151 protein-coding genes, 4 tRNA genes and 1 riboswitch (1 of these 156 cut by a window edge) are annotated in these 164,016 nt (G+C 71.6%); of the genes, 111 read left to right on the top strand and 44 right to left on the bottom strand.

All coding sequences use genetic code 11. The annotated features are described in order from the left end of the window. Positions 1–69 precede the first annotated feature (69 nt). A tRNA-Cys gene (locus BLT97_RS10505) sits at positions 70–143 on the bottom strand. 40 nt (positions 144–183) lie between these two features. After that, positions 184–256 (bottom strand) — tRNA-Gly (locus BLT97_RS10500). Between the two features lie 172 nt (positions 257–428). On the opposite strand from BLT97_RS10500, the gene BLT97_RS10495 reads away from it, so the two are divergent. From BLT97_RS10495 to BLT97_RS10485, 3 genes are all read left to right on the top strand, one after another. Then, entirely contained in the window at positions 429–1,448 is a 1,020-nt protein-coding gene (locus tag BLT97_RS10495) for a chorismate-binding protein (protein WP_425442683.1), read from the top strand. Then, positions 1,445–2,260 carry an aminotransferase class IV gene (locus BLT97_RS10490; RefSeq protein ID WP_093608547.1) on the top strand — a complete coding sequence of 272 codons (816 nt, stop codon included), beginning with the start codon at positions 1,445–1,447 and terminating at the stop codon, positions 2,258–2,260. The genes BLT97_RS10495 and BLT97_RS10490 overlap by 4 nt, the downstream gene beginning before the upstream one ends. A gap of 90 nt (positions 2,261–2,350) precedes the next feature. Next, the gene (locus BLT97_RS10485; protein WP_093608546.1) at positions 2,351–3,172 is read left to right on the top strand and encodes a GNAT family N-acetyltransferase; all 822 of its coding nucleotides are present in this window, start codon (positions 2,351–2,353) and stop codon (positions 3,170–3,172) included. Between the two features lie 63 nt (positions 3,173–3,235). Here BLT97_RS10485 and BLT97_RS10480 read toward each other — a convergent pair whose 3' ends face one another. Continuing rightward, entirely contained in the window at positions 3,236–3,757 is a 522-nt protein-coding gene (locus BLT97_RS10480) for a DsbA family protein (RefSeq protein ID WP_093608545.1), read from the bottom strand. A 179-nt stretch (positions 3,758–3,936) separates the two neighbouring features. Between BLT97_RS10480 and BLT97_RS10475 the strand changes: the two genes are divergently transcribed. Both BLT97_RS10475 and BLT97_RS10470 read left to right on the top strand, forming a co-directional pair. Beyond that, on the top strand, positions 3,937–4,380 hold the full coding sequence (locus tag BLT97_RS10475; protein ID WP_093608544.1) for a hypothetical protein: 444 nt from the start codon (positions 3,937–3,939) through the stop codon (positions 4,378–4,380). Positions 4,381–4,550: 170 nt separating this feature from the next. Beyond that, positions 4,551–4,748 (top strand): hypothetical protein, encoded by a 198-nt coding sequence (locus tag BLT97_RS10470; protein WP_245769246.1) that lies wholly within the window; start codon positions 4,551–4,553, stop codon positions 4,746–4,748. Between the two features lie 33 nt (positions 4,749–4,781). Here the strand turns inward: BLT97_RS10470 and BLT97_RS10465 are convergent, their stop codons facing one another. Both BLT97_RS10465 and BLT97_RS10460 read right to left on the bottom strand, forming a co-directional pair. Beyond that, a complete protein-coding gene (locus BLT97_RS10465; RefSeq protein ID WP_093608542.1) occupies positions 4,782–5,348 on the bottom strand; it encodes a CGNR zinc finger domain-containing protein in 567 nt (188 codons plus the stop codon). A 323-nt stretch (positions 5,349–5,671) separates the two neighbouring features. Then, positions 5,672–6,085 carry an SsgA family sporulation/cell division regulator gene (locus BLT97_RS10460; protein WP_003987206.1) on the bottom strand — a complete coding sequence of 138 codons (414 nt, stop codon included), beginning with the start codon at positions 6,083–6,085 and terminating at the stop codon, positions 5,672–5,674. 191 nt (positions 6,086–6,276) lie between these two features. Between BLT97_RS10460 and BLT97_RS10455 the strand changes: the two genes are divergently transcribed. Next, positions 6,277–6,741, top strand: coding sequence for a TIGR02611 family protein (locus tag BLT97_RS10455; protein WP_093608541.1), 465 nt, complete (start codon positions 6,277–6,279; stop codon positions 6,739–6,741). A gap of 62 nt (positions 6,742–6,803) precedes the next feature. Continuing rightward, positions 6,804–6,875 (top strand) — tRNA-Val (locus tag BLT97_RS10450). A 120-nt stretch (positions 6,876–6,995) separates the two neighbouring features. Here the strand turns inward: BLT97_RS10450 and BLT97_RS10445 are convergent. Then, on the bottom strand, positions 6,996–9,401 hold the full coding sequence (locus tag BLT97_RS10445; RefSeq protein WP_176953723.1) for an SCO7613 C-terminal domain-containing membrane protein: 2,406 nt from the start codon (positions 9,399–9,401) through the stop codon (positions 6,996–6,998). A 101-nt stretch (positions 9,402–9,502) separates the two neighbouring features. Between BLT97_RS10445 and BLT97_RS10440 the strand changes: the two genes are divergently transcribed. Continuing rightward, the gene (locus BLT97_RS10440; protein ID WP_093608539.1) at positions 9,503–9,949 is read left to right on the top strand and encodes an SRPBCC family protein; all 447 of its coding nucleotides are present in this window, start codon (positions 9,503–9,505) and stop codon (positions 9,947–9,949) included. Between the two features lie 52 nt (positions 9,950–10,001). Continuing rightward, a tRNA-Val gene (locus BLT97_RS10435) sits at positions 10,002–10,073 on the top strand. Positions 10,074–10,143: 70 nt separating this feature from the next. Here the strand turns inward: BLT97_RS10435 and BLT97_RS10430 are convergent. Next, positions 10,144–10,869, bottom strand: a complete 726-nt coding sequence (locus BLT97_RS10430; protein WP_093608538.1) for a 3'-5' exonuclease — start codon at positions 10,867–10,869, stop codon at positions 10,144–10,146. A gap of 201 nt (positions 10,870–11,070) precedes the next feature. Between BLT97_RS10430 and BLT97_RS10425 the strand changes: the two genes are divergently transcribed. The 3 genes from BLT97_RS10425 (at position 11,071) to thrS (ending at position 15,008) form a co-directional block, all read left to right on the top strand. Beyond that, positions 11,071–11,637, top strand: a complete 567-nt coding sequence (locus BLT97_RS10425; protein WP_093609028.1) for a DUF4365 domain-containing protein — start codon at positions 11,071–11,073, stop codon at positions 11,635–11,637. Beyond that, a complete protein-coding gene (locus BLT97_RS10420; protein ID WP_093608537.1) occupies positions 11,634–12,866 on the top strand; it encodes a hypothetical protein in 1,233 nt (410 codons plus the stop codon). The genes BLT97_RS10425 and BLT97_RS10420 overlap by 4 nt, the downstream gene beginning before the upstream one ends. A gap of 162 nt (positions 12,867–13,028) precedes the next feature. Beyond that, positions 13,029–15,008: a threonine--tRNA ligase gene (gene thrS / locus BLT97_RS10415; protein WP_093608536.1), complete on the top strand. Its 1,980-nt coding sequence runs from the start codon at positions 13,029–13,031 to the stop codon at positions 15,006–15,008. A gap of 117 nt (positions 15,009–15,125) precedes the next feature. Here the strand turns inward: thrS and BLT97_RS10410 are convergent, their stop codons facing one another. Then, on the bottom strand, positions 15,126–15,788 hold the full coding sequence (locus tag BLT97_RS10410) for a potassium channel family protein (protein ID WP_093608535.1): 663 nt from the start codon (positions 15,786–15,788) through the stop codon (positions 15,126–15,128). Positions 15,789–15,855: 67 nt separating this feature from the next. Here BLT97_RS10410 and BLT97_RS10405 point away from each other — a divergent pair, with 67 nt between their 5' ends. Next, positions 15,856–16,416: an HIT family protein gene (locus BLT97_RS10405; protein ID WP_093608534.1), complete on the top strand. Its 561-nt coding sequence runs from the start codon at positions 15,856–15,858 to the stop codon at positions 16,414–16,416. A 177-nt stretch (positions 16,417–16,593) separates the two neighbouring features. On the opposite strand, the gene BLT97_RS10400 is transcribed toward BLT97_RS10405, so the two are convergent. Both BLT97_RS10400 and BLT97_RS10395 read right to left on the bottom strand, forming a co-directional pair. After that, on the bottom strand, positions 16,594–18,255 hold the full coding sequence (locus BLT97_RS10400) for a hypothetical protein (RefSeq protein ID WP_093608533.1): 1,662 nt from the start codon (positions 18,253–18,255) through the stop codon (positions 16,594–16,596). 269 nt (positions 18,256–18,524) lie between these two features. Continuing rightward, positions 18,525–20,732, bottom strand: coding sequence for an elongation factor G-like protein EF-G2 (locus tag BLT97_RS10395; RefSeq protein ID WP_093608532.1), 2,208 nt, complete (start codon positions 20,730–20,732; stop codon positions 18,525–18,527). Between the two features lie 282 nt (positions 20,733–21,014). Between BLT97_RS10395 and pgsA the strand changes: the two genes are divergently transcribed. From pgsA to BLT97_RS10380, 3 genes are read left to right on the top strand one after another with little or no spacing between them, the layout of a single operon-like run. Beyond that, positions 21,015–21,743, top strand: coding sequence for a phosphatidylinositol phosphate synthase (gene pgsA, locus BLT97_RS10390; RefSeq protein ID WP_093608531.1), 729 nt, complete (start codon positions 21,015–21,017; stop codon positions 21,741–21,743). Next, positions 21,740–22,798: a phosphatidylinositol mannoside acyltransferase gene (locus tag BLT97_RS10385; protein ID WP_245769245.1), complete on the top strand. Its 1,059-nt coding sequence runs from the start codon at positions 21,740–21,742 to the stop codon at positions 22,796–22,798. Before pgsA ends, BLT97_RS10385 begins: the two co-directional genes overlap by 4 nt. Then, positions 22,795–23,958 carry a glycosyltransferase family 4 protein gene (locus BLT97_RS10380; protein WP_093608529.1) on the top strand — a complete coding sequence of 388 codons (1,164 nt, stop codon included), beginning with the start codon at positions 22,795–22,797 and terminating at the stop codon, positions 23,956–23,958. Before BLT97_RS10385 ends, BLT97_RS10380 begins: the two co-directional genes overlap by 4 nt. A 109-nt stretch (positions 23,959–24,067) precedes the next feature. Here BLT97_RS10380 and BLT97_RS10375 read toward each other — a convergent pair whose 3' ends face one another. Next, the gene (locus BLT97_RS10375; RefSeq protein ID WP_093608528.1) at positions 24,068–24,895 is read right to left on the bottom strand and encodes an SDR family NAD(P)-dependent oxidoreductase; all 828 of its coding nucleotides are present in this window, start codon (positions 24,893–24,895) and stop codon (positions 24,068–24,070) included. Between the two features lie 134 nt (positions 24,896–25,029). Here BLT97_RS10375 and BLT97_RS10370 point away from each other — a divergent pair, with 134 nt between their 5' ends. Then, positions 25,030–25,641: a TetR family transcriptional regulator gene (locus BLT97_RS10370; protein WP_093608527.1), complete on the top strand. Its 612-nt coding sequence runs from the start codon at positions 25,030–25,032 to the stop codon at positions 25,639–25,641. An 89-nt stretch (positions 25,642–25,730) separates the two neighbouring features. Here the strand turns inward: BLT97_RS10370 and BLT97_RS10365 are convergent, their stop codons facing one another. After that, complete coding sequence (locus tag BLT97_RS10365; RefSeq protein WP_143041324.1) at positions 25,731–27,044, bottom strand: thioesterase domain-containing protein; 1,314 nt, start codon at positions 27,042–27,044, stop codon at positions 25,731–25,733. A gap of 70 nt (positions 27,045–27,114) precedes the next feature. Between BLT97_RS10365 and BLT97_RS10360 the strand changes: the two genes are divergently transcribed. The 12 genes from BLT97_RS10360 to BLT97_RS10305 all read left to right on the top strand — a co-directional run bounded on the left by BLT97_RS10360 (position 27,115) and on the right by BLT97_RS10305 (position 39,647). Next, complete coding sequence (locus tag BLT97_RS10360) at positions 27,115–27,660, top strand: LemA family protein (RefSeq protein ID WP_093608525.1); 546 nt, start codon at positions 27,115–27,117, stop codon at positions 27,658–27,660. Between the two features lie 155 nt (positions 27,661–27,815). Continuing rightward, positions 27,816–28,742, top strand: coding sequence for a pyridoxal 5'-phosphate synthase lyase subunit PdxS (gene pdxS / locus BLT97_RS10355; RefSeq protein WP_093608524.1), 927 nt, complete (start codon positions 27,816–27,818; stop codon positions 28,740–28,742). 5 nt (positions 28,743–28,747) lie between these two features. Further along, positions 28,748–29,350, top strand: a complete 603-nt coding sequence (gene pdxT, locus BLT97_RS10350; protein ID WP_093608523.1) for a pyridoxal 5'-phosphate synthase glutaminase subunit PdxT — start codon at positions 28,748–28,750, stop codon at positions 29,348–29,350. Positions 29,351–29,398: 48 nt separating this feature from the next. Continuing rightward, positions 29,399–30,151: a YebC/PmpR family DNA-binding transcriptional regulator gene (locus BLT97_RS10345; RefSeq protein WP_093608522.1), complete on the top strand. Its 753-nt coding sequence runs from the start codon at positions 29,399–29,401 to the stop codon at positions 30,149–30,151. A gap of 130 nt (positions 30,152–30,281) precedes the next feature. Beyond that, positions 30,282–30,893 (top strand): crossover junction endodeoxyribonuclease RuvC, encoded by a 612-nt coding sequence (gene ruvC / locus BLT97_RS10340; protein WP_245769244.1) that lies wholly within the window; start codon positions 30,282–30,284, stop codon positions 30,891–30,893. Continuing rightward, a complete protein-coding gene (gene ruvA / locus BLT97_RS10335) occupies positions 30,890–31,498 on the top strand; it encodes a Holliday junction branch migration protein RuvA (RefSeq protein WP_093608521.1) in 609 nt (202 codons plus the stop codon). Before ruvC ends, ruvA begins: the two co-directional genes overlap by 4 nt. A gap of 101 nt (positions 31,499–31,599) precedes the next feature. Next, positions 31,600–32,679, top strand: coding sequence for a Holliday junction branch migration DNA helicase RuvB (ruvB, locus tag BLT97_RS10330; RefSeq protein ID WP_093608520.1), 1,080 nt, complete (start codon positions 31,600–31,602; stop codon positions 32,677–32,679). 164 nt (positions 32,680–32,843) lie between these two features. Continuing rightward, positions 32,844–33,293 carry a preprotein translocase subunit YajC gene (yajC, locus tag BLT97_RS10325; RefSeq protein WP_093608519.1) on the top strand — a complete coding sequence of 150 codons (450 nt, stop codon included), beginning with the start codon at positions 32,844–32,846 and terminating at the stop codon, positions 33,291–33,293. A gap of 150 nt (positions 33,294–33,443) precedes the next feature. Further along, the gene (gene secD, locus BLT97_RS10320) at positions 33,444–35,234 is read left to right on the top strand and encodes a protein translocase subunit SecD (RefSeq protein WP_093608518.1); all 1,791 of its coding nucleotides are present in this window, start codon (positions 33,444–33,446) and stop codon (positions 35,232–35,234) included. A gap of 1 nt (position 35,235) precedes the next feature. Continuing rightward, the gene (gene secF / locus BLT97_RS10315) at positions 35,236–36,369 is read left to right on the top strand and encodes a protein translocase subunit SecF (protein WP_093608517.1); all 1,134 of its coding nucleotides are present in this window, start codon (positions 35,236–35,238) and stop codon (positions 36,367–36,369) included. After that, entirely contained in the window at positions 36,366–36,905 is a 540-nt protein-coding gene (locus BLT97_RS10310; RefSeq protein ID WP_093608516.1) for an adenine phosphoribosyltransferase, read from the top strand. Before secF ends, BLT97_RS10310 begins: the two co-directional genes overlap by 4 nt. Before the next feature lie 213 nt (positions 36,906–37,118). Then, on the top strand, positions 37,119–39,647 hold the full coding sequence (locus tag BLT97_RS10305) for a RelA/SpoT family protein (RefSeq protein ID WP_093608515.1): 2,529 nt from the start codon (positions 37,119–37,121) through the stop codon (positions 39,645–39,647). Between the two features lie 108 nt (positions 39,648–39,755). On the opposite strand, the gene BLT97_RS10300 is transcribed toward BLT97_RS10305, so the two are convergent. Continuing rightward, positions 39,756–40,988, bottom strand: coding sequence for a DUF349 domain-containing protein (locus tag BLT97_RS10300; RefSeq protein ID WP_093608514.1), 1,233 nt, complete (start codon positions 40,986–40,988; stop codon positions 39,756–39,758). Positions 40,989–41,142: 154 nt separating this feature from the next. Continuing rightward, positions 41,143–41,937: a peptidylprolyl isomerase gene (locus BLT97_RS10295; RefSeq protein WP_093608513.1), complete on the bottom strand. Its 795-nt coding sequence runs from the start codon at positions 41,935–41,937 to the stop codon at positions 41,143–41,145. A 223-nt stretch (positions 41,938–42,160) separates the two neighbouring features. On the opposite strand from BLT97_RS10295, the gene BLT97_RS10290 reads away from it, so the two are divergent. After that, positions 42,161–42,868, top strand: coding sequence for an MBL fold metallo-hydrolase (locus BLT97_RS10290; RefSeq protein ID WP_093608512.1), 708 nt, complete (start codon positions 42,161–42,163; stop codon positions 42,866–42,868). Between the two features lie 13 nt (positions 42,869–42,881). Beyond that, the gene (gene hisS, locus BLT97_RS10285; RefSeq protein ID WP_093608511.1) at positions 42,882–44,144 is read left to right on the top strand and encodes a histidine--tRNA ligase; all 1,263 of its coding nucleotides are present in this window, start codon (positions 42,882–42,884) and stop codon (positions 44,142–44,144) included. Positions 44,145–44,190: 46 nt separating this feature from the next. Here hisS and BLT97_RS10280 read toward each other — a convergent pair whose 3' ends face one another. The 4 genes from BLT97_RS10280 to BLT97_RS10265 are packed head-to-tail and all read right to left on the bottom strand — an operon-like array spanning position 44,191 to position 47,817. Then, the gene (locus BLT97_RS10280) at positions 44,191–44,817 is read right to left on the bottom strand and encodes a response regulator (RefSeq protein WP_093608510.1); all 627 of its coding nucleotides are present in this window, start codon (positions 44,815–44,817) and stop codon (positions 44,191–44,193) included. Continuing rightward, positions 44,814–46,154, bottom strand: coding sequence for a sensor histidine kinase (locus BLT97_RS10275; RefSeq protein WP_093608509.1), 1,341 nt, complete (start codon positions 46,152–46,154; stop codon positions 44,814–44,816). The genes BLT97_RS10280 and BLT97_RS10275 overlap by 4 nt, the downstream gene beginning before the upstream one ends. Continuing rightward, the gene (locus BLT97_RS10270) at positions 46,112–46,954 is read right to left on the bottom strand and encodes an ABC transporter permease (protein ID WP_093608508.1); all 843 of its coding nucleotides are present in this window, start codon (positions 46,952–46,954) and stop codon (positions 46,112–46,114) included. Before BLT97_RS10270 ends, BLT97_RS10275 begins: the two co-directional genes overlap by 43 nt. After that, positions 46,951–47,817, bottom strand: coding sequence for an ABC transporter ATP-binding protein (locus BLT97_RS10265; RefSeq protein WP_093608507.1), 867 nt, complete (start codon positions 47,815–47,817; stop codon positions 46,951–46,953). Before BLT97_RS10265 ends, BLT97_RS10270 begins: the two co-directional genes overlap by 4 nt. Positions 47,818–47,957: 140 nt before the next feature. Here BLT97_RS10265 and BLT97_RS10260 point away from each other — a divergent pair, with 140 nt between their 5' ends. Beyond that, a complete protein-coding gene (locus tag BLT97_RS10260) occupies positions 47,958–48,608 on the top strand; it encodes a vitamin K epoxide reductase family protein (RefSeq protein ID WP_093609026.1) in 651 nt (216 codons plus the stop codon). A 31-nt stretch (positions 48,609–48,639) separates the two neighbouring features. Here the strand turns inward: BLT97_RS10260 and BLT97_RS10255 are convergent, their stop codons facing one another. The 3 genes from BLT97_RS10255 to BLT97_RS10245 all read right to left on the bottom strand — a co-directional run bounded on the left by BLT97_RS10255 (position 48,640) and on the right by BLT97_RS10245 (position 51,213). Continuing rightward, positions 48,640–48,909 (bottom strand): metal-sensitive transcriptional regulator, encoded by a 270-nt coding sequence (locus BLT97_RS10255; RefSeq protein ID WP_093608506.1) that lies wholly within the window; start codon positions 48,907–48,909, stop codon positions 48,640–48,642. 20 nt (positions 48,910–48,929) lie between these two features. Further along, a complete protein-coding gene (locus tag BLT97_RS10250; RefSeq protein WP_093608505.1) occupies positions 48,930–49,499 on the bottom strand; it encodes a rhodanese-like domain-containing protein in 570 nt (189 codons plus the stop codon). A gap of 64 nt (positions 49,500–49,563) precedes the next feature. Continuing rightward, positions 49,564–51,213 (bottom strand): FAD-dependent oxidoreductase, encoded by a 1,650-nt coding sequence (locus BLT97_RS10245; RefSeq protein WP_245769265.1) that lies wholly within the window; start codon positions 51,211–51,213, stop codon positions 49,564–49,566. A gap of 146 nt (positions 51,214–51,359) precedes the next feature. On the opposite strand from BLT97_RS10245, the gene BLT97_RS10240 reads away from it, so the two are divergent. Further along, a complete protein-coding gene (locus BLT97_RS10240) occupies positions 51,360–52,766 on the top strand; it encodes a replication-associated recombination protein A (RefSeq protein ID WP_093608504.1) in 1,407 nt (468 codons plus the stop codon). 27 nt (positions 52,767–52,793) lie between these two features. Beyond that, positions 52,794–53,591 carry an HNH endonuclease family protein gene (locus BLT97_RS10235; RefSeq protein WP_093608503.1) on the top strand — a complete coding sequence of 266 codons (798 nt, stop codon included), beginning with the start codon at positions 52,794–52,796 and terminating at the stop codon, positions 53,589–53,591. A 40-nt stretch (positions 53,592–53,631) separates the two neighbouring features. Here the strand turns inward: BLT97_RS10235 and BLT97_RS10230 are convergent, their stop codons facing one another. Further along, the gene (locus BLT97_RS10230) at positions 53,632–54,576 is read right to left on the bottom strand and encodes an SMP-30/gluconolactonase/LRE family protein (protein WP_093608502.1); all 945 of its coding nucleotides are present in this window, start codon (positions 54,574–54,576) and stop codon (positions 53,632–53,634) included. Positions 54,577–54,698: 122 nt separating this feature from the next. On the opposite strand from BLT97_RS10230, the gene BLT97_RS10225 reads away from it, so the two are divergent. Next, positions 54,699–55,157: an Lrp/AsnC family transcriptional regulator gene (locus BLT97_RS10225; RefSeq protein WP_093608501.1), complete on the top strand. Its 459-nt coding sequence runs from the start codon at positions 54,699–54,701 to the stop codon at positions 55,155–55,157. Between the two features lie 47 nt (positions 55,158–55,204). Here BLT97_RS10225 and BLT97_RS10220 read toward each other — a convergent pair whose 3' ends face one another. After that, complete coding sequence (locus BLT97_RS10220; protein ID WP_093609022.1) at positions 55,205–55,894, bottom strand: DUF2470 domain-containing protein; 690 nt, start codon at positions 55,892–55,894, stop codon at positions 55,205–55,207. 209 nt (positions 55,895–56,103) lie between these two features. Between BLT97_RS10220 and rpsD the strand changes: the two genes are divergently transcribed. Continuing rightward, positions 56,104–56,718: a 30S ribosomal protein S4 gene (gene rpsD, locus BLT97_RS10215; RefSeq protein ID WP_093608500.1), complete on the top strand. Its 615-nt coding sequence runs from the start codon at positions 56,104–56,106 to the stop codon at positions 56,716–56,718. A 30-nt stretch (positions 56,719–56,748) separates the two neighbouring features. On the opposite strand, the gene BLT97_RS10210 is transcribed toward rpsD, so the two are convergent. Then, entirely contained in the window at positions 56,749–58,908 is a 2,160-nt protein-coding gene (locus BLT97_RS10210) for an ATP-binding protein (RefSeq protein WP_093608499.1), read from the bottom strand. Between the two features lie 254 nt (positions 58,909–59,162). Here BLT97_RS10210 and BLT97_RS10205 point away from each other — a divergent pair, with 254 nt between their 5' ends. The 14 genes from BLT97_RS10205 to nusB all read left to right on the top strand — a co-directional run bounded on the left by BLT97_RS10205 (position 59,163) and on the right by nusB (position 72,565). Then, positions 59,163–59,630 carry a DUF948 domain-containing protein gene (locus tag BLT97_RS10205; protein WP_245769243.1) on the top strand — a complete coding sequence of 156 codons (468 nt, stop codon included), beginning with the start codon at positions 59,163–59,165 and terminating at the stop codon, positions 59,628–59,630. 6 nt (positions 59,631–59,636) lie between these two features. Next, positions 59,637–60,002: a DUF6167 family protein gene (locus BLT97_RS10200; protein WP_093608497.1), complete on the top strand. Its 366-nt coding sequence runs from the start codon at positions 59,637–59,639 to the stop codon at positions 60,000–60,002. Beyond that, on the top strand, positions 60,002–62,671 hold the full coding sequence (gene alaS, locus BLT97_RS10195) for an alanine--tRNA ligase (protein WP_093608496.1): 2,670 nt from the start codon (positions 60,002–60,004) through the stop codon (positions 62,669–62,671). The genes BLT97_RS10200 and alaS overlap by 1 nt, the downstream gene beginning before the upstream one ends. Continuing rightward, complete coding sequence (gene ruvX / locus BLT97_RS10190) at positions 62,671–63,147, top strand: Holliday junction resolvase RuvX (protein WP_093608495.1); 477 nt, start codon at positions 62,671–62,673, stop codon at positions 63,145–63,147. Before alaS ends, ruvX begins: the two co-directional genes overlap by 1 nt. A 122-nt stretch (positions 63,148–63,269) precedes the next feature. Then, positions 63,270–64,985, top strand: coding sequence for an endolytic transglycosylase MltG (gene mltG / locus BLT97_RS10185; RefSeq protein WP_093608494.1), 1,716 nt, complete (start codon positions 63,270–63,272; stop codon positions 64,983–64,985). Next, positions 64,985–65,815, top strand: coding sequence for a shikimate dehydrogenase (locus BLT97_RS10180; RefSeq protein ID WP_093608493.1), 831 nt, complete (start codon positions 64,985–64,987; stop codon positions 65,813–65,815). The genes mltG and BLT97_RS10180 overlap by 1 nt, the downstream gene beginning before the upstream one ends. A 38-nt stretch (positions 65,816–65,853) precedes the next feature. Further along, positions 65,854–66,192 carry a hypothetical protein gene (locus tag BLT97_RS10175; RefSeq protein ID WP_093608492.1) on the top strand — a complete coding sequence of 113 codons (339 nt, stop codon included), beginning with the start codon at positions 65,854–65,856 and terminating at the stop codon, positions 66,190–66,192. Positions 66,193–66,322: 130 nt separating this feature from the next. Then, positions 66,323–67,507 (top strand): chorismate synthase, encoded by a 1,185-nt coding sequence (gene aroC, locus BLT97_RS10170; protein WP_093608491.1) that lies wholly within the window; start codon positions 66,323–66,325, stop codon positions 67,505–67,507. Beyond that, positions 67,504–68,016: a shikimate kinase gene (locus BLT97_RS10165; protein ID WP_093608490.1), complete on the top strand. Its 513-nt coding sequence runs from the start codon at positions 67,504–67,506 to the stop codon at positions 68,014–68,016. The genes aroC and BLT97_RS10165 overlap by 4 nt, the downstream gene beginning before the upstream one ends. Then, positions 68,013–69,107 (top strand): 3-dehydroquinate synthase, encoded by a 1,095-nt coding sequence (gene aroB, locus BLT97_RS10160; protein ID WP_093608489.1) that lies wholly within the window; start codon positions 68,013–68,015, stop codon positions 69,105–69,107. The genes BLT97_RS10165 and aroB overlap by 4 nt, the downstream gene beginning before the upstream one ends. Before the next feature lie 186 nt (positions 69,108–69,293). Next, the gene (locus BLT97_RS10155) at positions 69,294–70,316 is read left to right on the top strand and encodes an AAA family ATPase (RefSeq protein ID WP_093608488.1); all 1,023 of its coding nucleotides are present in this window, start codon (positions 69,294–69,296) and stop codon (positions 70,314–70,316) included. A gap of 90 nt (positions 70,317–70,406) precedes the next feature. Next, positions 70,407–71,513, top strand: coding sequence for an aminopeptidase P family protein (locus BLT97_RS10150; RefSeq protein WP_093608487.1), 1,107 nt, complete (start codon positions 70,407–70,409; stop codon positions 71,511–71,513). A 48-nt stretch (positions 71,514–71,561) separates the two neighbouring features. Further along, the gene (efp, locus tag BLT97_RS10145; protein ID WP_093608486.1) at positions 71,562–72,128 is read left to right on the top strand and encodes an elongation factor P; all 567 of its coding nucleotides are present in this window, start codon (positions 71,562–71,564) and stop codon (positions 72,126–72,128) included. A 2-nt stretch (positions 72,129–72,130) separates the two neighbouring features. Then, positions 72,131–72,565, top strand: a complete 435-nt coding sequence (gene nusB / locus BLT97_RS10140) for a transcription antitermination factor NusB (protein ID WP_093608485.1) — start codon at positions 72,131–72,133, stop codon at positions 72,563–72,565. 403 nt (positions 72,566–72,968) lie between these two features. Here nusB and bldD read toward each other — a convergent pair whose 3' ends face one another. After that, positions 72,969–73,469, bottom strand: a complete 501-nt coding sequence (gene bldD, locus BLT97_RS10135; protein ID WP_093608484.1) for a transcriptional regulator BldD — start codon at positions 73,467–73,469, stop codon at positions 72,969–72,971. A gap of 229 nt (positions 73,470–73,698) precedes the next feature. Here bldD and pyrR point away from each other — a divergent pair, with 229 nt between their 5' ends. The 17 genes from pyrR to BLT97_RS10055 all read left to right on the top strand — a co-directional run bounded on the left by pyrR (position 73,699) and on the right by BLT97_RS10055 (position 92,565). Further along, entirely contained in the window at positions 73,699–74,277 is a 579-nt protein-coding gene (pyrR, locus tag BLT97_RS10130; RefSeq protein ID WP_093608483.1) for a bifunctional pyr operon transcriptional regulator/uracil phosphoribosyltransferase PyrR, read from the top strand. 105 nt (positions 74,278–74,382) lie between these two features. Beyond that, positions 74,383–75,363 carry an aspartate carbamoyltransferase catalytic subunit gene (locus BLT97_RS10125; protein WP_093608482.1) on the top strand — a complete coding sequence of 327 codons (981 nt, stop codon included), beginning with the start codon at positions 74,383–74,385 and terminating at the stop codon, positions 75,361–75,363. A 2-nt stretch (positions 75,364–75,365) separates the two neighbouring features. After that, positions 75,366–76,652: a dihydroorotase gene (locus tag BLT97_RS10120; RefSeq protein WP_093608481.1), complete on the top strand. Its 1,287-nt coding sequence runs from the start codon at positions 75,366–75,368 to the stop codon at positions 76,650–76,652. Beyond that, entirely contained in the window at positions 76,649–77,248 is a 600-nt protein-coding gene (locus BLT97_RS10115) for a PH-like domain-containing protein (RefSeq protein WP_245769241.1), read from the top strand. Before BLT97_RS10120 ends, BLT97_RS10115 begins: the two co-directional genes overlap by 4 nt. Next, positions 77,245–78,393, top strand: coding sequence for a glutamine-hydrolyzing carbamoyl-phosphate synthase small subunit (gene carA / locus BLT97_RS10110; RefSeq protein WP_093608480.1), 1,149 nt, complete (start codon positions 77,245–77,247; stop codon positions 78,391–78,393). Before BLT97_RS10115 ends, carA begins: the two co-directional genes overlap by 4 nt. Continuing rightward, a complete protein-coding gene (gene carB / locus BLT97_RS10105; RefSeq protein ID WP_093608479.1) occupies positions 78,386–81,694 on the top strand; it encodes a carbamoyl-phosphate synthase large subunit in 3,309 nt (1,102 codons plus the stop codon). The genes carA and carB overlap by 8 nt, the downstream gene beginning before the upstream one ends. 81 nt (positions 81,695–81,775) lie before the next feature. After that, on the top strand, positions 81,776–82,879 hold the full coding sequence (locus BLT97_RS10100; RefSeq protein ID WP_093608478.1) for a quinone-dependent dihydroorotate dehydrogenase: 1,104 nt from the start codon (positions 81,776–81,778) through the stop codon (positions 82,877–82,879). After that, a complete protein-coding gene (pyrF, locus tag BLT97_RS10095) occupies positions 82,876–83,718 on the top strand; it encodes an orotidine-5'-phosphate decarboxylase (protein WP_093608477.1) in 843 nt (280 codons plus the stop codon). The genes BLT97_RS10100 and pyrF overlap by 4 nt, the downstream gene beginning before the upstream one ends. 141 nt (positions 83,719–83,859) lie before the next feature. Next, the gene (locus BLT97_RS10090; protein ID WP_093608476.1) at positions 83,860–84,741 is read left to right on the top strand and encodes a dihydroorotate dehydrogenase electron transfer subunit; all 882 of its coding nucleotides are present in this window, start codon (positions 83,860–83,862) and stop codon (positions 84,739–84,741) included. Continuing rightward, entirely contained in the window at positions 84,738–85,328 is a 591-nt protein-coding gene (locus tag BLT97_RS38980) for a beta/alpha barrel domain-containing protein (protein ID WP_218137296.1), read from the top strand. Before BLT97_RS10090 ends, BLT97_RS38980 begins: the two co-directional genes overlap by 4 nt. After that, on the top strand, positions 85,274–85,693 hold the full coding sequence (locus BLT97_RS38890; protein ID WP_342742723.1) for a beta/alpha barrel domain-containing protein: 420 nt from the start codon (positions 85,274–85,276) through the stop codon (positions 85,691–85,693). The genes BLT97_RS38980 and BLT97_RS38890 overlap by 55 nt, the downstream gene beginning before the upstream one ends. A gap of 220 nt (positions 85,694–85,913) precedes the next feature. Beyond that, positions 85,914–86,237: an integration host factor gene (locus BLT97_RS10080; protein ID WP_005319887.1), complete on the top strand. Its 324-nt coding sequence runs from the start codon at positions 85,914–85,916 to the stop codon at positions 86,235–86,237. Between the two features lie 38 nt (positions 86,238–86,275). Continuing rightward, entirely contained in the window at positions 86,276–86,833 is a 558-nt protein-coding gene (gmk, locus tag BLT97_RS10075) for a guanylate kinase (protein ID WP_093608475.1), read from the top strand. Between the two features lie 46 nt (positions 86,834–86,879). Next, entirely contained in the window at positions 86,880–87,152 is a 273-nt protein-coding gene (gene rpoZ, locus BLT97_RS10070; protein WP_004948662.1) for a DNA-directed RNA polymerase subunit omega, read from the top strand. A gap of 124 nt (positions 87,153–87,276) precedes the next feature. Then, on the top strand, positions 87,277–88,479 hold the full coding sequence (gene coaBC / locus BLT97_RS10065; protein WP_093608474.1) for a bifunctional phosphopantothenoylcysteine decarboxylase/phosphopantothenate--cysteine ligase CoaBC: 1,203 nt from the start codon (positions 87,277–87,279) through the stop codon (positions 88,477–88,479). 370 nt (positions 88,480–88,849) lie between these two features. After that, entirely contained in the window at positions 88,850–90,058 is a 1,209-nt protein-coding gene (gene metK, locus BLT97_RS10060) for a methionine adenosyltransferase (RefSeq protein ID WP_093608473.1), read from the top strand. Between the two features lie 335 nt (positions 90,059–90,393). Next, a complete protein-coding gene (locus BLT97_RS10055; RefSeq protein WP_093608472.1) occupies positions 90,394–92,565 on the top strand; it encodes a primosomal protein N' in 2,172 nt (723 codons plus the stop codon). Positions 92,566–92,822: 257 nt separating this feature from the next. Here BLT97_RS10055 and BLT97_RS10050 read toward each other — a convergent pair whose 3' ends face one another. Continuing rightward, positions 92,823–93,383, bottom strand: a complete 561-nt coding sequence (locus tag BLT97_RS10050; protein WP_093608471.1) for a hypothetical protein — start codon at positions 93,381–93,383, stop codon at positions 92,823–92,825. 291 nt (positions 93,384–93,674) lie between these two features. On the opposite strand from BLT97_RS10050, the gene fmt reads away from it, so the two are divergent. Further along, positions 93,675–94,607 carry a methionyl-tRNA formyltransferase gene (gene fmt, locus BLT97_RS10045; protein ID WP_093608470.1) on the top strand — a complete coding sequence of 311 codons (933 nt, stop codon included), beginning with the start codon at positions 93,675–93,677 and terminating at the stop codon, positions 94,605–94,607. A gap of 234 nt (positions 94,608–94,841) precedes the next feature. Then, positions 94,842–96,275, top strand: a complete 1,434-nt coding sequence (locus BLT97_RS10040; RefSeq protein ID WP_093608469.1) for an RsmB/NOP family class I SAM-dependent RNA methyltransferase — start codon at positions 94,842–94,844, stop codon at positions 96,273–96,275. Between the two features lie 113 nt (positions 96,276–96,388). On the opposite strand, the gene BLT97_RS10035 is transcribed toward BLT97_RS10040, so the two are convergent. Continuing rightward, the gene (locus tag BLT97_RS10035; protein WP_245769264.1) at positions 96,389–98,524 is read right to left on the bottom strand and encodes an MMPL family transporter; all 2,136 of its coding nucleotides are present in this window, start codon (positions 98,522–98,524) and stop codon (positions 96,389–96,391) included. Between the two features lie 286 nt (positions 98,525–98,810). Here BLT97_RS10035 and rpe point away from each other — a divergent pair, with 286 nt between their 5' ends. Both rpe and BLT97_RS10025 read left to right on the top strand, forming a co-directional pair. Next, positions 98,811–99,497, top strand: a complete 687-nt coding sequence (gene rpe / locus BLT97_RS10030) for a ribulose-phosphate 3-epimerase (RefSeq protein ID WP_093608467.1) — start codon at positions 98,811–98,813, stop codon at positions 99,495–99,497. A gap of 230 nt (positions 99,498–99,727) precedes the next feature. After that, positions 99,728–100,774 carry a sugar-binding transcriptional regulator gene (locus BLT97_RS10025; RefSeq protein WP_093608466.1) on the top strand — a complete coding sequence of 349 codons (1,047 nt, stop codon included), beginning with the start codon at positions 99,728–99,730 and terminating at the stop codon, positions 100,772–100,774. Positions 100,775–101,080: 306 nt separating this feature from the next. Here BLT97_RS10025 and BLT97_RS10020 read toward each other — a convergent pair whose 3' ends face one another. The 3 genes from BLT97_RS10020 to BLT97_RS10010 form a co-directional block, all read right to left on the bottom strand. Then, a complete protein-coding gene (locus tag BLT97_RS10020; protein WP_093609018.1) occupies positions 101,081–102,181 on the bottom strand; it encodes an amidohydrolase family protein in 1,101 nt (366 codons plus the stop codon). A 101-nt stretch (positions 102,182–102,282) separates the two neighbouring features. Further along, positions 102,283–103,692 carry a type I glutamate--ammonia ligase gene (locus BLT97_RS10015; RefSeq protein ID WP_093608465.1) on the bottom strand — a complete coding sequence of 470 codons (1,410 nt, stop codon included), beginning with the start codon at positions 103,690–103,692 and terminating at the stop codon, positions 102,283–102,285. A 14-nt stretch (positions 103,693–103,706) separates the two neighbouring features. Continuing rightward, positions 103,707–105,242: an ATP-dependent DNA ligase gene (locus BLT97_RS10010; RefSeq protein ID WP_093608464.1), complete on the bottom strand. Its 1,536-nt coding sequence runs from the start codon at positions 105,240–105,242 to the stop codon at positions 103,707–103,709. A gap of 409 nt (positions 105,243–105,651) precedes the next feature. Between BLT97_RS10010 and BLT97_RS10005 the strand changes: the two genes are divergently transcribed. The 7 genes from BLT97_RS10005 to BLT97_RS09975 all read left to right on the top strand — a co-directional run bounded on the left by BLT97_RS10005 (position 105,652) and on the right by BLT97_RS09975 (position 111,381). Next, the gene (locus tag BLT97_RS10005; RefSeq protein ID WP_093608463.1) at positions 105,652–106,116 is read left to right on the top strand and encodes a guanyl-specific ribonuclease; all 465 of its coding nucleotides are present in this window, start codon (positions 105,652–105,654) and stop codon (positions 106,114–106,116) included. Continuing rightward, positions 106,113–106,547: a barstar family protein gene (locus tag BLT97_RS39090; protein ID WP_093608462.1), complete on the top strand. Its 435-nt coding sequence runs from the start codon at positions 106,113–106,115 to the stop codon at positions 106,545–106,547. The genes BLT97_RS10005 and BLT97_RS39090 overlap by 4 nt, the downstream gene beginning before the upstream one ends. A gap of 110 nt (positions 106,548–106,657) precedes the next feature. Further along, positions 106,658–107,200, top strand: a complete 543-nt coding sequence (locus BLT97_RS09995; RefSeq protein WP_093609016.1) for a heme-binding beta-barrel domain-containing protein — start codon at positions 106,658–106,660, stop codon at positions 107,198–107,200. A 99-nt stretch (positions 107,201–107,299) separates the two neighbouring features. Then, the gene (locus BLT97_RS09990; protein ID WP_093608461.1) at positions 107,300–108,217 is read left to right on the top strand and encodes an LLM class F420-dependent oxidoreductase; all 918 of its coding nucleotides are present in this window, start codon (positions 107,300–107,302) and stop codon (positions 108,215–108,217) included. Positions 108,218–108,435: 218 nt separating this feature from the next. Next, positions 108,436–109,878 carry a GuaB1 family IMP dehydrogenase-related protein gene (locus BLT97_RS09985; protein WP_176953722.1) on the top strand — a complete coding sequence of 481 codons (1,443 nt, stop codon included), beginning with the start codon at positions 108,436–108,438 and terminating at the stop codon, positions 109,876–109,878. 55 nt (positions 109,879–109,933) lie between these two features. Further along, the gene (locus BLT97_RS09980) at positions 109,934–110,827 is read left to right on the top strand and encodes an IclR family transcriptional regulator (RefSeq protein WP_176953721.1); all 894 of its coding nucleotides are present in this window, start codon (positions 109,934–109,936) and stop codon (positions 110,825–110,827) included. Further along, positions 110,824–111,381, top strand: a complete 558-nt coding sequence (locus BLT97_RS09975) for a GNAT family N-acetyltransferase (RefSeq protein ID WP_093608459.1) — start codon at positions 110,824–110,826, stop codon at positions 111,379–111,381. The genes BLT97_RS09980 and BLT97_RS09975 overlap by 4 nt, the downstream gene beginning before the upstream one ends. Here the strand turns inward: BLT97_RS09975 and BLT97_RS09970 are convergent. Genes BLT97_RS09970 through BLT97_RS09960 form a run of 3 tightly spaced genes read right to left on the bottom strand, consistent with a single transcriptional unit; the run spans position 111,368 to position 114,491 of the window. Further along, positions 111,368–112,480: a GDSL-type esterase/lipase family protein gene (locus BLT97_RS09970; protein WP_093608458.1), complete on the bottom strand. Its 1,113-nt coding sequence runs from the start codon at positions 112,478–112,480 to the stop codon at positions 111,368–111,370. The genes BLT97_RS09975 and BLT97_RS09970 overlap by 14 nt on opposite strands. After that, positions 112,477–113,382: an SDR family NAD(P)-dependent oxidoreductase gene (locus BLT97_RS09965; RefSeq protein ID WP_093608457.1), complete on the bottom strand. Its 906-nt coding sequence runs from the start codon at positions 113,380–113,382 to the stop codon at positions 112,477–112,479. The genes BLT97_RS09970 and BLT97_RS09965 overlap by 4 nt, the downstream gene beginning before the upstream one ends. Continuing rightward, positions 113,379–114,491, bottom strand: coding sequence for an LLM class flavin-dependent oxidoreductase (locus BLT97_RS09960; protein ID WP_093608456.1), 1,113 nt, complete (start codon positions 114,489–114,491; stop codon positions 113,379–113,381). Before BLT97_RS09960 ends, BLT97_RS09965 begins: the two co-directional genes overlap by 4 nt. Before the next feature lie 365 nt (positions 114,492–114,856). Between BLT97_RS09960 and BLT97_RS09955 the strand changes: the two genes are divergently transcribed. The 4 genes from BLT97_RS09955 to BLT97_RS09940 all read left to right on the top strand — a co-directional run bounded on the left by BLT97_RS09955 (position 114,857) and on the right by BLT97_RS09940 (position 119,568). Then, entirely contained in the window at positions 114,857–116,272 is a 1,416-nt protein-coding gene (locus BLT97_RS09955; protein WP_245769262.1) for an amino acid permease, read from the top strand. Between the two features lie 81 nt (positions 116,273–116,353). Beyond that, entirely contained in the window at positions 116,354–116,806 is a 453-nt protein-coding gene (locus BLT97_RS09950; RefSeq protein WP_093608454.1) for an Lrp/AsnC family transcriptional regulator, read from the top strand. Positions 116,807–116,972: 166 nt separating this feature from the next. Then, positions 116,973–117,770, top strand: a complete 798-nt coding sequence (locus BLT97_RS09945; RefSeq protein ID WP_093608453.1) for a carbon-nitrogen hydrolase family protein — start codon at positions 116,973–116,975, stop codon at positions 117,768–117,770. An 85-nt stretch (positions 117,771–117,855) separates the two neighbouring features. Next, a complete protein-coding gene (locus BLT97_RS09940) occupies positions 117,856–119,568 on the top strand; it encodes a flavin monoamine oxidase family protein (RefSeq protein ID WP_093608452.1) in 1,713 nt (570 codons plus the stop codon). Between the two features lie 59 nt (positions 119,569–119,627). Here the strand turns inward: BLT97_RS09940 and BLT97_RS09935 are convergent, their stop codons facing one another. Further along, positions 119,628–120,557 carry an LLM class F420-dependent oxidoreductase gene (locus BLT97_RS09935; protein WP_093608451.1) on the bottom strand — a complete coding sequence of 310 codons (930 nt, stop codon included), beginning with the start codon at positions 120,555–120,557 and terminating at the stop codon, positions 119,628–119,630. 105 nt (positions 120,558–120,662) lie between these two features. Beyond that, positions 120,663–121,355: a DUF5995 family protein gene (locus BLT97_RS09930; protein WP_093608450.1), complete on the bottom strand. Its 693-nt coding sequence runs from the start codon at positions 121,353–121,355 to the stop codon at positions 120,663–120,665. A gap of 192 nt (positions 121,356–121,547) precedes the next feature. On the opposite strand from BLT97_RS09930, the gene BLT97_RS09925 reads away from it, so the two are divergent. Next, on the top strand, positions 121,548–122,666 hold the full coding sequence (locus tag BLT97_RS09925) for a glycoside hydrolase family 6 protein (protein WP_093608449.1): 1,119 nt from the start codon (positions 121,548–121,550) through the stop codon (positions 122,664–122,666). A 67-nt stretch (positions 122,667–122,733) separates the two neighbouring features. On the opposite strand, the gene BLT97_RS09920 is transcribed toward BLT97_RS09925, so the two are convergent. Then, a complete protein-coding gene (locus BLT97_RS09920; protein WP_093608448.1) occupies positions 122,734–124,131 on the bottom strand; it encodes a uracil-xanthine permease family protein in 1,398 nt (465 codons plus the stop codon). Positions 124,132–124,606: 475 nt separating this feature from the next. Between BLT97_RS09920 and BLT97_RS09915 the strand changes: the two genes are divergently transcribed. The 8 genes from BLT97_RS09915 (at position 124,607) to BLT97_RS09880 (ending at position 134,502) form a co-directional block, all read left to right on the top strand. Further along, positions 124,607–126,745 carry a hypothetical protein gene (locus BLT97_RS09915; RefSeq protein WP_093608447.1) on the top strand — a complete coding sequence of 713 codons (2,139 nt, stop codon included), beginning with the start codon at positions 124,607–124,609 and terminating at the stop codon, positions 126,743–126,745. Positions 126,746–126,971: 226 nt separating this feature from the next. Next, on the top strand, positions 126,972–128,615 hold the full coding sequence (gene pelF, locus BLT97_RS09910) for a GT4 family glycosyltransferase PelF (protein WP_245769240.1): 1,644 nt from the start codon (positions 126,972–126,974) through the stop codon (positions 128,613–128,615). Then, complete coding sequence (locus BLT97_RS09905) at positions 128,612–130,057, top strand: hypothetical protein (protein ID WP_093608446.1); 1,446 nt, start codon at positions 128,612–128,614, stop codon at positions 130,055–130,057. Before pelF ends, BLT97_RS09905 begins: the two co-directional genes overlap by 4 nt. A gap of 93 nt (positions 130,058–130,150) precedes the next feature. Next, the gene (locus tag BLT97_RS09900; protein WP_093608445.1) at positions 130,151–131,182 is read left to right on the top strand and encodes an SDR family NAD(P)-dependent oxidoreductase; all 1,032 of its coding nucleotides are present in this window, start codon (positions 130,151–130,153) and stop codon (positions 131,180–131,182) included. Between the two features lie 132 nt (positions 131,183–131,314). Next, positions 131,315–132,028: a nucleotidyltransferase family protein gene (locus BLT97_RS09895; protein WP_093608444.1), complete on the top strand. Its 714-nt coding sequence runs from the start codon at positions 131,315–131,317 to the stop codon at positions 132,026–132,028. Positions 132,029–132,036: 8 nt separating this feature from the next. Beyond that, entirely contained in the window at positions 132,037–132,927 is an 891-nt protein-coding gene (locus BLT97_RS09890; RefSeq protein ID WP_093608443.1) for an NAD-dependent epimerase/dehydratase family protein, read from the top strand. A gap of 34 nt (positions 132,928–132,961) precedes the next feature. Next, on the top strand, positions 132,962–133,633 hold the full coding sequence (locus BLT97_RS09885; RefSeq protein WP_093608442.1) for a spherulation-specific family 4 protein: 672 nt from the start codon (positions 132,962–132,964) through the stop codon (positions 133,631–133,633). Further along, a complete protein-coding gene (locus BLT97_RS09880; RefSeq protein ID WP_093608441.1) occupies positions 133,630–134,502 on the top strand; it encodes an endo alpha-1,4 polygalactosaminidase in 873 nt (290 codons plus the stop codon). The genes BLT97_RS09885 and BLT97_RS09880 overlap by 4 nt, the downstream gene beginning before the upstream one ends. A 30-nt stretch (positions 134,503–134,532) precedes the next feature. Here BLT97_RS09880 and BLT97_RS09875 read toward each other — a convergent pair whose 3' ends face one another. Then, positions 134,533–135,744 (bottom strand): MFS transporter, encoded by a 1,212-nt coding sequence (locus BLT97_RS09875; RefSeq protein ID WP_093608440.1) that lies wholly within the window; start codon positions 135,742–135,744, stop codon positions 134,533–134,535. Positions 135,745–135,863: 119 nt separating this feature from the next. Here BLT97_RS09875 and BLT97_RS09870 point away from each other — a divergent pair, with 119 nt between their 5' ends. Further along, positions 135,864–137,066 (top strand): ROK family transcriptional regulator, encoded by a 1,203-nt coding sequence (locus BLT97_RS09870; protein ID WP_093608439.1) that lies wholly within the window; start codon positions 135,864–135,866, stop codon positions 137,064–137,066. A 90-nt stretch (positions 137,067–137,156) separates the two neighbouring features. On the opposite strand, the gene BLT97_RS09865 is transcribed toward BLT97_RS09870, so the two are convergent. Continuing rightward, entirely contained in the window at positions 137,157–137,906 is a 750-nt protein-coding gene (locus BLT97_RS09865; protein ID WP_093608438.1) for an SDR family oxidoreductase, read from the bottom strand. A 169-nt stretch (positions 137,907–138,075) separates the two neighbouring features. After that, a riboswitch (FMN riboswitch) is annotated at positions 138,076–138,206 on the top strand. A 193-nt stretch (positions 138,207–138,399) separates the two neighbouring features. Here BLT97_RS09865 and ribD point away from each other — a divergent pair. From ribD to BLT97_RS09815, 10 genes are all read left to right on the top strand, one after another. Continuing rightward, a complete protein-coding gene (gene ribD / locus BLT97_RS09860) occupies positions 138,400–139,476 on the top strand; it encodes a bifunctional diaminohydroxyphosphoribosylaminopyrimidine deaminase/5-amino-6-(5-phosphoribosylamino)uracil reductase RibD (RefSeq protein WP_342742722.1) in 1,077 nt (358 codons plus the stop codon). A 2-nt stretch (positions 139,477–139,478) separates the two neighbouring features. Next, the gene (locus BLT97_RS09855; RefSeq protein WP_093608436.1) at positions 139,479–140,117 is read left to right on the top strand and encodes a riboflavin synthase; all 639 of its coding nucleotides are present in this window, start codon (positions 139,479–139,481) and stop codon (positions 140,115–140,117) included. Positions 140,118–140,182: 65 nt separating this feature from the next. Next, the gene (locus BLT97_RS09850) at positions 140,183–140,761 is read left to right on the top strand and encodes a nicotinamide mononucleotide transporter family protein (RefSeq protein WP_093609012.1); all 579 of its coding nucleotides are present in this window, start codon (positions 140,183–140,185) and stop codon (positions 140,759–140,761) included. Next, positions 140,758–142,014 (top strand): bifunctional 3,4-dihydroxy-2-butanone-4-phosphate synthase/GTP cyclohydrolase II, encoded by a 1,257-nt coding sequence (locus BLT97_RS09845; protein ID WP_093608435.1) that lies wholly within the window; start codon positions 140,758–140,760, stop codon positions 142,012–142,014. The genes BLT97_RS09850 and BLT97_RS09845 overlap by 4 nt, the downstream gene beginning before the upstream one ends. A 46-nt stretch (positions 142,015–142,060) precedes the next feature. Further along, complete coding sequence (ribH, locus tag BLT97_RS09840) at positions 142,061–142,546, top strand: 6,7-dimethyl-8-ribityllumazine synthase (RefSeq protein WP_093608434.1); 486 nt, start codon at positions 142,061–142,063, stop codon at positions 142,544–142,546. Between the two features lie 35 nt (positions 142,547–142,581). After that, on the top strand, positions 142,582–142,854 hold the full coding sequence (locus tag BLT97_RS09835; protein WP_030951748.1) for a phosphoribosyl-ATP diphosphatase: 273 nt from the start codon (positions 142,582–142,584) through the stop codon (positions 142,852–142,854). An 84-nt stretch (positions 142,855–142,938) separates the two neighbouring features. Continuing rightward, a complete protein-coding gene (hisG, locus tag BLT97_RS09830) occupies positions 142,939–143,796 on the top strand; it encodes an ATP phosphoribosyltransferase (protein ID WP_093608433.1) in 858 nt (285 codons plus the stop codon). A 14-nt stretch (positions 143,797–143,810) separates the two neighbouring features. Next, entirely contained in the window at positions 143,811–144,260 is a 450-nt protein-coding gene (locus BLT97_RS09825; RefSeq protein ID WP_093608432.1) for a PH domain-containing protein, read from the top strand. 400 nt (positions 144,261–144,660) lie between these two features. Next, entirely contained in the window at positions 144,661–145,998 is a 1,338-nt protein-coding gene (locus BLT97_RS09820; RefSeq protein ID WP_093608431.1) for a hemolysin family protein, read from the top strand. Beyond that, complete coding sequence (locus BLT97_RS09815) at positions 145,995–147,095, top strand: hemolysin family protein (protein WP_093608430.1); 1,101 nt, start codon at positions 145,995–145,997, stop codon at positions 147,093–147,095. Before BLT97_RS09820 ends, BLT97_RS09815 begins: the two co-directional genes overlap by 4 nt. Positions 147,096–147,126: 31 nt before the next feature. Here BLT97_RS09815 and BLT97_RS09810 read toward each other — a convergent pair whose 3' ends face one another. Then, entirely contained in the window at positions 147,127–149,004 is a 1,878-nt protein-coding gene (locus BLT97_RS09810) for an AAA family ATPase (RefSeq protein WP_093608429.1), read from the bottom strand. A gap of 484 nt (positions 149,005–149,488) precedes the next feature. After that, entirely contained in the window at positions 149,489–150,106 is a 618-nt protein-coding gene (locus BLT97_RS09805) for a uridine kinase family protein (RefSeq protein ID WP_093608428.1), read from the bottom strand. Between the two features lie 173 nt (positions 150,107–150,279). Between BLT97_RS09805 and BLT97_RS09800 the strand changes: the two genes are divergently transcribed. Then, positions 150,280–151,662: a peptidase C39 family protein gene (locus BLT97_RS09800; protein WP_093608427.1), complete on the top strand. Its 1,383-nt coding sequence runs from the start codon at positions 150,280–150,282 to the stop codon at positions 151,660–151,662. Between the two features lie 34 nt (positions 151,663–151,696). Here BLT97_RS09800 and BLT97_RS09795 read toward each other — a convergent pair whose 3' ends face one another. Beyond that, positions 151,697–152,323, bottom strand: coding sequence for a dihydrofolate reductase family protein (locus BLT97_RS09795; protein ID WP_093608426.1), 627 nt, complete (start codon positions 152,321–152,323; stop codon positions 151,697–151,699). A 233-nt stretch (positions 152,324–152,556) separates the two neighbouring features. On the opposite strand from BLT97_RS09795, the gene BLT97_RS09790 reads away from it, so the two are divergent. The 4 genes from BLT97_RS09790 to BLT97_RS09770 all read left to right on the top strand — a co-directional run bounded on the left by BLT97_RS09790 (position 152,557) and on the right by BLT97_RS09770 (position 157,284). Next, positions 152,557–152,751, top strand: coding sequence for an SCO1431 family membrane protein (locus tag BLT97_RS09790; RefSeq protein WP_245769239.1), 195 nt, complete (start codon positions 152,557–152,559; stop codon positions 152,749–152,751). A 368-nt stretch (positions 152,752–153,119) separates the two neighbouring features. After that, entirely contained in the window at positions 153,120–154,292 is a 1,173-nt protein-coding gene (locus BLT97_RS09785; protein WP_093608424.1) for an acyl-CoA dehydrogenase family protein, read from the top strand. A gap of 714 nt (positions 154,293–155,006) precedes the next feature. Continuing rightward, positions 155,007–156,125 (top strand): Rv3169 family protein, encoded by a 1,119-nt coding sequence (locus BLT97_RS09775; protein WP_093608423.1) that lies wholly within the window; start codon positions 155,007–155,009, stop codon positions 156,123–156,125. Positions 156,126–156,180: 55 nt separating this feature from the next. Then, positions 156,181–157,284: a phosphotransferase family protein gene (locus BLT97_RS09770; RefSeq protein ID WP_093608422.1), complete on the top strand. Its 1,104-nt coding sequence runs from the start codon at positions 156,181–156,183 to the stop codon at positions 157,282–157,284. 69 nt (positions 157,285–157,353) lie between these two features. Here the strand turns inward: BLT97_RS09770 and BLT97_RS09765 are convergent, their stop codons facing one another. Beyond that, positions 157,354–157,791 (bottom strand): hypothetical protein, encoded by a 438-nt coding sequence (locus tag BLT97_RS09765; protein ID WP_093608421.1) that lies wholly within the window; start codon positions 157,789–157,791, stop codon positions 157,354–157,356. Positions 157,792–158,309: 518 nt separating this feature from the next. Between BLT97_RS09765 and BLT97_RS09760 the strand changes: the two genes are divergently transcribed. The 4 genes from BLT97_RS09760 to fxsA all read left to right on the top strand — a co-directional run bounded on the left by BLT97_RS09760 (position 158,310) and on the right by fxsA (position 162,575). After that, complete coding sequence (locus tag BLT97_RS09760) at positions 158,310–158,750, top strand: Lrp/AsnC family transcriptional regulator (protein WP_052577377.1); 441 nt, start codon at positions 158,310–158,312, stop codon at positions 158,748–158,750. A gap of 139 nt (positions 158,751–158,889) precedes the next feature. Then, positions 158,890–160,530: an amidohydrolase gene (locus BLT97_RS09755; RefSeq protein ID WP_093608420.1), complete on the top strand. Its 1,641-nt coding sequence runs from the start codon at positions 158,890–158,892 to the stop codon at positions 160,528–160,530. 602 nt (positions 160,531–161,132) lie between these two features. Then, positions 161,133–161,903: a polyprenol monophosphomannose synthase gene (locus BLT97_RS09750; RefSeq protein ID WP_093608419.1), complete on the top strand. Its 771-nt coding sequence runs from the start codon at positions 161,133–161,135 to the stop codon at positions 161,901–161,903. A 66-nt stretch (positions 161,904–161,969) separates the two neighbouring features. Next, entirely contained in the window at positions 161,970–162,575 is a 606-nt protein-coding gene (gene fxsA, locus BLT97_RS09745; protein ID WP_093608418.1) for an FxsA family membrane protein, read from the top strand. 163 nt (positions 162,576–162,738) lie between these two features. On the opposite strand, the gene BLT97_RS09740 is transcribed toward fxsA, so the two are convergent. After that, positions 162,739–163,113, bottom strand: coding sequence for an RNA polymerase-binding protein RbpA (locus BLT97_RS09740; RefSeq protein ID WP_093608417.1), 375 nt, complete (start codon positions 163,111–163,113; stop codon positions 162,739–162,741). Between the two features lie 302 nt (positions 163,114–163,415). Continuing rightward, positions 163,416–164,016: the 3' end of an MFS transporter gene (locus BLT97_RS09735; protein WP_093608416.1), read on the bottom strand. 746 nt of this gene lie beyond the right edge of the window; the window shows 601 of its 1,347 coding nt (coding positions 747–1,347); the start codon falls outside the window, past its right edge; it ends in the stop codon at positions 163,416–163,418.

Below are 164,016 nucleotides of genomic sequence, written 5' to 3'. Positions count from 1 at the left end.
CGATACTGGGATTGAACCAGTGACCTCTTCCGTGTCAGGGAAGCGCTCTCCCGCTGAGCTAATCGTCCTTGGAGGTGGAGACGGGATTTGAACCCGTGTAGACGGCTTTGCAGGCCGTTGCCTCGCCTCTCGGCCACTCCACCAGGAGTGTGGGGGTTCGGGAAGGATCCCCCTGCTCTTCCGAGCGAACGACGAGGTTCGAACTCGCGACCTCAACCTTGGCAAGGTTGCGCTCTACCAACTGAGCTACGTTCGCCTGTCTCTCGGGGCGCTTTCGCGTCCCGGCGACGTGTTGAACTGTAGCGGATTCCAGGGCCAGTACAAAAACTCGTTTACGCAGCGTGCTGCGCTGACACCGGCTCGCGGCGGCCCCGGGGCGGCCGCGGGGAGCCGGTCATAGACTCACAGCCGTGCACGACCCCGCTCCCATGGCACGCCTCGGCGGCCTCATCGCCACCGATCTGCGCGATGTCACCAGTGACCCCGCCGCCCTCGACTCCACCGGCTTCTGGGCCGTCTCGGCCGACTTCGAGGGCCGCCTCGTCTGCGCCCGCTTCGGAGACGTACGCGAAGCGCCTCCCGTCCGCGCGGGACGCTGGCAGGGGCCGTCGGCGGATGCCTGGACCAGCTCGCTCGACCGCGAGGCCTACACGGCGGGCGTGCGGCGCATCAGGGAGCACATCGCGGCCGGCGAGGTCTACCAGGCGAATCTCTGCCGCGTCCTGAGCGCACCGATCGGGCCCGACGCGGACGTGGACGCCCTCACCGCCGAGCTGGCCCACGGCAATCCCGCGCCGTACGCAGGAACGATCCGGCTCCCGGAGCACGGCGTGGAGATCGCCACGGCCTCACCGGAGCTCTTTCTGCGGCGCGACGGACGGATCGTCGAGTCCGGGCCGATCAAGGGCACGGGACGGACCGAGGCGGACCTCCTGGAGAAGGACCACGCCGAGAACGTGATGATCGTCGATCTCGTACGCAACGACCTGGGCCGCGTCTGCGCCACCGGCTCGGTCACCGTCCCCGAGCTGTGCGTGGTCGAGAAGCACCCCGGCCTCGTCCACCTCGTCTCCACGGTGCGCGGCGAGCTGGCCGAGGGCGCGGGCTGGCCCGAGCTGTTCGCGGCCACCTTCCCGCCCGGCTCGGTGACCGGAGCGCCCAAGTCGAGCGCGCTCAGGATCATCGAGGCACTGGAGACCTCGCCGCGCGGCCCGTACTGCGGCGGCATCGGCTGGGTGGACGCAGACCGGGGGAGAGGCGAACTGGCCGTCGGGATCCGCACGTTCTGGATCGACCGCGCCGAGGGCGTGCTGCGCTTCGGCACCGGTGCCGGCATCACCTGGGGCTCCGACCCCGAGCGCGAGTGGCAGGAGACCGAGCTGAAGGCGTCCCGACTGCTCGCCGTAGCATCGGGGACGTACGGAGCAAGCGGAGGGAACCACTCGTGAAGATCTGGCTCGACGGCGGCCTGCAGGAGCACGACGAGGCGCGGGTCTCCGTCCTCGACCACGGACTGACCGTCGGCGACGGTGTGTTCGAGACCGTGAAGGCGACCGAGGGCAGGACGTTCGCCCTCACCCGCCACCTCGACCGGCTCGCCCGCTCCGCCCGCGGCCTCGGTCTGCCCGAGCCCGACCTCGACGAGGTGCGCCGCGCGTGCGCCGCCGTGGTCGAGGCCAACCCGATGCCGCTCGGCCGCCTGCGCATCACGTACACCGGCGGCCTCTCGCCGCTCGGCTCGGACCGCGGCGACGCGGGACCGACCCTGGTGGTCGCACTCGGCGAGACCTCCCGCCGCCCGGACAGCACCGCCGTGATCACCGTGCCGTGGACCCGCAACGAGCGCGGCGCCCTGACCGGCCTCAAGACCACTTCGTACGCGGAGAACGTCGTCGCCCTGGCCCGGGCGCACGAACACGGCGCCAGCGAGGCCCTGTTCGCCAACACGGTGGGCCGGCTGTGCGAGGGCACCGGCTCCAATGTCTTCGTCGTCCTCGACGGCGAGATCCACACCCCGCCGGTCGCCTCCGGCTGCCTCGCCGGCATCACGCGGGCCCTCGCGGTCGAGTGGACCGGTGCGCAGGAGACCGACCTGCCGTTCGAGGTGCTCGCCGAGGCCGAAGAGGTCTTCCTGACCTCGACCCTGCGCGACATCCAGGCCGTGCACCGTGTGGACGACCGCGAGCTGGTGCCCGGACCGGTGACCGCCAAGGCGATGCGCGCGTTCGACGAGCGCGCGGCCGACGACCTGGACCCGTAGGCCCGACGGCTCGGCCCGCAGGTACGGCGATGTGGACCGAGTCCGGCCGGGGGATGACGCAGGCCCCCGGCCCTGGGTAGAACTCGTGTGATGACCACGACCCTGCGGCCCACCGCGCCGCTCCACCGCAGCGCCGACGGCGCCCGTTCGCGCCCGTTCCAGGTGTGTGTGAACAGCCGCCCCGTGGGCTCCGTCGAGCTCGCCACCCATCCCGCGTACGGCCCGAGCGTGGGCCGGATCCGCTCGCTGCACATCGAGGAGCCGGACCGCAGGCGCGGCCGGGGCACGGTGGCCGCGCTCGCCGCGGAGGAAGTGCTGCGCAGCTGGCGCTGCACGCGCGTGGAGGCGCAGATACCGGCCGACGCGGACGTGGCCCTGCGCCTGGCCGCCGCACTCGGCTACGTCGAACGCAACCGCGCCATGGCCAAGGAACTCATCGGCCCCGCGCCGGTCCTGCCCGAGGGGTGCCGCGCACGTCCGATGGCCGAGGAGGAGTACCCGGCCTGGCTCGAGGACACCAAGGCCAAATACGTACGGACGTGGATCGAGCGCGGCCTGTCCGAGGAGGCGGCCCACGCCAAGTCCGAGGCGGACCACGCGCAGCTGCTGCCCGACGGCCTCGGTACGCCGGACATGTGGATCACCTGCCTCCTGGACGGCGAGGACGTGGCGGGCACGATCTGGGTCGCGGGTCAGGAGGACGGCCGCTACGTGTACTGGGTGCAGGTCGAGGAGGCCTACCGCGGCCGGGGCCACGGCCGCACCCTGCTCCAGCTCGCCGAACGCGACGCCCGTGCGGCCGGCGCGGCCCGGATCGCCCTGAACGTCTTCACGGAGAACACCCCGGCGCTGCGTCTGTACGAGTCCCTCGGCTACGTGCCGACCTCGCACACCGTCTACAAGCCGCTCTGAGCCGTCGGCCCCGGTCCGGTCGGACGCTTCCGTCCCACCGGACCCGGGGCCAGAATCAAATCTTCAGGCGCCTTCGCCCAGCACCCGGTCGACGATCGTCTCGATGCGCTCGCGGAGCCCGTCCTGGCTCTGCCCGCCGTCGAGCCGCTCGCCGTCGATGACGTACGTGGGCGTGCCGGTCACGCCGATCGCCTTGCCCTCGGCCTGGTCGATGTCCACGATCAGGGTGTGCCGGCCGTCGACGAGGGCGGTGTCCAACTCGTCGGCGTCCAGGCCCAGTTCGCGCGCCACGTCGAACAGCAGCTGCTCGCCCTTCGCGTCGAACTCCTCGACCCGGGCGAGCACCGCCTCCACGAACGGCCAGCCCTGCCCGAGCTCGAAGGCCTCCTCGGCGGCCTGCGCCGCGGCGTAGGAGTGCTTGTGCTTGTCCAGCGGGAAATGCCGCAGCCGTACGTCGAGGCGGTCCCCGTAGCGCTCGCGCAGGGCGCGGACGTCGTCGAGGGCGGTGCGGCAGTCGGGGCACTGGAGCTCGCACCAGAGGTTGAGCACAGCAGGGGCGGGGCTTGCGGGGACGGAGTCGCTCATGGGGCCAGTCTCCCAGTCGCAAGCGCGCCGCCCCAACCCGGACCTGCGGAGGAGAAGAACCCGGAGTTCTCCCTGAGGTCGCCCGGGATCGTGGCCCTCGGACCCCGGACCGGTGCACGATGGAAGGGACCGCCGCGCGGAGAGACCGCCGAGGACCGCACCCCTTGCTGGAGGGCCGGATGCTTGCCGAGACCATCTGTTCCGCTGTGTCCGCGGCAGGCCTGGGCATCGCCGCGATCACCGCGTACCGCAAGCGTTTCCTGGCCGCGACCAGGATCGCCGCCTACTCCCTGATCCCCGTCGGACTCGTGATGACGGGTGTGGTGGAGTGGGTCTCGGACCTGGTCTTCAAGCCGTCCACCTGGGTCGGCGTCGGCATCCTCGGCCTGTCCTGGGTGCTGTTCATGACCAGCCGGGCCGTCGAGCGGCGTACGGGCGTGGGCGGCCGCAAGGAGCGCAAGGCCGCCAAGGCGGGCCGTCGCGAGGCCGTGGAGCCGAAGGCCTCGGCCCCCTCGCTCGGCCAGGGCCGCACCGGCGCCCAGCCGGCCACGCGCGCGAAGGCCGCCGAACCGGCCGAGGACTTCAGCGACATCGAAGCGATCCTGAAGAAGCACGGCATCTGACTCCGCGGCGGACGTCGAAAGGCACCGCTCTTCGCGCCGCGCCCCGCGAACAGCCTCGCGCCGCGTGGTTACGGGTGCGCGCATAGGTATACGCGAAACGGCGAACTCCCCACATCTGTAGGTGTGTTCAGCCCCCTGCGCCCCTCCCGGTGCGTCATCATCGCCCCGAGATGAACACCACCCGGGGCCAGGCCCCCGCACCACCAGCGACCCCGTCGGCGCCTTCCGCGCCCACCCCCGAGGCACGGCCCGCCCCCGAAGCGCGCGGCTGTCTGTTCGCGCTCTCGCAGCCCCCGCTGATGATCTTCCTGGGCGTGATCGGCTGCCTGCTCCTCGCGGCGGCGATCCACGACCTGTTCCTGCTCTGACCCGCGGGTGCCGCGGGCCGGGCCGCCGGACGGTCAGCCCGCGGCCTCCTTGCGCCGCGCGCGGTACGCCGCGACGTGCAGCCGGTTCCCGCACGTACGGCTGTCGCAGTACCGCCGCGAACGGTTGCGCGACAGGTCCACGAACGCGCGCCGGCAGTCCGGCGCCTCGCAGCGCCGCAGCCGCTCCTGCTCGCCCGCGACCACGAAGAACGCCAGGGCCATCCCGCAGTCGGCGGCAAGGTGGTCCGCGACCGAGGCGCCGGGCGCGAAGTAGTGCACATGCCAGTCGAAGCCGTCGTGGTCGGTCAGCTGCGGGGTCGTGCCCGCCGCGGCCACCAGCTCGTTGATCAGCGCGGCGGCCCGCGCCGCGTCCTCGGCCGCGAACACCTGGCAGAACCGCTCGCGGATCTGCCGTACCGCCTCGAGATCCCGCTCCGTCAGCACACCCACACCGCTGATGTCGTGCTCGCGCACGAAGTCCTCGAGGTCGGACACCAAGGAAAGACTGTCGATCCCGTCGGCGCTCCCGTCATCGGGCGCCGTGTTCACCAGATCGACCACGGCGTCCAGCGCGCACCGGGTGTCGTGGGTGATCAGCACATTCGCTCCCTGCGATGAAGGCCGGACTGCTGCCCGCCGATTGCTGGCCGATGCTAGCGGCTGACCCCGCCACGGGCCTCTGCCCGCCTGCCCAGGCCCGTCGCGGGCATGCCCGGCGCCCGGAATGCACGGGCTTGTGCTCACGACAACGGTGCGGACGCCGCGGACGTTCCCGCGGCAACGGGGCAGCCACGTTCGATCCCACGACAACGACGCCGCCGCCGCGGAGGTCCGCGGCGACGGCGCCGGTCACTGCCTGTATGCGGTTGTACGGCCCGGACCGTCTCCCCGAGTGGACGGCGCCGGGCTGCTCCCGGCCTGGCTCAGTTCTCGGCCAGGATGTGCGAGAGCTCGGTATCGAGATCGAAGTGGCGGTGTTCGGTGCCCGGGGGCACAGCGGCGTCGGTCCGCTTCAGGAACGACTCCAGGGCCCGCGCCGGGGCCTCCAGCAGGGCCTCGCCCTCGGGGGAGCTCAGGGCGATGCAGACCACGCCTTGACCGTGACTGCGGGACGGCCAGACACGGACATCACCGGTGCCGGTGGGGCGGTGCAGCCCCTCGGCGAGGAGATCGCGGGCGAAGACCCACTCGACGGTCTCCTCCGCTCCGGTGTGGAAGGTGGCGTGCACGGCGTAGGGATCGGCCGTGTCATACCGCAGTCCTGCGGGTACAGGCAGTGAGGACTCGCTCGACACAACGAGGCGCAGGTGCAGCTCGCAGCTGACCGTGGTGTTCATAAGCGCCAGGGCCTTTCGCTCAGTGTGCGCTCGGGGATTCGCACGTCGGCGAAATCGACATGCCACCTACGGTGCCGTTGTAAACCCCTCTGAGGGTTTTGAGTCGATTTTGGTCGCTCGTACAGCGGAGTCCCGGTTCGTGCGATAGAGCCATTCCGGTGAATGGTTTCCGTCGGGTAATGTCTGGCGCCATGAATACGGGGAGTAGCGGGGCGGACGAGACCGTCGGCGCGCAGGCGCAGAGGGACGACGAGCACGAGGTTCTGGGGACGACCGTGACCGAGGAGGGGCTCGGTTCCAAGGCCCCTGAGTTCATCAAGGCGCGCAGGGCGCTGCACCTGAGCTGGCAGGTCGGCATCTTCATCGTCGGCCTGGTGGTCGTCGTGGCCGGCATCATCATGCTGCCGCTGCCGGGGCCCGGCTGGGTCGTGATCTTCGGTGGCATGGCGATCTGGGCGACCGAGTTCGTCTGGGCCCAGCTGGTACTTCGCTGGACGAAGCGCAAGGTCACCGAGGCGGCGCAGCGTGCGCTCGACCCGAAGGTGCGCCGACGCAACATCATCCTGACGAGCATCGGCCTGGTGATCGTCGGCGTGCTGCTCGGCATCTACCTGTGGAAGTTCGGCTTCACGATGCCGTGGAAGATCGACGAGTGAGCCGCTGACCGCGGGGGTGGTTCGGGACGCCCCTGACGTGCGGTAAGGTTCTTCCTGCGCCCGGGCGATTAGCTCAGTGGGAGAGCGCTTCGTTCACACCGAAGAGGTCACTGGTTCGAACCCAGTATCGCCCACCCGGACAAGAAGTCCGCGAGATTCCGAATCTCGCGGACTTCTTGGTTTTTGTGGGGAGTTGAGCGGCCGTCCGCTGTTTTCCGGCGGAATTGCTCGCTCATGCTGCATACGGCCGTCAATCAGTGCATACGGCCGACCAGTTCGCGAAGTCGGCGGGCGTTGCGCAGGCGTTGTTCGTATGTCGCGCCGAGCGCCAGGAGCAGCATTCCGGCCGCGGCGGGCGGCAGCCAGCGGGGGAGTGCGCCGACCACCTGCACCACGTACGGGGCGAGTTCGTGCACGGCGACCAGGGCCAGTGTGGTGCCGCCGAGTGCGAGGGGTGCCTGGAGGCGGTGGCGGGCGCCGAGCAGTGTGACGAGCAGCGCGGCCGAGCCGAGCAGGAGCGGACGCAGCCAGTGCGGGTCGCCCCAGGCCGCGGCGAGGCTGGGCAGCAGGGTCACGGCGAGGCCCGGGCCGTAGGCGGCCCAGGACGAGGCCTCGGGGTCGCGGCGGCGCCGCAGGAAACCGATCGCGAGCGCCAGCACCGTCACGGGGAGCGTGTACGCCTCGGGGGTGGTGATGCCCGAGGCCGCCAGCCGCACCCAAGTGGCCAGCAGGAACAGGGCGCCTGCCGTGTACGCGGCCGCCGGGCGGCGGTCCGCGCGCAAGGCCGTGCCCGACGCGATCGCCCCGGCCAGCGCGAGTGCGAGCGACAGAGCGGGGGTGTCGGTGGCCGCGAGCGTGAGGGCGACCAGCGCCGCCGCGGCGCCCGCGAGTTCGACGGGGAGCGCATACGTGTGGGCGCGCAGGTGGGCGCCGAGAAGTGCGGTGACGGCGGGGACCGTCAGGAGGGCGAACGCGGTCTGGTGGGCGGGGAGTTCGAGAGCGGAGGGGGCGGCCACCGCGATACCGGCCGCGGCGCCGACGGCGGTGACGGCGAGCACCGACCGGCGGGCGCCGGACGGGTGGAGGGCCGTGGCGGCGATCGTCAGGGCCAGGAGGGTGCCGAGGGCGAGGAAGGTGGTGGGTTCGGCTGCCAGGGCGAGCAGGGACGCGGTGAGGGCGGAGGTGAAGAAGCAGGCCAGGGTCGTGACCGCGAGTGGTCGGGAGGGGCGCGTGCTGCGGGCCGTCGCCACGGACGTCGCGAGCGCGAGCGTCGCCAGGGCCAGGTGGGCCGCCGATTCGACGGCGTGGTCGAGGCTCAGGGCCAGCGGTACGACGGTGAGGGCGGCCCACGCGAAGGCGGCAGCGGCGACCCCGGCCGGGGTGCGCCAGGGGCGTCCGTCCCCCAGCCGGTGCGCGACTGCGAGCACACCCGCGAGGAGCAGCAGGGCCGTCACGACCGCCAGGCCGTCCGCGCCGGGCACCGACGCGCGGTCGGTCGCTCCCGCCCAGACGCCCGCCAGCTGCTCGACCGGGCCGAGGACCGCGGTGCCGAGCGCGGGCAGCGTCCAGAGGAAGGCCAGGGCGAGGACCGCGGCGGACGTGCCGGCCACGCCCAGCCGGACCGGTCGCGGCAGCCGGCTGCGTACGAGCGTCAGGAGCGCCGCGGCGCACAGGAGTTGGGCGACCACGGTCCAGTCGCCCGGCAGCGTGGTCCGCAGGACGCCGACGGTCGCGAGCAGGACGGCCAGCGCGCCGATGGCCGCCGTGGCGGTGGCGAGGCCGGAGTGCCGGATGCGCCAGGCCGCGATCGAGGCGAGCGCGGCCGCGCAGGCGAGATGGGCTGCCGCCTCGATCGCCTCGGAGGGAGTGCTAGCGGCGAAGGCCAGGCCGGCTGCCGTGAGCAGCCCGCATACGCCGGTCGCGGCGGCGCCCGCCGCAGCCGTCACCCGGGCCGGTGCACGCGTGATCAGGAGCGCGGCCGAGGTGGACGCGGCGGACGTGGCGAGGAAGGCGGCGCTCAGCAGATGTGGGCCGCCTTCGGAGGCCGCCCACCAGAACAGCAGCGGGAGTTGGGCCGTCGCGATGCCGGCCGGTGCGGGCACGTGCAGCCTGGGCAGGATCAGGCCGTAGCCCGTCCAGAGCGCGGCGAGGACCGCCGAGGCGGCGGCCGCGTAGCCGAGTGGGTCCGTGTCCGGCAGCGCGGCGGTGTGCAGGGCGTACGCGTCCAGGACCGTCAGGAGCAGGCCGACGCACGCGATCGCCTCGGCCGTGGCGGACAGGCCGCGGCGCAGCAGGACGGCCGGGAGAGCCAGTGCGCCGAGCGTGATCGCGGCGAGCACCGCACTGCGGCCGCCGATGCCCAGCGCACCCCAGCTGACCACCGTGAAGGCGATCGCGCCGATGGCGAGCAGGATGCCGCCGAGCGTGAGGAGCACGTTCTGCACGCCGGAAGGTGCCGTCTCGCGAGCAGGCGCAGAGGGAGCGGGCGTACGCGGGGCCCAGCCCTGCCAACCCGGCGGCGTGGCCGCTGCCGAGGGCTGCTGCACCACGCCGACCAGCCAGGCTCTGCGGGTCAGCAACTGGGCGCGGCGGGCGTCCAGTCGGGCGAGTTCGTGGTCGAGGAGGCGCAGTTCCTCGGCCGGCGGCGGAATGCTCGTCATACGACGGAGTGTGGTCCGCGGCACACCGCGGCGGATGCGCTCAGGTACTCATCTCCCGTACTCACCTCCCCCTGAGTACGCCCCGGCGTGACACTGGGGGCATGGACTGGAGCCACTACTGCTTCCGGAGCGTCTGGGATCTGCCGGCCACGCCGGAGGCGGTGTTCGCGGTGCTCGAGGCGGTGGAGTCGTATCCCTCCTGGTGGCGGGAGATCCGCGAGACGGTCCGGCACGACGAGGACACCGGGGTCGTACGGATCAGGTCCTTCCTGCCGTACGAGCTGCTCGTCACCGTGCGCTCGACACGCCGTGACCCGGCGGCGGGCGTGCTCGAAGTGGCCGCGAGCGGGGACCTGCGCGGGTGGGCCCGGTGGACCGTGGGCTCGCACGACGGCGGTACGCGTGCCGTCTACGAGCAAGAGGTGGACGTCGAGCGTGGGCTGATGCGGACCTTCGCCGTGCCGGGGCGGCCGGTGTTCCTGCTGAACCACGCGCTGATGATGCGCAGCGGGAGGCGGGGGCTGGCCGGTTATCTGCAGGCGGGGTGAGCAACGAGTTTGAACCTCACCCGCTCCGACCTGTATGGTTCAGTGCGTTCCCGGGCGATTAGCTCAGTGGGAGAGCGCTTCGTTCACACCGAAGAGGTCACTGGTTCGAACCCAGTATCGCCCACCGGGAGAAGGCCGGTCCGTCGATGACGGACCGGCCTTCTGCATGTCCGGGATCCGCTCGCGCGGCGGGCTCAGGCCGCGGCCGGCATCTCCGGGCGGAGGGGCCAGGCCGGGTCCACCGCCTCGTGGGTGCCCGTGCGGGCGAACCAGGCTTGCAGGCCGCGGGCCTGGGCCGCGTGCCAGACCGCCTGGAGCGAGTGCAGCTCGGCCGGGTTGAGGCGTTCGAGGCGGGCCGCGAAGCGGCGGCCGATCTGGCGGATGACGTCCAGCGAGGCCCGGGCGTCGGCCGCGGCGTCGTGCGCTCCCGTCAGCTCCACGCCGTAGTGCTCGCACAGGTCGGTCAGGGTACGGCGGCCCTTGCGGTAGCGGTCGAGGTGCTTGTCGAGGACGCGCGGGTCGAGCACGCACAGCGGGTGGTTCTGCAGGTAGCGGCCCAGCGAGGACGCGCGGTGGCGGCGCAGCTCGCGGTCGAGCAGCGTGAGGTCGAACGGTGCGTTCATGACCACCAACGGGCGTCCGGAGGCGGTGAGTTCGGCGAGTTCGCGGGCTATCTCCTCCATGACGGGGGAGGGCCAGCGGCCGTTGCGCTGCAGATGCTCGTCGGTCAGGCCGTGGACTTCCGTCGCGCCCGCGGGCACCGGTATGCCCGGGTTGACCAGCCAGCGGGTCGACCGCACCCGTGCGCCCGCGGAGTCCTGGACCACGATCGCGGCGGACACGATCCGGTCGTTCTCCACGTCCACGCCGGTGGTCTCGGTGTCGAAGGCGGCCAGGGGTCCCTCGTACCAGCACGTCATAGTGATGCAACTCCCTGTTCACTCCTGGCAGATGATGCGCTACCCCTGCCCCGACCTGGTGATGCCCGGACCGTTTGCGGCGTATGCCGACCGGTCACAACACAAGTGACGGAAACGGGAGTTGACCGTCCGTCGCGGGAGAATCCTCACTTTTCGATCACATGGCCCGGCCATATGCCCGACACGGAAGGCGCGTTGACCATGGCGCTCGCGCAGCCCGAACGAGGTGGGCTGCTGCCCGAGCGGACTGCACCGCTGCGCGGCACCCTCGCCACCACCGCCTGCATGGAGACCCTCCAGGTGGGCTATCTGCATGCCGTGGCGGCCGCCGCGGGGTGCTCGCTGTCGCAGCCCTTCCCGGACAACGGGATCGACTGGCACGTCAGCCACAGCGCCCCCGGGCACGCGATCGACGACGAGGTCACCATCAAGGTGCAGCTCAAGGCCACGTACCAGATCGCGCCCAACCCCCCTGGCACCGCCTTCTCGTTCACGCTCGACAACGAGCACCTGGCGAAGCTGGCCCGCACTCCCGTGTCGGTGCACAAGATCCTGGTGGTGATGCTCGTGCCGCGCTCCCAGGACGACTGGCTCAGAGCGAGCCACGACCGGCTCGACCTGCGGCACTGCTGCTACTGGGTCAACCTGGCCGGCCACCGGATCACCGGCCGGCGCCGGACCACCGTACGCATACCGACCTCACGGATATTCGACGACCGGGCGCTCTGCGAGATCATGACGCGGGTCGGGACGGGAGGCAGACCATGACGTCTCGCAAGCCTTCGGGGCCGCACCGTCCGGCCGATGAACCGCTGCGGCCGCACCCGGTCGAGGGGTTCGAACCCGCTGCCGGGGCTACGCGGGTAGACCCTGCTGTGCTCGGTGAGTTGCTGGACCGGCACGGCTGGCGGCGGCGCGGTGGCGCGGCGGGGCGCTATGCGCGCTGGACCCCGCCCGGCGGCTCCTCCGGTACGAGCCTGCTCGTGCCCGAGAGCCGGGCCTTCCCCGACAGCGAGGACCTGCTCGACGAGGCGCTGCTCGCGCTCTCGCGCAGCGCCGCGCCCTCCGCGCGCGACGTCCTGGTGGCGCTCGCGCTGCCCAGCGACGAGATCCGCTGGTCGCGCGATGTGCCGCCGGGGCCCGCGGGCACCGCGCCCTGGGTGGTGGAGGAGCAACTGCGCGGCGCGGCAAGGAAGATGCTCATCGCCGGTGCGCTCGCCGTGCGCGGCCGCGCCGGCTACTACGGCGCGCGCCACCGGCGCCCGGCCGCGGCCTCGCTGGAGAACCTGCTGGTGGGACCGGCGCCCGGCGGCCGTGAGCTGGCCGCGTTCGTGCCGGTGGAGAGTGGACGCCCCCTCGTCGTACGCCTGCACCACGCGCTGTACGCGACCAGGGAGGCCATCGACTACCAGCGGGCCACGGGCGGCATGGAGGCCTTCGACACCGCGGTCGAGGCGGGCGTCAGCCAGGAGCTGACCGAGGCGGTCGTCGCGCTGGTGCGCGGCACCGAGGGCGCGCGGGTCGCCTTCGCCTGGGCGCCCGCGGCCGGCGTGCCGGAGGGGTGCGCGCCGCGGCCCGAGCCGGTGGAGTTCTCGCCAGGTGATCTCGCGGTGCTGCGGGAGGCGGGTGAGCGCTTCCGGCACGAGGAGCCCGCCCTTCCCGTACGGATCACGGGGACGGTGGTCCGGATGCGCCGGAGCGGGCCGCGCGGGACGGGCACGGTGCGGCTCAGGGTGCTGGCGGGCGCGGACGTGCCGCATGTGCGGCTCTCGCTGGACGAGGAGGCGTACCGGATCGCGGGCAGCGCGCATCTGGTCGGGCTGCCGATCCGGGTCAGCGGTCGGCTCGAGAGCAGGGGCGGGTTCCGGCGGCTGACCGGCGCCGCGCATGTGGTGCCGGTACAGGTGGACGAGGCGGTACGGGACCGGATGATGAAGTCGCTCCAGGAGAACCTCGACTTCTTCGAGGAGGCGTGCAGCGGGGAGGACGGGGACTGAGCGGACAGCGCCGAGGCGGCGGGGCCGGTGCTGGTGAGGTGTGGTCGACCGGTGCTGATGGGGTGCGGTTAACCGTTTCGCGATCGGTGGGGTCGGCTCGGTACGATTCCCCCTGCGTGGCCATTCGTACGGCGACGCGACCCCTTCAGCTAGGAGAGACCAGTGTCTGACGTCCGTGTGATCATCCAACGCGATTCCGAGCGGGAAGAGCGCGTGGTGACCACGGGCACCACGGCGGCGGAGCTCTTCGCCGGCGAGCGCACCATCGTCGCCGCCCGTGTCGCGGGTGAGCTGAAGGACCTCGCGTACGAGCTCGCCGACGGCGACGAGGTCGAGGGTGTCGAGATCTCCTCCGAGGACGGGCTCAACATCCTGCGCCACTCCACCGCGCACGTCATGGCGCAGGCCGTGCAGGAGCTGTTCCCCGAGGCGAAGCTGGGCATCGGCCCGCCCATCAAGGACGGCTTCTACTACGACTTCGACGTCAAGGAGCCCTTCACCCCCGAGGACCTCAAGCGCATCGAGAAGAAGATGCAGGAGATCCAGAAGCGGGGCCAGCGCTTCTCGCGCCGGGTCACCACCGACGAGGACGCGCGCGTCGAGCTCGCCGACGAGCCGTACAAGCTGGAGCTCATCGGCCTCAAGGGCAATGCCGCGCAGGCCGCTGACGGCGCGGACGCCGAGGTGGGCGCCGGCGAGCTGACCATCTACGACAACCTGGACGCCAAGACCGGTGACCTGTGCTGGAAGGACCTCTGCCGCGGTCCCCACCTGCCGACCACCCGTGTCATCCCCGCGTTCAAGCTGATGCGCTCGGCCGCCGCGTACTGGCGCGGCAGCGAGAAGAACCCGCAGCTCCAGCGCATCTACGGCACCGCCTGGCCCTCGAAGGACGAGCTCAAGGGCTACCTGGAGTTCCTCGCCGAGGCCGAGAAGCGCGACCACCGCAAGCTCGGCGCCGAGCTCGACCTGTTCTCCTTCCCGGAGGAGCTTGGCCCCGGCCTCGCGGTCTTCCACCCCAAGGGCGGTGTGATCCGCAAGGTCATGGAGGACTACTCGCGCAAGGCGCACGAGACCTCCGGCTACGAGTTCGTGAACACCCCGCACATCTCGAAGGAGAAGCTCTTCGAGATCTCGGGTCACCTGCCGCACTACTCGGAGGGCATGTTCCCGCCCATCGAGTTCGACGAGCAGAACTACCGCCTCAAGGCGATGAACTGCCCGATGCACAACCTGATCTTCAAGTCCCGCGGGCGTTCCTACCGTGAACTGCCGCTGCGGCTCTTCGAGTTCGGCACCGTGTACCGGTACGAGAAGTCGGGCGTCGTGCACGGCCTGACCCGCTCGCGCGGCTTCACCCAGGACGACTCGCACATCTACTGCACCAAGGAGCAGATGCCGCAGGAGCTCGACACGCTCCTGACCTTCGTGCTCGACCTGCTGCGGGACTACGGTCTTAACGAGTTCGAGTTGGAGCTGTCCACCCGCGACGACTCCGACAAGTTCATCGGCAGCGACGAGGACTGGGCCGAGGCCACCGAGGCGCTGCGCCTCGCGGCCGAGAAGCAGAACCTTCCGCTGGTGCCCGACCCGGGCGGCGCCGCGTACTACGGGCCGAAGATCTCCGTGCAGGCCAAGGACGCGATCGGCCGGTCCTGGCAGATGTCCACCATCCAGGTCGACTTCAACCAGCCCAAGCGGTTCAACCTGGAGTACACCGCGGCGGACGGCTCGCGTCAGCAGCCCGTGATGATCCACCGCGCGCTGTTCGGCTCGATCGAGCGGTTCTTCGGTGTGCTCCTGGAGCACTACGCGGGTGCGTTCCCGGCGTGGCTCGCGCCCGTGCAGGCCGTCGGCATCCCGATCGGTGACGCGCACGTGGAGTACCTCCAGGAGTTCGCGGCCAAGGCCCGTGCGCAGGGTCTGCGGGTCGAGGTGGACTCGTCCTCGGACCGTATGCAGAAGAAGATCCGCAACCAGCAGAAGGCCAAGGTGCCCTTCATGGTCATCGCGGGCGACGAGGACATGAACGCCGGTTCGGTGTCCTTCCGCTACCGCGACGGCTCGCAGGAGAACGGCATCCCGGTCGACGAGGCCATCGCGAAGATCGTGAAGGTGGTCGAGGAGCGGGCGCAGGTCTGAGCAGCGGCACTATCTGTTTCGTACGAGGTCCCGGACGAGCTGTCCGGGGCCTCGTGCCGTTGTGAGGGGTTCAGTGGCCGCGAGTCAGGCGCTCAGTGCCGGCCGCGAGTCAGGAGCTCAGTGCCTGCCGCGCTGCTCGCGCTTGTCGCCCTCCAGCGTGAACACCTGGATCAGCCAGGACGAGAACGAACCGGTGACCGCACCGAGCAGCCCGAGCCCGCAGGCCATCAGGCCGATCGCGACGAGGCGGCCCACGAAGGTGACCGGGGCCAGATCGCCGTAGCCCACGGTGGAGAGCGTCGTGCAGGTCCACCACACCGCGTCGCCGAAGGTACGGATGTTCGCGCCAGGGGCCGCGTGTTCGTGCTGGTAGACGGCGAGCGCGCCGGAGAAGCCGAGCAGTACGGCGGACAGGCCCGCGTACACCATCACGCGCGCGTACAGGGTCAGGCGCGGTTCTCCGTGCCGCATCTGCACGGCCTCGTAGAGCCGGACCACCCGCAGCGGACGCAGCAGGGGCAGAAGCAGCACGAGGGTGTCGAGGCCGTGCGTGCGGACGTACTTCAGGCCGAGCCCGCTCATGCGCCAGCGCACCGCGTAGTCCACCGCGAACAGCGCCCACGTGGCGAGCGCGACCACCACGCACACGTCGCGCCAGGGCTGGGGCAGGCCGTGCGCGAGCACCCGGGTCGCATACGCGCCGAGGAACAGCAGCGAGGCGACGGCGAGCGGGATCTCGGTGCGCTGCCGCCAGCGCTCCTCGTGGCTCTGGTCTTCCATCCGGCCAGCTTCTCCGGAGCCGTCGGCGGACGGGCCCCGGCGACACGCTCCGAACGGGCGAAGCCATATGCTGCACAGCATGACGAGTGAGCCGGAGCAGCAGATCGGAGTGGGGACCAAGGACGCGTTCCAGCGCCTGTGGACGCCCCATCGGATGGCGTATATCCAGGGCGAGAACAAGCCCACCGGTCCCGGGGCCGAGGACGGCTGTCCCTTCTGCACGATTCCGGGCAAGGCCGACGAGGACGGACTCGTCGTGGCGCGCGGCGAGCACGTGTACGCGGTGCTCAACCTGTACCCGTACAACGGCGGCCACCTCATGGTGGTGCCCTACCGCCACGTCGCCGACTACACCGAGCTCACCGCTCCGGAGACGGCCGAGCTCGGTGAGCTCACCAAGCAGGCGATGACCGCGCTGCGTACGGCGTCCGGGGCCCACGGGTTCAACATCGGGATGAACCAGGGGACCGTGGCCGGCGCGGGCATCGCGGCCCATCTGCACCAGCACATCGTGCCGCGCTGGGGTGGCGACACCAACTTCATGCCGGTGGTCGGGCACACCAAGATCCTGCCGCAACTGCTCGCCGACACACGGAAGATGCTGGCGGAGGCCTGGTCGGTCGACTGAGCTCTGATGCTTCGGGGCCCGGGTGCGCGACCGCACCCGGGCCTTCGTCTGTGCTCGATGCTGTGAACGACCGCGTGGTCGGATGCCGTGAACGGCAGGGTGGTCGGGCGCCTTGAGCGACCGAGCTCCCCGGTGCCGTGAACGCCCCAGGGCGCGGGCGCCGGTGCGCCCACGCGCTCAGGCGTCGTACACGTCCGCCTTCCGCGGGGTCGGGTCCTGGACCAGGCCGCTGATGATGAGCGAGCGGTTGTCCCAGCGCTCCGTGTCCACGCCGTTGTCCTCAAGGACCTTCAGCGCCGCGCGGTGCACCACGCGCAGCACCGGGGTGGCGGTGCGCAGCGCGTCGTCCGCCATGAAACGGTGCCGCCACGGCTTGTCGGCCCAGGCGTGCCGCAGTCCGAAGGGCTCGGGGAGCACCAGCTTGCCGCCGAGGAAGTCCAGGATCGGCGGATACCAGGTGAACGGGGCGCGGACCGCGATGCGCACCACGTCCGTGGCGCTCACCAGGGGCTGCGTGACCTCCTTGACCTCCCAGAAGCGGATGGTCTTCGGGACTTCCTTGACCTTGGGCTTCGGCTTGGTGGTGAACAGGGCGTGCACCGGGCCCAGGGCATGGCCGGTGACCTCGATGCGCAGGGTCTGGTGGAGCACCGTCACCGTGATCAGCATCGTGATCACCAACTGGCCGTCCCAGAGCCGGAACTGCACGCCCAGGTAGTGGCGGTCACCGCTGCTGAACTGCTGCTCGTTACAGATCCGCTGTATCTCGTGGCCCTTGATCTGGTACGCCTCGACGTCCGTGCCCTTGGGGCGGGCGACCTCCGTCGCATTCTCCCCGACGGGCGTGACGATCCAGTGGCGTATCGAGGGAGTGGGGAACCCGCCCGTGTGCAGGGGGCCGCGCTCCAGGAGCCGGAGCTGGTCGTGCACCGCGCGGATGACGTCCCAGCTGCGGAACGGGTGGATCTCCGCGTCCGGATCGCGGGGCGTCAGCTCCTCGGCGAGCTGCCAGCTGCCCCAGCGCGTGCCCATGCCGAGGATGCCCTTGGGCCCCGCGTAGAACACCGAGTTGGACTGCTGCTCTGCGGTGAGGCGGGCCAGGCCCTGGCGCAGGCGCTCGGCCGCCGTCTCGTTGGGGTTGGTGGGCACGGCCTCCGGGATCTTCGCACCGATGCCGCCGCCGGCCAGCAGGCTCTCCCAGCGCAGCCGCAGGTCCTTGGCCGTGCGCTCGCATATCTGCTTGGCGAGCAGCCAGCCGATCACCGGGGCCACGATCATCGCGCGCAGGTAGAGGCCGGCCAGGCCGGTGAACGGCAGCCGGATCAGGAACAGCAGCATCAGACCGCCGCCGGCCACGAGGACCGCGGTGGACAGGGCCTGCGCGCGCTTGTCCTTCTGGTCGCCGATCCACTTCTTGGCCTGGAAGATGAACAGCCAGATGAGCATGCCCGGCAGGAACAGGACCCCGAACACGCCCATCACCACGGTGAGTTTGCTGTCCCGCTGCTTGCGGATCCGGGTGGCGGCCAGGCAGTGCTCGACCACGGCCTGCGGCTCGGTGCCGAAGGACTGGATCAGCGGCTTGCGGGCGCCGCCGAGCATCCGGACCTGAACGGCCCGTGAGAAGGCCTCACCCAGGTCCGGCTTGAAGAGCGACAACTTGCCCTTCTTTATCTCGGACTTGTGCCACTCGCTGTTCGCCTTGAGTATCTCGTCGACCTCGGTGTCCCGGTACGCGGCCGATGCCAGGGCATGCGTCGCCGCCGTCTCGCCCGCGGCGCCCGAAAGAGGCACCTGGGCACCGGGCCTGAAATCGAAGGCCGAATCGTCGCCTGCCACTGCCGCCCCCCATCACCGCATCGTTGCCCCTGCGGCCTTCCCGACTTCCGTCTCCGGCACACCTCTTGACGCGCCGTCAGGCACGCTGCCCGCGGCCGGGTGTGCAGATCATCAATGTATCCGGGCGCCGCGACCGGCGCTCCTGCCTGTGGAAAACCTGCGGTCCTGGCCTTCCGGTTGTCCACAGGCACAGGGCGGCGGGCCGACGCCACCGCCCGCACCGAGAGGGGACGGCGCGGGCGGTGGCACAGGGCGGACGGCCCGGCCCGTCAGCTCGAACTCGCCGCCTCCTCCCGCACCTTGGCGGCCTGCTGCGGCGGCATCGGCTCATGCCGGGCATAGCGGCGGCTGAAGCGCCCGGTGCCGTGCGAGAGCGAGCGCAGATCCACCGCGTACCGCCCGATCTCGATCTCGGGCACCTCGGCCCGTACGAGCGTGCGCCCGCCCGGCGACTGCTCGGTGCCGACCACGCGCCCGCGCCGGCTGGACAGATCGCTCATGACGGCGCCCACATAGTCGTCAGCGACCAGGACCTGGATCTCGCTGACCGGCTCCAGGAGATGGATCTGGCAGCTGCCGGCCGCCTCGCGCAGCGCGAGCGCGCCCGCCGTCTGGAAGGCGGCGTCGGAGGAGTCCACCGAGTGCGCCTTGCCGTCGAGCAGCGTCACGCGCACGTCCACCAGCGGATACCCGAGCGCGACCCCGCGCGTGGCCTGGGCCCGTACCCCCTTCTCCACGGACGGGATGAACTGCCGCGGCACCGCACCGCCCACGACCTTGTCCACGAACTCGATCCCCGCGCCGCCCGGCAGCGGCTCCACCTCGATCTCGCAGATCGCGAACTGCCCGTGCCCGCCGGACTGCTTCACATGCCGTCCGCGCGCGGCCGCCTTGCCCGCGAAGGTCTCGCGCAGGGACACCTTGTGCGGCACGACGTCCACCTGCACGCCGAAGCGGTTGCGCAGCCGCTCGAGGGCCACGTCCGCGTGCGCCTCGCCGAGGCACCACAGGACGACCTGGTGGGTGTCCTGGTTCTGCTCCAGGCGCATCGTCGGGTCCTCGGCGACCAGCCGCGCGAGCCCTTGCGAGAGCTTGTCCTCGTCCGGCTTGCTGTGCGCCTGGATGGCCAGCGGAAGCAGCGGGTCCGGCATGGTCCACGGCTCCATCAGGAGCGGCTCGTCCTTGTGCGAGAGGGTGTCGCCGGTCTCGGCCCGGCTCAGCTTGGCCACGCAGGCCAGGTCTCCCGCGATGGCCTTGTCGAGGGCGCGCTGCTGCTTGCCGAACGGGGAGGACAGGGCGCCGATCCGCTCGTCCACGTCGTGGTCCTCGTGTCCGCGGTCGGCGAGCCCGTGGCCCGACACATGCACGGTCTCGTCCGGACGCAGGGTCCCGGAGAAGACCCGTACGAGAGAAATCCGTCCCACATACGGGTCCGAGGAGGTCTTCACCACCTCGGCGACCAGCGGTCCCTCCGGGTCGCACGCGGCCACCTCGCGCGGGGCCCCCTCCGGTGTGGTCACCTCGGGCGCCGGGCGCTCCAGGGGAGTGGGGAAGCCGCCCGTGATCAGTTCGAGGAGCTCCACCGTGCCCAGGCCCTGCTTCGAGCCCTCTGCCGCGGGCGCCGCCGCGAGCACCGGGTGGAAGATGCCGCGTGCCACCGCGGTCTCCAGATCACCCACGAGGGTCTTGAAGTCCAGCTCCTCGCCGCCCAGATAGCGGTCCATGAGGGACTCGTCCTCGCTCTCGGCGATGATCCCCTCGATGAGCCGGTTACGGGCCTCGTCGATGAGCGGTAACTCCTCCCCGGAGGGCGGGCGCTCCTTGCGCTCGCCGGAGGAGTAGTCGAAGACCTTCTGCGAGAGCAGCCCGATCAGCCCGTGCACGGGTGCGTGTCCGTCCGCTCCCGGCTCCCCGTGCAGCGGCAGGTAGAGCGGCAGTACGGCGTCGGGGTCGTCGCGGCCGAAGGTCTCGGCGCAGGCCTGCGTCATCTGCTCGAAGTCGGCCCGGGCCGCTTCGAGATGCGTGATCACGATGGCGCGCGGCATGCCCACGGCCGCGCACTCGTCCCACACCATCCGGGTCGCGCCGGAGATGCCCTCGGTGCCCTCGGCCGCCGAGACAACGAAAAGGGCCGCGTCCGCTGCTCGCAGACCGGCCCGCAGTTCCCCGACGAAATCCGCGTATCCGGGGGTGTCGAGGAGGTTGATCTTGATCCCGCCCCATTCGACGGGGACGAGGGACAGCTGGACCGAGCGTTGCTGACGGTGCTCGATCTCGTCGTAGTCGGAGACCGTGCCGCCGTCCTCCACACGGCCCGCCCGGTTCACCGCCCCCGTCGTCAGCGCGAGGGCCTCCACCAGAGTCGTCTTGCCCGAGCCGCTGTGGCCGACCAGCACCACATTCCGTACGGACGCGGGGTGGTCGGCCGTCAAAGCCCTGCCGGCGGCCCCAGGGTGTGCGTTCGCCTTGTCGCCCATGCCTTGCCTCCCGGTTTCTTGCACGGTGAGGAGTGGGCGCGGACACGCGGAAACCGCGTGCAGGTCAGGCTCGAACCAGGCCGGCGGCTTCGGCGACGCCCGCGGTTCTTCGAGCTTTCCACTCAGGACATGGTGCGTCCATACGTTGTACGGGATCGCCCGGCTGCGCGCCCGGCAGGGGCTCCGCGGGTGGACCCGAGGGCTCCGTGACTACGATGGGCCAGCCGGTGGTCGCAGGGGCCGCGCGGCCCGCCACCCCCCTTGGGAAGAGGCTCGAAGGCCATGCTGAACAAGTACGCGCGTGCGTTCTTCACGCGTGTTCTCACGCCGTTCGCCGCGTTTCTGCTCCGCCGAGGGGTCAGCCCCGACGCGGTCACCCTGATCGGAACGGCCGGCGTGGTGGCGGGAGCGCTGTACTTCTTCCCGCGCGGGGAGTTCTTCTGGGGCACCATCGTCATCACCTTGTTCGTGTTCTCGGACCTGGTGGACGGGAACATGGCGCGCCAGGCCGGCATCTCCAGCCGCTGGGGCGCCTTCCTCGACTCGACGCTCGACCGGGTCGCCGACGGGGCGATCTTCGGCGGCTTCGCGCTCTGGTACGCGGGGAAGGGCGACGACAACATCCTGTGCGCGGTCGCGATCTTCTGTCTGGCGAGCGGACAGGTCGTCTCGTACACGAAGGCGCGCGGTGAATCGATCGGCCTGCCCGTCGCGGTGAACGGCCTGATCGAGCGCGCCGAGCGCCTGGTGATCTCGCTGGTCGCCGCCGGCCTCGCGGGCCTTCACAAGTTCGGTGTGCCCGGCATCGACGTGCTGCTGCCGATCGCGCTGTGGATCGTTGCCGTCGGCAGCCTGGTCACGCTCGGACAGCGGGTCGTGACCGTGCGCCGGGAGTCGGCGGAGGCGGACGCCGCGGCGGCCGAGGAGAAGAACGGGCGGGCCGTCCAGGAGAACGGGACGGCGGGCCAGGGGAGCGAGAGCGCGGCACGGGGCAGTGAGGCGGCCTCATGAGTGGATCCGACAGCGGTACGACGGGTGGGGCGGGCAAGCCGGGGATGACGAAGCAGAACAAGCCGGACGCGGGGAACGGGACGAAGCGGGGCACGGCCGAGAAGGCCGGTGCGGCCAAACCCAGCACGGCCGAGAGACTCACGGACGCGCTCTACGGGCTGGGCTGGGGCACGGTCAAGAAGCTCCCCGAGCCCGTCGCCGTGCGCCTGGGCCGGACGATCGCGGACCTCGCCTGGAAGAAGCGCGGCAAGGGCGTCCAGCGGCTCGAGGCCAACTACGCCCGTGTCGTGCCGGACGCGAGCCCGGAGCGCCTCGCCCAGCTGTCCAAGGCGGGCATGCGCTCGTACATGCGCTACTGGATGGAGTCCTTCCGGCTGCCCGCCTGGTCCAAGGACCGCATCCGCAACGGCTTCGAGTGCAAGGACCTGCACTACCTCACCGACGGCCTCGCCTCCGACCGCGGAGTGATCCTCGCCCTGCCGCACCTCGCGAACTGGGACCTCGCCGGCGCCTGGGTGACCACGAAGCTGGAGACCCCGTTCACCACCGTGCAGGAGCGGCTCAAGCCCGAGTCGCTCTACGACCGGTTCGTGGCGTACCGCGGCAGCCTCGGCATGGAGGTCCTGCCGCACACGGGCGGGGCCGCGTTCGGCACGCTCGCGCGCCGGCTGCGTGCGGGCGGTCTCGTCTGCCTGGTCGCCGACCGCGACCTGTCCGCGTCCGGCGTCGAGGTGAAGTTCTTCGGCGAGACCGCCCGGATGCCGGCCGGACCGGCGATGCTCGCCCAGCAGACCGGCGCCCTGCTCCTGCCCGTGACGCTCTGGTACGACGACACGAACGTGATGAAGGGGCGGGTCCACGCACCCGTCGAGGTCCCCGAGACAGGTACCCGGGCCGAGAAGACGTCCTCGATGACGCAGGCCCTGGCGGACGCCTTCGCCACGGGAATCGCCGACCACCCGGAGGACTGGCACATGCTGCAGCGGCTGTGGCTCGCCGATCTCGACCCCGCGAAGGCCCCCGGGCCCGAGGGTCCGGACAAGGGGACGCCGTGAAGATCGGCATCGTCTGCCCGTACTCCTGGGACGTGCCGGGCGGCGTCCAGTTCCACATCCGCGACCTCGCCGAGCACCTCATCGGGCTCGGCCACGAGGTGTCCGTCCTGGCTCCGGCCGACGACGACACCCCGCTGCCGCCGTACGTGGTCTCGGCCGGCCGCGCCGTCCCCGTGCCGTACAACGGCTCGGTCGCCCGGCTGAGCTTCGGCTTCCTGTCGGCGGCGCGCGTACGGCGCTGGCTGCACGACGGCACCTTCGACGTGATCCACATCCACGAGCCGGCCTCGCCCTCGCTCGGGCTGCTGACCTGCTGGGCCGCGCAGGGCCCGATCGTGGCGACGTTCCACACCTCGACCGCGCGGTCGAGGGCCATGGTCGCGGCGTACCCGATCCTTCAGCACGCCCTCGAGAAGATCAGCGCACGGATCGCCGTGAGCGAGTATGCGCGGCGCACGCTGGTCGAGCACCTGGGCGGCGACGCGGTGGTCATCCCCAACGGGGTCGACGTGGACTTCTTCGCGCGGGCCGAGCCAAAGGCGGAGTGGCAGGGGAACACGCTCGGCTTCATCGGCCGGATCGACGAGCCCCGCAAGGGACTTCCCGTCCTGATGAAGGCGCTGCCGAAGATCCTCGCCGAGCGTCCCGACACCCGGCTGCTCGTCGCGGGCCGCGGCGACGAGGAGGAGGCGGTGGCCTCGCTGCCCGCCGAGATGCGCGCGCGGGTGGAGTTCCTCGGCATGGTCAGCGACGAGGACAAGGCGCGGCTGCTGCGCAGCGTCGACGTGTACGTGGCGCCCAACACCGGCGGCGAGAGCTTCGGCATCATCCTGGTCGAGGCCATGTCCGCGGGCGCGCCCGTGCTCGCCTCCGACCTGGACGCCTTCGCGCAGGTACTCGACCAGGGGGCCGCGGGCGAGCTGTTCACCAACGAGAGCGCCGACGACCTGGCCCAGGCGGCGCTGCGGCTGCTCGGCGACGCCGACCGGCGGGCCGAGCTCAGCGCGCGGGGCAGCGCGCACGTCCGCCGCTTCGACTGGTCGACGGTCGGCGCGGACATCCTCGCGGTGTACGAGACGGTGACGGACGGCGCGGCCTCCGTCGCCACCGACGAGCGGTCGAGCGGGCTGCGGGCCCGGTTCGCGCGGGCGCGCGACTAGCTTCCGGGACCTGGTGCGGAAGGTGTAACGGGCCCGTGGGGAGCTGCGGCAGCTCCCCACGGGCCCGTATCCGTCGCGCGGGTAGTTTGTCCCGGGCGCTCGGCCTGCGTCACATGTGGCTTCCGCCGTCGATGCGTACCTCGGTGCCGGTGATGAAGTAGCCGTCGTGCGAGGCCAGCATCGCCACCACTGCGGCGACCGCGTCGGGGCCCGCGAAGTTGAACGGGCTCGTGCCCACCTGGAGCATCGGCGCGGTCTTCTGGAACAGCGCCATGTCCGCGTCCTCGGGCAGCCCGGGACCCACGGACTGCTTGGCCTGGCCGCTGCCGTCCGTCATGCCGGAGGAGATCGAACCGGGCTGCACCGAGGTGAAGCGGACGCCCTGCTTGCTGAACTCCATGGCGAGGGCGTGCGTCATGGACTGGATGCCGCCCTTGGACGCCGCGTAGGCCGCCATGTAGGGGTGCGCGAAATTCTGCGCCGTCGAGGAGAAGTTGACGACGGCCGGCTCGTCTCCCTCCAGCAGCGCGGGGAGCGACTCGCGGATCATCAGGAACGTGCCGACGAGGTTGACCTGGATCACCTGGTTGAAGTCGGCGAGGGTCACGTCCTGCGTGTGGCCGGAGCGCAGGATGCCCGCCGCGTTGACCAGGACGTCGAGGCCGCCGAGCGCCGCGGTCGCCTCGGCCACGCCCGCCTTCACGGACTCCTCGTCCGCGATGTTCACGAGGACCTTGGTCAGGCGTGCGGCGTTCTCGCCGGCCTTGGCCTCGGTGTCCGCGAGGCCGGCCTCGCTCACGTCCGCGGCGACGACGCTGCCGCCCTCCGCGAGCAGGCGCAGCACGGTGGCCTGGCCGATGCCGGAGCCGCCGCCGGTGACGAGGGCACGGCGTCCTTCGTAGCGGTTCAAGATCTTCGTGGTGCTCATGGCGTGCATCCGTTCCCTGTGTGCGGGCCTGCGGAGAGCGGCCCGCTGTTGTTGCTTCACTTGCACGGTACGCCTAAGTGGCACGTTTTGCCACCAGGTCGTTTCGTGCCATCAAGGGCCGGTCTCGACTACGCTTTCGTCCCGTGAACGCTCAGCACCGCACCCTCACCGAGCGCCGCAAGGCCGCGACCCAGCTGGACATCGCGCGGGCGGCGGTGGAGCTGTTCACCGAGCGCGGGCCGGACGGCACCACCGCGGAGGACATCGCCCAGCGTGCCGGGGTCGCGCTGCGCACCTTCTACCGGTACTTCCGCAGCAAGCAGGACGCCGTCGGGCCGCTCCTCGCGGCCGGCGGCGACCACTGGCGCGAGCTGCTCGCGGCGACGGCCGAGGGGACACCGCTGCGGCGGGCCTTGGAGGAGGCGGCCGTCGCGTCCCTTTCGGAGCCGGGGGAGGAGGCGCGGGAGGGCCTGGAGCGCACGCGCACATTGCTGCGCGCGGCCGCGGAGGACGCCGCGCTGCGGGCCGTCTGGTACCGGGTCAACCAGGAGTCGGAGGAGAAGCTCGTGCCCGTGGTGGCCCGCCTCGCGGGCGCCGGCTCGGACCCGCTCGAGCACCGGGTCGTCGCGGCCGCAGCCACGGACGCGATCCGGATCGCCCTGGAGGTGTGGGCAGGGACGGACGCCGGGACGTCCGGGCCGGGGTCGCCCTCGGACCTGGTGGTGCGCTGCCTGCGGACGCGCGACCGTTCCTGAGGCCGCTTCAGGCCGTCCTGAGGCCGCCCATCGAGCGCCCGGCCGCCTTCGCCGGCCGGGTCAGCTGCCCAACGCCACGCCCGTAGCCGCTACTTCGGCGTCAGGAGCGGCCACACCTCGGCGTGCGCCTGCTCGCCCCACACCGGGTCCCCGTGCCCGTACCCGGGCACGACCTGGAAGGTCACATGCCGGTTCCCGCCCCGGCGGATCAGCTCGGCGCCGAGCGGGAAGTCCCCCCGGCCGAGCTCCATGTTGACCCAGACCACCTCCGCCCGGATCCGCTCCCAGGCGATGCGGTACGTGGCCTCGTCGCCGGCCCAGATCGCGCACAGGTCCCGCAGGAGCGCGTGCGCGATGAGGCCGCTGCCCAGGCTCGCGGTGGCCTCGCCCCACACCGGCAGCGGACTGTGGGCCAGGGTGAACCGGTCCTCCGCCGGGGTCGCGCCGAAGGTGTACGTGCCCGCGGCGTGACCTTGGCGGTAGATCCAATTGGCCGGTCCCGGCAGGGTGTTGGTCCGGATCAGGGCGTAGTGCGCGAGGCCCGCGTGCGTGAAGCGCGTCGCCGGGTCGACCGGGCGCGGCACCGGGCTCGTGCCGCCCGGGTCGGACAGCGCGCGGGCCAGGATGCCCTTGAGACCGGGGTCGTTGGCGTACGCGCCCTGCTCGATGAGCGCCCGGTACGCGTCCCGGGCCTGCGCGGCCCGCAGTGCCGGCTCGCCCTCGTACGGACCCGTCGTGTCGAGGGCGACGACCCGCTCGAGCCGCCGTCCCCGGCCCCCGCCGCCCATCGTGCCCGCGAGATCCAGGGCGAGCGCCGCCCCCGCCGAGTGGCCGATGAGCTGGTACGGGAGCCGGAGCGCGGCGTCGACGGCGCCGATCACGCGGAGGGCGTCCGCCCGGTGCGCCGCCAGACCGCGGTCGGCCGAGACCTCCGCGGCCGTCGAGAGGTCCTCGCGGGGCGTGACACCCACGACGAGATGGCCGAGGCGGCGCAGATGGTGCGCGAGATTGCGGTCGCGCGGGGTGAAGAACCCGGCCAGGAAGTTCAGGCCGCCGCCCGGCAGCAGATACGCCACCGACCGGGGCGGCTGCGCGGTGTCGGCGACGACGTCCACGGCGTACGGCACTCCGCCGTCCTCGATCAGGAAGCGGGTGTGCGTCCAGCCGATGCCGCGGTCGAGCAGGGTCGGCGAGGCGTCCAGCGCGCCGCCCAGCTCGCGGATCACCGCTGCCGACCGGTCGTCCGTCACGGCGGCCGGCACCGCCGCAGCGGCCGTCGCGTGCGCGGCTCCGGCGCCCGCGGCCTGCGCGCTCCCGGCCTCCGCCGCCTGCGCCCCGCCCGCACCCACCGCCGACGAAGCCAGCCCCGCCGCCCCCGCGGCGAGCACCTGCCTTCTGTCCATGGAACCCCCCTCGTCGGCCGGGCCGCGGACGTGAAGGAACGACCGTCCGGTCCCGGTAGCCTTTCCGCCCGTGACCGTAACCCTGATCTGGATCGCCGTCGCCCTGTTCGCCATCGGCTTGTACCTGAGCTGGACCGCCGGGCGGCTCGACCGGCTGCACGCACGGATCGACGCGGCGCGGGCGGCACTCGACGCCCAACTGCTGCGCCGGGCCTCGGTCGCCCAGGAACTGGCCACGTCCAATGTGCTCGACCCGGCCGCCTCGATCGTCCTGTACGAGGCCGCGCACGCCGCGCGCCAGGCCGAGGAGGACCAACGCGAAGTCGCCGAGAGCGAGTTGAGCCAGGCGCTGCGGGCGGTGTTCGCCGACGCCGACCAGGTCGAGGCCGTGCGTGAGGCGCCCGGCGGCGAGGAGGCGGCGGAGGAGCTGGCCCAGGCGGTCCGCAGGGTCCCGATGGCCCGGCGATTCCACAACGACGCCGTGCGCGCCGCCCGCGCGCTGCGCCGCCACCGCAAGGTCCGGCTGTTCCGGCTCGCGGGCCACGCGCCGTTCCCGATGGCCTTCGAGATGGACGACGAACCGCCGGCGGCACTGGCGGACCGGCCCGGGGCGTAGGGCCTGGCCGCCCTCACCTCACGCCTCTGACCAGGCAGTACGCCGATCTCGTACGGAAAAATGAGCCACCGGCTGTCCATTGGCCCTTGTTGTGGACTGGTCGAAGGAGTTGGCTCGGAGCCACAAGGTCTTCCTTCGCTTCAGTGAGGTCATCCGTGGCTAGCACCAACACCCCCGACAGCTCGGCCAACTCCGCCGCCCCCTCGACCGGCACCGCGCGCGTCAAGCGCGGCATGGCCGAGCAGCTCAAGGGCGGCGTCATCATGGACGTCGTCACGCCCGAGCAGGCGAAGATCGCCGAGGACGCGGGTGCCGTCGCGGTCATGGCCCTGGAGCGCGTGCCGGCCGACATCCGCAAGGACGGCGGCGTGGCCCGGATGTCCGACCCGGACATGATCGAGGGCATCATCGAGGCCGTCTCCATCCCCGTGATGGCCAAGTCCCGCATCGGCCACTTCGTCGAGGCCCAGATCCTGCAGTCCCTCGGTGTGGACTACATCGACGAGTCCGAGGTCCTGACCCCGGCCGACGAGGTCAACCACTCCGACAAGTGGGCGTTCACCACCCCGTTCGTCTGCGGCGCCACCAACCTGGGCGAGGCCCTGCGCCGTATCGCCGAGGGCGCGGCCATGATCCGCTCCAAGGGCGAGGCCGGCACCGGCAACGTCGTCGAGGCCGTCCGCCACATGCGCCAGATCAAGAACGAGATCGCCCGCCTGCGCGGCTACGACAACAACGAGCTGTACGCCGCCGCCAAGGAGCTGCGCGCCCCGTACGAGCTCGTCGAGGAGGTCGCCGAGCTCGGCAAGCTGCCGGTCGTGCTGTTCTCCGCCGGTGGCGTGGCCACCCCGGCCGACGCCGCTCTGATGCGCCAGCTCGGCGCCGAGGGCGTCTTCGTCGGCTCCGGCATCTTCAAGTCGGGCGACCCGGCCAAGCGTGCCGCCGCCATCGTGAAGGCCACCACCTTCTACGACGACCCGAAGATCATCGCCGACGCCTCCCGCAACCTGGGCGAGGCGATGGTCGGCATCAACTGCGACACCCTGCCCGAGACCGAGCGTTACGCGAACCGGGGCTGGTAATCCGCATGGCAGCCACTCCCGTGATCGGAGTGCTCGCACTCCAAGGCGATGTACGGGAGCACCTCGTCGCCCTGGCCGCGGCCGACGCCGTGGCCAGGCCGGTGCGGCGCCCCGAGGAGCTTGCCGAGGTCGACGCCCTGGTCATCCCCGGCGGCGAGTCCACCACCATCTCCAAACTGGCCGTGCTCTTCGGCCTGTTGGAGCCGCTGCGCGAGCGCGTGCGGGCCGGTATGCCGGTCTACGGCACGTGCGCGGGCCTGATCCTGCTCGCGGACAAGATCCTCGACCCGCGTTCGGGCCAGGAGACGGTCGGCGGGATCGACATGATCGTGCGCCGCAACGCGTTCGGACGGCAGAACGAGTCGTTCGAGGCGTCGGTGGACGTCCGGGGTCTCGGTCCGGTCGAGGGCGTCTTCATCCGCGCCCCATGGGTCGAGTCCGTGGGCGCCGAGGTCGAGGTGCTCGCCGAGCACGACGGCCACATCGTCGCCGTACGGCAGGGGAACGTGCTGGCCACGTCCTTCCACCCGGAGCTCACCGGCGACCATCGTGTGCACGGTCTCTTCGTCGACATGGTCAGGGCGAAGGCGGCCGCGGGATCCCGGTAGGATCTCTGTCGTTCGTACAGAGATTGGTTACGCGAAGGAGACAGGCAGATGTCCGGCCACTCTAAATGGGCCACGACGAAGCACAAGAAGGCCGTGATCGATGCCAAGCGCGGCAAGCTCTTCGCGAAGCTGATCAAGAACATCGAGGTCGCGGCCCGCATGGGCGGCGCCGACGTGGACGGCAACCCGACGCTCTACGACGCCATCCAGAAGGCGAAGAAGCAGTCGGTCCCGAACAAGAACATCGACTCCGCGGTCAAGCGCGGTGCCGGCCTCGAGGCCGGCGGCGCCAACTACGAGACGATCATGTACGAGGGCTACGGTCCCAACGGTGTCGCGGTGCTCATCGAGTGCCTCACCGACAACCGCAACCGTGCCGCGTCCGATGTCCGCGTCGCCATGACGCGCAACGGCGGCTCGATGGCCGACCCGGGCTCCGTCTCGTACCTGTTCAACCGCAAGGGCGTCGTGATCGTCCCCAAGGGCGAGCTGACCGAGGACGACGTCCTCGGTGCGGTGCTCGACGCGGGCGCCGAGGAGGTCAACGACCTCGGAGAGTCCTTCGAGGTCCTCTCCGAGGCCACCGACCTGGTCGCGGTGCGCACCGCGCTCCAGGAGGCCGGGATCGACTACGACTCGGCCGACGCCAACTTCGTCCCGACCATGCAGGTCGAGCTGGACGAGGAGGGTGCGCGCAAGATCTTCAAGCTGATCGACGCGCTGGAGGACAGCGACGACGTGCAGAACGTCTTCGCGAACTTCGACGTCTCCGACGAGATCATGGAGAAGGTCGACGCCTGATCCTGGCTTCGCCCGGGTGTGAGCGGCGGGCCGACGGGAAACTTCCCGTCGGCCCGCCGCTTTGTCGCTGCATGAGATGTCGGTGGCACCCGATAGCCTGCACAAACAGACGAGCGAAGGGAGGGGCGTCGTGCGGGTCCTCGGAGTCGACCCGGGTCTGACCCGGTGCGGTGTCGGCGTCGTCGAAGGTGTCGCGGGCCGGCCGCTCACCATGCGCGGCGTGGGTGTCGTACGGACGCCTGCGGACGCGGAGTTGGGCCACCGCCTCGTCGCCGTCGAGCAGGGCATCGAGCAGTGGCTGGACGAGCACGAGCCCGAATTCGTCGCGGTGGAGCGGGTGTTCAGCCAGCACAATGTGCGCACGGTGATGGGCACCGCCCAGGCCAGCGCCGTCGCGATGCTGTGCGCGGCCCGCCGCGGCATCCCGGTCGCCCTGCACACCCCGAGCGAGGTCAAGGCGGCCGTGACGGGCAGCGGCCGGGCCGACAAGGCCCAGGTCGGCGCCATGGTCACACGCCTCCTCCGGCTCGACGCCCCGCCCAAGCCGGCCGACGCCGCCGACGCCCTGGCCCTCGCCATCTGCCACATCTGGCGCGCCCCTGCGAAGAACCGCCTGCAGGAGGCCGCCGCACAGAACCGACTGCAGCAGGCCGTCGCCGAGCAGCGCCTCAAGCAGGCCGCCGCCGAGACCCGGCTCAAGCAAGCCGCCGCGCTGCACGCATCGAAAGGCCGGACCACATGATCGCTTTCGTCAGCGGCCCCGTCGCCGCCCTGGCCCCGGACGCCGCGGTGGTCGAGGTGGGCGGGATCGGCATGGCGGTGCAGTGCACCCCGAACACCCTGTCCGCCCTGCGCATCGGCCAGCAGACCAAGCTCGCCACGTCCTTGGTCGTACGGGAGGACTCCCTCACTCTGTACGGCTTCGCGGACGACGACGAGCGCCAGACCTTCGAGCTGCTGCAGACCGCGAGCGGGGTCGGACCGCGCCTCGCGCAGGCCATGCTCGCCGTGCACTCGCCGGACGCGCTCCGCCGTGCCGTCTCGACCGGGGACGAAAAGGCGCTGACCGCCGTCCCCGGCATCGGCAAGAAGGGCGCGCAGAAGCTGCTGCTCGAACTGAAGGACCGCCTCGGCGCACCGCTCGGCACCGGCGCCACGGTCGGCGCGCAGGCCACGGCCTCCTGGAAGGACCAGCTGCATGCCGCCCTGATCGGCCTCGGCTACGCGACCCGTGAGGCCGACGAGGCCGTCACCGCGGTGGCCCCGCAGGCCGAGGCGATGGATGGCACCCCGCAGGTGGGCCCGCTCCTGAAGGCCGCCCTGCAGACCCTCAACCGCACGCGCTGACCCGCGCCATCCCGTACAGCCGCACCCTCTGCACCCCTATCCCGTACATCCGCCATCCCGTACATCCGCATCGCGACGACGAACTGACGAGGCACTCCACCGTGAACTGGGACGACACCGCACAGCCGGCCGACGACAGCACAGGCCGGCTGGTCGGATCCGCCGCGGACGGCGAGGACCAGGCCGTCGAGGCGGCCCTGCGCCCCAAGTCCCTGGCCGAGTTCGTCGGCCAGGAGCGGGTGCGCGAGCAGCTCGACCTCGTCCTCAAGGCGGCCCGCCAGCGCGGCGCCACCGCCGACCACGTGCTGCTCTCCGGGGCCCCCGGCCTCGGCAAGACGACGCTGTCGATGATCATCGCCGCCGAGATGGAGGCGCCGATCCGCATCACCAGCGGCCCCGCCATCCAGCACGCGGGCGACCTCGCCGCGATCCTCTCCTCGCTCCAGGAGGGCGAGGTCCTCTTCCTCGACGAGATCCACCGCATGTCGCGGCCCGCCGAAGAGATGCTCTACATGGCGATGGAGGATTTCCGCGTCGACGTGATCGTCGGTAAGGGCCCCGGCGCCACCGCGATCCCGCTCGAACTCCCGCCGTTCACGCTGGTCGGCGCCACCACGCGCGCGGGCCTGCTGCCGCCGCCGCTGCGCGACCGCTTCGGCTTCACCGCGCACATGGAGTTCTACGAGCCCGCCGAGCTGGAGCGCGTCATCCACCGCTCGGCCGACCTGCTCGATGTGCACATCGACACGGACGGCGCCGCCGAGATCGCCGGGCGCTCGCGCGGCACGCCCCGTATCGCCAACCGTCTCCTCCGCCGCGTCCGGGACTACGCGCAGGTCAAGGCCGACGGCCGGATCACCCAGGAGATCGCGGCGGCCGCGCTGGGGGTGTACGAGGTGGACGCCCGCGGGCTCGACCGGCTCGACCGGGCCGTGCTCGAAGCGCTGCTCAAGCTGTTCGGCGGCGGGCCTGTCGGCTTGTCGACGCTGTCGGTCGCGGTGGGGGAGGAGCGCGAGACCGTCGAGGAGGTGGCCGAGCCCTTCCTCGTACGGGAAGGACTGCTCGCCCGTACGCCGCGGGGCCGCGTCGCCACTCCCGCCGCGTGGGCGCATCTGGGATTGACGGCACCGCAGAGTTTCGGAGCCTCCGGATCCGGACAAGGTGACCTGTTCGGGGCGTGACGGCCAGGGTGCTCGCTCGGCATGGAACCCCGGTGCCATGCTGAGCGTTGTTCCATCCGTGCGGACTCGCTTAGACTCCGCCGATGCCGCCCTTGCAGGCGGTGTGCCCACCCCCATCCAGTAGGCCGTTCTTCTGCGCGGTCGTGCGAAGGAAACCCGTTCCCGTGAATATCTTGAGCCTCCTTCCGTTCATCTTGATCATCGGGGTCATGTTCCTGATGACCCGTTCTGCCAAGAAGAAGCAGCAGCAGGCGGTCGAGATGCGCAACCAGATGCAGCCCGGCACGGGTGTCCGCACGATCGGGGGCATGTACGCCGTCGTCAAGGAAGTCGGCGACGACACCGCCACGCTCGAGGTCGCCCCGGGCGTCCACGCGATCTACGCGAAGAACGCGATCGGCGCCGTCCTCGACGACGAGGAGTACAACCGCATCGTCCACGGCATCACCGCCGAGGACGTCAAGGTCGACGAGGTTCCGGACGACGCCTCCTCCCTGACCCAGGCCGACGAGCCCGCCGTCAGCTCCGACGACTCGCCCATCGACCTCGGCAAGAAGGCCGCCGACGCCGACGCCGAGCCGAAGAAGACCGACGGCGAGGGCGACACGAAGTAGTCACGGCAGGGGAGCGCGCGGCGCACAGGCGCCGCGCGCTCCCCGGACCGCGCTTCGTGTGGTCTCTCGACACCACTTCATGGCCGCCAAGGGTCCGCTGACCGGCTTCGAGCCGGCTGCCCGGGCGGTTGGACAGGGAGAAACGAAAAGGTGGCAGCACCGAATAAGGCCAGGAGGCAGAGCGGCCAGCCCAAGCCGGGACGCGCTCTGGCCCTGATCGTGATCATCATGGTGGCGCTCACCGGGGGGATGTTCCTGTCCGGGCACACCACCCCGCGTCTGGGCATCGACCTCGCGGGCGGCACGAGCATCACGCTCGAGGCCAAGAACGAGCCGGGCGCGAAGAACGCGATCAACCCGACCAATATGAACACCGCGGTCAACATCATCGAGCGCCGTGTCAATGGTCTGGGTGTCTCCGAGGCCGAGGTCCAGACCCAGGGCGATCGCAACATCATCGTCAACATCCCCAAGGGGACGAACGAGGAGCAGGCCCGCGAGCAGGTCGGCACGACCGCTCAGCTCTACTTCCGCCCGGTGCTGAACCTGGCGGCCGGCGACCCGAAGGCCGACCCCGCCACCTCGCCGTCCGCGACGCCCTCCGCCTCCGGGAGCGGCAAGGACGACAAGGACAAGGACGGCAAGGACAAGGCCAAGGAGAACGACGAGAAGGCCACGCCTTCCTCGAGCTCCAGCTCCACCCCGCAGGGCCGCGCCGTCTCCGACGCCCTGAAGGACACCACCCCGTCGCCCTCGGCCAGCACCTCCGACGACCCGAAGGCCTCGCCGAGCGCGAGCCCGAGCGCCAGTGAGTCGAAGGACCCCGCGGCTTCCGCGCTCGAGGCCAAGTTCGCCGCGCTCGACTGCACCGACCAGAAGCAGCGCACCAAGGTCGCCGAGGGCACCAAGCCCACCGACTCGATCGTGGCCTGCGGCAAGAACAACATCGGCCAGTGGGAGAAGTACATCCTGGGCCCGGCCGCGGTGGACGGCAAGGACGTCGACGAGGCCAAGGCCGAGATCGACCAGCAGCAGGGCATCTGGAAGGTCACGATGGACTTCACCGACGGTGGGTCCAAGAAGTTCGCGAAGATCACCGGTGAGCTGTCCAAGCAGCAGCCCCCGCTGAACCAGTTCGCGATCGTGCTCGACAACGACGTGGTCTCCGCGCCGACCGTCAACCAGACCCTCAGCGCCAACGCCGAGATCACCGGCTCCTTCACGCAGGACTCCGCCACCGAGCTGGCGAACATGCTGAGCTACGGCTCCCTGCCCCTGACCTTCCACGAGCAGAGCGTCGACACCGTCACCGCCGCGCTCGGCGGCGAGCAGCTGGAGGCCGGTCTGATCGCCGGCGCCATCGGTCTCGCCCTGGTCGTCATCTACCTGGTGGTCTACTACCGGGGCCTGTCGATCATCGCGCTGCTCTCGCTCGCGGCCTCGGCGATCCTCACGTACACGATCATGGCGCTGCTCGGCCCGGCCATCGGCTTCGCGCTGAATCTGCCGGCCGTCTGCGGTGCGATCGTGGCCATCGGTATCACCGCCGACTCGTTCATCGTGTTCTTCGAGCGCATCCGCGACGAGGTGCGCGAGGGCCGCACCATCCAGCCGGCCGTCGAGCGTGCCTGGCCGCGTGCGCGGCGCACCATCCTGGTCTCCGACTTCGTGTCGTTCCTGGCCGCCGCGGTGCTGTTCATCGTCACCGTCGGCAAGGTGCAGGGCTTCGCGTTCACGCTCGGTCTGACCACGCTGCTCGACGTCGTCGTGGTGTTCCTGTTCACCAAGCCGCTGATGACGATCCTGGCGCGCAAGAAGTTCTTCCGCAGCGGCCACCCGTGGTCGGGCCTCGACCCCAAGCGTCTGGGCGCCAAGCCCCCGCTGCGCCGCTCCCGCCGTACCGCCGCCCCCGCCGGTACCGTCGACCCGAAGGAGGCCTGAGATGTCGAAGCTCGGCAACCTCGGCGCCCGCCTCTACCGCGGCGAAGTCGGCTACGACTTCATCGGCAAGCGGTTCATCTGGTACGGCGTCTCGGTCCTGATCACCATCACGGCCATCGTGGCCCTCGCGGTGCAGGGCCTCAACATGGGCATCGAGTTCAAGGGCGGCGCGGTCTTCAATACGCCGTCGACCCCGGTGTCGGTCGCGAAGATCACGGACGCCGCGGAAGAGGCCTCGGGGCACCAGGCCATCGTCCAGAAGCTGGGTGACGGCAAGGCGCGCGTCCAGATCGCGGGCGTGGACGTCAAGAAGTCCGCCGAGATCAAGGAGGCGCTCTCCGAGGAGCTCGGCGTCCCGGCCAAGGACATCAACGCCGAACTCGTCGGCCCCAGCTGGGGCGAGCAGATCGCCCAGAAGGCCTGGACCGGCTGCATCGTCTTCATGATCCTGTGCGTGATCTACCTGGCGATCGCCTTCGAGTGGCGCATGGCGCTCGCGGCCCTGGTCGCCCTGATCCACGACATCACGATCACGGTCGGCATCTACTCGCTCGTCGGCTTCGAGGTCACCCCGGGCACCGTGATCGGTCTGCTCACGATCCTCGGTTACTCGCTCTACGACACGGTCGTCGTCTTCGACTCCCTCAAGGAGGGCTCGAAGGACATCACGAAGCAGACCCGCTTCACGTACAGCGAGATGGCCAACAAGTCGATCAACTCCACGCTGGTCCGCTCCATCAACACCACCGTCGTGGCGCTGCTCCCGGTCGCGGGTCTGCTGTTCATCGGCGGCGGTGTCCTGGGCGCCGGCATGCTGAACGACATCTCGCTCTCGCTGTTCGTGGGTCTCGCCGCCGGTGCGTACTCCTCGATCTTCATCGCCACGCCGCTCGTCGCCGACCTCAAGGAGCGCGAGCCGCAGATGAAGCTCCTGAAGAAGCGGGTGCTCGCCAAGCGCGCCGCGGCCGCCGCCAAGAGCGAGTCCACCGGTCAGCCGGTGGACGCCGACGACATCGAGGACGAGGTGCCCGCGGACGCGGCCCCGGCCGTCGTCGGCCAGCGCGGCGGCGCCGCCCGTACGCAGCCCTCGGCGCGCTCGCGCGGCAAGGGCCGTCCCTCGGGGAAGCGCCGATGACCGAGGCACGCGAGCTGCTGCTCAGCCGCATCCGCGACGTTCCGGACTATCCGCAGCCCGGAGTGGTGTTCAAGGACATCACGCCGCTGCTCGCGGACCCGGCCGCCTTCACGGTGCTCACGGACGAGCTCGCCCAGCTGTGCGTACGGCACGGGGCGACGAAGATCGTCGGCCTGGAGGCGCGGGGCTTCATCCTCGCGGCCCCGGTCGCGATCCGCGCCGGCCTGGGCTTCATCCCCGTACGCAAGGCGGGCAAGCTCCCCGGAGCCACGCTGAAGCAGGCGTACGACCTGGAGTACGGCAGCGCCGAGATCGAGGTGCATGCCGAGGACCTGTGCGCGGGCGACCGCGTCATGGTCATCGACGACGTCCTCGCCACCGGCGGCACGGCGGAGGCCTCGCTGCACCTGGTGCGCCGGGCCGGCGCCGAGGTCGCGGGCGTGGCCGTCCTGATGGAGCTCGGTTTCCTGGGCGGCAGGGCCCGCCTGGAGCCGGCCCTCGAGGGCGCCCCGCTGGACGCCGTGCTGGTCGTTTGACCCAGCTGTCACCCTGGTGAGGGCGGGTTCCGGAAGCCTCCGGGACCCGCCCTCACGGCTTTCCTACAAGCCTTGTCCCCGCGTGCGTACGAGTCCTCTCACGACCTGCGGCGGACCTGGGCGTGAACCGTCGGGCACGAGCGGACGGCCAAGGATCGATACCATGGCAGTCCGGACCTGAACGGGGGGCCGGATTCTGCATGAGGAGCGCTCTTGCCAGACGAGGCCCGACAGCCACTCACCGCCGCGAAGTCCGAGGCAGACAAGTCTGCCGACCCGAAGGCCGCGGCGGCCGCTGCCCTGCCCGCCAAGAGCGACCCGGCGGCCGAAAAGCACCACCCCAAGCCCGCGCCCCCCGAGCGGTCCGCGGCGCCCCCGATGCGCCCGGCCGGGGCCACCCCCTCGCGCTCGGCCTCGCCCACCCCGCCCGGCGGCTCCCGGTCGAACTCCTCGTCCAACCGCGTCCGCGCCCGCCTCGCCCGCCTCGGTGTGCAGCGCTCCAACCCGTACAACCCGGTCCTGGAGCCCCTGCTGCGGATAGTGCGCAGCAATGACCCCAAGATCGAGACCTCCACGCTCCGCCAGATCGAGCGCGCCTACCAGGTCGCCGAGCGCTGGCACCGCGGCCAGAAGCGCAAGAGCGGCGACCCGTACATCACGCACCCGCTCGCCGTGACCACCATCCTCGCCGAGCTCGGCATGGACCCGGCCACGCTGATGGCCGGGCTGCTGCACGACACCGTCGAGGACACCGAGTACGGCCTGGACACCCTGCGCCGCGACTTCGGCGACCAGGTCGCGCTGCTCGTCGACGGCGTCACCAAGCTCGACAAGGTCAAGTTCGGCGAGGCGGCGCAGGCCGAGACCGTGCGCAAGATGGTCGTCGCCATGGCGAAGGACCCCCGCGTCCTGGTGATCAAGCTCGCCGACCGCCTGCACAACATGCGCACGATGCGCTACCTCAAGCGCGAGAAGCAGGAGAAGAAGGCCCGCGAGACGCTGGAGATCTACGCTCCGCTCGCCCACCGCCTGGGCATGAACACCATCAAGTGGGAGCTGGAGGACCTCGCCTTCGCGATCCTCTACCCCAAGATGTACGACGAGATCGTGCGCCTCGTCGCCGAGCGGGCCCCCAAGCGCGACGAGTACCTGGCCATAGTGACCGACGAGGTCCAGGCCGACCTGCGCGCGGCCCGTATCAAGGCCACCGTCACCGGCCGGCCGAAGCACTACTACAGCGTCTACCAGAAGATGATCGTGCGAGGTCGCGACTTCGCCGAGATCTACGACCTGGTGGGTATCCGCGTCCTTGTCGACACCGTCCGGGACTGCTACGCGGCGCTCGGCACCGTGCACGCGCGATGGAATCCGGTCCCCGGCCGGTTCAAGGACTACATCGCGATGCCCAAGTTCAACATGTACCAGTCGCTGCACACGACGGTGATCGGCCCCAGCGGCAAGCCGGTTGAGCTGCAGATCCGCACGTTCGACATGCACCGCCGCGCCGAGTACGGCATCGCCGCGCACTGGAAGTACAAGCAGGAGGCCGTCGCCGGCGCCTCCAAGGTGCGCACCGACGTACCGAAGAAGGGCGGCGGCAAGGACGACCACCTCAACGACATGGCGTGGCTGCGCCAGTTGCTCGACTGGCAGAAGGAGACCGAGGACCCCAGCGAGTTCCTCGAGTCGCTCCGCTTCGACCTGTCGCGCAACGAGGTGTTCGTCTTCACGCCGAAGGGCGACGTGATAGCGCTCCCGGCGAGCGCCACCCCCGTCGACTTCGCGTACGCCGTGCACACCGAGGTCGGCCACCGGACCATAGGAGCACGGGTCAACGGGCGCCTCGTCCCGCTCGAATCCACCCTGGACAACGGCGACTTGGTGGAGGTCTTCACCTCCAAGGCGGCCGGCGCGGGCCCGTCCCGCGACTGGCTCGGCTTCGTCAAGTCGCCGCGGGCGCGCAACAAGATCCGCGCGTGGTTCTCCAAGGAGCGCCGCGACGAGGCGATCGAGCAGGGCAAGGAAGCCATCGTCCGCGCGATGCGCAAGCAGAACCTGCCGATCCAGCGGATCCTGACCGGCGACTCGCTCGTGACGCTCGCGCACGAGATGCGCTACCCGGACATCTCCTCGCTGTACGCGGCGATCGGCGAGGGCCATGTGGCCGCGCAGAACGTCGTACAGAAGCTGGTCCAGGCCCTCGGCGGCGAGGACGCGGCCAACGAGGACATCGCCGAGACCGCCCCGCCGACCCGCGGCCGCTCCAAGCGCCGCTCCAGCGCCGACCCCGGCGTGGTGGTCAAGGGCGTGGACGACGTCTGGGTCAAGCTCGCGCGCTGCTGCACGCCCGTGCCCGGCGACCCGATCATGGGCTTCGTGACGCGCGGCAGCGGGGTCTCGGTGCACCGCAAGGACTGCGTCAACGTGGACTCGCTCTCGCAGCAGCCCGAGCGCATCCTCGAGGTCGAATGGGCGCCCACGCAGTCCTCGGTCTTCCTGGTCGCCATCCAGGTCGAGGCCCTCGACCGCTCGCGCCTGCTCTCGGACGTCACGCGCGTCCTGTCCGACCAGCACGTCAACATCCTGTCCGCGGCCGTGCAGACCTCCCGCGACCGGGTGGCCACCTCGCGCTTCACCTTCGAGATGGGCGACCCCAAGCACCTCGGTCACGTACTGAAGGCGGTACGGGGCGTGGAGGGCGTGTACGACGTGTACCGCGTGACCTCGGCGCGCAGGCCGTAACGGCGCGGGCTCTGCCGCCTGCCGTACGAGCGGCCTGAACTCCGGCCATACGAAAGGGGCTTGCGTACGTCACGTACGCAAGCCCCTTCGCCGTCATCCGACGAGCTCTCAGCCGCCGAACTCCTCGAGCCCCTTCAGCGCCTGGTCGAGCAGCGCCTGGCGGCCGTCCAGCTCCTTCTGGAGCTTGTCGGCCTTGGCGTTGTTGCCCGCCGCACGCGCCGCCTCGACCTGGCCCTTCAGCTTGTCCACCGCGGCCTGCAGCTGACCGGTCAGACCCGCGGCACGCGCACGCGCCTCCGGGTTGGTCCGGCGCCACTCCGCCTCCTCGGCGTCCTGGAGGGCGCGCTCCACGGCGTGCATGCGGCCCTCGACCTTCGGCCGGGCGTCGCGCGGGACGTGACCGATGGCCTCCCAGCGCTCGTTGATGGAGCGGAACGCGGCGCGGGCCGCCTTCAGGTCCGAGATCGGCAGGAGCTTCTCGGCCTCGTCGGCCAGCTCCTCCTTCAGCTTCAGGTTCTCGCCCTGCTCCGCGTCGCGCTCGGCGAAGACCGCGCTGCGGGCCGTGAAGAACACGTCCTGGGCGCCGCGGAAGCGGTTCCACAGGTCGTCCTCGTGCTCGCGCTGGGCGCGGCCCGCGGCCTTCCACTCGGTCATCAGCTCGCGGTAGCGGGCCGCGGTCGGACCCCAGTCCGTCGAGTTCGACAGCGACTCGGCCTCGGCGACCAGCTTCTCCTTGGCCTTGCGGGCCTCCTCGCGCTGCGCGTCGAGCGCCGCGAAGTGGGCCTTGCGGCGCTTGGAGAAGGCGGACCGGGCGTGCGAGAAGCGGTGCCACAGCTCGTCGTCGGACTTGCGGTCCAGACGCGGCAGACCCTTCCAGGTGTCCACCAGGGCCCGCAGCCGCTCACCGGCATGGCGCCACTGCTCGCTCTGCGCCAGCTCCTCGGCCTCGACGACCAGGGCTTCCTTGGCGTGCCGCGCCTCGTCGGTCTGCTTGGCCTTCTGGGCCTTGCGCTCCTCGCGGCGCGACTCGACGGACGCGACCAGCTTGTCGAGCCGCTTGCCGAGGGCCTCCAGATCACCCACGGCGTGGGCGTCCGTGACCTGCTCGCGCAGATGCTCGATGGCCGTCATCGCGTCCTTGGCCGACAGATCCGTCGTCTGCACCCGGCGCTCGAGGAGGCCGATCTCGACGACGAGGCCCTCGTACTTGCGCTTGAAGTAGGCCAGCGCCTCATCCGGCGAGCCGGCCTGCCACGATCCGACGACTCGCTCACTGCCGTCGGCCGTACGCACGTACACGGTCCCCGCCTCGTCGACGCGGCCCCACGGGTCGCTGCTCACAGCGCCTCCTCCACATGATGCTCAGCCGGGCTCCCGGGCCCGGGGCATCGTCCACAGTTTCCTCAGGGCCGCCGCGGACGGCGCCCTGCACAACGCCAACATAGGCGACGAGCAGGGCGGCTGTCCGCATCCAGCGCTACGTAATCCCGTGGGATCAGCTCTTCTTTACCGTCGCCTTTTCGAGGGTGACGGCCTTCTTCGGGGCGCCGTCGCCCGGGCTCTGGCTGCCCTCGGCGACGCCGGCCTTGCCGACCTTCTCGACGAGCTTGAGACCAGCCTCGTCCATCTCGCCGAACGGGGTGTACGCGGGCGGGAGCTTGGAGTCCTTGTAGACCAGGAAGAACTGGCTGCCGCCGGTGTTCGGGCCCGCGTTGGCCATCGCGACCGTGCCCGCCGGGTAGGTCACCGAGCCGTCCTTGCCCGCCTTGCCCAGGCCGTCCAGGTTCTCGTCCGGGATCGAGTAGCCCGGGCCGCCCGCGCCGGTGCCCTCGGGGTCGCCGCACTGCAGGACGTAGATGCCCTGCGTGGTGAGCCGGTGGCACTTGGTGTTGTCGAAGTAGCCCTTGTCGGCGAGGTGCTTGAAGGAGTTGACCGTCTCCGGGGTCTTCGCCGCGTCCATGGCGATGGAGATGTCACCCTCGTTGGTCTTGATGTCGAAGGTGTACTTGGCCTTCTTGTCGATGGCCATCTTCGGGGCCGGCGACTCCTTGGGCGTGGGCTGCTCGGACGGCGTGGAGCCCGCGGCGGTGTCCGTCTTGTCGCTCTTGCCGTCGCCTTTGAAGGCGCCGGCCGCCCAGGCGCCGCCGCCGGCCGCGAGCACGACCACGAGGGTGGACGCGATGATCGCGTTGCGCTGCCTGGTCTTGCGCCGTGCCGCCTCGCGTCGCTGCTGCTGGCGCAGGAACTTCTCCCGCGCGAGCTGCTTCCGCCGCTGTTCGCTGCTGACCACCGGGTCTCTCCTCGTACGTCTTGATCTGCCAGGCCGAAGCCCGGGTCCGAAGCCTGCCCGTACCGTATATGGGTTCGCTGTGTGCCGAGCCGCGCCGGTACGCTTTGATCCGCAGCCGTTGTACGGCTCCCACCTGCAGCTGCTGGATTCATCCGGATTCTTCGGAATTCCGGCCCTTCCGCGGCTTGCCGCCTCTTCCGTCGGACCGAAGGTAAGGACGATCGTGCTGATTGCCGGGTTCCCCGCCGGGGCCTGGGGGACCAACTGCTACCTGGTCGCCCCCGCCGCAGGCGAGGAGTGCGTGATCATCGACCCGGGCCACCAGGCCACCGAAGGCGTCGAGGAAGCGCTCAAGAAGCATCGACTCAAGCCCGTCGCCGTCGTCCTCACCCACGGCCACATCGACCATGTCGCCTCGGTGGTGCCGGTCTGCGGGGCCAACGACGTCCCGGCCTGGATCCACCCCGCCGACCGCTTCATGATGAGCGACCCGGAGAAGGCCCTCGGCCGGTCCTTCGGCGCCCAGCTCATGGGCGAGCTGACCGTGGGGGAGCCCGCCGACGTCAAGGAGCTCCACGACGGCGCGAAGCTGGAGCTTGCCGGTCTGGAGCTGACCGTCTCGCATGCGCCCGGCCATACGAAGGGGTCGGTGACCTTCGGGCTGCCCGAGGCGGAGGACATCCCTCCGATCCTGTTCTCGGGCGACCTGCTCTTCGCCGGCTCCATCGGACGCACCGACTTCCCCGGTGGATCCATGGACGAGATGCTCGAGTCGCTGGCCCGCGTGGTCCTGCCCCTCGACGACTCGACCGTGGTCCTTCCCGGGCACAACCAGCAGACGACCATCGGCCGCGAGCGCGCCACCAACCCGTATCTGCGGCAGGTGGCCGCCGGCCTCGGGAGCCCCGAAGCTCCCCGACGAGGAATGTGACGAGACTCTTCCCGTGAGCACTTTTCAGGCCCCCAAGGGCACGTACGACCTGCTGCCGCCGAGCTCCGCGACGTATCTGGCGGTGCGCGAGGCCATCGCGGCCCCGCTGAGGAACTCCGGCTACGGCTATGTCGAGACGCCCGGTTTCGAGAACGTCGAGCTGTTCGCGCGTGGTGTCGGTGAGTCCACCGACATCGTGACCAAGGAGATGTACGCCTTCGAGACCAAGGGCGGCGACAAGCTCGCGCTGCGTCCCGAGGGCACCGCGTCCGTGCTGCGCGCGGCCCTGGAGGCCAACCTGCACAAGGCGGGCAACCTGCCGGTCAAGCTCTGGTACTCGGGCTCGTACTACCGCTACGAGCGCCCGCAGAAGGGCCGCTACCGCCACTTCTCGCAGGTCGGTGCCGAGGCCATCGGTGCCGAGGACCCGGCGCTCGACGCCGAGTTGATCATCCTGGCCGACCAGGCCTACCGCTCGCTGGGCCTCAGGAACTTCCGCATTCTGCTGAACTCGCTGGGCGACAAGGAGTGCCGCCCCGTCTACCGGGCGGCGCTGCAGGACTTCCTGCGCTCCCTCGACCTGGACGAGGAGACGCTGCGCCGCGCCGAGATCAACCCGCTGCGGGTGCTCGACGACAAGCGCGCCGACGTGCAGAAGCAGCTGGCGGACGCACCGCTGATGCCGGACTACCTGTGCGAGGCCTGCAAGGCGTACCACAAGGAAGTGCGCGAGCTCCTGGACGCCGCAGGTGTGGTCTACGAGGACGACGCGAAGCTGGTGCGCGGCCTCGACTACTACACCCGCACCACCTTCGAGTTCGTGCACGACGGCCTCGGCTCGCAGTCCGCGGTGGGCGGCGGCGGCCGGTACGACGGTCTGTCCGAGATGATCGGCGGCCCCTCGCTGCCGTCCGTCGGCTGGGCGCTCGGCGTGGACCGTACGGTCCTGGCGCTCGAGGCGGAGGGCGTGGACCTCCAACTGCCCGCCACCACCAGCGTGTTCGCGGTGCCGCTCGGCGAGGAGGCCCGCCGGGTGCTCTTCGGCAAGGTCACCGAGCTGCGCAAGGCCGGCATCGCCACGGACTTCTCGTTCGGCGGCAAGGGGCTCAAGGGCGCGATGAAGAACGCGAACCGTTCGGGTGCGCGCTTCACGCTCGTCGCCGGTGAGCGCGACCTCGCCGAAGGCGTGGTGCAGCTCAAGGACATGGAGTCCGGTGAGCAGGGGCCCGTCGCCCTGGACGCGATCGTCTCCACGCTCCAGGCCAAGCTCGGCTGACCGGCTGCTGTCGTACGAAGGCCCCGGAGGCATGCCTCCGGGGCCTTCACTGTTCGAGCAGCCCCAGCCGCATCGCGCTCGTCACCGCCGAGGTCCGGTCGTCCACGCCCAACTTGCCGAACGCGCGCAGCAGATGGGTCTTCACCGTGGACTCGCCGATGTGCAGCCGCCGCCCGATCTCCGCGTTGGTGCAGCCCTCGGCGACCAGGCGCAGCACCGCCGTCTCGCGCTCGGACAGCCGGGGCCGCTCGGGGCGGCTGCGCAGCTGGTCCACCAGGCGGGCCGCCACCGAGGGTGCGAGGACGGTCTCGCCGCGGGCCGCCGCCCGTACCGCCTCGGCGAGTTCACCGCGGGCGAGGTCCTTGAGGAGATAGCCGGCCGCGCCCGCCTCCACGGCGCGCAGGATGTCGCGGTCCGTCTCGTACGTGGTGAGCACGATCACGCGGCAGCTCAGACCGGCCGCGGCCATCCGCTCGATGGACTCCACGCCACCGCCGCCGGGCATCCGCAGGTCCATCAGGACGATGTCCGGGGTCAGTTGAGCCGTCAGGGCCTCGGCCTGCGGGCCGCTGGCGGCCTCGGCCACCACGTCGAGGTCGGGCTCCGCACTGAGCATGGCGCGCAGGCCCTCGCGGACGACGGGGTGGTCGTCGGCCAGCAGGATCCGGATCATTCCGCGCTCCTCGACAGCGGGGCCGGGCGATTGTTCTGCACAAGCGGTGCTGGCGATGGCGGGGGCTGTGGAGGCGCGGCCCGTCGTGGCGCTTCCGCCGGCCGTACGGAACAGGGCACCGGCAGCCGTACGGTCACCCGCGTCCCCTCGCCCGGCCGCCCCGTCACCTCCACCGTGCCATGCACCTCGGCCGCCCGCGCCCGCAGGCCCCGCAGCCCGTAGCCCTCGTGCGGCGCGGACGGGTCGAAACCGCGGCCGAAGTCCCGTACCTCCAAGGTCAGAGCCTCCTCGTCGTAGCCGAGCCGCACCTCGGCCCCGGCGTCCGGGCCCGCGTGCTTGCGTACGTTGCTGAGCGCCTCCTGGCAGGAGCGCAGGGCCACCACCTCGATCCAGGGCGGCAGTTCCCGCGCCCGGCCGGTCACCGCGAACGCGGCGTGGTGGCGCGCCGCGAGCCGGCCCAGCGCATCCGGCAGCGAACCGCCGTCGTCCAGGTCGGCGGGGGCACGGCCCGCGACCAGGGCGCGGGCCTCCGCCAGGTTCTCGCGCGCGGTCTGCTCCATGAGCGCCAAGTGCCGCCGCGCGCCCGGCCGGTCGTGCTCCAGCTCGGACTCCACGGCCTGCACCAGCATCAGCAGACTGGTGAACCCCTGGGCGAGGGTGTCGTGGATCTCGCGCGACATCCGCTCGCGTTCGGCCAGGGCGCCGCGCTCGGCGGAGAGCCGGGCGATCTCCTCGCGGTTGGCGTCGAGTTCGGCGATCAACGCGGCCCGGTCCCGGCTCTGCTCGATCACCCGCAGGATCCAGCTTCCGGTCATCAGGGAGAACACCAGCGTGACCATCCCGGACACCGCGTTGGCGTAGAGCACCGACGGCTCGGGCCGCCAGACCGCGGCCCAGCCCGCCACCGGCACGATGCTCACAGCGGCCGCGCACTGCAGCGCACGGCGGCGGCTGAGCAGCATGAAGCACTGGGGCACGAGGCCGAAGGTGGCGAGCCGCCCCTCGGGAGCGGCCCAGGCCACGGCCGAGAACACCGCCACGACCGGCACCAGATACCGCAGGCCCGCCCGGTCGTCGGCGCGCTCCGTGTGCATCAGCGGCCGGCCGGCGGCCACGTACCACGGCACGAGCAGCGCGAGCAGGCAGCAGGCGCCGATACGGACGGCGCTCGGCGCGCCGGACTCCGCGCCGAGCACGAAGGCCAGGGTGCCGGCCCACACGACGGCGAAGTACCCGTCCCAGCCGGACCACAGCCGCTCGAAGACATGCGAGTCCCGCGGCCCGTCGCCCTCGCTCAGCCCTCGCCCCGGCTCTTCCACCGGAAGGTCCCCAGACACAGCAGCAATCCTCCGATGCACCAGGCGCCGAGCACCAGAGCGGTGCGTCCGTACTCCCAACTGCCCGCCGATTCCAGGATCTTGGCGGACTCGGGCAGGAACACCCCGCGCAGGCCCTGGCACATCCACTTCAGCGGGAAGAGCGCGCCGATGTTCAGCATCCAGCCCGGCAGCGTGTCGATGGCGATGTAGACACCGGAGATGAACTGCAGCACGAGGAAGGGCAGGACGACCACCGAGGAGGCGCTGCGCGCGGACTTCGGCACGCTGCTGATCGCGATGCCGAGCAGGGCGCAGCCGGTCAGGCCGAGCAGGAACACCCAGCCGAAGGTCAGCCAGTCGGCCGCGTCCGCCGGCAGCTCGATGTCGTAGAACACCGTCCCCACGACCAGCAGGGCGACCGTCTCCAGGGCCCCGGTGACGAGGACCAGCCAGATCTTGCCGAGGAAGTACGCGCTCGGCGGCATCGGGGTGCCGCGCAGCCGGCGCAGCACCTTCTCGTCGCGTTCGATCGCGATGGACAGGCCCAGGGACTGGAAGCTGGTGGACATGATGCCCGCGGCGATCATGGCGGGCACGTACAGCTGCGAGGCCGTGATGCCGGCGCCTTCCACGTCGTCGCTGAAGATCGAGGCGAAGAGGAAGAGGATGACGATGGGGAAGGCGAAGGTGAACACCACCTGCTCGCGCTGCCGGAAGAACTGCCGTAATTCCAGGGCGCCTTGATGCAGCCCGAGACTCCATGCGCCGGGCAGCCGCTCGCTCGTGGCCCGGCGGGCGGGCAGGTCCGTCGTCGTCATCGCGCGCTCTCCTGTCCGGTGAGCCGGAGGTAGACGTCCTCCAGCGTGGGGCGGCTGATGCGCAGGCCGGGGATCTCGCCGTCGTAGCGCCTCATGAGCCCGGCGACGGTACGGGTGGGGGTCGTGGTCCGCTCGCTGCGCGGGCTGCCGTCGGGCTCGGTCCACTCGACGGTGGCCTCGCCGCTGTACGACTCGCGCAGGTGCGCCGGGGTCCCCTCCGCGGCGATCCGGCCGCCCGCGATGACCGCGAGCCGGTCGGCGAGCGCCTCGGCCTCCTCCAGATAGTGCGTGGTGAGCAGGATGGTGGTGCCCTCGGCCGCGAGCTGCCGGATCAGGCTCCAGAACTGCCGGCGCGCGCCCGGGTCGAAGCCGGTGGTCGGCTCGTCGAGCAGCAGCAGCTCGGGCCCGCCGATCACGCCGAGCGCCACATCGAGCCGCCGCCGCTGTCCGCCGGAGAGCGCCTTGATCCGGCTGCCGGCCTTCTCCGCCAGGCCGACGAGTTCGATCACCTCATCCGGCTGACGGGGGTTCGGGTAGTAACGGGAGAAATGCCGCACGGTCTCCCGCACCGTCAACTCGCCGGGCGCCGACTCGTCCTGCCAGACGATGCCGACTTTCCCGCGCCAGGAGCGCGTGGCCGTCGCGGGGTCTTCGCCGAGCACCTCGACCTCGCCCGCGTCCCGTGCGCGGTGGCCCTGGAGGATCTCCACGGTCGTGGACTTCCCGGCGCCATTGGGCCCGAGCAGGCCGAACACCTCGCCGGACCGTATCGACAGATCGACACCGGCTACGGCATCCAGCTGTCCGTATCGCTTGCGCAGTCCCCGTGTCCGGACCGCGAGTTCACCTGTGGTGGCCGTCATGGCACCCAGCGTCCCGCGGGGACGTGCCGCCGGGCACCACCGTCCGTACCGGCCGATGTCCACCGAACGATGGACACACAGCCGCGTACGGCACAATGACCCCGGGCCCCGGCCGGACGGCGAAAGTGACGGAACTGCTGATGAGCAAGACGACCACGGCGAGCACGGATGTCCTCGACGGCCACGACGAGGCGTCGGGCGGACAGCCCGCGCGCAGTGTCGGCGGCAGCCGTGCGCTCGGCATCCTTCTGGTGATCACCGGTCTGGCCGGAGTGCTCGCCGCGTGGGTCATCACCCTCGACAAGTTCAAGCTGCTCGAGGACCCGACCTTCAAGCCCGCGTGCAGCCTCAACCCCGTGGTGTCCTGCGGGAACATCATGAAGAGCGACCAGGCCGAGGTGTTCGGCTTCCCGAACCCGATGCTCGGCCTGGTCACCTACGGCATCGTCGTCTGCGTGGGCATGAGCCTGATCGCCCGCGCCCGCTTCCCGCGCTGGTACTGGCTGACGCTCAACGCCGGCATGCTCTTCGGCGTCGCCTTCTGCACCTGGCTCCAGTACCAGTCGCTCTACACCATCAACTCGCTGTGCCTGTGGTGCTGCCTCGCGTGGGTCGCCACGATCGTCATGTTCTGGTACGTGACCTCGCACAACATCCGCCACGGCCTGCTGCCCGCACCGTCCTGGCTGCGCTCGTTCCTGGACGAGTTCACCTGGGTGCTGCCGGTCCTGCACGTGGGCATCATCGGCATGCTGATCCTGACGCGCTGGTGGGACTTCTGGACCAGCTGAGGCCGGCGGGACTTACGGACCGGCTGGCCTTCTACGCGAGTGCCAGGAACAGTTTCTCCAGTTCCGCCTCTGTGAGCGGTGCCTGCTCGCCGGCCTCGGCCGCGCCCGCGCAGTCCCGCATCCCCGAGGCGATGATCTTGAACCCGGCCCGGTCGAGGGCGCGCGAGACGGCGGCGAGCTGCGTGACCACGTCCTTGCAGTCCCGGCCGTCCTCGATCATCGCGATCACCCCGGCCAGCTGACCCTGGGCGCGGCGCAGCCGGTTGAGCACGGCGGTCCGGCTCTCTTCGTTGACCTGCATCTCGGGATCCTTACGGAGGTTCAGGCGCGCTGGAGGGCTTCGCGTACGGGCGCGAGAGCCGCAGGACGCGGACGGTTGAAGGGCAGCTTGCCGAGCATCACGGCCATGCCGCAGGTGTTGCTCACGCCGGAGTAGACCAGACCGCCCGCGATGCCGGCGGACAGCAGCGCCGCCCACGGAGTGACCAGCGAACCGGCGAGGCCGAGCAGAACCAGCGAGCCGGCCGTGAACCGTACCTGCCGGTCCATGGCCCATACGTTCCGCTCGGGCTGCGCGGCGGTCTCCACCGGCAGACCGGCCGCGCGCCACGCGTCCGTACCGCCGTCGAGTCCGGTGGCCGGAACACCGGCGGCGGCGAGCTGCGCGCAGGCGTTCGCCGAGCGCATCCCGGCCGCGCACACCACGATCAGCTCGCGCCGCGCCGCGGCGGTGCGCAGCTCGCCGAGCAGCTGCGGAAGGCTGTCGAGCGGGAGGTTGAGGGCGCCGGGGACATGGCCGGCCGCGTACTCGCCCGGCCCGCGGACATCGATGATCAGCGTCGTGCCCGCGTCCTTGGCGGCGAGTGCGGCGGGGGTGAGCGTGGGGTTCATGGGGGAGGGCTCCTGGAGGGGTGAGGCGGTGGGGCAGGGGGCGGTCTTTCGAGCGTTACGGAATTCAGGCGGCCGGGGCAGTAGCAGTGGCGGACCGGCCCGCCGCCCAGGTTGCGTACCCGCCATCGAGGTTGACCACCTCGCGGCCGAGTGCGGTGAGCAGCCGCTGGGCGTTGTGCCCGCGCAGACCGACCTGACAGTGGACGATGAGCCGGCCCTCGGGCAGCTCGGCGGCGCGGTCGCGCAGCTCGTCCAGGGGGATGTTCACGGCGCCGGGGATCGACCCGGCGGCGTGCTCGGCGGGGGAGCGGACATCGATGATCGCACCCTCGGCGCCGTCGAGTTCATGCCACTGCACGGTGCGGGCGGTGCCGTCGGCGAGGTTCTCGGCGATCAGGCCCGCCATGTTCACCGGGTCCTTGGCCGAGCCGTACGGCGGGGCGTACGCGAGCTCCAAGTCCGCGAGCTCGGAGACGGTCAGGCCGCCCGCCATGGCCGTGGCGATCACGTCGATGCGCTTGTCGACCCCGTCCGCGCCGACGGCCTGCGCACCGAGGATCCGCTCGTCGCGCGGGTCGAACAGCACCTTGAGCGCGATGGGCGAGGCCCCCGGGTAGTAGCCGGCGTGCGAGCCCGGGTGCAGGTGCAGGGCCTGGTACGGGCGGCCCGCGGCGCGCAGCCGCTTCTCGTTCCAGCCCGTGGCTGCCGCGGTGAGGTCGAAGACCCGCACGATGGCGGTGGAGGTGGCGGCACGGGCCCGTACCGGACGGCCCGTGAGCGCGTCGGCCACGAGGCGGCCGTGCCGGTTGGCGAGGTTGGCCAGCGGGACGAGCACCGGGTCCCCGGTCAGGGCGTCCCGCTTCTCGGCGGCGTCGCCGACCGCGAAGATGTCCGGGTCGCTGGTCCGCTGCGCCTCGTCGACGGCGATGCCGCCGCGCGGCCCGAGCTCCAGACCCGCGGCCACCGCGAGCGAGGTCTCCGGGCGCACGCCGATCGACAACAGGACGAGGTGGGCGGGCAGGGTCCGGCCGTCGGCGAGTTCCACGGTGGAGGGCAGCACCTTGGCGGCCTGCGCGCCGAGCTCGACCCGTACGCCGTGGGCCCGCAGCCGGTCGGCGACCGGGGCGGCCATCTCGGGGTCGAGCGGCGTGAGGACCTGGTCGGCGAGCTCCACGAGCGTCACGTCCAGACCGCGCTCGCGCAGATTCTCCGCGGCCTCGACCCCGATGAACCCGCCGCCGACGACCACGGCGCTGCGCACGTCCTGCGCGAGTGCCTCGGCGATCCGGTCGGCGTCGCTCACGTCGCGCAGCGTGTGGGCGCGCTCGACGCCCGGCAGATCGGGGACAAAGGGGCGCGCGCCGGGGCTCAGGACGATGCGGTCGTACGACTCGGTGTACTCGCGGCCGGTGGCGAGGTCGCGCACCCGGACGGTACGGGCGTCGCGGTCGATCGCCACCGCCTCGTTGTGCACCCGTACGTCGATACGGAAGCGCGCGGCGAGCGATTCGGGGGTCTGCAGGAGCAGGGCGTCGCGCTGCTCGATGGTGCCGCCCAGGTAGTACGGCAGCCCGCAGTTCGCGTAACTGACATGGGCGCCGCGCTCGAGGACCACGATCTCGGCCCGCTCGTCGAGCCGGCGCAGCCGGGTCGCGGCGGACATGCCGCCGGCGACTCCGCCGATGACGATCACCTTCATGCCGTCCTGCTTCATTGCGGTCACTGCTGTCACTCCTGACGCTTCGTGCTCAGTTCATCCCCCTTCCCCGATACCCCCTACCGTATCACTGGATACCCCCGAGGGTATTTACGGGCGCTCGCCGTACGGCGTTGTCGGACCCGTGTCCTAGGGTTGGCGTCGTGGAGCCCGATCTGTTTACCGCCGCCGCCGAAGAGCGCCAGGAGAAGGAGCCGGCCAGTAGTCCGCTGGCGGTGCGGATGCGTCCGCGCACCCTCGACGAAGTCGTGGGCCAGGGACATCTGCTGAAGCCGGGATCGCCGCTGCGGCGCCTGGTCGGGGAGGGCAGCGGCGGCCCCGCGGGCCCCTCGTCCGTGATCCTCTGGGGACCGCCGGGCACCGGGAAGACGACGCTGGCGTACGTGGTCTCCAAGGCCACCAACAAGCGCTTCGTGGAGCTCTCCGCGATCACCGCGGGCGTCAAGGAGGTCCGCGCCGTCATCGAGGGCGCCCGCCGCGCGACCGGGGGCTACGGCAAGGAGACCGTGCTCTTCCTCGACGAGATCCACCGCTTCAGCAAGGCCCAGCAGGACTCCCTGCTGCCCGCCGTGGAGAACCGCTGGGTCACCCTGATCGCGGCCACGACGGAGAACCCGTACTTCTCGGTGATCTCCCCCCTCCTGTCCCGCTCGCTGCTGCTCACGCTCGAACCGCTCACGGACGAGGACCTCAGAGGGCTCCTGGACCGCGCCCTGGCCGAGGAGCGCGGACTCGGCGGCTCGGTCACGCTCGCCGAGGACGCCGCCGACCACCTGCTGCGCATCGCCGGCGGCGACGCCCGCCGCGCGCTCACCGCCCTCGAAGCCGGCGCGGGCGCCGCGCTCGCCAAGAGCGAGCAGGAGATCACCCTGCAGACCCTCGAGGAGTCCGTCGACCGGGCCGCGGTGAAGTACGACCGCGACGGCGACCAGCACTACGACGTGGCCAGCGCCCTCATCAAGTCCATCCGCGGCTCCGACGTGGACGCGGCGCTGCACTACCTCGCGCGGATGATCGAGGCCGGCGAGGACCCCCGGTTCATCGCCCGCCGCCTGATGATCTCCGCCAGCGAGGACATCGGCCTCGCCGACCCCACCGCCCTGTCCACGGCCGTGGCCGCCGCTCAGGCCGTCGCGATGATCGGCTTCCCCGAAGCCGCCCTCACCCTGAGCCACGCCACCATCGCCCTGGCCCTCGCCCCCAAGTCCAATGCGGCCACGCTGGCGATCGGCGCCGCCATGGAGGACGTACGCAAGGGACTTGCCGGACCCGTGCCCCCGCACCTGCGCGACGGGCACTACAAGGGCGCGGCCAAGCTCGGCCACGCGCAGGGCTATGTCTATCCGCACGATGTGCCCGGAGGCATCGCGGCCCAGCAGTACGCGCCCGACGCGATCAAGGGCAAGCGCTACTACCAGCCGACCCGGTACGGGGCCGAGGCGCGGTACGCGGACGTGGTCGACCGCGTCCGCGAGCGCCTGACCGGCGAAAAGAGCGAGCGGGGCGAGCGGGGCGAGAAGAGCACGGAGGGACCGGCCGACGGGCGCTAGCCGCCGCCCGCGCCTACGCTCGGCGGCATGGCGGGCAGCACGGCAGGTCGAGGCGGACGCAGACTCCGTACGCTGCTGCTCGCCGCCTGCGCATCCCTGACGGTGGCCGCGGGCTGCACCCCGCTCCAAGTCGAGCGCGCGGACGGCCGCTTCCACACCGCGTCACCCGAGGCCACGGCCTCCAAGCCGCCCCCGAAGAAATCCCCGACGCCCACCCCCACCCCGTCCCGGACCCTCGCGAGCAAAGGCTTCCCGCCCGACGCGAAGACCGCCCGCGCCCAGCTGGCCGCGCTTCAGGTCGCCTGGGGCAAGAACTGGGAGACGTACAAGCGGGCGGAGTTCGGCGAGACCTGGTCGGACGCCGTGGACGTGCCCGGCGGACGCAACGGCTGCGACACCCGCGACGACGTCCTGCGCCGCGACCTGAAGAACCTCAAGGAGGGCGACCGCAACCCCTGCGTGGTCGTCTCCGGCACGCTCGTCGATCCGTACACGGGCAAGGAACTCCCGTACTACTACCGCCGCGCCTCGCAGATCGAGTCCGACCACATCGTGGCGCTCGGCGCGGCCTGGCGGGCGGGCGCCTGGGCCTGGAGCCCGCAGCAGCGCCTGAACTACGCCAACGACCTCGACGTGCTGCTCGCCACGGACAAAGAGACCAACACCGCCAAGAGCAGCCAGACCCCCGACAAGTGGAAGCCGCCGCGGCAGGCGTACTGGTGCGAGTACGCCCGCCGCTGGACCGGGATCAAGGCCAAGTACAAGCTGACGGTCACCGCCCCGGAGAAGCTGGCCCTCCAGGACATGCTCGCCACCTGCAAATAGCGCCCGCTCGCCCGTACTTCAGCGGTACGGCCGGAATCTTTCAGCGGTACGGCCGGAATCCGGGCCCCGTCGGATGGAGGCCGGTCACGCCCATGACCACCGAATACAGACTGGTCTCCGCCGAGATGAACAGGCGGTTGCGCTTGGCGCCGCCCCAGGTGATGTTCGCGACCGCCTCGGGGACCACGAGCCGCCCGATGAGGGTGCCGTCCGGGTCGTAGCAGTGCACGCCGTCGCCCATCGCAGCCGCCCACAGCCGGCCGCCGTCGTCGAAGCGCAGATTGTCGAAGCGGGCCTGCGGCCGCGCACCGGCCTCGGCGAACACCTTGCCGTCCGACAGCGTCCCGTCCTCGCGCACCTCGAAGACGCGGATGCAGCCCGCCCTCGTGTCGGAGACGAACAGCTGCCGCTCGTCCGCCGAGAAGACCAGACCGTTGGGCGCCCCGAAACAGTCGGCCACCAGGCGGACTTCACCGGTGTCCGGGTCGATCCGGTAGACATTGTTGGCCCCGATCTCGCTCTCGGCCCGGTACCCCTCGTAATCGCTGGTGATCCCGAAGTCCGGGTCCGAGAACCAGACCGAACCGTCGGACTTCACGGCCGCGTCGTTGGGGCTGTTGAGCCGCTTGCCCTGCCAGCGGTCGGCGAGCACCGTGACGGTGCCGTCGTGCTCGGTGCGGGTGATGCGCCGGTTGCCCTGCTCGCAGGTGATCAGCCGGCCCTGCCGGTCGAGGGTGTTGCCGTTGGTGTGCCCGGCGGCGCGCCGGAAGACGCCGACCGCCCCGGTCTCCTCGTCCCAGCGCAGCATCCGGTCGTTGGGGATGTCGCTCCAGACCAGCTGCCGCCAGGCGGGCACGTACACCGGCCCTTCCGCCCAGCGGCACCCGGTGAACAGGACCTCGAGATCCGCGTCCCCGTTCATGCACCGCCCGGTACGGAAGCGCTCGTCGAACATCTCGTACAGCTCAGGACGCTGGTCGCCCATGGACCCTCCCGGTCTCGACCGAGCCGTTCGCCATTGAACGTCATTCGGCTTGATCGGAAGATTGCAGGATGAGGTATGGTCGCGACAAGACATGGCCATACGAAGAGTGGTGGATCACATCGATGGATCAGACCGACCGTGCACTCCTCGCGCGACTCCAGCAGGACGCCACGCAGTCGTACGCGACCCTGGGCGAGGCGGTGGGCCTCTCCGCGGGCGCGGCGCACGAGCGCGTACGGAAGCTGCGGGCGCGCGGCATCATCCGGCGCACCACCGTCGAGGTGGACCCGGCGGCCGTGGGCGGCGGGGTCCTGGCGTACGTGATGGTGGACTCGGCCGCGTGGATGGGGGATTCGGCCGAGGCCTTCGCGGCGATCCCCGAGATCCTGGAGGCGCACATCATCGCCGGCAGCGCCTCGGTCCTGGTCAAGGTCAGAACCGCCACCACCGAGCAACTCCAGGACGTGCTGCGCCGGATCTACGCGATCGAGGGCGTCAGCGGCACCCAGGCCACGGTCGCCCTGGAGACGTTCTTCGAACGCCCTGTGTCGCCGTGCGCGAGCGAGCCGGAGGAGGCTTGAGAGGGCGCCCGACAACGTGAGGGGCGCCCGAAGGACCGGAGGGCGGCTCAGTCCGCGGCAGCCGTGAACAACTGGTGCATCGCCCGCCGCAGATCCGTGACCCCGCGCACCGGCTCCGGGAAATCGAAGCGGGCGTCGAAGCAGCGCCCGTCACCGGTGAACCGGATCCGCAGCCCGAACCGGTCGAGCGCCAGCGGCACCGCGCGCTCGGTGCTCGCGAGCCCGGCCCGCTCGCCGAGCAGCGAACCGAGGAGCCGCACCTGGTCCCCGTGGCCCGCGTGCAGATGCTGAAGCAGCTCGGCCTCGTGCTCGACGAGGGGATCGGCCGCCGCCGCGGCGAAGGCGTCCGGCTCGACCTTCTCCGAGCCCCACAGGTCGTCCACGGAGATCTCGCCGACCTCCAGACGCAGCGCCATCCGGCCGGGCTCGGCCCGTTCCGGCACCTGCGTCAGCCAGCCCGAGAGCCAGGCCCGTCCCCGGATACGGTGGGGGACGGCGACGGGGGCGACGTCCGTGATCTCCAGCACGGCCTGGAGCTCGTCGTCCTGCGCGTGCGTGGCCGCCCGCACCGGCGGGGCATCGGCCGGGAACACAAGCAGCACATCGCCTTCCGGGGTCACCTCGCGGGCGAGCGGCATGAGCAGCTCCTGGGGTGCGCGCACGGACCCGGGGACGAGCAGCACCGCGGAGCATGTACTCTGTACGAGAGTTCGTGTGCGTTCGGCTGCTGACGGCAGTCGGGCGAGTTCAAGCCCGCTGGGATGCGGCTGACCACGATCTGATCGGCCCGCCGTCATGTCGATGCCTTCGACGCCGCCTTCTTGTGCGTGCGCTGCATCGGCGTTCTTCGTGCTGTCCGTGATGGGTGTGGTGTTCCCTGGGCGAGACATGCGGTCTCCTTAAGTAAGGTGAGCCTAACCTAACCTATTTCGGAGGTCTGGAGAACGTGCCTAACCAGTCGCGTCCCAAGGTCAAGAAGTCCCGTGCGCTCGGCATTGCGCTGACGCCGAAGGCCGTCAAGTACTTCGAGGCCCGTCCCTACCCGCCGGGCGAGCACGGCCGTGGCCGCAAGCAGACGTCGGACTACAAGGTCCGTCTGCTCGAGAAGCAGCGTCTGCGCGCCCAGTACGACGTGTCGGAGCGCCAGCTGGTCCGTGCCTACGAGCGCGCCAGCAAGGTGCAGGGCAAGACCGGTGAGGCGCTGATCGTCGAGCTCGAGCGCCGTCTCGACGCCCTGGTCCTGCGTTCGGGCATCGCCCGCACCATCTACCAGGCCCGCCAGATGGTCGTCCACGGCCACATCGAGGTCAACGGCGGCAAGGTCGACAAGCCGTCCTTCCGCGTCCGTCCCGACGACGTCGTGACCGTCCGCGAGCGCTCCCGCGAGAAGCCGCTGTTCCAGGTCGCGCGTGAGGGCGGCTTCGCCCCCGAGGGCGAGACCCCGCGTTACCTCCAGGTCAACCTGAAGGCCCTGGCCTTCCGCCTGGACCGTGACCCGAACCGCAAGGAAATCCCGGTCATCTGCGACGAGCAGCTCGTCGTCGAGTACTACGCCCGCTGATTTCCCAGCAGGCGTAGGACCCTTCCGCGGTCAGCCCGCCGCTTCCCCGCCCTTGGCGGGGGAGCCGGCGGGCTTTCGCGTTCCGTCGGAGCGTCCCGGCCGGGGCACGCTGACCTTCGGCGCCGCGGGGGCCGCCGGTTGCTGCGAGGCCAGCGCGCGCTCCACCGCCTCGTCGAGCGTCAGCGCCTTGCCCTTCGCGAGGCACCGTTCGTACCGTGCCCGCCCCAGCAGCTCGCCCGCCTGCTGCCGGCACAGCGCACGCGGCGAACTGAAGTAGCCCGAACCGAACAGCGGCAGCCCCACCGAACCCCACACCGGCTCCGCCGCACCCTGAAGGACCGCGGCCTCGGCCGGATCGCCCTCGCTCGCCGTGACCAGGGCTAGCAGCTCGATCGCGAGCACCAGACCCACCAGGTCGCGGAACGTGTGGTCGATGGTGATGCACTCGCGCAGCAGCTCCCTGGCGCGGACGTACTCGCCGCGGGTCCAGGCCGCATACGCGATCACATACAGCGCGTACGCACGCGTCCAGCGCTCCCCGTGCTCGCGGCAGATCTCCTCGACCTCCTCGCACAGGGCGAGGGCGGCCGGCAGGTCCCCCTGGAACACCAGGGACATGGCGAGCTCCACCTGCCCCATCAGGACATTGCTGTTGAGCTCGCCCAGCTGCCGGTAGCGCACGAGCGCCTCGCGGAACAGCAGCTCCGCCCGCTCCATGTCGTCGGTGACCAGCGCGAGACAGCCCATCCGGTGCACGGCGTACGCCACGGCGAGCGGGTTGTCCGTACGGTCGGCCTCGTCTCGGCACTCCTGGAGCGCGGCCAGCGCGTCCACCGTGCCGCCTTGCAGGATCGCCACGTAACCGAGCACCCACAGCGCCTTGAGGCGGGACTCCGGGTAGTCCTCCGCGCCGTCCAGCTCCACCGCGCGGTCCAGCCAGTGCCGGCCCTCGGCGAGCCGGCCGCAGCCGACCCAGTAGAACCACAGCGTGCCCGCCAGGTACTGGCCCAGGTGGGCCTCGCCGGGCTCGGTCAGACAGAACTCCAACGCGGCCCGCAGATGCGGCAGTTCGGCCTCGATCCGGGTGGCGACGGCGGTCTGCCGCGGCGAGAACCAGTCGAGTTCGCAGTACGTCGCCAGGCCCATGTACCAGTCGCGGTGCCGGCGCCGCATCCGCCCGGCGTCCCCGGAGGCCGCCAGCCACTCGGCTCCGTACGCCCTGACCGTGTCCAGCATGCGGTAGCGCACACCGGTCGGGGACTCCTCGCGCGCCAGGACGGACTGGGTGAGCAGCGCCTCCAGGACATCGAGCACCTCCGGCGACTCCAGGCCGTGGCCGCCGCACACGTACTCCGCCGCATCGAGGTCGAAGGCCCCGGTGAACACCGACAGGCGGGACCACAGCAGACGCTCGGCCGGGCCGCACAGCTCATGGCTCCAGCCGACCGTCGTCCGCAGCGTCTGATGGCGGGGGAGCGCCCCGCTGGTGCCGCCGGTCAGGAGGGCGAAGCGGTCGTCGAGCCGCTCCAGGAGCCCGGCCGGGGACAGGGCGCGCAGCCGGCCCGCCGCCAGCTCCACGGCGAGCGGGATCCCGTCCAGGCGCCGGCAGACCTCGGCCAGGGTGTCCGCGTCCCGCGTATCGGACAGGGCGGCGCGCTCGGCCAGCAGCGCGACCGCGTCCCGCTCCGGCAGCGGCCCGAGCGCGAGGATGCGCTCACCCTCCACATTGAGCGGGCGACGGCCCGAGGCGAGCACCCGCAGGCCGGGGCAGCGGCGCAGCAGCGTGCGCACCAGGGCGCCGCACGGCTCGGCGAGATGCTCGAACCCGTCGACCACGAGCAGCAGTTCACGCTCGGCGAGATGGTCGAGCAGGACGGTCCGCGGCGGACGCCCCGTGTGGTCGGTCAGGCCGAAGGTCTCGACGAGGGCGTGCTCGACCAGATCGGCCTCCCGCACCGAGGCCAGCTCCACCAGCCAGATCCCGTCGGCCGGCGCGCGGTGCAGCGAGGCGGCCCGCAGGGCGGTACGGGACTTCCCCACGCCGCCGGTCCCCACCACCGTGACCAGACGCGCCGTGTCCATCAGGGCGTCCAGCTCGGCCAGTTCGGCCGTCCGTCCGACGAACGCGTCGAGTTCGATGGGGAGATTGCCCGAGGGCGCGCCCGCAAGGGGGCGCTGAGACCGTCGCATGGGGAACGCAGCGTACTCAGGCGTACGCACTCCGTACAATCGGATCAGGCAACTCCCCGCGCGCTGAGCGGGAATCCGGTACGGAGCGCCAGGCCCGGCGCGATAAGGTCGGACACGACTTATCCATGGCCGACAAGGCTCGCAAGCCCCGAAGGAGTGCGAGCGTCCCGCAGGAGCCCGAGCGATTTCGCAGAGCCCGGGCCTTCCGCAGGAGCTCAGCGCTCCGAGGCCCCGACAGCAGAGAGCGGTGCAGCGTGACCGGTGGTGAGGTGGCCGGGATCCTCGTGGCCGTCTTCTGGGCGATCCTGGTCTCGTTCCTCGCCGTCGCGCTGGCGAGGCTCGCGCAGACGCTCAAGGCGACCACCAAGCTCGTGGCGGACGTGACCGAGCAGGCCGTGCCGCTGCTCGCCGACGCCTCCGCGACCGTGCGCTCCGCGCAGACCCAGCTCGACCGGGTCGACGCCATCGCCACGGACGTCCAGGAGGTCACCTCCAACGCCTCCGCGCTGTCCACCACGGTCGCCTCCACCTTCGGCGGCCCTCTCGTCAAGGTCGCGGCCTTCGGTTACGGGGTGCGCAGGGCCGTCGCAGGGCGCAAGGGCGGTGCGACCGGTGATTCTCAGAGAATGCCGCGCAAGACGCCCAGGCGTACGGTGATCGTGGGCCGGGCCGTGCCGGCCGCTCGCCGGGGCAAGCGGAACGACAGGAACGCGAGGGACTGACGCAGCATGTTCCGCCGTACGTTCTGGTTCACCGCGGGCGCAGCCGCCGGCGTGTGGGCCACCACCAAGGTCAACCGCAAGATCAAGCAGCTGACCCCCGAGAGCCTCGCGGCCCAGGCCGCCAACAAGGCGATCGACGCGGGCCACCGGCTCAAGGACTTCGCCCTCGACGTACGGGCCGGTATGGCCCAGCGCGAGGCCGAACTCGGCGAGGCACTCGGCCTGGAGCACGACCCGGACGCCGAACTGCCCGCCCAGCGGCGGGTGGTGGCGATCGAGAACCGCGCACCGGGCTCCCGCAAGCACCAGATCACTTCGCACCAGACGTACGAGAACGGCTCGTACACGTACAACCGGAATGAGGACCACTGATGGAGTCGGCTGAAATCCGCCGCCGCTGGCTGAGCTTCTTCGAGGAGCGTGGGCACAAGGTCGTGCCGTCGGCGTCGCTGATCGCAGACGACCCGACGCTGCTCCTCGTCCCGGCCGGCATGGTGCCGTTCAAGCCCTACTTCCTGGGCGAGACCAAGCCGCCCGCGCCGCGCGTGACCAGCGTGCAGAAGTGCGTGCGCACGCCCGACATCGAAGAGGTCGGCAAGACCACGCGGCACGGCACGTTCTTCCAGATGTGCGGCAACTTCTCCTTCGGCGACTACTTCAAGGAAGGCGCCATCAAGTACGCCTGGGAGCTGCTCACCAGCCCTCAGGACAAGGGTGGTTACGGCCTGGAGCCGGAGAAGCTCTGGATCACCGTCTACCTCGACGACGACGAGGCCGAGCGCATCTGGCACGAGGTCGTCGGCGTGCCGAAGGAGCGCATCCAGCGCCTGGGCAAGAAGGACAACTTCTGGTCCATGGGCGTCCCCGGCCCCTGCGGCCCGTGCTCGGAGATCAACTACGACCGCGGCCCCGAGTTCGGCGAAGAGGGCGGCCCGGCGGTCAACGACGAGCGCTACGTGGAGATCTGGAACCTGGTCTTCATGCAGTACGAGCGCGGCCCGGGCACCGGCAAGGACGACTTCGAGATCCTCGGCGACCTGCCCTCGCAGAACATCGACACCGGTCTCGGCCTCGAGCGCCTCGCCATGATCCTTCAGGGCGTGCAGAACATGTACGAGATCGACACCTCCCGTGTCGTGATCGACAAGGCCACCGAGCTCACCGGCGTCCGCTACGGCGCCGCCCAGGCCTCGGACGTCTCGCTGCGCGTGGTCACCGACCACATGCGCACCTCCGTGATGCTCATCGGTGACGGCGTGACCCCCGGCAACGAGGGCCGCGGCTACGTGCTGCGCCGCATCATGCGCCGCGCCATCCGCAACATGCGCCTGCTCGGCGCCACCGGCCCGGTCGTCAAGGACCTCATCGACGTCGTCATCGACACGATGGGGCAGCAGTACCCCGAGCTGGTCACCGACCGCCAGCGGATCGAGACCGTCGCGCTCGCCGAAGAGGCCGCCTTCCTCAAGGCGCTCAAGGGCGGCACGAACATCCTCGACACCGCCGTCACCGAGACCAAGGCCGCGGGCGGCTCCGTGCTCTCCGGCGACAAGGCGTTCCTGCTCCACGACACCTGGGGCTTCCCGATCGACCTCACCCTCGAGATGGCCGCCGAACAGGGCCTCTCGGTGGACGAGGAAGGCTTCCGCCGCCTCATGAAGGAGCAGCGGGACCGCGCCAAGGCCGACGCCCAGGCCAAGAAGACCGGCCACGCCGACATGTCCGGCTACCGCGAGATCGCGGACAACGCCGGCGCCACCGACTTCATCGGCTACACCTCCACCGAGGGCGAGTCCAAGGTCGTCGGCATCCTCGTCAACGGTGTGCCCTCGCCCGCCGCCGTCGAGGGCGACGAGGTCGAGATCGTCCTCGACCGCACCCCCTTCTACGCCGAGGGCGGCGGCCAGATCGGCGACACCGGCCGCATCAAGCTGCACTCCGGCGCTGTCGTCGAGGTCCGCGACTGTCAGAAGCCCGTCCCCGGCGTCTACGTGCACAAGGGCGTCGTCCAGGTCGGTGAGGTCACCGTCGGCGCCCCGGCCCAGGCCGTCATCGACGTGATGCGCCGCCGCGCCATCGCCCGCGCCCACTCGGCCACGCACCTCACCCACCAGGCCCTGCGCGACGCGCTCGGCCCGCAGGCCGCCCAGGCCGGTTCCGAGAACCAGCCCGGCCGCTTCCGCTTCGACTTCGGCTCCCCGTCCGCCGTACCGACGGCCGTGATGACCGACGTCGAGCAGAAGATCAACGAAGTTCTCGCCCGCGAACTCGACGTCCAGGCCGAGGTCATGTCGATCGACGAGGCCAAGAAGCAGGGCGCCATCGCCGAGTTCGGCGAGAAGTACGGCGAGCGCGTGCGCGTCGTGACCATCGGCGACTTCTCCAAGGAACTGTGCGGCGGCACCCACGTCCACAACACCGCCCAGCTCGGCCTGGTGAAGCTGCTCGGCGAATCGTCGATCGGCTCGGGTGTGCGCCGTATCGAGGCCCTCGTCGGCGTGGACGCGTACAACTTCCTCGCCCGTGAGCACACGGTCGTCGCCCAGATCCAGGAGCTGGTCAAGGGCCGCTCCGAGGAGCTCCCGGAGAAGATCTCCGCCATGCTCGGCAAGCTGAAGGACGCCGAGAAGGAGATCGAGAAGTTCCGCGCGGAGAAGGTGCTCCAGGCCGCCGCCGGTCTCGCCCAGGGCGCCCAGGACGTACGCGGCGTCGCCCTCGTCACTGGCCAGGTGCCCGACGGCACCGGCGCCGACGACCTGCGCAAGCTGGTCCTCGACGTACGCGGCCGCATCCCGTCCGACCGCCCGGCCGTGGTCGCCCTGTTCACCACCGCCAACGGCAAGCCGCTCACGGTCATCGCCACCAACGAGGCGGCGCGCGAGCGCGGCCTCAAGGCCGGCGACCTGGTCCGTACGGCCGCCAAGACCCTCGGCGGCGGAGGCGGCGGCAAGCCGGACGTGGCCCAGGGCGGCGGCCAGAACCCGGCCGCCATCGGCGAGGCGATGGCCGCCGTCGAGCGCCTCGTGGCCGAGACCGCGTAATGACCGAAGGGCTGCGACGCGGGCGCAGGCTCGCGATCGACGTCGGGGACGCCCGGATCGGGGTCGCCTCGTGCGACCCCGACGGGATCCTCGCCACCCCGGTGGAGACCGTGCCGGGACGCGACGTCCCGGCCGCCCACCGCCGGCTGCGCCAACTTGTCGAGGAATACGAACCCATTGAGGTGGTAGTCGGTCTTCCTCGCTCCCTCAACGGGGGCGAGGGGCCGGCCGCGGCCAAGGTGCGGGCCTTCGCACAGGAGCTGGCGAAGGGCATCCATCCCGTTCCCGTACGTCTGGTCGACGAGAGGATGACCACAGTGACGGCCAGTCAGGGACTGCGCGCCTCGGGCGTGAAGTCCAAAAAGGGCCGTTCTGTCATCGACCAGGCTGCCGCTGTGGTGATCCTTCAGAACGCTCTGGAGTCCGAACGGGCGTCAGGTAAAGCCCCGGGCGAGGGCGTCGAAGTGGTCATCTGATCGCGATACGGTAACGTTCCGCGCGATGCGCCGGTGTTCGAACAGCTTGGCGTGCAGCAGGAGAGGCGGAGGGAACCGGTCGTGCGGCGACCGGCGGCCGCCTCGCGGCTCGTAGGGGATCGATGACTGAGTATGGCCGGGGCCGAGGCCCCGAACCGTGGCACCCCGAGGACCCGTTGTACGGGGACCAGGGGTGGGGACAGCAGGCCGCCGGTGGCCAGAGTCCGTACGGCGGCCAGCCGCAGCACTACCCGCAGCAGCCCCAGCAGTACGACACGGGTCAGCACGGCTACGCGTCGTATGACACCGGTCAGCAGTCCGCATACGGGGAGGGCGCCAACTCCTCGTACGACACCGGTCAGCAGGCCTCCTACGACACGGGTCAGCAGGCCTCCTACGGCGGCGGCTCGCAGGGCGGCTATCCGCAGCACGACTACAACGGCGGCTGGGACACGGGCCAGCAGGCCTCGTACGGCGCGGGTGCCGAACCCTACGGGCAGCCCGCGCAGTACGGCGGCGACCAGCCCGACCACTACCGCACGCCCGAGGCCTACCCGCCGCCGCAGCCCCCGGGCCGCCGCCGCGCGGTGCCCGAGCAGAAGCCCGACTGGGACCCGGGTCCCGACCAGGGCGAGCACGCGTTCTTCGCCGGCGGCGGGGACGATGACGACGGCTACGACGATGACGACCGCGGACGCGGTGGCGGTCGCGGCGACCGCAGGGGCCGCGGCGGCAAGGGCGGCAAGAAGCGCCGCAGCGGCTGCGCCTGCCTGGTCGTGGCGGCGGTCTTCGCCGGCGGTCTCGGCGGCGTCGGCTACTTCGGCTACCAGTTCTACCAGGATCGTTTCGGCTCGGCCGAGGACTACGAGGGCGACGGCAACGGCCAGACCGTGTCCATCGAGATCCCCAAGGGCGCGGGCGGCAACCAGATCGGCCAGATCCTGAAGGACAACGGGGTCGTGGCCAGCGTCGAGGCGTTCGCCGCCGCGCAGGCCGACCACCCCAAGGGCCTCGGCATCCAGGCCGGTGCGTACATCCTCGAGAAGGAGATGTCCGCCGAGGCCGCCGTCGCGCTGCTGCTCGACCCCAAGAGCGGCAACAACCTCATGGTCATCCCCGGTGCGCGCAACTCCACGGTCTACAAGGAGATCGACAAGCGCACCGGGCAGAAGGACGGCACCACGGCGAAGTACGCCAAGGAGCACTGGAAGGAGCTCGGCCTGCCGAAGTGGGCCGAGACCCCGAACAAGGACGTCAAGGACCCGCTGGAAGGCTTCCTGCGTCCGGACACCTACGCGGTGTCAGAGGGCATGAAGTCCGAGGACGTGCTCAAGAAGATGGTGGCCGGCACCACCTCGCTGCTCGAGGACTACAACCTCGAGGCCAAGGCGAAGGAACTCGGCCTGCGCAATGCGATCGACATCGTCACCGTGGCGAGCATCGTGCAGAAGGAAGGCCACAAGCAGGACTTCGGCAAGATCGCGCGCGTCATCTACAACCGCAAGAGCCTCGACAACCCGGAGACCTACGGCCTCCTGGACATGGACTCCACGGTCAACTACGTGCGCGGCGAGTCCAAGCTCGGCACCGGTTCCGTGGACGACCTGCGCAAGATCGAGGACCCGTACAACACGTACTGGGCCGGCGCGAAGGGCCTGCCGCCGGGTCCGATCAGCACCTTCAGCAAGGACGCGCTCGAAGCCGCGATCAACCCGGTCAAGGGCAAGTGGAACTACTTCGTGTCGATCAGCGCGAACGAGACCCTGTTCGCGGTGACGAACGCGGAGCACGAGCGCAACCGTCAGAAGTACCTCGACGCACAGAAGAACAACGACTGATGACAGACGTGCGACGGCGGGCCGCGGTTCTCGGCTCGCCCATCGCCCACTCGCTCTCGCCCGTCCTGCACCGGGCGGCGTACGAGCGTCTTGGCCTGCGGGACTGGTCGTACGAGCGCTTCGAGGTGGACGAGGCCGCGCTGCCCGGCTTCCTCGAAGGGCTCGGGGCGGAGTGGGCGGGGCTGTCCCTGACCATGCCGCTCAAGCGGGCCGTGCTGCCGCTGCTCGACGAGGTCAGCAAGACGGCCGCGTCGGTGGAGGCGGTGAACACGGTGGTGTTCACCGAGGACGGCCGCCGCGTCGGCGACAACACGGACATCCCCGGGATCGTGGAGGCGCTGCGTGAACACGGCGTCGAACAGGTGGAGTCGGCGGCGATCCTCGGCGCCGGCGCCACCGCCTCCTCGGCGCTCGCGGCCCTGTCCCGGGTCTGCTCCGGCGAGGTCGTCGCGTATGTGCGCAGCGACGCGCGCGCCCAGGAAATGCAGCAGTGGGGCGAGCGGCTCGATGTCGAGGTGCGGACGGCGCCGTGGAGCGAGGCGGCCGCCGCGCTCGAGGCACCCCTGGTGATCGCCACGACACCCGCCGGTACGACCGACGACCTCGCGAAGGCCGTGCCCGAGCGTCCGGGCACGCTCTTCGACGTGCTCTACGATCCGTGGCCCACCGAACTGGCCGCGCGCTGGTCGATGTTCGGCGGTGCGGTGGTCAGCGGGCTCGACCTGCTCGTTCACCAGGCGGTGCTGCAGGTGGAGCAGATGACCGGGCGTTGCCCGGCGCCGCTCGGTGCCATGCGGACCGCGGGGGAGCGGGCGCTGGCCGAGCGCTAGGATTCCGGCGTTCTCGTCGTGATCCTTGGGGGGATTTCATGGACACAGGTGTGTCGCTCGCGTCGGTCGGCAGCAGAATTTTCGACGGGGTGCTCGGCTTTCTGCCCGACTGGATCCAGTTCACCTTCGTGGCGCTGGTGCTGCTCGCCGTTGTCGCGAGCTGGGTCGTGAAGATCAAGCGGAAGCTCGACCGGCGCCGTGCGCGGCGGCAGGGCGTATCGACCCCCGCGGCCCGGCAAGGGCAGCGCTCCGGGGCCGACTACCTGGGACCGTACGCCCCGGGTGCACAGCAGCCCACCGTGCCGCAGCAGCGCAGCGGCGCCGACTTCCTCGGCAGCTACGCGCCTCAGCAGAACGCCGCGCGGCGCGAGGACTGAGACCGGCGTCCGCCTGCTGGACCGGCGGCCGGGAGAAGGCGCCGCTCGTGGGAGGATCTAGGGGAGGCGGGCCAGGGCCGCGCACCCGGTCGCGCCGCCGCTGTACCAGGCGCGAGCATGAGGAGCACCGTTGAGCAGGTTGCGTTGGCTGACCGCGGGCGAGTCCCACGGCCCCGCACTCGTGGCGACCCTTGAGGGGCTGCCCGCGGGCGTCCCGATCACCACGGAGATGGTGGCGGACCACCTGGCGAGGCGGCGGCTCGGCTATGGACGCGGCGCGCGGATGAAGTTCGAGCAGGACGAGATCACGTTCCTGGGCGGTGTCCGGCACGGTCTCTCGCTCGGCTCCCCGGTCGCGATCATGGTGGGCAACACCGAGTGGCCCAAGTGGGAGCAGGTCATGTCGGCCGATCCGGTCGACCCCGAGATCCTGGACGGGCTGGCGCGCAATGCGCCGCTGACCCGGCCGCGGCCCGGTCACGCGGATCTGGCCGGCATGCAGAAGTACGGCTTCGACGAGGCCCGGCCGATTCTGGAGCGGGCGAGTGCGCGGGAGACCGCGGCGCGGGTCGCGCTGGGTGCGGTGGCCCGGTCGTACCTGAAGGAGACCGCCGGGATCGAGATCGTCTCGCATGTGGTCGAGCTGGCCGCGGCGAAGGCTCCGTACGGCGTGTACCCGACCCCGGCCGATGTGGAGAAGCTGGACGCCGATCCGGTGCGCTGCCTGGACGCGGATGCGTCGAAGGCGATGGTCGCGGAGATCGACCAGGCCCACAAGGACGGCGACACCCTGGGCGGTGTGGTCGAGGTGCTCGCGTACGGCGTGCCGGTGGGGCTGGGCTCGCATGTGCACTGGGACCGTCGGCTCGACGCCCGTCTGGCCGCCGCGCTCATGGGCATCCAGGCGATCAAGGGTGTCGAGGTCGGCGACGGCTTCGACCTCGCGCGCGTGCCCGGCTCGCAGGCGCACGACGAGATCGTGCAGACCGAGGACGGTGTGAAGCGTTCCTCCGGCCGCTCCGGGGGGACGGAGGGTGGTCTGACCACCGGTGAACTTCTGCGCGTACGGGCCGCGATGAAGCCGATCGCGACCGTGCCGCGCGCGCTGGCCACCATCGATGTGGCCACCGGTGAGGCGGCCAAGGCGCACCACCAGCGGTCCGACGTGTGCGCGGTGCCGGCCGCGGGCATCGTGGCCGAGGCCATGGTCGCGCTGGTGCTCGCGGACGCGGTGGCGGAGAAGTTCGGCGGCGACAGCGTCACCGAGACGCGGCGCAACGTGCAGTCGTACCTCGACCACCTCCACATCCGATGAGCCCCCGGATTGTTCTCGTCGGTCCGATGGGCGTGGGCAAGACGACCGTCGGCGAGCTGCTCGCGGAGCGCCTCGGCTGCACCTTCCGCGACACCGACGCGGACATCGTGGCCGCCGAGGGGCGCGAGATCTCCGACATCTTCATCGAGGAAGGCGAGCCGCACTTCCGGGAGTTGGAGCGCCGGGCCGTACGGGAGGCGCTTGCCGACCACGACGGAGTGCTCGCGCTCGGCGGCGGTGCCGTGATGGACGAGGGCACGCGCGCGCTGCTCGCCGAGCATGCGGTCGTCTATCTCTCGATGGACGTCGAGGAAGCGGTCAAGCGCACCGGCCTGAACGTGGCCCGCCCGCTGCTCGCCGTCAACCCGCGCAAGCAGTGGCGTGAACTCATGGAAGCGCGCCGCCCCTTGTACCAGGAAGTCGCCCGCGTCGTGGTCGCCACCGACGGCCGGGCCCCCGAAGAGGTCGCCGAAGCGGTCCTCGAAGCACTGGAGTTGAAGCAGGCATGACCGAGCAGCAGGTGACCCGGATCCAGGTCGGCGGCAGCGCCGGAAACGATCCGTACGAGGTGCTCGTGGGGCGCTCGCTGCTCGGTGAACTCAGCGGTCTCATCGGGAAGAAGGCCCAGCGGGTCGCGGTCATCCACCCCGAGGCGCTGGCCGAGACCGGCGACGCCCTGCGCGCCGACCTCGCCGAGCAGGGCTACGAGGCGGTGGCCATCCAGGTGCCCAACGCCGAGGAGGCCAAGACCGCCGAGGTGGCCGCGTACTGCTGGAAGGCGCTCGGCCAGACCGGGTTCACGCGCACCGATGTGATCGTGGGCGTCGGCGGCGGGGCGACCACTGACCTCGCCGGGTTCGTGGCCGCGACCTGGCTGCGCGGGGTCCGCTGGATCGCCGTGCCCACGACCGTGCTCGGCATGGTGGACGCGGCCGTCGGAGGCAAGACCGGCATCAACACGGCCGAGGGCAAGAACCTCGTCGGTGCCTTCCACCCGCCGGCCGGGGTGCTCTGCGACCTGGCCGCCCTGGAGTCGCTGCCGGTCCACGACTACGTGTCGGGTCTGGCCGAGATCATCAAGGCCGGCTTCATCGCCGACCCGGTGATCCTCGACCTGATCGAGGAGGACCCGCAGGCGGCCCGTACGCCCGCGGGACCGCACACCGCCGAGCTCATCGAGCGCTCGATCCGCGTCAAGGCCGAGGTCGTCTCCAGCGACCTCAAGGAGTCCGGGCTGCGCGAGATCCTCAACTACGGCCACACGCTCGCGCACGCCATCGAGAAGAACGAGCGCTACAAGTGGCGCCACGGTGCCGCCGTCTCGGTCGGCATGGCCTTCGCGGCCGAACTCGGCCGCCTCGCGGGCCGGTTGGACGATGCCACGGCCGACCGCCACCGCACCGTCCTGGAGTCCGTCGGGCTGCCCCTGAGCTACCGCTACGACCAGTGGCCCAAGCTCCTGGAGACGATGAAGGTGGACAAGAAGTCCCGCGGCAACCTGCTGCGCTTCATCGTCCTCGACGGGCTCGGCAAGCCGTCGGTCCTCGAAGGGCCCGACCCTGCGGTTCTGCTCGCCGCGTACGGCGAAGTTTCCTCGTAATCAAGCCATTCGGGCACTTCTGTCCGTCCCCGGCCGTTCACACAACGGCGGCCGGGGACGGTACCGTTCCGTGAAAGCCCAGTCGCCGGGCAGCGTCCGGTGACCGCGAGGGACCCGACGCCGAGTTCCGCCCGACGAGGACGCCCGACCAGCGCCAGTCGCCTGTACGAGACGGAGTGGCACCGGATGCAGCACGCAGTGGGCAACCCGCTGCCGCCCCATCAGCCGGGGCATGGACCGGCCGGACCGCACCCCGGTGCGCCCGCGCCCGGCGCCGTCGCCCCGCCGGCCGGACCTCCGCCGCCTGTGGTGGCGCCGCCTCCGGCCGTACCGCCCGCGGCCGGATTCCAGGGCGGAGGCCCGACGCACCAGCCGGCCCCCGCCCCGCACCAGCCGCCGGCCTCGCATCAGCAGCAGGCTCCGCATCAGCCGTCGGCTCCGCACCCGCAGCAGGCTCCGCACCCGCAGCAGGCTCCGCACCCGCAGCAGGCGCCGCATCCGCAGCAGACCCCGCACCAACAGCAGGCTCCGCACCAGCCCTTGCATCAGGCGCCCCCGTCGCGTGACACCACGGGGCATGTCCAGCTGCCGCCCGGTGGGCCTGTCGCCGTGCCGAGTCCGCCGCCGGGGCAGGCGCCTGTGGACACCGGCGCCACCACCCTCGCCGTTCTCCTGATCGGCCCCGCCGGTGCCGGCAAGACCTCGGTGGCCAAGTTCTGGGCCGAGCACCGCCGCGTCCCGACCGCGCACATCAGCCTCGACGACGTACGGGAATGGGTGCGCTCGGGCTTCGCCGATCCCCAGTCGGGGTGGAACGACAACTCGGAGGCGCAGTACCGCCTCGCCCGCCGCACCTGCGGCTTCGCGGCCCGCAACTTCCTGGCCAACGGGATCTCTTGCATCCTCGACGACGCCGTCTTCCCGGACCGTCCGGTGGTCGGGCTCGGCGGCTGGAAGCGCCACGTAGGGCCGGGACTGCTGCCCGTCGTGCTCCTGCCGGGTCTGGAGATCGTGCTCGAGCGCAATGCGCAGCGCAGCGGCAACCGGCGGCTCACGGACGAGGAAGTCGCCCGTATCCATGGCCGGATGGCCGGCTGGTACGGGTCGGGGCTGCCCATCATCGACAACTCGCACTACGACGTCCCGACCACCGCCCGCGTCCTCGACGAGGTGCTCGCGCGGTCGATAGCGAGCCCGCCGCAGTGGTGAGCCCCCGGGGCGGGCGCACGGCGCGGGGGCGGGCGCCCGGTCGGACGCGCTGACCGCGCAGCGCCGCGCACCCGCTCGTACGCTCGGCTCATGTCAGAGGTGTACGCGGCCCGCAGAGAGCGGCTGAGGGAGCAGTGCACGGCCGGCGGCAGCGCCGCGGCCGTCGTCTCCCGGCCCGCCAATGTCCGTTATCTCGCGGGCGCAGCGCCGCAGGGCGCCGTCCTGCTGCTCGGCCCCCGTGAGGACCTGCTGCTGTGCAGCCGGGTGCCGACCGGTGAGCCCGTGGAGGGCCGGCCCGACGAGCATCTGCGGCTCCAGGTGCTCGGCGCTCCCGACGGCGACGCGGCCGTGGCCGCGGCCGACCTGGCCGCCGCCGCGGGTGCCGAGTCGCTCGCGGTCGAGGAGCACCACCTCACCGTCGCCCGGCACCGCGCCCTGACCTCGGTGGCGCCCCGGCTGCGCCTCGCCGACCTGGGGTGCGCCGTGGAGCAGCTGAGGCTGGTCAAGGACGACGAGGAGATCTCGTATCTCCGGATCGCCTCCGAGATCACCGACCAGGCGCTCGGCGAGCTGCTGGAGTCGATCCTCGTCGGACGCACCGAACGCCACCTCGCCCTGGAACTGGAGCGGCGCCTGGTCGACCACGGCGCGGACGGACCGGCCTTCGCCACTTCTGTGGGCACCGGGCCGAACTCCGGGCGCGGCGGGCACCGGCCGTCCGACCGCAGGGTCGAGGAGGGCGACTTCCTCACGGTCTGCCTCGGGGCCAACTATCGCGGCTACCGCTGTGAGATCGGCCGTACGTTCGTCATCGGCACCTCTCCGGCCGACTGGCAGATCGAGCTCTACGACCTCGTGTTCGCCGCCCAGCGGGCCGGGCGTGAGGCGCTCGCACCCGGTGTGGCCTACCGGGATGTGGACCATGCGGCGCGGCAGGTCCTGGACTCCGCGGGGTACGCGGAACAGCTCGCGGCGACCACCGGACACGGTGTCGGCCTCGAAATCGGCGAGGACCCGAAGTTGGCCCCCACGGCCATGGGTAAACTGGACGCTTGCGTGCCGGTCACCGTCGAACCTGGAGTCCACCTCCCGGGACGGGGCGGTGTCCGGATCGATGACACGCTCGTCGTGCGCCCCGAGGCGGACGGCGGACCCGAGCTACTCACCATCACGACCAAGGAGCTGCTCGCGCTGTAGCGCGGGGCGCCCTCGGTCCCACCAGTCCAGTCCAGGAGATCCGCAACCGTGGCTTCCACGAACGACCTCAAGAACGGCATGGTGCTCAAGCTCGACGGGGGCCAGCTCTGGTCCGTCGTCGAGTTCCAGCACGTCAAGCCCGGCAAGGGCCCGGCCTTCGTGCGCACCAAGCTCAAGAACGTGCTGTCCGGCAAGGTCGTCGACAAGACCTTCAACGCCGGCGTCAAGGTCGAGACGGCCACTGTCGACAAGCGTGACATGCAGTTCTCGTACATGGACGGCGACTACTTCGTCTTCATGGACATGGAGACGTACGACCAGCTGCACATCGACAAGAAGGTTGTCGGCGACGCCGCGAACTTCCTGATCGAGGGCTTCGAGGCCACCGTCGCGCAGCACGAGGGCGAGGTGCTCTTCGTCGAGCTGCCGGCCGCCGTCGAGCTCACCATCCAGGAGACCGAGCCGGGCGTCCAGGGCGACCGCTCCACCGGCGGCACCAAGCCCGCCATCCTGGAGACCGGCCACCAGATCCAGGTCCCGCTGTTCATCACCACGGGCGAGAAGATCAAGGTCGACACCCGTGACAGCGGCTACCTCGGCCGGGTGAACAGCTAACCGTGGCTGCCCGCAATACGGCTCGTAAGCGCGCCTTCCAGATCCTCTTCGAGGCCGACCAGCGCGACGCCGACGTGCAGACGGTCCTCGCGGACTGGATCCGGCACTCCAAGTCGGACACCCGGCAGCCGCCCGTCAGCGAGTACACGATGGAGCTCGTCGAGGGGTACGTGAAGCACGCCCCGCGTATCGACGAGCTGATCTCGCAGTACGCCGTCGGCTGGACGCTCGACCGGATGCCGGCCGTGGACCGCAACATCCTGCGGCTCGGTGCGTACGAGCTGGTCTGGGTGGACGGTACGCCGGACGCCGTCGTGCTCGACGAGGCCGTGCAGCTCGCCAAGGAGTTCTCCACGGACGAGTCGCCCTCCTTCATCAACGGCCTGCTGGGCCGCCTGAAGGACCTCAAGCCGTCGCTGCGGCGCGACGAGGCGTAGCTTTTCGCTCTACGCCGGTCCCGCTTGCCCGGAAGCCCGCAACGCTTGGTGCGTTGCGGGCTTCCGGCGTACGGGGGCGCTGCGCGGCCGGGGGCTACGTGACGGGGCACCCCGGGGGCGGGCACTCGCGGCCTCCGGCCGCCTGGCTGCTCCGCCGCTCCGCGGCGGTGAGATGTGTGGGGGCTGACGCCCCCACACCCCCAGGGAGCAGACCACCGTTGCCACTGGGGTGCTCGTACAGCAGCGGGCGAGGCATATGCCAGGCGGTATTGGTCGCCTCGGCGTACCAAGCCGTGGCCAACGGGCCAAAGGCGTCCGGGGTGCTCGCGCGAGCTCAGGCCAACGAAAAGCCGCCTGGGCGGGACCTGTTGGTCCCGGCCAGGCGGCACGTTTCTGCAGAGGCTCAGGCCTCTTCGTGGGCCACGGCGCGGCGGGCGTCGGCGTCCAGGACGCCCCAGCTGATGAGCTGCTCCGTGAGGACCGACGGCGACTGGTCGTAGATCACGGCCAGGGTGCGCAGGTCGTCCTGGCGGATCGACAGCACCTTGCCGTTGTAGTCACCGCGCTGCGACTGGATCGTCGCCGCGTAGCGCTGCAGCGGGCCCGCCTTCTCCTGCGGAACGTGGGCCAGACGCTCGAGGTCGAGCACCAGCTTCGGCGGCGGCTCGGCGGCGCCGCCGGGGGTCGTACCCGGGAGGAGCTCCTGCACCGGCACCCCGTAGAAATCGGCCAGTTCGGCCAGGCGCTGTACGGTCACCGCGCGGTCACCGCGCTCGTACGAACCGACCACGACCGCCTTCCAGCGTCCCTGGGACTTCTCTTCCACACCGTGGAGGGAGAGGCCCTGCTGGGTGCGGATCGCTCGAAGCTTGGCCCCGAGCTGTTTGGCGTATTCGCTGGACATATAGCTCCCGGACACCGTTTCGATCTGCGGCCGCCGTCAAGCCTGCCGCATGGCTGGTAACTCACTGTGAGGTTACGCAGCGTTACGTCCATGCGTCAAGCCGAAAGGTCCGGACCGCTCCTTCGAAGGGGGTGTGATCAGCGCCGTTGCCAAGTGCTGGTACCGTGGTTGGCGCAATTACGACGTCCTTTAAGGTCCGTCCCGTGAGGCGGAGAAGGAGGTCCTTTTCATGGACTCAAGCGCGCATTCCGATGCTGCCCGGCCCGTTCTCGAAGGCCCGGACATCGCGCGGGTGCTGACCCGCATCGCCCACGAGATCGTCGAACGTGCCAAGGGCGCCGACGACGTGGTGCTCCTCGGCATTCCGACCCGCGGCGTCTTCCTCGCCCGGCGTCTGGCCGACAAGCTCGAAGAGATCACCGGCCGCAAGATCCCGGTCGGCTCGCTCGACATCACCATGTACCGCGACGACCTGCGGATGCACCCGCCGCGGGCCCTCGCGCGCACCGAGATCCCGGCCGACGGCATCGACGGCCGCTTGGTCGTCCTGGTCGACGACGTGCTCTTCTCCGGCCGCACCATCCGCGCCGCCCTCGACGCCCTGAACGACATCGGCCGGCCGCGCGCCGTGCAGCTCGCCGTTCTCGTCGACCGCGGCCACCGCGAGCTGCCCATCCGCGCCGACTATGTCGGCAAGAACCTCCCGACGTCGCTGCGGGAGACGGTCAAGGTCCAGCTCTCCGAGGAGGACGGCCGCGACGCCGTGCTGCTCGGCGAGAAGCAGGCCTCCCCGGCAGGCGAGCGCTAGCACCCCCGAAGGTCCCCAGCGGCCTTCGTGTGCTTCCGCACGCCCGCATGCCCGTGAATCCGGGGAGACCCGGAACCTCCTGAACTGCCTTACGGAGCCTTCCAGATGATGCGTCACCTCATCTCGGCCGCCGACCTCACCCGCGACGAAGCCGTCCTCATCCTCGACACCGCCGAGGAGATGGCCCGCGTCTCGGACCGGCCGATCAAGAAGCTGCCCGCCCTGCGCGGACGCACGGTCTGCAATCTGTTCTTCGAGGACTCGACCCGCACGAGGATCTCGTTCGAGGCCGCCGAGAAGCGGCTGTCCGCGGATGTCATCAACTTTGCGGCCAAGGGGTCCTCGGTCTCCAAGGGCGAGTCCCTGAAGGACACCGCCCAGACCCTGGAGGCGATGGGCGTGGACGCCGTCGTCATCCGGCACGGCGCCTCCGGCGCCCCGTACCGCCTCGCCAACTCCGGCTGGATCGACGCCCCGGTCATCAACGCCGGCGACGGCACTCACCAGCACCCCACCCAGGCGCTGCTCGACGCGTTCACCATGCGCCGCCGCCTGATCGGGCCCGACGCCGGCATCGGCCAGGACCTGTCCGGCAAGCGCGTCACGGTCGTCGGCGACATCCTGCACAGCCGCGTCGCCCGTTCCAACGTCGACCTGCTCCACACGCTCGGCGCCGAGGTCACGCTGGTCGCGCCGCCGACCCTGCTGCCGGTCGGCATGGACAGCTGGCCCTGCGAGGTCTCGTACGACCTCGACGCCGTGCTGCCCAAGAGCGACGCCGTGATGATGCTGCGCGTGCAGCGCGAGCGGATGAACGCCGCGTTCTTCCCGACCGAGCGCGAATACAGCCGCCGCTACGGCCTCGACGGGGACCGCATGGCGAAGATGCCGGAGCACGCGATCGTGATGCACCCCGGCCCGATGGTCCGCGGCATGGAGATCACCGCCGAGGTGGCCGACTCCCCGCGCTGCACCGTCGTCGAACAGGTCGCCAACGGCGTGCACACGCGCATGGCGGTCCTCTACCTGCTTCTGGGCGGCAACGAGCCGGCCGTCACCCACGCCCGTACCGAGGAAGGCAAGTAACCATGAGCAAGATTCTGATCCGCGGTGCGAAGGTCCTGGGCGGCGAGCCGCAGGACGTCCTGATCGACGGCGAGACCATCGAGGCGGTCGGCAGCGGTCTCTCGGATGAGGGCGCCACAGTCATCGAGGCCGACGGCCAGATCCTCCTGCCGGGTCTCGTCGACCTGCACACCCACCTGCGCGAGCCCGGCCGTGAGGACTCCGAGACCGTCCTGACCGGCACCAAGGCCGCCGCCAGGGGCGGCTGGACCGCTGTGCACGCGATGGCCAACACCTTCCCCGTCGCCGACACCGCCGGCGTCGTCGAGCAGGTCTGGCGGCTCGGCAAGGAGTCGGGCTACTGCGATGTGCAGCCCGTCGGCGCCGTCACCGTCGGCCTGGAGGGCAAGCAGCTCGCCGAGCTCGGCGCGATGCACGAGTCCGCCGCCGGCGTCGTGGTCTTCTCCGACGACGGCAAGTGCGTGGACGACGCTGTGATCATGCGGCGCGCCCTGGAGTACGTGAAGGCCTTCGACGGTGTCGTCGCCCAGCACGCCCAGGAGCCCCGCCTGACCGAGGGCGCCCAGATGAACGAGGGCGTCGTCTCCGCCGAGCTCGGTCTCGGCGGCTGGCCGGCCGTCGCCGAGGAGTCGATCATCGCCCGCGACGTGCTGCTCGCCGAGCACGTCGGCTCCCGCGTGCACATCTGCCACCTGTCGACCGCCGGCTCCGTCGAGATCGTCCGCTGGGCCAAGTCCCGCGGCATCGACGTGACCGCCGAGGTCACCCCGCACCACCTGCTCCTCACGGACGAGATGGTGCGTACGTACAACCCGGTCTACAAGGTCAACCCGCCCCTGCGTACGCAGAACGACGTGATGGCCCTGCGCGAGGCTCTGGCCGACGGCACGATCGACATCGTCGCCACCGACCACGCCCCGCACCCGCACGAGGACAAGGACTGCGAGTGGGCCGCGGCCGCCATGGGCATGGTGGGCCTGGAGACCGCGCTGTCCGTGATCCAGCACACGATGGTCGACACCGGTCTGCTCGACTGGGCGGGCGTCGCCCAGCGCATGTCCGTGAACCCGGCGAAGATCGGCCGCCTCGCCGGCCATGGACGCCCCGTCTCGGCAGGTGAGCCGGCCAACCTCACGCTGGTCGACCCGGCATACCGTGGACCGGTGGACTCCGCGGAATTCGCCTCCCGCAGCCGCAACACCCCGTACGAGGGTCTCGAGCTGCCCGGTCGCGTCACCCACACCTTCCTGCGGGGCCGCGCGACGGTCATCGACGGGAAGCTGGCGTGAGCACCTACCTCTTTGCTGCACAGATCGCACAGACCGCTGCCGAGAAGAAGTCCGCCGAGGTCACGGACTGGGCGGCGCGGATCGGCTGGGTCGTCGGACTCCTGCTGTTCATCGCCCTCGTCTACTGGCTGATGCGTCAGGGCTGGAAGTGGCGCGGCACGCTCCAGGGCGACCTGCCCGAGCTGCCCGCCGCGCCGAGCGGGCAGGGTCCGGCGAGACTTGAGCTGAGCGGCCGGTACCACGGGTCCACCACGGCCGGGCAGTGGCTCGACCGGATCGTGGCCCACGGTCTCGGCACGCGCAGCCGCGTCGAGCTCACGCTCACGGACGCTGGTCTGGATGTCGTACGCCCCGGGGCGCAGGACTTCTTCATCCCGGCCGCGGCCCTGCGCGAGGCCCGGCTCGACAAGGGCATCGCGGGCAAGGTGCTCGCCGAGGGCGGTCTCCTGATCGTCACCTGGGAGCACGGCGGCAAGCAGCTCGACTCCGGCTTCCGCTCCGACCACGCCGCAGAGCACGCGGCCTGGGTCGAGGCCATCAACTCCATGACATCGACTTCGAACACCGAAACCAGCACGGAAGGCGCCGAACGATGACGACCTCCACCAGGGGAGCCCGCACGCAGGCCGCTCCCGCCGTACTCGTCCTGGAGGACGGCCGGATCTTCCGCGGCCGCTCCTACGGGGCCGTGGGGGAGACCTTCGGCGAAGCCGTGTTCTCCACCGGCATGACCGGCTACCAGGAGACCCTGACCGACCCCTCGTACCACAAGCAGGTCGTCGTCATGACGGCCCCGCACGTGGGCAACACGGGCGTCAACGACGAGGACCCCGAGTCGGGCCGCATCTGGGTCTCGGGCTACGTCGTACGCGACCCCGCACGCGTCCCCTCGAACTGGCGCGCCAAGCGCTCGCTGGACGAGGAGCTCGCGAACCAGGGCGTCGTCGGCATCTCCGGCGTGGACACCCGCGCCCTGACGCGCCACCTGCGCGAGCGCGGTGCGATGCGCGTCGGCATCTTCTCCGGTGACGCCGTCGCGGACGACGCGGCGCTGCTCGCCCGCGTGCAGGAAGCCCCGCAGATGAAGGGCGCGAACCTGTCCGCCGAGGTCGCCACCAAGGAGACCTACGTCGTCCCCGCGATCGGCACCAAGAAGTTCACGGTCGCCGCCGTCGACCTGGGCATCAAGGGCATGACCCCGCACCGCATGGCCGAGCGCGGCATCGAGGTGCACGTGCTGCCCGCCACCGCCACGGTTGAGGACGTGTACGCGGTCAACCCGGACGGCGTGTTCTTCTCCAACGGGCCGGGCGACCCGGCCACCGCCGACCACGCCGTCTCCGTCATGCAGGGTGTCCTGGAGCGCAGGACGCCGCTCTTCGGCATCTGCTTCGGCAACCAGATCCTGGGCCGCGCGCTCGGCTTCGGCACGTACAAGCTGAAGTACGGCCACCGCGGCATCAACCAGCCGGTGCAGGACCGCACCACCGGCAAGGTCGAGGTCACCGCGCACAACCACGGGTTCGCCGTGGACGCGCCCCTCGACAAGGTGAGCGAGACCCCCTACGGCCGCGCCGAGGTCTCGCACGTCTGCCTGAACGACAACGTGGTGGAAGGCCTCCAGCTGCTCGACCAGCCGGCCTTCTCCGTCCAGTACCACCCGGAGGCGGCGGCCGGTCCGCACGACGCCGCCTACCTGTTCGACCGCTTCGTATCCCTGATGGAGGCCGAGCGTGCCTAAGCGCACCGATATCCAGTCCGTCCTGGTCATCGGCTCCGGCCCGATCGTCATCGGCCAGGCCGCCGAGTTCGACTACTCCGGCACCCAGGCCTGCCGCGTCCTCAAGTCCGAGGGCCTGCGCGTGATCCTGGTCAACTCCAACCCGGCCACGATCATGACCGACCCGGAGATCGCCGACGCCACGTACGTCGAGCCGATCACCCCGGAGTTCGTCGAGAAGATCATCGCCAAGGAGCGTCCCGACGCGCTGCTCCCGACGCTGGGTGGCCAGACCGCGCTCAACACCGCGATCTCCATGCACGAGCAGGGCGTCCTCGAGAAGTACGGCGTCGAGCTCATCGGCGCCAACGTCGAGGCGATCAACAAGGGCGAGGACCGCGACCTGTTCAAGGAGGTCGTGGAGGAGGTCCGCAAGAAGATCGGGCACGGCGAGTCCGCCCGCTCGGTCATCTGCCACTCCATGGACGACGTCCTCAAGGGCGTGGAGACGCTGGGCGGCTACCCCGTCGTCGTCCGCCCCTCCTTCACCATGGGCGGCGCCGGCTCCGGCTTCGCGCACGACGAGGAGGAGCTGCGCCGTATCGCCGGGCAGGGCCTCACGCTCTCGCCGACCACCGAGGTGCTCCTGGAGGAATCCATCCTCGGCTGGAAGGAGTACGAGCTGGAGCTGATGCGCGACAAGAACGACAACGTCGTGGTCGTCTGCTCCATCGAGAACTTCGACCCGATGGGCGTGCACACCGGTGACTCGATCACCGTCGCCCCGGCGATGACCCTCACCGACCGCGAGTACCAGGTGCTGCGCGACGTGGGTATCGCGATCATCCGCGAGGTCGGCGTCGACACCGGCGGCTGCAACATCCAGTTCGCGGTGAACCCCGAGGACGGTCGCGTGATCGTCATCGAGATGAACCCGCGTGTGTCCCGGTCCTCGGCGCTCGCGTCCAAGGCCACCGGCTTCCCGATCGCGAAGATCGCCGCGAAGCTGGCCGTCGGCTACACGCTGGACGAGATCCCCAACGACATCACCGAGAAGACGCCGGCCTCGTTTGAGCCGACGCTCGACTACGTGGTCGTGAAGGCCCCGCGCTTCGCGTTCGAGAAGTTCCCCTCCGCCGACTCCACGCTGACCACGACCATGAAGTCGGTCGGCGAGGCCATGGCGATCGGCCGCAACTTCACCGAGGCGCTCCAGAAGGCGCTGCGCTCCCTGGAGAAGAAGGGCTCGCAGTTCGCCTTCACCGGCCCGGTGGGCGACAAGGCCGCCCTCCTCGAAGAGGCCGTACGGCCCACCGACGGCCGGATCAACACCGTCATGCAGGCGATCCGCGCCGGCGCCACGCAGGAGGAGGTCTTCGCGTCCACGAAGATCGACCCCTGGTTCGTGGACCAGCTCTTCCTCATCAAGGAGATCGCCGACGAGCTCGCCGAGGCCGAGAAGCTCGACCCCGAGCTGCTCGCCCACGCCAAGCGCCACGGCTTCTCCGACGCCCAGATCGCGGAGATCCGCGGCCTGCGCGAGGACGTGGTCCGCGAGGTACGGCACGCGCTCGGTGTCCGCCCGGTCTACAAGACGGTGGACACCTGCGCCGCCGAGTTCGCCGCCAAGACCCCGTACTTCTACTCCTCGTACGACGAGGAGACCGAGGTCGCGCAGCGCACCAAGCCCGCGGTGATCATCCTGGGCTCCGGCCCGAACCGCATCGGCCAGGGCATCGAGTTCGACTACTCCTGCGTCCACGCCTCCTTCGCGCTGAGCGACGCGGGCTACGAGACCGTGATGGTCAACTGCAACCCGGAGACGGTCTCGACGGACTACGACACGTCCGACCGCCTCTACTTCGAGCCGCTCACGCTCGAGGACGTCCTGGAGATCGTGCACGCCGAGCAGCAGGCGGGCCCGCTCGCCGGTGTCGTCGTGCAGCTCGGCGGCCAGACCCCGCTGGGTCTGTCGCAGGCGCTCAAGGACAACGGCGTCCCGGTCGTGGGCACTTCGCCCGAGGCCATCCACGCCGCCGAGGACCGCGGCGCCTTCGGCCGCGTGCTCGCCGAGGCCGGGCTCCCCGCGCCGAAGCATGGCACCGCCACCACCTTCGCCGAGGCCAAGACGATCGCCGACGAGATCGGCTACCCGGTCCTCGTCCGCCCGTCGTACGTGCTCGGCGGCCGCGGCATGGAGATCGTGTACGACGAGGCCCGTCTGTCCTCGTACATCGAGGAGTCCACGGAGATCTCGCCGGACCGTCCCGTCCTGGTCGACCGCTTCCTCGACGACGCGATCGAGATCGACGTGGACGCGCTCTACGACGGCGAGGAGCTCTACCTCGGCGGCGTCATGGAGCACATCGAGGAGGCCGGTATCCACTCCGGCGACTCGGCCTGCGCGCTGCCCCCGATCACCCTCGGCGGCTTCGACATCAAGCGCCTGCGGGCCTCAACTGAGGGCATCGCCAAGGGAGTTGGTGTACGCGGACTGATCAACATCCAGTTCGCGATGGCCGGCGACATCCTGTACGTCCTGGAGGCCAACCCGCGCGCCTCGCGCACCGTCCCCTTCACCTCGAAGGCGACCGCGGTGCCGCTCGCGAAGGCCGCCGCGCGCATCTCGCTCGGCGCCACCATCGCCGAGCTGCGCGAGGAGGGCCTGCTCCCGAAGACCGGTGACGGCGGCACGCTCCCCATGGACGCGCCGATCTCCGTCAAGGAGGCCGTCATGCCGTGGTCGCGCTTCCGCGACATCCACGGCCGCGGCGTGGACACCGTGCTCGGCCCGGAGATGCGCTCGACCGGTGAGGTCATGGGTATCGACTCGGTCTTCGGCACGGCGTACGCCAAGTCGCAGGCCGGTGCATACGGCCCGCTGCCCACCAAGGGCCGCGCGTTCATCTCCGTCGCCAACCGCGACAAGCGCTCGATGATCTTCCCGGCGCGTGAACTCGTGTCGCACGGCTTCGAGTTGATGGCCACGTCCGGCACGGCCGAGGTGCTCAAGCGCAACGGCATCAACGCGACCGTCGTGCGCAAGCAGTCCGAGGGCGAGGGCCCGAACGGCGAGAAGACGATCGTCCAGCTGATCCACGAGGGCCAGGTCGACCTGATCGTCAACACCCCGTTCGGCACGGGCGGCCGCCTCGACGGCTACGAGATCCGTACCGCCGCGGTGGCGCGCAGCGTCCCCTGCCTGACCACGGTGCAGGCGCTCGCCGCCGCCGTACAGGGCATCGACGCGCTCAACACCGGGGGAGTGGGCGTCCGTTCCCTCCAGGAACACGCCGACCATCTGACCGCGGCCCGCGACTAGCAGCCCACGAGGGGGACACCGGAAACGGTGTCCCCCTCTTCATGAGACCCACTTCATGGGGCTTACCTAGAGGACACCCACATGTACAAGCTCTTCTTCAACCTCGTCTTCAAGCGCATGGACCCGGAGAAGGCCCACTACCTGGCCTTCCGCTGGATCCGGCTCGCCGCCCGCGTCCCGGTCCTGCGCACCTTCGTCGCCGCCGTGCTCGCCCCGCGCTTCCGTGAGCTGCGCACCGAGGCGTTCGGCCTGCGCATGCACGGCCCGTTCGGACTCGCGGCCGGCTTCGACAAGAACGCGGTCGCGATCGACGGCATGACGATGCTCGGCTTCGACCACATCGAGATCGGCACGGTCACGGGCGAGGCCCAGCCGGGCAACCCCAAGAAGCGCCTGTTCCGCCTGATCCCGGACCGCGCGCTGATCAACCGTATGGGCTTCAACAACGAGGGCTCGCTCGCGGTCGCCGCGCGCCTGGCCTCACGTAACCCCGTCTTCAAGACCACCGTCGGCGTGAACATCGGCAAGACCAAGGTCGTGCCCGAGGCCGAGGCCGTCGGCGACTACGTCAAGTCCACTGAGCGCCTTGCCCAGTTCGCCGACTACCTGGTCGTGAACGTGTCCTCGCCGAACACGCCAGGCCTGCGCAACCTCCAGGCGGTGGACCACCTGCGTCCGCTGCTCGCCGCCGTGCGCGAGGCCGCCGACCGCACCGTCACCTCGCGCCGCGTCCCGCTCCTGGTGAAGATCGCGCCCGACCTCGCGGACGAGGACATCGACGCGGTGGCCGACCTGGCCGTGGAGCTCGGCCTCGACGGCATCATCGCCACCAACACCACGATCGGCCGCGAAGGTCTGCTCTCGGACCCCGCGCTGACCAAGGAGACCGGCGGACTGTCCGGTGCGCCCCTCAAGGAGCGCTCCCTGGAGGTCCTGCGGCGCCTGTACGCGCGCGTGGGCGACCGGATCACCCTCGTCGGCGTCGGCGGCATCGAGAACGCCGAGGACGCCTGGCAGCGGATCCTCGCCGGCGCCACGCTGGTGCAGGGCTACAGCGCCTTCATCTACGAGGGCCCGTTCTGGATGCGCGCGATGCACAAGGGACTTGCCGCCCGCCTGAACACCTCCCCGTACGCCACCCTCGCCGAAGCCGTCGGCGCCGACACGCGAAAGGTCTCCGCATGAGCATCGAATCCTTCGGCAGCCGGCTGCGACGGGCGATGGACGAGCGGGGTCCGCTCTGTGTCGGCATCGACCCGCACGCCTCGCTGCTCTCCGCGTGGGGTCTGAACGACGACCTCGCGGGCCTGGAGACCTTCACGCGCACCACGGTCGAGGCGCTGGCCGAGACCGTGGCCGTGGTCAAGCCGCAGGCCGCGTTCTTCGAGCGCTTCGGATCGCGTGGCGTCGCGGTCCTGGAGAAGGCCGTCGAGGAGCTGCGCTCGGCCGGGACCCTGGTCGTCATGGACGCCAAGCGCGGCGACATCGGCTCCACGATGGCCGCGTACGCCGAGGCCTTCCTGCGCAAGGACTCGCCGCTGTTCTCGGACGCGCTGACGGTGTCGCCGTATCTCGGATACGGGTCCCTGAAGCCCGCCGTGGACCTCGCGCGCGAGAACGGTGCCGGACTGTTCGTCCTCGCGCTGACCTCGAACCCCGAGGGCTCCGAGGTGCAGCACGCGGTGCGCGCCGACGGCCGCACCATCGGCGCGACGATGCTGGCGCACCTGGCCGAGGAGAACGCGGGGGCCGCCCCGATGGGCTCCTTCGGCGCGGTCGTCGGCGCGACGCTCGGCGACCTGTCCTCGTACGACCTGGACATCAACGGGCCGCTGCTCGCACCGGGGATCGGCGCGCAGGGGGCGACGCCCGCGGACCTGCCGTCGGTGTTCGGGTCCGCCGTGCGCAACGTCGTGCCCAACGTGAGCCGCGGCGTGCTCAGGCACGGTCCTTCGGTGGCGGCGCTGCGGTCTTCGGCGGCGCAGTTCGCCGACGAGGTGCGGGCGGCTGTGGACGCCGCCTAGACGAGGTGCGGGCGGCTGTGGACGCCGCCTGGCGGAGCGGGACCTTCGCCGTGTCGTACGGGACTTCCGAGCGCGTACGGCACGGCACCCCGCGGCCGATCATGGACACGGAGATGCAGCGACCCCGAACGGAGCGCTCCCGTGCCACGGCAACCCCGTCCCACGCCCGTGCAGCGCACGGCCGAGATCCTCTCGCTCGACCCGGCCGGCGCCTACCACCGGCTCGTGCTGCGCGCCGAGGACAGCGCCGCGAGCGTCTCGCCCGGCCACTTCGCCGCCCTGGCCATCGGCGGCCGCGACTCCGCCATGCTGTTGCGGCGCGCCTTCTCCATCCACCGTGCCGACCCCGCCGCCGGCACCATCGAGCTCGTCTTCGCCGAGCACGGGCGCGGGACCAGGGCGCTGGCGGGACACCGGCCCGGCGACACCGTCGATCTGATCGCGCCGCTCGGCACCCCGTTCCCGCTGCCCGACGGACCGGTCGGTGCCGTACTGGTCGGGGGCGGCTACGGAAGCGCCCCGTTGTTCGCGCTCGCCGAGCGGATCCTCGACCGCGGCGGACGCGTCGGATTCGTCCTGGGCGCCGCCACCGCCGACCGGCTCTTCGGCGTCGGCCTCGCCCGCTCCCTCACCCGGCACGTGGCGGTCGTCACGGACGACGGGTCGTACGGCGCCCGGGGACGGGTCACCGAGCCCCTCGCCGCCATGATCCGCGAGCTCGGCGCCACCGAGGTGCACTCCTGCGGACCGATGCCAATGCTCAAGGCCGTCACCGGCATCGCCACCGCCGAAGGCGCGCGCAGCCACACCGCCGTCGAAGAGGCGATGGCCTGCGGGATCGGGATCTGCATGACCTGTGTGCTGCCCGTGGTCGGCAAGGACGGCGTCACGCGCTTCCTGCGCTCCTGCACCTCGGGGCCGGTCTTCGACGGGGCGCGGGTCCGCTGGGACGACGCGGGCACCCTGCCGCCCGACCTCGAAGGCGCCGACGCCATGCACCCGGGACGGGAGAGCGCACGATGACAAAGCCCTCTATCGACATGTCGGCACCACTCGGCGCCACCGTCACCCTGCCCAACCCCGTCAGCACCGCCTCCGGCTGCGCCGGGAACGGCCGTGAGCTCCACCCGTTCGTGCCGCTGTCCGCGCTCGGCACGATCACCACGAAGACGGTCATGCCGTACGCGCGCTCCGGCCGGGCCACCCCGCGCATGGCCGAGACGCCCAGCGGCATGCTCAACTCCATCGGCCTCCAGGGCTCCGGCATCGACCACTTCGTCGCGCACGAGCTGCCCTGGCTCGCCGAGCAGGGCGCCCGGGTGCTCGTGTCGGTGGCGGGGGAGCGGACGGAGGAGTTCGCCGAGGCGGCGGCCCGGCTCAAGGGACAGCCGGGCGTCGTCGGCATCGAGGCCAACATCTCCTGCCCCAATGTGGCCGACCGCGGCCTCGTCTTCGCCTGCGATCCCGCCGCCTCGTACGAGCCAATCGCGCCGTACGCGAGGCGGCCGATCCCGCGCACCCCGTCTACGCGAAGCTCACCCCGGACGTCACCTCGATCGTCGACATCGCCGCCGCGTGCACCGAGGCGGGCGCGGACGGGCTCTCGATGATCAACACACTGCTCGGCCTCACCGTCGACACCGAGACGATGCGCCCGCACCTCGCGGGGACGACCGGCGGCCTCTCGGGCCCCGCGATCCGGCCCGTGGCGGTCCGTTGCGTGTACCAGGTGTACGCGGCGATGCGGGCCGGAGCGGTCCGGCAGGTGCCGATCCTCGGCATGGGAGGGATCACCTCCGGACGCGACGCGCTGGAGTTCGTGCTCGCCGGCGCCTCGGGCGTCGCCCTCGGCACAGTGCTGTTCAACGACCCCGGCGCACCCTTGCGCGTACTCGACGAGCTCGAATCGGCTCTTGCGGCGCGGGATTTCACATCGTTGCAGCAGGCAATCGGCCGCGCGCATCCGACTAATTGAAAGACCCGACCCCCAAATCGGGGGCGAATTGCCCGATATGTATAGTTCAGCAGAGGCTGACCTGGACTTTTCCGCTGTTCTCGCTGACTGGAGCGGTCCTGGCCGCTAGTCTCCGTCGGGAGTGCACGGGTGCAGTTTGCTCGTTGCTCCCCAGGTGCGGGGCTGATCAGGTTCCTCACCGGTCCGTATCCGACAGTTCGACAACCGAGGTGACGTAGGCGTGGCTCTTCCGCCCCTTACCCCTGAACAGCGCGCAGCCGCGCTCGAAAAGGCCGCCGCGGCTCGCCGGGAGCGGGCCGAGGTCAAGAATCGACTCAAGCACTCCGGCGCCTCCCTTCACGAGGTCATCAAGCAGGGCCAGGAGAACGACGTCATCGGAAAGATGAAGGTCTCCGCCCTCCTCGAGTCGCTGCCCGGCGTGGGCAAGGTCCGCGCCAAGCAGATCATGGAGCGTCTCGGTATCTCCGAGAGCCGGCGTGTGCGGGGCCTTGGCTCCAACCAGATCGCGTCTTTGGAGCGAGAGTTCGGCGGCGGTGCCGCCTGACGGTCTCAGGCACTCCTGAGAACCTGGATAATCGCTGCATGAGTGAACGTCCGCGGCTGACCGTGCTCTCCGGCCCCTCTGGAGTCGGCAAGAGCACGGTCGTCGCCCATATGCGCAAGGAACACCCCGAGGTCTGGCTCTCCGTCTCGGCGACGACCCGGAAGCCGCGTCCCGGGGAGAGGCACGGCGTCCAGTACTTCTTCGTCACCGACGAGGAGATGGACAAGCTGATCGCCAACGGCGAGCTGCTCGAGTGGGCCGAGTTCGCGGGCAACCGCTACGGCACGCCCCGAGCCGCGGTGCTCGAGCGTCTCGAACGCGGCGAGCCGGTCCTCCTCGAGATCGACCTCCAGGGTGCCCGGCTCGTGCGCGAGTCGATGCCCGAGGCCCAGCTGGTCTTCCTGGCTCCGCCCAGCTGGGACGAGCTGGTGCGCCGCCTGACCGGCCGGGGCACCGAGGCCGCCGATGTCATCGAGCGCCGTCTCGCCGCCGCCCGTGTCGAGCTCGCCGCCGAGTCGGAGTTCGATACGACCCTTGTCAACACCTCCGTCGAGGACGTGGCCCGCGAGCTGCTAGCCTTGATGAACGTTGTGTGATCAGGCTCTTCCTGTCTGGTCTTTTCGATTCTTCGGAAGGTAGAGCGTGTCCTCTTCCATCACCGCGCCCGAGGGCATCATCAACCCGCCGATCGACGAGCTCCTCGAGGCCACCGACTCGAAGTACAGCCTCGTGATCTACGCGGCCAAGCGCGCGCGCCAGATCAACGCGTACTACTCGCAGCTCGGCGAGGGTCTCCTCGAGTACGTCGGTCCGCTGGTGGACACCCACGTCCACGAGAAGCCGCTCTCGATCGCCCTGCGCGAGATCAACGCCGGTCTGCTGACCTCCGAGGCCATCGAGGCCCCGGCCCAGTAGTCGCGCTGGCTTCCAGCAGTTCTTCCACTTCAGGCCCGGCAGAGCGACTGCCGGGCCTGTGGTGTGTCATGGGTACGAACCGGTATACGTGCGCCGCATCGCGTACGGGGAGTGGGGAGTGGCAGTGGACAAGCCGAAGGTCGTCCTGGGGGTCAGCGGCGGGATCGCCGCGTACAAGGCGTGCGAGCTGCTTCGCCGGCTGACCGAGTCGGGCCACGACGTCCGGGTCGTGCCGACTGAGTCCGCCCTCCACTTCGTCGGCGCCGCCACCTGGTCCGCGCTCTCCGGGCACCCCGTCTCGACCGAGGTCTGGTCCGACGTCCACGAGGTGCCGCATGTCCGGATCGGCCAGCACGCCGACCTGGTGATCGTGGCCCCGGCCACCGCCGACATGCTCGCCAAGGCCGCCCACGGCCTCGCCGACGACCTGCTCACCAACACGCTTCTCACAGCCCGCTGTCCCGTGGTGTTCGCGCCCGCGATGCACACCGAGATGTGGGAGCACCCGGCCACGCAGGAGAACGTCGCGACGCTGCGCCGCCGCGGCGCCGTCGTCATCGAGCCCGCCGTCGGACGCCTCACCGGCGTCGACACCGGAAAGGGGCGGCTGCCCGATCCCGGCGAGATCTTCGAGGTCTGCCGCCGGGTCCTCGCCCGGGGGAACGCCGAGGCCGACCTCGCGGGCCGCCATGTCGTGGTGAGCGCCGGCGGCACCCGCGAGCCGCTCGACCCGGTCCGCTACCTGGGCAACCGCTCCTCCGGCAAGCAGGGCTACGCCCTCGCGCGTACGGCGGCCGCGCGCGGCGCCCGGGTCACGCTGGTCTCCGCGAACGCCGCCCTGCCCGACCCGGCCGGGGTGGACGTCGTGCACGTCGGCACGGCGGTGCAGCTGCGCGAGGCCGTGCTCAAGGCCGCGGCCGACGCGGACGCCGTGGTCATGGCGGCGGCCGTGGCGGACTTCCGCCCGTCCGCGTACGCCCCCGGGAAGATCAAGAAGCGGGACGACAAGGCGGACCCGACGATCACCCTGGTCCGCAACCCCGACATCCTCGCCGAGCTCTCCGCCGACCGCGCCCGCCCCGGCCAGGTGGTCGTCGGCTTCGCCGCCGAGACCGACGACGTGCTCGCCAACGGGCGCACCAAGCTGGAGCGCAAGGGCTGCGACCTCCTCGTCGTCAACGAGGTCGGCGAGCGCAAGACCTTCGGGTCGGAGGAGAACGAGGCGGTCGTGCTCGGCGCCGACGGATCCGAGACGCCCGTCCCGTACGGGCCGAAGGAAGCCCTCGCGGACGTGGTGTGGGATCTGGTCGGCGCACGACTGCGCTGAGTCTCGAAGACAGGACTGCGTTGAGACTAGGAAGACCTGTAGACCTGTAGACCTGTAGACCTGTAGACCTGTGGACCAGTAGACCCGTAGACCCGAAAACCCTCTGTCCGGCTACGGCGAACCTCCAAGTTGTCGATATTCGCCCGCCCGGGCGCCTCAAACCCCCGAAATTCGGACGTGGAAGCCCTGGCGAAGACCGATCGTCGTATCGCAGAATGCAGTGCCGCAGGTCACTGGGCATCCAGGAAGCGAGACGCGGCGCCCGGTGGCCGGAAGCGACCGATAAACTGGTCACGGATCCATGCCGGGCGCAGCTCCCGGCGGGTCCGCCAATGATCAGCCAGCAGCCGCTGCAACCCCAGGGAGCGTTGTGTCCCGTCGTCTGTTCACCTCGGAGTCCGTGACCGAGGGCCACCCGGACAAGATCGCTGACCAGATCAGCGACACCATTCTCGACGCGCTGCTTCGCGAGGACCCCACGTCCCGCGTCGCCGTGGAGACCCTCATCACCACGGGTCTGGTGCACGTCGCGGGTGAGGTCACCACCAAGGCGTACGCGCCGATCGCGCAGCTGGTGCGCGAGAAGATCCTGGAGATCGGTTACGACTCCTCGAAGAAGGGCTTCGACGGCGCCTCCTGCGGCGTCTCGGTGTCCATCGGCGCGCAGTCCCCCGACATCGCGCAGGGCGTCGACACCGCGTACGAGAAGCGGGTCGAGGGCGACGACGACGAGCTGGACAAGCAGGGCGCCGGCGACCAGGGCCTCATGTTCGGTTACGCGACCGACGAGACGCCCGAACTGATGCCGCTGCCGATCCACCTCGCGCACCGTCTCTCGCGCCGGCTGTCCGACGTGCGCAAGAACGGGACCATCCCCTACCTGCGTCCCGACGGCAAGACCCAGGTCACCATCGAGTACGACGGCGACAAGGCCGTCCGCCTCGACACCGTGGTGGTCTCCTCGCAGCACGCCTCGGACATCGACCTGGAGTCGCTGCTCGCGCCTGACATCCGCGAGTTTGTCGTCGAGCCGGAGCTCAAGGCGCTGCTCGAGAACGGCATCAAGCTCGACACCGAGGGCTACCGCCTCCTGGTCAACCCCACCGGCCGCTTCGAGATCGGCGGTCCGATGGGTGACGCCGGTCTGACCGGCCGCAAGATCATCATCGACACCTACGGCGGCATGGCCCGCCACGGCGGCGGCGCCTTCTCGGGCAAGGACCCGTCCAAGGTGGACCGTTCGGCCGCGTACGCCATGCGCTGGGTCGCCAAGAACGTGGTCGCCGCGCAGCTCGCTTCGCGCTGCGAGGTGCAGGTCGCGTACGCGATCGGCAAGGCCGAGCCGGTCGGTCTGTTCGTGGAGACCTTCGGCACCAACACCGTCCCGGTGGAGAAGATCGAGGACGCCATCTCGGCCGTCTTCGACCTGCGCCCGGCCGCGATCATCCGCGACCTGGACCTGCTCCGCCCGATCTACTCCCAGACCGCCGCGTACGGCCACTTCGGCCGTGAGCTGCCGGACTTCACCTGGGAGCGCACGGACCGCGTGGACGCGCTGCGCAAGGCCGCCGGCCTGTAAGCGGCAGTCGGCTGTACGGGGGCGGCCCCGGACCTTCTGGTCCGGGGCCGTTCTCGTGGCATCGGTGAGTCCATCGCGCGGCCGTGGGGAAATGGTGTGCGGTGGGCGGGAGTCGGTGGCTACGGTGGCCGTGCCGACACCGGGGCGCCCGGTGCGCAGGCAGCGGATCCTTCTGGTTCGGGCGAAAGCCCCGCGGGTTCGAATCCCGCCGCCGGTCCTTCGGGGCCGGTGTGGCCGAGCGGCCCAAGGCAAACCCCTTGCGCCCCTGGCGCGTTCCGCCGCCGACTGGATCTCGGGCGCGTCCGGTGTCAGTGGCTTCTGGTTAAGTTGGGGCTGTGAGCAGCGAGAACGAGCAGCCCGGCAGCGACGCGCAGGACGCGGCGCCGGAGCAGCTCGCGCTCATCCGGGAGACCGTGCGCAAGGCCGCCGTGCCGCGGGCGAAGCCGCGCACCTGGCGCGGCGCGGACCTCGCCCCGGAGCTTCCGGTGGCCCGGGTGCTCGTCGACAAGGGCGTCCTCCACCTCGACCGGTACTTCGACTACGCCGTGCCGGCCGAGCTCGACGCCGATGCCCGGCCCGGTGTGCGGGTGCGGGTGCGGTTCGGGGCCGGGCGCGGGCGGGTGCACGGCGGGCGGCGCGAGGGCGGCGGGCTGATCAGCGGCTATCTGATCGAGCGGATCGCCGAATCCGACTACTCGGGGCCGCTGGCCGCACTCGCCCAAGTCGTCTCGCCCGAGCCGGTGTTGAGCCCCGAGCTGCTCGGGCTCGCGCGGGCTGTTGCGGACCGGTACGCGGGCAGCCTCGCCGACGTGCTCCAGCTGGCCATCCCGCCGCGCAACGCACGGGCGGAGGCCAAGGCCTCGCCCCCGGCCCCGCCCGCCCCGCCGAAGCCGGCCCCCGGCACCTGGGGGCGCTACGGACAGGGGCCCGCCTTCCTGGACGCGCTCGCCTCGGGCGGGGCGCCGCGCGCCGTGTGGAACGCGCTGCCGGGGCCGCACTGGGCCGAGGAGCTGGCGCGGGCGGTCGCCGCCACGCTCGCGTCCGGCCGTGGCGCGCTGGTCGTCGTACCGGACGGCAAGACCGCGGGCCGGGTCGACGCCGCGCTCACCTCCGTACTCGGCGAGGGCCGGCATGCGCTGCTCACCGCGGACGCCGGTCCGCAGAAGCGGTACGAGGAGTGGCTGGCCGTGCGCCGCGGCTCCGTGCGGGCCGTGGTCGGCACGCGGGCCGCGATGTTCGCTCCCGTGCAGGACCTCGGCTTGGTCGCGATCTGGGACGACGGCGACGACAACCACAGCGAGCTGCATGCCCCGCAGCCGCACGCACGCGATGTGCTGCTGCTGCGTGCGGCCCATGACAAGTGCGCCTTCCTGCTCGGCAGTTGGAGCTGCACCGTGGAGGCGGCACAGCTCGTCGAGAGCGGGTGGGCGAAGCCGCTGACCGCCGACCGGGAGCAGGTGCGGAGGGCCGCGCCCCTCGTCCGTACCGTCGGCGACGGCGATGTGGCCCGGGACGCAGCGGCGCGGGCCGCACGACTGCCCTCGCTCGCCTGGCAGGTCGCCAAGGAAGGGCTGAAGCACGGGCCCGTGCTCGTGCAGGTGCCCCGGCGCGGTTACGTGCCGAAGCTCGCGTGCGAGCGCTGCCGTGAGCCCGCACGCTGCCGGCACTGCGCCGGACCGCTGGAGGCCCAGGGCGCAGGAGCGCTGCACTGCGCGTGGTGCGGGCGTACGGAGGGGGAGTGGCACTGCCCCGAGTGCGGGTCGTTCAAGCTGCGGGCCCAGATCGTCGGGGCGCGGCGTACCGCCGAGGAGCTGGGGCGGGCGTTTCCGTCCGTGCCGGTGCGCACCTCCGGGCGCGAGCACATCCTGGAGTCCGTGCCCGACCAGCCGGCCCTGGTGGTGTCCACCCCGGGGGCCGAGCCCGTGGCCGAGGGCGGATACGCGGCGGCGCTGCTGCTCGACGGCTGGACGATGCTCGGCCGGCCGGATCTGCGCGCCGGCGAGGACGCGCTGCGCCGCTGGATCGCCGCCTCCGCGCTCGTCCGGGGACAGAGCGCCGGGGGCACCGTGGTGGTGGTCGGGGAGCCGACGCTGCGGCCCGTGCAGGCGCTCGTGCGCTGGGACCCGGTGGGGCATGCCGTGCGGGAGCTCGCCGAGCGGGCCGAGCTGGGATTTCCGCCCGTGTCGCGGATGGCCGCGGTGTCGGGGCGGCCGGAGGCGGTCGCGGAGTTCCTGGCCGGGGTCGAACTGCCGCCGGACGCCGAGGTGTTGGGGCCCGTACCGCTGCCCGTCTCCGATCCCGCGCAGCCGCGGCGGCCGGGCGCGGTGCCGGTCGGCGAGGTCTGGGAGCGCGCGCTGGTGCGGGTGCGGCCGGGCAGCGGGGCCGCACTCGCCGCCGCGTTGAAGGCGGCGCAGGCGGGGCGGATGGCGCGGGGAGCGGGCGCTTCGGGTGCTTCGGGCGCCGAGTCCGGGGTGCGGATCAGGATCGATCCGCCGGATATCGGCTGAGGCGAGTCGGGGGCGCTCGCAGGGGTTGCGGAGGTGTGGCGGCGGCGCCTTCGCGTACGGGCTCACGTACGTGTACGAGCTTGCGTACGTGTACGGGCTCACGTCCGCGTACGGATCGCCGCACCCGCAACAGCCCAAAATGCCCCCGCTCCAGGCACTGTGCGCCTGGAGCGGGGGCAATGGGGGATCGGCCCGGCCCGGTGGGCGGGAGCGACGGGAAGGGCAGCAGGGTCGGCGTCCTGCTGCCTTTCAGTCGGTCACCCGTTGCGGGGGCCGGGGAAGGCGCCCGGACGCGGGTCCTCGCGCAGCACCGGGCCCGCGGGGGTCTCCCGCAGCACCGGGCTGCCCGAGGTGGGCTGGGTCGGCATGGAGCGGGCGGCGGGCACGGAGGGCAGGCCCGCACCGACGCCCACCGGACGCGCTGCCGTGGTGTCGGCGGCGCGCTCGGCCTCGGCGGCGGCCTGAGCCGTCGCACGCCGTGCTCCGTAACGGCGGTGCACCGCCTGCTTGGTGACCCCGAGCGCGGATCCCACCGCGTCCCAGGAGAAGCCGAGCGAACGGTCGAAGTCCACCGCCGCCGTGACCAGGGTCTCTACGCTGTCCCGCAGCTCCTGGGCAAGACGGACGGTGGGGGCGGGGGCGCGCCCGTACACGACGAAGCCCGTGGAGGGGCCGGAGCGGCGCGGGCGGTAGACGTTGCCCAACTGGGCGGTGAGGGTGCGCAGTGCGTCCACCTGCCGGCGGACCCGCTCGATGTCCCGCACAAGAAGATGCAGGCTGGCCCTTGCCTGGGCGTCGTGGGTTGCGTGGTCGGCCATGAACAAGCCTCTCGAACCGGCGTTGAAAAGGATCGGGCCGCGATCGCGGCCCGTATGTGGTCAACTCTTTCTTGACCAACGCGTCAGCCGTGGATGTGGTCACGGTGGAGGGGCGTATGCGCATATGCGCGGGGCGCGCGGCGGATTGCACGCCCCCGGGGAGCCCGTCGCGCGGTGTCCCGCGCGGCCGCCGGGCCGGGCACGCACCTCGGGGCGCCCCGCGCGGGCCGACGGCCTCATAGACTGGTGCGCTGCTCGTCACGTTCCCGCCCGAGAGGCACTCAGCCACCGATGAAGCTGGTCTTCGCAGGCACCCCCGAGGTCGCCGTCCCCGCTCTTGACGCCCTGATCGCCTCCGGCCGGCACGAGGTGGCCGCCGTCGTCACCCGGCCCGACGCCCCGGCGGGCCGCGGCCGCCGGCTCGTCGCGAGCCCCGTCGCCGAACGGGCCGAGGAGGCGGGCATCGAGGTGCTCAAGCCGAACCGGCCGCGCGACGAGGAGTTCCTCGCGCGGCTCCGCGAGATCGCCCCCGACTGCTGCCCGGTGGTCGCCTACGGCGCACTGCTGCCGAAGGTGGCGCTCGACGTGCCGGCGCGCGGCTGGGTCAACCTGCACTTCTCGCTGCTGCCCGCCTGGCGCGGTGCCGCGCCCGTGCAGCACGCGATCATGGCGGGGGACCAGATCACGGGTGCGTCCACGTTCCTGATCGAGGAAGGGCTCGACTCCGGGCCGGTGTTCGGCACGATCACCGAGGAGGTGCGGGCCACCGACACCAGCGGTGACCTGCTCACCCGCCTGGCGTTCGCGGGGGCCGGACTGCTCGAGGCGACCATGGACGGCATCGAGGACGGCAGCCTCAAGGCCGTGCCGCAGCCCGCGGACGGGATCTCGCTCGCCCCGAAGATCACCGTCGAGGACGCCCGGATCGACTGGTCCGCGCCCGCGTTGCGCGTCGACCGCGTGGTGCGCGGCTGCACCCCGGCGCCCGGCGCCTGGACGGTCTTCCGCGGCGAGCGGCTCAAGCTGATCGCCGCCGCCCCCGTCACCGACCGCACCGACCTCGCGCCCGGAGCCGTCGCCGCCGGCAAGAACAACGTGTACGTCGGCACCGGTTCGCACGCCGTCGAGCTTCTGTGGGTCCAGCCGCAGGGCAAGAAGCCGATGAAGGCGGCGGACTGGGCGCGCGGCGTACGGATCGCGGAGGGGGAGCGGGTCGGCGCCTGACGGCACGGCCCCGCCGGATCCGCCGCTCTCCCCGGGCCGCCCAACGGCCCACGGTCCCGGCACCGCCGCTGCCCCCGAGCCGCGCACCGGCCCACGGCCTGGCACCGCCACCGCCCCCGGCCCGGCACCGCCCACCGCCCCCGGCCCGGCACCGTCCGACGGCGCCGGGCCGAGCCATGAGCCCGCCCGTACGCTGGTAGGGCCTGAACCATTCGGAATCCGGAGCACCTTCACGTGAACGACAAGCCCCGCGGCCGTCCCCCGCGCAAGCACCGCCGCCCCCAGAAGGACCCGGTGCGCATCCTCGCCTTCGAGGCGCTGCGGGCGGTGGACGAGCGGGACGCCTACGCCAACCTCGTCCTGCCGCCGCTGCTGCGCAAGGCGCGCGAGAAGCACGGGCCCGACGGGACATTCGACGCGCGGGACGCCGCCCTCGCCACCGAGCTCGTGTACGGCACGCTGCGCCGGCAGGGCACCTACGACGCGATCATCGCCGCCTGCGTGGACCGGCCGCTGCGGGAGGTCGACCCGCCCGTGCTCGACGTCCTGAGCCTCGGCGCCCATCAGCTGCTCGGCACCCGTATCCCGCCGCACGCGGCCGTGTCCGCCACCGTGGAACTGGCGCGTGTGGTGCTCGGCGACGGCCGCGCCAAGTTCGTCAACGCCGTGCTGCGGCGGATCGCCGGCGACGACCTCGACGGCTGGCTGGAGAAGGTGGCGCCGCCCTACGACGAGGATCCCGAGGACCACCTCGCGATCGTGCACTCGCACCCGCGCTGGGTCGTCTCCGCGCTGTGGGACTCGCTCGGCGGCGGCCGCGCGGGCATCGAGGACCTGCTCGAAGCCGACAACGAGCGGCCCGAGGTCACCCTCGTGGCCCGCCCCGGCCGCATCACCGGCACCGAGCTGCTCGACGCGCTGCCCGCCGACACCGCCGTGCCCGGCCGCTGGTCCCCGTACGCCGTGCGGCTCACCGAGGGCGGCGAGCCCGGGGCGCTCGAACCGGTGCGGGAGGGACGGGCCGGCGTGCAGGACGAGGGCAGCCAGCTGGTGGCGCTCGCCCTCGCCAACGCGCCTGTCGAAGGCTCCGACACCCGCTGGCTCGACGGCTGCGCGGGCCCCGGCGGCAAGGCGGCCATGCTGGCCGGACTCGCCTCCGAGCGCGGCGCGTTCCTGCTGGCCTCCGAGAAGCAGCCGCACCGCGCGGGCCTGGTCGCCCAGGCGCTGCGCGGAAACCCCGGCCCGTACCAGGCCATCGCCGCCGACGGCACCCGGCCGCCGTGGCGCCCCGGCACCTTCGACCGGGTCCTGATGGACGTGCCCTGCACCGGACTCGGCGCCCTGCGCCGCCGCCCCGAGGCCCGCTGGCGCCGCCGCCCCGAGGACCTGGAGGGCTTCGGGCCGCTCCAACGGGCCCTGCTCACCGAGGCGTTGGAGGCCGTACGGGTGGGCGGAGTCGTCGGTTACGCGACCTGCTCCCCGCACCTGGCCGAGACCCGCGCGGTGGTGGACGACGTCCTCAAGCGCACCCCGGGCGCCGAACTCATCGACGCCCGGCCGCTGCTGCCGGACGTGCCGGCCCTGGGCGAGGGCCCGGACGTCCAGCTGTGGCCGCATCTGCACGGCACGGACGCGATGTATCTGGCGCTGATCCGGCGGACTGCCTGAGCGGTCGTACGGACGGTGTGTGGGCGTGAGTCCGGGCCCCTCGACCTCGGTCGAGGGGCCCGGACGCGTTTCGAGGCCGCTGCCTGCGGCGCAGCCGGGTACGCCCCCAACTCTCAATCCCGCACGGCCGGTTCAGCCGACGCCGACTCTGCCCTCGGTGACGGCACCCGTCCCGGGTCCTCCTTCGCCAGCGGATGCGGCCACCACACCTTCCCGCCCACGTCCAGGAACAGGGACGTGACCAGGACCGAGCGGACGACGAAGGTGTCCAGGAGGACGCCCAGGGCGACCGCGAAGCCGATCTCGGCGAAGGCCACCATCGGCAGGGTCGCCAGGGCGGCGAACGTGCCGGCCAGGACGAGACCCGCCGAGGTGATCACCGCTCCGGTCGCCGACAGGCCCGTCAGGACGCCGGGACGGGTGCCCTTGCGCAGGGCCTCCTCGCGGATCCGCGTGGTGAGGAAGATGTTGTAGTCGATGCCGAGCGCCACCAGGAACACGAAGACGAAGAGCGGGAAGTCCGTGGTCTCGCCCGCGTAGTCGAACAGGTATCGGAAGGCCAGCGCGCTGATGCCGAGGGCGGCCGCGAAGGACAGGACCACCGTCGCGATCAGCAGCAGCGGCGCGATCAGCGCGCGAAGCAGCACGATCAGGACCAGGAAGACCACAAGGAGGACCAGCGGGATGATCAGGACGTTGTCATGCGTGGTCGCCTCGTCCATGTCGAGGAGCGCCGCCGTGTTGCCGCCGACCTTGGCGTCCGCGTCCGGGATCGCGTGCACCGCGTCTCGGACACGTTCGACCGTGTCCTTCGCTTCGGCGCTGTCGGAGGGCGAGTCCATGGTCGCTTCGAGCAGGATCCGGCCGTCGTGCTCGGCTTTCGCGCCCGCGACCGGCCGTATCGACTGATCGACCACGCCGTCGGTGTCCGCGATCGCGCGGCCCACCGCCTCGCCCTGCGCCGCGGACGCCACGATGTACAGGGGGTCGCCGGAGCCGGCCGCGAAGTGCTCCTCAAGGACCTGCTGGCCGACGATGGAGTCGGGGGTGTCCGTGAACGCGTCCGCGTTGCTGAGGCCCTCGGCCCGCAGCTGCATGAGGCCCAGCGAGAGCGCCGCGAGGACGATCGCGGTCGCCGCCCAGATGGCCCGTGGGCGGATCGCGATACGTCGGCCGATACGGGCCCACAGTCCCGTCTCCGTCGGCTCGGCCGTGTCGTAGTGCGGAATCACCGGCCAGAAGATCCAGCGGCCGAAGATGACAAGGAGCGCCGGGAACAGCGTCAGCATCGCGAGCAGGGCGACGGCGACACCGATGGCGGCCACCGGGCCGAGGCCGCTGGTGGAGTTCATCTCGGCGAACAGCAGCACCAGCATGCCCAGCATCACGGTCGCGCCCGAGGCGAGCACGGCCGGGCCCGCGCGGTGCAGGGCGAGGGCCATGGCCTCGTGGCGGTCGGCGTGCCGGTGCAGCTCCTCGCGGTAGCGGGCGACGAGCAGCAGTGCGTAGTCCGTGCCCGCGCCGAAGACGAGGACGGTGAGGATGCCCGCGCTCTGCCCGTTCACGGTCAGCCCGGCGTTCTCGGCGAGCAGATAGATGATCGCCTGGGCCGTGAACAGCGCGCCCACCACGGACAAGAGCGGGACGAGCAGGAGGGAGGGGCTGCGGTAGGTGATGAGCAGCATCACGATCACCACGCCCATGGCGGCGAACAGCAGCGTGGAATCGATGCCTTCGAAGGCCTCGGAGAAGTCGGCAGAGGTGCCGCCCGGGCCCGTCATGTACACCTTGAGACCGCCGGACCCGTCGCCCGCGACCTCGCGCAGCGAGTCCACCGCGGGCGCGATCCGCTCCCAGCCCTTCTCGTCCATCGTGATCGGCACGAAGACCTGGGCGGCCGCCGCCGGGTCCTTCTCGGACTCGAAGGGGCCCTGGGTCTCGGTGCCGCGGATCCCGTGGTCGGTCAGCTTCTTGAACGCGGCGACATCCTCGGCGATCTTCGCCTTGTCGGCCTCGGTGAGTCCTCCGTCGCGTACGTAGAGGACCACGGCCGGCAACTGCTCGGGCCGGAAGTCCTCGGCCAGCTCCAGGACTTGGGTGGATTCGGCGTCGCCCGGCAGCCAGGACGCGTTGTCGTTGTCCTGGGCGTCGGTGAGCTTCTGGGCGAGCGGCGACATCAGGACGATGGCCACGAGCCAGAGCACGAGCACGACCCATTTCGAGCGCCTGCCGCACACGAGCCAGGCCACACCGCGCCGTTGGCCCGCGGCGGGCGGTGCTTCCCCGGTGCTGCCCGCCGTCCCCGGGTCCCGCTCCGAGTCCGTGTTCGCGGCCTTGCTCGCGTCTTTGCTCGCGTCCCTCTGCGCGTCCGGCACGACGCATCCCCCCAAATAGGTGCCCACCCCACATAACGGCCACGATCGCCGGGCGACAGAATGGCACGGCGGACCGTGATCCGGGGCGGAATCCGGGCCTATGGGTCCTGGGCCTGCTACCGCGGAGGGCAACGCTCCCCGGACATGGCAGGCTTGGGGCATGGCCGTTCAGATCAGTCCCAGCATCCTGTCCGCCGACTTCGCCCGCCTCGCCGACGAGGCAAAGGCCGTCGAAGGCGCCGACTGGCTCCATGTCGACGTCATGGACAACCACTTCGTCCCGAACCTCACACTCGGCGTCCCGGTCGTAGAGTCCCTGAGCCGTGCGACGGACACTCCGCTGGACTGCCACCTGATGATCGAGGACCCCGATCGCTGGGCACCCCAGTACGTCGAAGCGGGGGCCTCCTCCGTCACCTTCCACGTCGAGGCCGCCGCCGCGCCCGTACGGCTCGCGCGGGAGATCCGCGCCAAGGGCGCCCGCGCCTCCATGGCGCTCAAGCCGGCTACCCCCATCGAGCCCTACGAGGACCTGCTCCCGGAGCTCGACATGCTGCTGATCATGACCGTCGAGCCGGGCTTCGGCGGCCAGGCCTTCCTCGACATCATGCTGCCCAAGATCCGTCGCACCCGTGAGCTGATCGCCAAGCACGGCCTGGAGCTGTGGCTGCAGGTGGACGGCGGGGTCGCCGAGTCCACCATCGAGCGCTGTGCCGAGGCGGGCGCCGACGTGTTCGTGGCGGGCTCCGCCGTGTACAGCCAGCCGGACCCGGCCGCGGCCGTCCGCGCCCTGCGCGCCAAGGCCGAGACGGCCACCGCATCGGCGGCCTGGGCCTGCGGTCACTGACCGGCTGGGTCTGCGGCCAACGAGCGGCCTGGGTCTGCGGTCGCCGACCGCCCTGCGGCTGGGGTCACTGACCGGACACCCTCGGTAAGCGGTCTGCGGGTGTCGCGCAGGCCGGCGGGAGATGAACGGGCGGGTTCCGTACCGAACGCAGCCCATCAGGACTGATCAAGCACCGCCGGATCTGCAAGGATGAACGGCGAGTCGCCCAGTGGCTCGCCTCAATACAGCGTGTGAACAGCAGTGAGGAGATCGCCGTGACGGGCATGTCAGCGGGGAGGCCAGCCCTGCGGATGGGACCCGCTGAGCTGGTGCAGGCGGCAGCCATGGCGCGCCGCTTCTACCTGGAGGGCAAGTCCAAGATCCAGATCGCGGAGGAGTTCGGCGTCAGCCGCTTCAAGGTCGCGCGGGTCCTGGAGACCGCTCTCGAAAGAGATCTCGTACGGATCGAGATCAGGGTCCCGGCAGAGCTGGACGCCGAGCGTTCCGACAAGCTGCGGGCCCGCTACGGCCTGCGGCACGCGGTCGTCGTGGAGTCGCCCGCCGAGTCGGAGGAGCAGTCGCCCGACCCCGAGAACCTGGGCGAGGTCGCGGCCGACCTGCTCGGCGAGCTGGTGAACGAGGGCGATGTGCTCGGTCTGGCCTGGGGCCGGTCCACCATCCACATGGCGGCCGCGCTCGACCGGCTGCCGCCGTGCACCGTGGTCCAGCTGACCGGTGTGTACGACGCCGGGACCGCCGAGCGCGGGTCCGTCGAGGCGGTCCGCCGCGCCGCCCAGGTCTCCGGCGGCGACGCGCACCCGATCTACGCGCCGATGCTGCTGCCCGACGCGGCCACGGCAGCCGCGCTGCGCAACCAGACGGGCATCGCGCGGGCCTTCGAGTACTTCGACAAGGTCACCGTCGCGTGTGTGTCCATCGGCTCCTGGGAGCCGGGCATCTCGACCGTGCACGACATGCTCAGCGACGAGGAGCGGGCGCACTACGCCTCGCTCGGCGTCGCCGCGGAGATGTCGGCGCACCTCTTCGACGCCGACGGCCGCCGTGTCGGACGTGACTTGGGCGAGCGCTGCATCACGGTCGAGGCCGACCGGCTGCGCCGGATCCCCGAGGTCGTGGCCATCGCGGGCGGTCAGCGCAAGGCGGCGGCCATCGACGCGGTGCTCCGCTCCGGGCTCGTGACCAGCCTGGTCACGGACACGGCCGCGGCGGACCACCTGCTGTCGGCCGGCTCCGCCCCGAAGCCCGCCCTGGACCGGGCGGACCCGGACGGGGAGTAGGGCTGGGGGAGGGCTTCCCGGGGGCCCGGAGGGGCAGTGCGGGGAGGTCCGGCGGGGGGCTGCATGCGGAGGTCCGGCGGACGGCTTCATGCGGCGGCTCGGCAGGCGGGTTTCGCGCGCGGTCCGGCAGTGGGGCTTGACGCGGCGCCTGGCGTGCGGGATTGAGCGCGCAGGCCTGGCGTACGGGATTCATGCGCAGGCCCGGCGTACGGGCATCCGGCGAGGTCGGCCTCGCGCGCGAGGCAGGCCCATGGACGTGGTCTTGCGCGCACGGGCCGGCCGACGGGGCCTCGGGACCTCAGGTCGTCACCCGTAAATCCGCCTCGCGTTTCCGGCGCCGATCAGGTCAGTGACCCGGTCGGCGTCGGCAGCCGACCACAGGTCACGCGCGGCCCAGCCGCCGACGACCTCCGCCACGGCCTCGCGGAACAGCCGCGCACCGGCCACATACAGCTCGGGCAGTCCGTAGGCGTCGGTCGAGAAGAGCAGTTTTCCGAACGGCGCCAGCTCCAGGAACTCCGCGAGGACGGCCGCCGCCCGCGCCCCCGTGTGCCCGAGCGTCAGGCCCACGTCGGCGTAGACGTGCGGGTGGACCTGCGCCAGATAGCCCGCCTGGCGGTGGTACGGGTAGCAGTGCAGGAGCACGAGGGTGCACCTGGTCGGGCGTACGGCCTCGATGAACTCCGTCAGGAGCAGCGGATCCGCCCGGTGCAGCCGCAGATCCGGATCGCCGAAGCCGGTGTGCAGCTGGAGGGGGCGTCCCGTCCGGGCCGCGGACCACAGCAGATGACGCAGGAGTACGGGATCGGTGAGGCGGGCGCCGCGCGCGGGCAGCCAGCGGGCGAGGGCCTCGCGGACGGCCTGCCGGCCGGGCGGTTCGGGCGGCAGGGCGAGGCCGTGGCGGTAGGCCGCCACGGACTTGAAACCGGCGGCCGTACGGGCCGCCTGCCGCACCGACTCCGCGAACGCTTCCAGGAACGCGTCGGGATCCGTGGTGGCCCGGGCGAGCGACTCCGCCAGGTGCTCCAGGCGGACGATCTCGCGGGCCGGTGAGCCGGCGAGCGCGGAGAGTTCCCCGGGCGGGGTGAGGTCGCCGGGCAGGCCGGTGTCGACCAGGTACTCGGAGATGTCCGCAGCGCGCAGCAGCCTGCGGGCGGCCTCCTGCCAGCCGATCCGGGAGCGTGCCTCGAGGTAGGCATCGGGCGGGCAGTGCGGGTCGAGGCCCAGCGCCGGCGGGCACAACCGGCGCACGGCGAAGCCGAGTTGGGTGTCGAAGAAGCTGGTGCCCGGCGGGGCGGGGTCGGCGGACTCGGTGAGATACGCCTCGAAATCGGCCCGGCTCAGATCGCGGCGGACCAGGCCGTGGCAGTGGTGGTCGAGGAGGAGGGGGCGGGCCGGGGTGCTCACGGGCGGTGCGTCCACGGATGGGGCACTCGCGGGCGCCGCGCTCACGGGCGGCGCGTCAGCCGTCGGGTCGTCGATGCGTCCGGGAAGGTCGTCCTGAGGCATCAGTACCGGTCCCGCGTCGCCTCGGCGATCTCCTGCGGCCTCGCGCCCTCGAAGAGCTTCTCCTCCGCGGTGCGTACCGCGATCACCGCCTCGGCCAGTGCCTCGCCGAGCGCCTCCCGCAGCACGCGCGACTCCGCGAAACGCGCCACCGCGGCCGTCAGCGAGGTGGGCAGCCGCCGCTCGCCGCGCCGCACGGGGTCGCCCACGACCGGCGTGGGCAGCGCGAGCCGGGACTCCAGGCCCGCGAGCCCGGCGGCGATCACCGCGCCCACGACGAGATACGGATTGGCGGCCGGATCGAAGCACTTGATCTCGGCATTGGGATTCGTGCCCGCGATGAATCGAAGCGCGGCCTCCCGGTTCTCCAGGCCCCAGCACTGGAAGGCGCCCGCCCAACGGGACGGCTCCAGACGCAGATAGCTCGCGGGGGAGGGGGCGCCGAGCGCGAGCAGGGCGGGGAGTTCGGCCAGGATGCCGGTGAGGAACGGCTCGCAGGCGTCCGTCATACCGAACGGGCCGTCGCCGCCCCCGCACAGATTGCGGCCGCCGCTCCACAGACTCAGGTGCAGATGGCGGCCGTTGCCGGTGCGCCCCGCCTCGACGGCCGGGCCGAACCACGCGGTGAGCCCGTGCGCAAGGGAGACTGCGCGGACCGTCTCGCGCACCAGGACCGCCTGGTCCGCTGCGCCCACCGGATCCGTCGGCCCGCACGAGAGCTCGAACTGGCCGTCCCCGTACTCGGGATGGAGCTGAAGCACCTCGACTCCCTGGTCCCGCAAGGCGGTCAGGAGCGCGTCCAGATACGCGGACAGCTCCACGACGCGGGCCATGCCGTACGCGGCGCCGGTGCAGGCGTACGCATCGCCGCGCCGTACGACCCACTCCGTCTCGAACCCCATCCGCAGCTCGATGCCCTGCTCGGCGGCCCGCCGCACCATCGCACGGGCGAACTGCCGCTGGCAGGCCTCGTACGGACGGCCGTCCTGATGGAAGCGGTCGACCGGCGCCCAGGCCCAACCGGGCTGTGCGGCAAGGGGCGTGAGCCGGGTGAGGTCCGGGCGCAGCCGCAGGTCGCCGTCGGGGCCGCCGATGTGGGCGCTGGTGGTGATCGAGTCGTCGACCAGGTAGACGTCGAAAACGGGGGACATGCCGACGCCCTGCTCGGCGGCCTCGCGCAGCCGCGCGAGCGGAACCGTCTTGACGCGGGTGTGTCCCGCCACGTCCACCCAGGTCAGGGCGATGGCGTGCACACCTGCCGCTTCGAGGTCCCAGCCGCGAGGGACCGAGGCGTCTTCGTCCAACGGCTCGGAGAACGCGCCGTACCCGCTCTCCCCGCCGTAGTCCTCCGGCTCACCGGAACCGCCGTTCAGCGCGTCCGCGATCCACCTGCCCGGCCAAGGCCCGCCCATCGCCGTCTCCCCCTTCAGCGCCGCAGGGCCAGCACCGCGTCCACGGTGTCCGCCTCGGCGGCCGTCTTGTCCTCCCGGTACCGCACCACCCGGGCGAAGCGCAGGGTCACGCCCTCCGGATAGCGGGTCGAACGCTGTACGCCGTCGAAGGCCACCTCGACCACCAGCTCGGGCCGCACCTTCACCACCCAGCCGTCGTCCTCGACCGCGAGCTCCTGGAGCCGCTCGGTCTGCCAGGCGAGCACCGCGTCGGTGAGGCCCTTGAACGTCTTGCCCAGCATCGCGAACGAACCGTCCTGCCGCCGAGCCCCCAGATGCAGATTCGACAGCTTTCCGGTCCGCCGTCCATGTCCCCATTCCGCCGCGAGCACCACCAGGTCCAGTGTGTGCACCGGCTTGACCTTCACCCACGAGGCCCCGCGCCGGCCCGCGCTGTACGCCGCGTCCAGGCCCTTGACCACCACGCCCTCGTGGCCGCGCGCCAGGGTCTCCTCCGCGAACGCCCTTGCACCTTCCCGCTGTTGTCCGTCGGCGGGGTCCGCCACCTCGTAACGCCGTACCCGGCGCGGCTCGGGCGCGATGCGGGCGAGCTCGGCGTGCCGGTCGCGCAACGGCAGATCGAGCAGATCGCGGCCGTCGATGCTCAGGAGGTCGAAGAAGACGGGGAACAGCGGCAGCTCGGCCTGCGCGCCCGGGATGTCGAGCGAGGAGCCCACGCGGCCCGCGATGTCCTGGAAGGGCAGCGGGCGCCCCTCGGGGCCGAGCGCGATCACCTCGCCGTCGAGCACGGCCCTGGTCGCGGTCAACTCCTGTGCGGCCGCGACGACTTCGGGGAGCCGTTCGGTGATCTCGTCGAGGGTGCGGGTGAAGATCCGTACGCTGTCGCCGTCGCGGTGGACCTGCACCCGGATGCCGTCCAGCTTCTCCTCGACCGCACAGGGCCCCACCAGGTCGATCGCCTCGTCCACGTCCTTGGCGGTCTTGGCCAGCATCGGCAGCACCGGGCGTCCGACATCGAGCCGGAAGGCGTCGAGGGCGGCGGGTCCGTCGGCGATCAGGGCCTGGGCGACGGTGTCGAGGCGGCCCGCGAGCATCACCGCGCGGCGTACGGCGGCCGGCGGCACCCCGTGCGCCGCGGCGAGACCGTCCACGGCCAGGGCGTCGAGGGCTCCCTGGCGCAGTTCGCCGCCGATCAGACCGGCAAGGAAGCGCTGCTCCTCCTCGGTGGCGGCGGCGAGAAGCTCGTGCAGCAGCCGTTTGCGCTCGGTCTGCGCCCCCTTGCCGGCGACGGCCGCGATGCGGTCGAAGGTCGCGTGCACGCCCTGGACGGTCAGCGTCGCCGTCTCGGCCGGCGCCTGCTTCTCGCGGAACGCCGTCCAGCCCACATTGAGCTTGCGCTGCGGCAGGCGTCCGGCGAGATACGAGACCACGAGCGGCGCCTCCTCGGGCGCCATCCGCGCGAAGAGCCCGGCGAGCAGCTCGGTCTTCTTGTTGCGCGCGGAGGTGTCGGCGATCTCCCGCGATGTCCGTGCCACGTCGGCGAACAGCATGCCTTCATCGTGGACCACGGGGGCGGCGGGCGCAGGGGGCGGGGTGGCGTGGTGTGGGGAGTGGGGGCGGGTTGGAGCGGCGCTCGGTGGGAGCGTCGCGTGGTCGGGACGAGGGCGTTTCGCCGTCGGGACGGGGATGTCGCGTCGTGCCGCTTCTCGTCGGTACGGAGGCGTCTCGCGGTCGGTACGGCGTCGTTTCGCCGTCGAGGCTGAAGCGTCTCACGGTCGGTACGGGGCCGTTTCGCCGTCGAGACGGTGGCGTCTCGTCGTCGGTACGGAGCCGTAGCGCCGTCGGTACGGTGCCGTCGCCTCCTCGACGCGAGCGGTCCGGCGCCGCACCGGTGATGCCCCGTGCACCGCGGCCATCGCCGACCGGCGGGACGGCGTCGCCCGTGGCAGCATCGGCCGCATGTACCCCCGGCACCCCCGCCACCGCCGCGCCCCGGCCCTCGCTCTGCTCGTCGGCGTGCTGTGTGCGCTGCTGCTCGTGGGGTGCGGGTCCGGCAAGGATGCTCCGGCGCCCGAAGCCACGGCCTCGCAGGAGGCGGCGCCGCCCTCGCGTTCGGCCGGGCAGCCCACCCCTGCCTGGGCCAAGGGCTTCGCCACCGTTCCCGAAGCCGCACTGCCCGCCGAGGCCCGGCAGACGCTGCGCCTGATCGACGCGGGCGGCCCCTTCCCGTACGAGAAGGACGGCGCGTACTTCGGCAACTACGAGCGGATTCTGCCGCGCCAGAAGCGCGGCTACTACCGCGAGTACACGGTGCGCACACCGCGCGAACGCGACCGCGGCGCGCGCCGTATCGTGGCCGGCCGAGGCGGAGAGTTCTTCTACACGGACGACCACTACGAGACGTTCAAGGCGGTCCTGCGATGACACGCGGCTCCAGCGCATCGGCGGAAGGCGCACCGGGCGAGTCCGAGGAGTTCGGCGACTCGCCGAGCCCGCGCGACACCGGCCCCGCCGGGTGCCCGCCCGGACAGTGGGCCGGCGCACCCCAGCCGCTCGCGGCGCTCACCGAGGCCGCCCGCGGCACCGAGCTGCCCTTCCACGTGCTCGACCTGTCCGGCGTGACGGACAAGGCCGCATTCCTGACCGCGTGCGCCACGACCCTCGCCTTCCCGTCGTGGTTCGGCCGCAACTGGGACGCCCTGGCCGACTGTCTGAGCGATCTGGCCCCCGGCACGGTCGTGGTGGTCTCCGGCTGGCGCGCCTACGCCGACGCGCGGCCCGAGGAGTGGGAGACGGCGCAGGAGATCCTCACCGAGGCGGGACCGGTTACGGCACTCCTCGCGCTGGAGCCGTAGCCCGTAGCCGAGGGCGCGAGGCCCGAAGCCAAGGGCACGAGGCCCGAAGCTCTACGCTTCCCGCGACGATTCCCCTCCCGAGGAGCGACACCGTGTCCGACCTGCCCAACCTGCCCGACCGCGCCCCCGCGTACCCCTACTCCGAGGCCCTGAGCCCCGAGGCCGCACCGCAGCCGCACGAGCAGCTGAAGCCCGCGCTGTGGCTGCTGGGCACCTGGCGCGGGCGGGGACGCGGCGGCTATCCCACGCTCGACGGCGAGTTCACGTACGCGCAGGAGGTCACCTTCTCGCACGACGGGCGCCCCTTCCTGCGGTACGAGGCCCGGGCCTGGCTCATCGACGACGAGGACGGACCGCTGCGGCCCGCCGCACGCGAGAGCGGCTGGTGGCGGGTGCAGCCCGAGGGGCGCGTCGAGGCGCTGATCACCCAGCCCACCGGCATCGCCGAGATCATGGTCGGCACCCTCGGCGAAGGGCTGACCGACCTGTCCTCGCACGGCGTGGCGCTCACCCCCACCGCCAAGGACGTCACCGCCACCCGCCGCCGCTACACCCTCACCGAGGACTCCGTGCTCGACTTCGTGCACGATCTGGCGGCAGTGGGTCACTCGCTGCAGCACCACCTCGGGGCCAGGCTGCGACTCGAGGGCTGAGCGCACACCGAGCGCGGGGACCGTACGCAGTACCGCGTGAGCGAGGCAACGCTGCGCACCGTACTGACAACTGACGACCCGTCAGTTACGGTCTGCCGCATGTTCTTCTCGGTGGGGTTCCCGACGCACAGGGTGGACGCGGGCGCCGATCTGATCGGCGCCGACGCGATCATGGAGATGGCGTGTGCGGCCGAGGCCGCCGGGTTCGACGCGGCCTTCGTGACCGACCACCCCTTCCCCGGCGACGCGTGGCTGGCGCACGGCGGCCACCACACCCTCGACCCGCTGGTCGCCCTGTCCTTCGCCGCCGCCGCGACCAGCATGCTGCGGCTGCACACCAACCTGTTCGTGCCCGCGTACCGCAACCCCTTCGTCGCGGCTAAGACGATCTCCACCCTCGATGCGCTGTCCGGGGGGCGGGTGGTCCTGGGGGTGGGCGCGGGCTACCTGGAGCCCGAATTTGCCGCCCTGGGCGCCGACTTCGAGGGCCGCAACGACCGGCTCGACGAGGCGCTGCGTGCCATGAGGGCGGCGTGGACCGGCGAGTCCGTGACGTTCGAAGGCTCCGGCTACACGGCAGCCGGCAACACCATGCTGCCCCGGCCCGTGCAGGAGCGGATCCCCGTGTGGATCGGCGGCAACAGCAAGCGCGCGATCCGCCGCGTCGTCGACCTCGGAGACGGCTGGCTCCCGATGCCGGCTCCGGCGAAGGCCTCCAAGGCCCTGCGCACCCCCGGCATCGAGTCGCTCGCCGACCTGCGGGCCCGGCTCGACTACCTGGAGGAGTACGCGGCCTCGGTGGGGCGCACCGATCCGGTGGACGTCACGTTCATGCCGCGGGGCCTCAGCATGTTCGCGGGGGCAGGCCTCGACGCCGGGGCCGTGGTCGACGATCTGTCCGAGCAGGCCGCCGTGGGCGTCACCGGGGTGACGATCGCGCTGCCCGCCCGGACGCGCGCCGAGTGGCTCGACCAGGTGGCGGCCTTCGGCGAGGACGTGATCCCGCACGTGAAATGACTCCGCGAGGGAGGCGACCTCGCACGTGAAACAACCGCGCACCCGACGAGGTCTCACACCCGACGAGGCCTACTGGCTGATCGCACGAAGATCACCCGGAACCCCTGGACGATCCGCCCGGGCGGCGCATCGCCGAGGTCATGGGAGAATGAAGTACGTGCGTTTTGCCTCGGCACACCTGCTCGAGGTCCCCTCCGATCGACTGGGATGTACTGCACGTGCGTTTCCTCAATGACATCAAGCCGCCGTACGACCTGACGTACGACGATGTGTTCATGGTGCCGAGCCGCTCCGCCGTGGGCTCCCGCCAGGGTGTGGACCTCGCGTCCCCGGACGGCACGGGCACCACCATTCCGCTGGTCGTCGCCAACATGACCGCGATCGCCGGACGGCGTATGGCCGAGACCGTGGCCCGCCGCGGCGGCCTCGTGGTCATTCCGCAGGACATCCCGATCGAGGTCGTCACCGACGTCATCTCCTGGGTCAAGACGCGCCACCACGTGCTCGACACCCCGATCGTGCTCGCCCCGACGCAGACCGTGGCCGACGCGCTGTCCCTCCTCACCAAGCGTGCGCACAACGCCGGCGTGGTGGTCGACGGGGACAACCGGCCGATCGGTGTCGTCACCGACCAGGACCTGAACGGCGTGGACCGCTTCACGCAGCTGTCCGAGGTCATGTCCAAGGACCTGCTGCTGCTCGACGCGGACATCGACCCGCGCGAGGCCTTCAACAAGCTGGACAACGCCAACCGCCGCTACGCCCCGGCCGTGGACCGGGACGGCAAGCTCGCCGGCATCCTCACGCGCAAGGGCGCGCTGCGCGCGACCCTCTACACCCCGGCCGTGGACGCCAAGGGCGGCCTGCGCATCGCCGCCGCCGTCGGCATCAACGGCGACGTGGCGGGCAAGGCGAAGCAGCTCCTCGACGCCGGTGCGGACACCCTGGTCATCGACACGGCCCACGGCCACCAGGAGTCGATGATCGAGGCGATCAAGAAGGTCCGCGCGCTGGACCCGCAGGTCCCGATCGTCGCGGGCAACATCGTCGCCGCCGAGGGCGTCAAGGACCTCATCGAGGCCGGCGCGGACATCATCAAGGTCGGTGTCGGTCCGGGTGCGATGTGCACCACCCGCATGATGACCGGTGTGGGCCGCCCGCAGTTCTCCGCGGTTCTGGAGTGCGCGGCCGAGGCGAAGAAGTACGGCAAGCACGTGTGGGCCGACGGCGGTGTCCGTCACCCGCGTGACGTCGCCATGGCGCTCGCCGCCGGTGCGTCCAACGTCATGATCGGCTCCTGGTTCGCCGGGACGTACGAGTCGCCGGGCGACCTGCACGAGGACGCCGCGGGCAAGCTCTACAAGGAGTCCTTCGGCATGGCCTCCGCGCGTGCCGTCAAGAACCGCACCTCCGAGGAGTCCGCCTACGACCGCGCCCGCAAGGCGCTGTTCGAGGAGGGCATCTCCACCTCGCGCATGTACCTCGACCCGCAGCGTCCGGGCGTCGAGGACCTGATCGACTCGATCATCGCCGGTGTCCGCTCCTCCTGCACCTACGCCGGTGCGGGCTCCCTCGCGGAGTTCGAGGAGAAGGCCGTGGTCGGCATCCAGTCCGCCGCCGGTTACGCCGAGGGCAAGCCGCTGCACGCCAGCTGGAGCTGATCGGCGGGGCAACACCTCTGTTCACGGCCCTGATCGTCTCCGTACGATCAGGGCCGTGGTACGTCCAGCCCTCGCCGCAGGCCGCGCGCTCGCCGTGCTCGACTACTTCGCGGCGCATCCCGAACAGTCGTACTCGCTCAGCGAGTTGAGCGAAGCGCTCGACATCAACCTGGCCTCGCTGCTCTCCGTGCTCCAGGCCCTCACCGACGCCGGGTACCTCGCCCGCCATCCGCAGCGCAAGACGTACGGGCTCGGGATGTCCCTGGTCGCGGCGGGACACGCGGCGCTCACGCGGCACCGTGTCGTCGACCGGGCGCGCAGTGAACTGCGGGCGCTGGCCGCCGAGTCGGAGGCCGAGTTCGTGGTCAGCGCCGTCGCGGGGGACAGCATCGTCATCCTCGCCGTCGAGGGCCGCGGCCGGCTGCCGGAGGTGTGGGCCGGGCAGCGGCTGCCGCTGCTTCCGCCGCTCGGGCAGGTGTTCCTCGCCTGGGCGGGCACGGCCTCCGGGGAGATCAGACGCTGGCTCGACCGGACGGCGGTCGGTGCGCCGCTGCCGCGCCATCTGGACGCGGCCATGGCCGTCGTACGGGAACGGGGCTGGTCCGCGAACCGGGACACGCCGGCCAGGCGTGCGCTGGGCGAGGCGCTCGCCCGCCTCGCGGACGCGCCGCGGGACGCCGGACTGCGGGCGCGCGTGGCCGAGTTGGTGGTCTCGCTCGGCGAGGACTACGAGGTCCTCTCGGTGGCGGACCAGGAGCGCTACCGCCTCGCCACGCTGTCCGCGCCGGTGTTCGACCAGCACGGCACGGTGGCCCTGGCGCTCACTGCCACCGGCCTGCCCGAGCTCGACGGGGCCCGGCTCACCGCCCTGGCCTCGCAACTCACGGATGTGGCGGGCGTGTTGGGGAAGGAGATCGGCGGCAGGCCCCCGGTACTGTCGGCCGGGTGAAGATCATCGCCTGCCGTGCCGAGGACCTCGGTCTGCTCGACGCGCATCTGCCCTCCGCCAGTGCCGAGTCCCATCACGCCGCCCGGTTCGCGCGGCAGGAGGCGGGGGAGTCCACGTATCTGCTCGCCTGGCGCGACGGTCTGCCCGTGGGGCACGGCGAGGTGCGGTGGCATGGGTGCGCGGCGCCCGAGGTGCGGGCGGCGGTGGCGCGGCGTATCGCCCCCGAGGCCGTGACCTCCGGCGGGCCCTCCGTTTCCGGCCCGACCCCGGCGTCCGGCTGCCCCGAGATCAACGGGCTCGCGGTGGCCGAGCACCTGCGGTCCCAGGGCATCGGGACCGCGCTCATCCACGCCGCCGAGGACCTGGCGCGCGCCCGCCGCCTGCCCGCGATCGGCCTCGGTGTCGACGAGACCAATCCGCGGGCGGCGGCGCTGTACGCGCGCCTGGGATACGAGGCGTTGGTGCCCTACGTGGACCGCTGGTCGTACGTGGACCGGGGCGGGCTGCGGGTGGAGTGCGCGGACGCGTGCACGTTCCTGGTCAAGAGGCTGTAGAGCTCTGGCCGGTGGCTGTAGAGCTGTGGTCAGAGGCTATGGAGCCCTGGCCGGTGGCTGTAGAACTCTGGGCAGTGGCTGTGGAGCTCTGGTCAGTGGCTGTGGCGCGCGCCGGATCCGCGGCGCCCGCCGCCCGTAGCGCCTCCACCACCCCCTGCGCGATCAGCCCGTGCCCCTCGTCCCCGGGATGCACCCCGTCCACCATGTGCTCGGCGGCGATCAGGCGCGCGCCGGAGAGCAGGTGCACCTGCTTGTCGACCAGGTCCGTGACCGCGCGCTCCTGGGCCACCCGCAGCTCGGCGAGGGTGGCGCCGAGTGCGTTGGGGGTGTTCTCGGCGTCGGGGCGTACGACCGGGGAGACGACGAGGACCGGAACCTCCGGGTGGGCCGCGCGCACCAGGGCGAGGAACGCCCGCGTCGTCTCGTACAGGAGCGCGGACGAACTCGGCGTACGGCTCCAGCAGTTGGTGCCGAACGCCAGCGTGATCAGGTCCGCGGGGAGCGAGCCGAGCTGCTGTGCCGAGGCGAGCTCGCCCCGGGCGGCGCCCGCGTAGCCGAGGTTCACGGCGTCCAGGCCGAGCGCGCGACCGGCCCGTGCGGGCCAGGCGAGATGCGGACGTGACGAGGTCCAGCCCTCGCTGATGGAGTCGCCGTACACCAGCCAGCGGGGGCGTGCCGGTGCGGGGCGCAGCGTGCCGCCGACCGCCCGCACCTCGTGCACCACCGGGCGCAGCACCTCCGGCAGGTGCAGCGTGAACACACCGTCCAGAGCCGCTTCCAGACGTATGACCTGATCCGGGCCCGGGACGACGGCCGCCTCCGCCACCGTCTCCTCGCCCCGGAGCAGCGTGAACACCGGCTCGACGTGGCGGTACGCGTCCGCCGGCAGCGGGTCCCGGCAGGAGAAGCGGACCTCGACGCCCGTGGCGGCCTCCGCCGTGCACTCGAGCCGCACGCCTGCCGGCACCGTCGCGCGCTCCCACGTGTCGCCCGGGAGCCGGTCGCGGTCGGCGGGGTCGGCGCGCACCGGGACGCCGTCCGCGTCCAGCCAACTCACCCCGCGCAGCAGCCCGTTCACCGTGCCCTGCCGAGCGTTCACTTCGCACCGCCGATCGTCGGATAGGGGAACTTCACGCCCACCCCGCCGTCCACGACGAGGGTCTGACCGGTCACGTACGAGGCGAGGGGCGAGGCCAGGAACAGCAGGGCGGCGGCGATGTCCGAGGTCTCGGCGACCCGGCCGAGCGGAGCGTTCCCGGCATTGCGGGCCCGGCCCTCCTCGCCGAGGAGCGCGGCGACCCGGGGCGTCCAGACGACCCCGGGGGCGACCGCGTTGACCCGTACGCCCCGCGGCCCGTACTCGACCGCCGCCGAGCGGACCAGCGAGATCAGGCCCGCCTTCGCCGCGCCGTACGCGGCGTGCAGCGGCGCCGCCGTCAGGCCCGATACGGAGGCGACGAAGACCAGCGGGCCGCCGCCCGAGGCCGCCACCGCCTCGCCCCCGTACTCGATCGCGAGCCGCGCGTGGCGCAGGACGAGGTCGAAGTGCCAGTCCCACTCCTCGTCGTCCAGGTCGGCCAGCGCTTTGTAGCGGGCCATGCCCACGATGTCCACGACCCCGTGCACGGCCCCCAACTCCCGTACGGAGTCGGCGAAGAGGTCACGCACTGCCGCCCGTCGCGTCACGTCCGCCACGTACGCGAGCGAGCCCGTCTCGGCGGCGACCGCCTCCGCCCGCTCCTTGTCCAGGTCCACGCAGACCACGCGCGCGCCCGATGCGGTGAGCGCGTGCGCGGTCTGCCGTCCGATGCCGTTGCCCGCGCCGAGGACCACGAAGCCGCGGCCGTCCAGGCGGGCCAGGCCGGGGTAGTCGGGGACGGGGGAGTCGTCCAGGGGCGGCTGCCCGGCCGTCCCGGCCTCCGGGGTCGCGCCTGGCTCCGCGGTCCTGCCGGGCTCCGTGGCCGCCCCAGCCGCCCCAGCCGCGCCGGGATCCGCGCTCATGCGGGCCTCCGCGGCTGGTACGCCGCCAGCTCCGGGATGACTTCCTTGCCCAGGATCTCGATGGTCCGAAGGATCTCCTGGTGCTCCAGATAGCCCCACTGCACGTAGCAGATCAGCTGGTCGATGCCGAGGTCGGCGTAGTGCTTGGCCTTGCGGATCACCGTCTCCGCGTCGCCGATCAGGATCATGTCCCCGTCGTTGAACTCCCGTACCGGAACGTGCCCTTCGAGGATCGGCTTCAGGAAGGGGAAGGTGCGGTCGCGCTCCTCGGGGGAGAGGTGGGGGAGCTCCCAGTCGAGCGTGAACTGGGCCAGGTTGCTGTACCACCAGGCCACCGAGTCCCAGACCCGCTGGGAGGGCTTGTCCGCCACGTGCACCAGCGTGTACGCGCTGACGCGGTTCGTCGTGACGTCGGTGAGGGGCGACGGGTCCAGCGCGGCCTGCCGGTACGCCGCGACCTGCTCCGCCATCTTCTCCAGCGGCTGCATGATCGAGAAGGACAGCAGCCCCATCCCCGCGGCCCCGGCCACCTCCGCCGAGCCCGCCGAGGTCGCGGCCATCCACGCCGGCGGATGCGGATCCTGTACGGGCTTCGGGGTCACCATGCGGCGCGGGAAGGAGAAGCGCGGCGACTCGTAGGAGAAGTACTCCTCGCGCCACATGCCCGTCACGATCTCGATGGCCTCGCGCCAGTCCGCCCGGGACAGCTCGCGGTCCACGCCGAACGCGGTCTGCTCCATGGGCGTCGAGCGTCCCGTGCCCCACTCGACCCGGCCGCCGGAGAGGATGTCCACGGCCGCGACCTTCTCGGCGATGCGCTGCGGCGGCGTGAAGCCGAAGGGCGTCAGCGTCACGCCGAAACCGAGGCGGATCCGCTCGGTCAGTGCCGCCAGGTGGCCCAGCAGCACCTCCGGCGCAGGACAGTGCGAACGGCCCTCGCGGAAGTGGTGCTCGACCGCCCAGACGGTGCGGAAACCGACCCGGTCCGCGAGCCTGATCTGCTCCACGGCCTCGCGGTAGGCGCGCTGCTCGGCCTCCCGCTGGCCGTAAGGGTGCGGCTTGTTCCAGGGCTTGGGCACATCGATTTCGTACAGGACGTCCAGGTCCATCCGGGCCTCCGCATCAGGCGCGCACCGCAGCCGTCTCCGCCGCGTGCACGAGCACCGTTTTCGACATGTCGAAAGATGTTTCGCTCAGGCGGCGAGGAGGATGAGCCAGACCTGCGGCTGTGTCAATGCTCACAGCGGCACGAGCGCTCAAGTGGCGGCGCGCAACGAACTGCCGTATTCCGGACGGAAACGCAGGAATCTTGCCGCCGGAGTGAAGATTCACGCGTTACGTAAGTGAATGATCAAGCCGTATGGTTTTGCGGTCCCCCGCAGACCTCTGTGGTTTCCGCCTGCCGTCGAGGAGTACCAAGGTGTCCGTCGCACCACCGCCCCCTGCCACCGGCCAGTCCCTGGTGAGCAGCCTCATGCGCCGCAAGCCCGTCGAGCGTCTCGTCGCCGAAGGCGGTCAGGGCGAGGGCGGCGGACTGCGTCGCACCATGTCGATGTGGCAGCTCACGATGATCAGCGTCGGCGCCACGCTCGGCACCGGCATCTTCGTCGTGCTCGGCGAGGCGGTGCCCAAGGCCGGTCCCGCCGTCACGCTCTCCTTCGTGATCGCCGGTCTGACGGCTCTCTTCTCCGCGCTGTCGTACGCGGAGCTGGCCGGCACGATCCCGGTCGCAGGCTCTTCCTACTCGTATGCATACGCAACCCTCGGCGAGGTCATCGCCTGGGTCTGCGGCTGGTGCCTGATCCTCGAGTACGGCGTCTCGATCGCGGCGGTGGCCGTGGGCTGGGGCGAGTACCTCAACGAGTTCCTCGACGGCACCTTCGGCTTCACGATCCCGGACGCGCTGGCCGCGCCGCCCGGCGACGGCGGCATCATCAACCTGCCCTCGCTGATCCTCGTGCTGCTCGCCGGTGTGGTGCTGCTCGGCGGCTCCAAGGAGTCCGCGCGGGTCAACTCGGTCATGGTCATGGTGAAGATCGCCGCGCTGGTCCTCTTCTGCGCCGTCGGCATCACCGGCTTCCAGTCCGGCAACTACGAGGACTTCATGCCGCTGGGCATGGCCGGCGTCAGTGGCGCGGCCGCCACCCTGTTCTTCTCGTACATCGGCTTCGACGCCGCCTCCACCGCCGGTGAAGAGGCCAAGAACCCGCAGCGCGACCTGCCCCGCGCCATCCTGCTCTCGCTCGGCATCGTCACCGCCCTGTACGTGCTCGTCGCCTTCGTGGCCGTCGGAGCGCGCCCCTGGGAGAACTTCACCGACACCGAGGCCACCCTCGCCGCGATCATGAACGAGGTGACCGGCCAGACCTTCTGGGGCACGGTGCTCGCCGCCGGCGCGGTCATCTCCATCGCCTCCGTCGTGCTCGCCGTCCTCTACGGCCAGACCCGCATCCTCTTCGCGATGTCCCGCGACGGCCTGATCCCGAAGTCCTTCGCCAAGGTCCACGCCCGCAGCGGGGTGCCGCGGATCAACACCGTCTGGGTCTCGCTGTTCTGCGGTGTGCTCGCCGCGGCCATCCCGCTCGGCGAGCTCGCCGACGCCACCAGCATCGGCACGCTCTTCGCCTTCGCCCTGGTCAACATCTCGGTGATCGTGCTGCGCTACACCCGCCCGAACCTGCACCGCTCCTTCCGGGTCCCGTTCGCTCCGCTGTTCCCGGTCATCGGCTTCCTGCTGTGCGCATGGATGATGGTCTCGCTGCGGGCCGTCACCTGGACGGTGTTCGGTCTGTGGATGGCGGTCGGCCTCGCGATCTACTTCGCGTACGGCCGGCGCCGCTCGCGCCTGGCCGTGGAAGAGGCCGAGGCACCCGCCGCAGAGGCGAAGTAAGCCGACGCCCACTCCGGGGCGACGGGAGCCGAAAGCGTCGCCCCGAGGCGAAGTGAACCGAGGAGAAGTGAGTCGCCCGCCGTGCTGAACGAGCTCGATGAACGCATCGTCCACGCCCTCGCCGAGGATGCCCGCCGCTCCTTCGCGGACATCGGCCAGCTGGTCGGCCTGTCGGCGCCCGCGGTGAAGCGGCGCGTGGACCGGCTGCGGGCGACCGGCGCGATCACCGGGTTCACGGTGCGGGTCGACCCGGCGGCCCTGGGCTGGCGCACCGAGGGCTTCGTCGAGATCTACTGCCGCAGCCAGACCTCGCCGGACGCGATCCGGCAGGGCCTGGAGCGCTATCCGGAGATCGCCTCCGCCTCCACCGTGACCGGCGAGGCGGACGCCCTGGTGCAGATCTTCGCGGCGGACATGCGGCACTTCGAGCAGGTCCTGGAGAAGATCGCGGGGGAGTCCTTCGTGGAGCGCACGAAGTCCGTGCTGGTGCTGTCGCCGCTGCTCCGGCGGTACACCTCCGGGGCGCCGTCCTGAGGCGTACGGGTAAGGGGCGGCGTACGCAACGAATCGCCGCCCCACCCGCTTTTCACGCAACGAACAGCGCACCAAGACGCAATGGTCGCGTCTTGTCGCGGTCAGGCCGGGAAACGTACCTTCAAGTCGTCCCTCCTCCACCCTCCGCACCGCCCGAGGTCCGCCCATGCCGCCGCTGCGCACCGCCCTGCTCCAGAACTCCGGACGACCGGGTGATGTGCGGGCCAATCTGGCGCTGCTCGACGAGACCGCCGAGCGCGCCGCCGCCCTCGGCGCGGGTCTGCTCGTCTGCCCCGAGATGTTCCTGACCGGGTACGCGATCGGCGACGACGTGCCCCGCCTCGCCGAGCCCGCCGACGGCCCCTCCGCCGAGGCCGTGGCGCAGACCGCCGCCCGGCAAGGCCTCGCGGTCGTCTACGGCTACCCCGAGCGCGACGGCGAGCAGGTCTACAACTCCGCGCGCCTCATCGGCCCCGACGGCACCCCGCTCGCGAACTACCGCAAGACTCACCTCTTCGGAGAGTTCGAGCAGAAGCACTTCACCGCGGGCGACCAGCCGGTCGTGCAGGCCGAACTCGGCGGCCTGCGGCTCGGGTTGATGATCTGCTACGACGTGGAGTTCCCGGAGAACGTACGGGCGCACGCCCTCGCCGGCACCGACCTCCTCCTCGTGCCCACCGCGCAGATGCACCCCTTCCAGTTCGTGGCCGAATCCCTGGTCCCGGTCCGTGCGTTCGAGAACCAGATGTACGTGGCGTACGTGAACCGGGCGGGCGCGGAAGGCGAGTTCGAGTTCGTGGGCCTGTCCACGCTGGCCGGCCCCGACGGCATCGCCCGCACCCGCGGCGGCCGCGGATCCGAACTCCTCTTCGCCGAAGCAGACCCGGAGTTCCTCGCCGCCTCGCGCGCCGGCAACCCGTATCTGCGCGACCGCCGCCCCGGCCTCTACGGCTCCCTCATCTGACCTCCGGCCGACCCGCCCCGCCCTGCCCGCGCGACCGAGCCGCCCCCGCCTGCCCTCACCCTGTCCCGCAAGGAGTCCGTACCCCATGACGTCCACGGTGCCCACCGCCGTCCAGCACACCCCGGCGACGCAGCCCCCGATCACGATGTTCGGGCCGGACTTCCCGTACGCGTACGACGACTTCCTCGCGCACCCGGCGGGCCTCGGCCAGATACCCGCGACCGAGCACGGCCAGGAGGTCGCCGTCATCGGCGGCGGGCTCTCCGGCATCATCGCCGCGTACGAGCTGATGAAGATGGGCCTCAAGCCCGTCGTCTACGAGGCGGACCGGATCGGCGGCCGGCTGCGCACCGTCGGCTTCGACGGCTGCGACCCCGAACTGACCGCGGAAATGGGCGCGATGCGCTTCCCGCCCTCCTCGACCGCGCTGCAGCACTACATCGACCTGGTGGGCCTGGAGACCAAGCCGTTCCCCAACCCCCTTGCCGAATCCACCCCTTCGACGGTGGTCGACCTCAAGGGCGAGTCGCACTACGCCACCTCCGTGGACGACCTGCCGCAGGTCTACCGGGACGTCATGAACGCCTGGAACGCCTGTCTGGAGGAGGGCGCCGACTTCTCCGCGATGAACCGCGCCCTGCGCGAGCGCGACATCCCGACGATCCGGAAGATCTGGTCGCAGCTGGTCGAGAAGCTCGACAACCAGACCTTCTACGGGTTCCTCTGCGACTCCGAGGCCTTCAAGTCCTTCCGGCACCGCGAGATCTTCGGCCAGGTCGGCTTCGGCACCGGTGGCTGGGACACCGACTTCCCCAACTCCATCCTGGAGATCCTGCGTGTCGTCTACACCGAGGCCGACGACCACCACCGCGGCATCGTCGGCGGCAGTCAGCAGCTGCCGCTGCGCCTGTGGGAGCGCACCCCGGAGAAGATCGTCCACTGGGCGTACGGGACCTCGCTGAGCACCCTGCACGAGGGCGGCGAACCCCGCCCCGCCGTGACCCGGCTGCACCGCACCGCGGGCAACCGCATCACCGTGACGGACGCCACCGGCGACATCCGTACGTACAAGGCGGCTGTCTTCACCGCGCAGTCCTGGATGCTGCTGTCGAAGATCGCCTGCGACGACTCGCTCTTCCCGATCGACCACTGGACGGCGATCGAGCGCACGCACTACATGGAGTCGAGCAAGCTCTTCGTGCCGGTCGACCGGCCGTTCTGGCTGGACAAGGCCGTCGACGGCCAAGGCAACGCCACGGGCCGCGATGTGATGTCGATGACCCTCACCGACCGTATGACGCGCGGTACTTACCTGCTCGACAACGGGCCCGACAAGCCCGCCGTCATCTGCCTCTCGTACACCTGGTGCGACGACAGCCTGAAGTGGCTGCCGCTGTCCGCGAACGAGCGGATGGAGGTCATGCTGAAGTCGCTCGGCGAGATCTACCCGAACGTCGACATCCGCAGCCACATCATCGGCAACCCGGTCACCGTCTCCTGGGAGAACGAGCCCTACTTCATGGGCGCGTTCAAGGCCAACCTGCCGGGCCACTACCGCTACCAGCGGCGCCTGTTCACGCACTTCATGCAGGACCGGCTGCCCGACGACAAGCGCGGCATCTTCCTCGCCGGCGACGACATCTCGTGGACGGCGGGCTGGGCCGAGGGCGCCGTGCAGACCGCGCTCAACGCCGTGTGGGGTGTCATGCACCAGTTCGGCGGCGCCACCGACCCGGCCAACCCCGGGCCCGGCGACCTCTTCGACGAGATCGCGCCGGTGGAGCTGCCCGAGGACTGACCGGATCCGCCCGAGGACTGACCGGATCCGCCCGAGGACTGACCGGGTCCGGGCGAGGATCAGATGCCGGACGCGGCCACGGCTTCGTACACCGCGGCCGCCCGGTCCTTCAGCTCCTCGCCGTCCCGGGCGCTGCTCTGCAAGTCGAAGAAGTAGGTGCCCGGGACGGCCTGCGCGTGGGCGGCCAGGTCCTCGACGAGCTGGTCGACGCTGCCCTGGAAGGGATCGCGGCCCTCTCCCTCGTACGGCTTGTCCTGGAGCCGGGCGTTGATGCGGACCGTGACCTCCAGCGGCCGCTCGCGTCCTTCCTCGGCGGCCAGGTCCTGCACCTGCCGCCAGGCCGCGGTCAATTGGGGCACGCCCGTCGCGATCGGCATCCAGCCGTCCGCGCGCTGCACCAGGCGCCGCATCGCCCGTGGGCTGAACGCCGGTAGGAAGACAGGGATGGGCCGCACCGGCTTGGGGCCGACCTCGGACGGCACGATCTGCGTCAACTCGCCCTCGTACGCGACCGGGTCGGGGCCCCAGGCCGCGGCGCACACGTCGAGCAGCTCGTCGAGGACCTTGCCGCGCCGCGCGAACGGAGCGACGCCCTGGGCCGCGTACTCGTCGTGCGCCCAGCCGGTGCCGAGGCCCGCCACCACCCGGCCGCCGCTCGCGCGGTCCAGCGTGGCCAGCGCGCGGGCGAGTTCGAACGGGATGTGCAGCGGCGCGACGAGGACGCTGGTGCCGAGCCGCACCCGTTCCGTCGCGGCGGCCGCGAGGGTGAGGGAGACCAGAGGTTCGGCGACCGAGCGGTAGCCGTCGGGCCAGGGGAGCCCCTCGATCCCGGCGAGGCCCTGCCGCATGGGCGTGGGGAACAGGACCCGCTCGAAGACCCACACGCTCTCGTAGCCGATGTCCTCGGCGGCCCGCGCCACCGCCGGGATGTCCCGGCCGATGTCGAACTGCTTCATCTGGGGGAGCGAGAGTCCGAGCCGGATCGCCATTCCTGACCTCCTGGTAGCTGGTGCAGCCCTCAACACGGCCGCCGCACGGCCTATTTCGCGGACGCTCCCGGGCCAGGTCAGCGCCAGGCGCGCTCCCGGGCCAGGTCAGCGCCAGGGAGTCAACAGACAGCGCCCCACGAGCCCGACCCCGGCGTCCATCCGCTCGGTGAACTCCTCGGCGAGCTCCGGCAGTTCCCGCAGCCCCCACAGCACCCGCGCCGCGGACCACGCGGCCTCCCGGGCCCGCTCCAGGCTCCAGGTGCCGAGCAGATGGGTGAGCGGATCGGCGACCTGGAGGAGATCGGGACCTGGCATCAGCTCTTCGCGGATGCGCTCCTCCAGCGTCACGAGGATCTCCCCGACCCGGTCGAACTCATCCTCGATAGACGCCGGTTCGCAGTCGAGGCTACGACAGGTGTCCACGACGGCCAGCGCAAGATCGTGTCCGATGTGCGCGTTGATGCCTGACAGCGCGAACTGCAAGGGGCGTACGTCGCGATGGCCCCGGAGCTGGAACAGCGGGCGCCAGCAGGCGGGCGGACGCCCGCCTTCCGCGACGCGCTCGACCACGTCCAGGTAGCGGGCGGCGAACCGCACATCGAGCGTCCGCGCCGCGATGACGTCGGGAAAGCCGCCCGTCAGGAGCCGGCGGTCGATCTCCTCGGTCACGGCCAGATAGACCCGGTTGAACACCGCTACACCGTCCGTCCGCGGCCAGCGCTCGTCCCACGCGCGCATCCGCGCCGCGATGTCCGTGACGGAGGTGGTGCCTGCTGCGAACTGACCGGTCTGCGCCATGCACGCAGCGTCCCAGCCGTAGGCTGCGGGAGGGCCCGACGGGCCGCGAGCTTCGCCGGATCGGGGGAACGGGGGTGCGCGGGCGGGCCGGAGACCGGCACAGGAACGTATGGGGGACAGGACGTGCAGGGCGGACGCGCGCAGCGACGGGCCGAACGCGCCGAGCGCAGAAGGACACAACTGCGGCAGTGGATGGCCGCGGGCGCCTCGGCCGTGGTCGTGATCGGCACGGTGGCCGGGGTGCTCGCCGCCTCGGACGGCGGGGGCGGGTCCTCCGACGAGGCCGGGCCCAAGGAGACGTTGGCGCCCACGCTGGAGCCGCTGCCCGCCGTCCCCACCGCCTCGCCCACCGCGAGCGCCTCGAAGTCGCCGAAGGCGTCGAAGAAGCCCTCGAAGAAGCCGAGTTCCAAGGCGCCGGCGAAGAAGAAGTCCGCCCCCGCCTCCAACGGGCTCTATCTGCACGGCGAGTCTCAGGTGCTCGACTGGGTGCGGAGCAACCGCGACGACCCGCGCAGGCCGCAGATCGAGGCGCAGATAGCCGACCGGCCGGCCGCCGTCTGGTTCGCCGACTACAGCCCCGACACCATCACCTCGCGCGTGCGGGCCGTGACCGCGGGCGGTGCCGCGCGCGGCCAGGTGCCCACCGTCGTGGCGTACGGGATCCCGGACCGCGACTGCGGCGGGCACTCGCAGGGCGGTGCGCCCGACCTCGCCGCGTACGACGCGTGGATCGAGAAGTTCGCGGCCGGGCTCGGCTCCTCCGAGGTCATCGTGATCCTCGAACCGGACTCGCTCGCGCAGTTCGAATGCCTCAGCGCGGGGCAGCGCGCCGACCGCTTCGCCTCGCTGGCGCGGGCCGGCCGCACCCTGAAGGCCGCCAACCCCAAGGCCCGGGTCTACTACGACGCGGGGCACTCGGGGTGGAACGCGGCGGCCAAGCAGGCCTCCGTGCTCCGGCAGGCGGGAGCCGCCTCACCGGCCTCGTCGGACGGCATCTTCACGAACGTGTCCAACTTCCACCGCACCGACGACGAGGTGGCGTACGCCCGGTCCGTGCTCTCCGCGATGGGCGGGCCCACCGGTCTCGGCGCGGTGATAGACACCAGCCGCAACGGCAACGGGCCGCCGGCCGAAGGCGAGTGGTGCGACCCGGCGGGCCGCAAGCTCGGCCGGCCGCCCACGCTCTCCACCGGACAGTCGCGGATCGACGCGTTCCTGTGGATCAAGCTGCCGGGCGAGTCGGACGGCTGCAAGGGCAAGCCCGGGACGTTCACGCCCAGTTACGCGTACGACCTGGTGACCGGCGGCTGACGGGCGGTCACCGGTCGCCGGCGGCTGACGGGCGGCCTCCGGTCACCGGCCCCGGCGCGGGAGGGCCTCAGTCCTTGCCGGTGGCGTCCGCGCCCTCGTCGTAGCGTGACGTGCCCTCGTCGAGCAGCGGTTCGCGGCTCTCCTTCATGTGGGCCGGGGCGAAGGCGCGCAGGACGTGGTAGCCGGTGATGACCACCAGGGTCCCGAGCGCGATGCCGTTGAGCTCGAAGGTGTCGGTGAACTTCAGGCTCACACCACCGGTGCCGATGATGATGCCCGCCGCGGCCGGCACGAGGTTCAGCGGGTTGCGCAGATCCACCCGGGCGTTGATCCAGATCTGCGCGCCGAGCAGGCCGATCATGCCGTAGAGGATCACGGTGATGCCGCCGAGCACACCGCCCGGGATGGCGGCGACGATCGCGCCGACCTTCGGGCACAGGCCGAAGAGCAGGGCGAAGAGGGCCGCGGCCCAGTAGGCGGCGGTCGAGTAGACGCGGGTGGCGGCCATGACGCCGATGTTCTCGGCGTACGTGGTGTTCGGCGGGCCGCCGACGGCCGTGGAGAGCATGGAGGCGGCGCCGTCCGCCGAAATCGCCGTGCCCAGCTTGCCGTCGAGGTCGTCCCCGGTCATCTCGCCCACGGCCTTGACGTGCCCGGCGTTCTCGGCGATCAGGGCGATCACCACGGGCAGGGCGACGAGGATCGCGGACCACTCGAAGGACGGGCCGTGGAAGTCGGGCAGGCCGATCCAGTCCGCCTTGCCCACCGCGGACAGGTCGAGGCGCCAGTGGTCCGTGGGCTCGCCGCCGCCGACCACCGAGTTGATCTTCCCGAAGACGCGGTCGAACAGCCACGAGACGCCGTATCCGAAGATCAGCCCCAGGAAGATGGCGATACGGGCCCAGAAACCGCGCAGGCAGACCACGGCCAAACCGGTGAACAGCATGGTCAGCAGCGCCACCCACTGGTCCTGCGGCCAGTACGTGGAGGCCGTCACCGGGGCGAGGTTGAAGCCGATCAGCATGACCACCGCGCCGGTCACCACCGGCGGCATCGCGGCATGGATGATCCGCGCCCCGAAGCGCTGCACGGCCAGACCGACGAGGAAGAGCGCGGCACCGACCACGAACACGGCACCGGTCACGGTCGCGCTGTCGCCGCCCTGCGCCCGGATGACCGCCGCGACGCCCACGAACGAGAGCGAACAGCCCAGGTAGCTGGGCACCTTGCCGCGGGTGGCGAGTAGGAAGATCACCGTCGCGACGCCGGACATCATGATCGCGAGGTTGGGGTCGAGACCCATGAGGACGGGTGCGACGAAGGACGCCCCGAACATGGCCACCACGTGCTGCGCGCCCAGGCCGAAGGTGCGCGGCCAGGAGAGCCGCTCGTCGGGGCGGACCACCGCGCCGGGCGCCGGGGTCCGTCCGTCTCCGTGCAGTCTCCAGCGGACGCCGAGGTTCATGGTGGGGGTCGCTTTCTCGTCGCGGGTACGCGTCATGATCGCCGCAATGGTAGGGCCGGGCGCGCGGAAGGCCGTCAACGAGCCCGGGGCGCCGAAGTCACGGGACTCCCTGTGATTGGCCGGATCCGGTGCGTGTCCAAAGTAATTTCTTCCAGCTCCGCTTTCCTCCCGTGCCGGAGCCGCCTGCAACCCGCGCCACCCCTGCGACGTGTGATCTTTCCGTCGGCAGAGGCGGAAGGCCGCCTCAGGGCGCGCGCCGGCGGGGCAAGGGCAAGCGCGTGCTTCAGTCAAGAGAGTGAGCTCGCTTCTCGCCAGGTTTCACAAGCCCCCCACATCTCCCGGTGGGCGCACTCCAGGATGTGATCCGACACAGCGGGACAAGGGGGCAACAAGCGCACCTCTGCCGTCCGCTGGGGGGAATGGGGCACGCCGGACGGGGGTCCGGCCTGCCCTGAGGTGGAGGGACCTCGTACCGATGAACCGCACCATTCGCTCGGCCGCGCTCGCCATGGCCACGGTCGGCCTCACACTCACACTGGTCGCGCCCGCGCCGGCCGCCGCGCCCACGCCGCGGATCGACCTCAAGGTCCTGGTCGTCAGCGACGGGGGACCGGCCACGGCCGCCATCGCCGCCGAGCTCGACAGCGCCGGCACGCCGTACACCCTCGTGGACCTGAACCAGGCCGGGCGGCCCGTGATCTCCGCCGGGTTCCTGGCGGACACGGTGTCGGGCCGGCCGCGCGCCAAGTTCCAGGCGGTCGTGCTGCCCAACGACAACCCGTTCGGCGAGGGCTCCGCCGAGATGGCCGCGCTCGCCACGTACGAGAAGACCTTCGCGATCCCGCAGGTGGACGCGTACACCTACGCACGGCCCGAAGTGGGCCTGAACTACCCGGCGAACGGCGGCTACAGCGGCTCCCTCGACGGAGCGCGCGCCGAGGTCACCGCGGCCGGCAAGGCCGGGCCCTTCGGATATCTCGACGGCGCGGTGCCCTTCGAGGACAACTCGCCGACGGTGGGGGAGAGTTACGCCTTCGTCGCGAAGCCCGTGGCGGGCGCCGACTTCACGCCGTACGTCGAGGCGCCGCTGCCGGGCGGCCAGGAGCGCGGTGCCATCGTCGGCGAGTACCGGCACGACGGGCGGCGCGAGCTGGTGGTGACCTTCGTCTACAACCAGTACCAGCAGCAGTACCGGCTGCTCGCCCGCGGCATCGTGAACTGGATGACCCAAGGCGTGCACCTGGGCGCGGACCGGAACTACTTCGCCGTCCACATCGACGACGTCTTCGCCGCCGACGACCGCTGGGACTCCGCCCTCAACTGCACGCCCGGCGACGTGGACTGCCCGCCCGGCACGGGTCAGACGGACCCGATCCGGATGACGGCGGCCGACGCCCAGTACGCCGCGCAGTGGTCGCAGGAGAAGAAGTTCACCCTCGACATGGTCTACAACGGCGGCGGCAGCGAGGTGTTCAAGCAGCAGAACGGCGGCGCCGACCCGCTCGCCGCGCGCCTGATCGCCGACAAGGCCCGCTACCGCTGGGTCAACCACACCTACAGCCACCCGTATCTGGGCTGTGTCCAGGACACCTCGGTGGTGCCCTGGGTGTGCGCCAAGAACGCCGACGGCAGCACGAAGTGGGTCTCCCGCGCCGAGATCGGCGCGCAGATCCGGGACAACCGGGCCTGGGGCCAGCGGGCCGGACTGCCCCTGGACACCGCCGAGTTGGTGACCGGCGAGCACTCCGGACTCAAGACGCTGCCGCAGCAGCCCCAGGACAACCCCAATCTCGCGGGCGCGCTGACCGACAACAGCATCCGCAGCCTCGCCTCGGACAACTCGCGCGAACGCGAGCAGCGCCAGATCGGCAGCGCGCTCACCGTGCCGCGCTACCCGATGAACGTCTTCTACAACGTGGGCCGGGCCGCCGAGCAGGTCGACGAGTACAACTGGATCTACACCCGCAAGGCCGACGGCGGCAGCGGCATCTGCGAGAACTCCGCCAACACCACGTGCCTCGACGCCCCGTTGGACCCGGCCACCGGCTACGGCGAGTACATCGTGCCCCTGGAGACCCGGATCGCGATGAGCCACGTGGTCGCCAACGACCCGCGCCCGCACTTCATCCACCAGTCCAACCTCGCCGAGGACCGCATCGCCTACCCGGTGCTCGACGCCGTCCTCAAGGCGTACGGGGACCTCCACGCGGACAACACCCCGCTGGTGAACCTGCGCCAGAGTGCCATCGGCAAGGAGCTCACCGAGCGCGCCGCGTGGCAGAGCGCCGTCAGGTCCGGTCGCGTCACCGCGTACCGCATCGGCAACTCCGTCACCGTGCAGGCACCGAGCGGGGTCCGGGTGACCGCCACCATGCCGCCCGGCACCGTGCAGAACCAGCTCCTCGGCTCCACCCCCTTCGGCACCCCGTACGCGGGCTCCCTGTCGGGCTGGACCGCACCCGCGCTGCTCCAGAACCAGGTCTCGCTCACCGTGCCGGGACCCGTCCTCGCCTCGGCCACCACCAAGCAGGCCGACCCCGTGGCCGAGCCCGCCGACGAACTGCCGGTGCCGAAGGGCGTGCGCTCCCGCGTCCCGTACGACGGCACCCGCTGAGCCGACCGGATGGGCCCGCACGCCCGCCGCGTCGGCACCCGCCCGGCCGGCAGGCGCGGGCCCGCCCGACCGGGCAGGCGCGCGCCGGCCGCGCGTCGGCAACCGCCGCACCACCACCGTTCCCACGCACCGGGACCCGTCCGCCCCGGTGCGACCGACACCGCATGCCGGTCGGGTACGGGCCGCGCCCCGGCCCGTACCCGAGGCACACCGGGGGAGCCGAACCATGCCAGCACTCCATCCGCTTCGTCCGCCGGGCGCCGACGCGCCGCGGATCACCCTGCTCACCGAAGGCACCTATCCGCACCACCATGGCGGCGTGAGCGTGTGGTGCGACCAACTCGTCCACGGGATGCCGGACTTCACCTTCCGCATCACCGCCGTCACGGGCACCGGCCGCGAAACCCTCGCCTGGGAGCTGCCGCCGAACACCGAACCGCCCGTCACCGTCCCGCTGTGGGGACCGCCGGGCAGCGCACGGCCACCGCGTGGCGGCCGGCTGCGCCGGATCGTCGCCACGTACGAGCGCTTCCTCACCGCACTCGTCGACCCGGCGGCCGCCGGCACCTTCGGGCCCACGCTGTACGAACTCGCCGAAGCCGCACAGCAGGGCGAGCTCGGCCCGGCCCTGCGCACCGACCGCGCCCTGCGCGCGCTGGTCGCCGTATGGAACCGCGAGGACCTGCCGGTGCGCGCCGCACGGCCCACCCTGCACGACGCGCTCACCGCCACGGACCTGCTCGAACACGCCCTGCGCCCGCTGGCCGCCGAGCCGCCGCGCGAGGGGGTGGCCCACGCGGTCAGCGGCGGGCTCGCCGCGCTGCCCGGGCTGCTCGCCCACCACCTGCACGGCGTGCCCCTGCTCCTCACGGAACACGGCGTCTACCTGCGCGAGCGCTACCTCGGCTACCGCTCCGGCCCCTACACCTGGCCGGTGAAGTACCTGATGCTGTCCTTCTTCCGGCTGCTCGCCGAGGAGACCTACCGCGTCGCCGCCCTCATCACCCCCGGCAACCGCTACAACCGGCTGTGGGAGGAGCGCGGCGGTGCCGCCGCGCGGGCGATCCGCACCGTCTACAACGGCGTGGACCCGGCCGCCTTCCCGCCCGCGGGACCCGAGCCCGAGCGGCCCACCCTCAGCTGGGCGGGACGCGTGGATCCGATCAAGGACCTGGAGACGCTGATCCGCGCCTTCGCGCGGGTGCGCGGCGAACTCCCGGACGCCAGGCTGCGGTTGTTCGGCGGCACGCCCCGGGGCGCCGAGGAGTACCGCACCCGCTGCGAGGAGCTCGCGGCCTCGCTCGGCCAGGCGGACGCCGTCACGTTCGAGGGCCGGGTCGAGGACATCAAGGACGCCTACGCGGCCGGGAACGTGGTGATGCTCTCCAGCATCAGCGAGGGCTTCCCGTTCACCCTCATCGAGGCCATGTCCTGCGGCCGGGCCACCGTCTCCACCGACGTGGGCGGCGTACGCGAGGCCGTCGGGGACAGCGGGCTCGTCGTACCGCCGCGCGACCCCGAGGCCATGGCGCGGGCGGCCCTCGAGCTGCTGCGCGACGCGCCGCGGCGGGCGGCGATGGGCGAGGCCGCGCGGTTGCGCGTGATCGAGCAGTTCACACTGCGGCAGACCATCGACACCTTCCGTGCGGTCTACCTCGAACTCACCGGCTCCGGTTACGTCGCCGTCGCGCCCGCCTGGGGCCTGCACACGCGCGATCTGCGCTTCGCCGACCTGCGCGCAGCCGACCTGCGGGTCGGTGAACTGCGGGGCGGTGACGTGCGCGCCGACGACGTGCGAGCCGGTGACGCGTGGGACCGGAGCGCGGTGCACCCGTGGGACCGGGACGAGGCCGAGGAGACGCCGGCATGAGCGGGCCGCTTCAGCTGCTGCCGGGAGAGGGCGGCGACCTGCGAAGCTCCGGCGGCCAGCCGCCGGGCGGGCCCGGGGAGGTGCCCGGGCCGCGCGGTAAGTCCCCTTCCGCACCACCCGGTTGGACCGTGGACCCGGCCGACGCCCTCGCCGAGCGCTACGCCGAGCAGATCGCCGCCGCCGTCCACGCCGACGAGGTGGCAGCCCTGCTCGAGTCGGACGGCCTGTCCGCCGACGGGATCGAGGAGCGGTACGGGCGGCCCGACCTGTTCAGCCTCGCCGAGGACCTGTACGCCCGCGTGCCGCGCCACTACCCCGAGCCGCCGCCCGCCCCCGACCCCTGGCGGCCCGACGGGACGCGGTGCCTGCTGCGCGGCCTGGTGTTCGCGCTGCCCGCACTCGCGTACGTGGTGGGCGCGCCGCTGTGGACCGGCCCGCGCGACCTCACCGGCCTGGTGGCCGCCGCGCTCCTCGCCTGGGCCTTCAACCAGGGGCTCAGCCACCGCGCCTACGCCCGCCTGGCCACCGGCGGACCGGCCGGCGCGGCCCGCACGCTGCGGCTCGGCGCACCCGCGGGTGCGCTGGGGACGGCCGCACTCGGCCTGCTCCTGTCCGGACCCACCACGGGCGGGGTCTTCGCCGCGGGCCAGTCGGCCTACCTGGGAGCGGCGAGCGTGCTGCTCGTGCTCGGGCGCGAACGGGCGCTGCTCGCCGGTCTCGTGCCGCTCGCGGCCGGCGCCTGCGTGCCGGGCGGCCTGCCCGCGCCCGCCGCCCTGGTCCTGCTGCTGGGCACGGTGGCGCTGACCGTCGCGGCGGCCGCGCTGTCCGTGCGTACATCGCTGCGCCCCTCCGGGCCGGGAGCCGGGGGTGGAGCGTCGGGCGGGACCGGAGCCGGTGCGGCAGGCGAGGCCGAGTCCGGTGCCGCGCCCGCGCTGCGGGACTCGCTGCCGTACGGCCTCTTCGGCCTCGCGGCCGGGGTGCTCGCCGCGCTCGCCGGAGCCGAGGACCCGCGCGCGGTCGTCGTGCTCACCCTCAGCATGGGCGCCGCCGAATGGCTCCTGTACCGCTACCGCTCCCTGACGGTGGCCGCGCTGCGCGCCAGCACGAGCCCGGGCGGCTTCGCGCGGCGCGCGGGGCGGGGCCTCGGTCTGTGCCTCGGCGGATATCTCCTGCTGCTGTGCGCGGGCGCCCTGATCGCGGACACCGACCCTGCCGCGCTGCTCGCCCTCGGTGCGCTGCTGTGGACGGCCCTGCTGCTCCAAGCCTTCGCCGTGGCCTGGTTCCCGGCGGCGGTCGCCCTCGCCGCGGCGGTGACGGGGACGGCCGCCAGGTCCGCCGAACTCCCGTACAGCCATGTCCAGTTGAGCGCCACCGTCCTGGCCGCGGCCGTGCTCGCCGTGGGCGCGGCACGACTTCTCGGCCGTCCCGCCGCACACCGCTGAGCCGCGGCCACGCGCCGAGACCACCGGCCGTCCCGCGGCCTCTCACCTCCAGTCACCTCCACTCACTGCACTCATCCCTGGGAGCCACCACCCATGACCGCATCCGACTCCGCCACCACGCCCCCCGCCGCGCCGGGACTCGTCGCCGTCACCGGAGCCGAGGGCTTCATCGGCTCGCACCTCACCGAGGCCCTCGTCGCCCGCGGCCACCGCGTCCGTGCGATGGCGCAGTACAACTCCTTCTCCTCGTACGGCTGGCTGGAGACCCTGGCCCCCGACGTACTGGACCAGGTGGAGATCGTCCTCGGCGACGTGCGCGACCCCGGCTCCGTGCAGCGCCTGACCCAAGGGGCCGAAGCCGTCTACCACTTGGCGGCGCTCATCGCGATCCCGTACTCCTACCAGGCGCCGCACAGCTACGTGGACACCAATGTCACCGGCACGCTCAACGTCCTGGAGGCCGTGCGGCAGCAGGAGATCCCGCGCCTGGTGCACACCTCCACGAGCGAGACGTACGGCACCGCGCAGACCGTGCCGATCACCGAGGACCACCCCATCAACACCCAGTCCCCGTACGCCGCTTCGAAGGCGGGCGGCGACCGGCTCGCCGACAGCTATCACGCCAGCTTCGGCACGCCCGTCGTCACGCTGCGCCCGTTCAACACCTTCGGGCCGCGCCAGTCGATGCGGGCCGTGATCCCCACCGTCATCGGCCAGGTCGCGGCGGGCGCGCGGACGGTGACGCTCGGGGACCTCCGTCCCACCCGGGACTTCCTGTACGTGGGGGACACCGCGCAGGCCTTCGTCGCCGTGGGCACCGCGCCGGCCGCGGACGTCGTGGGCCGCACCTTCAACGCCGGCACCGGAGAGGAGATCTCCATCGGCGAACTGACCCGACTGATCGGCAAGTTGATGGAGACCGACCTCGATGTGCGCGAGGACCCCGCGCGCATCCGCCCGGCCGACTCCGAGGTCATGCGCCTGGTCGCGGACGCGTCCCGGCTGCGCGCCGCCACTGGCTGGGCGCCCCGGGACGACCTGGAGACCGGCCTCGAACGGGCCATCGCCTTCTTCCGCGACCCCGCCAACCTCGCCCGCTACAAGACCGGCATCTACAACATCTGACCGGCCCCGCCGCCCGACCGGCCCTCACTGCCCGGCCGACACCGACCGGCCGTCACCCACGCGTCCGACCGCCCGACCACCCGCACACCGCCCGACCGCACCATCCGTACCTGCTCCAGGGGGAGTTCTCTCATGCACGCTGTGATCCTCGCCGGCGGCAAGGGTGTACGACTGCGCCCGTACACCACCGCCCTGCCCAAGCCGCTCGTCCCGATCGGCGACCAGCACGCGATCCTCGAGATCGTGCTGCGCCAGCTCGCCACGGCCGGCTTCACCAGCGCCACGATGGCCATCGGCCACCTCGGCCACATCATCCGCGCATACGTCGGCGACGGCACCCAGTGGGGCATGAAGGTGGACTACGCCGTCGAGGACAGCCCGCTCGGCACCATGGGCCCGCTGCTGACCATGCTCGACCGGCTGCCCGAGCACTTCCTCGTGATGAACGGCGACATCCTCACGGACCTGGACTACGCCGACGTCGTACGGCGGCACGCGGACTCCGGGGCACCGCTCACCGTCGCCACGTACGCCCGCAAGGTCGCCATCGACTTCGGGGTGCTCACCACGGACGCGGGCCGGGTGGTCGGCTTCGCCGAGAAGCCCAGCCTGGACTACCGGGTCTCGATGGGCGTCTACGGCCTCTCGCGCGGGACGCTCGCCCCGTACACGCCGGGCCTGCCGCTCGGCTTCGACGAGCTCATGCTGGACCTGCTGGCCGAGGAGAAGCTGCCGCACGCCTACGAGTTCGACGGCTACTGGCTCGACATCGGCCGGCCGGACGACTACGACCAGGCCAACGCGGAGTTCACCACGCTGCGCGGCTCTCTGCTCAAGGGGGCGTGAGCGCCGCCATGCGGGTCCTTCTCCTCGGCTCCTCGGGATTCATCGGCCGGCACACCGCCGAGCGGCTGCGCGCCCTGCCGGGTGTGCGGCTGCTCATCGGCGGCCGCCGCCCCGACGCCGACGTCACCCTCGACCTGACCGCCGACGTGGAGCGGCTCACCGACGCGCTCTACGCGGCCGCTCCTGACGCGGTGGTCAACTGCGTCGGCCTGGTCGCGGGCAGCGCCGTCCGCCTCACCGACGTCAACGCCCGCGGGCCCGCCGCCCTGTGCGAGGCGCTGGGGGAGGCGGCCCCGGCCGCGCGCCTGGTCCACCTCGGCTCCGCGGCCGAGTACGGCCCCACCGAACCGGGCACCCCGGTGACGGAGCATGTCCCCACCCGGCCCCAAGGGCCATACGGGGCGACGAAGTTGGCGGGCACTGTCGCGATCACCGCCAGCCGCCTGGACGCAGTGGTCCTGCGCGTGTTCAACCCGGTCGGCCCGGGCGCCTCCGCGGAGAGCCTGCCGGGCCGGCTCGCGCGGGAACTGCTGCGGGCTGGACCTGGCGGCCCCGTGCAGGTGGGGGACCTGTCCGCGTACCGGGACTTCGTGGACGTACGGGATGTGGCCGAAGCCGTCGCCCTCGCGGTCCGCACCTCCGCACAGCCGCCGCCCGTGCTCAACATCGGCAGCGGGCGCCCCACGCCTGCGCGCGTCCTCGCGGCCCAACTCGCGGACATCGCCGGGTACATGGGGCCGATCGAGGAGTCCGCCCCCGGTTCAGGACGGTCCGCGGCCGTCTCCTGGAGCTGCGCAGACATCACGGCGGCGCGTGACGCGCTCGGCTGGGAGCCCCGCCGCTCCCTGGCGGACTCGCTGACCGACCACTGGCGGGCCCTCGCCCCGGTGCTGAGGTGACGACTCCGTCCCGGACGTCGAAGGCCGCCCTGCCATGAGCGCCCGTCTCCTCGTCCCGATGTACGTCCACCCCGCCGTCGATCCCGGCGCCTGGCAACGGCTCGCGGCGCGTCCGGAGCTGCTCCACGGCGTGATCGTCAACATCGCCGACGGACCGGGGACCGCCCCGGACCCGGCCTTCGCCGCGGCCGCCCGCGCTCTGCGGGCGGCCGGGGTGCGGCTGTTCGGCTACGCCGACACCGCGTACGGACGCCGCCCGCACCGTGAGGTCCTGGCCGACCTCGCACGGCATCGGGAGTGGTACGGGATCGACGCCTGCTTCCTCGACCAGTGCGCCGCCGCAAGCGCGCAGCTGCGCCCGTACCGCCGCCTGGTCCGGGCGGCCCGTGCCGCGGGCGCGGCATCCGTGGTCCTGAACCCCGGGGTCCATCCGGCACCCGCGTACGCCGAACTGGCCGATGTCCTCGTGACGTTCGAGGGCGACTGGTCCACCTACCGCAGCGCCCCGGCGCCGCCCCGCTGGACCGCCGCCCACCCGCCCGACCGCTTCTGCCACCTCGTGCACGGGGTGCCGCCAGGCCTCTGCGGGCTCGCGGCCCGCACGGCCGAGCTGCGCCGGGCTGCGGTGTGCTGCACAGTGCCTGGTGAGGGCCCCAACCCCTGGTCGCTGCCGCCGCCCCAGCTGACCGCGCCGGAGACCGCATGACCGCCTCGTACCGCCCGCTCCTGGTCCTGTTCGCGCTGCTCCTGCTCGCCGCCTGCTCGGCACCGTCGCCCGGACCCGCACCGGCTCCGGAGGCGTCGTCGCCCGGTTCGCGTACACCGGCTCCCGAGCCGTCGTCGCCCGCTTCGCGGACACCGGCCCCGCCGCCCGGCCCGCGCTGGCGCCCCGCCCCCGGCACGGCCTGGCAGTGGCAGCTCGACGGCCCCGCGGACACGCGTGTGGACGTGCCCGTCTACGACATCGACGGATTCGAGAACGACGCCGCGACCGTACGGCGGCTGCACCGCGCCGGGCGCAAGGTCATCTGCTACATCAACGCGGGCGCCTGGGAAGACTTCCGGCCCGACCGGGCCGCGTTCCCGCCGTCGGTGCGGGGGAGGGCGAACGGCTGGCCCGGCGAGCGCTGGCTCGACATCCGCCGGATCGACGTCCTGCGGCCGCTGATGGCCAAGCGGTTCGACATGTGCCGCGCCAAGGGGTTCGACGCGGTCGAGCCCGACCTCATGGACGCGTACCTCAACGACACGGGCTTCCCGCTGACCGCCCGCCATCAGCTCGCGTACAACCGGATGCTCGCGAAGCTCGCCCACGACCGCGGCATGTCCGTCGGCCTGAAGAACGACCTGCCCCAAGTCGCCCAGCTGGTGCGCGAGTTCGACTTCGCGGTGAACGAGGAGTGCGCCCAGTACAAGGAGTGCGAGGCGCTGAAGCCGTTCATCGCGGCAGGCAAGGCGGTCCTGCACGTCGAATACGCCCTGCCCCGCGAGCGGTTCTGCGCCCACACGCGGGCCCTCGGCTTCAGCTCCATGCGCAAACGCCTGGACCTCGGGGTGTGGCGCCAGCCCTGCTGACGCCCGCGGCCCCGAGGTCCAGGCGGGGGGTCAGGCGCGCGAACCCGCCTCGGGGACGATGGGCTTCGGCGACTGCGCCGTCTCCCGCCCGGCCGACCGCAGCACCCCGGCGAACAGGACGAGACCCAGCGCCAGGACGGTGACGATCCCGAACGACACCATCAGCGAGGTGACATCGGCCACCGCGCCGATCGCCGAGGGCGCGATCAGGCCCGAGGTGTACGTGATCGTGGCGACGCCCGCGATGGCCTGGCTCGGGTTGGGACCGCTGCGCCCGGCCGCCGCGAAGGCGAGCGGCACGACCACCGCGATGCCGAGGCCCATCAGGCCGAAGCCGGTCATGGCCACGGCCGGGTGGTTCGCCAGGACGACCAGGACGCCGCCGAGCGTGGCGAACACACCGCCGACCCGCACCGTGCGCACCGGCCCGAACCGGTCCACCACCTTGTCGCCCGCGATCCGGGCCACCGCCATCGTCAGCGCGAAGGCCGTGGTGCAGGCCGCCGCGAGACCGGCCGAGGTCTCCAGCTCCTCCTTGAGGTAGACCGCCGACCAGTCGAGGCTCGCGCCTTCGGCGAACACCGCGCAGAAGCCCACCGCGCCGATGAGCAGCGCCGACTTGGGCGGCAGCGCGAACCGCGGCGGCGGCTCCTCGTCCGCGGAGCTCTGCAGGTCCAGGACGTACTGGCAGGCGAGCAGCCCGAGCGCGGTCAGCACGGCCGCGGCCAGAAGGTGGTGGATACGCGCGTCCGCGCCCAGGTGCGCCGCGAAGGTGCCGGCCGCCGAGCCGACCAGCGCGCCCGCACTCCACATGCCGTGCAGCCCGGACATGATCGACTTGTCCAGGCGGTTCTCCACCTCGATGCCCAGCGCGTTCATCGCCACGTCGGACATCCCGGACGTGGCGCCGTAGACGAAGAGCGCCACGCACAGCGTCAGCAGGTTCGGGGCGAGGGACGGCAGGATCAGCGACAGGGTCCACAGCGCGAGCAGTCCGCGCAGCGCCGTGCGGGCGCCGAAGCGGTGGCTGATCGCCCCGGCCAGCGGCATCGCCACCGAGGCGCCGAGCGCCGGGAAGGCGAGCGCGAGGCCGAGCTGTCCGGCGCTGACGCCCGCGTGGTCCTGGATCCACGGGATGCGGGTGGCGAACGACCCGGTGACCGAGCCGTGCACCAGGAACACGGCGGCGATCGCGTACCGCGCCCGTATCAACTGCCGTGCTTCGTATGTCACTTCACTCATCTTTCCCCTCCCGGCGTACCTGTCCCCGCGCTCGGCCCGTAAACTATCAGGAACCCTGCCTGATAAATAGTGGCGGGGTCCGGCCGCCGGCCGCGGAGCGACCTGGAAGGATCCCCGGCATGCCCGCATCCCCCCGTACCGCCCGAGCCATCAACGACCGGCTGGCCCTGCGGCTCCTGCTCCAGGAACCGCTCACGGCCGGGCAGCTCAAGGAGCGGACGGGCCTGTCGCGGCCGACCGTCGCCGACCTCGTCGAACGGCTCCAGGACGCCGGCCTGATCCAGGTGGTCGGCGAAGCGGGCGCCGAGCGCCGCGGCCCGAACGCGAAGCTGTACGGGATCGTGGCGGACATCGCCCACCTCGCGGCCCTCGACGTGCGCACGATGGGCGTCTCCGTCGTGGTCTCCGACCTCCTCGGAACGGTCCTCGCCGAGGCCTCCCTGCCGATCGACGAGACCAGCGGCACGCAGATCGCCGTCGAACGCGCCGTGGCGCTGCTCGACGAGACTGTGCGCAGCGCGGGCGTCGCGGAGCTGCACAGCGTGGGCATCGGCGCACCCGGCCTGATCGATCCGGCCAGCGGCGAACTGCGCGACTCCAGCGGCCTGCCCGCCTGGCACCGGCGCCTGGTGGCCGCGCTCCAGAAGGAACGGCCCGCGACGGTGCTGGTGGAGAACGAGACGAACCTGGCCGCCGTCGCCGAGCGCCGCTCGGGGGCGGGCCGCGACCGGGACACCTTCGTCCTGCTGTGGCTCGGGCACGGGGTGGGCGCCGCGGTGCTCCTGGACGGCCGGCTGCGGCGGGGGGCCTCGGGCGGTGCGGGTGAGCTGGGCTTCCTGCCGGTGCCCGGGACCTCGGGGCTGCCGTCGGCGGTGGACTGCGCCGGCGGCTTCCACGCGCTGGCGTCCTCGGCGGCGATCGTCCGACTTGCCGCGGAATGCGGTGTGTCAGGCCCCGACGAAGCCGGAGCCGGACCGGCCGGTGAGGGAGTCGTCCGCGCCGCGGTCGAGGCACTCGCCGAGCCGCACTCCCCGCGGGGCAAGGCGGCCGCCGGCTTCCTCGACACCCTCGCCGACCGCGTCGCCCTCGCCGTCGCCGCCACCGCCGCGGTGCTCGACCCCGGCTGCGTGGTCCTCGGCGGCGAGATCGGCTGCGCGGGCGGCCCCGCACTCGCCCGCCGCGTGGAGGAACGCGTCGCGGCGCTCTCCCCGCTGCACACGGAGGTACGCGCGGGCGAACTGGGCGGCGGCGCGGTCCTGCGTGGCGCGCTGCTCGCCGCGCAGGAGGCGGCTCAGGAGGCGCTGTTCCCTTCCGAGTCCTGATACGCATCAGAGTCCTGAGGTGCATCAGAGTCCTGAGGCGCATCAGAGTCCCGAGGCACAGTCGAGCCCTGAGGCGCAACTGCCGCAGTTCTACGCGCCCTTGGCCACATGCAGCGCCAGATACTCGTCGAACGTCCCCTTGCCGACGGCCCGTTCGGGCGCGAGATGCCCGCCCTGCACGAAGCCGTGGTACGTCTTCCCGGTCAGCGGAACCTCCACGATCCGCCGGCTCTTCCCGGCCGCCGCCAGGTACTTCTCCGCCAGCTCACGCAGCGCGAGCACCTCGGGGCCGCCCATGTCGTCCACCCGGCCCAGCGGCTCGCCCTGTGCCAACTCGGCCAGCCGCGCGGCCACTTCGTCCGCCGCGATCGGCTGTGTGCGCGCACCCTTGGGGATCAGCATCACCGGCGGCTTCGCCAGACCCTCGAGCACCTGGGCCACCAGCTCGTGGAACTGCGTGGTGCGCAGGGTCGTCCAGCCGAGGCCCGAGTCCTCGATCAGCCGCTCCACGTGGTGCTTCGCGCGGTAGTAGCCGAGCGGCACGGTGTCCACGCCGACGATCGAGATGTAGACGAGGTGGCGGACCTCTGCCTTCCTGGCCGCCGCGATCAGATTCCGGGCCGCGGTCACATCCGCGTCCTTGCGCGGCGCCGTCGCACAGTGGACCACCACGTCCGCCCCGGACACGGCCTGTCCGAGTCCGCTGCCCGTCACGAGGTCGGCGTTCCACCAGTCGGAGTGCCGGCTCATGGCCCGTACGTCGTGCCCGGCGTCCCGCAGCAGCCGCGTGAGCGGTTTGCCGAGGTTGCCGGTCGCTCCCGTCACGAGAATCGTGCTCATCGCGCCCTCCTTCGTGGAAACAGGGGCTTTCGCACCGACAGCCTTGCAGAGGCCGGAGGTTTTGGCCCGTGCACCTGTAGGACAAACGCAAACCGCTTGTGAGCCAGCCCACAGGCCTTCGCCCGTATGGCCGACGATCAGGCGTGGCACACTGGCTGTGTACCAGCAGCAGCGCACTCCGGGGTCGGTGTAATTCCGAACCGGCGGTTACAGTCCGCGACCCGGTCACCTCCAGTGACCGGTTGACCAGGTGAAATTCCTGGACCGACGGTGAAAGTCCGGATGGGAGGCAGTGCGCGGCGGGCAGGCACGTCTTTTCGTGTACGCCGCCGAAGGTGGGTCCTGTCGTACGAGTCTTCGTACGGGATCACCGCTCTCCGGCGTTCCCGAAGTGTCCTCGCCCGTGATCTCTGTCGTCATCGACAGGCCCCGGAGTCCGTGCCCCATGAGGCAGGAGGACCCGGTGGCCCCCACCGCAGCCGAAGCAGACGCGATGCGTCGCGCGCTCGCGCTCGCAGCGCTCGGTCTCGGAGCCACAAGCCCCAACCCTGTCGTCGGCTGCGTCATCCTCGACGCCCACGGCGAGATCGTCGGCGAGGGGTACCACCAGCGGGCGGGCGGGCCGCACGCCGAGGTGCACGCCCTGCGCGCGGCCGGTGACAAGGCCCGCGGCGGCACCGCCCTGGTCACCCTCGAACCCTGCAACCACACCGGCCGCACCGGCCCCTGCGCCCAAGCGCTGATCGAGGCCGGAATCGCCCGCGTCGTCTACGCGGTGAGCGACCCCAACCCGACGGCGACGGGTGGCGCCGAGACGCTCCGCAACGCCGGAGTCGCCGTGGAATCCGGCCTGTTGGAGGAGGAGGCGCGCGCCGGGAACATCGCCTGGCTCACCTCCGTCAAGTCCGGCCGCCCGTACGTCACGTGGAAGTACGCCGCCACGCTCGACGGCCGCATCGCCGCCGCCGACGGCACCAGCCGCTGGATCTCCTCGCCCGAGTCCCGCGCCGACGTGCACCGCCTGCGCGCCGAGTGCGACGCGGTCGTGGTCGGTTCCGGCACGATGCGCGCCGACGACCCGCACCTCGCGGTCCGCGGCATCGAAGGCGCCGTACAGCCGCTGCGGGTGGTCGTGGACACCGAGGCCGCCGCGGTCAAGCCCGGTGCCCGCATCCTTGACGACTCGGCGCCGACACTGATCGCCGTCGCCGAAGACGCCACCGCCGACCTGCCGGACGCCGAGGTCGTACGACTCCCGCGCGCCGCACGGGGGTTGGACATCCCGGCCCTGCTCGACGCCCTCTACGCACGAGGCGTCCGCTCCGTCCTGCTCGAAGGCGGCCCGACGCTCGCCGGCGCCTTCCTCGAAGCCGGCGCCGTGGACCGCGTCATCGGCTACCTCGCCCCCGTCCTGCTCGGCGCCGGCCCCGCCGCGCTCTCCGGCGCAGGAATCACCACCATCACCGACGCGTTGCGGCTCGACGTGAGCGAGACCGCCCGTATCGGACCCGATCTCCGCATCACCGCCGCGCCCCGTGTCCCCACCGCGCCCGCCCCGAAGGAGTCCTGAGGATGTTCACCGGAATCGTCGAAGAACTGGGTGAGATCACCGCCGTCGAGCAGCTCGGTGACTCCTGCCGGTTCCGCGTGCGCGGCAAGGTCGTCACCGAGGGAGCCGGCCACGGCGACTCCATCGCGGTCAACGGCGTCTGCCTGACCGTGGTCGAGTACGGCGACGACTGGTTCACCGCCGACGTGATGGAGGAGACCCTCAAGCGCTCCAGCCTGGGCGCGCTGGCCGAGGGCTCCCGCGTGAACCTCGAACGCCCCACCGCCGTCGGCGCCCGCCTCGGCGGCCACATCGTGCAGGGCCACGTGGACGGCACCGGCACGATCCTCGACCGCACCCCGTCCGAGAACTGGGAGATCGTCAAGGTCTCGCTGCCGGCCGGACTCTCGCGCTACGTGGTCGAGAAGGGCTCCATCACGGTGGACGGCGTCAGCCTCACCGTGGTCGAGGCCGCCGCCGACTTCTTCACCATCAGCCTCATCCCGACGACCCTCGCGCTCACCACGCTCGGCCTCAAGCAGGCCGGCGACCCGGTGAACCTCGAGGTGGACGTCATCGCCAAGTACGTCGAGCGCCTGCTCGGCGACCGCGCCACCACGACTGACATCACTGACACCACTGACACGGGGGACTCCAAGTGAGCGTGCTCGATTCGCTGAACTCCGAGGCCTTCACGGCCTTCGGCCAGCACATCCTCTGGTCCGACATGATCGGCAACACCTTCGGCCTCGCGGCCCTCGCGCTCGGCTGGAAGCGCTCGGTGTGGACCTGGCCCGTGCAGTTCGCCGCCGGCCTGATCCTCTTCGGCGCCTTCGCCGGACACCTGACCGGCAGCGCCGGCAAGCAGGTCGTGGTGATGGCCGTGGCCGTCATGGGCTGGATCGCCTGGACCCGCGGCAAGAAGGAAGCGCAGGACGGCTCGATAGCCGTGCGCTTCGCCACCTGGAAGGAACGCGGCCTCATGGTCGCCGCGGGCGCCGCCGGCACCGTCGCCGTGGCCCTGCTCTTCAAGGCCTACCCGTCGCTGTCCTGGGACCCGTGGCCGGACGCGTACATCTTCGTCGGCACCATCGTCGCGATGTACGCCCAGGCCCGCGGCATGGTCGAGTTCTGGTTCGCCTGGCTGCTCGTCGACCTGGTCGGTGTCCCGCTGAACTTCGCCAACGGTTACGCCTTCTCCGGATTCGTCTACGTCATCTACGGCGCGCTGGTCCTGTGGGGCATGCGCGACTGGTGGCTGCGCTCGCGCAGCGCCGCCCCGGCCCTGGAAGGAGCCCCGGCATGAGCACCGCAGCAGTGTGGTCCGTCGAGGACGATCTGAGCCTCGACCCGGTCGAGCAGGCCATCGCCGACATCGCGGCGGGCCGCCCGGTCGTGGTCGTGGACGACGAGGACCGCGAGAACGAAGGCGACCTCGTCATCGCCGCCGAGAAGGCCACGCCCGAGATCATCGCGTTCATGATGAGCGAGTGCCGCGGCCTGATCTGCGCCCCCATGGAGGGCGCCGAGCTGGACCGGCTCGAACTGCCGCAGATGGTCGCCGACAACACCGAGTCGATGAAGACCGCCTTCACCGTCTCCGTCGACGCCTCCGGCGCCCACGGCGTCACCACCGGCATCTCCGCCTGGGACCGCGCCACCACGCTGCGGCTCCTGGCGAGCGGCACCACGGAGGCGTCCGACTTCGTCCGCCCCGGCCACATCTTCCCGCTGCGCGCCCGCGAGGGCGGCGTCCTCGTGCGCAACGGGCACACCGAGGCGGCCGTCGACCTCGCCCGTCTCGCGGGCCTGCGCCCGGCCGGTGCGATCGTCGAGATCGCCGGCGAGGACGGCACCATGCTGCGCCTGCCCGAACTGGTCCCGTTCGCCCGCAAGCACGGCCTCACGATCATCTCCATCGAGGACCTGATCGCGTACCGCAGGAGCGCCGAGCCGACCGTCCGCCGCGAGGCCGCGGTCCAGCTGCCCACGCAGCACGGCGAGTTCACCGCGTACGGCTACCGCTCCACCGTCGACGGCGTCGAGCACGTGGCACTGGTGCACGGCGAGCTCGGCGAGGGCGAGGACGTCCTGGTCCGGATGCACTCCGAGTGCCTGACCGGCGATGTCTTCCACTCCCTGCGCTGCGACTGCGGCCCCCAGCTCGAGGCCGCCATGGACCGCATCCAGGCCGCGGGCCGCGGCGTCATCGTCTACCTGCGCGGGCACGAGGGCCGCGGCATCGGGCTGCTGTCCAAGCTGCGGGCGTACGAGCTCCAGGAGCGCGGCCGCGACACCCTCGACGCCAACCTGGAGCTCGGCCTGCCCGCCGACGCCCGCGACTACGGCGCCGGCGCGCAGATCCTCGCCGACCTCGGCGTGCGCAGCGTGCGTCTGATGACCAACAACCCCGAGAAGTCCGAGGCGCTCACCCGGCACGGCATCGAGATCAGCGGCCGCGAGATCGTGGCCCTGCCCGCCGGCGAGCACAACCTGCGCTACCTGCGCACCAAGCGCGACCGCATGGGGCACGACCTGCCCTGGCTCGACGCGCAGTGACCCCGACCTACCTGTACAGACACCGGCGATACGAGGAGAAGAGCACGTGAGCGGCAAGGGCGCACCCGAACTCAGCGTGAAGAACTGCGGCGACCTGCGGGTCGCGGTGATCGCGGCACAGTGGCACGAGAAGGTCATGGACGGCCTCGTCGACGGCGCCCTGCGCGCCCTGCACGAGCTCGGCATCGACGAGCCCACCCTGCTGCGCGTCCCCGGCAGCTTCGAGCTGCCCGTCGTCGCCAAGGTCCTCGCGGGCCGCGGCTACGACGCGATCGTGGCGCTCGGCGTGGTCATCCGCGGCGGCACCCCGCACTTCGAGTACGTGTGCCAGGGCGTCACGCAGGGCCTCACCCAGGTCTCCGTCGACACCGGCGTCCCGATCGGCTTCGGCGTCCTGACCTGCGACACCGAGGAGCAGGCCCTGGACCGCGCCGGCATCGAGGGCTCCACCGAGGACAAGGGCCACGAGGCCGTCACCGCGGCCGTGGCCACGGCGACCACGCTGCGTACCGTCTCGGAACCCTGGCGTTAGGACGGCACCCGGACGGGCGTAGAGTAAGCACCATCATGTCCAAGAAGACGTTCGAGGAGCTCTTCACCGAGCTCCAGCACAAGGCCGCCAACGGCGACCCCGCCACCTCCCGCACCGCCGAACTGGTGGACAAGGGTGTGCATGCCATCGGCAAGAAGGTCGTCGAGGAGGCCGCCGAAGTCTGGATGGCCGCCGAGTACGAGGGCAAGGAAGCCGCCGCCGAGGAGATCTCGCAGCTGCTCTACCACGTCCAGGTGATGATGGTCGCCCGCGGCATCAGCCTCGACGACGTGTACGCCCACCTCTGAGTAGTACAGCCTTCGAGTCGTACAGCCTTCGAGTCGTACCACCACCCACTCCCGTAAGACCCCCTACGTAAGGAAGCCGACCTCATGCTGCGCATCGCCGTCCCCAACAAGGGTTCCCTGTCCGGACCTGCGTCGGCGATGCTCCATGAGGCCGGCTACTCCCAGCGCAAGGAGTCCAAGGAGCTCGTCCACGTCGATCCCGACAACGAGGTGGAGTTCTTCTACCTCCGTCCCAAGGACATCGCGATCTACGTGGCCCAGGGCCGCCTCGACATCGGCATCACCGGCGAGGACCTCCTGATCGACTCCGGCGCCGGCGCCGAGACGATCCTGCCCCTGGGCTTCGCGCGTTCCACCTTCCGCTTCGCCGCCAAGCCCGGCGCGGTGGCGGGCCTCGCGGACCTCGCGGGCCGCACCATCGCCACCTCGTACGAGGGCATCGTCGCCAAGTACCTGGCGGAGAAGGGCGTGGACGCCTCCGTCGTGCACCTCGACGGCGCCGTCGAGACGGCCATCGAGCTGGGCGTCGCCGACGCCATCGCCGACGTCGTCGAGACCGGCACCTCGCTGCGCAACGCGGGCCTGGAGGTCTTCGGCGACCCGATCATGAAGTCCGAGGCCGTGGTCATCCGCCGCACGGGGGCGACCGCGGCCGACGAAGGTGACGCCAAGGTGCAGCAGTTCCTGCGCCGCCTCCAGGGCGTCCTCGTCGCCCGGACGTACGTGATGATGGACTACGACTGCCGCGCCGAGCACCTGGACGCCGCCGTCGCCCTCACGCCCGGCCTCGAAGGCCCGACCATCTCCCCGCTGCACAGCGAGGGCTGGGTCGCGGTCCGTGCGATGGTCCTGGCCAAGGAGGCCCAGCGCATCATGGACGACCTGTACGCGCTCGGCGCCCGCGCCATCCTCACCACCGCCATCCACGCCTGCCGGCTCTGAACCACAGGACTGTGATGAGCGACCAACTGCCTTCCCTGCCGGTCACGTTCCGGCCCACCCGCACCCGTGCCGTCCTCCTGACGGTGGGCGTCGCGATGTTCGTGGTGATCACGGCGATCGCCGTGATGCTCAAGACGCTCGGTCCGGGCGAGCGCCTGTCCTTCATCTTCACGGGCGCGCTGCTCTTCTCCGTGCTGCTGCTGCTCACGCGGCCGAAGGTCGTGGCCGACGAGTCGGGCGTCACCGTGATCAACCTGACCCGTCGGCGCCGGCTCGCCTGGGCGGAGATCCTCCAGGTGAACCTGCGCCCCGGCGACCCCTGGGTGTTCCTCAACCTCAGCGACGGCACCAGCCTCCCGGCCCTCGGCATCCAGCCGGGCATCGGCAAGCAGCAGGCGATCCGCGACGCCACGGCCCTGCGCGCGCTCGCGGAGTCACGAGGCACGGGCACCGACGCCAGCTGAGCCACGGGCCGACGGGCCGACGGGCCGCGCCGGCAGCCGGAGGACCGGCCGTACGGGCCGCGACGGCAGCCGAACGACGGACCGACGGGTCCCGACGGCAGCCGGACGACCGGCCGTACGGGCCCCTGCGGCAACAGAGCACACGCGGAGTTCCCCTGCCGGGCGACAACCGGCGGGGGAGCACTGACGCAGGACCCGTCCTCGTGATTAATCTGTTGGCAGAGGCGTCGTCCGCGCCCGTCCCGGCACCCGCGGAGCCCGGCCCCGACCAAGGCCGCGGCCCCGCGCCAGGACCCCTGCGAACCAAGGAGTGACCCCCTCCGCCGATGGACGGATCGTCCTGTAGTACCTGCGCCGCCCCCTCCCGACATAGGTCCCCCCGGACTGAGGAGCAGGCGGCATGATCATCCCCCTCCTCCTGCTCGCCGCAGCCTTCCTGCTCATCCTCGCCAACGGGTTCTTCGTGGCCGCCGAGTTCGGCCTCGTCACCGTCGAGCGGCCCGACGCCGAACGGGCCGCGGACGCCGGTGACCGCAAGGCCCGCCGGGTCGTCGCCGCCCTGCGGGAGCTCTCCTTCCAGCTGTCGGGCACCCAGCTCGGCATCACCATCACCTCGCTGGTCGTCGGCATGCTGGCCGAGCCCGCGCTCGCCCACCTGCTGGCCGGTCCGTTCACCGCGATCGGGATACCGCAGGGCGCCGTCTCCGGCCTGTCCGTCGCCGTCGGCATGCTGCTCGCCTCCGCCGTGCAGATGGTCATCGGCGAACTCGTCCCCAAGAACTGGGCCGTCTCGCGCCCGCTCCAGGTGGCCCGCTTCGTGGCCGGCCCCCAGGGCGCCTTCGCCCGGCTGTTCCGCCCGGTGATCGCAGGGCTGAACGCCGTCGCCAACCGCCTCGTACGTGCCTTCGGCGTCGAGCCCGCCGACGAGCTGGCCTCCGCCCGAACCCCGGACGAGCTGATGTCCCTCGCGCAGCACTCCGCCGAGGCCGGTGCGCTCGAGGCCGACACCGCCGACCTGTTCGTGCGGACGCTCTCGCTGGGTGAGCTCACCGCCCAGCACGTGATGACCCCGCGCGTGAAGGTCAACGCGCTCCAGTCCTCCGCCACCGCCGCCGACGTGGTCAACCTGACCCGGGCGACCGGCCTTTCGCGCTTCCCCGTCTACCGGGACAAGATCGACGAGATCACCGGCATGGCCCACCTCAAGGACGCGCTCGCGGTGCGCACCGAGGAGCGCGGCCGCACCCCGGTCGGCCGGATCGCCCGCCGCCCGCTCCTCGTTCCCGAGACCCTGCCCGTCCAGGCCCTGCTGCCGCTGCTCCGCCGCGAGCAGCCGATCGCCGTGGTCGTCGACGAGTACGGCGGCACGGCCGGTGTGGTGACCCTGGAGGACATCGTCGAGGAACTCGTCGGCGAGGTGCGCGACGAGCACGACAAGGACGTCTCGCCCCAGCTCGCCGCCGCCCCCGCCGAGGACGGCCGGCCCGCCTGGGACGCCGACGGCAGCTGCCGCGTCGACCTGCTCCAGCGGATAGGACTCGACGTCCCCGAGGGCCCGTACGAGACGGTGGCCGGCCTCGTCGCCGATCTGCTCGGCCGGATCCCCGCGCCGGGCGACCGCGCCGAACTCCCGGGCTGGCGCCTGTCGGTGCGCCAGGTGGGGCACAACCGAGCCGAGCGCGTCCGCCTCGTCCGTACGGCCGCCGTCGCCGCCCGCCCCATGGAGGCGGTCCGATGAGCGCCTTGCAACTCCTGTTCGCCCTGCTCCTCGTGCTCTTCAACGGCTTCTTCGTCGGCGCCGAGTTCGCCCTCGTCTCCGTGCGCCGCAGCCAGATCGAGCCCTACGCCAAGGACTCGGCCCGTGCGCGCCGGGTCCTGTACGGCCTGGAGCATCTGCCGCAGATGATGGCCGCGGCCCAGTTCGGCATCACCATCTGCTCGTTGACCCTCGGCGCGGTCGCCGAGCCGACCGTGGCGCATCTGCTCGAACCGGTCTTCCACTGGCTGCACGTCCCGGCCGGCCTGATCCACCCGCTCGGATACGTGATCGCGCTCGCCGTGGTCGTGTTCCTGCACCTGGTGGTCGGCGAGATGCTGCCGAAGAACCTGGCGATGGCCGCGCCCGAGAAGACCGCCCTGTGGCTGAGCCCGGCCCTGGTTGCCTTCGCGCGGCTGTGCCGTCCGGTCACGGCCGCGTTCGGCGCCTGCTCGCGCGGAGTGCTGCGGCTGTTCGGGGTCGAGCCGAAGGACGAGGTCGAGGCCGTCTTCACCAGCGTGCAGCTGGGCCGGCTCGTCGAGGACGCCGGCCAGGCCGGCCTCCTCGACCCCGAGGAGCAGGAAATCCTGGGCGACGCCCTGGAGTTGGGCAGCCGCCCGGTCACGGACGTGCTGCTCGACCCGGCCGAGCTGGTCACGGTCGCACCCAGCGTGACCCCGCGCCAGATCGAGGAACTGACCGTCCGCACCGGCTACTCGCGCTTCCCGGTCTGTGCGGCGGGCGGCGCGTTCATGGGCTATCTGCACGTCAAGGACGTCCTCGACGTGGAGGACGCCGAGCGTGCCGTGCCCCAGGAGGTGTGGCGGCCGATGGCCACGCTCCGCGCCGAACTCCCCCTGGACGACGCCCTCACGGTGATGCAGCGGGCGGCGGCGCACCTGGCGCAGGTGGCCGACTCCTCGGGCCGTGTCCTGGGTCTGGTTGCGCTGGAGGACGTCCTCGAACTCCTCGTGGGCGAGGTCCGCGACCCGGCCCACCGCGCGGTCCCGCGCCCGGCACCGGTGGTGCACATGCCGCAGGTGCCGGTGGCCGACGAGGAGAGCGCCCTGGCCGGGTGACGCGCCACGGTCCACGGGATCCGCCGGGGTCTCACACCCCCGGCGGATCCCCCGGCCCCCGCCCCGAAAGCACTTCCCCGTACGCCTGCATCAGATCCGGCAGCCGCAGCGTCGCCAGATCCTCCCGGCTCGGCTCGCCCGGATACCCCGACAGGCGCAGATCCCGGTACGCGCAGCTCTTCTCGTACAGCGTGCGCAGGAACCGGCCATTGCCGAGCTCGTCGATCCATCCCTGGTCGACCACATGCCCGCTGATCGAGCGCAGCTCGTCGAGGGACTCGGCGTCCCAGTGGTCGCCGTTCTCGGCCGCCAACACCTCGCCGATGGCGGTGAGTTCGAGCGGTCGGTACGAGGGGAAGTCGACGCGCGTCGTGAAGCGGGAGGAGAGCCCGGGGTTGGCGGCCAGCAGCCGGTCCATGCCCTCCGGGTAGCCGGCGAGGATCACGACGAGGTGGTCCCGGTTGTCCTCGGCCCGCTTCAGAAGCACCTGGAGCGCCTCGTCCCCGTACGCGTCGCCCTTGCTGTAGCCGGAGTTGGAGAGCGCGTACGCCTCGTCGACGAACAGCACCCCGCCGAGTGCGGAGTCGATCAGCTCATTGGCCTTCACCGCGGTCTGCCCCAGGAACTCGCCCACCAGATCGGCCCGTTGGGCCTCCACGAGGTGGTCGCCGCCGAGCAGCCCGAGCGCGTAGAAGACCCGCCCCAGGATGCGGGCCACGGTGGTCTTGCCGGTGCCGGAAGGGCCGGAGAAGACGAAGTGCCGCTTGGGCGGCTGGACGGGCAGCCCCTTGTCCGCGCGCAGGCGGGCCATCCGCAGCTGCGCGGAGAGCGCCTTGACCTGCCGCTTCACCGGCTCCAGACCGACCATCCGCTCCAGCTCGGCAAGCGCCTCCTGTAAGAGCGCCGGGTCGGCGGGCCCCGTCGGCAGCGTCGGCGGACCGGCCTGCGCGGGGATCAGCGCCTTCTCCCGTACGGCATCGGCCTCGGGCGACTGGCCGCCACCGGGCGGATCGGTGTCCGTGCCGACCTTGAGGTCGCCGCCCTCGGTCCCGTACGCGGTGTCGTAGCCGTCCGAGTAGTCCAGCGCGTCCGCGCCGGCCAGCGTGACGGGAGCGAAGTCGGACGGGTCGTCCGCGCCGTCGATCCCGTCGTAGTCGGCTATCGCCGCAAGACGCGCGGAGGTGTCCATGAACGCGGGGTCGACCCGGTGCACCGCCCGGTACAGCGGCAGCGCGGCCGCGCTGCGGCCCGTGCCCTCGTGCGCGCGGGCCAGCCAGTACCGCAGCTCCTTGCGCTGCGGCTGCTCGCTGCGGCAGCGCATCAGGGCCGCCGCGAGGAGCGGTTCGGCCTGCCCGTACATCTCCAGGCGGACCCGCGCCATGCCGCCGAACAGGCCGGCCTCGATGCCGAGCGCGTGGTCGTCGATCAGCGGATCGGTGTGCCGGACGAGCTGCTCCCAGTCCTTGACCAGGTAGGCCCGGCAGGCGTGCAGGAACCGCACCTGCGGATCGGTGTCCACCGGCGGCAGCCCCGCGAGCGCGCGGTCCAGGTCCGGCACATGCCGTCCGTCGAGCCAATGCGAGGCGTGCGCGAGCAGCAGATCACGCGGGCTCTCGAGCACCGGCTGCACCCACCAGCCCAGCCAGTACCAGGAGTTGAGGGTGCGGCGGTGGCGGGTGCGCTGCTCGCCGAAGCGGTCGCGGTGCCGGTACATCCGCAAGAGGGCGGTCGTCGTGTCGACCCGCAGCGCGTGCAGGCCCAGCCAGCCGTCGGCCATCCCGGGATCGAGCCGGACCGCCGTTCGGAACTCCTCCTCGGCCTGCGGATACGCGCCCATGGTGTAGGCGTCGACGCCCCGCAGCCAGGCGAGGTCGGCCGGGGCCGATGCGCCCTGCGTGCCGAAGTCCATCACGTCCCCCACAAACCCTGCCCCCGTTGGTGCGCCGCCGGGCGTGTGCCCGTCGGCGTCCTTCGCCGAACCGCCGTACTGGTGCCGGGAGTTGACGTGGTGGCGAGCCTCCGGACGGGCCGGAGATCGCACCGAGAGGCATCGTACCTGCGCCTCGGCCGTCGGCCGTAGGGTGCCGCGCGAGTCGGCGGGAGCACGGAGGGAGGCACAGGGGGAGCACGGAAGGGGCCCGAACCGGTCACTCTGGGTGAGCAGTTGAAACCTGCGCGCATACGCGAAAGGGACAAAGGGCAGAACGAAGCCCCCGATCACGGGGGAACAACCGGGGGCTTCGCGTCTGCGGGCGACCGTCGAGCGGTCGCACATTGAGAACGTAAGTCCTGTACGACCCCTGGGTCAAGCCGAGTTGGGGCACCGGAGCCGTCCGTTTCCGAGCCCTTCGGCGCATCGCCGCCACTCGGTCACGGTCGGTGACGGAACGGGGTCAAGCTGCACCCGACTCCGGCCCCGGCAGCACCTCGTACCCCCCGGGAACCTGCCGCACCAGAGCGTCGGCGAACGGCCGGGAAGGGTCTTCGGCGAAGTGGCGTGCCTCGGCCGGCTCCCACTGCTCCCAGAACTCCCGCTGCACCGCACCGTCCCGCTCGCGCCCCCTGAGCCACGCCTGCCCGGCGGGCAGCTCCATCCACAACAGCCGCGCCAGCCACGGCCGCAGGGCCCGGCGGCCGGCGCCCACGCCCTCGATCAACACCACCGGCGCGGGACCGATCACCGGCCCCGGGCCGAAGCGGCGCTCGTGCCAGTCGTACACGGCGGGGCGGGCGCTGCGGCCGGCCGCGAGCGGCTCGACCACCTCGCGCCGGAACCGGCCGGTCCAGTCGAAGAGCTCTTCGTGGCTGCGGATGTCGTCGAGGCCGAGCACCGGCGCACCGCCGAGCTCAGCGGCGAGGAGCCGCGCGAAGGTCGACTTCCCGGACCCCGCGTGCCCGTCGATCCCGACCAGCCGGACCGGACCGCAGGACGGGTCGAGGGCGCGCAGTCCCGCGGCCAGGCCGGACAGCCGGGCGAGCGGGTGCGGAGCGCGGGCGGGGGAGTCGTTCATCGGGGCCCAGCCTACGGCGACCGTCTCGGCCGAACGGCGGCGTCGCAGGTCACGCCAGTGGTACAGGCCAATATTGGTGGCGCGACGCGGGGTCGAAACCCTGGCAGAAGCCGTGCGCGAAGAGCCATAGTGTGCCGTTCGTTCGCGTCGTTCGTTCTGGACCAGGAGCCCCCATGACCTCCCCGCACAGGACCACCCGCAGAACCGTCCTCGCCGCCGCCGTGGCCGCCGCGGCCGGCACCGCCGTCCCGTCCGCCTCGGCCTCCCCGGCACCTGCCGGGCAGGGCGCCCCGGCCGCCTCGTCCACCGGCCGGCCGGTGCAGGATCGCCTCGTGGACAACCGCTTCTGGACCTCGTACGGGGACTGGCGCGCCGGCGCCGCCCGCGGCACCCGTGCCGTCCCCGGCCGCCGCCCCGGCGTGGCCATCGCCGCACCCGTGGGCCTGCGCGAGTACGCCGACCCGCACACCGGCACCACCGCCTCCTGGGAGTACGCGACCTGGACCGGCCCGGAGCACCGGCTCGCCGTCCCCGCCACGGAGGTGATCGCGTCCTGGAACGCCGACACCCCGGCGGGCACCTGGATCGAGATCGAGCTGCGCGGCACGTACTCCGACGGGAGCGCCACCCCCTGGTACGTGATGGGCCGCTGGGCCTCGGGCGACGCGGACATCCGGCGCACCTCCGTCGACGACCAGAGCGACGGCAAGAGCTCGGTCTGGACCGACACCTTCGCGATCGACGACCCGGCCACCGGTCTGCGCCTCACCGCCTACCAGCTGCGGCTGACCCTGCTGCGCAAGCCCGGCAGCCGCGTGACGCCCACCGTGTGGCGGGCCGGCGCGATGGGCTCCGACGTGCCCGACCGCTTCGAGGTGCCCGCCTCCCGCCCCGGTCTCGCGAAGGAACTGCCCGTCCCGCGCTACTCGCAGAACACCCACATCGGCCAGTACCCGGAGTACGACAACGGCGGCGAGGCCTGGTGCAGCCCCACCTCCTCGACGATGATCATCGAGTACTGGGGCCGCGGCCCGACCGCGGAGGAGCTGGCCTGGGTGAACCCCGAGTTCGCCGACCCGCAGGTCTGCCACGCGGCCCGGTTCACCTACGACTACCAGTACGAGGGCTGCGGCAACTGGCCCTTCAACGCCGCCTACGCGGCCTCGTACGACGAACTCCAGGGCGTCGTGACCCGGCTCGGCTCGCTCACCGACCTGGAGCGGCTGATCGCGGCCGGCATCCCGGCCATAACGTCGCAGTCGTTCCTCAAGGAGGAGCTGACGGGGGCGGGTTACGGCACCTCGGGCCACCTGATGACCGTGATCGGCTTCACCGCGGACGGCGACGTGATCGCCAACGACCCGGCCTCGCCCAGCAATGAGGCGGTCCGCCGGGTCTACAAGCGGCGTGAGTGGGAGAACATCTGGCTGCGCACCAAGCGGTACAACGCGAGCGGCAAGGTGGTCTCGGGCACGGGCGGCGTCTGCTACCTCTACTTCCCGGCCCGGCCCACCGCGGCCCAGCGCCTGGCCCTGGCCTCGGTCGGGGTGCGCTGAGCCTGCGCCGGGTACCGTACCCGGCGCATCGGCCTCAGCGCCGTACGAGCCGTACGTGGGTGGCGGCCGCGGAGCTCTCCATCCCGGTGACCCGCAGGCCGTCCAGGGGCTCGCCGATCCGGTCGAGCAGCCGCTCGCCGCCGCCCACGAGCACCGGAGCCACCGCCAGCTCCATCACGTCCACCAGCCCGGCCCGCAGGTACTGCCGGATCGTGGACGCGCCGCCGCCCAGCCGGACGTCCCTGCCGCCGGCCGCGGCGAAGGCGCGGTCGAGCACCTTCTCGGGCGCCTCGTCGGTGAAGTGGAAGGTGGTGCCGCCCGACATCGGCAGGTCGGGGCGCACGTGGTGGGTGTGCACGAACACGTCGTGGTGGTAGGGCGGATTCTCGCCCCACCAGCCGGTCCAGGACTCGTCCTGCCACGGACCGCGCACGGGTCCGAACATGTTGCGCCCCATGATCGTGGCGCCCAGGTTGTCCTCGGCGCGGTCGAGCGCCTCGACGTCCGGGCCGGCCTTGCCGTCCGCGCGGTCCTTCATCGCGCCGAACTGCCAGTCCATCAGCCCGTCCACCCCGTCGCCGAACGGTGCGTCGAGCCGCTGGTCCTGGCCGCACATGAACCCGTCGAGCGACACCGTCACGTGGACGCGGAGCTTGGACATGGTCTCTCCTCGAGCTGCCGGGGCGGGCCTGCTGCCCGCCTCTCACCCTTGTGTCGAACGGGCCCTGCGGCGATCGACACCGGCGCGGAAAAAACTTCGGGAGATTTTCCGAGACCCCGGCCCAGGGGTGCGGACCGAGTGGAGTACCCCACACATGACCTCCGTCTCTACCCCTGGGCGCGCCGCGATGTCACCTTGGAGAGGTCAATGGGGGACACCACCGCAGGACCACCGTGAGCGAGACAGCCATGAACTCCAGTGCCCGCGCCGGCGCACGCGCCGCCGCCACCACCGCCGAGATCGCCGAGTACCTTCGCAGCCGTACCGGTGGGCCGAAGGACAACGGCCCGAAGATCCTCGAGCACCTCGCGGGCTGGACCCTCGTCGTGGTCATCGCGATGTTCGTCTCGCAGGCCGGACTGCTCTGAAGCCCGGGGCCGCTCCGCAGCTCCCGCCGACCGCAGGCTCCGGCCCGAGCTCCTGACCGCCCCCTGCCCTTCCGTACGCGACGCCCGTCCCACCACACCAGGTGAGACGGGCGTCGCGCTGTGTCATGCCGACGGCCGCCCGACGCACCCTTCCCGACGCCCCGCGAACGTGCTCAAATTGAGACCCGGTTAACGCTCGTGAACCGGGTGACGTGCGGCATTTCATCGGGCATACTCATCGCGCGCCAGTCGTATGCCCCGGTTTCGCAACCCGTATCCGAGGGTTATGACTGAGCACGTCAGACCACGGCGGCGCCGCCACACCCTGAGCCGCGTCCGTCGCGCGCCCGACAGGGAGGAGTCTCGCCATGACCGTCCGAGCCCCGCAGCCGGTGGACCGACAGCTGCCCACCGAGGAGGCCGAGGACCTGCTCGCGCTCGTCCGTGAGCTGATCAAGGGCGAGATCGCGCCCGGCGCCGCCGAGCAGGAGGAGTCCGGACACTTCCCGCGCGAGCTCTTCTCGCTGCTGTCCGAGTCGGGACTGCTCGGACTGCCGTACGAGGAGGAGTTCGGCGGCGGCGCGCAGCCCTACGAGGTCTACCTCCAGGTGCTCGAGGAGCTCGCCGCGGCCCGCCTCACCGTTGGCCTCGGCGTCAGCGTCCACTCCCTGGCCTGCCACGCGCTCGCCAACTACGGCACCAAGGAGCAGCAGACCGACCACCTGCCCGCGATGCTCGGCGGCGGACTGCTCGGCGGCTACTGCCTCTCCGAGCCCTCGTCCGGCTCCGACGCCGCCTCGCTGCGCACCAAGGCCGTACGGGACGGCGAGGACTGGATCCTCGACGGCACCAAGGCCTGGATCACGCACGGCGGGGTCGCCGACTTCTACACCGTGCTCGCCCGAACCGGGGCGGAGGGCTCCCGCGGCATCAGCGCGTTCCTCGTGCCCGGCGACGCCGAGGGTCTCTCCGCGGCCGTGCCCGAGAAGAAGATGGGCATGAAGGGCTCGCCCACCGCCCAACTCCACTTCGACGGGGTGCGCGTGAGCGACGCCCGGCGGATCGGCGAGGAGGGCCAGGGCTTCGCGATCGCCCTGTCCGCCCTCGACTCCGGCCGGCTCGGCATCGCGGCCTGCGCGATCGGTGTGGCCCAGGCGGCGCTGGACGAGGCGCTCGCGTACGCGACCCAACGGCAGCAGTTCGGCCGCCCCATCGCCGACTTCCAGGGCCTGCGCTTCATGCTCGCCGACATGGCCACCCAGATCGAGGCGGGCCGCGCCCTGTACCTCGCGGCGGCCCGGCTGCGCGACGCGGGCCGGCCGTTCTCGCGGCAGGCCGCCATGGCCAAGCTGTTCTGCACGGACGCGGCGATGAAGGTCACCACGGACGCGGTCCAGGTGCTCGGCGGCTACGGCTACACGCAGGACTTCCCGGTCGAGCGCCTGATGCGCGAGGCCAAGGTCCTTCAGATCGTCGAGGGCACCAACCAGATCCAGCGCATGGTCATCGCCCGTCACCTCGCGGGTCCCGAGTCTCGCTGAACTGCCCGCGCGATTCCCGGGGTTCGCTGTACGGGTCGTGTGATTCCCGGGGTTCGTCGAACTGCCCCCGCGACTCCCGGGGTTCGCCGTACTGCCCGCGCGACTCCCGGGATTCTCCGAACTGCCCGCGCGACTCCCGGGACTCACCGAACTGCCCCGGGCCAGGGGTGTACTGGCGCGGCGGGCGCGCACCCGTGCCCGCCGCCGGCCCGAACGGGTCGGCCGCCCCGAAGAGTTCCGCCGTGCCGAAAGGCTCACCCGAGCCGAATTCCCCCGGCCGCACGATCGGCGCCGTGAGCCGCGCCCACTCCGGGTCGCGATGACCCGGCAGCGTCTTGCCCTTGCCCGCCCAATGCCGCAGCAGCTCCCGGTAGATGGGCGGGTCCGACGCACGGACGCCACCGCGGTCGGCGTTCTGCTGAACCGATTCTCCCGCCGAGGGAACGTAGAGCGTGCGCCTGCGCCGGCCGATTGCTTCGTGCAAGGGGGTCATGCCGGGCCAACGCGGCAAAAGCCTCCAGGACACCCCCGGCGCTATTCGAGGGTCAGTTCGGAGGGTGGCCCGGGCGCGGTGAGCGGTGACAGAGGGCGCGCCCGCCGAGCGCCCTGATCGGCGGTGACACGAGTATGGCCCACCGCGGCGTATCTGACGTACCGTCAACTCCGCCGCAGGGGGCGCGCCCTGCAACCACCGTGTGTCCAGGGAGGATTGCCGTGGCCGACGACCGTCCGGTACCGCTCGACGAGTATCCCGTGCACCAGGTCCCGCTCTCGATGAAGCACGTCGCCACCGGCGACCGCAACGCGTACGACCGCTGCATCTTCCATCTCTTCGACCACGAGGGCCGGTTCCTGCTCATCCTCGGTCTGGGGGTCTACCCCAACATGGGGGTGATCGACGCGTACGCCACCTTGCGTATCGGCGACACTTTGCACGCCGTACGCGCGTCCGACGCACTCGGGGACGACCGGATGCGGCTCGAAGTCGGCCCGTTGAGGATCACGGTCGAGGAGCCGCTCCAGCGCATCCGCCTGGAGTGCGCGGCCGACGGCCCCGACTCGCTCTCGTACGACCTCACCTGGACCGCGGACTTCCCGGCCGTCTGGGAACCGCACCACACCCAGCGCAAGGGCGACCGCCTCACGCTGGAGGGGCGCCGCTTCGTGCAGGGCGGACGGCCCGAGGGGACGATCCGCGCCGGGGGAGAGGAGATCACCGTCAGTCGCGACTCCTGGACCGGCACCCGCGACCGCAGCTGGGGCGTGCGGCCCATCCCCGGCGAGGAGGGTGGCCGGATCGCCGCCGAGGAGCGCACCGAGGGCTTCCACTGGCTCTGGATCCCCGTGCGCTTCGACGACCGCTTCGTGATGGTGATCGCCCAGGAGGACGCGGACGGCTACCGCACCCTCAACGAGGCCGTGCTCCTCCGCGAGGGCGAACGCGACATCCAACTCGGCTGGCCCCAGACCGACATCACTTACCGCGCCGGTACCCGCCACCCCGAACGCGCCGTCGTCCACCTCACGGACCCCTCGCGCAAGCCGCTGGAGCTGACGGTCGAATGCCTCACCTCGATCCCGCTCGCCGTCGGCGCCGGCTATCCGCCCGCCGACGACTGGCAGCACGGCACCTGGCGCGGCCACGGCTGGACCGACCGGCGCACCTACGACCTCTCCGACCCCTCCGCGCACCCGCTGGCCGCGTACGGAGTGATCGACCACGCGGCCCGCTTCACTCTCGACGGCCGTACGGGCTACGGGATCTTCGAGCACGGCAGCTTCGGCCGCCACGTCCCCTCCGGCTTCACCGGCTTCGACTCGGTCGCCCCGTGAGCGCCCGCGACCTGCCCGACGCGCCCAACACCCGTACCGGCGAGAGGAGTTAGACATGGCCACGGCACCCCGCCCCCGCACCACCACCCGCGACCCGGAGGAACTCGGCCGCCGCCTGACGGCCTGGCTGGGTGAACGGCTGCCCGGCGCCAAGGTGGTGAACGTCACGGTCCCCGCGTCCAACGGCATGTCCAGCGAGACCCTGCTCTTCGACATCGAGCACCCCGAACCCCCGCTCGCCGCCTGCGCGTTGCGGCTCGCGGCCGACCCCGGGGCGTACACGATCTTCCCGGTCTACGACATGGAGCGGCAGCACCGCGTCATGCGCCTGGTCGGCGAACACACCGAACTCCCCGTGCCGAAGGTGCAGTGGCTGGAGCTCGACCCCGGTCCGCTCGGCGCGCCCTTCTTCGTGATGGAGCGCAAGGAGGGCCGGGTCCCGCCCGACGTGATGCCCTACACCTACGAGGGCAACTGGCTGCACGCCGCGAGTGACGCCGAACGCGAGCGGCTCGAAGCGGCCTCGATCACGCTGCTCGCCAAACTGCACGACCAATTCCCTGCGGAGCAGGCCGAGTTCCTCGCCCTCCCCGGCGACGGCAGCGCCCTGCGCCGGCATGTGGAGGCCCAGCGCGCGTACTACGACTGGGTGGTGCGCGACGTGGCCCGCTCGCCCCTCATCGAGACGGCCTTCGACCGCCTGGAGGAGCTGTGGCCCGCGGACGAGGGTGAACCGGTCCTCAACTGGGGCGACGCCCGGATCGGCAACATCATCTACGACGGCTTCGAACCGGCCGCCGTCCTCGACTGGGAGATGGCCGCACTCGCGCCGCGCGAGGTGGACCTGGGCTGGACGGTGTACCTGCACCGCTTCTTCCAGGACCTCACGGTGAGCTTCGGCCAGGAGGGCCTGCCGGAGTTCCTCCGCCGCGACCGCATCGAGGCGCGCTACGCCGAACTCACCGGCCACACACCGCAGAACATGGACTTCTACACGCTGTACGCCGCCCTGCGGCACGCGGTCGTGATGCTCCGCGTCGCCTACCGCCAGGTCCACTTCGGTGAGGTGACGGTCCCCGACGACCCGAAGGACGTGGACAAACTGATCCTGCACCACGCCAGTCTGGCGGCCATGGTGCAGGGCAGCTACTGGGATTGAGGCCTGGACCGGGCGGATCGCCGGATCTGCCCGGTGGCTTGACGGACCGTCAGCCCGCGCGCCGCCGCGTCAGGCGGCGCGGCGCAGGCCCGAGCGCTTCATCGGACGCGAGCCGGGACCGCCCACGTGCGAGAAGGGCTGGGTCCGCCAGTCGAGCCCTTGAGGGAGCGTCAGGAGCAGGGCGGTGTCCTGCTCCTGGACCTCGAAGCCCTCGTCGGCCGGGCGCGCGTCCGCGGCGGGACGGCCCGTGCCGGAGCAGGTGGTGAGCCCGAACGGGTTCCACGGAGTGGGGCACTTGGCGTGCTGCGGAAGAACGTCCTCGTCGGCGAGGAGCGCGATGGGCTGCTCGCAGTCCGGGCAGATCACCCGGTACATCTCGAACGTGTCGTAGGCGTCCGGCTCTTCGATGTTCTCGTCGCCGACCGGTTCGACGCCCTCCGGTTCGGTCGCGACGGGTGCCTGCTGCTTGCTGCGGGCACTGCGACCGGGGCGCTTCAGGTTCTGCATGGGTACTCCCCCTCGGGTGGGCCGACAAGGCGCTGCGGCCTCGACCACAGCAAGCACTTCCCGCCTGCTCGTCGCCGTAACCACGCCATGCGCGAGGACACGGTTTCGGGGGTGTGGTGTTCGTCACAGAAAGGTTACGAGAGGCGCACACGCTGCGGACCGCTCGGACCTCCCGTACGCGGGGCCCGCGTTCAGAGGCTGCCCATCACGGCGGCGTACTGCACCGCGCAGAACCCGATGAAGCCCACGCAGAGCACGAAGAGACCGCCGACGGCGATCACGCTGGTACGTCGCATCGTAAGGAGACACCTGCCCAGGGTTTGCTGCGCGGCCCCGGTCCTGGCGCGCAGGGGACATTCCCAGCGTCCGGCTCCCGCCGCACCCTCCGCCACGGCCGTTCGGCCCCATCTCGCCCGGCCCGTACGGGACCTTCGGCGGTCTGCGGCCCCGCGGAGCGTGCGCCATCGCATGCGTGACCCAGGTATCCCCGTGGATCACGGCCCTGTAGGTTCTGCGCCATGGAGGACCTCGACCGCCAGATCGTGCAGCTGCTCGTCAAGGACGGGCGGATGAGCTACACCGACCTGGGCAAGGCCACCGGCCTGTCCACGTCCGCCGTGCACCAGCGGGTGCGCCGGCTCGAGCAGCGCGGCGTCATCCGCGGATACGCGGCCGTGGTCGACCCGGAGGCCGTGGGCCTGCCGCTCACCGCGTTCATCTCGGTCAAGCCCTTCGACCCGAGCGCCCCGGACGACATCGCCGAGCGCCTGGCCGGGGTCCCCGAGATCGAGGCCTGCCACAGCGTCGCCGGCGACGAGAACTACATCCTCAAGGTGCGCGTCTCCACCCCGCTGGAGCTGGAGGACCTGCTGGGCCGCGTCCGCGCACTGGCCGGGGTCTCCACGCGTACGACGGTCTGCCTCTCCACGCCGTACGAGGCGCGCCCGCCGCGCATCTGACCCGCCCCGGCGGCGCGCGCGGGACTTCTCGTGGTCCGTGCGTCCTTCTATGGGGGACCTCGGGTCTCTACAAGGGACCCGCGTCTCTACGGGGGACCCGCGTCCGGATCGTCCCGTCCGAGGCGCGAGACTGTTCCCCATGAGCGAGAGCAACCCCAGCGCCCCCGACCACCGCACCGTGCTGCTGCGCGGCGGTGAGGTCCACAGCCCCGCCGACCCCTTCGCGACCGCCATGGTCGTCGAGCGCGGGCACGTCGCCTGGGTCGGGTCCGAAGGAGCGGCCGACGCCTTCGCGCAGGGCGTGGACGAGGTGCGGGACCTCCAAGGCGCCCTGGTCACCCCGGCGTTCACCGACGCGCACGTGCACACCACCTCCACCGGGCTCGCCCTCACGGGCCTCGACCTGTCCGGCGCTCAGAGCCTGCGCGAGGCGCTGGACCGGGTGCGTGAGTACGCCGCACAGCGGCCCGGCGACCGCGTCCTGCTCGGACACGGCTGGGACGCCGCCCGCTGGCCCGAGCGCCGCGCCCCGTACCGCACCGAACTGGACGAGGCGACGGGCGGCCGTCCGCTCTACCTGACCCGGATCGACGTCCACTCGGCGGTGGCCACCACCGCCCTGCTCGACCTCGTGCCCGGCGTCCGTGACCTGCCCGGCTTCGAGGCCGACGCCCCGCTCACCAAGGACGCGCACCACGCGGTGCGCCGCGCGGCCCACGAGGCCATCACCCCCGCCCAGCGCACCGAGGCCCAGCGCGCCGCCCTGCGCCGTGCCGCCTCCCTCGGCATCGGCTCCGTGCACGAGTGCGCGGGCCCGGAGATCTCCTCCGCGGAGGACCTCACCGGCCTCCTCGCGCTCGCCGCCGAGGAGATCGGGCCGCGCGTCGTCGGCTACTGGGCCGAGGCTCTGGAGTCGGCCGCCGACGCGGACCGCATCCGCGACCTCGGCGCGCTGGGCGCCGCGGGCGACCTGTTCGTGGACGGCGCGCTCGGCTCGCACACGGCCTGCCTGCACGAGCCCTACGCGGACGCCGCCCACACCGGCACCGCCTTCCTCGACGAGGCGGCCGTCGCGGCACACGTCCTCGCCTGCACCGAGGCCGGCATCCAGGCCGGCTTCCACGCCATCGGCGACGCGGCCGTCAGCACGGTCGTCGCGGGCCTGCGCGCCGCCGCCGACAAGGTGGGCCTCGCCCGCGTACGGGCCGGACGCCACCGCGTCGAGCACGCCGAGATGCTCACTCCCGACACCGTGGCCGCCTTCGCCGAGCTCGGTCTGACGGCCTCCGTGCAGCCCGCGTTCGACGCGCTGTGGGGCGGCGAGGACGGCATGTACGCCGAGCGCCTCGGCGTCGAGCGGGCCCGCACCCTCAACCCCTTCGCCGCGCTGCTGCGTTCGGGCGTCCCGCTCGCCTTCGGCTCGGACAGCCCCGTCACCCCGCTCGACCCCTGGGGCACCGTCCGCGCCGCCGCGTTCCACCGCACGCCCGAGCACCGGGTGTCCGTCCGCGCCGCCTTCACCGCCCACACCCGCGGCGGCTGGCGCGCCGTCGGCCGGGACGACGCCGGCACGCTGGTGCCCGGCGCGCCCGCCGACTACGCGATCTGGCAGGCGCAGGAACTGATCGTGCAGGCGCCCGACGACCGGGTCGCCCGCTGGTCCACCGACCCGCGCTCGGGCACCCCCGGGCTCCCCGACCTGTCGCCCGGCGCCGAACTGCCGGTCTGCCTGGAGACGGTGGTCGGCGGCCGGACGGTGTTCGTACGGCCTAATGAGTGACGGTCCGGAGTGGCGTGACGCCGATCGGTGGCCGGCCGGTCGCCGATCGGCCCCGTGATCACGGCGCTGAGCTGGCGATACCGCGCAACACCGCAGGTGGCAGGCGTGTTGACAGACGGGCGCGTGGGGCGGGTAGTTTCGGCCGGGTCCACCACAGGACGTCCGGCGGGGACACCTCCACGCAGTCGTCGAGCGCGGCTGGGTCATGGGGGCGGAGTGCCGCACCGGCACCCCGCCACTGGGAGCCAGGCCCAGCGACCGCGCCTCGGGGGCGAACGCAGGTGACACTCCACCGGATTGGTGCGACCCGGGTGGGGCCCGGATGCTCAGTAGACAACGGCTTTCGGTCGATCCGCAGCCAGCGGGTCCCAGGTCGGCCCGAAGGGCACCGGGTCCCTTTCCCGCACCGCGATGATGCTTCGGCCCGCACCGCGGCCCCGTTCTTGGCACGCGCGGTCGTACCGTTCCGCTTCCCCGCCGCGCTACCGTCCCGGACCCGCCCGTTGTCGCTCGCGCCTCGCGACACCCAACCCCGGACCAGCAGGTCGGGACGCGGGCAGCACTATGGTGGAGCATCCGCTTTTGGAATTAAGGGGCACGCAGTGAAGGACGGCGGTCAGCGGGAGTACGGCCCGCTCGGCGCAACGTTGGTGATCATCCCGACGTACAACGAGGCCGAGAACGTCAAGCCGATCACGGCCCGCGTACGTACCGCGGTGCCCGAAGCGCACATCCTGGTCGCCGACGACAACAGCCCCGACGGCACCGGCAAACTCGCCGACGAGCTCGCCGCCGAGGACGACCACATCCACGTGCTGCACCGCAAGGGCAAGGAAGGCCTCGGCGCCGCCTACCTCGCGGGCTTCCGGTGGGGCATCGAGAACGGCTACGGCGTCCTCGTGGAGATGGACGCGGACGGCTCGCACAAGCCCGAGGAACTGCCCCGGCTGCTCACCGCCCTGAAGGGCGCCGACCTCGTGCTCGGCTCGCGCTGGGTGCCGGGCGGCCGCGTGGTCAACTGGCCCAAGTCCCGCGAGTTCATCTCGCGCGGCGGCTCCCTCTACTCGCGGCTCATGCTCGACGTACCGATCCGCGACGTCACGGGCGGGTTCCGCGCCTTCCGCAAGGAGACCCTGGAGGGCCTCGGCCTCGCCGACGTGGCCTCGCAGGGCTACTGCTTCCAGGTCGACCTCGCCCGCCGGGCCGTGAAGGCCGGCTTCCACGTGGTCGAGGTCCCGATCACCTTCGTCGAGCGCGAGCTGGGCGACTCCAAGATGAGCCGCGACATCCTCGTCGAGGCGCTGTGGCGGGTCACCGCCTGGGGCGTGACCGAGCGGACCGGCAAGGTGCTCGGACGCGGCAAGTCCCGCTGAGCCCGGCCCGTCCTCGTTGATCTCTCCCTTACGCCGTACGGATACGGCACAGGGCAGACTGGAGGCATGACGACGCCTCCGACACCACGCCCGGGCACCCGCCCCGACGGCCGCTCGAAGCTGCGCCGGTTTCTGCCGCTCGGGATCGCCGCCTGGCTGGTCCTCGAGATCTGGCTGCTGATGCAGGTCGCCTCGGCGACCAGCGGCTTCGTGGTCTTCCTGCTGCTCCTGGCCGGCGTTGTGCTCGGCGCCGTGGTGATCAAGCGGGCGGGCCGCCGCGCCTTCCGCAGCCTGACCGAGACGCTCCAGCAGGCCCAGACGGCCGCCGCCGCGGGGGAGCCCGTGACCGCGCCGACGGGGCAGCGCAGCCGGGGCAACGGTCTGACGATGCTCGCCGGACTCCTGCTGATCATGCCCGGACTGATCTCCGACGTGATCGGCCTGGTGTGCCTGCTGCCGCCGGTGCGCAAGGCGGTGGCCGCGCGGGCCGAGAAGTCCTTCGAGAAGCGGCTCTCCGAGGCGGGGGCCGGCACCTTCGAGAGTGCGTTCCAGCAGGCCAGGATCCACCGTCCCGACGGCAAGGTGGTGCAGGGCGAGGTCATCCGCGAGGACGTGCCGCGCGAGGACCGTCCGCGGCGCGACGACGGGCCCTACCCGCCGATCGGCGCCTGACCCGCCCTTCCTGTACCTCGTACCCGGCCGGGTGCACGCCTTCGGGTGTGTACCCGGCCGGTCGCGTAAGTGGGGGAAGGCGGCCGGGCGCACGAAAAAACCGGACCGGGGGCGCGGACATCAAGTGTCCGCGCCCCCGGTCCGGGTCGTGCGTGTGTACGCGTTAAGCCGACTTGCGGCTGTCCCGCGGATGTACCGCAATGTTCATCGCCCCGGAGCGCAGGACGGCCAGGCGCTCGGCCAGGACCTCCTCCAGCTCCTCCCGCGTACGCCGCTCCATGAGCATGTCCCAGTGCGTACGCGCGGGCTTGGCCTTCTTCTCCTCAGGACCGTCGCCGTCCACCAGAAGTGCCTGGGCCCCGCAGACCTTGCACTCCCACTCCGGCGGGATCTCCGCCTCCACCGAGAACGGCATCTCGAATCGATGTCCGTTGTCGCATGCGTACTCCACCGCCTGGCGCGGAGCCAGGTCGATGCCGCGGTCGGTCTCGTAGCTGGTCACTACGAGTCGCGTGCCGCGAAGAGCTCGCTCACTCATGAATCGTGCCTCCCGGGCTTGTCGCCCACAGGACAGGTGTCGCTGTCGTCGTCATCCGGTCAACGTCCGGTCGGCGGTAAAGATTCCCGGTCCGGGTCACGCGTCGCCGTCTTAGCCGCCCCTTGTTGTACCCACCCTCGCCCGGTTTGTCACATCTGGCAGGAGATGTCACCCAACGCTTGAGTTTCTTTAGCGTGAAGGAACGGTACGCCTGGCAGGCCAAAGGCGTACACTACCGGCCTTTGTCACCCGGTGTTAAATCCGCCCCTGCTTTCCGGGGAAGTTCTGCACCTTTTTCTCGGCTACACGCGCTCGGGTACCCGATTGCCCGCCGCCTCCACCGCCCGGCGGACCGGAACGCGGGCCAGGAGCAGGAACCCGAGCACGAAGAAGGCCACCAGCGAGAGGATCGCGTCCCGGTAGCTGCCGGTGGCCTGATAGGTCAGACCGAAGATCAGCGGCCCGAGCCAGCTGATGCCCCGGTCGCTCATCTCGTACGCGGAGAAGTACTCGGCCTCCTTGCCCTGCGGCACGAGATGCGAGAACAGCGAGCGGGACAGCGCCTGCGTACCGCCGAGCACCAGGCCGATCCCGGCCGCGAGGAGGAAGAACCACACGGGCGCGCCGGCCGGCAGGAAGTAGCCGGCGCCGATGATCAGGGTCCACACGACCAGCGAGCCGAGAATCGTCCGCTTGGCCCCGTACACCCGGGCGAGCCGCCCCATGCCGAGCGCCCCGCCGACCGCGAGGACCTGGACCAGGAGCACCGCCACGATCAGCGTGGACTGGTCGAGGTCCAGCTCCTTGGAGCCGTACACCGAGGCCTGGGAGATCACGGTCTGGACGCCGTCGTTGTAGACGAGATACGCGAGCAGGAAGGCGAGCGTCAGCGGGTGGCGGCGC

Source organism: Streptomyces indicus, from assembly GCF_900100315.1.
GTDB lineage: Bacteria > Actinomycetota > Actinomycetes > Streptomycetales > Streptomycetaceae > Streptomyces > Streptomyces indicus.
Note: the sequence above shows the minus strand (reverse complement) of the source record. Positions and strands in the feature narration are given on the sequence as shown.

Bases quoted from the DNA above. Each gene is read 5' to 3' on its own strand.
- BLT97_RS39090 (WP_093608462.1), top strand. From the start codon at position 106,113: ATGACACGCGGCTCCAGCGCATCGGCGGAAGGCGCACCGGGCGAGTCC.
- ribD (WP_342742722.1), top strand. From the start codon at position 138,400: ATGCGTCGCGCGCTCGCGCTCGCAGCGCTCGGTCTCGGAGCCACAAGC.
- BLT97_RS09990 (WP_093608461.1), top strand. From the start codon at position 107,300: ATGTTCTTCTCGGTGGGGTTCCCGACGCACAGGGTGGACGCGGGCGCC.
- BLT97_RS09905 (WP_093608446.1), top strand. From the start codon at position 128,612: ATGAGCGGGCCGCTTCAGCTGCTGCCGGGAGAGGGCGGCGACCTGCGA.
- pelF (WP_245769240.1), top strand. From the start codon at position 126,972: ATGCCAGCACTCCATCCGCTTCGTCCGCCGGGCGCCGACGCGCCGCGG.
- BLT97_RS09820 (WP_093608431.1), top strand. From the start codon at position 144,661: ATGATCATCCCCCTCCTCCTGCTCGCCGCAGCCTTCCTGCTCATCCTC.
- BLT97_RS10495 (WP_425442683.1), top strand. From the start codon at position 429: ATGGCACGCCTCGGCGGCCTCATCGCCACCGATCTGCGCGATGTCACC.
- BLT97_RS09805 (WP_093608428.1), bottom strand. From the start codon at position 150,106: ATGAACGACTCCCCCGCCCGCGCTCCGCACCCGCTCGCCCGGCTGTCC.
- BLT97_RS09800 (WP_093608427.1), top strand. From the start codon at position 150,280: ATGACCTCCCCGCACAGGACCACCCGCAGAACCGTCCTCGCCGCCGCC.
- BLT97_RS09740 (WP_093608417.1), bottom strand. From the start codon at position 163,113: ATGAGTGAGCGAGCTCTTCGCGGCACGCGACTCGTAGTGACCAGCTAC.
- BLT97_RS10200 (WP_093608497.1), top strand. From the start codon at position 59,637: ATGTTCCGCCGTACGTTCTGGTTCACCGCGGGCGCAGCCGCCGGCGTG.
- bldD (WP_093608484.1), bottom strand. From the start codon at position 73,469: ATGTCCAGCGAATACGCCAAACAGCTCGGGGCCAAGCTTCGAGCGATC.
- BLT97_RS09850 (WP_093609012.1), top strand. From the start codon at position 140,183: ATGATCGGCAACACCTTCGGCCTCGCGGCCCTCGCGCTCGGCTGGAAG.
- BLT97_RS10180 (WP_093608493.1), top strand. From the start codon at position 64,985: ATGACAGACGTGCGACGGCGGGCCGCGGTTCTCGGCTCGCCCATCGCC.
- mltG (WP_093608494.1), top strand. From the start codon at position 63,270: ATGACTGAGTATGGCCGGGGCCGAGGCCCCGAACCGTGGCACCCCGAG.
- aroB (WP_093608489.1), top strand. From the start codon at position 68,013: ATGACCGAGCAGCAGGTGACCCGGATCCAGGTCGGCGGCAGCGCCGGA.
- BLT97_RS10015 (WP_093608465.1), bottom strand. From the start codon at position 103,692: ATGGGCGGGCCTTGGCCGGGCAGGTGGATCGCGGACGCGCTGAACGGC.
- BLT97_RS09895 (WP_093608444.1), top strand. From the start codon at position 131,315: ATGCACGCTGTGATCCTCGCCGGCGGCAAGGGTGTACGACTGCGCCCG.
- BLT97_RS10310 (WP_093608516.1), top strand. From the start codon at position 36,366: ATGACCGAGGCACGCGAGCTGCTGCTCAGCCGCATCCGCGACGTTCCG.
- BLT97_RS10395 (WP_093608532.1), bottom strand. From the start codon at position 20,732: ATGGGCGACAAGGCGAACGCACACCCTGGGGCCGCCGGCAGGGCTTTG.
- BLT97_RS09900 (WP_093608445.1), top strand. From the start codon at position 130,151: ATGACCGCATCCGACTCCGCCACCACGCCCCCCGCCGCGCCGGGACTC.
- BLT97_RS10265 (WP_093608507.1), bottom strand. From the start codon at position 47,817: ATGACGGCCACCACAGGTGAACTCGCGGTCCGGACACGGGGACTGCGC.
- BLT97_RS09760 (WP_052577377.1), top strand. From the start codon at position 158,310: ATGGAGGACCTCGACCGCCAGATCGTGCAGCTGCTCGTCAAGGACGGG.
- BLT97_RS09940 (WP_093608452.1), top strand. From the start codon at position 117,856: ATGACGTCCACGGTGCCCACCGCCGTCCAGCACACCCCGGCGACGCAG.
- pgsA (WP_093608531.1), top strand. From the start codon at position 21,015: ATGCTGAACAAGTACGCGCGTGCGTTCTTCACGCGTGTTCTCACGCCG.
- BLT97_RS09945 (WP_093608453.1), top strand. From the start codon at position 116,973: ATGCCGCCGCTGCGCACCGCCCTGCTCCAGAACTCCGGACGACCGGGT.
- BLT97_RS09770 (WP_093608422.1), top strand. From the start codon at position 156,181: ATGGCCACGGCACCCCGCCCCCGCACCACCACCCGCGACCCGGAGGAA.
- BLT97_RS09865 (WP_093608438.1), bottom strand. From the start codon at position 137,906: ATGAGCACGATTCTCGTGACGGGAGCGACCGGCAACCTCGGCAAACCG.
- BLT97_RS09875 (WP_093608440.1), bottom strand. From the start codon at position 135,744: ATGAGTGAAGTGACATACGAAGCACGGCAGTTGATACGGGCGCGGTAC.
- BLT97_RS10280 (WP_093608510.1), bottom strand. From the start codon at position 44,817: ATGATCCGGATCCTGCTGGCCGACGACCACCCCGTCGTCCGCGAGGGC.
- BLT97_RS09785 (WP_093608424.1), top strand. From the start codon at position 153,120: ATGACCGTCCGAGCCCCGCAGCCGGTGGACCGACAGCTGCCCACCGAG.
- BLT97_RS10460 (WP_003987206.1), bottom strand. From the start codon at position 6,085: ATGAACACCACGGTCAGCTGCGAGCTGCACCTGCGCCTCGTTGTGTCG.
- BLT97_RS10230 (WP_093608502.1), bottom strand. From the start codon at position 54,576: ATGGGCGACCAGCGTCCTGAGCTGTACGAGATGTTCGACGAGCGCTTC.
- BLT97_RS10005 (WP_093608463.1), top strand. From the start codon at position 105,652: ATGTACCCCCGGCACCCCCGCCACCGCCGCGCCCCGGCCCTCGCTCTG.
- BLT97_RS10125 (WP_093608482.1), top strand. From the start codon at position 74,383: ATGATGCGTCACCTCATCTCGGCCGCCGACCTCACCCGCGACGAAGCC.
- BLT97_RS09855 (WP_093608436.1), top strand. From the start codon at position 139,479: ATGTTCACCGGAATCGTCGAAGAACTGGGTGAGATCACCGCCGTCGAG.
- BLT97_RS10385 (WP_245769245.1), top strand. From the start codon at position 21,740: ATGAGTGGATCCGACAGCGGTACGACGGGTGGGGCGGGCAAGCCGGGG.
- BLT97_RS10155 (WP_093608488.1), top strand. From the start codon at position 69,294: ATGCAGCACGCAGTGGGCAACCCGCTGCCGCCCCATCAGCCGGGGCAT.
- BLT97_RS09925 (WP_093608449.1), top strand. From the start codon at position 121,548: ATGGCCGCGGGCGCCTCGGCCGTGGTCGTGATCGGCACGGTGGCCGGG.
- BLT97_RS09960 (WP_093608456.1), bottom strand. From the start codon at position 114,491: ATGGACCTGGACGTCCTGTACGAAATCGATGTGCCCAAGCCCTGGAAC.
- BLT97_RS10405 (WP_093608534.1), top strand. From the start codon at position 15,856: ATGCTGCACAGCATGACGAGTGAGCCGGAGCAGCAGATCGGAGTGGGG.
- BLT97_RS10225 (WP_093608501.1), top strand. From the start codon at position 54,699: ATGGATCAGACCGACCGTGCACTCCTCGCGCGACTCCAGCAGGACGCC.
- BLT97_RS09845 (WP_093608435.1), top strand. From the start codon at position 140,758: ATGAGCACCGCAGCAGTGTGGTCCGTCGAGGACGATCTGAGCCTCGAC.
- pyrF (WP_093608477.1), top strand. From the start codon at position 82,876: ATGAGCATCGAATCCTTCGGCAGCCGGCTGCGACGGGCGATGGACGAG.
- BLT97_RS10010 (WP_093608464.1), bottom strand. From the start codon at position 105,242: ATGCTGTTCGCCGACGTGGCACGGACATCGCGGGAGATCGCCGACACC.
- BLT97_RS10165 (WP_093608490.1), top strand. From the start codon at position 67,504: ATGAGCCCCCGGATTGTTCTCGTCGGTCCGATGGGCGTGGGCAAGACG.
- BLT97_RS09955 (WP_245769262.1), top strand. From the start codon at position 114,857: ATGCGCCGCAAGCCCGTCGAGCGTCTCGTCGCCGAAGGCGGTCAGGGC.
- BLT97_RS09915 (WP_093608447.1), top strand. From the start codon at position 124,607: ATGAACCGCACCATTCGCTCGGCCGCGCTCGCCATGGCCACGGTCGGC.
- BLT97_RS10430 (WP_093608538.1), bottom strand. From the start codon at position 10,869: ATGACGTGCTGGTACGAGGGACCCCTGGCCGCCTTCGACACCGAGACC.
- BLT97_RS10455 (WP_093608541.1), top strand. From the start codon at position 6,277: ATGAATACGGGGAGTAGCGGGGCGGACGAGACCGTCGGCGCGCAGGCG.
- BLT97_RS09930 (WP_093608450.1), bottom strand. From the start codon at position 121,355: ATGGCGCAGACCGGTCAGTTCGCAGCAGGCACCACCTCCGTCACGGAC.
- BLT97_RS09810 (WP_093608429.1), bottom strand. From the start codon at position 149,004: ATGGACTTCGGCACGCAGGGCGCATCGGCCCCGGCCGACCTCGCCTGG.
- pdxT (WP_093608523.1), top strand. From the start codon at position 28,748: ATGGCAGCCACTCCCGTGATCGGAGTGCTCGCACTCCAAGGCGATGTA.
- BLT97_RS10150 (WP_093608487.1), top strand. From the start codon at position 70,407: ATGTCAGAGGTGTACGCGGCCCGCAGAGAGCGGCTGAGGGAGCAGTGC.
- gmk (WP_093608475.1), top strand. From the start codon at position 86,276: ATGAGTGAACGTCCGCGGCTGACCGTGCTCTCCGGCCCCTCTGGAGTC.
- BLT97_RS38980 (WP_218137296.1), top strand. From the start codon at position 84,738: ATGACAAAGCCCTCTATCGACATGTCGGCACCACTCGGCGCCACCGTC.
- BLT97_RS10260 (WP_093609026.1), top strand. From the start codon at position 47,958: ATGAGCAAGACGACCACGGCGAGCACGGATGTCCTCGACGGCCACGAC.
- BLT97_RS10175 (WP_093608492.1), top strand. From the start codon at position 65,854: ATGGACACAGGTGTGTCGCTCGCGTCGGTCGGCAGCAGAATTTTCGAC.
- BLT97_RS09815 (WP_093608430.1), top strand. From the start codon at position 145,995: ATGAGCGCCTTGCAACTCCTGTTCGCCCTGCTCCTCGTGCTCTTCAAC.
- BLT97_RS10420 (WP_093608537.1), top strand. From the start codon at position 11,634: ATGACGTCTCGCAAGCCTTCGGGGCCGCACCGTCCGGCCGATGAACCG.
- BLT97_RS09755 (WP_093608420.1), top strand. From the start codon at position 158,890: ATGAGCGAGAGCAACCCCAGCGCCCCCGACCACCGCACCGTGCTGCTG.
- BLT97_RS09765 (WP_093608421.1), bottom strand. From the start codon at position 157,791: ATGCAGAACCTGAAGCGCCCCGGTCGCAGTGCCCGCAGCAAGCAGCAG.
- alaS (WP_093608496.1), top strand. From the start codon at position 60,002: ATGGAGTCGGCTGAAATCCGCCGCCGCTGGCTGAGCTTCTTCGAGGAG.
- BLT97_RS10210 (WP_093608499.1), bottom strand. From the start codon at position 58,908: ATGCGACGGTCTCAGCGCCCCCTTGCGGGCGCGCCCTCGGGCAATCTC.
- BLT97_RS10100 (WP_093608478.1), top strand. From the start codon at position 81,776: ATGTACAAGCTCTTCTTCAACCTCGTCTTCAAGCGCATGGACCCGGAG.
- BLT97_RS10235 (WP_093608503.1), top strand. From the start codon at position 52,794: ATGGCGGGCAGCACGGCAGGTCGAGGCGGACGCAGACTCCGTACGCTG.
- BLT97_RS10470 (WP_245769246.1), top strand. From the start codon at position 4,551: ATGAACACCACCCGGGGCCAGGCCCCCGCACCACCAGCGACCCCGTCG.
- BLT97_RS10250 (WP_093608505.1), bottom strand. From the start codon at position 49,499: ATGAACCCCACGCTCACCCCCGCCGCACTCGCCGCCAAGGACGCGGGC.
- BLT97_RS10475 (WP_093608544.1), top strand. From the start codon at position 3,937: ATGCTTGCCGAGACCATCTGTTCCGCTGTGTCCGCGGCAGGCCTGGGC.
- carA (WP_093608480.1), top strand. From the start codon at position 77,245: ATGACGACCTCCACCAGGGGAGCCCGCACGCAGGCCGCTCCCGCCGTA.
- BLT97_RS10375 (WP_093608528.1), bottom strand. From the start codon at position 24,895: ATGCACGCCATGAGCACCACGAAGATCTTGAACCGCTACGAAGGACGC.
- BLT97_RS10365 (WP_143041324.1), bottom strand. From the start codon at position 27,044: ATGGACAGAAGGCAGGTGCTCGCCGCGGGGGCGGCGGGGCTGGCTTCG.
- BLT97_RS09935 (WP_093608451.1), bottom strand. From the start codon at position 120,557: ATGGCGATCCGGCTCGGACTCTCGCTCCCCCAGATGAAGCAGTTCGAC.
- BLT97_RS10480 (WP_093608545.1), bottom strand. From the start codon at position 3,757: ATGAGCGACTCCGTCCCCGCAAGCCCCGCCCCTGCTGTGCTCAACCTC.
- BLT97_RS10345 (WP_093608522.1), top strand. From the start codon at position 29,399: ATGTCCGGCCACTCTAAATGGGCCACGACGAAGCACAAGAAGGCCGTG.
- BLT97_RS10270 (WP_093608508.1), bottom strand. From the start codon at position 46,954: ATGACGACGACGGACCTGCCCGCCCGCCGGGCCACGAGCGAGCGGCTG.
- BLT97_RS10255 (WP_093608506.1), bottom strand. From the start codon at position 48,909: ATGCAGGTCAACGAAGAGAGCCGGACCGCCGTGCTCAACCGGCTGCGC.
- rpe (WP_093608467.1), top strand. From the start codon at position 98,811: ATGGCCGTTCAGATCAGTCCCAGCATCCTGTCCGCCGACTTCGCCCGC.
- BLT97_RS10050 (WP_093608471.1), bottom strand. From the start codon at position 93,383: ATGGCCGACCACGCAACCCACGACGCCCAGGCAAGGGCCAGCCTGCAT.
- BLT97_RS09835 (WP_030951748.1), top strand. From the start codon at position 142,582: ATGTCCAAGAAGACGTTCGAGGAGCTCTTCACCGAGCTCCAGCACAAG.
- BLT97_RS10245 (WP_245769265.1), bottom strand. From the start codon at position 51,213: ATGAAGCAGGACGGCATGAAGGTGATCGTCATCGGCGGAGTCGCCGGC.
- fxsA (WP_093608418.1), top strand. From the start codon at position 161,970: ATGACGACGCCTCCGACACCACGCCCGGGCACCCGCCCCGACGGCCGC.
- secF (WP_093608517.1), top strand. From the start codon at position 35,236: ATGTCGAAGCTCGGCAACCTCGGCGCCCGCCTCTACCGCGGCGAAGTC.
- BLT97_RS10440 (WP_093608539.1), top strand. From the start codon at position 9,503: ATGGACTGGAGCCACTACTGCTTCCGGAGCGTCTGGGATCTGCCGGCC.
- BLT97_RS10445 (WP_176953723.1), bottom strand. From the start codon at position 9,401: ATGACGAGCATTCCGCCGCCGGCCGAGGAACTGCGCCTCCTCGACCAC.
- BLT97_RS10120 (WP_093608481.1), top strand. From the start codon at position 75,366: ATGAGCAAGATTCTGATCCGCGGTGCGAAGGTCCTGGGCGGCGAGCCG.
- ruvA (WP_093608521.1), top strand. From the start codon at position 30,890: ATGATCGCTTTCGTCAGCGGCCCCGTCGCCGCCCTGGCCCCGGACGCC.
- BLT97_RS09965 (WP_093608457.1), bottom strand. From the start codon at position 113,382: ATGAGCGCGGATCCCGGCGCGGCTGGGGCGGCTGGGGCGGCCACGGAG.
- BLT97_RS09825 (WP_093608432.1), top strand. From the start codon at position 143,811: ATGAGCGACCAACTGCCTTCCCTGCCGGTCACGTTCCGGCCCACCCGC.
- BLT97_RS09795 (WP_093608426.1), bottom strand. From the start codon at position 152,323: ATGTCCAAGCTCCGCGTCCACGTGACGGTGTCGCTCGACGGGTTCATG.
- ruvX (WP_093608495.1), top strand. From the start codon at position 62,671: ATGACCGAAGGGCTGCGACGCGGGCGCAGGCTCGCGATCGACGTCGGG.
- BLT97_RS10410 (WP_093608535.1), bottom strand. From the start codon at position 15,788: ATGGAAGACCAGAGCCACGAGGAGCGCTGGCGGCAGCGCACCGAGATC.
- BLT97_RS09890 (WP_093608443.1), top strand. From the start codon at position 132,037: ATGCGGGTCCTTCTCCTCGGCTCCTCGGGATTCATCGGCCGGCACACC.
- pyrR (WP_093608483.1), top strand. From the start codon at position 73,699: ATGGACTCAAGCGCGCATTCCGATGCTGCCCGGCCCGTTCTCGAAGGC.
- BLT97_RS10425 (WP_093609028.1), top strand. From the start codon at position 11,071: ATGGCGCTCGCGCAGCCCGAACGAGGTGGGCTGCTGCCCGAGCGGACT.
- BLT97_RS09920 (WP_093608448.1), bottom strand. From the start codon at position 124,131: ATGAACCTCGGCGTCCGCTGGAGACTGCACGGAGACGGACGGACCCCG.
- fmt (WP_093608470.1), top strand. From the start codon at position 93,675: ATGAAGCTGGTCTTCGCAGGCACCCCCGAGGTCGCCGTCCCCGCTCTT.
- BLT97_RS09880 (WP_093608441.1), top strand. From the start codon at position 133,630: ATGACCGCCTCGTACCGCCCGCTCCTGGTCCTGTTCGCGCTGCTCCTG.
- hisG (WP_093608433.1), top strand. From the start codon at position 142,939: ATGCTGCGCATCGCCGTCCCCAACAAGGGTTCCCTGTCCGGACCTGCG.
- BLT97_RS09870 (WP_093608439.1), top strand. From the start codon at position 135,864: ATGCCCGCATCCCCCCGTACCGCCCGAGCCATCAACGACCGGCTGGCC.
- BLT97_RS10485 (WP_093608546.1), top strand. From the start codon at position 2,351: ATGACCACGACCCTGCGGCCCACCGCGCCGCTCCACCGCAGCGCCGAC.
- BLT97_RS09885 (WP_093608442.1), top strand. From the start codon at position 132,962: ATGAGCGCCCGTCTCCTCGTCCCGATGTACGTCCACCCCGCCGTCGAT.